The following is a 230,686-nucleotide window of genomic DNA, read 5'->3' on the forward strand; positions in this document are numbered from 1 at the left end:
CGGTGTGGTCGGCGTGGACATCGCCCTCGACGCCCTGCAAGCGGCCGCGGTCGACTCCCAACGTGACCTGTTCAACAGCGCCGGGCACATGCTGATCGTCTCCGGCAGCGGTGTACTGGCCGGTTATAGCGTCGACGCGACCAAGGTCGGCAAAAGCATCGATGCCACCCTTGGCGCAGACGGCAAGGACATCCTGCAACTGCTCAGCGGCGGCTCGCCGAAAATCCTCGAACAAGGCGATGTGATCCGTGCGGTGTACCCGGTCAGCCCGATCAGCGACTCCAAAGCCTGGGGTGTGGTGATCGACCTGCCGAAACAAGTGCTGCTGGCCGATTCGGTGAAGCTGCAAGCGGTACTCGATGACGCCCAGCAAAGCGGCACGATCAAAGCGGTGCTGGTGGCTGTCGCTGCCGGTCTGGTCGGCCTGTTGTTGATCTGGCTCACCGCCTCGGGCGTGACCCGGCCGATCAACAGCGTCGCCGAAATGCTCAAGGCGATTGCCAGCGGAGACGGTGACCTGACGCAACGCCTGCACTACAGCAAGAAAGATGAACTGGGCGAACTGGTCAGCTGGTTCAACCGTTTCCTCGACAAGCTGCAACCGACCATCGCGCAGATCAAACAAAGCATCACCGACGCCCGTGGCACCGCCGACCAGTCTTCGGAGATTGCCCGTCAGACCAGCGAAGGCATGCAGGTGCAGTTCCGCGAAATCGACCAGGTCGCCACCGCGTCCAACGAAATGAGCGCCACCGCCCACGATGTTGCCAACAGCGCATCGAACGCCGCCAATGCGGCCAAGGGTGCCGATCAATCGGCGCGCGATGGCATGTCGATCATCGAACGCAGCACCCGCGACATCAACCAACTGGCCGATGAAGTCAGCAAGGCTGTGACTGAAGTCGAAGCGCTGGCGGTCAACAGCGAGCAGATCGGCTCGGTGCTGGAAGTGATCCGCAGCATCGCCGAACAGACCAACCTGCTGGCCCTCAATGCGGCCATCGAAGCGGCCCGTGCCGGTGAGAGCGGTCGCGGTTTTGCGGTGGTCGCCGATGAAGTACGCAACCTGGCCAAACGCACCCAGGATTCGGTGGAAGAAATCCGCATCGTCATCGAGCGTATCCAGACCGGCACCCGAGGCGTGGTCGCCACCATGCATTCGAGCCAGACCCAGGCCCACAGCAACGCCGGGCAGATCCAGCAAGCGGTGCAAGCTTTGAGCAAAATCAGCGACGCAGTCACCGTGATCAGCGACATGAACCTGCAAATCGCCAGCGCCGCCGAACAGCAAAGCGCGGTGGCCGAAGAGGTCAATCGCAACGTCTCGGCGATCCGCACCGTCACCGAAACCCTGACTGGCCAGGCCACCGAATCGGCGCAGATCAGCAGCCAGCTCAACTCCCTGACCACCCACCAGATGAAATTGATGGATCAGTTCCGCGTGTAATTGGCCCACCGCAGATCCCCTGTGGGAGCGGGCTTGCTCGCGAAGGCGGTGTATCAGTCGACATCAATGTTGAATGATCAACCGCCTTCGCGAGCAAGCCCGCTCCCACAGGTTTCATCCGTGCGAACAGTGTTTTGATCTATGCTCGAGCTCTCGTTCCGGAGGGCCTTCGATGACTGGTTTACTCTCGTCCATTCAAGCCGCACTCGGCTTGCCGCACACACCGATTCCTTTTACGTCGAGCGGCGCCCTGCCCTCGGCGTTTGCCGTGACTGACCTGGCCTGCGCCAGCATCGCGGCCGCCGGTCAAACGGTCAGCGAATTACTGCAGCAGCACACCGGTCGTTTGCCCAGCCTTGAAGTCGACCGCCGCCTCGCGTCTTTCTGGTTTGCCACCTCGATTCGCCCCGTGGGCTGGAGCGTTCCGCCGCTGTGGGACCCGGTGGCCGGCGACTACGCCACCAAGGATGGCTGGATCCGTCTGCACACCAACGCGCCGCATCACCGCGCCGCCGCCGAAAGCGTGCTCGGCGCCTGTGCCGACCGTGCCGCGATGGCGAGCAAGGTCGCGCAATGGGCGAAAACCGATCTGGAACAGGCCGTGGTCGATGCCGGTGGTTGCGCCGCCGAAATGCGCAGCTGGGCACAATGGCAGGCGCATCCCCAAGGCTTGGCGGTTAACGCCGAGCCGTTGATTCAGTTCAGCGCCGACAGCGGTCAACACGCGAAACCATGGATCGGTTCTGTGGCGCAACCGCTGGCCGGAATCAAGGTGCTGGACCTCACGCGCGTGCTCGCAGGCCCTGTCGCCAGCCGTTTCCTCGCGGGTTTCGGCGCCGATGTGTTGCGCATCGACCCACCGACCTGGAACGAACCGGGCGTGGTGCCTGAAGTCACCTTGGGCAAACGCTGCGCGCGGCTGGACCTGCACAACCATGATGATCGAGCCGTGTTCGAAAGCCTGCTCAAGGACGCCGATATCATCCTCCACGGCTACCGCGCCGATGCACTGGAAAAGTTGGGTTACGGTGCCGCCGAGCGTGAAAAACTGGCACCGGGCCTGATCGATGTGTGCCTCAACGCCTATGGCTGGAGCGGCCCGTGGCAGCACCGCCGCGGCTTCGACAGCCTGGTGCAGATGAGCAGCGGAATTGCCGATGCAGGGATGCACTGGAAAAAAGCGAACAAGCCGACACCGTTACCGGTTCAGGCGCTTGATCATGCAACCGGGTATTTGATGGCGGCTACGGCGATCACGTTGTTGGGCCGTGGTGGGTCGGCGCGGTTGTCATTGGCGCGCACGGCGAAGTTGTTGATTGAAAACGGTGCCGGGACAGTTGAGGCGTTGCGGGTGGAGGATGAAAAAGATCGAGGGATGTTGATTGAGCAAACGGCTTGGGGGGCGGCGCATCGGCTTCATGTGCCGTTGAAAATCACCGGGACGCCGTTGCAGTGGGCGCTTCCGGCGGCTGAATTGGGTTCGCATCGCGCGCAGTGGTGGTGACCGTTCTGGCCCCATCGCCAGCAGGCTGGCTCCCACAGTGAATCTGTATCGTTCACAAACCTGTGGAAGCCAGCCAAACCAAATCATCAAAACCAAGACAGTTGCCCCACAGCGGATTTATGTCGATCACAAAACCTGTGGGAGCCAGCCAAACCAAATCATCAAAACCAAGACAGTTGCCCCACAGCGGATTTATGTCGATCACAAAACCTGTGGGAGCCAGCCTGCTGGCGATGAGGCCAGAACAAACAACTCAATCCATCCGGCTCAGCGATGTCCAAAGCAACTGCGCCGCATACCCTCGCCAAGGCCGCCAGGCCTCTGCCCGCTGCAACAAATCCCGAGCCGTCACCGTCCCGCCTTCCAACACCACCAGCGCATTGATCAACCCCACATCCCCACTCGGAAACGCGTCCATCTCCCGCAACTGCCGCAACGCGATGTACTGCGCCGTCCAGTCGCCAATCCCGTGCAACGCCAGCAACCGCGCCACACCGCCCTCCCGTCCCGGCTCAAACAGCAACGGATCATCCAGCAACGCCTGAGCCACGCCGGACAAGGTCCGACCGCGACTTTTCGGCATGCCCAACGTCGCCAGATCCGCCTCCGCCAACACGGCTGCGTCAGGAAACACATGCGTCAATCCCGGTATCGGCGACGGCAAGGGCTGTCCATACTGCGCCACCAGTTTCCCCGCCAATTTGATCGCCGCACCCACGGTAATCTGCTGCCCGAGTACCGCACGTACTGCCAGCTCCAATCCATCCCAGGCAGCCGGCACACGCAGACCCGGACGCTCGGCAATCAACCGTTCCATCAACGAATCAGCGACCAATTGCTGATGGATCGCCGGCAAATCCGCATCCAGATCAAACATCCGTCGCAGCCGCGCGACGATCTGCGGGACGGCCGCCGGATCAGGAAAATCCAGCGTCACTTCCAGCGCATCGCCCGCCACGGGGAGGATCGAAAACGTACCGTGAACACCGTTCAACCCGATGCTGCGCGAGTAAACGCCATCGACCACCGTTTCCATCCCGGCCACCGCCCGCGCCGACAAAAAACCCAACGTTGCCGACCAGTCATACGGCGGTTGATACGCCAGCAGCACTTTCACAACGACAGCAACCCGCTGTACAACCCGTACGCCGCCAGCCCTGCTCCGCTGATGACACAGGTAAAAATCCCTTTCTCGATATGAGTGAACAACGGCTCGCCCTGCTCATGCTTGGCCTTGGCAAACAAGATCACTCCCGGCGCATACAACAGCGCCGACAGCAGCAAATATTTCACCCCGCCCGCATACAACAGCCACACCGCGTAACCCAGTGCAATGCCGCCGATCATCAGGTCTTTGGTGCGCTCGGCCGACGCATGCTCGTAGGTTTCGCCGCGACCGCTCAACAGCACCGCGTACGCCGCCGACCACAGGTACGGCACCAGAATCATCGACGACGCGAGGTAGATCAGGCTGGTGTAAGTGCCGGCGGAAAACAGCGTGATCAGCAGAAAAATCTGGATCATCACGTTGGTCAGCCACAGCGCATTGACCGGCACATGGTTGGCGTTTTCCTTGGTCAGGAAGGCCGGCATGGTCTTGTCCTTGGCCGTGGCGAAGAGGATTTCGGCGCAGAGCAGCGCCCAGGACAACAACGCCCCTAGCAGCGAAATCGCCAGGCCAATGCTGATCAGCAGCGCGCCCCAAGGGCCGACGATATGCTCCAGCACCGCCGCCAGCGACGGGTTCTGCAGGGTGGCCAGTTCGGGCTGGCTCATGATCCCCAGGGACAATACGTTCACCAGCACCAGCAACGCCAATACGCCGATAAAACCGATGACCGTGGCCCGGCCGACGTCCGAGCGTTTCTCCGCTCTTGCCGAATACACACTGGCGCCTTCAATGCCGATGAACACGAACACGGTGACCAGCATCATGTTGCGCACCTGGTCCATCACGCCGCCGAAATTCGGGTTGCTGCGGCCCCATATGTCACGGGTGAAGATGTCAGCCTTGAAAGCTACGGCGGCGATGATGATGAACATGATCAGCGGCACGATCTTGGCCACGGTGGTCAGCTGATTGATGAACGTCGCCTCCTTGATCCCGCGCAGCACCAGAAAATGCACGGCCCACAGCAGCACCGAGGCGCAGCCGATGGCGATCGGCGTATTGCCCTGGCCAAACACCGGAAAAAAATAGCCGAGGGTGCTGAACAGCAACACGAAATAACCGACGTTGCCCAGCCAGGCACTGATCCAGTAACCCCAGGCCGAGGAAAACCCCATGTAATCGCCGAACCCGGCCTTGGCGTAGGCGTACACCCCGGAGTCCAGTTCAGGCTTGCGATTGGCCAAAGTCTGGAACACGAAGGCCAGGGTCAACATGCCTACCGCGGTGATCGCCCAACCGATCAATATCGCCCCGGCATCGGCACGCGCCGCCATGTTTTGCGGCAAGGAAAAAATCCCGCCGCCGATCATCGATCCCACCACCAGGGCGATCAGTGCACTCAGGCGAAGCTTTTGCGTCGGTTGCGACATGCGACATCCCCTTTTACTGCACTGAATAGGTGGCTAGGAGCTTGCTCCCGCTGACTGGACAGCAGTCCCTGTTTGAGCCGGTACACGCCCCAACGGGAGCCAAGTCACTCGCCCCAAATAGATGACTTTAACTAAATAGAGACAGCGTAATAACGTTTATTAATTAATGCCAACGGCCATATTTATTTATAACCTTTCACTCTATTACGACCAAAAGAAATAGCGCTTTTGTCGGACAATCCTAACAAATCAATAGGGCTCCGAAATCAGGGAGCAATACTTGCTAAAACCCAAAAACAAACTAGCGTCTAGACTTCAATGGGTACGCGTTAATTCTTCTTCCAATAGCTGAGGCCTCTGGAAAGGGCTTTTGCGGCAATAGTCTTATGCCTGCCAAAAACCTGTAAGTCTTTAATTAACAATGGAATGTGACCATGCATTGATCTAAGTCAGATGATTGAACAGCAAACGAAATTAAACTGTTTTCTCTCTTCTCCTGCACTGGAGTCATGCAATGTCTGAATCCCCCGGAAAACTGAAACTCGGTGCACTCGTCGCGCTGGTTGTCGGCTCGATGATTGGTGGCGGGATCTTCTCTTTGCCCCAGAACATGGCCGCCAGTGCCGACGTCGGTGCCGTGCTGATCGGTTGGGCCATTACCGCCGTCGGCATGCTGACCCTCGCGTTTGTCTTCCAGACCCTAGCTAACCGAAAACCTGATCTGGACGGCGGTGTCTACGCCTACGCCAAGGCCGGGTTCGGCGATTACATGGGTTTCTCGTCCGCCTGGGGTTACTGGATCAGTGCCTGGCTGGGCAACGTCGGTTACTTCGTTCTGCTGTTCAGTACCCTCGGTTATTTCTTCCCGATCTTCGGCGAAGGCAACACCGTTGCTGCAGTGATCGGTGCGTCGGTGCTGCTCTGGGGTGTGCATTTCCTCGTGCTGCGGGGGATCAAGGAAGCGGCGTTCATCAACCTGGTGACCACTGTCGCCAAGATCGTGCCGCTGCTGCTGTTTGTCCTGATCGCAATTTTCGCCTTCAAACTGGACATCTTCACCGCTGACATCTGGGGCTTGAAAAACCCGGACCTGGGCAGCGTGATGAACCAGGTGCGCAACATGATGCTGGTCACCGTCTGGGTGTTCATCGGCATCGAAGGCGCGAGCATCTTCTCGGCCCGGGCGGAAAAACGCAGCGATGTCGGTAAAGCCACCGTGATCGGCTTTATCACCGTGCTGCTGTTCCTGGTGCTGGTGAACGTGCTGTCCCTGGGCATCATGACCCAACCGGAACTGGCCAAACTGCAGAACCCGTCGATGGCCGCGGTGCTGGAACATGTCGTTGGTCCGTGGGGCGCGGCACTGATCAGCGTCGGTCTGATCATTTCCCTGCTGGGTGCGCTGCTGTCGTGGGTGCTGCTGTGTGCGGAGATCATGTTCGCGGCCGCCAAGGACCACACCATGCCGGCGTTCCTGCGCAAGGAAAACGCCAACCATGTGCCGGTCAACGCCTTGTGGCTGACCAACGCGATGGTGCAGGTGTTCCTGATCATCACCCTGTTTTCCGCCAGCACTTACCTGTCGCTGATCTACCTCGCCACCTCGATGATTCTGGTGCCGTACCTGTGGTCGGCGGCTTACGCACTGCTGCTGGCGGTGCGCGGCGAGAGCTATGAAAACGCCGCGTCCGAACGCAGCAAAGACCTGTTCATCGGCGCCGTCGCCTTGATCTACGCGATCTGGCTGATCTATGCCGGCGGCGTCAAATACCTGCTGCTCTCCGCCCTGCTCTATGCGCCTGGCGCGATCCTGTTCGCCAAGGCCAAGCTTGAAGTCAACAAACCGATTTTCACCAACGTCGAGAAGCTGATTTTCGCAGCCGTCGTCGCGGGCGCCCTGGTGGCGGCCTACGGGCTGTATGACGGCTTCCTGACCCTGTAACACCCCATTTTTTGTCATCTGGAGGATCACGGTAATGACCACGGAAAAAGTTAAGTACGGCGTCCATTCCGAAGCCGGCAAACTGCGTAAAGTCATGGTTTGCTCCCCCGGCCTGGCCCACCAGCGGCTGACCCCGAACAACTGTGACGAGCTGCTCTTCGACGATGTGCTGTGGGTGGCCCAGGCCAAGCGTGACCACTTCGACTTCGTCACCAAAATGCGTGAACGCAACATCGACGTGCTGGAAATGCATAACCTGCTGACCGACATCGTCGTCATCCCTGAAGCGCTGGACTGGATCCTGGAACGCAAGGTCACTGCCAACTCGGTCGGCCTGGGCCTGATCAACGAAGTGGGTTCGTGGCTGCGCAGCCTGGAACCGCGGCATATCGCCGAGTTCCTGATTGGCGGCGTTTCCGCTGATGATTTGCCGGACAGCTTCGGCGGCAAGACCATTCAGATGTTCCGCGATTTCCTCGGCCACTCCAGCTTCATTCTGCCGCCGCTGCCCAACACCCAGTTCACCCGCGACACCACCTGCTGGATCTACGGTGGCGTGACGCTGAACCCGATGTACTGGCCGGCGCGTCGACAGGAAACCCTGCTGGCCACCGCCATTTATAAATTCCATCCACAGTTCACCAACGCCGACTTCGAAATCTGGTACGGCGACCCCGATCAGGATCACGGCAGCGCCACCCTCGAAGGCGGCGACGTGATGCCGATCGGCAACGGTGTGGTGTTGATCGGCATGGGCGAACGCTCGTCCCGCCAGGCCATCGGCCAACTGGCGGTGAACCTGTTCAAGAACAAAGCCGTGGAGAAAGTCATTGTCGCCGGCCTGCCGAAATCCCGCGCCGCGATGCACCTGGACACGGTGTTCAGCTTCTGCGACCGCGACCTGGTGACGATCTTCCCGGAAGTGGTGAACCAGATCGTCGCCTTCACCCTGCGCCCTGACGAAAGCAAACCGGGCGGCATCGACATTCGCCGCGAAGAAACCAACTTCCTCGACACCGTGGCCAAGGCCCTCAACCTCAAAGCGTTGCGCGTGGTGGAAACCGGCGGCAACAGCTTCGCCGCCGAACGCGAGCAATGGGACGACGGCAACAACGTGGTGGCCGTGGAGCCCGGCGTAGTGATCGGTTATGACCGCAACACCTACACCAACACCCTGCTGCGCAAGGCCGGTGTAGAAGTCATCACCATCAGCGCCGGCGAACTGGGGCGCGGGCGTGGCGGCGGCCACTGCATGACCTGCCCGATCATTCGCGACCCTATCGACTATTAATTCCTGTGCCCGGCTTCGCGCTCATAAAGCGTGAAGCCGGCGGATAACCGAAACCAAAGGAGATCCAACCATGGCTTTCAACATGCGCAACCGCAGCCTGCTCTCGCTGATGCACCACACAACTCGCGAGTTGAATTATCTGCTGGACCTGTCCCGTGACCTCAAGCGCGCCAAATACACCGGCACCGAGCGTCCACACCTGCAAGGCAAGAACATCGCGCTGATCTTCGAAAAAACCTCGACCCGCACCCGTTGCGCCTTCGAAGTCGCGGCCCATGACCAGGGCGCCCACGTCACCTACATCGACCCGGTGTCGTCGCAGATCGGCCACAAGGAAAGCATGAAAGACACCGCCCGCGTGCTGGGGCGGATGTTCGACGCCATCGAGTACCGCGGCTTCGAACAGGAAATTGTCGAGGAGCTGGCCAAGTTCGCCGGTGTGCCGGTGTTCAACGGCTTGACTGCTGAATTCCACCCGACGCAAATGATTGCCGACACCCTGACCATGCGTGAGCACAGCGACAAACCGCTGCACGACATCAGCTACGCCTACCTCGGCGACGCACGCTACAACATGGGCAACTCGCTGCTGATGATCGGCGCCAAACTCGGCATGGACGTGCGCATCGCCGCACCAAAAGCCCTGTGGCCGCATCAGGATTTCATCGACCAGTGCAAGGCATTCGCTGAAGAAAGCGGCGCACGCATCACCATCACCGAAGACCCGAAAGAAGCGGTCAAGGGCGTGGACTTCATCCACACCGATATCTGGGTGTCCATGGGTGAGCCGGTGGAAGCGTGGGACGAGCGCATCGAGCAACTGCTGCCGTACCAGGTCAACGCCGCGATGATGAAGGCCTCCGGCAATCCGCGCGTGAAGTTCATGCACTGCCTGCCGGCGTTCCACAACAGCGAAACCAAGGTCGGCAAAGACATCGCCGCGCGGTATCCGCACTTGGCCAACGGTGTCGAAGTGACTGAAGAAGTCTTTGAATCGCCGGCCAACATCGCCTTCGAGCAAGCGGAAAACCGCATGCACACCATCAAGGCGATTCTGGTATCGGCGCTGGCGGATATCTAACGGCTCACGCGGCTCTCACTGACGGAACATGGTCAATGTGGGAGCTGGCCTGCCAGCGATGGCAGCGCCGCGGTGCATCTGACAGACCGCGGCGATCCCATCGCGAGCAGGCTCGTTCCCACAGGGTCAGGGTTCCATCGACAGACCGAGTTGCCCGCTTACTGCTCTTTTAGAAGGACATGCACCATGCGTATCGTCGTTGCTCTGGGCGGTAACGCCCTGCTCCGCCGGGGTGAACCCATGACCGCGGACAATCAACGCGCCAACATCCGGATCGCCACCGAACAGATCGCCAAGATTTATGCCGGCAACGAACTGGTGATCGCTCACGGCAATGGTCCGCAGGTTGGCCTGCTGTCGCTGCAAGCCGCGGCCTACACCTCCGTTTCGCCTTATCCGCTGGACGTGCTCGGTGCCGAAACCGAAGGCATGATCGGCTACATCATCGAACAGGAACTGGGCAACCTGCTGGACTTCGAAGTGCCCTTTGCGACCCTGCTCACCCAGGTCGAAGTCGATCCCAACGACCCGGCGTTCCAGGCCCCGAGCAAACCCATCGGCCCGGTCTACACCAAGGCCGAAGCAGAGAAACTCGCTGCCGAAAAAGGCTGGGCGATTGCCCCGGACGGCGATAAATACCGTCGCGTGGTGGCCAGCCCGAGACCGAAACGCATCTTCGAAATCCGCCCGATCAAGTGGTTGCTGGAAAAAGGCAGCATCGTGATCTGTGCCGGCGGTGGCGGCATCCCGACGATGTACGGTGCCCACGGCAAGCTGCAAGGCGTGGAAGCGGTAATCGACAAGGACCTGTGCTCGGCGCTGCTGGCCGAACAGCTGGAAAGCGATCTGCTGGTGATTGCCACCGACGTCAGCGCGGCGTTCATCGACTTCGGCAAACCGACCCAGAAAGCCATCGCCCAGGCCCACCCCGACGACATGGAAAAACTCGGCTTCGCCGCCGGCTCCATGGGACCAAAGGTGCAGGCAGCCTGCGAGTTCGCCCGCCATACTGGAAAAACTGCGGTGATCGGTTCACTCTCGGACATCGAAGCGATCGTCCAGGGCAAGGCCGGCACCCGTATCAGCACGGCAAAACCTGGCATTACTTATTTATAAGGAGAAACGTCAATGGCAACGTTCGAGCCCGGCCACTTGCACATCGAGCGCCACGCGCTGACCCCGGATGATGTCAACTACAACGTGCACCTCGACTATGAGGTCAGCAAGAACGACAAAGGGGATAAAGGCATCCAGTTCACCATGCACGGCAGCATGCAGGGAAAGGACATGACAGAGACCTTCTTTCTGCCCAAGGAGGAGGCTTACAACTTCGCCAACAACGTGACAAAGATCGCCGAGAAGTACGGAATTCCGAAGACACACAGCCAGATCGGCTCGGTTCACAAGCATTACGATTTAATGTTTGAAGACATCCGAAAGCAGTTGGATATGAAGTCCGGCGACCCGGTCAACCTCGAGAACTTCGAGTAACCCCAATTCCCTGGATGAACGCTGTACCTGTGGGAGCGGGCTTGCTCGCTCCCACAGGGGATCATCGTTGCTCTGAAGTCCCGCGCAGGATTTCACCATTCGCCCGCCCCAAGGCATACTTGCCACCCTCCGTATTCCAGAACCCAAAACCGCCCCATGCGTATCCACGTCAGCTTCATCGACCGCGTCGGCATTACCCAGGAAGTCCTGGCCCTGCTCGGTGGGCGCAATCTCAATCTGGATGCGGTGGAAATGGTCCCGCCCAACGTTTACATCGACGCGCCGACCCTGAGCCCTGACGTGCTCGAAGAGCTGCGCGACGCCTTGCTCAGCGTGCGTGGCGTGCAAGCGATGACGGTGGTCGACATCCTGCCCGGCCAACGTCGGCACTTGCAGCTCGATGCGCTGCTCGCCGCCATGACCGACCCGGTGCTGGCCCTCGACAGCGACGGCAAAGTGCTGCTGGCCAACCCGGCGCTGATCGCTTTGTATGGCCGTGAGCCGGCCGGCGAAAGTGTCGCCGACCTGTTTGCCGACCCGGCGCTGCTCGGCGTATTGCTCGAAAACGGCTTCCGCCTGCCACTGCGCGAAATCACCGTCAACGGTCAGACCCTGCTGCTGGACGCTACCCCGATCACCGACGCCGGCGCCCTGCTGACCCTGTATCAACCGAACCGCATCGGCGAACGTCTCTCGGCGCTGCACCACGATCACGCCGAAGGTTTTGACGCGTTGCTCGGCGAATCCCCGGCGATTCGAACCCTCAAGGCGCGCGCCCAGCGGGTGGCGGCCCTTGATGCGCCGCTACTGATCCAGGGCGAAACCGGCACCGGCAAGGAACTGGTGGCGCGGGCCTGCCATGCGATTAGCGCGCGGCACAGTTCGCCGTTCCTGGCGCTGAACTGCGCGGCATTGCCAGAGAACCTCGCCGAAAGCGAACTGTTCGGCTACGCCCCTGGTGCCTTCACCGGCGCGCAACGGGGCGGTAAACCGGGACTGATGGAACTGGCCAACCAAGGTACGGTGTTTCTGGATGAGATCGGCGAGATGTCGCCGTACTTGCAGGCGAAGTTGCTGAGGTTCCTCAACGACGGCAGCTTCCGTCGAGTCGGGGGCGATCGCGAGGTGAAGGTCAACGTACGGATCCTCAGCGCAACCCACCGCAATCTGGAAAAAATGGTCAGCGAAGGTTCGTTCCGCGAAGATTTGTTCTATCGCCTCAACGTCCTCAACGTCGAAGTCCCGCCCCTGCGCGAACGCGGTCAGGACATCCTGCTGCTGGCCCGCTATTTCATGCAGCAAGCCTGCGCGCAGATCCAGCGCCCGGTATGCCGACTGGCCCCCGGCACGTACCCGGCGTTGCTGGGTAACCGCTGGCCGGGCAACGTGCGGCAATTGCAGAACGTGATCTTCCGTGCAGCAGCGATTTGCGAAAGCAGCCTGGTCGACATCGGCGACCTCGACATCGCTGGCACATCCGTGGCGCGCCAAAGCGACAGCGAAGTCGACAGCCTTGAACAGGCGATGGAAGAGTTCGAGAAAACCCTGCTGGAAAAGCTGTACGTCAGCTACCCCTCGACCCGGCAACTGGCGAGCCGCCTGCAAACTTCCCACACCGCGATTGCCCACCGACTGCGCAAGTACGGCATACCCAATAAGCAGTGAGGCCTACTCAGTCAAAATGGATCGGCATAGCCTTCAGGACCGAGCTCAAAAACGACCTCTACCTGTACTGAAAGCGCTACAGCGGAACGATATCGCTACACTCTCCCCTGATCACCGCCGTGCAAGGCTTTGATCCACCTAGGCTTTTTTCTTCGCCTCTTGCTGTAGCGATTTCGCTACAGCCATCGATACTCCTCACTCCGCCATACAAACTAAGCTATTGATTTATAACGATAAAAAAACATTGGCCGCGAAATTGCTTAGTAACCCGCCATAAAGCAGGGCTTTTAGCCCGAGCATTCCATCGCGTCCACCAGATGAGTCTGGCCCCTTAGGAGTTTCCATGAGCGAGTTGCGTTTTACTGAAGATCACGAATGGCTGCGCACCGAAGCTGACGGCAGTGTCACTGTCGGCATCACCGCCTTCGCACAGAACGCCTTGGGCGACGTGGTTTTCGTACAACTGCCTGAGCTGCAGTCCTACGACAAAGGCGCTGAAGCCGCCACCGTGGAATCGGTAAAAGCCGCCAGCGGCGTGTACATGCCACTCGACGGTGAAGTGCTGGAAGTGAACCCGGCGCTGGACAGCAGCCCGGAACTGGTCAACGAAGATCCGCTGGGCGAAGGCTGGTTCTTCCGCTTCCAGCCAACCGACGCCTCGGCTGTCGCCAAACTGCTGGATCAGGACGCCTACGACCGTCTGATCAAAGCCAACGCCGAAGCCTGAGGAGCGCTAACATGACTCAAATCAACCTGACCACCGCCAACGAATTCATCGCCCGCCACATCGGCCCGCGCGCAGGCGACGCACAAGCCATGCTCAACAGCCTCGGTTTCGACTCCCTGGAAGCCCTGAGCGCCAGCGTCATTCCTGAGAGCATCAAAGGCACCAGCGTCCTCGGTCTCGAAGACGGCCTGAGCGAAGCCGATGCCCTGGCCTTGATCAAATCCATCGCCGGCAAAAACCAGCTGTTCAAGACCTTCATCGGCCAGGGTTACTACGGCACGCACACGCCGTCGCCGATCCTGCGCAACCTGCTGGAAAACCCGGCTTGGTACACCGCCTACACCCCATACCAGCCAGAAATTTCCCAGGGCCGTCTCGAAGCGCTGCTGAACTTCCAGACCCTGATCAGCGACCTGACCGGCCTGCCGATCGCCAACGCCTCGCTGCTGGATGAAGCCACCGCCGCCGCCGAAGCGATGACCTTCTGCAAGCGCCTGAGCAAGAACAAGGGCAGCCACGCCTTCTTCGCCTCCGTGCATTGCCACCCGCAAACCCTCGACGTGCTGCGCACCCGTGCCGAGCCTTTGGGCATCGACGTGGTGGTTGGCGACGAGCTTGAACTGACCGACGTGACGCCGTTCTTCGGCGCGCTGCTGCAATACCCGGCGAGCAACGGTGACGTGTTCGACTACCGCGAACTGACCGAACGCTTCCACGCCGCCAACGCACTGGTCGCGGTTGCCGCCGACCTGCTGGCGCTGACTGTGCTGACCCCACCGGGTGAGTTCGGCGCCGACGTGGCCATCGGCAGCGCGCAACGCTTCGGCGTGCCGCTGGGCTTCGGTGGTCCGCACGCTGCTTACTTCTCGACTAAAGATGCGTTCAAGCGCGACATGCCGGGCCGTCTGGTCGGTGTCTCCGTGGACCGTTTCGGCAAGCCGGCCCTGCGCCTGGCGATGCAGACCCGCGAGCAACACATCCGTCGCGAGAAGGCCACCAGCAACATCTGCACCGCACAAGTGCTGTTGGCCAACATCGCCAGCATGTACGCCGTCTACCACGGTCCGAAAGGACTGACCCAGATTGCCAACCGCATTCATCACCTGACCGCGATTCTGGCCAAAGGCTTGAACGCGCTGGGCTTGAAGGTTGAGCAAGAAAGCTTCTTCGACACCCTGACCCTGAACACTGGCGCCAACACCGCCAAGCTGCACGACAAGGCTCACGCCCAGCAGATCAACCTGCGCGTCGTCGATGCCGAACGTCTGGGCCTGTCCCTCGACGAAACCACCTCGCAAGCTGACGTGGAAACCCTGTGGAGCCTGCTGGCCGACGGCAAAACCCTGCCGGACTTCGCCGCCCTCGCCGCTTCGGTTCAAGCAACCATTCCAGCGGCACTGGTGCGCCAGTCGCCAATCCTCAGCCACCCGGTGTTCAACCGTTACCACTCGGAAACCGAGCTGATGCGCTACCTGCGCAAGCTCGCCGACAAGGACCTGGCGCTGGACCGCACCATGATCCCGCTGGGTTCGTGCACCATGAAACTCAACGCCGCCAGCGAAATGATCCCGGTGACCTGGGCTGAGTTCGGCGCCCTGCACCCGTTCGCGCCAGCCGAACAAAGCGCCGGTTATCAGCAACTGACCGACGAACTGGAAGCGATGCTCTGCGCCGCCACCGGTTACGACGCGATCTCGCTGCAACCGAACGCTGGATCCCAGGGTGAATACGCTGGCCTGCTGGCGATTCGCGCCTATCACCAGAGCCGTGGCGAAGACCGTCGCGACATCTGCCTGATCCCGTCGTCCGCTCACGGCACCAACCCGGCCACCGCCAACATGGCTGGCATGCGTGTAGTCGTCACGGCTTGCGATGCACGCGGTAACGTCGACATCGAAGACCTGCGCGCCAAGGCCATCGAGCACCGCGAGCATCTCGCGGCATTGATGATCACCTACCCGTCGACCCACGGCGTGTTCGAAGAAGGCATCCGCGAAATCTGCGGCATCATTCATGACCACGGCGGCCAGGTGTACATCGACGGCGCCAACATGAACGCGATGGTCGGCCTCTGCGCGCCGGGCAAGTTCGGCGGCGACGTGTCTCACCTGAACCTGCACAAAACCTTCTGCATTCCACACGGCGGTGGCGGCCCGGGCGTCGGCCCGATTGGCGTGAAATCGCACCTGACCCCGTTCCTGCCGGGCCACGCCCAGATGGAGCGCAAGGAAGGCGCGGTCTGCGCGGCACCGTTCGGCAGCGCGAGCATTCTGCCGATCACCTGGATGTACATTCGGATGATGGGCGGCGCGGGTCTCAAACGCGCTTCGCAACTGGCGATCCTCAATGCCAACTACATTTCCCGTCGTCTCGAAGAGCATTACCCAGTGCTCTACACCGGCAGCAACGGCCTGGTGGCGCACGAATGCATCCTCGATTTGCGTCCACTGAAAGACAGCAGCGGCATCAGCGTCGATGACGTCGCCAAGCGCCTGATCGACTTCGGCTTCCACGCCCCGACCATGTCGTTCCCGGTGGCCGGCACGCTGATGATCGAGCCGACCGAAAGCGAATCCAAGGAAGAACTGGACCGCTTCTGCGACGCCATGATCCGCATCCGCGAAGAAATCCGCGCGGTGGAAAACGGCACGCTGGACAAGGAAGACAACCCGCTGAAAAACGCTCCGCACACCGCGGCGGAGATTGTTGGCGAGTGGACGCATCCGTACAGCCGTGAGCAAGCGGTGTATCCGGTTGCGTCGCTGATCGAAGGCAAATACTGGCCACCGGTCGGTCGCGTCGACAACGTGTTTGGTGATCGCAACCTGGTTTGCGCTTGCCCGTCGATCGAAAGCTACGCTTAAACGGATGAGGGGCAGGTTTACCTGCCCCTTTTTCCAGAACACCACAAAACCCTGTGGGAGCTGGCCTGCCAGCGATAGCGGTGGATCAATCGCCATTTCTGTCGCCTGACACACTGCCATCGCTGGCAGGCCAGCTCCCACAGGGGAATACACCAAGCCTGATATTCCGCCAATTCCTATAACAAGAAACCGGAGAACAACTCATGTCGTTAAGCGTGTTCGACCTGTTCAAGATTGGCATCGGCCCCTCCAGCTCTCATACCGTCGGCCCGATGCGCGCAGCTGCGCGTTTCGCCGAAGGCTTGCGCCGTGAAGGGCTGCTCACCGCAACCGCCTGCGTCAAAGTCGAGCTCTACGGCTCGCTCGGCGCCACCGGCAAAGGCCACGGCAGCGACAAAGCCGTGTTGCTCGGCCTGGAAGGTGAACACCCGGACACCGTGAACACCGAAACCGTCGCCGCCCGTCTGCAAGACATCCGCGGTAATGGTCGCTTGAACCTGCTCGGCGAACACAGCATTGCGTTCAACGAGAAAGAACACCTGGCGATGATCCGCAAACCGTTGCCCTATCACCCCAACGGCATGATCTTTCGCGCATTCGACGCCGCCGGTCTGCAGATCCGCAGCCGCGAGTATTACTCGGTTGGCGGCGGTTTCGTGGTCGATGAAGACGCCGCCGGCGCCGACCGCATCGTCGAAGACGCCACACCGCTGACCTTTCCGTTCAAAAGCGCCAAGGACCTGCTCGGTCATTGCACCACGTACGGCTTGTCGATCAGCCAGGTGATGCTGACCAACGAAAGTGCCTGGCGCCCGGAAGCGGAAACCCGCACCGGTCTGCTGAACATCTGGCAAGTGATGCAGGACTGCGTTGCCGCCGGTTGCCGCAACGAAGGGATTTTGCCCGGTGGCTTGAAGGTCAAACGCCGGGCTGCTGCGCTGCATCGGCAACTGTGCAAGAACCCGGAATCGTCATTGCGCGACCCGCTGTCGGTGCTGGACTGGGTCAACCTGTACGCCCTGGCGGTCAACGAAGAAAACGCCAACGGCGGACGCGTTGTCACTGCGCCCACTAACGGTGCGGCAGGCATCGTCCCGGCGGTGCTGCATTACTACATGCGCTTTATCCCCGGTGCCAACGAAGACGGCGTCGTACGCTTTCTGCTGACCGCCGCCGCGATCGGCATTCTCTACAAGGAAAACGCCTCGATCTCCGGCGCCGAAGTCGGTTGTCAGGGTGAAGTCGGCGTGGCCTGTTCCATGGCGGCCGGAGCCTTGTGCGAAGTACTTGGCGGCACCGTGCAGCAAGTGGAAAACGCCGCCGAAATCGGCATGGAACACAACCTCGGCCTGACCTGCGACCCGATTGGCGGGCTGGTGCAAGTGCCTTGCATCGAGCGCAACGCCATGGGTTCGGTCAAGGCCATCAATGCGGTACGTATGGCCCTGCGCGGAGACGGTCAGCACTTCGTCTCCCTCGACAAGGTCATCCGCACCATGCGCCAGACCGGCGCCGACATGAAAAGCAAATACAAGGAAACCGCCCGAGGCGGTTTGGCGGTCAACATTATCGAGTGCTGACGCTCACGCGCATCCGCACACTTTTTCAGGAGCTGAATATGTCCACCGAACAATTGCTGAAAACTCCGTTGCACGCCCTGCACATCGAACTCGGCGCGCGCATGGTGCCGTTCGCCGGCTACGACATGCCGGTGCAATACCCGTTGGGCGTTATGAAGGAGCACCAGCACACCCGTGATCAGGCCGGGCTGTTCGATGTCTCGCACATGGGCCAGATCCGCCTGACCGGCGCCAATGCCGCCAAGGCCCTGGAAACCCTGGTGCCGGTGGACATCATCGACTTGCCAGTGGGCATGCAGCGTTACGCAATGTTCACCAACGAAACCGGCGGCATCCTCGATGACCTGATGGTCGCCAACCTGGGTAACGACGAACTGTTCCTGGTGGTCAACGCCGCCTGCAAGGATCAGGACCTCGCGCATCTGCGTCAGCACATCGGCGACCAGTGCACGATCGAGCCGTTATTCGAAGAACGCGCGCTGCTGGCCCTGCAAGGTCCGGCCGCGGTTACCGTACTCGCACGCTTGGCGCCTGAAGTGGCGAAGATGACCTTCATGCAGTTCACCCGCGTGAAACTGCTGGGCGTCGAATGCTTTGTCAGCCGTTCGGGCTACACCGGTGAAGACGGCTTCGAAATCTCCGTGCCAGCCGCCAACGCTGAAGCCCTGGCTCGCGCCCTGCTGGCTGAACCCGAAGTGGCAGCCATCGGCCTTGGCGCTCGCGACTCTCTGCGCCTGGAAGCCGGCCTGTGCCTCTATGGCCACGACATGAACACCGAGACCACCCCGATCGAAGCCAGCCTGTTGTGGGCCATCTCCAAGCCACGTCGCGCTGATGGCGCACGAGCTGGCGGCTTCCCTGGGGCAGAGACGGTGTTCGCTCAACAACAAGCTGGTGTCAGCCGCAAGCGTGTGGGTCTGCTGCCGCAGGAACGCACGCCGGTGCGTGAAGGCGCGGAAATCGTCAACGAAGCGGGGGACATCATCGGCGCGGTGTGCAGCGGTGGTTTCGGCCCGACTCTGGGCGGTCCTTTGGCGATGGGCTACCTCGACAGCGCTTATATCGCTATCGACACACCCGTATGGGCGATTGTTCGTGGGAAAAAGGTGCCTTTGCTTGTAAGCAAAATGCCATTTGTTCCACAACGCTACTATCGCGGCTGATTGACTGTTTCTATAAGTAACGCGGTTGCGTTAACAGTGCACTAATGTGTAACGCAACCGCCATAAAACAGTGCATGTCTTTGGTTATAAGCTTCGTTTATGAACGTTGCTTATAACGTTCGAAAACAATTGAACAGCCCGATCGAATAAGCCCGCACTAGTGGACACGCTATTGCCATCAACCTTAGCAAAACCGGGCCTCTCACAGGGCTTGTTTTTTCTCACGTAGTTGGCGTAGAGTTTGTTCACTGTGTTTGCATGGGTCGCTTGGAATCGTGACCTGGGCAGTAGCCTACAAGTTAGCTACATCCCGTTCGACGTCTTCTTACTCTCCTGCAACCAGCCCCAGTACTCTTTCATGAGAAGGAGACTGTCATTAATTTTTTGCGTCAAAGGAATAAGAAATGTCCACACGTCAGAGCGGTACCGTCAAGTGGTTTAACGACGAGAAAGGTTTTGGTTTTATCACTCCAGAAAGCGGTCCGGATCTGTTCGTGCATTTCCGCGCTATTCAGGGCAACGGCTTCAAGAGCCTGAAAGAAGGCCAGAAAGTGACTTTCGTCGCTGTGCAAGGCCAGAAAGGCATGCAAGCTGACGAAGTACAAGCAGAAGCCTAATCTTCTGTAACGAAAAAGCCCCTGATGCTGACATCAGGGGCTTTTTTGTGCGCGTAAATCCGTAAAATGGCTTCTTTTTTCCGTCCAGAGGCTGCCATGTCGAAACACCTGCTCAAACCCCAGGGCGACTTTCCCGCCGCCACCCTGGGTCGTCGCCTGGCAGCGATGTTCTATGACTTCCTGTTGTGTACCGCCCTGCTGATCGTCACCAGCGGCATCTACAAGATGATCCAGATGGCGATCATCGGTGAAGACAAGATGCGCACCCTGACCGAAGCCGGCGCGCTGGACGGTGATCCGTTGCTGTCGACGGTATTGCTGTTTGTGCTGTTTGGTTTCTTCGCCAAGTTCTGGACCTGGTCTGGTCAGACCCTGGGCATGCAGGTGTGGTCCATTCGCGTGCAGAACGCTGACGGCTCGTCCATCAGTCTGTGGCAGGCGCTGTTGCGCTTTGTGGTGTCGATCGCATCGCTGTTGTGCGTTGGCCTTGGGTTCATCTGGTCGCTGTTCGATAAACAGAAACGCAGCTGGCATGACATGTATTCCAATACCCAGCTGGTGCGCATCCCGAAGAAAACAAAGTAATCCCGGACACCGAAAATCAATGTGGGAGCGGCTTGCTCGCGAAGGGGTCGTATCGGTCAACTTTGATGTTGTCTGACACACCGCTTTCGCGAGCAAGCCCGCTCCCACAGTTTTTTACGAGTACTTAAGCGTTACCGGCCAGTTTCATCCGCGCAGCCTGGGTGAAATCGAGCATGCGCTTCAACGGTCGAATCGCCTGGGGAATCAACGCCGGATCCACAAAGATCTCGTTCGTCCCTTCCTTCAAGCACTTCAGCGTGCGCTCAAGGGTGTTCATCGCCATCCATGGGCAATGTGCGCAACTGCGGCACGCTGCGCCGTTACCGGCCGTTGGGGCTTCGATGAAGACCTTGTCCGGGCACAACTGCTGCATCTTGTAGAAGATGCCGCGATCGGTGGCCACGATCAGGGTCTTGTTCGGCAGGCTCTGCGCCGCCGCAATCAACTGACTGGTGGAACCGACGGCATCCGCCAGCTCGATCACCGAGGTCGGCGACTCCGGGTGCACCAGAATCGCGGCGTCAGGGTACAGCGCCTTCATGTCTTCGAGCTGCTTGGACTTGAACTCCTCGTGAACGATGCAGGCACCGTCCCACAGCAGCATGTCCGCGCCGGTCTGGCGCTGGATGTAGGTGCCCAGGTGTTTGTCCGGGCCCCAGATGATGGTTTCGCCGTTATCCATCAGGCTTTCGACGATTTCCAGCGCGCAGCTGGACGTCACCACCCAATCCGCCCGGGCTTTGACCGCCGCCGAGGTGTTGGCATACACCACCACCGTACGTTCCGGATGCTGATCGCAAAACGCCGAGAACTCATCCACCGGGCAACCCAGGTCCAGCGAGCAGGTCGCTTCCAGGGTCGGCATCAGAATGCGTTTTTCAGGATTGAGGATTTTGGCGGTTTCGCCCATGAACTTCACACCGGCGACCAGCACGGTCTTGGCCGGGTGGGCACTGCCGAAGCGCGCCATCTCCAGTGAGTCGGAGACGCAACCACCGGTTTCTTCGGCCAGGGCCTGAATCACCGGATCGCAATAGAAGTGAGCAACCAGCACCGCGTCCTGAGCCTTGAGCTCGGCAGCGATGGCGGCACGGTAAAAAGCTTCCTCCTCGGCGGTCAGCGGCTTGGGCTGCTTGGCGTCGAGGTGGGCTTGAACCAGAAGGCGTTCGGAAATCTGCGTCATGTTCGCAAGACCTGCAGGCGCTTTCGCGCGAAAGTCGAGTATACACCCGGCTCCGGACCCTTCAGGGTACCGCCGGGAGAGTGAGTATTCATCAGGCACGGACAGCGGTGAAGATGCGCAAGGCTACAGAATATCCGGTGGATGCAAAAGATGATTCTGACCTGCGTGATGCGGTGCTGCCTCGCGTTGAGCCGAGGTCAAATCGCGGGCAAAAAAAAATCCGGAAATCCTCACTTGCGTGGGCCTTCCAGACTTTTAAAACTGCTACAAAAATGGTGGGTCGTGTGGGATTCGAACCTACGACCAATTGGTTAAAAGCCAACTGCTCTACCAACTGAGCTAACGACCCGCTGTGTGGTGGCGCGTATAATACTGATTTTTAAGGACTATTCAACACCTAATTTGAAATAAATCAAAAATAAGGTGTTGGGTCGCTCACGCCAGCCGCTGCAAAGCCTTCTGCACGCAGTCGGCAGCTGTCGCATTTGCCGCACGCACGACCATTATCGTCCGCCTGATAGCAGGAAACGGTCAGCCCGTAATCGACCCCCAGCTTCACGCCTGCCTGGACGATCTGTGCCTTGCTGAGGTTCTGCAGTGGCGCCTGGATGCGGAAGCCATTGCCCTCTACACCGGCCTTTGTCGCCAGATTGGCCATGCGCTCGAAGGACTCGATGAACTCGGGACGGCAATCCGGGTAACCGGAGTAATCCACCGCGTTCACGCCGATGAAGATGTCGCGCGCGCCGAGCACTTCAGCCCAACCCAGCGCCAGGGACAGAAACACCGTGTTGCGCGCCGGCACGTAAGTCACCGGAATACCTTCGCCCGCTTCTTCCGGGACGTCGATGCTGGTGTCGGTCAGTGCCGAACCGCCGATACCGTTCAGGTTCAGGCCAATCACCTTGTGCTCCACCACACCCAGGTCACGGGCGACACGCTCGGCGGCGTGCAGCTCCGCGTGGGAGCGCTGACCGTAATCGAAGCTCATGGTGTAGCAGCTATAGCCATCAGCGCGGGCCATGGCCACGACCGTCGCGGAATCGAGGCCGCCGGACAGCAGGATGACCGCACGTTTTTCAGCAGTGTTCAGTTGTTCAGTCATCTCAGCGCCCCGGCTCGTCATTCCAAAGATATTTATGCAGCTGCAATTGCAGACGCACAGGCAGGTTGTCCGCCACCACCCAGTCCGCCAGGTCCCGCGCATTCAGGTCATGGTGGCTTGGCGAGAACAGTACTTCGCCTGCACGCTGGTCCAGACCGTACTGAATCAGCTTGGACACGGCCCAGTCGTAGTCTTCCCGCGAGCAGATGACAAACTTCACCTGGTCATTGGGCGTGAGCAGTTCGATGTTCTCGTAGCGGTTGCGGTGTGCTTCCTTCGAACCTGGGGTTTTCAGGTCGACGACGCGACTGACCCGGGAATCTACCGCCGAGATGTCGAGAGCACCACTGGTTTCCAGTGACACTTCGTAACCGGCGTCGCACAACTGCTTGAGCAATGGGATGGCATTCGGCTGGGCCAACGGCTCGCCGCCGGTGACACAGACGTAACGCGGGCGGAAACCGGCCACTTGCTCGAGGATGTCGTCGAGTGGGCGAATGGTGCCGCCAGTGAACGCGTAGGCGCTGTCGCAGTATTGGCAACGCAATGGACAACCGGTCAGGCGCACAAAAACAGTGGGCAGCCCGGCAGTCCGCGTTTCACCCTGCAATGAGTAGAAAACTTCGGTGATTCTCAATGTGTCTTGCATAGTCGCCACGGGCATAACAGCTAAACAGGCTGTCCGCCTCCGTCAGGCACTTCAAGGAACCCCGCCATCGCGCAGATCCCAAAAAGCGTGTTTCAAAAAAGGGGGTGAATTCTAACGAAAAAACCCGCGACAAGCGCGGGTTTCTTCAAAACGGCTCAAGCAGCCCTTACATTTTCTGCAGATCACGCTGGGCCAACTGAGCAGCGGAAGTGCCCGGATATTGCGACACGACCTGTTGCAGAATGCCTTTGACCTTGTCGGTGTGACCGAGGCGGCGTTCTACATCAGCCAGCTTGTACAGCGAATCAGGCACTTTTGGATGCTTGGGGTACAGCTGCGAAACCTTGGCAAATGCCTGACCTGCACCTTGCAGATCGCCTTTGGCCAAATTCACTTCGCCCAACCAGTATTGGGCATTGCCCGCGTACTGGCTGTTCGGGTACTTGCGCAGGAATGCCGCAAAAGCCTGACTGGCTTTGTCGAAATCCTTGGCTTTGATCAGGTCGAAGGCTGCATCGTAATACAGTTTTTCCTTCGCCGGATCAGCCGGTTCGCTACCCGCGGCGGGTGCTTGAGCGGCGGCCGCTCCTGCACCTGCGCCAGCTGCTGCACCGGGGGCATTCAAACTGCCACCGGTGGAAGAATTATCAGGAGTCGCGGCTGGTGCAACGCCGGTTCCTATGCGCCGATCAAGATCCTGATATCGCTCCAGGCTCTCTTGCTTCATGCGCGCTACATCATTTTGCAGAACTTCGATCACACCCTGTTGGCGTGAGATCTGCTCCTGCATGGATTGCAATTGGTTGAACAGCTCGCCCTGTGCCGAGACAGGGGCCGAAACCCCTCCCCCGGCATAGGCGCCGTTCGTACCGTAACCCGCAGGCGGATTACTAGTCCCGCTATTGTTATAGCCGGAGTCGTTATCGACCACAGGAACCGCAGCCCACACCGCAAGCGGTGCGAGGCTGAGGGCCAAAACAGTTACAGCACGACGGCACGTTCGCATGACGAATTACTTACGCAGTTCGACGCGACGGTTTTGAGCCCAGGACTGCTCGTCGTTGCCGGTAGCAACTGGACGCTCTTCGCCGTAGGAAACCAGTTCCAGCTGAGCTGGGGAAACACCTTGCAGTACCAGGTAGCGCTGAACGGCTTTCGCACGACGCTCGCCCAGTGCCATGTTGTACTCACGAGTACCACGTTCGTCGGTGTTGCCTTCCAGAACAACGCGAGCGCCGTTTGCTTTCAGGTCTTTGGCGTGAACGTCCAGAGCGCGCATGGCTTCTGGCTTCAGGTCCGAGCTGTCGTATTCGAAGTAGAAGGTGGTGATTGCGCGCAGAGCAGCTTCTTCGCTCAGGGAGCCATCAACGGCACCAGTGTTAGCGCCGTAACCAGCGTTTGGATCAACAGCGCCTTCACCGGCGTTGTCGCCGCCTTTGGACGAGCAACCTACAGCTACAGCCATGGCCAGAGCCAGCGCAGCAAATTTACCAAACTTCAGCATTTCCATCGTGAAACTCCTAATGAACCCCAGTGTGTTAAGTAAAACGTGTAGCGCCGCGTCAGTTCAGGTAAGGGGACCAGGAAGGTTCTCTGACTTCGCCTTGTGCGGTAGGAAGCGGGAGCCTTACGCGTCCATTAATGGACACGAGCATCAAGACTCCCCGGCCCTGCTGGCGGGTGGCGTAGATTACCATGGTGCCGTTGGGCGCAACAGTAGGCGACTCGTCCAGAGTGCTATCAGTGAGGATCTTTACACTACCGCGCTGCAAATCCTGGGCCGCCACCTTGAAATTAGTGAAGCCATCCTGGCGGTGAATCATCACCAGGGTCTTTTCATCAGCCGAAAGTTTAGGGTTCGCGTTGTAGTTACCAATAAAGGTCACACGTTCCGCACCGCCACCACCGACGCTGGTTTTGTAGATCTGTGGCTTGCCGCCACGGTCAGAGGTGAAGTAGATGGTCGAACCATCCTTACCCCAGAACGGTTCGGTGTTGATGCCGGGACCGTTGGTGACGCGAGTGATCTGACGCGAACCCAGGTTCATCACGTAGATGTCCGGGTTACCGTCTTTCGACAGTACGAATGCCAGGCGATTGCCATCCGGCGACCAGGCTGGCGCGCCATTCAGGCCTTCGAAGTTGGTGATCTGCTCACGGCGACCGGTGTCGATGTTCTGCATGAAGATACGCGGACGCTTCTGCTCGAACGAGACGTAAGCGATGCGCTTGCCATCCGGTGCGAAACGCGGCGACAGGATCGGCTCGCGCGATTGCAGCAGGGTCACGGCGCGAGCACCGTCATAATCCGAGCGTTGCAGCGTGTAGCGCGTGTTCTTCTCGGAGAAGCGTTCGGCCGTCACGTACAGCAGACGAGTCGAGAACGCACCTTTGATGCCGGTGAGCTTTTCAAACGACTGGTCGGCGATGTAGTGGGACATGTCGCGCAGTTGATCGACGCTGCCCGACACGCTGCCGGTCAGCACTTGCTGCTCGGTGGCGACGTTGAAAAGAGCGTATTGAACCTGCAGGCGACCGCCCGATGGCACGATGCTGCCAACCATAATGTACTGGGCGTTGATCGCCTTCCAGTCACGGAAAATGATTTCGCTGGCCTGGCTCGGCTGGCTGATCATGTTCTGCTTTGGAATCGGCGCGTAGTAACCCGAGTTGCGCAGGTCGTTACCGATGATCTCGGCCATGTCGTCCGGCAGCACGGTGCCGCCCTGGAAACCGAATGGCACTACGGCAATTGGAGTTGCCTGGGAGCTACCACTGCTGACCAGGATATTTTTTTCATCTGCGGTGGCCAGTCCTGCAAAGCAGAACATGACTACAAGCAGTCCTCGAAGAAGGTTTCTCACAAGGCTAGATCCTCAGGTGTGAATGTCATCTTGAATGAACGATAGGGTGCGAAATCAGCTGGCTTCAGACCCTGCATTTCGGTCAATCGACCAATATTTTTTACCGCCGCTACCGCTGAGCTGTCGAACGGTACATCACCGCTGGACTTGGCAACCGATACGCCGGAGATTGTTCCATCAGGCAGCATGTTGATCTGCAGGATCACCTTCATGCCCTTGCGGGCCGACGGTGGCTGCGCCCAACCTTCAGAAGCACGCGAGCGAATCAGATCGTCGAAGTTACCCGCGACTTCATCACCCTGCTCATCCGCCAAGGCCTGCTGACGCTCCGGCGTGTCGGAAAGCAAATCGGCCAGGGCCTGAGCCTTTTTCTCATCGACCGATTTACGCGCCGCTTCCTGCGATTTTTTCTTCGCAGCATCGGCAGCAGCTTTCTTCTTCGCGTCTTCGGCGACTTTCTTCTTCGCCTCTTCAGCTTCAGATTTCTTCTTGGCGTCTTCCGCGGCTTTCTTCTTCGCGTCTTCGACAATCTTTTTCTTGGCTTCTTCAGCGGCCGCTTTCTTGGCCTCTTCTTCAGCTGCTTTCTTGGCTTCTTCTTCAGATTTCTTCTTGGCTATATCAGCCAATTGTTTCTCTTCAGCCTTTTTGGCTTCGGCGGTCTTCTTCGCTTCATCGGCTTTCTTGGCTTCATCAGCCTTTTTTGCCTCTTCCGCTTTTTTAGTCTCGTCGGCCTTCTTGGATTCTTCGGCTTTTTGAGCCGCATCTTCCTTCTTTTGTTCCGCGGCCTTGATCGCTTCCTGTTCGATCTTTTTCTGTTCCATCTGTTCGACTTCGGTCTGACGCGCGGCAGATTTCTTCGCCTCACCCGCAATCTTCTGATTGGTCTGGGTGGTCGCCTGACTCTTCGATTTCAGCTGGTACAAGGTCGCCTGGACAATCGGCTTGGCCGGCGGCAATTCCGGTGTGAAGGCGAAACTGACGAACAGCATGCCGAACACCAGCACGTGCAAGACAATCGCCAGGACACTAGGCCAGAAGTAGCTTTCCGAGGCGGACGGCTCTCGCATTTGCTGCATCAGGGTGCCTCGGTAATCAAGCCAACATTACCGACCCCGGCTTTCTGCAACCCGCCCATGGCGCCCATTACGGAACCGTAATCGACGGTCTTGTCGCCGCGGATGAACACCTGGGTGCGCTTGCCGCCTTCAGTGCCGGCTCGGATGATCTTGGTCACCGCGTCAGTCATCTGCGGCAAGGTCATGGCCTTGTCCTGTTGCTTTTCAGTGTCGACTTCGCTGCCAAGGTTCCAGTAGTAGGTCTTGTCAGACTTGATCGAAATGGTCAGGACCTGGGTGTTGTTGTCCTGCGGCAAGGCTTCGCTGGAAACCTTGGGCAGATCAACTTTCACGCCCTGATTGAGCATCGGAGCGGTCACCATGAAGATGACCAGCAGCACCAGCATCACGTCGATGTAAGGCACCACGTTCATCTCGGCAACCGGCTTGCGCTTTTTGCGAGCTCGAGCGATTAAAGCCATTGGAAATTACCTGCTTATTCTTCGCTGGTGTGCACTTTGCGGTGCAGGATCGCCTGGAATTCATCGGCGAAGGTGTAGTAACGGCCCAGCAGGGTTTCGCCGCGAGCAGCAAAACGGTTGTAAGCGATAACGGCCGGGATGGCGGCGAACAGGCCGATCGCAGTGGCGATCAGTGCTTCGGCAATACCCGGAGCCACAGTGGCCAGGGTCGCTTGCTGGGCAGTGGCTAGGCCACGGAAGGAGTTCATGATCCCCCAGACGGTACCGAACAGACCGATGTACGGGCTGACGGAACCGACGGTGGCGAGGAACGGCAGGCTCTGCTCGAGCTTTTCTTCTTCACGGGAAATGGCGACGCGCATGGCACGGGCCACGCCTTCCATGACCGCTTCCGGATCGACGCCTGGCTGCTGACGCAGACGGGAGAATTCCTTGAAACCGGCACGGAAGATCTGCTCGACGCCCGAATCCGGATCAGGGTTGCTGCCGGCCTGACGGTAGAGTTTGGACAGGTCGATGCCAGACCAGAAGCGCTCTTCAAAGCTCTCCAGGGCACGTCGACCGGCACGCAGCAGGTTGCTGCGCTGAAAGATCATGATCCATGAGGTCACCGATGCGGCTACCAGGATCAGCATTACCAGTTGCACCACGATACTGGCATTGCTGACCAGGCTCCACATGGAGGAATGGTCGACGACGTTAGCTTCCACGCTTTATCTCCTGCTTTGAGTGTGTACCCGCGCCGCTCACGTCGGCAAAGGCCGCACGTAGAGCTTCGGGAATGGCCCGGGGTTTTAAACTTTCAGTGCGCACACAGGCCACCAGAAACTGCCCTTCGCAGAGCAGCGCATTATCCGTGGCTCGCCTGACCTGCTGCTTGAAGCGCAGGCTGACACGGTTCAATTCGATTACTTCAGCGCTTACCAGAAGCTCGTCGTCCAGTCGCGCCGGCGCGTGATAACGCGCTTCGCTGGAATGCACGACAAACAACAGGTCCTCTCCTGCCAGCTGGGACTGGGCAAAGCCCAGATCCCGGAGCCGCTCGGTGCGAGCCCGTTCCATAAACTTGAGGTAATTGACGTAATACACGATGCCGCCCGCATCGGTGTCCTCGTAATAAACGCGACAACGAAGTGCGAAAGGCTCAAGCCCGTTTTGCGCGCGCATACTCTAGTGCTTACTCCTCAGGTTGCCAATCCGGCCAGGCAACTGTTTTTCATTGATTCGCGGCTTTCTGGTGAAAGTACGGTCCTCAGACCGCACAAACTCCGAATAAATCAGCCCGCAAAGGTGATTAATCGTCTACGGCATCAAGGAACTCGTCTACCACGGGCATCTCGCCCAATCGTGACGGAATGTTTAAACCGAAGTGCAGATACGCGTGCCGGGTGACCACCCGCCCCCGCGGCGTGCGCATGATGTAGCCCTGCTGGATCAGGTACGGCTCCAGCACGTCTTCAATGGTATGGCGCTCCTCGCTGATCGCCGCCGCCAGACTGTCCACTCCGACCGGCCCACCGTCGAACTTCTCGATCATGGTCAACAGCAGGCGCCGATCCTGGTGATCGAAGCCACGTTCGTCGACATCCAGCAGGTTCAAGGCCAGGTCGGCGATCGGTTTGGTGATGTGGCCCTTGGCTCGAACTTCGGCAAAATCCCGAACCCGGCGCAGCAAGCGGTTGGCGATCCGTGGGGTGCCACGGGCACGGCGGGCGATTTCAAAGGCGCCTTCCGGGTCCAGCGGCAAGCCGAGGATGTTCGCCGAACGGCTGACAATCGTCGCCAGGTCGGCGGTGTTGTAGAACTCCAGGCGCTGCACGATGCCGAAGCGGTCGCGCAACGGATTGGTCAGCATGCCGGCACGGGTCGTCGCTCCCACCAGGGTGAACGGCGGCAGATCCAATTTGATCGAGCGCGCAGCCGGCCCTTCACCGATCATGATGTCGAGCTGGAAATCCTCCATGGCCGGGTACAGCACTTCTTCGACGATCGGCGACAGCCGATGGATTTCGTCGATGAACAGCACGTCGTGAGGCTCAAGGTTGGTCAACAGCGCCGCCAGATCACCCGGACGCTCAAGCACCGGGCCCGAGGTGCTTTTGATCGACACGCCCATTTCCTGGGCGATGATGTTGGCCAGGGTGGTTTTACCCAGACCCGGCGGGCCAAAGATCAGCGTGTGGTCCAGGGACTCGTTACGCCCGCGTGCGGCCTGGATGAACAACTCCATTTGCTCGCGAACGGTCGGCTGGCCAATGTATTCGGCCAGGCTGACAGGACGAATCGCCCGGTCCTGGACTTCTTCGCGGTCGCGAGGGCCTGGCGTGGCGGCAATCAGACGATCAGCTTCAATCACTTAGATCATTCCCTTCAGGGCACGACGAATCATGTCTTCACTGCTCAAACCTTTCTCCTTGATCGCGGAAATCGCCTTGCTGGCTTCCTGCGGCTTGTAGCCCAGGGAAATCAGCGCGCTGACCGCATCATTTTCCGCGGTAGCCACTGGAGCCGCATCGGGTCCGCCCGGCTGGTTCGGCACCAGGGCGAACATCGCCGGCACCGTTTCCCACGCTTTGAAGCGGTCCTTGAGCTCCACCAGCAAACGCTCGGCGGTCTTCTTGCCCACGCCCGGCACCTTGGTCAGCGCCGAAGTGTCCTGGGATTGCACGCAACGTACCAGCTCATCCACTTCCAGGCTCGACATCAAGGCCAAGGCCAATTTCGGCCCTACACCATTGAGACGGATCAACTCGCGAAAAAAGTCTCGCTCACGCTTGCCGAAGAAGCCATAGAGTAACTGCGCGTCTTCACGTACGACCAAATGGGTGTGCAAGGTCAGCGGTTCACCGACCGACGGCAAGCGATACAGCGTGGTCATGGGCACTTCCAGCTCATACCCCAGACCGTTTACATCCAGAATCAGGTGCGGCGGCTGTTTCTCAGCCAGTGTGCCGCGCAAGCGTCCAATCACGTTTCAGATCCTTGAGCGTTGGCCAGATCAATGACTGGCGACTGACAGAACAAGGGTTTTGCGCCGACAACACAGGCGCAAAACCCTCATTCCCTAAAAATGACTGCTGATGCTATCAGAGACGCAGGCGCCCGCCACGACTGCGTGCCGTTCCCAGGCCATGGGGCAACAGGCTGGAACGGGTATGCGCGTGACAAATGGCAATGGCCAGGGCATCCGAAGCATCGATTTGCGGCTTGCTGGTCAGTTTCAGCATGTGCATGACCATCATCTGCACCTGCTCTTTATTGGCGGCACCGGTGCCGGTCACCGCTTGCTTGACTTGGGTTGCGGTGTATTCGGCGATTTCCAGGCTCTCTTCGGCACCCGCCACAATCGCAGCGCCCCGGGCCTGACCGAGCTTGAGAGCAGAGTCGGCATTACGCGCCATAAAGACTTTTTCGATGCCCATGGTCACCGGGCCGTAGGTCTGGATGACTTCACGCACACCGCGATAGACGATTTGCAGACGCTCATGCAACTCGCCGGACCCCGTGCGAATGCAGCCCGATGCTACGTAAACGCAGCCACGCCCGGTATCACGTACCACGCCATAACCGGTGATGCGCGAACCGGGGTCGATACCAAGAATTAAAGTCATAACGCCTGCGGGTTTGGTAAGAGCACGATATTCATTACAGCGAATAACAAAAGTGGGAGCGAACTGTGGCGAGGGGATTTATCCCCGTTGGGTCGCGAAGCGGCCCTGAACCTGCGAATACGGAGATTTCAGAAAAACCGTAATCACTGGGTCTGCGACTGCTTCGCAGCCGAACGGGGATAAATCCCCTCGCCACTGCCCGTTCCCACATTGGATCTTACTCGCCCTTAACCCAGCTGTGCGGCTACCGACTCAGGAATATCCGCGTTGGAATAGACGTTTTGCACGTCATCCAGGTCTTCGAGCATGTCTATCAGCTTGAGCACCTTCTCGGCGCCTTCCAGGTCCAATTCGGCACTGGTGGTCGGCAGCATCACGATTTCCGCGTCATCGCCTTTGAAACCCGCCGCTTCCAGCGCGTTTCGCACGGAGTAGAAGCCGGCGAACGAGGTGAACACATCAATCGAGCCGTCTTCATGAGTGACCACGTCATCGGCGTCGGCTTCCATGGCCGCTTCCATCAGCGCGTCTTCATCGACACCCGGCGCGAAGGAAATCTGCCCCTTGCGCTCGAACAGATAAGCCACCGAACCGTCGGTGCCCAGGTTGCCGCCACACTTGCTGAACGCATGGCGAACCGCGGCGGCGGTGCGGTTACGGTTGTCGGTCATGCACTCGACCATCACGGCCACACCGCCCGGGCCATAACCTTCGTAGGTCAGCTCGACCATGTCGTCGGTGTCGGCAGCACCGGCACCGCGGGCGACCGCGCGATCAATGATGTCGCGGCTCATATTTGCACCAAGGGCCTTGTCCAGCGCCAGACGCAGGCGCGGGTTGGAACCTGGATCACCGCCGCCCTGACGGGCCGCAACGGTCAGCTCACGAATCCACTTGGTGAAAATCTTGCCCTTCTTGGCATCCTGACGTTCTTTGCGGTGCTTGATGTTCGCCCACTTGGAATGACCCGCCATATCTCGCTCCGAATTCTCTTTGAAACATTGCCCGCTGCGCAGATGCGCCAGCCAGCAAACAAAATCTCGACCTGTCCCTATAAAGAAAAGGCGCATCCGAAGATGCGCCCTTCAGGACAGCCTTACTCAGCTTTTGGCGTTTCGCGCAGACGAATGTGCAGTTCGCGCAATGCCTTGGCATCTACCACACCCGGTGCCTGAGTCATGACGTCAGCCGCGCTCTGGGTTTTCGGGAAGGCAATCACTTCACGGATCGACTGGGCGCCGGTCATCAGCATAACCAGACGGTCCAGACCGAAGGCCAGGCCACCGTGCGGCGGCGCGCCGTATTTCAGGGCGTCGAGCAGGAAGCCGAATTTCTCTTCCTGTTCCGCTTCGTTGATACCCAGCAGACGGAACACCGACTGCTGCATTTCCTTGCGGTGGATACGGATCGAACCGCCACCCAGCTCGGTGCCGTTCAAAACCATGTCGTAGGCACGGGACAAAGCGGTCGCCGGGCTGGCTTCCAGTTCTTCCGGGGTGCACTTTGGTGCGGTGAACGGGTGATGCAAGGCGCTGAAGCTGCCGTCGTCGTTCTCTTCGAACATCGGGAAGTCGACAACCCACATTGGCGCCCACTTGCAGGTCAGCAGGTCCAGGTCGTTACCGACCTTGATCCGCAGCGCGCCCAGGGCTTCGCTGACGATCTTGGCTTTGTCGGCACCGAAGAACACGATGTCGCCGTCAACCGCGCCAACGCGATCGAGGATCACGTTGAGGTTGGCCTCAGGGATGTTCTTGACGATTGGCGACTGCAGGCCTTCCACGCCCTTCGCGCGCTCGTTGACCTTGATGTACGCCAGGCCCTTGGCACCGTAGATGCCGACGAACTTGGTGTAGTCGTCGATCTGCTTGCGCGGCATGCTCGCAGCGCCAGGTACACGCAAGGCGGCAACACGGCATTTCGGATCGTTGGCAGGACCGCTGAAGACCTTGAAGTCGACTTCTTTGAGCTGGTCGGCTACGTCCACCAGTTCCAGCGGGTTACGCAGGTCAGGCTTGTCGGAACCGTAACGACGCATGGCTTCTTCGAAGGTCATGTGCGGGAATTCGCCGAATTCCAGGTCCAGCACTTCCTTGAACAGGTTGCGGATCATGCCTTCGGTGAGGCCCATGATGTCTTTTTCATCGAGGAAGCTGGTTTCGATGTCGATCTGGGTGAATTCTGGTTGACGGTCGGCACGCAGGTCCTCGTCGCGGAAGCACTTGGCGATCTGGTAGTAACGGTCGAAGCCGGCCACCATCAGCAATTGCTTGAACAACTGCGGCGATTGCGGCAAGGCAAAGAACGAACCGGCGTGAGTACGGCTCGGCACCAGGTAGTCACGTGCGCCTTCCGGAGTAGCACGGGTCAGGATCGGCGTCTCGACGTCGAGGAAGCCGTTCTCGTCCAGGTAGCGGCGGATGCTGGTGGTCATGCGCGAACGCAGACGCAGCTTCTCGGCCATTTCCGGGCGGCGCAGATCAAGGAAGCGATAACGCAGGCGGGTTTCTTCACCGACGTCGGAGTACTCGTTCAGCGGGAACGGCGGGGTTTCCGACTCGTTCAGCACTTCAAGCTCGTAGCCCAGCACTTCGATCATGCCCGACGCCATGTTGGCGTTGGTGGCACCAGCCGGACGCAGGCGAACCTTGCCGGTGATCTTCACGACATACTCGCTGCGCACGCGATCGGCGGCGGCGAAGCTCTCGGCGCGGTCCGGGTCGAACACCACCTGGGCCAGACCGTCACGATCACGGATATCGAGGAAAATCACCCCACCGTGGTCACGGCGACGGTGAACCCATCCGCAAAGGGTAATTTCCTGGCCTTCCAGGGCTTCGTTCAGTTGGCCGCAATAATGGCTGCGCATCATGGTAGTGGTTTCACTTCTCGTAATCGAAATTCGGTTGGAGCCCCTGCAGATGTTGCTAGGGCTCGCGCGTGTCGTTCAACTCAGGTTCCAGACCTTAGTCAGCTTTGTCGCCGCCGGCCAGATTCTTCTTGGAACCGGTCTTGAAATCGGTTTCGTACCAGCCGGTGCCGCTCAGGCGGAAGCCCGGCATGGACAGCATCTTTTTAAGCTCTGGCGCCTGGCAGGCAGGGCAGTCGACCAGCGGTGCTGCGCTGATCTTTTGAATGGCTTCCAACTGATGACCACAGGAAGCACATTGATAGTCGTACATCGGCATGGGGGTTGTCTCGGCGATCAGATTGCTACCGCATACGCTGGGTTTTGCGGCAAAGAGCGGGATTATATCCATTAAATGCGGCCTGTGCAGCCGTAAGACTGCACGGGCCGACACTCTGCCCGATCCACCGCTGTGGCTAAGGCATTGCGACACAGCCTCCTTCTTTCAAGCTATGCACGACGCAGACAACCCGCACCAGCCCGGTAAAGTTCTTGACCCCGCCATGACGCAAGTGCACTTCGCGGTCCACATGGGACAGCAGCGCACTGACCGTACAACAATTGACCTTGGCCATATCGCCCAGAATATCCCAGTACACCTGCTCAAGACGCAAGCAGGTGGCGAAGCCGTTCAACCTCACCGACCGGGACAGGGGCCGGGCCAGCCCCATATCAAATTCGCTGACAAACGGATCGATCTTTATATCCTTGACCGGACCGACCCTCCCCTCGCTTCGCCTGTCTCCATAATCCATATCGTTGACACTCCTTTGTCATCCTTGCCTTCTGTAAGAGCACTCTCGTGGCCTTATAAAAGCGCAGGCGCAAAGGTATATCCAGATGACTTTATGACCATCGACGTAGGATAAGCCAACAGCTGTAGGGCGATCATGGACAGCGTCCTAGGCCGGCCATATTCCTACGCAACCAGACGAATTTTAACGAGAGCAAAAGCGATTTTAAGAAGGCAAAGACCGCGAACAACGCCCGACGGGCATCATTCGCGTATTGACGATATTACTGATCCAGCAGAGAACGCAGCATCCACGCAGTTTTTTCGTGGACTTGCATGCGCTGGGTCAGCAGGTCAGCCGTTGGTTCGTCGCTGACTTTTTCCAGCAGTGGAAAGATCCCGCGCGCCGTACGGGTGACCGCTTCCTGGCCATCGACAAGCTGCTTGATCATGTCTTCGGCGCTCGGCACGCCGGCTTCTTCCTTAATAGAAGACAGCCGCGCATAAATCGAATAGGCGCCTGGCGCAGGAAATCCGAGGGCGCGAATGCGCTCGGCAATCGAATCGACGGCCAGGGCCAACTCGTTGTATTGCTCCTCGAACATCAGGTGCAGGGTCCGAAACATGGGGCCGGTGACATTCCAATGGAAGTTATGGGTTTTCAAATACAGCACATAAGTGTCCGACAGCAGACGCGAAAGCCCGTCAACGATGGACTTGCGGTCCTCTTCACTGATACCGATATCGATTGCCATGTTTATCCCCTAAAGGTGATGAGTTCATCCAACACGTGCAGGACCACTCTAGCAAGCCTGCCACCCCCGCGCAGCCCGGGATTGCACAATACCCTGCGACAAATCACCCCTCGGAGCACCGCTGGACTGCCTGATTTGAGTAGCTGCAGGCTTTGCTGTTAAATAGACAGCGTGTCGCGACCGCCTATTTTCCGGGGGCTGCGCATAGGCTGATATCGGGTACGTGCCCAACGCCTCTTATTGTTCTGAAGCGAACCGTGCTCCATCAGCTCTTCCTTGTGATCCGTCTTAACGTGAGTTAATCAAAATGTTGAAAATCGTCCACCTGCTAATGGGCGCAGCAGCTTTGCTGTTGTCCTTCATCCCTAGCCTGCGATCCGAAGCACTACCTTACCTGCAACAACCCGATTCGCTGTACCTGGCCTTTTTCGGCCTGCTCAACCTCACCCTTGCTCCCGTTATCCCTTACTGGAACAAAGGCCCGCGTCACCAACTGCAAAACCTGGTCAGCGCCCTGCTGGTCCTGGCCGTCGTCCTGCAAACCCTGACGTTGCTCGCGCCGATGCCTGTCATCGCCGGTCAACCTGCCGTCCTGTTCAGCCTGGTGGCTGCGCTGATCGCCGTTCTCCTGCACCTGGCTATCAGCTTCTACAAATCTTCACCGGCCGCCGCCTCGCCAAGCTATGACATGAGCAACCGCGATACCGGCACCGTCAAGTGGTTCAACACCTCCAAAGGCTTCGGCTTTATTTCCCGTGATTCCGGCGATGATATTTTCGTGCATTTCCGGGCCATTCGTGGCGAAGGTCACCGTGTTCTGGTCGAAGGCCAGCGCGTGGAGTTCTCCGTCATGAATCGTGACAAAGGGCTGCAAGCCGAAGACGTGATTGCCGCCCTGCCGCGTCGCTGATTCAAGGCTGAAAAAAAACCGCGAACAGCCTGGCTGTTCGCGGTTTTTTATTGCCTGCGGTTTCAATAATGCGGCGGCGGCGCTTCTTCTTCGAAGGTTTCGAACTGCCCGGCCATTTCTTCCTGGCGCTTGAGCAAGGCGGCCATCTGCAATTGCAGGCGCTCAACGGCGCGCTGCTGCGTCGCCAGCACATCGCTCAATGACTGGATGGTGTCATCCTGAAAGGCCAGCTGGCTCTCCAGATCAGTAACGCGATCTTCCAGGCTCATGATTCAACCCTCCAGAAACGTGAAGTCTTCGGTTAACAGCAGACGCAGACGCTCGCGAACTGCCGCGATCTGCGCTGCGCTGTACGGCACGGCCGGATGTTTGCCCCAGACCGGGGCTGGCCAGGCGGCGTCCTCACGCTTGCGCACAATCACATGCATGTGCAACTGACTGACAACATTACCCAGCGCCGCGACATTCAACTTGTCGGCGTCGAACGAATCCTTGAGCAGTTCCGCCAGCGTGGTTGCTTCCTGCCAGAGCTGCTGTTGATCTGCGACACTCAACTGAAATATCTCACTGATATCTTCACGGCGTGGCACCAGGATGAACCAGGGGTAGTTCGAATCATTGGATAACAGCAACCGGCAAAGCGGGAAATCGCCAATCGGTAGCGTGTCTTGTTGAAGTCGTGAATCTAAAGCGAACACCGCGCGCACTCCCGCATTCATCATTTTTCAGCTTAGCGCGCCTCCCAAGCGGCAGCGAACCAAGCGACAGGACGGCAGCATACCTGTGAACGCCACTGGCTTCACGCCGCACGAACGCCCCGATATGGGCCTTTTTTGCTCACCACGCACCATTACAGAACCGAAGATCACACCGAAAACGCCGAAATGACTGATAACCAATGAATAGTTCCAGATGAGTCCGTTACCGCACTGTGTGATTTCAGCACAGCGATTAAGATTTTTTGCACCAAAACCGCACAGTGCGTCTACGCTGAGTTCGTCAGCATCCGCCAAGTACTCACTGGAGGGGTGAACCGGTAACATTTTTTGTTGTCACGCCGCCCACCGTCGGGTGACAACACCATGCAACGCACGACGTCAAGCGCACAAAAAACGCGCTTGAAGCCCCCGGTTTTATGAGGTTTTTACAGCGACAGGCAGGCTTTCAGAAAAAAACAGCTGCACAATTGCAGTTTGTGCACGCTTGTTGCATTCACACCCACATCGCCTTGGAAGCCTCCGCTGGAAGTGGAAGCCTCAAGGCAAATAAAAACAGCGGCAGGGTTGCCCGATGGAGATTCAAACGTTTCACCAGGGACTCTTTTTACCGACGTACACGCCTTGGAAAACAACATTAAAGTTGCCAGTCCTATTGCGTCGAGGCTCTAAATTTGCGACATCTACCCAGCTGTTTGCGACAGGGTCGTAAAGAAGCTGCAAGGTTAGATACGCAAGTATCGCCAACATGATCGGCGTGATATAAGTTTGCGCCGACACAATAAAGAAAGAGCCGCCCAGATAAAAAAACAGGTGGGACGGCAGTACTCTTCTAAAACCAAAGGAGCAAATCACGATGCGCGTGATGAAGTGGAGCATGATCGCACTGGCTGTTTCGGCTAGTATCTCGCAGTTCGCTATGGCGTCTTCTCAAGAGGAATCCAAGGGCTTTTTTGAAGATCAGAGTCTGAATGTTCATAGCCGTATGCTGTACATGAACCGTGATTTCAAAAACAACCCTAGCACTTCGCAAAGTTATCGCGAAGAGACTGGCCTCGGCATACGTACCACGTACGAGTCGGGCTTCACTCAGGGCACCGTAGGCTTCGGTGTGGATGCCTTGGTCAACAGCATGGTCAAACTGGACAGTGGTCGTGGCCGCACCGGTAATGGCATGTTCGGTCGTGATAGCGAAGGCCGCCCGGAAGACACCCAATCCAAGGCTGGCGGTGCAGTTAAATTCCGTCTGTCCGACACGGTCCTGAAATATGGTAACCAATACGTTGCCAGCCCAGTTTTCTCCACAGACGACAGCCGTCTGCTGCCAGAAGTTGCTACCGGCACCATCATCACCAGTAAAGAAATCAAAGGGCTGGAGCTGACCGCAGGTCGTTTCAGCGCCCTGAGTTCGCAGACTGGCATGGGCCGTGACAGCATCAACGGACCGCACAACCCAGGCCTGACCAGTGCCAACATTGCCGGTGCGACCTACCAGTTCACCGACAATTTTGTAGCCGGCGTAGCTGCTTCCGATGTAGATGACTACTTCAAGAAGCAATACATCAACGCCAACTACACCCTGCCGATCAACGAAGATCAGTCCATGAACTTCGACTTCAACGGCTATCGCTCCAAGAGCCAGGGTCAAGAGCTGAGCGGTGATGTTGACAACCGCATCTGGTCCCTCTCCGCTGCCTATAGCATCGGCGCCCACAAGTTCACCGTGGCGCACCAACGTTCCACTGGTGATACCGGCTACGTTTATGGCGTTGACGGCGGCGGTACCATCTTCCTCGCCAACTCCATCCAGTACTCTGACTTTAACGGTCAAGACGAGCGTTCGTGGCAGGCTCGCTACGACCTGAACATGAAAACCTATGGCGTTCCTGGCCTGAGCTTCATGACTCGTTACGTCCGGGGTGACAACATCACCACTGGCGCCGAAGAAGGTAAAGAACACGAGTTCGACTTCGAAACCAAGTACGTTATGCAAAGCGGTCCAGCCAAAGACCTGTCTTTCCGCGTACGTAGCGCGATCTACCGTACAAACTCTTCTTACAACGCCATCAACGGCAACGACAACAACGACTTCCGCTTCATCGTCGAATACCCACTGAGCATCTTGTAATTTCTCAGCGGTAGTTCGATAGCCTCAAATCTGCAATAAAAAACCGCTCACCTGATCAGGTGGGCGGTTTTTTTATGCCTGCCCGGTTTTCAATTCGTAAGCAGGCTAATAACGTCCACATGAATAACAGTAGGCAGCTAACATTCCTCAAGAGGCAGCCGAAAAAAGCCCAGGCATCTATCGATGCCTGGGCTTGTGCGTTTAACTTGACCGAACAGCCAAGTAAAAAACGTTGTTACTGCACTGCCGCTTCCTGAACAACACGAATAACCCGCTGTGGAAACGGAATATCGATACCGGCCGTTTTCAAACGATCCCGGGACTGTTCGTTAAACATGAACATCACATCCCAGTAATCCGCCGTCTTCACCCAAACACGCAGCGAAACAGTGATCGAACTGTCACCCAGCGTAGAAATGACGGCCTGCGGAGCCGGCTCAGTCAGAATACGTTCATCCTTGGCCAGATCCAGTAACACTTCACGGGCCTTCTGCAGGTCCGCTTCGTAATCAACGCCCACATCGAACACTACTTTGCGGGTCGGCTGACGGTTAGTGTTGGTGATGATGCCGTTCGACAGGTTGCCGTTAGGGACGATGATGGTTTTGTTATCGCCGGTACGCAGTACGGTGTGGAAGATCTGGATGCTGTCGACCGTACCGGCAACGCCTTGGGCTTCGATCCAGTCACCGATGCGAAACGGACGGAACAACAGAATCAGCACGCCGCCCGCGAAGTTAGCCAGACTGCCCTGCAAGGCCAGACCGATGGCCAGACCCGCCGCACCGATGGCCGCCACGAACGAAGTGGTTTCCACGCCGATCATCGAAGCTACGCTGACTACCAGCAAAACCTTAAGAATAATGTTCGCCAGACTGCTGATGAACCCTTGCAGCGCGAGGTCGGCATTACGCAACGCCAGCAGACCACCGAGCTTTTGCGCCACTTTGCTGATCAACCACCAGCCGACGGCCAGCGTTATGACCGCCAGCAACACACGGCTGCCGTACTCCATGATCATCGGGATCCAGGCTTGGGAGGCCTTGACCAGGTTGTCCACTTCGGTATTCAAATCCATCTACTTTCTCCTGATTCCCGGCCATCCGGCACGCGAAAAATAAGCGGCAGAAAAGCCCCGCCGGGGTTAAGCACAATCCAGTGTGGGAGCGGCGGTGCGGCGATCCGACTTGCTCGCGAAAGCGGTGTGTCATTCAACAGTGATGTCGACTGATACGCCCTCTTCGCGAGCAAGCCCGCTCCCACAGGTTCCCGCATCAGTCGCGGAAGTTGTTGAACTGCAGCGGCATGTCGAAAGTCTTGGCGCGCAGGGCCGCGATGGCTTCCTGCAAATCATCACGTTTCTTGCCGGTGATGCGCACTTGCTCGCCCTGAATGGCAGCCTGGACCTTGAGCTTGGCGTCCTTGACGTGAGCGACGATTTTCTTCGCCAGCTCTTTGTCGATGCCTTCCTTGAGGACGGCTTCCTGTTTCATCAGCTTGCCCGACGCGTAGGCATCCTTGACTTCAAGGCACTGCACGTCGATCTTGCGCTTGACCAGGGCCAGCTTGAGGATCTCGATCATCGCTTCGAGCTGGAAGTCAGCTTCGGCGGTCAAGTTGACGGTCAGGTCCTTTTCCTTGAATTCAAAGGTGCCCTTGCCTTTCAGGTCATAACGGCGATCGAGTTCCTTGACGGCGTTCTCGACCGCGTTGGTGACTTCGTGTTTGTCCAGTTCGGATACCACGTCGAACGACGGCATGTAATCTCTCCAATAAAAGGCGCGCTCAATAGCGATGGCGCGCGCTTGGCTTGCGGTTAAAATCGGGCTCATTATAACGGGTCTTTTCCAACCGATACTGCGAGCCTCCACATGCCTGCGCCAATCCGAGTAAAAAGCTGATGTCCACCACCTGGCATGTATTGGGCGCCGGCAGCCTCGGTACGTTATGGGCTACCCGTCTGGCGCGGGCCGGGGTGCCGGTCCGGTTGATCCTGCGCGATGAGCAACGCTTGCAGGCGTATCAGGCGGCCGGCGGGTTGACGCTGGTGGAGCACGGTGAGGCCAAGACTTACGAAATACCGGGAGAGACACCGGACAGCCTCGAGCCAATCAACCGTCTGCTGGTGGCCTGCAAAGCCTACGATGCCGAAAAGGCCGTCGCACAACTGGCATCGCGCCTGACGCCTGATGCCGAGCTGATCCTGTTGCAGAACGGCCTCGGCAGTCAGGACGCCGTCGCCGCCCAGGTTCCGCAGGCCCGTTGCGTATACGCCTCGAGCACCGAAGGCGCGTTTCGCGATGGCGACTGGCGCGTAGTGTTCGCCGGTCACGGCTACACCTGGCTGGGAGATGCCGGTCATCCAGTCGCGCCGATCTGGCTGGATGACCTGACGGCTGCCGGCATTCCTCACGAGTGGAGCACCGACATCCTGACCCGGCTGTGGCGCAAACTGGCGCTCAACTGTGCGATCAATCCACTGACGGTGCTGCACGATTGCCGCAACGGCGGCTTGCAGGAACACCGTTGCGAAGTCGCCACCCTCTGTGGCGAACTGACCGACTTGCTGGAACGCTGCGGTCAGCCGGCAGCGGCCCAAGACCTGCAACAGGAAGTCGAACGGGTGATCCATGCCACGGCGGCCAACTACTCGTCGATGCACCAGGACGTCGCGAGCCAGCGCCGGACCGAAATCAGCTACCTGCTGGGCTATGTCTGCAAAGTGGCCTCGCGACACCAACTGAACCTGCCCCACCTCAATCAATTACAGCAGCGACTGATTACCCATCTTCAAAGCCTTGGATTGCCCAGCGACTGAGCACCGGCTACGCTGGCCACTTGTTCCTTTTCAGCGATGAACCTGATGCCATTGCGCCAGCGTCTCGAAAACCTCCCGGTCGGCCAGAAACTGCTGGCCGCCCTGCTCGTGCTGTTGATCACCATCCTGCTGGTCGCCAACCTGACCTTTATCAGCGCCGCGTATTACATCTCCCAGGAAAGCATGGCGCCCCAGGCCTTGCAGACCATCGGCCGACTGGTGTCCAACCCGAGCCTGGTGGCCGACGCCTTGAAGTCACCGCAAAGCGCCGAACGCCTGCTCAACGAACTCAACAGTTATTCACCGCTGCGGGCGGCGGCCTTGTATGACGGCAAGGGTGAGCGACTGGCGCAGTTGCAGCATGGCGACAAGTTGCACCTGCCGGAACGTTATCGGCACATTGAATCCTGGCAGGCCACCGAGTTTCGCAGCAATCAAGTGATCACCCTGCCCCGCCCCGGCACCGCGCCGGGCCATCTGTTGCTGGTGGCCAGCAGCGAGTTGCCGATGGCGTTCTACACCGGGACCCTGACCGCCAGCCTGGGCATTCTGATCTTCAGTGTGCTGTTGTGGCTGGTGATCGCCCGGCAGATCAAACGCCTGATTACCCGGCCGATCCATCAGCTCGAAGAACTGTCCCGGCAAGTGACCCGCGAAGAGAACTACGCCCTGCGCGCCTCCCGTGGCAACCACGACGAAATCGGCAGCCTCGCCGAGGCCTTCAACACCATGCTCTCGCGGATCGAAGCCCGGGAGCAGCAGCTCAAGCGTGCCCGGGATGACTCACAGGCGGCTTACGATCAGGCGCAGGGCCTGGCCGAAGAAACCCGCCACACCAATCGCAAACTGGAACTCGAAGTCCAGGTGCGCAGCAAGATCGAGAAGAAGCTCACCGGTTTCCAGAACTACCTCAACAGCATCATCGACTCCATGCCGTCGGCCCTGATTGCCCTCGACGAGCAGCTCTATGTGACCCAGTGGAATCAGGAGGCCAGCGCCCTGTCCGGCACCCGTCTGGACGAAGCCTTGAACCAGCCGATCTTCCTCGCCTTCGAACCCTTGAAGCCATTTCTGCCGCAGCTCAAGCAAACCGTCGAGCAGCACACCGTGGCGAAGATCGAGCGCGTGACCTGGTTCAAAGACGATGAACCCAAGCACTACGCCCTGACCTTCTACCCGCTAATGGGCGGGGCCGGGCGCGGTGTGGTGATCCGGATCGACGACATCACCCAGCGTCTGTCTCTGGAAGAGATGATGGTGCAGTCAGAAAAAATGCTCTCGGTCGGTGGCCTCGCCGCCGGTATGGCCCACGAGATCAACAACCCACTGGGCGCGATCCTGCACAACGTGCAGAACATTCGGCGACGCCTGTCGCCTGACTTGCCGAAGAACCTCGAACAGGCCGAGCTAGCCGGTATTTCCCTGGACACGGTCAACAAATACCTGCAATTGCGCGAAGTCCCGCAGTTGCTCGATGGCATTCAACAGGCCGGCGCCCGGGCAGCGAAGATCGTCACGCACATGCTCAGCTTCAGCCGGCGCAGCACCCGGCAAATGGCCCCGTGCGACCTGCCGGCGCTGATCGATCAAGCAGTGGAAATTGCCGGTAATGACTTCGACCTGGCCATCGGTTTCGACTTCAAGGGCCAGGCGATCATCCGTCAGTTCGACCCGGCGCTGGGCCCTGTGCCCGGCACGGCCAACGAACTGGAGCAAGTGCTGCTCAACCTGTTGAAAAACGCCGCCCAGGCGATTCACCAACGTGAAGACGACAGCGAACCTGGACGGATCATTCTGCGCACCCGGCTGAATCCGCCGTGGGCCGAAATCCAGGTCGAGGACAACGGCATCGGCATGAGCGAGAACGTGCGCAAACGCACCTTCGAACCCTTCTTCACTACCAAGGAAATCGGTCAGGGCACCGGTCTTGGCTTGTCGGTTTCTTATTTCATCATCACCAATAACCACAAGGGTCAGATGGAAGTGCAATCCACACCCGGCCAAGGCACCTGCTTTACCTTGCGTCTGCCACTGGCGGGCAGCCCCGTCATCTCCCAAGAACTCAATCAGCTATCGAGGTAACCCATGGGCTTTCGCTTGTCGAAGATCTACACCCGCACCGGCGACAAAGGCGAAACCGGACTCGGCGATGGCCGCCGCGTGCCCAAAGACCACCCGCGGATCGAGGCCATTGGCGAAGTCGATACGCTGAACAGCCAGGTAGGCGTGCTGTTGGCCGGGCTGGCGGCAGAAAGTGCGGCGTATCCGGGTTTGAACGAGGTGATTGAGGTTTTGGCGCCTTGCCAGCATCGGTTGTTCGACCTGGGTGGCGAGTTGGCGATGCCGGTGTATCAGGCGCTGAATGCAGCGGAAATCGAACGGCTGGAAGCGGCGATCGATCTGTGGAATGAGGAGTTGGGGCCGCTGGAGAATTTCATTCTGCCGGGGGGTTCAGCGCTAATTGCCCAGGCCCATGTGTGCAGAAGCCTGGCGCGTAGCGCGGAGCGACGGTGCCAGCAGTTGAATGGGATTGAACCGTTGGCCGGCGTTGGCTTGGCGTATATCAATCGGTTGTCGGATGTGTTGTTTGTGGTGGCGAGGGTGATTGCCAAGCGCCAGGGGGTTGCCGAGATTTTATGGCAGGCAGCCGCTAAACCTCAGGAATAATCGGCGCCTCTCTGGCTGTCTTCGCGAGCAAGCCCGCTCCCACATTTGATCTCATTCCATCTGGAAGAACTCGGTCAACTGTGGGAGCGGGCTTGCCCGCGAAGAGGCCGGCAGCATCACTGAAAATTCAAGCCTCTGGCCAGAACGCCCGAATCCCCGCCACACCTTGAGCTCCAACGTCCCAAGCCTTTTGCTGCTCTGCCGGGCCTACGCCACCGAGCAAAAACACTGGCTTGCTGAAACCTTCGATCAACGCCGTAGCCTGCTCCCAACCCAGCGGCAGCGCATCCGGGTGAGTCTGGGTCTTTTGCACCGGCGACAAGGTCACGAAATCCACCCCCATCTGTTCAGCCAGCGCCAGCTCTTCAGCATTGTGACAAGACGCCGCCAGCCAGCGCGACGCCGGTAGCGGTCGACCCGCTGCCGCGTATTTGCGCAATTGCGCGGCCGTGATGTGCCAGCCGGCGGACGGGAAGTCGCCAAGCCACTCGAACGGGCCCTTGATCATCAATTGCGCCTTGCCGGCACACAGCCCCGCCGCATCCACCGCCAGATCGCGGTACTTCGGATCGTAGCCGTTGGGCGCGCGCAGCTGGATCAACTTGATACCGCCAGCAATGGCTTTCTGGATACCGCGCAGCAAGGCCGGGGTTTCCAGGTCTTCAGGCGTTATCAAATACTGCGCAGGCAAACGTGCAGCCGCAACGATCGGCTGGTTGGCCGCCGGGAACTCGTAGTTCAGCAGATCACGCTGAGCCACCCATTCCAAAGGCTGGTCTTCGGCGCCGTGGGGTTCGCCGGTAAAGTCCGAGACTTCCCAAACGTCCAGCAACACCTGTTTGTCCGGGTAATCGTGGCGGACTTTGATCAACGGTCGCGCGGCGCTCACCACAATGCCCAATTCCTCCTGGAGCTCGCGAGCCAGAGCGGTTTCGACGGATTCGTCATCCTCGACCTTGCCGCCTGGGAATTCCCACAAACCGCCCTGATGTTGAGTGTCGGCACGGCGTGCGATAAGGATCTTGCCGCTGCTGTCACGGATAACGGCGGCGGCTACGTGTACTCGTTTCACTGCCCAATCTCCTCCAGGCCTGCCTTCTGCCAGGCCTTGAACGACGGCCAGTGGTAGACGGTTTCAACATAGGCTTCGTCCGCTGCCGGCAACTTCACCTGATACGTGCGCAAGCGCACGGCAATCGGTGCGAAGAAGGCATCGGCGAGGGTCGCGCCGCCAAACAGGAACGGACCGGTTTCAGTGGCGGCCGCACGGCATTCAGCCCACAACGCCAGCATGCGTTCGATATCCGCCTGCACCTCTGGAGGTGTCGGCGACAGTGGTGCATCGCGGCTCAGGTCGAACGGCATATTCCCGCGCATGGCAAAAAACCCGGCGTGCATCTGCGCGCAGGCCGAACGTGCCTGGGCACGGGCGGCGGGGTCTTTGGGCCAGAGACCGGCGTCGGGAAATTGCTCGGCCAGGTATTCGGCAATCGCCAAAGAGTCGGCGATGGTGCCGTGTTCGGTTTTCAGCAACGGGACTTTGCCGGTCGGCGAGTGCTTGAGCAGCCGTTCGCGGGTGTCCGGTTGATTCAGCTTGATCAGTTCTTCGGTGTACGGGGCGCCGGTGAGCTCAAGAGCCAGGGCGCCGCGCAGGGACCAGGAGGAAAGCAGTTTGTCGCCGATGATCAGGTGGAGGCTCATGTTCGGGACCTTTTGATGAGGGAAGCGGGCCAGTCTTGTGGTGACTGACAGTCCGTCATCGCGGGCAAGCCCGCTCCCACAGGGTTAGCGCAGGTCATGTGGGAGCGGGCTTGCCCGCGATGCGGGCGACTCGGTCTTATGTGCGGTATTCGGCGTTGATCTTCACGTATTCGTGGGACAGGTCGGTGGTCCAGATGGTTTCGCTGCAATCGCCGCGGCCCAATTCGATACGGATGGTGATCTCTTCCTGCTGCATCACCGCTGCGCCCTGGGCTTCGGTGTAGGTCGCGGCGCGGGCGCCACGGCTGGCGATGCAGACTTCGCCGAGAAACACATCGATCTTGCTCACGTCCAGGTTTGGCACGCCAGCACGGCCGACGGCAGCGAGGATGCGGCCCCAGTTCGGGTCGGACGCAAACAGTGCGGTCTTGATCAGCGGCGAGTGCGCCACGGTGTAACCGACGTCCAGGCATTCCTGATGATTGCCGCCGCCGTTGACTTCGACGGTGACGAACTTGGTCGCACCTTCGCCGTCACGCACGATGGCCTGGGCCACGTCCATGCAGACTTCGAACACAGCCTGTTTCAGCTTGGCGAACAATTCGCCGCTCGCTTCGGTGATTTCCGGCAGCGCAGCCTGACCGGTGGCGATCAGCATGCAGCAGTCGTTGGTCGACGTATCGCCGTCGATGGTGATGCGGTTGAACGACTTGTTCGCACCGTCCAGCAGCAGGTTTTGCAGCACGTCGCGGGCGACTTTGGCGTCGGTGGCGATGTAGCCGAGCATGGTCGCCATGTTCGGACGGATCATGCCCGCACCTTTGCTGATGCCGGTGACGGTGATGGTCACGCCGTCATGCTGGAACTGGCGGCTGGCACCTTTTGGCAAGGTGTCGGTGGTCATGATGCCGGTGGCGGCCGCTTCCCAGTTGTTCACCGACAGATCATCAAGGGCAGCCTGTAAAGCACCTTCGATTTTCTCGACCGGCAGCGGCTCGCCGATCACACCGGTGGAATACGGCAGCACCAGGCTGGCGTCGACGCCGGTCAGTTCAGCCAGTTTGGCGCAGGTGCGCTCGGCAGCGGCCAGGCCAGGTGCGCCGGTGCCGGCGTTGGCATTGCCGGTGTTGGTCAGCAGGTAACGCACCGGGCCTTGCACGCGTTGCTTGGCCAGAATCACAGGTGCTGCGCAAAACGCGTTCAGGGTGAACACGCCCGCGACCGTGGAGCCTTCGGCGCAGCGCATGACCACGACATCCTTGCGCCCCGGGCGCTTGATGCCGGCCGAGGCAATACCGAGTTCAAAACCGGCAACCGGGTGCAACGTTGGCAAAGGACCAAGACCAACAGCCATGAATGCGCTCCTTAATAAATGATGTCAGCACCGCTTTCAGGAAGAACGGTGGTGTAAATGGCAAAACGCCGCGACGGCTGATGCCGGTCGCGGCGCGGGTATTTCAGCGATTGAAACGGGGTTTACTGGATCTGCCCGTGGCAATGCTTGAATTTCTTGCCCGAACCGCAGTAGCACAGTTCGTTACGGCCCAGCTTCTGTTCGTTGCGTACCGGTGCGGTGGCGAGAGCTACATCGACCTCTTCACCGAGCAGTTCCGGTTGCTCAAGACCTGGCGCCTCGTCGTGCTGGAACTGCATGCGCGCGGCCAGTGCCTCGGCTTCCTGACGCAGGCGTTGCTCTTCTTCGATCGGATCTTCGCGGCGAACCTGAACGTGCGACAGCACACGGATCGAGTCGCGCTTGATCGAATCCAGCAGCTCGGAGAACAGCGTGAACGACTCGCGCTTGTACTCTTGCTTCGGGTTCTTCTGCGCATAACCACGCAAGTGGATGCCGTGACGCAGGTGATCCATGGTCGACAGGTGATCTTTCCACAGGTCGTCCAGAACACGCAGAACGATTTGCTTCTCGAAGGTGCGCAGCGCATCGGCGCCGGCCTGGTCTTCTTTCTCGTTGTAGGCAGCGATGAGCTCCTGCATCAGCTTCTCGCGCAGGGTTTCTTCGTACAGGTGATCGTCTTCGTCGAGCCATTTCTGGATCGGCAACGCCACACCGAAGTCGCTCTGCAACGCCGCTTCCAGACCGGCCACGTCCCACTGCTCAGGCAGCGATTGCGGTGGAATGTGCGCACTGATGGTCGCGTTGAGCACGTCCTGACGGAAGTCGGCGATGGTTTCACCGATATTGTCGGCGGCCAGCAACGTGTTACGCATGTGATAGATCACTTTACGCTGTTCGTTGTTGACGTCGTCGAACTCGAGCAGTTGCTTGCGAATGTCGAAGTTGCGGCCTTCAACCTTGCGCTGGGCCTTCTCGATGGCGTTGGTCACCATACGGTGCTCGATCGCTTCACCGGACTGCATGCCCAGGGCCTTCATGAAGTTCTTGACCCGGTCAGAGGCGAAGATGCGCATCAGGCTGTCTTCCAGCGACAGGTAGAAACGGCTGGAACCGGCGTCACCCTGACGACCGGCACGACCACGCAGTTGGTTGTCGATACGGCGCGATTCGTGACGCTCGGAAGCGATCACCTGCAAGCCGCCCGACTCCAGCACTTGCTGGTGACGTTTCTGCCAGTCGGCCTTGATCTGGGCAATCTGCTCAGGGGTCGGGTTTTCCAGGGTCGCGACCTCCACTTCCCAGTTGCCGCCCAACAGAATGTCGGTACCGCGACCGGCCATGTTGGTGGCGATGGTCAGCGCACCCGGACGACCGGCCTGGGCAATGATCTCGGCTTCTTTTTCGTGGAACTTGGCGTTCAGGACCTTGTGTTCGATGCCTTCCTTCTGCAGCAGCGCAGACATGTGCTCGGACGTTTCGATGGTTGCAGTACCCACCAGCACCGGACGGCCCAGGGTCATGCATTCCTTGATGTCATTGATGATCGCCGCATATTTCTCTTCGGCGGTCAGGAACACCAGGTCGTTGTAGTCTTTACGCGCCAACGGCTTGTTCGGCGGGATCACCATCACCGACAGACCGTAGATCTGGTGGAATTCGAACGCTTCGGTGTCCGCGGTGCCGGTCATGCCGGACAGCTTGTTGTACAGACGGAAGTAGTTCTGGAACGTGGTCGAGGCCAAGGTCTGGCTTTCGGCCTGGATGTTCAGGTTTTCCTTGGCTTCGATGGCCTGGTGCAGGCCTTCGGACAGGCGACGACCCGGCATGGTACGACCGGTGTGTTCGTCGACCAGGACGACCTGGCCATCCTGCACGATGTATTCGATGTTGCGATTGAACAGTTTGTGAGCGCGCAGACCGGCATAAACGTGGGTCAGCAGGCCCAGGTTGTGCGCCGAATACAGGCTCTCGCCTTCAGCCAGCAGGCCAACGCGGGTGAGCATGTCTTCGATGAACTGGTGACCGGCTTCGTTGAGTTCGACCTGACGGGTCTTCTCGTCAACGGTGTAATGGCCAGCCTTGGTGACTTCGCCTTCCACTTCTTCGACGTGCAATTCCAGCTGCGGGATCAGTTTGTTGATCTCGATGTACAGCTTGGAGCTGTCCTCGGCCTGACCGGAAATGATCAGCGGGGTACGGGCTTCGTCGATGAGGATGGAGTCGACTTCGTCGATCACGGCAAAATTGAGTTCGCGCTGGAATTTTTCTTCCATGCTGAACGCCATGTTGTCGCGCAGGTAGTCGAAACCGAATTCGTTGTTGGTGCCGTAGGTAATGTCGGCAGCGTAAGCCAGACGTTTCTCTTCCGGCGGCTGGAACGGCGTGACAACACCGACCGACATGCCGAGGAATTCGTAGAGCGGACGCATCCAGTTGGCGTCACGACGGGCCAGGTAGTCGTTCACCGTTACAACGTGCACGCCCTTGCCGGACAGCGCGTTGAGGTAAACGCCCAGTGTTGCCACCAGGGTCTTGCCTTCACCGGTACGCATTTCCGCGATCTGGCCTTCATGCAAGGTCATGCCGCCGATCAGCTGGACATCGAAGTGACGCATACCCATGACGCGCTTGCCGGCTTCGCGGGCGACCGCAAAGGCTTCGGGCAGCAGCTTGTCGAGGGTTTCCCCTTTGGCGATGCGGGCCTTGAACTCGTCTGTCTTGGCACGCAATTGATCGTCCGAAAGGGCCACCATTTGCTCTTCGAAGGCATTGACGAGTTGCACCGTCTTGAGCATGCGTTTGACTTCACGCTCGTTCTTGCTTCCAAAAAGTTTCTTTAACAAAGGCGCAAACATATCGGCAGGATCTTCCACACTAAAGGGATGGAGGGCGGCCCCGTGAGTCGCCCGTGCAGCCCTCATGGCCGCATGCGAACGAGCATTCTACCCGGAAACGATGGTGAGGAAAGTGGCGTTGTTCCACGATGCATGCACTGCGCTATAACGGGGCTCACTTAAAATAAGGGCTTTTTACTGAACTTCAAGCCATTCGCGGCAGAAGTTACTTGTTGATTTAATGGGTAAAGCGCTCGCAAAGCAATGGGTCGGGTGCCGGTGGTGCTTTCTGCTACCATGGCGGCTCTGTTACTTCAGGTGTCTGATCATGGCATTTCGCCCTCTCACGGCCAGAGCACCCGCCGTTCTGCTTCGCGAAGCCAAACCGCTGAAAGCCATTTTTGGCCATGCTCAACGCCTGGGTCATTTACAACGCCTGCTGGAAAGCCAGTTACAGCCTGCCGCGCGCGAGCATTGCCATGTGGCCTCGTGGCGCGAAGGCAGTTTATTGCTGATCGTCACCGACGGTCATTGGGCCACCCGCCTGCGTTATCAGCAAAAGCGTCTGCAACGCCAGTTACAGATGTTCGACGAATTCGCCAGCCTGACGCGGATTCTGTTCAAAGTGCAGCCGCCTACTGTTCAGCAAGGGGCAGCGGGCCATACCATCAGTTTGTCGACGGATGCCGGCGCGACCATTCAGGCCACGGCCGATGGCATCAGCGATCCGAATCTGCGAGCAGCGCTGGAGCGGCTTGCGGCGCACGCCAAACCCAAGGAATGACAAAAAACCTGTGGGAGCGGGCTTGCTCGCGAAAGCGGTGTGTCAGTCACAGTTGATGTCGACTGAAACACCGCCTTCGCGAGCAAGCCCGCTCCCACATTTGGACCGTGCCCGCTGACTATCGGCGTTTGCTGCCGCCGAGCAGCGAGCCCATCAGGCCGCGTACCAGCTGTCGGCCCAGTTGATTGGCCGCCTGGCGCATCGCCGATTTCAGCGCCTGCCCCGCCGCTGTACCGAGGAATTCCCCGGCCTTGTCGGTAAAGCTTGGCTCTTCGGCGGCCGGTTTACCCGGAACGGCGTCGGGCTCCGGCGCCAACCCTTTGCGCCCCATCAATATTTCATACGCCGATTCCCGATCAACCGGCTTGTCATACCGTCCCTTGAACGGCGACCCGGCGATCAGCATCGTGCGTTCGGTTTCGGTCAGCGGCCCGATCCGCGATTGCGGCGGGGCGACCAATACGCGCTGGACCATCTCCGGCGTGCCTTTGTCCTGCAAAGTGCCGACCAGCGCCTCGCCGATCCCCAGCTCGGTCAGCACCGACAAGGCATCAAACGCCGGGTTCGGCCGGAAACCCTCTGCCACCGCACGCAAGGATTTCTGTTCCTTGGCGGTGAAGGCGCGCAAACCATGCTGGATGCGCAGGCCCAACTGAGCCAGTACATCGTCTGGCAAGTCGCCCGGTGATTGCGTGACGAAATACACGCCCACGCCTTTGGAACGAATCAGCCGCACCACCTGCTCCAGGCGATCCTGCAACGCCTTGGGCGTGTCGGCGAACAACAAATGCGCTTCGTCGAAAAACAGCGCCAGCAGCGGTTTGTCCGAATCGCCCCGCTCCGGCAGTTGCTCGAACAACTCGGCCAGCAACCACAGCAGGAACGTCGCATACACCTTCGGCGCTTCGTGGACCAGACGACTGGCGTCCAGCAAGTGGATGCGCCCACGGCCATCGGCCGTCGGTTGCAGAATGTCTTCGAGTTGCAGCGCCGGTTCGCCGAACAACGCCTCGGCGCCTTGTTGTTCCAAAGTCGCCAGACGCCGCAACAGCGCCTGACTGGAACCGGTGGTCATCAGCGCCGCGTCGTCCCCCAGCAATTCGGGGTTGTCGCGCAGGTGATTGAGCAGCGCCTTCAAATCCTTGAGGTCCAGCAACAACAGCCCTTCGCGGTCCGCCACCTTGAATGCGGCATACAGCGCCGACTGCTGACTGTCGGTCAGCTCCAGCAGGCTGCCGATCAGCAGCGGCCCCATTTCGCTCAAGGTGGTGCGCAACGGATGACCGGACTGACCGTGAATGTCCCACAGGGTGACCGGATAGGCCGCCGGTTTGTGGTTCAGCCACGGCATCCCGGCAATCCGCTCGGCGATTTTGCCTTGCGGGTTGCCGGCGGCACCCAGGCCACACAGGTCACCCTTTATGTCTGCGGCGAACACCGCGACGCCAGCATCGCTGAAGGCTTCGGCCAGACGCTGCAACGTGACGGTTTTACCGGTCCCGGTAGCGCCCGCCACCAGACCGTGACGGTTCGCCAGGCGCATGGCCTGAGAGATTGGCTGGCCGGTCAGGTCGGCGCCGATAACGAGTTGCAATGAGTCAGGCATTTTGTCACCCATGGTTAATCTTTGATCCTGCACGGCCGATACAAATAGTTGTGAGACCAATCCGAAAATAGCGTCGGTAATTCCCTAAGGAGAGGATGGAAATATCAGCTTTTTTTCAACATTGCCCATTTAGCGTGCCTTTATAAAAGCACGCTCAGGACATTAAGACCTTAGCGGAACCCCAAGCCATGAACAAAAACCTGCGCTTCAGCCATAAAATTTTGCTTGCCGCCGCCCTCATCGTCATTGCCGCCTTCGCCTCGTTCACACTGTACAACGACTATCTGCAGCGCAACGCCATTCGCGAAGACCTGGACAATTACCTTAATGAGATGGGAGACGTCACCGCCAGCAACATCCAGACCTGGCTGGCCGGTCGTATCCTGCTGATCGATAACCTCGCTCAAAACATCGCGGTCAATCCTGAACAGGCCAACGTCGCCAGCCTGCTTGAGCAGAAAGCCCTGACGTCGACCTTCATGGCGTCCTACCTGGGCGATGCCACCGGCAGCTTCACGATTCGCCCAGACGCGAAAATGCCTGCCGGCTTCGACCCACGGGTACGCCCTTGGTACAAAGGCGCCGAAAGCAGCAGCACGGCAACCCTGACCGAACCTTACATCGATGCGGCCACTGGCCAGACCATCATCTCCATCGCCACCGCCTCGAAAAAGGCCGGGCAAAGCGTGGGCGTGGTGGGCGGCGACTTGAGCCTGCAAACCCTGATCGATACCCTCAGCGCACGTGACTTTGACGGCATGGGCTATGCCTTCCTGGTCAGCGCCGACGGCAAGATCCTGGTGCACCCGGACAAAGCCCTGGTGATGAAGTCCCTGAGCGAGGCGTACCCGAAAAACACCCCGCGCATCAGCAGCGACTTCACTGAAGTGGAGGTCGACGGCAAGACCCGCATCGTCACGTTCACGCCGATCAAAGGCCTGCCATCGGTCAACTGGTACATCGGCCTGTCGGTCGATAAAGACAAAGCCTTCTCGATGCTCAGTGAATTCCGCGCTTCGGCGGTCGTTGCGACCATCATTGCCGTAGCGATCATCATCGCGTTGCTGGGCATGCTGATCCGCATCCTGATCCGGCCGCTGCACGTCATGACCCGCGCCATGGAAGACATCGCCGACGGCGAAGGCGACCTGACCAAACGCCTGACCATCGTCAACAACGATGAATTCGGCGTTCTCGGCACCGCGTTCAACCGTTTTGTGGAACGCATTCACGGTTCGATCCGTGAAGTGTCCTCGGCCACCGGCCAGGTCAACGAAGTGGCCCTGCGTGTGGTCGCCGCGTCGAACTCGTCGATGTTCAACTCCGACCAGCAAGCCTCGCGCACCAGCAGCGTGGCCGCGGCGATCAACCAGCTCGGCGCAGCCGCTCAGGAAATCGCCCGCAACGCCGCCCAGGCGTCCAGTCAGGCCAGCGATGCCCGCAGCCTGGCCGAAGATGGACAACAAGTGGTGGATCGCAGCATCAAAGCGATGAATCAGCTGTCGAGCATGCTCAGCGCTTCGAGTACCAACATCGAATCGCTGAACAGCAAAACCGTGAACATCGGGCAGATTCTCGAAGTGATCACCAGCATCTCCCAGCAAACCAACCTGCTGGCGCTCAACGCGGCCATTGAAGCAGCGCGCGCCGGTGAAGCCGGACGTGGTTTTGCCGTGGTGGCAGACGAGGTGCGCAACCTGGCGCACCGCACGCAAGAATCGGCGCAGCAGGTACAGACCATGATCGAGGAGCTGCAAGTCGGCGCCCGCGAATCCGTCAGCACCATGAGCGACAGCCAGCGCCACAGCCAGGACAGCGTGGAAATCGCCAACCTGGCAGGCGAGCGCCTGAACAGTGTGACGTTGCGCATCGGTGAGATTGACGGAATGAACCAGTCGGTGGCGACGGCGACCGAGGAACAGACGGCGGTGGTGGAGTCGATCAACGTCGACATTACCGAGATCAATACGCTGAACCAGGAAGGTGTGGAGAACTTGCAGTCGACGTTGCGGGCGTGTTCTGACCTGGAGCAGCAGGCGGCGCGTCTTACGCAGTTGGTGGGCAGTTTCCGTATTTAGTGTCTGATAGGGCCCAATCGCTAGCAGGCTAGCTCCCACAGGTTTCGCACTGAACCTGTGGGAGCTAGCCTGCTAGCGATGGCGGTCTGAAATACACCGCAAAAACCTCGCTGGATCCCCCCGCCACAAAACCCTAACCGAACATCTATCCTTCATAAAGGTCAACCAAGGGAGAACAACGGACCGGAGGGATGCTCATTGTGCATATCGCGGACATAACCATGTTCTACGCCCCTGCCAGCGGAGGCGTGCGCACGTATCTGGATGCCAAGCACCGTCGCCTGGGTATCAAGCCAGGCATTCGCCACAGTTTGCTGATTCCGGGGGCACACCTGAGTGAACGGGATGGCGTCTACACCGTTCCGGCCCCGGCCCTGCCTTTCGGCAAGGGTTATCGTTTCCCCCTCCGTCTCGCGCCATGGCGAAATGTCCTGCAGGATTTGCAGCCCGACCTGATCGAAGTCGGCGACCCCTACCTCACCGCCTGGGCGGCTCTGGATGCGCGGCGGCAACTGGATGTGCCGGTGATCGGGTTTTATCACTCCGACTTGCCGCTGCTGGTCAGCAATCGAATGGGCAATTGGGTAACCCCGAATGTCGAAGCCTACGTCAGAAAGCTGTATGGCAACTTCGACCGGGTCTTGGCGCCGAGCCAGGTCATGGCCGACAAGTTGATCGGGCTCGGGGTGAGGAATGTGTTCGTGCAGCCATTGGGCGTGGACCTGCAAACATTCAATCCCGAAGCAAGGGACAGCGGCTTGCGGGCCGAATTGGGCATCGATGAAAACACCCATCTGCTGATCTTCGCCGGCCGGGGTTCCAAGGAAAAGAACCTGCCGGTCCTGCTCAATTGCATGAAACGTCTCGGGCCTCGTTATCACTTGCTATTAGTCGGCTCGTCGATGCCCGCTGTGGTGCCGGACAATGTCACCGTCGTCGACGAGTTCTGCCCGGCCGCACAAGTCGCGCGGTTAATGGCCAGTGCGGACGCGTTGCTGCATGCCGGCGATCAGGAAACCTTCGGCCTGGTGATCCTCGAAGCCATGGCCAGTGGCATTCCAGTCGTGGCGGTGGCCGCCGGGGCCTTTCAGGAAATCGTGACCGATCAATGCGGCCTGCTCTGTGCGCCGAACAATCCCCTGGCGATGGCCAACGCGGTGCGCGAGCTGTTCAGTCAGGGTAGCGCTGCTTTGGGCAGACAAGCGCGCAGTCATGTTGAACAGCATTACGCCTGGGATACCGTGGTCAACAGCCTGTTGGGGCACTATCACGCCGTGCTCGGCAGCCAATGGCCGCTGACCGCCAATGGTTGAGTCCATGAACGCCCCCAGCCTGATACTCGTACTGCATGACGTTGCGCCGCAAACCTGGGCCGATTACCAGCCTTTTGTCGAAGCCGTCGATGCCTTGGGCGAGGTGCCGATGACCTGGCTGGTGGTGCCGAATTTCCACAAGCACAATGAACTGGACGAGCATCCGGGATTCAGACGCTTGCTCACCAGCCGCGTCGCCCGAGGTGACGAACTGGCGTTGCACGGCTACTTTCATTGCGATGAAGCCCCTCCTCCCAGCAACCCCAGAGACTGGTTCATGCGCCGGATCTATACCCATGAAGGCGAGTTTTACAGCTTGTCGCAAGCCGCCGCCCTTGCCCGCCTGCGTGCGGGAATCGAAGTGTTCCATCGCTATCACTGGCCGCTGGAAGGCTTCGTCGCCCCGGCGTGGTTAATGAGCGAAGGCACTTGTCAGGCGTTACGCCAGTTACCGCTGAGCTACACCAGCGATTCACAGCATCTCTATCGGCTGCCGGATTTCATGGCCATCGATGCGCCGGGGCTGGTCTGGAGTGCGCGCAGTGCCTGGCGTCGGGGCTTGTCGAAACTCGTCAGTGATCAGCGTGAACAGCGTTGGCAGCAAGCCCCAGTGATTCGACTTGGCCTGCACCCGGTGGACATGCGCCATGGATTTTCGCGCAATTACTGGCTGCAAACCCTCAAGCGTTTGCTCGATGAAGGGCGGGTGCCAATGACCAAGACACGGTGGCTCTCGCTGCACAGTGACCGCCTCGGTCGCGCCGCATGAGCCGGGGCATTCTGCTGTTTATCGCCCTGCTCGCCGCGGTGCTGATTCCGTTGTTGCTGGGCGGCAACGAGACATGGTCGCGGCTGCAAAATTTCCCATTGAATGAATTGCTGATCATGTTCGGCATGATCTTGCTGTGCTGGGTGGTGAACACCCTGCGCTTACGCCTGTTGCTGGGTGATCAATGCGACAAGGTGGGTCGGGTCAGAAGCCTGGGCGTGGTGATGGCCGCCGAGTTCGCCTACTGCGCCACACCCGGCGGCAGTGGCGGGCCGTTGACCATCATGGCGCTGCTGGCGCGTAACGGTGTGCGTCCGGCGCGGGGCAGCGCGGTGTTCGCCATGGACCAGCTCAGCGACCTGCTGTTTTTTCTCTGCGCGTTGAGCGGGATTCTGATTTACGCGCTGTTCCAGCACCTCAGCGAACGCCTGGAATGGCTGCTGATCGTCAGCGCCGTCTCGATGTTTGGCGGGCTGCTCAGCTGCGTGGTGGTGGCGCGTTACCATCGAGTGCTGATTCGCTTGAGCGGGAGATTGCTCGTTCGTCTCAATGTCAAAGGCACCACGCGCCTGCGCTGGGCGCGCAAGCTCCTGCACTTCCTGGCGGCGTTCACCGACACGCTGAAGTTGCCGATTCTGACGTTGATCAAAGTGTTTGCCCTGACCTGCGTGCATTGGCTCCTGCGGTATAGCGTGCTGTACCTGGCGCTGCGTGGACTCGGAGCGGATTTACAGTGGGCCTGGTGTTTCCTGATCCAGATGCTGTCACTGAGTGCCGGCCAGTTCAGCCTGTTACCGGGCGGTGCCGGCGCGGCAGAGTTGACGTCGGCGGCGCTGCTGGCGCCCATGGTAGGGAAATCCACCGCAGCGGCGGCGATTCTGATCTGGCGGGCGGTGACGTATTACTTCTATCTGGTGGTGGGCGGTCCGGTGTTTTTGCTGATGCTGGGGCGGCCGCTGCTCAAGAAACTGATGAAGCTCAAGCAGGCTTAGGCGTGTCTTCGGGCTCTTGCTGCAACTGTTCCCACAACTCGGCAGCGCCGGGAAACTCCGTGCCGTCTTCGGCGCTCATGTCATCCGGGTCATATCGACTCAAGCAGCCCTCGCCCAACGTGGCGGGGGCCTTGGAGGTGGCTTTGTCCAGTGGATCGGCCATGGTCATGTCCTCACTGCAGAAACGGCGAAGGGCCTGAGGCGATTGAACGCCCAGGCCCTTCGAATTTCAACCGTGTTGTGCGGCTATCAGAACACCACGGTTTTGTTGCCGTGCACCAGCACCCGATCTTCCAGGTGATAACGCAGACCGCGGGCCAGCACCATCTTCTCGACGTCACGGCCGAAACGCACCATGTCTTCGATGCTGTCACTGTGACTGACGCGCACAACGTCTTGCTCGATGATCGGACCGGCGTCCAGCTCTTCGGTCACGTAGTGGCAAGTCGCGCCGATCAACTTCACGCCTCGCATGGAGGCCTGGTGATACGGTTTGGCTCCGACGAACGACGGCAGGAAGCTGTGGTGAATATTGATGACCTGGTGCGCATATTCACTGCACAACGCGGGCGGCAGGATTTGCATGTAACGGGCAAGTACCACCACTTCGGCATCGTGCTGTTTGACCAGACGCGAGACTTCGGCGAAGGCCGGCTCTTTATCCTGTGGATTGACCGGTACGTGGTAGTAAGGAATGCCGTGCCACTCGACCATGCTGCGCAAGTCGTCGTGGTTGGAAATCACGCAAGAGATTTCGCAGTCCAGTTCGTCACTGTGCCAACGGTGCAGCAAGTCGGCCAGGCAGTGAGATTCACGGCTGGCCATCAACACAACGCGCTTTTTCTGCGCGGTGTCGGTAATGCGCCAGTTCATCGAGAACTCTTCGGCAATCGGTGCAAACGCTTCGCGAAAGGCTTCGATACCGAAAGGCAGCGAATCGGCACGAATTTCGTGACGCATGAAGAACCAGCCACTCTGATTATCCGAGTGATGGCTCGCTTCAGTGATCCAGCCGTTATGTGACGCCAGAAAGTTACTGACTTTAGCAACGATGCCGACGCGGTCCGGGCAAGCAATCACCAGCCGAAAAGTGCGCATGAGGGGGAAACTCCAGAACTTCGCAAAGGCCGCCATTCTAGCGATTGCGCAGCAAAACTGCAGTATTGATGACGCACTGATCTGCACGCAGGCCAGTGGGGCGCTTGCGACAGCACCTCAACGCCCGCGCGATGGTGCTCTTGTACTCAATCTTCAAGCGTTCATTTGTGAATATCTGTGATGACTGCATCACACTTTTAACTCTGCGTTCAATTTGTGCCCTATTCATCGCAACTAATTTAAATAAAACACCGGTTAAATGTTTACTTGATGAAACACCCTGACTATTATTGCGGCACTGTCACCCTGCCATCCAGCGCCCAACATAAGGTAGTCCTCATGTCCTTGATCAACGAATATCGCGCCACCGAAGAAGCTATCAAAGAGCTGCAAGCCCGTTTGAAGAACCTGTCCCAAGACGACAAACTGCAAACCGAGCTGGAATTCGAAGGCAAACTGCGCACCCTGATGGGCGAATACTCCAAGTCCCTGCGTGACATCATCGCGTTGCTGGATCCAGAGTCCAAGACCAAAGCACCACGCGGCGGCGCAGTAAAAACTACTGGCACCAAGCGTGCTCGCAAAGTTAAACAATACAAAAACCCGCACAACGGCGAAGTCATCGAAACCAAAGGTGGCAACCACAAGACTCTGAAAGAGTGGAAAGCCAAGTGGGGCGGTGACGTGGTTGAAGGCTGGGCTACCCTGCTGGGCTAAGCCCTAGAGGTTGTCAAAGAATTATCCGCGACAAAAAATAACGCCAGCTGATGCTGGCGTTTTTTTATGCCCGAAATACAGTCCGGGTATTTTTCGTTTTCAAAGACTCAAACGTTTGCGTAATCCTTGGACATAATTCTGCCATTCATTCAGCACCTCTCGCTGAAACGATGTAGCTGTAACGTTCAATTGGGCTGCGGCTTCTACAAAACTTTCAAGCGTATTGGGCGCCCCCCACTCCGGGGTCGACAAACGTTGCTGACAAAATATTCTCCAGCGCTCTTGCTCCTCGAAATTCAACGTATCGGGGAAGTTGCGCGCTCGATAACGAAACAATAATTCAGGTAAACGTTCGTCATCGAAAGGCCATTGCTGTTGTGATAATTGGGCAGGGTCGGCGGCCCTGACTTGCTCACATAGCCGACGATCCCGATCACCGATAAAACCATCGTATAACTGTTGTTCGGGATCCTGGCTCGGAGTGAAATCTTCGCCGGCATAAATTGCTAACACTTTATCCCGCCAAACTTGTTGTGCGTCACTTAGCCGCAGTACGCGATCCTGATAAAGCGCCATGTCCAGCCCCAGACGTTGCTGATCGTCAGGGCGAAGTACCGACAGCGGCGCCACCACCGGGCACTTGTTGATATGAATGAGTTTAAGCGGCACCGGTAATTCGCCGTCGGCCAGGTCATCGCGGCGGGTGTACAGCCGCTGACGCAAGGTCTCCGCATCCAGATCAAGCAACCCCTGGGGATCCAGGTGCAGGTCACAGACAATCAACGCGTTCTTGTTACGCGGATGCCAGGCCAGTGGCAGCACGACCCCCACATAACTGCGAGCCGCCGAGAAACGCCCGGACACATGCACCATTGGCTGCAACAGCCGAATCTGATCCATCACCTTCTGTTTACTGCGCAACTGAAACAGCCAGTCATACAACTTCGGCTGCTTCTCACGAATAAGACGTGCAAGGGCGATGGTGGCGCGAACGTCCGACAGCGCCTCGTGGGCATTGCCGTGGTCAATGCCATTGGCGGCGGTCAGCCGTTCGAGCTTGAGCGTCACCCGCCCTTCATCATCGGTTGGCCAGGCGAGGCCATCGGGACGCAAGGCATAGGCGGCACGCACCACATCAATCAGGTCCCAGCGGCTGTTGCCACCCTGCCACTCGCGGGCATACGGGTCGAAGAAGTTTCGGTACAGGCTGTAACGGGTCATCTCGTCATCGAAGCGCAGCGTGTTGTAACCCGCTCCGCAGGTGCCCGGCGCCGCCAGTTGAGTGTGCACCCGGGTCATGAAGTCGGCTTCGCTCAAACCGTGTTCGGCCAGTTGGCCCGGCGTAATGCCCGTGATCGCGCAGGCGGCCGGATGCGGCAGGATGTCGTCGCTGGGCTGGCAAAACAGGTTGACCGGCTCGTCTATTTCATTGAGATCGAAGTCGGTGCGAATCCCCGCTACTTGCAGCGGGCGGTCGCATCGGGGATTGATGCCAGTGGTTTCGTAGTCGTACCAGAAGATCGAGGTCACGGGCTGTTCCTGAACTGAAGATCGGCAAAGTCTAGGCGTTCACATCCCGCCCCGGCCAGTAACTTGTCATTCAATCACTTCTGGTTTCGCAACGTGCACTACATAGTTATGTAGTTTTCCCCCGAGAGGCTGCTAGCATCGGACGGACATCGAATCCCGAACAGGCCACATCAAGGTTGCCCATGCTCGAGACCACAGCACTGCCAAGGAAAGCGACGCTGTCCCCGCCACTGGACACGCGGTATCAAGTCGAAACGCCCGAAGGCATCGACTTGCCACTGCGCCCGGCCGGGTTGATGGTTCGTGCGCTGGCCTTTTCCATCGACCTTGGGTTGCGCGGGCTGATACTCGGCGTGCTGTTTATCGTGTTGGCGTTTCTCGGAAAACTCGGCGCAGGGCTGGGCTCGATCCTGCTGTTCGGGGTGAGCTGGTGGTACATGGTGCTGTTCGAGGTGCTCAATCAGGGCCGTTCGCCGGGCAAACAATGGATGGGATTGCGCGTCGTGCACGACGATGGCACGCCGATCGGCTGGTCCGCCTCGCTGTTGCGCAACCTGTTGCGATTCGTCGACCTGTTGCCGTTTGGCTACTTCCTCGGGGCCATCAGTTGCCTGCAACACCCCTCCTTCAAACGCCTCGGCGACCTGGCCGCCGGCACGCTGGTGATCTACCGCGAACAACCGTTGACCCGACCGCAACTGCCCGACGTCCCGCCTCGGCGACCCGCCTTTGCCCTGACGCTGAGCGAGCAACGCGCCATCCTCGGGTTTGCCGAACGCCAAGGCGAACTGTCCGAAGCGCGAACCCATGAACTAGGGTCCATTCTTGCCCAACCGTTGCAGGTTCCCGCGCCACGCGCCGTGGCGGAACTCAACGGCATCGCCCGTGGCTTGTTGGGGCCAGCATGAAGCAAAGCCTTTTCGAAAATCGCCACAAGGCCGAATGGGAACAGTTTTCCCTGATGCTCGAACAACTGGAGCGAGGCAAGCACACCTCCCGGATCGCCAGTTTCCCGAAAGACTATCGGCGGCTCTGCCAACAACTGGCACTGGCGCAGGAACGCGGCTACAGCAGTTTCCTGATCGACTTTTTGCAGCAGCAAGCATTGCGCGGGCATCAACAGCTTTACCGGCATCGCAGTCGACTGGGCGCCAATATACTGAGTTTCATCCTTGCCGGATTTCCGCGGCTGGTGCGCGAACAATGGCGCTTCGTGCTCGCTGCCGGCCTGATGTTTTTTGGCAGCCTGATCGGCTTCGCCCTGCTGGTATATCTGTTCCCGGACCTGGTCTACAACCTGATTCCGGCCGAGCAAGTCAATGAAATGCAGAGCATGTACGACCCGGTCGCCGGTCACTTGGGGCGCTCGGCGGAACGCGCCGCCAGTGAAGACTGGGTGATGTTCGGTTACTACATCATGCACAACATCGGCATCGCCTTTCAGACCTTCGCCAGCGGTTTGCTGTTTGGTGTGGGCAGCGCGTTTTTCCTGTTGTTCAACGGTTTGATGATCGGTGCGGTAGCCGGGCACCTGACGCACATCGGTTTCGGCCAAACCTTCTGGTCGTTCGTGATCGGCCACGGTGCGTTTGAACTGAGCGCCATTGCCCTGGCCGGTGCCGCCGGCCTGCAACTGGGTTGGGCGTTGATCGCCCCGGGACGCCTGCCTCGCGCCGAAGCGTTGCGACTGGCGGCACGCAAAAGCGTGTTACTGATCTGCGGCGTCATGCTGTTTCTGCTGATTGCCGCATTTATCGAAGCCTACTGGTCGTCGATGACCGCGCCGACGCCCATGACCAAATATCTGGTCGGCGCGGCGCTGTGGCTGTTGGTGGCAACTTACCTGCTGTTTGCCGGACGAACCCGCCATGCGCCTGAGTGACGCCACGGTGGTGATTCGCCCGCGCACCTCCTGGGAAGCCATGGACCTGGGCGTGCTGCTGAGCCAGCGCCATCGACGATTGCTGATGACCAGTTGGGCCATCATCACCTTGCCGGTCTTCGCCCTGCTCACCTTGTTTCTGTGGGATTCCCCCTCCCTCGCCGTGTTCATCTTCTGGTGGCTGAAGCCGGCGTTCGAGCGGCTGCCCTTGTACATTCTGTCCAAAGCCATGTTCGGTGAAACGCCCACCTTGAAACAGGCGCTGCGCGAATGGCCGCGCCTGCTCAAGCCGCAATTGCTGGCCAGCCTGACCTGGCGACGCCTGAGCCTGAGCCGCAGTTTCCTGATGCCAGTGGTGCAACTCGAAGGCCTGGCGGGGGACGAACGACAGCAGCGCTTGCGGGTGCTGCTACAGCGCAATGCCGGCGCCGCGCAGTGGTTGACGATCATTGGCGTGCATCTGGAGAGTGCGCTGTGGATCGGTCTGATGGTGCTGTTCTATATGTTCCTGCCGCAGCAGGTTGAACTCGACTGGGACTGGCAGACCTTGATCGCCGTGGCCACCCAGGACTGGCGCTGGCTGGAACACCTGACCAATGTCTTTTATGTGCTGGTGCTGATTGTCTGGGAACCGGTCTACGTGGCCTGCGGCTTCAGCCTTTATCTGAATCGGCGCACGGTGCTGGAAGCCTGGGACATCGAACTGGTGTTCCGCCGATTGCGCCAACGCCTCAACACCACGGCGGTCACGCTGTTGCTGGCGGCGATATTGCTGATGCCGACCACGCAAAACGTCTGGGCAGATGAGCCGGTCATTACTCCGGACAGCCCACGCCTGCTGGACCAACCGCTGACCAGCCAGGCCTCCAGGGACAGCATCAAAACAATCCTCGATCACCCCCCGTTCAAGAACAAGGAAACGGTGACCCGCTATCGATTTGGCGAAGACAAACCCGACACCAAAACCCCGGACGACGGGAAAACACCTGAATGGCTGAAGGCGTTGGCCGGTCTGCTCGACAGCCAGCGTTTCGGCTTCCTCGCCAGCTTGATCGAGGTGCTGCTGTGGGTTGCCGTGATGAGCGCCGTCGGCGTGCTGATCTGGCGTTACCGCGATTGGTTGCAAGCGTTCGTCAGCCGTCGCCCGGCATTAAACCGAAGAGCCGCGCGTCCGTTACCGCAGCAAGCGTTCGGTCTGGACCTGAGCCGTGAAACCCTGCCCGCGGACATTGCCGCCAGCGCCGAAAGCCTTTGGCAAACCAACCCGCGCGCCGCCCTCGGGTTGCTCTATCGCGCATTACTCAGCCACTTGCTGCACGACCACCACATGGCGCTCAAACCCGCCGACACTGAAGGCGAGGTGCTGCAACGCGTCGAGCAACTGCACCAACCGGCCTTGCTCGCCTTCAGCAAAACCCTGACCGGGCACTGGCAGAACATGGCCTACGGGCATCGCCTGCCACCTGCGCATTTGCAACAGGAACTCTGTGACGGCTGGCGAACATTGTTCGGCCCGGGAGCCGCCCGTTGAGCCGGCGCTTGTGGCTTTCGGTCGGCGTGTTCATCGCTGTGCTGGTGGGCGCGCTGAGTGTTTATCTGTACCTGAAGGCCACGCCTTATCAAGTTGAAATCGATCACGGACCGTCGCCCGAAGCCCAGGCCAATCCTTATCTGGCCGCCGAGCGCTTCCTGCGAAAACAGGGCCTGACCGTCGGCCATGCCAACAGCCTCGACGTGCTGCCTACTCTCGACCCGCATCAGCACAGCCTGTTGTTGCTCGGCGATCGCTACAACATGACGCCGCGTCAGATTGATCAAGTGATGAACTGGACACGGGCCGGCGGACACCTGCTGTTTGTCGCCCAGTCGCTGTGGGATGAAAAGACCGGTCAGAGTAATGACCTGCTGCTCGATCGCGTGCAGCTGCACCAGTCGCTGAGCAAAGACCTCAAGGAACCACCGCCGGACATCCTCGACGATCCATTCCCCAAATTGACCAAGTTGTACCTGGAGGACGAGAACGCGCCGGCCTACGCCAGTTTCGATACCGCGTTCCATCTCGAAGACCCGAAAAACCTCGCGCAAGCCTGGGCCAACAGCGGCAAGGCCACGCACATGATGCAGCTGAACCACGGGCTCGGCTCGATCATTGTGGTCACCGACGCCGACCTGTGGAAAACCCCGGCCATCGGCCAATATGACAACGCCTGGCTGCTCTGGTACCTGACCGCCGACACAAGCGTGACGTTGCTGTTCAACACCGATCACGACAGTCTGCTGACCTTGCTGCTGCGCAACTTCCCTCAGGCGTTGGTCGCTCTCATCGCCCTGATCGGTCTTGCGCTTTGGCATGTCGGAGTGCGCCATGGTCCGCTGCTGGAACCGGCGTCGAAAGGTCGCCGGCAACTTCAGGAACACCTGCGCGCCAGCGCCGATTTCATGCTCCGCCGCAGCGGTCAGCACACCCTGTTGCAAGCTTTGCAGCAAGACATTCTGCGCCGTGTTCGCCACCGTCATCCCGGTTTTGAACAACTCGGCGTCGCCGAACAATGGCTGGTGCTCGCACGCCTGACCGGCCAACCCACACGCGCCATCAGCCAGGCCATGAGCCCGCGACCGAAGCAGCGGCTGTCCAGCGCTGAATTCAGCCGTCAGGTCGCCCACCTGCAAACCTTGAGGAACACGCTATGAGTCAACAGATCGAGCCTGGCAGCGCGACCCACGCCGCCCAGCAACGCCAGCGCGCCAGTCAGTTGGCCCAGGCCGTGCGCAATGAGTTGCAGAAAGCCGTTATCGGCCAGAACAGCGTGATTGATGACGTCCTCACCGCGCTGATCGCCGGCGGTCATGTGCTGCTCGAAGGCGTGCCGGGGTTGGGCAAGACGTTGCTGGTGCGCGCCCTCGCCCGTTGCTTCGGCGGCGAGTTCGCGCGCATCCAGTTCACCCCGGACCTGATGCCCAGCGATGTCACCGGGCACGCGGTCTACGACCTGAACACCGAGCAGTTCAAACTGCGCAAAGGGCCGCTGTTCACCAACCTGCTGCTGGCCGATGAAATCAACCGCGCCCCGGCGAAAACCCAGGCCGCATTGCTCGAAGCCATGCAGGAACGCCAGGTCACCCTCGAAGGCCGCGCCCTGCCCATCGTGCAACCGTTCATGGTGCTCGCCACGCAAAACCCGATCGAACAAGAAGGCACGTACCCACTGCCCGAAGCCGAACTCGACCGCTTCATGCTCAAGGTGCGCATGGATTACCCCGACGCCGAGCAAGAGCTGAACATGGTCCGCCAGGTCAGCCGCTCGACCCGCGCCGACATGCTCGACGTGCAACCGCTGCGCACCGTGTTGCAAGCCAAGGATGTGCTGGCCTTGCAGCGCATTGCCAGCGATCTGCCGCTGGACGATCAGGTCCTCGATTACGCCGTGCGTCTGGCCCGCACCACCCGAACCTGGCCGGGCTTGACCCTCGGTGCCGGGCCACGGGCATCCATCGCCCTGGTGCGTTGCGCCCGGGCCCGTGCGCTGCTGCGCGGTGGCGACTTCGTGATTCCCGATGACATCAAAGGCTGCGCCCTCGCGGTGCTGCGCCATCGGGTGCGGATTGCCCCGGAGCTGGACATCGAAGGGCTGGATGTTGATCAGGTGCTCAAGCAACTGCTCGATCAAGTGCCGGCGCCACGACTGTGAAAACGGTCATGCGGACACCCCCTGTGGCGAGGGAGCTTGCTCCCGTTCGGCTGCGCAGCAGTCGTAAACCAGAAGGACACGTTTTCTCTGACACTCTGCGCTGGATGGTTTTGGGGCTGCTTCGCAACCCAGCGGGAGCAAGCTCCCTCGCCACAAAAGGCGTACACCCATGAAACCGTCGCGCCTGCTGCTGATCTGGCTCGCAGTGTTGCTCGCCATAGGCATCGTACTGGGCACCTTGCGGGCTTTGGAGTTCGACGTCCCCTCCACCCTGTTCTCGATCAACTGGGGATTGCTCCTGGCGCTGCTGGCCCTAGCCGTTCTCGACGCCGTTCGCCTCAAGCGCTTGCCGTCACCGCGCTTGCAGCGACAAATGCCGGGCAGCCTCGCACTGGGTCGATGGAGCGAAGTGCGCCTGGAAGTCGAGCATGACTTTGCTCACTCACTGAACATTCAGATTTTCGACCATGTCCCCGACGGCCTGAGCTTCGAACACCTTCCCCTGTCGGCCGAATTGCAACCCGGTCAACAGAGCCAGATCGGCTACCGCCTGCGCCCTCTCAAGCGCGGCCACTTCACCTTCGAACATTGCGAAATCAACCTGCCGAGTCCAATGGCCCTGTGGTCCGACAAACGCCTGCTCAACGTCATCGACAGCACCCGCGTCTACCCCGACTTCGCCCGCCTCTACGGCGGCGAACTGCTGGCGGTGGACAACTGGCTCAGCCAGCTCGGCGTGCGCCAACGACAACGTCGCGGCCTGGGACTGGAATTCCATCAGCTACGCGAATTCCGTGAAGGCGACAGCCTGCGCCAGATCGACTGGAAAGCCACCGCCCGTCAACGCACGCCCATTGCCCGCGAATACCAGGACGAGCGCGACCAACAGATCATCTTCATGCTCGATTGCGGCCGCCGCATGCGCAGCCAGGACGGCGAACTCGCCCATTTCGATCACGCGCTCAATGCCTGCCTGTTGCTCAGCTACATCGCCTTGCGCCAGGGCGATGCGGTGGGCCTGAGTACCTTCGCCTGCGACCGACCGCACTACCTTGCCCCGGTCAAAGGCACCGGTCAGCTCAACGTATTGCTCAACACTGTCTACGATCTCGACAGCACACAACGCCCCGCTGACTATCAGGCTGCCGCCACGCAACTACTGGCCCGACAAAAACGCCGGGCGCTGGTGGTGCTGGTGACCAACTTGCGGGATGAAGACGATGAAGAATTGCTGACTGCGGTCAAACGCTTGAGCAAGCTGCATAGGGTGCTGGTGGCGAGTTTGCGTGAAGACTTGCTCGACAATCTACGGCACGCCCCGGTGCAGACCTTGCCAGAGGCGCTGACTTACTGTGGGACGGTGGATTACTTGAATGACCGGGCGCAGCTCCATGAGCGGTTGAAGGCTCATGGAGTGTTGGTGGTGGATGCTCGGCCCCAAGAGCTGGGGGCCGAGTTGGTGACGCGGTATTTGGGGTGGAAGAAGGCGGGAGACTTCTAACCCTCAAATCAGTCAAGCGCCCGCTTCAGCCAGGGACTTGCTCCTCCGTGGCGTTTTCGAGATTACTGTCAGGCGACGTCGATCCCAATGACATCGGATGGATCAGCGATTGCTTGAGCAAACGGGAGGCCGCCAGCTGGAATCCGAAAGCACCTCCGGAGGTGCCACGGCACTCCCAAGTCAAACCGGCTGGGGTTAATTTTCGTGAATCACCCAAGGGAGGCACCACCGTTAATCCCAGTTCACCGACCAAAGAGTAGCTTTTCAATCCAAGGCAGAAGTCACGGTCGATTAAAGGGCTATCCGGATTGACCGATAACTTAAGGGTGAAGGGCTGCCCGACTCGAGGAAACAGGGCATCTTTGCCCCACTCTCGTCGCTCACCGTCCTCCAGTTCAATGTACGCATCGCCCCAGACACCTGCGGCAAGCACCTCGAAACGGAAGGTATGGGAGGGAGCCGCTTCGCCCTTGTTTTCGATGTCCAGGATGGCGGTCACCGCAACCGGCCCAGGCTGTTTGGCGGTATAGAAAAAGCCCGCCTTGCCATGGCTGTCGGTCACCACCCGCGTGGGCGTTTCCCCAGTTTCAAAGATCACGGTTATATCGGACGCAGTCAGTCGAGGGTCGGACGAGCCAGCCAGGAAAACGACAAGTTCCAGCCAGATGCTTTGGCCTACCTCCAGGTCACTACTTACCTCGCGCCCCTCAATCACCATACCGCTGTGTGTCGAATCCCTATCGTCCAGCATGATTAATCCCTCTTGGACCAGCATTTGTTAACGGCGGCTGATGTATCAAATGCTGCGGACTGCAGCGGCCAGCACCGTGATGCGAAACGTGTGAGTTTTATCGCCATCGTATGGGCTTGGCACCGTAGCAGTCACCACTGCATCGCCCGGTTCTGTGGCTGTGAAGGCAAAGCGCGGTCGCGTCCGTTCGCACCACCTCTTGAGTGTCTCCAAGCTCAAAGCTTACGGCGAGACTTTGCACGGCCAGTTTGGTGTGGAAGGACTTGACCTGAAGCTCCAACAAGACGGTTTGGCCCACTTCCGGATCGAAACTGGCCTCACGTATTTCTTCAATATTGACTCGGTTATCCCCCAGTGACAGAAGCATCTGAGGATAAGTGAACCGTACCTGAGGGAAATCCAGTGAGAGACCCGATTGTCCAGGCATGGTGCTGAGTATGGCATTCAGCATCCACTCTAGGCCCCCTGAACCCAGCTCCTTCTCTTCCCCTTCCGGAGGGTCCAACGTCAAATCCAGCGCATTGCCTGACGGATCATTCCATTTCGCGGCGACCAAAAGACTAGTCAACGGGCTGCGAGTCTTTGGAACAAACTTTAACCGGTGAAAAGCACCCAGGCAGGGATAGAACGTGCTCCTAGGGTCCAACGTGTGCCCGTCAAAGGAAAGTGCTCCCTCCCCCTCGAGCGTCGGTGAAAGCAGCAGCCCCGGCAATACATAATCGGGGAGCTGGTCATGACGCACGTGCAACTGAAAACGCGCGCTGATCGCGGAGGTTGAATGAACGCGCCAGACCAGCCCGGCACCGGTTAATACTCGCGGATCTGCCATCGGAGGGACGACACAAAAGTCGAGATCCTCCTCCTCTTCGCTAACCAGATCCAGGGAGATTTCCTCATCCACCAGCGTCTCGCCAATCGGCATAATCCGCAGCTCTACCGGGCCTGCACCGCGAATACAGACAAGTCCGGTTTGTCCGGAAGGCCTGCCATTCAAGGTCACAGTGGCCAATGCGTTCCAGGGTTCTTCACCCAACACTATGCCCGTGAAGCGATGACCGATATTCTTGCTGTCGTAATGGCTAACCGCTTTAGTGTTGACCTCGAAAGGGCCTTCCATGCCAGGACTAAACGAGTATTCACACCACCCCCCCAACCCAGTGAGCAATGTCTCTTTTTTCCTGTCATACAACCAATCGACATCAATGTCCGCCACACCACCCACACCTGGAACCGTCGACATGATCTGAATGGCCAACTCAGTGGCTGGGCCGTCCACCACAGGGAATCTCGAAGACTCCCTCGTATCCCCAACGGCCAGTTTGTTATGCGCCAGTTTCAGCGTCTGGAAAGGGGACGCCTCCAACAGTTTTGAACAACTGACGCGGAACCTGAATTCGCTGTCTCGCACGTTTCCACACGACATGTCCCACTTGCGACCCGGCCCTTCGATCCTGTTCCAGGTATCGAGCCTGGGGTTGAACTCCATACCCAGCTCTTCAGGTGAGCCCCCAAACCATTGCAACATCAGCTCGGCACCGACGAACGCGTGACCACCCGGGAAAGCCAGCGTCACCGCATGAGTGTCACCACGGCAGGGATAGGCGTCTTGGTCTCCCCAAATAAAAGGAGTCAGTGAATCAAGTGCAAACGTTGCGTCGAGCCACGGATCTTTCTGCAAGGCTACAAACAAGAATTCATACGTGGCAGCTTCCTTGTGATAATGGCTATCAACGTGAGCAACGATTTTAATGTCTCCCGCTGTGTCCGGTGTGAAGAGGTAAGTGGCTTCACCATTTTCATCCGAAAAATCCTTTTGCAACTCGGTATCGCCTTCGGGTGAGTACAGGACCCAGGTAACCTCACGATTGGCCATGGCTCTTCGTGTGTAGTGGGACTCCACCCGCACGCGCAGCTCCACACTTTGCATGAGGTCGATCACCGGGTAGTAAGCGGCCTCCTGCAATGGGACGACATCAAGCCGGAAATGCCCCGAGACTGCGGTCAGCGGGTAAGTCTCGGCGGTGTATTGGCTCCTCACTGACAGTTCGTGTGTGAACACTGCATCTTCATCAACCCCCACACTGCTGATTCGCCATGGGTAGTCAATGAGCTGCTCATCCCCCCAGGATGGCTGAGCCGTAACAATGCCCTTCGGATCTATATCGTCACTCTCGACCCTCAACGAAACGGCTGTTTTACGCCAGACACTGTTGACCGCCCGTTGCAAGGTGACTTTATGGGCGTTGTCACCTTGCGCGCCCAGGCACAAGTGCAGCTTTTCATCGGGACGCAACACGATGCCATCGATGGTCATGCTCAGCAGATCCAACTCCTCCAGCAACAACTCCACGCGCACAAAAGCAACCCGCAGTCCGCCCGGCTTTCCCACCTCTTCATTTTCCGGAGTGATGAATTTGAACGTGACGGTTTTTTCCCCGTGCTCCAGCGTGATCGGCTCCTCGAACGCTCGGAATTCCGGGTCTTCCAGTGGCTCGTCGGGATCGAGCTGCTGGCCTGTTTCGACCTTGAGCGAAGGTAAAAGTGGATATTCGACCGTCCCACCGAGGCCGGGAGTAATCTCTACTTTACATTGCGCCCTATCAATCGCCTCGTAGAGGAAGAACAACTTATAGTCGGCCCGTCCAGGCGTCGGGCGCGGCAATCGGGCCAGCGTAATCGTTTGGCTGGCAGTACCTTCATTGACGGCGGACAAAAATCCGATCGTCTGCCCCTGCCACCGTCCTGTCTGTCGAGTGACCTTCCGGCTGTCACTAATGGTCCAGCCTTCCAGGCTGGTGGTGAAACTGCCATTGACGACAAAGTTATGATTAGCCTGAACGTTCTCTTTGTTCATGGCTGAACCTTCCTTGCACGTGCTGCGTTGCCGGCCAATACACTCGTGTCGGGGGGAGGTTTAAGCGTGTCTTCAACACGTCCGGCGAATTCCTCCCCACCATCCCTGGCTTGATACGTCAACGTCAGAAGGACGTCCGTCAGGGATTTCAGAATATTTTGCTGCGCAGTTTCCGTAGCCCGGGGGAACATCAAGCGATATTTTGCATGAGCGCCAGTCCCTTCAAAAGACTCGTAGCGGTCATCATCGACGTTGTCGACAGCACCGTTGTCAACCAGTCCATCGGACAGGGCTATTTGCTGATAAGGGCGCACGTTCTGTATTAACGAACCTCCCTCCGGAGCGGAGGACCCGCCCTGCAGAAATTCAACGGCTGCAATATCAGGCTCAAGAATCGTCGCACTACTGATCTGCACCAGAACGGCACAAATATTCTGATACGGCCCCAACAGACCAGGAAAAGTCAAAGACAAGCGCTTGACCTGGCGGCAGTAGTGACCTGGGTAATCCCGATTGAAGAGTTTTTCGTTGAGGTCGAATTCCAGCTTTCCATCTTCAATGAAAGTCTTCCAATGGTCGTCCTTCACCAGGTTTTTAAGTGAAATCGTCTTGACCAACTGCAACCTGCGCTCGTCGCGCTTGATACGGGCGGTCGCCATCTTCAGCAGATCCAGCTTCAACGAGAAGCCGGCGGTGAACCCATGACGGGAATCCTCCCAGACAGCGGGACGGATAAAACGACTTTTGTAATCGCCCATTTCATACTGCCAACAGGTTTCAGCCGTCAGGCACAAGCCCGCTGCCACATCGTAAAGCTGATAGATCAATGTCTTGATTTGCCCAACAACCCAGTTGCACAATTCCGGGCCGGTACTGCGATTTTTGTAAAACTCGTACACCTCTCTGGCCTGGGCATTGGCCATTTGGATCTGTTGCATACTGGCACGGGCGGCGTTGATCGCATGTTCCTGGGCAGCCAGTTGCTCGCGCACCACATTCACCTCACGCGTCGACTGATCGAGTGTAAACGCCCACTCCTGATGCCTGCGCAACTGTTGCACATTGATGTTGAGCTGATCGGCCTCGAACCTCAGGGCGTCCGCGGCTATCTGAATGACATCACCCACCGCCTGCGGGATAGCGCCATAACGCCCGCCACCAACGGCCGCCCCACCGATATTGGGGAGAGTGTCCAGCGACCCACCCAATGCCAGAAACGCGCCCGCGGTGGCGGCGAGAATGGCAGCCGTCTGGTTTTTTTCCTGAACGGTGCGCTCAGCGTCCCAAACTCCAGCGGTCACCAGGTCTTGATAATGCTGCACCCGTGCATCGAGCATGCTCTTGCTTTGCCTCAACGACGCCGCCAGTGCTTCGTGTTGAGCAATTGTCGCCTCATGTATCGCCTTGGTATATTCAGCAAGCTCGATCACATGACCTTGCCCCAACTCTTCCAGCTGCCCCTGATCGCGCTTTTCCAACCAGGACCGGAGCTGTTCCTCTTGCTGTATCAGGAACTCGACGCACTGCAACGCAAGGTTGTAAACGGTTTGCCATTTATACGGCACCACCTGTACCTGCCCACCCGGACTGCGCGCTACGCCGGAGTTTGCATTGGCTTGTGCCAGCATCAGATCCTTCGGATCCATGGGCAGACTGAAAAGCCTGATGTTCAGAGGTTGGCCATCAATCGATTTATTGGTACGCAGGTTGGTCAACCGTGACTTGAGCAAGGCCCACAACGCTTTGGGCCTTGGGTTGATACCGGAACGGAACACGTCCTCCGCTCCCAGCAAGTCGAAACGCGGTGTCCTTTTCATCCCGGTGGGCACCTGGGCAAGGCTGACCTTGAAGTTTGCTTCAAAAGCCTTGAGCGGATCACGCTCGCGAATTTTTGCCATCAACTCCTCTAGCGTCTTGGGCACCCAGGTACTGGCGGTTCGAGCATCCGGCTCCGTGCCCATCATCGCTGATGCCCTGCTGTAATTCAGTTTCGCGGCCACCATGCTGTCATAGTCCAGCTGCCGAAACAGACGGTCGCCCCAGGCTATCAGGTTGTCCACGTAACGCAGGAAGATGGCCATTCTGAAGTGAATGGGCGCGGTGTAACCGATCGCATCGGGGTCAGTCGAGTAGTTCTCATACGCGGGGTCGATGTCATTATGAAGGGGGCGGCAACGCCAGTATGCGGGTGCCGGAAATGGTGGCCCCATCTCGCGTGCCAACGGGTTGAAGATGTATTCGAACCATTTTTGCGCTTCACGGTGACGCCCCTCCGCCATCAGGCGTGAGCCCACCAGATCAGGCAGGTGGAAAAACAGCTCCCAGAAATATCGCCCGTTACACCCGTCGAACGGACCATTTTTCTCGAGTGTCCCGCCTGGCCCGACAGGTTCCTCGATATGCTGGGTCGGCAAGGCCAGCAACGCATCAACCGAAATGGCTGCGCAACTGATCAGTACCGCAGCGAATTGGGTGTTCAACCGTACAAATTTGAGCGTCTGGTTCGGGTTGTTGAAAATCAGGAATTGCGCGCCCTTGAGGTTGCTTTTGTCGATGGAAGGCGTCATGTACAAATGAGGGCTTTCGTTCAGGGACACCTCGAATTTATTGCGTCCAAACCCTGTTGATGTGTTGTCCGCACCGAATGTAAATACAATAGCGCTGTCGATGGGGAAACTTTTGCTATCGAACGATGCAGCCTGCCGGGTATAGGTCAGCCATGACGTTGCGAATGTGCCGTTCAGTGAGCCCTTCGAAGTCCAGTCTACCGGGTCGGTTTCATCTCGAGCCGGCAATTTGAGCGAGAAGTTGACGGAGGCATACTGGATTCGTGGCACTACCTGATTCTGCTCATTGTGTACCGCATCCCCCAGGCCGTTAACCGACAAACCGGCGCCCGCCCGAATTTCGTCATGAGTTTTCCCGAGCAGATAGCTTAACGATGCGTGGGACAGCATGACGACAGCAGTGGCCACCCAGATCCCGTCAGACGTTTCCTCGAAGTGTTCCGATTCAAATCGATGGATCGTTACCTTGCCCACCCCATCAACGCGCTGTAGTTCATAATCCTGCACCGGCTCTTCCTGCGCGGTGAGCGTGATTTTGAGCCTCCTTTCGCCGGCCTCGACCATGCTGATATCAAAGGAGTTAGTGCCTGCCTGCGCCTTCCAGCTGATAAACAAACGCTCCAGAACACGGCCGGTTTCCGCCACGGCATCGCAGCGCCCTCGTACTCGGAGCACCTCATAGTGATTATTGTCCGGGCCGATTTCGCGGGTGTGGATGACGTCCAGCGCTAAGTGTGGGGTGAGTGAACCCGCTGTCTCCGGGCTGATTTCAATGGTGACTTTCGAGTAATCTTGAGGCACCACCTTTTGCTGCAGGCTATGCGGGTTCCGGAAACGCGCAAACGTCACTCCCAGCAATGTCGCGGTCGCAGTGTCTTCATTAACTTTTTGAAACAAGGCATCGCGAATCTCATGAATCTCTATTTCTTGATACGAAGGTGTTGTGTCGATGGCCTGACGGTTGGTGTAGCAGACCGCCAACCGATCATCGCGCGGGTCACCGTCGCCAAGCGAAACCACCGTCAACCGGCCATTGGAAACATCGTACTCACAGTCGCGCTGATGCAGTGAAACAGGGGCTGACCACCGGCCGTTCAGCGAACAGAAGGAAGCTTTGAGCGCTAGCCTCCAGGGGCTCTGCACAACGCCGTTTGAATCGACTTCCCGCTCACGCCATTCACACCAGACGATTGTGAGGCGCCCGCCCCAATAAACAGCGCGGATATCGATCACCTTGTCGATGATGGCCAAATCGATCTTTTGCCATTCGCCCCAGGCGACGGGATTGATCCTTTCGCTGTTGTTGTCCAGTTCAACCTTCACCGTGCGCCAGTAGTAAACGTCCGGCGATGCCCACTTATCAGTCCCGATCAGACAGTAAACCGCGTCCCGTGGATCGGCGCCGTTGATGTAGCCGCTGATCACGTCAAGATCAAAAATGCCCTGGAGGGCCTGGACATACTCCATCAAACCTTCCTGCACCGAGTCGGTGGTCAGGCGCATTTGCTGCAGGCGGCTTTCCAGCGTCCGGAACAGCTCGGTTTTATTCAGGCGAAGTGAAGGCTCAATGTAATTGGCCGCCATGTCTTGAAGGATGACATTCGCGGACCACGTGCTGTAGTGACTGAGTATCTGGTACCAGTACTCGAGGTCTTCTTCTTCAAAATAGGCTTCTTCATAGCCCGGCTCCATGCCGCTGTAGACCGACTGGATATGTTGCTGCAGACAGCGCACGTTTGTGGAAAGCCAGGTCGCCTGCAATTCAGGACTGTCCTGGGTATCCATCATCAAGTACTCCCACAGTTCATCAAGGGTGTACACCGTGATTGGGCCGTTCCAGAGTTTCTGCCCCAAATACGCCTCTACCATCGCCGTGGTGTAACGTTGCGTCAGATCATTGATTTGCGGATTTTCCATGGCTGTTCTTCCTGTTGCTGCGTGATAACCCAACCTGCCAACACACTGTGCGGGCAGGTGACGACCAGACAATCAATCCGTCATGACGACGGTGGCCGTCGAGTGGGAAGGCGCTTGAGCAACTCGCCCTTGAACACCAGCGCCTGATTCAACTGATCGCAGACCAGGCTCAATTCGAACAGCCCGTTTCTGATGTCACCGGTAGACAACTTCAAGATGTAAGGCTGGCCATCTACGAAGGTGAAGCGCGTGGCGAGAGGAGGGTCGAATTCCATCCCCAGCGCCTTGGTGGTATAGACAGAACTCCAGCCCACCGCGGCCTTGCTGCCCATCAATCCGGTTTCGCGGGGCGTTATTTCGAGCTGGTAGCTGCTATTTCTGAGCAAGGTGAGCTTATCTTTGGCGGGGTCAAACGTTGTTCGATTGCCTTCGGATACCAACTCAATTATCCAGCCGATGGCCGGAATGGCCTTCACTGTGAAGTCCTGAAACTGAACCGGATGGAGTTCGAGCCGAGCGGTGACCTTGAACTCACCAGCGACCTCTGCCTTGATCGGGAACACCGACCGACCTTGCGCATCCGTTACAATGGTTACGATTTGAGGTGCAGAGCCTTCCGTTGGCGGGGCGCATTCCCACGTGACCGGATAATTGGGTATCGGCGGCGCCACATCGGCAGGCGTTGTCCTCACATCCACCCAGCACAAGGTCGGCTTCGGGTCGCGAACAATCGAATACTTGACGTCAGCCGAATAGTTCTGGAGAACGACATCGCTCGCCAGCCGCACCACCTGCTCAACAACAGGGTTGTCGCCTAGCTGCGCGTAGATCGTCAGATTGCCGATTGACGAAGGGGGTACAGCAAAGATGGAAAACCCGTATTGATCACTTTGCTGTTCGGTTTCCGTTGAATCACGATTCGTCCACCATTTCACGATCTCACCTTCGACAGCTTCGCCATCAAGTCCGACCACCTTGCAACGCATTTGCAGTTCGTGATCGACCAAGGCCACCGTGATGACCTCAGGCTTATCGAGAATTCGCGGCTTGTTGGCAAATCTGATTTTGCCGTTGAAGTTGATACTGGCGTCACTCTCCACATCGACAACCGCAATTTCGGCTTCGCCCGGGCTCAGGCTGGATATCTGCACGCGGGTTTCGCCGTTTGCGTCCGTAGACGTTTGGGTTGGCCGGAACTCCCCATAGGTCGTGGACCAGTCAACCTCTCGGTGCATTCCCTTGTTTCCATAACGATCCGCCAGAACAGCCGACAGCTCCCAAACCGACAAGCGACCCGCCAGCAGCTCGTGGTCAGGCAGTGGCGACACCAGCTCCGATGAGAAAAACAGGGTCGCTTCATCACAGTCAATCCGCACCGAGGGGGCGTAAATCGGCTCGTGCAGTGGCAGATGGAATGAAACATGAGCAGTACCGACCGTCCTCCCCGCCTGCAATAACGCCCAGGTCCGCCCCTGATTATCGGTGGTGGTTTGAGGTGTGAGCATGGCCCCCAGGTCTGTCTTCCAGTAAACAACGATCCCCTTGAGTGGTTTACCGTAAAAGTCCTGAAGCTTGAGTTCGAACTCCGCGACTTCCTGTGACACGTTCGCGATCAATTTCGGGTTGTCAACCACACAACGGGTGGTGATGCTCTGACCCACTTCAGCCGAATCTGGCGGGGTGGTCAGGGTGGTGAATCGGGCCAGGCTTTCCAGAGCGTTTTGTGCGGCGCCGGCAAAGACCTGTTCCTGATCCAAAGGGGCCAGCGTGCCCAAACCAAACGCGGCAGTAGCGTCCATCCCCTTCCTGGCAAGTTCCAGGGTTCGGCTCAACAAATCAAGGTGCGCCAGTGTGTGCAAAATCGGCCAGCCAGGACGGTCACTGTCCTCGGCCCCCTGGCTGACGTGTTCGGCGCAGGTCAGGACATGCTTGATCCCGCAGCCAAAAAAAGCGGCCAGCTTGCTGGCAGCGGCATCACGAATCAGCTGCAACGCGTCGGGACTCAAGTCGCGGGGCAACAGGTTGACCTGATGCAAGTAGTCGAGCATTTTTTCTTCGGGTTGCCGGGCCTGGGTAATCATTCGACGGTAAAACGCCAGGTAGTACACCGACTGGATCGAAATCTCGTAGGGGCTCTCGAGACTGAACCATTGATACTGTTCGTCCGTCAGGAGTGTCTGCAGCATTTGCGGCGTCAAGCCCAGCTTGTCGGCAATCCGCCCGCGCCGCTCCAGCTCTGCCAGCATGTTCAAGAACTCGTCAGGTTCATTGCGCTCCTGCCGTGCCAGCGACGGATGATCGGGTGACAACGGCATGGCCTTGACCAGGAAGTCATATGGATGCCCCTGAGCCCAGGACAGCACCTGCGCCGTCAGCAATGAATCCAGCTTCAGGTAAACCGAAAGGCCTTCCACCACCACCACTCGCTGTTCGTCCCGGCATCGAAGTACGATCGCGCTGATGATGTTCTGCAGGCGCTCGCGCTCAGCAACACCCGCATTCGGCCCAAGGACCTCGCCCACGACTTTCTTGATTTCTTCACGGGCATACTCCAGATACTGCGCTTCGGTCTGATCATGACGCCCGATCACCAACCCGTGGTGGTCCACCAGTGGTTTCAAGTGCTCCAGCCACTCGATGAGATCCTGGCTACTGTCACGTAGCGGTGCGCCTTCCTCGAGCAGTGTGGCTTGCAGTACCAGCACCGGCAGGACCTGGCTGCGCAATTTGCGCAAAAACTGCTCCTGTGCCTCGGACCAAACGGTTGGAACATAGACCGGCTTCACATGTTCCACTAACCACAGGACCGATAAGTCGTATTCTTGCGACCAGGCCGCACACGTCATCAACGCATGTATTGCACTCAAGGCATCCGCGCCATCACCCGCCCCCTGACTGGACACCGCAGGCTCTCCAGCCAATTGCGCCACCAGGCCTTCACCATTGCTCAGTGTCTGGAGCAGCGCCGTCGCTTCGATGGCTGTCAGCTTGAACAACCGTGCCAGCCAGACCAACCGCCAGAAACTGGAAAAAATCGCCAGGCTACGTTTCAAATGGGTCTTGAGGCCAAAGGCCCTGGCGATCACTGTCGCCAGGAAGCGGTAGGTCTCGAAGTTGATCTCCAGGGCGCCGCAAATCTGATGAACCGTCTTTTCGTCGGCACTGGTCTGCGGAACAATCGCAAACTCGACGTTATCGATGAGCAGCGGATCCTCATACATGTCGTTCCAGTTGTAGACGCGGTCGAAGTGCGACAGTTGGCCGTCTCGACCGTATACCGACAGTACGTTGAGGAGCGCAGCGAACTGTTCGGCCTGGCAGCCATGCGTGCGGTTCAACATCTTGAATAGCCCGAGACAGCGCAGGGTATTGGTCCTGATCCACAGTGAGCCCTCCCCGGTGCCACGGAATTCGGCCTCTGTCGCGGCCTCAATCAATTCGTCGACCTCATCGCTTTTCAATTGCAGCACGCGGTCCAGACGACACTTGCGGTTGATGCGATCAAAGCGAGCTTCCAGCAACGGGAATGAGTCCTCCCCCACATGGTGCAATTGGATCTGGTTTGCCACGCCGCTTCTGATCAACTCGATAGCCGGCCCCTCCCCACCATGGATATACCGGGCACCTGACAAGGCGCCTGTCACAGGAACATCCGGGGTAGCCATGACTGGCGCGTTGGCAGAGAGTTTGGGGGTAAAGGCACCAAGCGCCAGTAATGATTCCACCCCGCGTTGGTCAAGGCGTGTGACATGAGCGAAGATCCAGAGCATCCGCAGACTGGCAAACCCCGGCACCAATGTGCCGAAATTGTATCGATAAAAGTCGGCGGCGGATTTTTTAGGATCCGGATCAACCAACCGGGTCAGCGGATCTACCCTGCGCAGTCCCTCTTTGGCCTGCTCGGCCGTCAACGGGAAGTAGGGCGACTCCAGGAGCAGCGACAATAGAAGCGGCCCGAGACCGATGCTCAATTGCAAGGCAACGTTAGCGCAATCCCCCACGGCGCCCGGATTCTTGAAATAAGGGAAACTCGGGTCCACATGGCGAATCACATCCCCCAATGACCCATCCTCCAGGACGGTTTGGACGACATGGCAGATACTTTCCCAATCATGGTCGTAGGGCAGACTATTTTGATACCGGACGGTGCGAAGGTAGGCCTTTACATCCGTGATATTCGGTCTGGTCTTGATCTGAGCTTCGAGCACCTTGTTAACAATCGCCAGCCTGGACTGCTGCTGGCTGACCGCCTCGTTGTCGATCAGCAGTTTGCGCACATCCGGGCGACGCACCTCCAACGGTATTGCGTCTTTGCCTTGCGGCACGATCTTGTCGCGCACCCACTCCGCCAGGTGCACCATATAAGCAGTGGTTGAGGCGCGGTTGTCGATACCGTCCGCCGGGGCGCTGCCGTCAGTATTCGGATTAAACAATTTCAGATACGTGGGCAACGGCACTTTTTCATCGTCTGACGATGGAGCCGCACGCAAACTCTGCTCGCGATAGACCCTGGCCATGTATGACGCCAACGCCCTGCCACGTGCCAGCAAGGATTTGGCTTGTACCGGACTCAAGCCCAGCGCCTGCAATTCATCAGGCCGCAATTTGATCAATTCAAACACGCTGGGATGTTGCTTGATGTGCTCATTCAAACGAGTGAACGCGCCAATACCTTGCTCGCCCAGCACAGTCTTGACCAACTGATGAATCGGGGGATTGTCGGATGCAGTCATTGCGCTATTTCCTTGTCAGGCAAAACGAATGCTGAACCCGCTCAGCGAGTTTGCCTTGGTGATCGTCATCCTGATTTAGCGCTGAGGGCGCGAGAAGATCTACTGTCATATCTGACAGGTATCTTGTCCGCCTGTCGGAATAAAAACGTTTGAACGCGCAGAATGGGCAAAAAAATGGCCCTCACAGGAGGGCCAGGTTTAATACGCCATCGCCTTAGCCGGCATTGATCACCTTCAAAACGAGAGGCGCCATCCACCGGGCTCGCATCTGATTATTTATGCCTTCCCCAGTAAGCGAAATTTCCTTCAAAGGGAGCCCTTGGAGCACAATCAGCCACCTCCCTTGCGCATCGGCAACGCTGTTGCCATATTCGACGACGGGGTTTCCCGACTCAACCAGCCTCACCGTCGTGCCTGGGAGTGCCGTGCCTTTTACTACCCCATCAGGTGATATATGCGCGTACTGATCCGGACTTCCGAAGACGGGTAGGTCGAGTTTCTCGGCGACGGTGAAAGACACCCTGGAACTGGCCGAGCGTTGACCGTCCCTGAACTGCTCAACCACGATCTCGTGACCTCCCACCCCCATTACCACTTCGCTGCGAACCCGCCATTTGTTACGTGCATCCACTATTGTTTTGGCGAGGACGTCCGGCTTGTTATATATACGTACTACTACTTCTGCCCCAACCACGCCGGTACCGGAAAACTCTGGCAGCTGTTCTTGGGTCTTCAATGGATCATTTTGCGGCGCCTCGATGATCGGAGCCGCAAAGCCGGCGGAAACCTGTATCACATTGAACTTACGGTCGGGCACTAACCATTTGGATGTCGCACCGTCGCGGGTTTGATGCACCGAACACTCGTAGTCATCCCCTACCGGCAATTCGATCTGCGACCGTACCGCCCATGCGCCATAGCGATCGACCCGTGCCCTAGCCACTACAACGTTACCGTTACCCTTTTTGAAAATGTGCACTTCAGAGCCCCGCACACCTGTCCCTTCGAACATCGGGCATTGCCCGGCCTTCTGCCCGATGAGCGGGAAAGTCACTGTCGGCGCTTCAAAGTTGGCGGGCATTCGCTCCACCATAAAGCGCCCGCTTTCAACCCACTCGGAATCAATACCGTCCAGGGTTTGACGAATGACCACCCACACGGCGCCTTCGAGAAGATCCTTGTTTCCCCAGACGGACCATCGTCCATTCTCATCAGCCACCGTTGGTTCGGCGAGCAGGGTGTCGGCGTTAAACCATAAGGCCACGGTGATGGTCGCGCCGGGCTCTGCCAATCCACTGTACAGCGGCCTGACTCCGGTCCAGTCGCCTGGCTGAGGCTCGACGATTTTCGGAGCGGGTGTCAGCTTGGTGAACTGGATAGTGTCTGTATAGGCGGAATCCAGGCCCGCACCAGCTCGTGCCATAACCGCAACACGCAGGTCAGTGGCTATGGTCTGCTCGATAGTGGCCGACCAGGTTTTATCAGCCAGTACTGGCGTGCTACCCAAGATGTCCTCAGGGTCGCGGCTTGCGATAACTATTTCATCACCCACGTGACCGAACCCGGACATAGTTAGCCGCTTGCCTACCTTTTCGGCCGGTAACGGCGTATCGATCTTTGGCACTGCGGGCACTACGGTAATGGTATGTTCGGACTTGAGACTGAGGGTGCCCTTATAGCGAATAGCAACTTCCAGATTATTCTGGCCCGCGTGCAGCGTGACTGTGCGCTTCCAGGTGTTGTCCCTTTCCACCACAATGTCTTTAATAAACGGCTGGGATTGCCCCTCTAAATACAACTCGACGGTGGATCTATACAGCGCTTTTCCAGAAAACTGCGACATACGCTCCGTTTTCCCGTTGCGAACGGGAATGAGGATGGTAGGTGATTGCAGAACAACGTCCAACGTCACCGTGTCGGTCGGATCGGATTTGTTACTGCTGCCTTGACTTTCCAGCTGAACGGCATAAATAGCTAACTCCCCCAAGAGAAGTTCTTCCAACTCCACAGACCATGTACCGTCAGGGCCCACTGGCCCGCTCCCCAACGTTCGGTGACCGATTGCCGCATGAATAACCACCCAGCAGTCTTTATAACCTAGGCCTGTAAGGGTTGGAACGGGATCTAACTTGTCGCCGTCGGACGCACTGATCTTCGGCTTCGGAGCTCGTACTGTAAACGTTCTAGTGAGCGGCTGGGATATCTGCCCTCCAAAGGCCGCTGTTACTGTCATAGTGTGAGTGGCCGGGGGCAGCTCTACTTTAGCGGGCAAATCGAAAATGCCTGTTTCACCAGCGGTAACCGTGAAGGGCTCTTGCCCTGGAATGGAAAAAGTGATTACGGACCCTTGGTAGGCGCTACCGGTCAGTTGCGGAGTCTGCCCGACGATAGCACCTGACCTGGGCTCTCCCAGGTTCGGAATCGGTGAGAGCACAACTACCGGCGGGATGGCAACGGCTTCGGAAAATTGAGAGTTTACCCATTGCCGGGCGGTGAGGTCGGGATAGGTACCGGGGCTCAGCGGTACACGCTCCGTCCAGCCACGTGAAGGAAGCACGTTGGCTTTCACTATCACGTCCGCTGGCTCAACTCCCTTGCCCTTGAAAATGTTCACCTGGACTACGGCATTGCCCCACTGATGACCTGATCCCGAAAAGGTTACATTCAGGTCGTTGACAGTGGGATTCGCGACGATCGGTTCGGGAGTGGGGACAGTGACGTCGACAAAAGGGGTCCAACCGTTGCTGTAAATAAGCCCGCTTCCTCCATCAGAGACGCTTTGTCTACAGGAGAATGCGTATTTGTTTGGGACCAAAGTGGCCGGGATTGCAATCCTCCACTGACCAGCATCGACCGGTGTAGTAAGGTAGTTCCAGTCGATGTTGTAGAGAGTAATGTGAACTTGAACGCCGGTGCCTCTATACCCGGTACCGAACAGCTCTATACGATCATCAACCGGCTCGAATCGGAGGGTGGGGCTCGGCGGCCGAACATGATAGACACGCGATGCCGTCCGTTCGGATATCGCCGGACCGTAGAGCTGTGCTGTTGTAAGAACATGGCGACCAGGAGCCAAGAATACATCCGCAGACCATCTGCCATCTACAACCCACCCGCTGCCGATCCTCTCCTCCGATACATTGGGGAATACAAATACGGCATGTCCAGTAATACCTGTATGCCCCGTCCCCGTGATGCGCGGATTCATTTCTACTTCTGAAGGGCCATCGAAAGCAGGTGGAGCCAGTAGAAATGGTACCACCCGCGTCCAGACATCTTCGCCTGACCGAGTGTGCCGAACCATAAGAGTTTGCAAACCGCCATAAGGATAGTGACGCTTGGCATCAACCGTTATCGGTCCCCAATTGCCGTCGTTTCTTACATCGGCTTGTCCCAAATTAACGGTACGATTATGATTCCAGACTTGAATTTGTTCACCGGTCGCCCCCCTTCCTTTCAATTGGATCGAACTACTGAGCGGCATTACAGCGCCCGGAGCGGGGGAATCAACAGTAGGCGCTTTGAGGCAGTTTATTTTTTTCAAGGGGGAATAAACAACGGGAGAATAAGCAACCCGCTGTTCGATATTAACTTCATGCTTCCCCCAAAGTACATCATCGCGCAGTTTGAGTGAGAATCTATTATTCTCTCCGACTGTTTTCATTTCACTCATTTCTGAGCCAGAACCTGATCGCACAACCTTCACCTGACTTCCAGCACCAGCAGTGCCTGTAACTAAATCAATAACTACTTGCTCATCAGCTCCATCAATAACGGATGGCTGTTTTACATTGATATGTTTGTATCCTGTTTTGGACCAGTGGCCTTTGTAACTCCACTGCGTTTGATAGTAACCTGGCCCCTCCGGAAGGTTTGGAACATCAAGAGTATTCCATTCCACACCTTTATACCATTGCCCAACAACCACATCCCGGACCACAACACCAGACACATATTTAATCCAGACTTGATGCGAACCATCGCTTTGCGGAACGTTAAACACAATACGTGAAGTCGTTGCACTATCTTCCGTATATTCATCACGTTGGACCTGCAACTTATCCACATCCAAATTTACTGTTCCGCCCTCATCAGAAAGTTTGCTAACGGCATTGGATTGAAGCGGTTCTTCATCGTTACCATTAATCAATGAATTAACAGATATATCCTTTTCGTCTGACATCATCCCGCTCCTCTGCCCAGACTGTTGAAATACCCCAAGGCTTCCTTTTTACGTCGCGTACTGGGATGCTGCCTACCTGTAAAATCTGACAGTTCCGACAAACGGCACAGCCACGCATTTACACATTCACGGTGATTTTCAAAGGCTTGGGCAAGTGACTACAGCGCCTTGCGCAACGGACTACACATCCGCCAGAATCCGCCGGCTTGTGCGCCTTGGCCTTGCCCCGTAACTTGATCCGTGTCGCTGCCAATCAGCGATCGGGTTTAGTCGCCCGGCGGTTCGATACATGTGTATAAGCGTCATCCAGTCGGGTATTCCCTATCCCCGCACTTGATGGTGGCTGTTCGCAGGGCGCCCTCGGGCGCGCCGGAATTCGTATCTCCGCCGGTCGACTAACCTGCTTACAGCCGCCACCCCCCTCGTTTAGTCGCGAGATGGTGGCAGCCCTATAACGGAGATCGATCATGTTCAAACCAACACCCAATCCACCCCCCGAAACCGACCCGGTTTCCCCCTACGCCAGCCTCGACTCAAGAAAGCTCCACGCCGCCGCCGACAAGGCGCTCGACCATTACCTCAAACCCGACGTCGAATCCCTTCGCTCTTCCCAGGACCGCGCCATGAAAATGTTCGCCGTTGCCCCAGACGCCAATCCCGAAGCCTTGACCATCGAGACCTACGAAACGTTTTCGACGGTCAGCATTCTGCTGCTCGACCTGGCAGAAAGCCTGGAGGACAAGCCGCGGCATCTGGCGATGGCGATTTACCGGATGAGTGAGCTGGGGTTGATGCTGGTGGAGCGGTCGCTGGATAACGAGCAGGCGATTAAAACAACGTAGGGTTTAGCCTTTTATTTGTTGCTGTCTATGCTGACGCCATCGCGGGCAAGCCCGCTCCCACAGGGTTATTCGGTGAACACAAAACCTGCGTTCAACTCGAAACTTGTGGGAGCGGGCTTGCCCGCGATGGCGTCAGTAGGTGCGCCGCAGATTTCAGGCCGAAGCCGGCAACGGCTGAAAACTGAAATACTGCGTCAACGCCTCCATCAGTTGCCCATACTCCGGCGGTGCCCGTTGCAGGCTGAACCCGGCGTCGTAATGGTGGGGTGTTTCATCTTCATGGCACCACAGGCAACACGCCGTCAGGTCAATGACCTGCTGGCAGCCGTCGCTGGTGGGGATTTTCAATCGCAGGTCAAAGTCGACGCCCACCATCATGGGCAATTGGCTGATGAGCATCAGCCCGTCAGTGGACACATTGCCCAGAAAGCCGATGGGTTTGTCGGTGACACTGTTGAACACTTTCAGGAAATACGGCAGTTGATGCCGCTCGATCCGGCGGTCGGTAAACATGCGCAGTTGGCCCAGCAAGGCCCTTAAGCAGGGCCGCACTAATGCTTCGGAACGTGCCGGCTTCTTTATAAACCTGGGCGCGCTCTCCCCGATCCCGGTGCGTCAGTCCCTACATCGCTGACGCATACTCCTGCCGATCACAGGTATGACCTCGGTCTGGAGGCGAGGCTCTAAAACCGATCTCTTGGACTATAGCTCACCACCGCCGGGCGGCCAGCCTTTGCATGATAGCGGCTATCAGAACCGTGTCGGGCGCACGGCCGCCGCGCTGCGCGTCGGGTAATGGCCCAGGCTCTGCAAGGTTTCCAGGCGGGCGCGGGCGCGGTAGGCGTATTCGCTTTGCGGGTACGACGCCATGATGAATTGATACGTTTGGGCCGCATCGATGAACAGCTTCTGCCGTTCCAGGCACTGGCCGCGCATCATCGACACTTCCGGCCACACATAAGGCCGCGCACGACTGGAGCGTTCGACTTTCGACAGTTCGAGCATGACTTGCTCGCAATTGCCGCGATCGTAAGCGCTGTAGGCGTTATTCAAATGATGGTTCATCGACCAACGGGCGCAGCCCGTCACACTGAGGGCAAGCACGGCAATGAGCGCGAATCGCATGGGGGTTCTCCTGTCTTGAGCTCTGTATCGACCCGCTTCGCAAAATCTTCAGGAATGTTCGTTTAAAGAAACAAACGAATAAGTAGTGCACATGAACAATGACTACAACCGGAGACCATAGTAGCCTCACTCAGCGCTTGAACTCAGGAGTCTATGCATGTCCGTCCGTCGCACCAAAATCGTCGCTACCCTTGGCCCGGCCAGTAACTCGCCGGAAGTTCTCGAACAGCTGATTCTGGCTGGCCTGGACGTCGCCCGCCTGAACTTCTCCCACGGCACCCCCGACGAGCACAAGGCTCGCGCGAAGCTGGTGCGTGACCTCGCTGCCAAGCACGGCCGCTTCGTCGCCCTGCTGGGTGACCTGCAAGGCCCGAAAATCCGTATCGCCAAATTCGCCAACAAGAAGATCGAGCTGAAGATCGGTGATCAATTCACCTTCTCCACCAGCCATCCGTTGACCGAAGGCAATCAGCAAGTGGTCGGCATCGACTACCCGGACCTGGTCAAGGATTGCGGCGTGGGCGACGAGCTGCTGCTCGACGACGGCCGTGTGGTGATGCGCGTTGATACCGCCAATGCCACCGAGCTCAATTGCACCGTGCTGATCGGCGGCCCGCTGTCCGACCATAAAGGCATCAACCGTCGCGGCGGTGGCCTGACCGCTCCGGCTCTGACCGAGAAAGACAAGGCCGACATCAAGCTCGCTGCCGAGATGGAAGTCGACTACCTCGCCGTGTCCTTCCCGCGTGACGCCGCCGACATGGAATACGCCCGTCAACTGCGCGACGAGGCCGGCGGTACTGCCTGGCTGGTGGCGAAGATCGAACGTGCCGAAGCGGTGGCCGACGACGACACTCTCGATGCGCTGATCAAAGCCTCCGACGCTGTGATGGTGGCTCGTGGTGACCTCGGTGTGGAAATCGGCGACGCCGAGCTGGTGGGCATCCAGAAGAAAATCATTCTGCACGCACGCCGCCACAACAAGGCTGTGATCGTGGCGACCCAGATGATGGAGTCGATGATCCAGAACCCGATGCCGACCCGCGCCGAAGTGTCCGACGTGGCTAACGCCGTGCTCGACTACACCGACGCCGTAATGCTGTCGGCGGAAAGTGCTGCGGGCCTGTATCCACTGGAAGCCGTGCAGGCGATGGCGCGCATCTGCGTCGGCGCTGAAAAGCACCCGACCAGCAAGACCTCCAGTCACCGCATCGGCAAGGTCTTCGAAAGCTGCGACCAGTCCATTGCCCTGGCGGCCATGTACACCGCCAACCACTTTCCGGGCGTGAAAGCGATCATCGCTCTGACCGAAAGTGGCTACACGCCGTTGATCATGTCGCGCATCCGATCTTCGGTGCCGATCTACGCGTTTTCCCCGCACCGCGAAACCCAGGCCCGCGCAGCCATGTTCCGTGGCGTCTACACCGTACCGTTCGACCCGGCATCGCTGCCGCCTGAGCAAGTCAGCCAGGCTGCGATCGACGAGTTGTTGAAACGCGGTGTTGTGGAGAAAGGCGACTGGGTCATCCTGACCAAGGGCGATAGCTACCACACCATCGGCGGCACCAACGGGATGAAAATCCTGCACGTTGGCGACCCGATGGTCTGAGTGACCGGTTGCTGAAAAACAAAAAGCCCTGCCATGTGAATGGCAGGGCTTTTTGGTTTTTGATCCTTGAAGTGTGTGGTCTGGGCTGACGCCTTCGCGGGCAAGCCCGCTCCCACAGTGATGGGTGGTGATCACAAAACAGGAGTACGACACAAATCCTGTGGGAGCGGGCTTGCCCGCGAAGGCGTCAGCCCAGTCACCTCACTTCAATGCCGGCTGATAAAGGCTGACAACGCCGCCAACGCCTCCGGTGAACGCAACCGCTGAGTGAACAACGCGCCCTCCTCTTCGATCACTTTGCGCAATTGTTCCCGGTCCGGCGCTTTCATCAATTGCTTGCTGATGCGCACCGCTTCCGGCGGCAACGATTCGAAGCGCAACGCCATCTCCCGCGCCTTGGCCAACGCCGCGTCGCCACTGCCCAACGCTTCGGTCGCAATGCCCCAGGCGGCAGCCTGTTCTCCGCTGAAGCTCTCGCCGAGTAGCAACAGCTCCGCCGCTTTGGCATGCCCGAGCAATCGCGGCAGGATCAGGCTGGAACCAAACTCAGGACACAACCCGAGATTCACGAATGGCATCCGCAAACGCGCATCCCGACTGACATACACCAGATCGCAATGCAGCAACATCGTCGTGCCGATCCCCACCGCCGCGCCCGCCACAGCAGCGATCACCGGTTTGCGGCATTCCAGCAAGTTGAGCATGAAGTGGAACACCGGGCTGTCGAGGTTGCCCGGCGGTTGCTGGATGAAGTCGGCGATGTCGTTGCCGGCGGTGAAGCACTCGGCGCTGCCGGTGATCAGCACGGCGTTGATTTCAGGGTCGGTGTCGGCCTGTTTCAGCGCCTCGGCCAAGCGGCTGTACATGGCGCGGGTCAGGGCGTTTTTCTTCTCGGGGCGATTCAGGCGCAGGGTCAGCAAACCGCGTTCGCGTTCAACTTCAATGGCATTGGGCATGGCGAGTCTCGCGTCGTTAAACGATCAGCGCTCAACCACGGGGAACAAAGACATCCGCCAGCAGTTGGTTGCGCGGCAATCCGGCCAGGTACAAGCGCCGGGCAAAGGCGTCGACACTGTCTGGGGCTCCGCAGACTAAGGCCAGGGTTTGTCGGGAAACAAGCCGCAGTTGCGCCAACGCCTGCGGCAACTCGGCCGGGGTCCAGAATTCGACGCTGAGGTTTTCACGCACATCGCACATGGCTTGCAGGGGTTTGGCCAAGTAGTGCTCGCTGGCATCATGGGCGAGGTGAATGACGCGGATGGCGCCTTGATGATCTTGACGCAACGCTTCGCGCAGTACACCGAACAACGGCCCCAACCCCGTGCCGGCAGCCATCAGCCACAGCGGCCGGGTGTTCCAGTCCGGGTCGTATTGCAACGCCCCGCCGCGCAGTTCGCCGAGGCGAATCGGGTCGCCGATTTTCAGCTGACGGGCCGCGTCGCTGAATTCTCCCGGCTGGCGGCAATCGAGGTGGAATTCCAGAAAGCGGTCTTCTTCCGGCAGGCTGGCCAAAGAGTAAGGCCGTGCCACGTTGCCGGCCCACAACACCAGATGCTGCCCGGCGCTGTAACGCAACGGCCGCTCGGTGGTCAGGCGCAGACGCAACACGCTGGCGCTCAACCAATCGACCGCAGCGACTTGCGCGGGGCGGCCGTCGACTTGCGGGTCGAAGGTATGCACTTGCAGGTCTTCGATGATTTGACATTGGCAGGCCAGTCGCCAACCTTGTTGACGCTGATCAGCGCTCAAGGCATCGGGGCGGTTGTCGCCGGGCAATCCTTGGACGCATTGCACCAGGCAGGCATGGCAACTGCCGGCGCGGCAACTGTAGGGCACGGCCACGCCATTTTGATTCAGGGCGTCGAGCAGATTGCTGCCCGGCGCCACCGACCAGTGACGCTCGCCGACACGCAATTCAGGCATCGACATTCTCCCACGCCGCCGCGCAGCGATTGCGGCCGTCACGCTTGGCGCGGTACAGCGCCTGATCGGCCCGCTGCAAGGCGTCGTCGAGATCGTCGCCCAGCTCCAGCAAGGTCATGCCGGCGGATAAACTGAGGTGGGCGACGTTGAGGCCGATCAGTTCGACATCGGTGAAGGCAATGCGCAGCCGCTCACAACAAGAGGTCAGTCGTTCGGCGTTGCAGTCGGGCAACAGCAGCACGAATTCTTCGCCGCCATAACGGGCCAGCACATCGCCCTCGCGCAGGCAGGCGGTGGCCACGCCGGCAAAGGCTTGCAGCACCTGATCGCCCGCAGCGTGGCCGTGAACGTCGTTGATGCGCTTGAAATGGTCGAGGTCGATCAGCGCGAGGCCATGCACCACGCCCGCCTCCATCGCGTTCAGCTCGCGGGAGGCCAGGCGCAGGAAATGCCGGCGGTTGAACAGCCCGGTGAGTTCGTCGGTGGCGACCAGGTCTTCGAGCTGGCGCATCATCCCGCGCAGGGTGTCCTGATGCGCCTGCAAGGCAAACCGGCGTTGACGCATGCGCTGGCGCGAGGCCTGGACATAACGGGCGTAGAGCTCCAGCCAGATCAGCACGATGAACAGCACACAGACTTGCAACGCGGCCAACGCCGGGTCGTTCAACTCGAAGTGGTAACCCTCCCACAGCGTGATCGCGCTGAAACTGAAAAACACCAGCAGCGCACAGCGCACAAACGCACGACGGGAAAGGTGGAACAGCCCGAACAACATGATCAACAGGTAGAACACCAGGAACGCGCCGCGTGCCTCATCCAGATTGGCGATCAGCCATGTCTGCCAACCCAGGCCCATCAACACTTGCGCCTCGGTCAGGCTCGGGTCGGAAAACCGCAGGTTGCAGCCGCTGTAAAACACCGCGAACAACGCCCCCTGAGTGATCACCACCAGCGCACTGCCGATGGCCATGCTGGTCAGGGGTTCGTCGTAATGCCCGGTGAAAAATGCCAGCCACAGCAAGACCAGAGCCAGGGCGTACGTGCCGGCTGCGAGGGCAAAGCGTTTGAGCAAAAGCCGTTGGATGGCGTTATGGGTCAATCGTTGACTCACCGTGCGAAAGGAGGCTGATCGAGTGTCCTACTCTACAGACCGAATGCCACTTTAGTGGGGTGTCTGCTAAATGACCATTCAAATTTCGGGGCAGAAAACTGGCGTCAAAAGCATGTCCGGTTTTTACCTGGATCCTGGTCCTTGCCACGGTCCTTGTAGCAGCTGGCGAAGCCTGCGTTCGGCTGCGTAGCAGTCGTGAAACCTGTGTTTATGGTCTGTCTGATACACCGAGGTGACCGATTTCACGACGGCTTCGCCGCCGAACGCAGGCTTCGCCAGCTGCTACAGGGATCGCGGCGTTATAAGACCAACGATTGACTGTCGGCGGGTGTGCCCGCCATCGAGGCGCGGTATACTGCCGCGCCTTTTTAGCGTCGCGCCAGCAGCCCCGGCGTGCCTTGAAAGGTGCTTGCAACCGACCGATGCACCCCAGCTGCAAGCACCTTATTGAATGTTCCCGTCTTTTAGAGGAGCGCGACTCATGACCGTGATCAAGCAAGACGACCTGATTCAGAGCGTTGCCGACGCCCTGCAGTTCATTTCCTATTACCACCCCGTTGACTTCATCCAGGCGATGCACGAGGCCTACCTGCGCGAAGAATCGCCGGCAGCTCGCGACTCGATGGCGCAAATCCTGATCAACTCGCGGATGTGTGCCACCGGCCACCGCCCGATCTGCCAGGACACCGGCATCGTTACCGTCTTCGTTCGCGTGGGCATGGACGTACGTTGGGATGGCGCCACCATGGGCCTGGACGACATGATCAACGAAGGCGTGCGCCGGGCTTACAACCTGCCGGAAAACGTCCTGCGTGCCTCGATCCTCGCCGACCCGGCGGGCGCTCGTAAAAACACCAAGGACAACACCCCGGCCGTTATCCACTACTCCATCGTTCCGGGTAACACCGTGGAAGTGGACGTGGCAGCCAAGGGCGGCGGTTCCGAGAACAAGTCGAAAATGGCCATGCTCAACCCGTCCGACTCGATCGTCGACTGGGTGTTGAAGACCGTTCCGGAAATGGGCGCCGGCTGGTGCCCACCGGGCATGCTCGGCATCGGCATCGGCGGCACCGCCGAGAAAGCCGCCGTCATGGCCAAGGAAGTGTTGATGGAATCCATCGACATCCACGAGCTGAAAAAGCGCGGCCCGTCCAACCGTATCGAAGAAATGCGCCTGGAGCTGTTCGAGAAGGTCAACCAACTGGGCATCGGCGCCCAGGGCCTGGGTGGCCTGACCACCGTACTCGATGTGAAGATCATGGATTACCCGACCCACGCCGCTTCGTTGCCGGTGTGCATGATCCCGAACTGCGCCGCCACCCGTCACGCGCACTTCGTGCTCGACGGTTCCGGCCCGGCATCCTTGGAAGCGCCACCGCTGGACGCCTACCCGGAAATCGTCTGGGAAGCCGGCCCGTCGGCTCGTCGCGTCAACCTCGACACGCTGACCCCGGAAGACGTGCAGAGCTGGAAGCCGGGCGAAACCGTCCTGCTCAACGGCAAGATGCTCACCGGTCGCGACGCCGCGCACAAGCGCATGGTCGAGATGCTGAACAAGGGTGAAACCCTGCCGGTAGACCTCAAAGGTCGCTTCATCTACTACGTCGGCCCGGTTGATCCGGTGCGCGAAGAAGTGGTTGGCCCTGCCGGTCCGACCACCGCGACGCGGATGGACAAGTTCACCCGTCAGATCCTCGAGCAAACTGGCCTGCTGGGCATGATCGGCAAATCCGAGCGCGGCCCGACCGCAATCGAAGCGATCAAGGACCATAAGGCCGTTTACCTAATGGCAGTGGGCGGCGCGGCTTATCTGGTGGCGCAAGCGATCAAGAAATCCCGCGTGGTGGCGTTCGCCGAACTGGGGATGGAAGCGATCTACGAGTTCGACGTGAAAGACATGCCTGTGACGGTTGCAGTGGACAGCAAGGGCGAGTCGGTTCACATCACCGGTCCTGCGATCTGGCAGCAAAAGATCAGTGAGAGCCTGGCGGTTGAAGTGCAGTAAGCGCATCAGCTTGTCTAGTCCTGAAATAGGTTTACACCTATTTCACCCTAACGCCCGATGCACCGCATCGGGCGTTTTGTATTTTAAGGACAGGTGCGGGCGCTCTTGGTTGTAGATCAAGATCGCCTCCCGCACCATCTGCTCCGCTTGCGCCAAGTCTGTCGGTCGATGGAGCAAGAGTTCTGTTTTCAAGATGCCGTTGACCCGCTCTGCCATGGCGTTTTGGTAGCAGTCGTAGCCATCGGTCATCGAGCACGTGATGCCATGCCTGGCATGGAGCTTTTGATACAACGCTGAGCAGTACTGCACCCCTCGATCCGAGTGATGAACCAGTTTCTGGCGGGTTCGACGCGTCTTCAACGCCATGCGCAAGGCTTGAGCCACCGAGTCGGCATGCAGGCTACCGTGCACGTGGTAACCGACAATTTTTCTCGAGAACGCATCCGTGACCAGGCTCAGGTAGACCGGATCATCACGCTTGGTGGAGAGATAAGTGATATCGGCTACCCAGACCTGTTCCGGGCCGGTAGCGACGACTTGCTGCGGGCCTGGCTTTAGTAAATTGGGATGGCAGTGAAAGTGATGATGGCTGTCAGTCGTCTTGTGATAAGCCCGTTTTCTACGAACCAACTGGCGGTGCTCTCTTAGAACCTCAAACAAGCGATCCCGGCCTACATGTAGCTCCTGTTTCTCGCGCTCCGCGTGCATCAATGAGTGCAGTTTGCGGGCGCCAATGCAGGGCTGGCGCACCCGGATTGATTGCACAAACGTGATGAGTTTCTGATCTTGCTCGACTCGAGCCCGACAAACGCGATCTCGCTTGTAATAGGCTTGGCGACTGATCCCCATAAACTGGCAAGCCCTGCTGACACTCAGGGTTTGGGTTTGCGCAACGACTTGCCGGGCCGCTTTTTTACGACAGATACGCCGTAGTCGTTCTTCAGAACATCAACCACGTCTTCGAAGAATTTGGCTTTCTGATTTGCCAGGGCCAACTGTTCCTCAAGCTCTTTGATTCTCTGCTCGGGAGTCGGTGGCAAAGTTGGCTCGTCCATCGGTCGAGTCCTCTGGGAGCGAATGGATGCGCCTTGGCTCCAATCCTGTCGACCATGTTTACGTAACCAGACCAACACCGTCGACCGACCCTGAATCCCATAACGCCGTTGAGCTTCTTTATAACTCAACTCGCCTTTTTCGACCTGATCGACAACCGACAATTTAAAAGTCAGCGTGTAATCTCGCTGACTGCGTTTTGGACCCGTATCCATTGCACCTTCCTGATAAGAAGTCAGAAGGTGTAAACCTTATTCAGGACGAGACAGCTGACACAAAAAGGCCGGGCGTCTCAATGACGACCCGGCCTTTTTTTGCGCGTGAATATTACCAATGGCATTAAAAGCATTTCGCTTAAATACATTTGATCTAAAAAATTCTTCCGACCTGTCAGATCTGACAGGTTACGCACGCCGCCCATCTTGTTAGCGTCTGACCCATCCAGCGACACCGTTTGCCGCGGGCGAGCACCAGGCCAAAAACAGGATCAGCCCCATGGAAGACAAAGCGTCCCTGAGTATCACTGAACCCTCCATCACAAAGAGCGCATCGATCGCCACCATTGGCAAAAGCTGGGGCAAGGTGGGCCCGACGGGAGCGGCTTCATTTGCTTTGCCTCTGCCTTCTTCGTCCGGTCGCGGCTTTGATCCTCAACTCACACTGAGCTACAGCAGCCAGTCGGGTAACGGACCGTTTGGCATCGGTTGGAATTTGAACCTCAGCGCCATTACCCGCCAGACCGATAAAGGCGTGCCGCGCTATACCGATGATGACGTGTACCTCAGCCACACGGGCGAGGAACTGATGGCCGAGCGCGACATCGACGGCAAGATCAAATCCAGAGACGAGGCCAAGTACCGAGAGTTGCCCATCGGTCTGCACAAGGTTGTGCGGTACGTTCCTCGAGTAGAAATGACATTGGACCTGATCGAGTGGTGGCGCTCCGCCACTAACCCCGAAGGCTTCTGGCTGGTGCACAGGGCCGATGGCAGCCTGCATCTCTTCGGCAAGGTCGAGACCGCGCGCAAGGCTGACCCGCTCAATTCGAGCCGTATCGTTGCCTGGCTGTTGCAAGAGAGCATCAACGCTCGCGGCGAGCACATCTGCTACGAGTACAAACAAGAGAATCCGACCGAGACTCCTGACCCGCATGACTACCGGGCCCAGCAGTATTTGCACCGTGTGCTCTATGGCAACTTCGCGGCGTACGAACACTTGTACGGCTGGGGTACGCCGCAAACGCTGACGCCTTCATGGCACTTCCACCTGGTATTCGATTACGGCGAACGCACACTGGATCGCAATGAAAAACCGGTGTATGACGGCCCGACGCTCAAGCCGTGGCTGGTCCGTAACGACCCCTTTTAGACCTACGGCCAAGGCTTCGAAGTAGGCACTCGGCGCCTCTGCCAGCAAGTGCTGATGTTCCACAGTTTTGCGGAACTGGGCGACACACCTGTGCTGGTCCGCCGCCTGCTGCTGGAGTACTCGGGCAGCACCGAATCCTGGGCCTACAGTCAAATCGCAGCGGCGAATTACCAGGCGTATGACGCCAGCGACGCCGTGGAGAATATGCCCCCGGTGGAGTTCGAATATTCGACTATCGAACTCAATACACAGTCGAAACCGTTCTTCCCGTTCGACACCATGCCGGGCATCGAAGACGGGCAGTTCTACCAATGCGTCGACCTGTTCGGCGAGGGCCTGCCGGGTTTCCTGTGCCGCTACGACCAGTGCTGGTACTACCGGGAGCCGTTGCGTGACCGGGACGGCGGTGATCAGATCACCTATGGCCCGTGGACAGCGCTCGATAAAATCCCGATAGCCGACCGCAACAAGCAAGCGCATCAGGCCTTGATGGACCTGACCGGCGACGGTCGCCTGGACTGGATCATTGCTCAACCCGGCCTGTGCGGTTTTCATACGCTGAACCCGGATCATAGCTGGTCAGGATTTGTTCCGTTCAGTGCGTTTCCGGTGGAGTTTTTCAACGTCCTTTCCCAGTTGGGCGACTTGACGGGCAATGGCCTCAGCTCCCTGGCACTGATCGGCCCCCACTCCGTGCGCCTGTACGCCAACCAGCGTGCGGGCTTTGCCAAGGGTGAAAACGTCCCTCATGAGCCGGCGGATGACCCTCTGCCATTGATCAGCAACTCACTCAGCGAACTGGTGTTCCTGGGCAACCTTCATGGCAGCGACACGCTGGGGTTGTGCCGCATTCGCCACGACGAAATCAAATGCTGGCCAAACCTGGGTCATGGGAAATTTGGTAAAGGTTTTGTCATCGGTGGCCCGACCTTCAAGTACGCGACTTTCGACGCGGCACGGGTGCGCATCGCCGACTTGAACGGCTCGGGCGCCCCGGCGCTTATCTATCTGAACTCGGATGACTTCCATATTCACCTCAATCAGGGCGGCAACCGGTTTGCGAAAGATCCGATTATTGTCCCCTGGCCCGAGGGCGTGCGTTACGACAACCTGTGCCAAGTCACCTTCGCAGACCTGCAAGGGCTCGGCTGCGCCAGCCTGATCCTGACCGTCACGCATATGAAACCGCAGCACTGGCGCTACGACTTTGTCAGCGCCAAGCCGTACTTGATGATTGCCAGCGATAACAACATGGGGTGCAACACGAAGGTGGTGTATCGCAGCTCCGCGCAGGAATGGCTGGATGAAAAACAGCGGATTCTCAAGCTCAAGCGACGCCCTGTTTCCAACCTGCCTTTCGCTTTGCAGGTCGTCAGCCAACAATCCCAGCTCGACGAAATCACCGGCAATTGCCTGAATCAGTTTTTCAGTTATTTCGAGGCCTGGTACGACAGCCAGGACCGGGAGTTCCGCGGATTCGGCCGGCTGCACCAGACCGACAGCGAAACCGCCTCGGATGAAGACGAAAGTTTCACCGCACCGGCCTTGGTGTGCACCTGGTTTCACACCGGCAGGCAAATCGACATGCCTCGCGACGGCTACTTCGACCGTGATGACAAGGCACACCGGCTGGGTGACACGCAGTTTTGTCGATTCCACCCGAGCGACGAATGCGAGGAGCTTATCAAGCCGGCCGATGAGGCTACTGAGCACGCCATTGCCCGTGCGCTCGCGGGCAATGTGCTGAGAATTGAAACGTATGCGGCGGGTGACCCATCCTCTGCACTTCCCTTCCTTTCAGAACAGTCCCGCTACATCGTTCGTGAAGTGCGTGAGCGTGGCGAACACTATCCCGACGCGGTGTTAATGGTGTCGTTGCTGGAAGCCATCACGTGCAACTACGAGCGCTACATCGACGACCCGCTGTGCCGCCATGTCATCAACTTGAATCGGGACGAGTTCGGGCAGACGACTCACAGCATTACAGTCAGTTATGCCCGGCGCCTGACTGAGACTGACAAATCACCGTTTATTGATCCCGATGAAGATAAATGGTGGATTGACGCCCATGATCCGGCTCAGCAGTTCTACTACTTGAACGAAACCCGCTACGAATTTATTCACCTGATCGCTCTGCAAGGCTGGCGGCTCGGCCTGCCCTATCGGCAACGCGGCAATGCTCTTGTTTTGCCCAAGAAGACGGTCGCCAGTGGTCTTGATCCCCATACAATTTCTTATGAACAGTTTCTCGACCTGTTCAAATCAACCGAATGGGCGGCTGTGCGGGAACTCACTTCGCAATCGGTGCAACGCTATCTCAAAACGGACGACCGCACAGTGTTGCCGGACGGCACTGCCGATTTCGAAGCGTTGGCCGCTGCGCTGGAAATTGCTCAGTTGAACAAGGAGGCGCTGGAGGTCTACGGCAACGTAACGCCTCCAATCGATATCCGGGCAGAACTGGAGAAGATTGGGTACCTGTGCATGAAGCTGTTTCTGGGCACGGACAAAGCGGCCGACGAAGAAGAGGACAAGCAGCGGAATCTGTGGTCCGCGCTCTACAACTTTGCCGAGTATGCGGGCCTCGAGCGCTTCTACAAGGTCATTAAATACAACGAAACCCGGAGCCATGGTGTAACCGAAGCAACCTACGACAATTACTGTCTCGCCACCCTCAGCGTCAAGCAACCCGATGGTTGCATCACTCGCGTCGAGTCCGACTACCACTCCCTGCAAACCCTGCGCATTACCGATGCCAACGAGAACATTGAAGAGGCCCTTAACGGAGCGTCAGGTCCGCACACCGTCACTTGTCACGGAACAGAAAACGGTGTTCCCGCGGGCTTCCTGCCCATCGACAAATATAACCGTCCTGAAGATGCCAGACCCGCCACGGCGATCAAATTCCCCAAGGAAGCACTGCAAGACGCGGCCAGCACCTTTCGCAAGGAACTGTTCAGCTGGATGGGCCTGGTCTCCGACTCCGTGTGGCTGAGTGACTGGATCGCACAAGGTTACGTGTTGCCTAGCCGGCACATACGCGCCAGTGCGCGCCGGAATCTGGCCCGGCTCAAGTCCCGGACGCAGGCAGAGCAAGCCTTGTGGGATCTGCTAGCCAGTGTGCAGCGCACTCCGGTGCACAGCGTTGTCCTTAGCGCTGATCATTACTACTACGACGTAGACGAACTACACCAGATCCACATCATTCAGACGTTCTTCAATGGCTTCGGTCGCCCCTTGCAAACCCAGCAATTGGTCGATCCTGGCGATGCCTATGTCGTGGAAAACGGCAAACGGGTGATCGAAGGCGGCAAGCCAAAGGTTGCGCACGCCGAGCAGCGCTGGCGCATCAGCGAACGCGTGGAATACAACAACAAAGGATTACCGGTACGAACCTATCGCCCCTATTTCGCCAACGCTTACGGCTACATCAATGACGATTGCTTCAAGGAGTTCGGCCATCACGATAAAAGTTTCTACGATGTGCTTGGGCGCCTTAACAAGGTCATCAACGCCAAAGGGTATATTGCGCTGGAGAAAATCCATCCCTGGTTCACAACCAAGCTGGATTTCAATGACACCCTCGTCGCGTCGGACACGAACGGACTCACGACGGAGAAGCAATGATGAGTACTGTCGACTGGAATACCCCGTCGGTGACATCTCATGATGCGCGGGGGCTGCCAGTGCGCCAGATTGCCTACTTGCCTACTTGCGCACTGCGGCAGGCGGTACCTTGGAGCCCCTCATTACCCGGCTACGCCATGACGTTATCGGGCGGCCGGTGGAACAACGGGACCCGCGACTGGCCGATGCCCTCAAGCCCAACCTGGCCACGGTTTACGGCCTGACCGGACAATCGGTCAAGGTCGACAGCGTCGATGCCGGTGTGCGGACAATCCTGACGGGGCCGGCCGGTGAAGTCCGCCAACACTGGGATGGACGCGGCAGCCATTGGCGCACCACTTACGACAACCAGTTGCGCGTGCTCACGCTTGAAGAGAACGATCAACCGGACGTCAAGACCTTTACCTACGCCACGGCGCTGGCTGATCCCGCCCTCAACTTGCGTAGCCAATTGATCAAGCAAGTCGACCCCTCAGGCGAATTCGAGATCAAGAGTTTCAGCCTGCACGGCCAACCGCTGCGCGACACTCGAACAATCACCGAGACCGGCACCTTCACCAGCAGCCGAACCTACGGCCCGAGCGGCGCGGTACTGACCCAAACCGACGCCGGCGAGCATCAGCAACGAATGCGCTACGACATTGCCGGGCAGCTGCAACAGGTTCACCTGCAACTCGATCCCACGGCGCAATGGCAGCCGGTTCTTGAAGACGCCCGCTACAACGCCGCCGGCCAGATCATCGAACAGCTTGCGAGCAACAAAGTGCTCAGCACCTGGATTTACGACGATGCTGATGGTCGCCTTACTGCCCTGGTTGCCGGGCCACCCGGGCAAGTCCCGCTCCAGCACTTTGAGTATCGATACGATCGGGTCGGTAACGTGTTGCGCATCGACGATCTCACGTTTAAACCGGTGTTCTTCAAAAACCAGCTCATTGATGGCCACCGCGAGTTCACCTACAGCTCGCAGTACCAACTGACCAGCGCCACCGGTCATGATGCCGCCCCGAGCTCCGACTTGCCTGGTCGCCCCTTGCCGAGCGACCCGAAAAACCACCTCAATTACAAACAGATTTACGCCTATAACGATGGCGGCAACCTGATCAAAGTGGTCCATGAGCGCGCGGTGGGTGGCTACACCCAACAGATGTGCATTGACCCGAACAGTAACCGTGGTGTGCGCTGGAAAGAAGGTGATCCTACCCCTGATTTCGACACCTTGTTCGACCCTCACGGCAATCTCCTGGCCTCGCTCCCGGGAAGGTCCCTGCATTGGAACAGCTATGATCGTCTGGCATCCGCGACGCTGGTTGAACGCGACAACGATCCCAACGACGAAGAAGTCTTTCGCTACAGCCAGGGCGAACGGATTCTCAAGCGTCATGAATGGCAAGCCTCGACCCTCACTCATTTTCATCAAGCGATCTACTTGCCGGGCCTGGAAATCCGCACCCGGGACAACGGCGAAGCGTTGCACGTCATCACCTTGCCAGGCGGTCGGGGCAGCGTGCGTTGTCTGCATTGGGTCAGCAAAAAACCCGACGGCATCGATCAGGATCAACTGCGCTACAGCCTCGACGATCACTTGGGCTCCAGTGTCATGGAGCTTGATCAAAACGCTCGGGTAGTCAGTCACGAAGGCTATTACCCGTTTGGCGGCACGGCCTGGCTGATAGCAAGTTCTGCGCTGGAGGTCTGCTGTAAAACGATCCGCTATTCGGGCAAGGAAATGGATGAGTGCGGACTTTATTACTATGGCGCCCGCTATTACGCGCCGTGGTTGTGGCGTTGGGTAAGTGCGGATCCGGCGGGGGCTGTGGATGGGTTGAATCTATATGCGTTTTGTGGGGAATAACCCGCTGCGGTATTTGGACGGCAACGGTGAGGCGAAAGCAGAACACGTCATCCACAACTACTCAAGATTCATTTCGGTCCTGGAAGGCCATGCCGATCAAACAGTGGGGCAAATCGACAACATCATTGATCAATGGAACATGGAAGCGCTGTTGTTGAACCTGACGGGTGAATCAATCAAAGCGGCTATCGGTTATGCCGGCGGGTCCTTGGCAAGTAGTAATGAAAAACTGCAGAGACTATTGCCTCTACGCACTGTTCAAGGCTTCGACCTTAAAGAAGGCGTACCTTATTCCCAAGGCCTTACCTTAGGTAACTTTGGAGGTGAATTGGCAGGCCGTACCAGCCCCTCTGTTGTTCCAGCCGCACCACTGATCGGCCCTCTAATTCCGCAGACATCAACCATGTCCATCAAGGCGATTGACCGTGGACTGGGTCTCGCCACCAACGACGACCCGATTGACTGGCTCGGAACCGGAATCAACATTTTCTTCAACAACGTGGTGGGGTCAGTGGTTCCTGGGGTAAGTGCCATGTTGGCAATGGGATCAAGGGTTCAGGAAGCCGAGGACATCAACAACGGGCTGGATCCGGTCAAGATCAAAAAAACCCAGGACATGCTGGATAAGTGGGAATCAGTCGAAAACGAACGGTTTACCCAGGCCTTGGCAGCCTTCCAGTCACTAGGCGTTGACGAACTCAACCCGCAGGACATACTTCCCAATATTAACGCCATGACACCTAAACACATGCTTGAACCGATTCAACTAAGCGCATTGACGAGACAGCATGAAAGGACGCAAGACTTGATCCGTCGAAGCAAAATCGGCATGGAGCAGTACAAGGCGCAGAGCACGACAGATAACCAATTCTTGAGGAGGCAGGCACACACTGCCAAACGTCACCATGCACAAGCCTGAGAGTCGAGGACTGTCGAAACGTCTGCCGACTCATGCTCGATAAGTCCAGGCTTGTGCATGACTTCAAAGTCACACCAAGCGGGATCAAGCAAGTCAGAACCTGGCCACAAGAGCCTTCAGTACCTTGTCGAAAAAAAGCCGCCTGACGGTCTGCGCCTCGACGCACCCTGAATAATCGGGGTGACGCCATGTTATGGTGCGCGCCCCTATGACTGATTTTTTCAGACACCATGCATGCTCGTCCGCGCACGTTACGCCTGACGCTGTACACCTTGCTGATCGTCGCCGGAGCTGTACTGGCCGCCGGTTTTGCCCTGCGTCACACCGAACGCCAGGCACTGGTGGAAGACGCCGCCCGCGCCAACCAGCAATTGGCCTTGTACGCCAATTCGCTGCACACCCTGATCGATCGCTACCGCGCCCTGCCCGCCGTGTTGGCGCTGGACCCGGAGCTGCGTGGCGCGCTGAACGGTGAAGTGAGTCCCGAACAGCAGCTTGCGCTGAACCGCAAACTGGAAAAAATCAACGGCGCCGCGCAGTCCTCGACCCTGGAACTGCTCGACCGCACCGGCCTCGCCGTGGCCGCCAGCAATTGGCGTTTGCCCAGCAGTTATGTCGGCCACAACTATGGTTTTCGCCCCTACTTCAGCCAGACCCGCACCCAGGGCACCGGCCGTTTTTACGCAGTGGGGGTGACCAGCGGCATTCCGGGATATTTCCTCTCCAGCGCGGTGACCAGCGACAGCGGCGAGTTTCTCGGCGCCATGGTGGTGAAACTCGAGTTCCCGGAACTGGAGCGCGAATGGCGTCAGGGCAGCGACACGCTGCTGGTCAGCGATGCGCGCGGGATTATCTTTATCGCCAACCAGCCGGGCTGGCGCTATCGCTTGTTGAAACCGTTGAACGACAGCGATCACGCCGAGCTCAAGGTCACCCGTCAATACGACAAACAACCGCTGACACCGCTGGACTATCAATCGCTGCAGCGCTTTGACGACAACAGCGATCTGGCGCGGGTCGTCGGTCCTGACGGCACGGCGAACTATCTGTGGGAATCCCTGCCGCTGAGCACGGAAGGCTGGACCTTGCACCTGCTGCGCCGCCCGCAAGTCGCCTTCGAAGACAGCCGCAACGCCGCGCTCGCCGCTGCCGGGTTGTGGCTGGCGCTGGTGTTTCTGCTGCTGTTCCTCAATCAGCGCTGGCGCCTGGCGAAGATGCGCCAGCGCAGCCGTGAAGAACTCGAACAATTGGTGGAGGAACGCACCCGCGACCTGCGCACCGCTCAGGACGGTCTGGTGCAGTCGGCCAAACTCGCGGCCCTCGGGCAGATGTCGGCCGCCCTCGCCCATGAAATCAATCAACCGCTGACCGCTCAGCGCATGCAGCTTGCGACTCTGAGGCTGCTGCTCGATCACGGCCGGGTCGATGACGCTTACAAGGCGCTGAAACCGGTGGACGACATGCTCACGCGCATGGCCGCCCTCACCGGCCACCTGAAAACCTTCGCCCGTAAAAGCCCCAGCGGTTTGCGCGAACGCCTGGATCTGGCGGCCGTGGTCGACCAGTCGCTGCAGTTGCTCGACGCCCGTTTGCGTGACGAGCAGGTCAGCACCGTGTTGCACCTGACGCGTCCGGCGTGGGTGCGTGGCGATGCGATTCGCCTGGAACAGGTGCTGATCAATCTGCTGCGCAATGCCTTGGACGCGATGCAGGACAAACCCTGCAAACGCCTGGAAATCCGCCTCGAAGCCGACGAACAACTCTGGCGCCTGACCGTCACCGACAACGGTGGCGGCATCGCCGAAGAACATCTGCCGAATGTGTTTGACCCGTTCTTCACCACCAAACCGGTGGGTGATGGTTTGGGGCTTGGCTTGGCGGTATCGTTTGCCATCGTTCACGAATCGGGCGGACGCCTGAGTGCCGACAATCACGCCAACGGCGCCGTGTTCACCTTGACTTTACCCATCGACCAGGAGGCCCACGGCCCATGCTGAACTCAGTGATGGTGGTCGACGACGAAAGCAGCATTCGCAGCGCCGTTGAACAATGGCTGAGCCTGTCGGGTTTCGAGGTGCAGCTGTTCAGCCGCGCCGATGAGTGCCTGGCGCAGTTGCCCAGTCATTTCCCCGGCGTGATCCTGAGCGACGTGCGCATGCCCGGCATGACCGGGCTGGAGTTGCTGGCTGAGATTCAGCGCCGCGATGCCGACTTGCCGGTGATTCTGCTGACCGGCCACGGCGATGTGCCGATGGCAGTCGAAGCGATGCGCGACGGCGCCTATGACTTCCTGGAAAAACCCTTCAGCCCGGAAACGCTGATGAGCAGTTTGCGCCGCGCCTTGGACAAGCGCCGGCTGGTGCTGGAAAACCGCGCACTGCATGAGCTGGCCGATAACCGCGCCAAACTCGACGCGACACTGTTGGGCGTTTCTCGTGGTTTGCAGATCTTGCGCCGACAGGTGCTGGATCTGGCGGCGTTGCCGGTCAATGTGCTGATCCGGGGTGAAACCGGCAGCGGCAAAGAGCTGGTCGCTCGCTGCCTGCACGACTTCGGGCCACGCGCGGACAAGCCGTTTGTGGCGTTGAATTGCGCGGCTATTCCCGAGCAGTTGTTCGAAGCTGAATTGTTCGGACATGAGAGCGGCGCGTTCACCGGGGCTTCGGGCAAACGTATCGGCAAACTCGAATACGCCGATGGCGGCACGCTGTTCCTCGATGAAATCGAAAGCATGCCGCTGGCCCAGCAAGTGAAATTGCTGCGGGTCTTGCAGGAGCAGAAGCTTGAGCGGTTGGGGTCGAATCAGAGCATTCGCGTGGATTTGCGGATCATCGCCGCGACCAAACCGGATCTGCTGGATGAAGCGCGGGCGGGGCGTTTTCGCGAGGATTTGGCCTATCGGTTGAACGTCGCTGAATTGCGCCTGCCGCCGTTGCGCGAACGGCGTGAAGACATTCCGTTGTTGTTCGAGTCGTTCGCGCAAAATGCCGCTGAGCGCCTGGGGCGGACTTTTCCACCGTTGAGCGGCCCGCAGTTGAGCCATCTGCTGAACCACGACTGGCCGGGCAATGTGCGTGAATTGGCGAACGTTGCCGAACGGCAGGTGCTGGGGCTGGGCGAGCCGACACCTGCGGGCATCGATCCCGGGCAGTCGCTGGCGGCGCAGGCGGAAGCGTTCGAAGCGCATTGCCTGCGAGCGGCGTTGACCCGGCATAAAGGCGATGTGAAAGCGGTGCTGGAAGAGCTGCAACTGCCGCGCCGGACCTTCAATGAAAAGCTGCAGCGGCATGGGCTGACGCGGGAGATGTTCCTGCAGGACAGCTGATTTTTGCAGTGCTTCTTCTGGCCTCATCGCGAGCAGGCTCACTCCCACATTTGAACGGTGTACACCAGTCCCCTGTGGGAGCGAGCCTGCTCGCGATGAGGCATTCACGGACAACACATCTCACAACCAGTAAGCAATTTTCCGCTCAAACCCAATCCAGCATGAGCGGATTTCCGCTCACACAATCCCCGCAACCCCTCTAAACCAGCCCTCCTTGATATGGCACACCTCCTGCTATAGCCCCAGCAGGCTGCGTTTCAACGCGCTCCACAAAAACAATTAAACGAAGGATCCTTCAATGGATAACTCCAACGCCCTGCCCCTTGGGTCGGCTGCCGTGCCCGCCAAAGAAAGAACCACCGCCAGTCGCATCAAGTCGATCTTCAGCGGCTCTGTCGGCAACATGGTCGAGTGGTACGACTGGTACGTCTACGCTGCCTTCTCCCTGTATTTCGCCAAGGCCTTTTTCCCCAAAGGCGACACCACCGCCCAACTGCTGAACACTGCCGCGATCTTCGCCGTGGGCTTCCTGATGCGCCCGATCGGTGGCTGGCTGATGGGCCTGTACGCCGACAAGGCCGGTCGCAAGAAAGCACTGATGGCTTCGGTGTATCTGATGTGTTTCGGCTCGCTGCTGATCGCACTGAGCCCGGGCTATGAAACCATCGGCATCGGCGCACCGATCCTGCTGATTTTCGCCCGCCTGCTGCAAGGCCTGTCGGTCGGTGGCGAGTACGGCACCTCGGCAACTTACCTCAGCGAAATGGCGACCAAGGACCGTCGCGGCTTCTACTCCAGCTTCCAGTACGTGACCCTGATCTCCGGCCAGCTCATCGCTTTGGCAGTGCTGATCGTGCTGCAACAGACCCTGACCACTGAAGAGCTGTACGCCTGGGGCTGGCGCATCCCGTTCGCCATCGGTGCGCTGTGTGCCGTGGTCGCGCTCTACCTGCGTCGTGGCATGGAAGAAACCGAGTCGTTCACCAAGAAAGAGAAAGCCAAGGAAAGCGCGATGCGCACCTTGATGCGCCATCCCAAGGAACTGATGACCGTGGTCGGCCTGACCATGGGCGGCACCCTGGCGTTCTACACCTACACCACCTACATGCAGAAATACCTGGTGAACACCGTCGGCATGAGCATCTCCGACTCCACCACCATTTCCGCCGCCACGCTGTTCCTGTTCATGTGCCTGCAACCGATCATCGGCGGGCTGTCGGATAAAGTCGGTCGTCGTCCGATCCTGATTGCCTTCGGTGTGCTCGGGACGCTGTTCACCGTGCCGATCCTGACCACCCTGCACACCATTCAATCCTGGTGGGGCGCGTTCTTCCTGATCATGGCAGCGCTGATCATCGTCAGCGGCTACACCTCGATCAACGCCGTGGTGAAAGCCGAACTGTTCCCGACCGAGATTCGTGCTCTGGGCGTCGGCCTGCCGTACGCACTGACCGTGTCGATCTTCGGCGGCACCGCTGAATACATCGCGCTGTGGTTCAAGAGCATCGGCATGGAAACCGGTTACTACTGGTACGTGACCGCGTGTATTGCCGTGTCGTTGCTGGTGTACATCACAATGAAAGACACCCGCAAGCATTCGCGGATCGAGACGGACTGATTCGGCTCGCGCAATAAAACAGGGGCAGACCTTCACGGGTCTGCCCCTTTTCTTTTGAATAGACGCAAAACCTGTGGGAGCGAGCCTGCTCGCGATAGCGGTGTATCAGCAACAAATTGGCTGACTGACACACCGCTATCGCGAGCAGACTCGCTCCCACATTTGAATCTCATCGCTGGAAATTATCCGTTCGTCCTTGCACCATGACTGCCTCCCGATCCTCCCGGAATATATGCCATGCCCGACGACATCCACTTCTACGAACCCGCCAACGGCCACGGTTTGCCGCATGACCCGTTCAACGCCATCGTCGGCCCCCGCCCCATCGGCTGGATTTCCTCCCAGGACGCCAACGGCCGCTTGAACCTGGCGCCTTACAGCTTCTTCAACGCCTTCAACTACATTCCGCCGATCATTGGTTTTTCCAGCGTCGGGCGCAAAGACAGTCTGAACAACATCGAGCAGACCGGCGAATTCGCCTGGAACCTGGCCACGCGTCCGCTGGCCGAGCAGATGAACCAGAGTTGCGCGATGGTCCCGCCCGAGGTCAATGAGTTCGAGCTGTCAGGCCTGACGCCGGCGGCTTCGAAAATCATTCAGGTGCCGCGCGTCGCCGAAAGCCCGGTGTCGTTCGAGTGCAAGGTCACGCAGATCATTCAGTTGCAGCGGGCGGACGGGAACGTGGTGCCAAGCTGGCTGATTCTGGGCGAAGTGGTCGCCGTGCATATCGCCAAGTGGCTGTTGAAGGATGGGGTGTACGACACCGCCGCGGCAGAACCGATTCTGCGCGGCGGCGGGCCAGCGGATTACTTTCAGCTGGGGCCTGAGGCATTGTTCAAGATGTTCCGCCCGGGGGCGGTCAAGTAATTACCAGACGAGTTCGGCGTCGTCGCTGACATTCTTGAGGCTGGTCAACTTCAGCGCAGCGGCTTCATCGGCGTCGTGGGCGGTCTTGAAGACCTGATCGTCGAGAATCTTGTGAAAACGCGGTGCACCTGAGCCACCCAGTGCTTTAACAGCGATTGCGGCGTGATAACCGCCTTCGGCCGGCACTACGGCGGATACGGCTTCGAAGGTTTCAAAGGCTTTACGTGCCATGTCGCGGATCCTGGCTGATTGAGAATGGAGCCATTAAACCCTCAACCCGCCATTTTGTGTACCCACGACCGGGACTGGCCCCGCGCCTGGTCGGCCGACACGTCTTTGAAAGTATGAAAATCCAGGCTGTTGACCATCAACTCCTGCACCAGCTCGGCGAAAATCTCCATCGCCGGGGTGCTGAAGTAGGCGGTCATCGCTTGCTGGTGCGTCCAGAAACCGGACACCAGCCACAACTCCGGATCGCATTGCGAATGCTGCAGGGAAAAACTCAGGCAACCCGGTGCACTGCGGGACGGCTCGATCAAGGCGCTCAGGCGCGCACCGAGTTCCGCCGAACGCCCGGCGCGGGCACGGACAAAAGCCATATGACTGACGGGGATCTGCGTAGACATGTTCAACCCTCCCAGGTACTCGAGTGGCAGCCGTGGGACGGGCTGCGACAGGATCAAAGGTTAAGCGCGCCGGTGGAAGCGCGGTTAGTCGATTCCTGCCGGCTTGTTGCACAATCCTGCGCGGCGTTTCGATAAACCTGTAACAACCTGTAAATACGTTCATCTCAATGAAACGCGGCTTTCAAGCAAGTTTTCCTTGGGTTCGCTTGTCATAGAAGCGCCGTTAATTTACCCCGTGCAGAATCAGGCAAGCTTGCGGCAGGATGTGTCTACCGCATCGTCTTGCACAAACTTAAGCTCGCCCCATTACCAACGCCCCACCGAGGATGCCTTGCATGTCGTCGCTCGATCACTTTCAAGCCCCGCTGGATGCCGACATGGAGAAACAGCGCGCGGAACTGGCCGCTATCATCCGTCGCAACACGATGGAAGATGGCACTTATGCCACTGCCGTCGGTTCGCTGTTCATGTCCAAACACAGCAAGTCTCATGACTTTGCCCCGGTGCTGGCCCAACCGGCGCTGTGCATCATGGCGCAGGGCCGTAAAGAGGTCAGGCTGGCCGACGAATACTTCAATTACGATCCGCTGAATTACCTGGTGGTGTCGGTCTCGATGCCCTTGAGCGGACGCGTGGTGAATGTCACGTCTGAAGAACCGATTCTCGCGGTGCGACTGGACATTGATCCAGCAGAAATCACTGCACTGATTGCCGACGCCGGCCCTCTCGGCGTCCCCACACGTCCAACCGGGCGCGGCTTGTATGTCGAACGGATCGATACGGCGATGCTCGACGCCGTGCTGCGTCTGGCGCGCCTGCTCGATGCGCCGAAAGACATCGCCATGCTCGCACCGCTGATTCGTCGGGAGATTCTTTATCGGTTGCTGCGCAGCCAGCAGGGGCATCGGCTGTATGAAATCGCCATCGCCAATAGCCAGAGCCACCGCATCAGCCAGGCGATCAAATGGCTCAACGGCAATTATGAGCAACCGCTGCGCATCGATGATCTGGCGAAGGAGGTGAACCTGAGCGTGTCGACGTTGCATCACCGGTTCAAGGCGATGACGGCGATGAGTCCGTTGCAGTATCAGAAACAGCTGCGCTTGCAGGAAGCGCGGCGGTTGATGCTGGCCGAAGGGTTGGAGGCATCGGCGGCGGGGTATCGGGTGGGGTATGAAAGTCCTTCGCAGTTCAGCCGGGAATATAGCCGGTTGTTCGGGGCGCCGCCGTTAAGGGATTTGGCGCGGTTGCGGTTGAGCGTCTGATTCAGCCTTGAGGGTGTAACTGATGGCCTCATCGCTGGCAGGCCAGCTCCCACAGGGATTGTGAGTGCTCACACAATCAAGTGAACACCGATGTAACCTGTGGGAGCTGGCCTGCCAGCGATGGGGCCAGTAAGGCCGACATCAAATCTGGATCAGGCGCCGAGTACGCGGCAAGCCTCGGCCGGCAATGTCACCGACACCGGGTTGCCAATGCTCAACCCAAACCCCTGACACGGCGTACTCAACGCCGTAAATGAAACCCCGGAACACTCCACCGTCGTTTCAATCGTCGCGCCGATATCGCGCACAAACGTCACTGTGCCGAGCAACCGGTTCCCCGCCGTCGCTTGCGGATGCGACAGTTGCAGGTCCTCTGGGCGAATCAGCATCTTCACCTTCTCACCGACCACAATGCTTCTGCAGATCGGCACTTCCAGCGCATCGCCACCGGGCAGTCCCACCTTGCCGTTGCCCAGCGCCGTGGCCGGGAAGATGTTGCCCGAGCCGATAAAGTCCGCGACAAATTCATTGGCCGGGTGCCGATAAATCTCAATCGGCGTGCCCACTTGCTGCACCCGATGCTCACCCAGCACCACCACGATATCGGCCATGGTCATCGCCTCACGCTGATCGTGGGTCACCATGATCGTGGTGATGTTCAGGCGCTGTTGCAGCTGACGGATTTCCACCTGCATCGACTCACGCAGCTTGGCATCGAGCGCCGACAGCGGTTCATCCAGCAAGAGGATTTTCGGGTGGTTGGCAATCGCCCGGGCAATCGCCACGCGCTGGCGTTGACCGCCAGACAGCTTCGCCACCGGGCGATCAATCATCTCGCTCAGTTGAATCAGCTCCAGCAACTCCACCACCCGCGCCTGCTGGTCAGCCTTGCTGACCCCGCGCAGTTTCAGCGGATAAGCGATGTTCTCCCCCACCGTCATGTGCGGAAACAGCGCCAGCGACTGGAACACCATGCCGAAATTGCGCTGATGCGCCGGGGTGTGGCCGATGTCTTCACCGTCCAGGCGAATCTCGCCGCCGCTGAGAGTTTCGAGCCCGGCGATCATCCGCAGCAAGGTGGTTTTACCGCAGCCCGACGGGCCGAGGAAACACACCAGTTTGCCTTCCGGCAAATGCAGGTTTACATCCTTTACCGCGCAGGCCGAGCCGTAATGTTTCTCGACGTTTTCCAGAATCAGACCAGTCATGTTGCACCTCAAGAATCAGAACGAAACGCCACCTTCACCAACCAGCTTCTCCAGCGCCCAGATCAGGACGAAGTCGATCAGCACGATCAGCACGGCAAACGAAAATACGGTGGGGTCGAGCGAAGACACAGTGCGGCTGTACATCCAGATCGGCACGGTCATCACGTCGATGGTGTAGAGAAAATAGGTCACGGTGAATTCGTTGAACGAGACGATGAACGCCAGCAGCATGCCCGCCAGAATCCCCGACTTCATCAACGGCACCACCACATCGATGATCGCCCTCAGCGGTGAAGCGCCGAGCATTTGCGCGGCTTCTTCGACTTCGCTGCCGATGGAGAGCATCGCCGCGGTGCAGTTTTTCACCACGAACGGCAGCGCCAGGATCACGTGGGCAATCACCAGGCGCGAGGTGGTCATCTGGAACGGCAGGCTGTCGAACACCAGCAGCAACGCCAGGCCCAACACCACCATCGGAAACACCAGCGGCAGCGACATCAGTTGCAGCGCCACGGCCTTGCCACGGAATTCACAACGGGTCAGCGCGTAAGCTGCCGGCACCGCCACAATGGTGGCGAAGATCATGGTCAGGCACGCCACCATCAGGCTGGTGGTCATGGCTTTGCCCAGGCTCAGCACATCGCTGGAATCCGGCGATACGAAGGTGTGCCAGGCGGCTTTGTACCATTGCAGGCTGTAGCTGCTCGGCGGGAAGTCGAGGTTCGACGCACCGCTGAACGACATGACGATCATGGTCAGGATCGGCAACACCGCCAGCAGCAGGATGAAGCCCGAGAGGATGCCGGCGAACTTGCCGGTCTCGCCGGGCAGCAGGCCATAACGCTTTTTGGTCAATGTGCTCATTGGGAAGCCTCCAGCATGCGCCGACGACGGCCAGTGATGAATTCGGACAAGGTCATAATCGCGAGCGTGGTGACGATCAGCACCACACCGGCAGCGGACGCGGCGGGCCAGTTCATCAGCGGGGCGATCTGGTCATGCACCATCACCGCCAGCATCGGCACGCGGCGGCCACCGAGCAGCAACGGCACCACGAAGCTGCTGGCGTTGTAGGCGAACACCAACGTCGCGCCGGTAATGATCCCCGGCATGCTCATCGGCAACACCACTTGGCGGAACACCTGGAAGCGACTCGCACCGAGGGTGGCGGCGGCTTCTTCGTAAGTCCGCGCGACGCCGCGCATGGCGCTGGCAATCGGCAGCACGGCCAGCGGGAACGCGGTTTGCACCAGGCCCATCAACACGCCGTTCTGGTTGTACAGCAGCATGATCGGGCGCTTGATCAGGCCCAGGCCCATCAGTGCCTGATTGAGCATCCCGCCCGGGCCGAGAATCACCAGCCAGCCGTAGCTTTGCAGCAGCAGGTTGACCAGCAACGGCAGCAGCACCGCCGCGAGGAAGATCCGTCGCACGAACGGCGAGGTCAGCCGCGACATGGTGTAGGCCACCGGGATCGCCAACACCACCGCGATCACCGCGCTGATCAGCGCCAGGCGCAAGGTCAGCAACAAGGATTTGAGGTAATAGGGTTCGAGCAATTGGGCGTAACTGGCCAGGCTGAACCCGGTCCACTCCGCGCCCTTGGTGCCCACGCTCATGCGCAGAACCAGGAGGCTGGCGGCAATCAATACGCCCAGAAACAGCATCGACGGCGAGAGGAAAAACCACGCACGCGTCGTCGGCGAAACACCCCGGTTGGCGCGCACGGGAGCGGCGGCGACCGGATGAGTCAGAGGTTGGTGTTCCATAGCAAGGGTCTCGTCAATGGAAAGCAGCTGGCAAACACAAGTCTTGAAATCACCGCGAACCCTGTGGGAGCGGGCTTTTGTGGCGAGGGGGCTTGCCCCCGTTCGGCTGCGAAGCAGTCGTAAACCATCTCGCGCGGTGCACCTGATGCACCGCGATGACAGGATTCAGGGCCGCTTCGCGTCCCAACGGGGGCAAGCCCCCTCGCCACAAAAGCTCGCTCCCACAGGGATTTGCAGTGTTCTAAAGAGGTGTGTTCGCCACTCGATCAGGAAGAAAAGATTTCCGTGTAGCGACGAATCCATTGGTCATGCACGGAGGCCAGGAAGGCGTTGTCGTGCATGATCGCTTTCTCGGCAATCTGCTCCGGCGTGAGGATGTACGGGCTCTTGCGCGCTTCGGCGGAGATGATCGCCTTGGAATTGACCGGGCCGTTGTAGATGTCTTCGGCCATCTTGCCCTGCACCAGCGGGTCCAGAGAGTGGTTGATGAAGGCGTAGACCAGATCGGTATCGCCGGGACGATTCTTCGGCATCACCGAGAGCATCAGGTCGGTGTAGAAACCTTCCTTCATGCCGAACGTGGCGCCCAGGCCATAGGCCGGATCGCGGATCTGTTTCGGGAAGAAGGCCGGTGCGTACAGGCCGCCCATGTCCAGGGAGCCGGTGCGGAACAGCTCGGCGATCTGGTTCGGGTTTTCGCCCAGGGTCACCACACGATCTTTCAGCTCGGCGAGTTTCTTGAAGCCCGGCTCGATGTTGTGCTCGTCACCACCGGCCAGTTTGGCGGCAATGATGATCAGGTCCATCGCTTCGGTCCAGTTCGGCGGCGGCAGGAAGATGTTCGGCGACAGCTCGGCGTCCCACAGGGCGGCGTAACTGTCCGGGGCTTCCTTGATGGTGCGGGTGCTGTAGACGAGGCTGTTGCACCACAGCAGGTAACCGATGCCGTGACCATTGGCGCCGGTGCGGTATTTCTCCGGCACGTCGACCAGGTTGGGGATGCGGTTGAGGTCGGGTTTTTCCAGCAGATTGGCCGCGGCCAGGCCTTCGGCGCCGACGCCGGCCAGGGTGATGATGTCGTACTGCGGACGATCACCGGCTGCCTTGAGTTTGGCGACCATTTCCGAAGTACTGCCGGTGCGGTCAGCGATGACCTTGCAACCGTATTTGTCTTCGAAGGTGGCTGCGATGTTGCGCAGTGCCGCGAGGCCGGTGTCATCGGACCAGGTCAGCAGGCGCAGGGTCTTGCCCTGGAACCGCGTGTCGCTGGCATTGGCCTTGACGAAGGGCAAGCTCATGGCCGCCGCTGCCACCGAGGCCACGCCCACGGTTTTGATGAATTGACGTCTGTTCAGATCATGCTCGCCCATTACGGACTCCCTTTGTTTTTGTAGGTATAAGGCAGGTCGAAACTGTTGCATCCGCGCGGTTGGATCAGCGTTATCCCTCGTATTTTCGGGGGTTTGGCTGAACCAGAGAGTTCATCCTGAGGTCGTGCAAAACACCTGACTATCGATAAAAACTCATCGAAGCCATGACACCAGCGCATGCCTCGATACGAGGCATGCACTCACCTTTTTCGTGCCGTCAGACGGCGCGAATCACGTGTTTGATTTCCTGGAAAGCCTGCATGCCCCACGGCCCCAATTCGCGGCCGATGCTGCTCTGTTTGTAGCCACCCCAGGCGGTCTGCGGGAAGATCACTTGCGGCGCGTTGATCCACACCAGCCCCGCCTGCAAGGCGTTGGCGACCCGATCCGCCGCTTCGGTGTCGCGGGTGACGACGCTGGCCACCAGACCGAACTGGCTGTCGTTGGCCAGGGCAATCGCCTCGGCCTCGGAGGCAAAACTGCGCACGCAGATCACCGGCCCGAAAATCTCTTCACACCACAACGCACTGTCGAGGGGCACTTCAGTGAAAATCGTCGGCTGCAAAAAATAGCCGCGGGACAGGTCTGCCGGGCGATTGCCACCGCAAACCAGCTTGGCGCCAGCGCTCAAACCACGATCGATGTGGCCCAGCACTCGCTGGTATTGCGCCTGATTGACCAGCGCGCCCATTTCCACGTTCGAGTCGAACGGGTCGGCGACGCGAATGGCTTCGGCGCGGGCCTTCAATCGGATGAGGAATTCATCTGCCAGTTCATCAGCGACCAGCACGCGGCTGGTGGCGGAGCACATCTGCCCGGCGTTGAAAAAGCCGCCGCCACAGGCCACTTCCACCGCCAGTTCGATGTCAGCATCGGCGAGCACTAGCAGCGAGGATTTGCCGCCCAGTTCCAGGCTCACGCCTTTCACGGTTTCCGCCGCACGTTGCATCACCTGGACGCCGACCGCGTTGCTGCCGGTGAAGGAGATCTTGGCGATACGCGGATCGGCCGACAGCGGCGCACCAACGGCCAGACCGGTGCCACAGACCAGGTTGAATACACCAGCGGGCAAGCCGGCTTCAGCGATGATCGCGGCCAGTTCCAGCTCCGACAGCGGCGTGACTTCGGACGGTTTGAGCACCACGCAGCAGCCGGCGGCCAGCGCCGGAGCAAGTTTCCAGGCGGTGGTGACCATCGGGAAATTCCACGGCACGATCAGGCCCACCACGCCGCACGGCTCACGGCGCACACGAGCACTGAAGTCGTCGGTGGGCAGCTCGACATTGCTGTCTTGCTGGGCATCGAGGCGTTCGGCCAGACCGGCGTAATACTCGAACGTGGCGATCACGTCATCGACGTCGATGGCGGCTTCGAACAGCGGTTTGCCGTTGTTGCTCGACTGCAACTTCATCAAGTGGTCACGCCCGGCCTGAACACCTGCGGCGATTCTGCGCAGGATTGCGCCGCGCTCAGTGCCGGTGGTTTTCGACCATTCGCCGAACGCCTGGGTGGCGGCAGTGACGGCTTGATCGACGGCTTTTTCATCGCCGCCATTCACGGTGGTCAACAAGGCTTCGGTGGCCGGGTTGATCACGCGCAAATGTTCGTTGCCAGCCGACCATTGGCCGTTGATGTAGAGACCGTCCAGCGCCGTTGGGAAAGTCATGCGGAAGCTCATTTCGACACCGCCTTCATCCACGAAGTCTGATCGATTTCAATCAGGGTCGGGCCCTGGCGGTCGGCGGCAGTACGCAGAGCGCTGCGCAGCTGCTCGACACCGTTCACCGCTTCGGCCGCACAGCCCAGCGCCTTGGCCACACCGATGAAGTCCGGGGTGTAGATGTCCACGCCGACCGGTTCGATGGCGCGGTTGACCATGTATTTCTTGATCTCTTCGTAGCCCTGGTTATTCCACAGCAGGACGATCACCGGGGTGCGCGCTTCAACGGCGCTGGCCAGTTCCGGCAAGGTGAATTGCAGGCCGCCGTCACCGATCAGGCACACCACCGGAGGACGCGCGCCGTGTTCAACGCTGCCACCGAGCCAGGCGCCGATTGCCGCCGGCAAGGCGTAACCAAGGGTGCCGTAACCGGTGGACGAGTTGAACCAGCGACGCGGGCGTTCCGGGTTGAAGGTCAGGTTGCCGGTGTACACCGGTTGGGTCGAGTCGCCGACGAACACCGCGTCCGGCAGTTCATGCAAAACGGTTTCGAGGAAGCGGGTCTGGGCCAGGGTCGGGGCGTCCCAAGTGGCGGCGAGGTCTTCGCGCAAACGCGCGGCACGGACCTGGCCCCAATCGTTGCGGCGCTCGGCCAGCGAGTGTTTGGACAGTTCACTGAGCAAGGCTTGCGCGGCGTTGCGCGAGTCAGCCACCAGGGCGACTTTCGGCGGATAATTGCGCACGGTCTGGTCGGGATCGATATCGATGCGCAGCAGCACGCCAGGAATCTCGAAACCGCCGGCAAACGTGACGTCGTAATCGGTCTCGGCCAGTTCGGTACCGATGGCCAGCACCACGTCGGCCTCGGCCACCAAGGCGCGGGTCGCAACCAGGCTTTGGGTCGAACCGATCAACAACGGGTGATTGGATTGGAGCATGCCTTTGGCATTGATGGTCAGGGCCACTGGCGCGTCGAGCAGTTCGGCCAACTCGGTCAACTCGGTGGCCGCATCGATGGCACCGCCACCGGCAAGAATCAGTGGACGCTTGGCGCCGGCCAGCAGCGCGGTCATGCGGCTGATCGCACTCGGAGAAGCGCCGGCGCGGTCGATGTTCACTGGCAGACTGGCGAGCAGGTCATTGGCCTCTTCGACCAGCACGTCCAGTGGAATTTCGATATGCACAGGACGTGGACGGCCAGCCTGGAACAGTGCAAATGCACGGGCCAGCACGCCCGGCAATTCCGCTGCCGACATCAGGGTGTGGGAGAACGCCGCCACGCCGCCGACCAGCGCACTCTGGTTTGGCAGCTCGTGGAGCTTGCCACGACCGCCGCCCAACTGGCTGCGCGATTGCACGCTGGAGATCACCAGCATCGGGATCGAGTCGGCATACGCCTGGCCCATCGCGGTGGTGATGTTGGTCATGCCAGGGCCGGTGATGATGAAGCACACACCCGGTTTGCCGCTGGTGCGCGCATAACCGTCGGCCATGAAGCCGGCGCCCTGTTCGTGACGCGGCGTGACGTGGTTGATGCTCGAACGGGCCAGCCCGCGATACAGCTCCACGGTGTGCACCCCGGGAATGCCGAACACCTGCTCGACCCCGTAATCTTCGAGTAACTTGACCAATACTTCGCCGCACGTCGCCATGTCTTTGCCCTTTTTGTTCGTTTGAGACACCGGGCCTGCGCAGTGTTTATGATGCGTGGGCAGGTCCAGGGATGGCCTCATTGGAACGGGCGACACGTAGCCGCAACAATGGATAAAAAATCATACTAGCCATGTCCTCACGTCATACCTTGGATCCCAATGAAACGATTGCCTCCCCTGCCGGCGCTGCACACTTTTCTGATCACCGCGCAGTGCTGCAACTTCACCCGGGCCGCCGAACAGCTGTACATCACCCAAGGCGCGGTGAGTCGGCAGATCGCCGGGCTGGAAGAACATCTGGGTTATGAACTGTTTATCCGTCAGGCCCGCGGCCTCGACTTGACCGCCGAAGGACGGGAGTGGCTGCCACGGGTGCAGCAGATTTTCGGCTTGATCGACGAGGCGGTCGAGCAGATCGGCGAGAAGCGCGAAACCCTGCAACTCAAGGCCCCGACCTGCGTGATGCGCTGGCTTTTGCCGCGCCTGGTGCAGTGGCAAAGGGAGCGCCCGGACGTGCCGGTGGAATTGACCACCACGGTGAAACACGGCGTGGATTTTCATCGTGAGCAGTTCGACGCGGCGGTGATTTATGGCGTACCGCCGGAGACGTCACTGGAGTCCCATCGGCTGTTCGATGAGCAACTGACGCCGGTCTGCTCCCGGCCGTATCTCGAAGGACCGGTGCCGTTGCAGGCGCCAGAGGATCTGGAACAGCACATGCTGTTGCACCCGACCCGCGATGAGCGCGACTGGAAAGCCTGGCTGGCCAGCGCGGAGATTCGCTTGAGCAATGTCAGTAAGGGCCAGCACTTCGAAACCCTGGACCTGGCGATGTCGATGGCGTCCCAGGGGACCGGTGTGGCGATTGGGGATTGGTCGTTGATTGGCGATGACCTGAGCGCCGGGCGGCTGGTGATGCCGTTTGAACTGAAGGTGAAGACCGGGTTGGCGTATTACCTGGTGTTCCCGGAAAAACCCGGGCCTTCGCCAAAGTTGCGCGAATTGATGCGGTGGTTGGTGGAGCAGGCTCAATCGCGGTGAAAGTGGTGTGTCCTTTAGATCCACCCCTCACCCTGACCATCTCCCCAGAGGGGCGAGGGGACTGACCGGGTTGTCTGGTCGAAATTTTGCGACCTGAGATATCGAGTCGAACTCAAGTTTTGAACAGCCCCGGATCTGCCCCCTTTCCCCTCTCCCCTCTGGGGAGAGGGCTGAGGTGGTTTTCAGCTTAATACCCGACAGTGAACCGCTGCCGCGAATGCTTCGGCGCTTCGACTTCATCAATCAGCGCAATCGCATAATCAGCAAAGGTGATCCAACTGCGCCCTGCACTGCTCACCAGCAAATCATCCTTGCCCAGCCGAAACGCACCCGTGCGCTCACCTTCGACGAACTCCGCCGACGGTGACAGGAACGTCCAGTCCAGATCCTGTTCCTGGCGCAGGTTCCCAAGGAACTCAGCCCCGGCGCTCGCCTCAGCCTTGTACGCCTCAGGGAAGCCCTCGCTGTCGATGACGCGCGTGCCATCCGGCAGCAACAACGAACCCGCACCTCCTACCACCAGCAGGCGTTTCACCCCGGCCTTTTTCACCGGCCCGACCACGGCGCTGGCCGGCAGGGTCGCGAAGTGCGCCGCACTGATCACCACGTCATGGCCTTCGACGGCGGCGTGCAACGCTTCGGCATCCAGGGCATCGACGTTTCTGGTGACCACCCCGGCACGCGGGCCGATCTTTGAAGTGTCCCGAGCAATGGCGGTGACGCTGTGACCACGACGCAGGGCTTCTTCCAGCAATTGGCTGCCGGCACGGCCGGTAGCACCGATGATTGCGATTTTGCTCATGACATTCTCCAGTTGGCTTGGGTATATCTAACGTTTGCAGCGAGTGCGATCACGCAATCCTGTGGCGAGGGAGCTTGCTCCCGTTCGGCTGCGCAGCAGTCGTAAGCCTGAGAATGCTCTGTGGCTGACACACTGCAGGGGAGCGCTTCGCACTCCAGCGGTAGCAAGCTCCCTCGCCACAAAGGCTCCCTCAGTCGTTAAATCCGGTTACCACTTCATCTCGCCTTTGGCGACTTTCGCGCTCAGCTCCAGCGAGCTTTCTTCGCCCAGTGTCGGGAAGCGTTTTTTCATCGCGCCGATCAGCGCGGTGGAATCCTTGGCCTTGGCGGTTTCTTCATCGAAGGCCTTGATGTAATCGGCGGTGAACTGCACAGCAGCCAACGAACGGGCGCTCTCACCCAGGTAATGCCCCGGCACGATGGTTTTCGGTTTCAGCGTTTCGATGGCATGCAGCGTAGCCAACCAATCGGCATGGGATTGCGCGGTTTGTGTATCAGCCATCCACACATGAATGTTTTCGGCGACGACCACGCCACCGACCACGGCCTTGATCGACGGGATCCACACAAAGGTGCGATCCGGCTGCTTGCCGTCCAGGCCCACCACCTGCAACTTCTGCCCCTCAAGCATCAGGCTGTCGCCCTTGAGTACACTGGGCACGATGGTTTTGGCCGGCACGTCGGCGCCCATTTTCGGGCCCCAGAACGCCAGTTTGCCGTCGACGGTGTGCTTGATGTGATCCACGGTGGGCTGCGAGGCCAGCACCTTGGCGTTTGGGAATGCCGCGGTCAGGGTGTCGAGGCCGAAGTAGTAATCAGGGTCGCCATGGCTGATGTAGATAGTGGTCAGTTGCTTGCCGCTGGCGCGGATCTTCTCGACCACCTGTTCGGCCTGGGATTTGCCGAATTGCGCGTCCACCAGAATCGCTTCTTTCTCGCCGCTGACCAGGACCGAGGTCACCGGGAAGATCGCCTTGTCGCCCGGGTTGTACACGTCCAGGGTCAGGGTCGATGCCGCCGCGGCGTGGGCCGCGAAGCCGAGGGTGGCGGTGGCCAGCAAAATGCGCTTGAGAGAGGTGAAGCCGATCATCTGTTGCTCCGTAATCCAAATGCCGTGTCTGGCGATGGGGACAGAGCTTAGTTGCCTGACTCAGTACAAAAAATGCGATGCTTGAACATAGTTTGTTTCTGAAAGCGGGCAAATCATGGATCGTCTACAAGCAATGCGGGTGTTTGTGTCAGTGGTCGACCTCGGCAGCCAGTCGGCCGCCGCCGATCATCTGGACCTGTCACGGCCGGTGGTTTCGCGTTATCTGGCGGAGCTGGAAGACTGGGTCGGCGCACGCCTGATGCACCGCACCACGCGAAAACTGAGCCTGACCGCCGCTGGCAGTGAAATCCTGCCCCGTTGTCGGCAGATGCTCGACCTGTCCACCGACATGCAAGCCGCCGTCAGCGAGCCGGACGAGGCGCCACGCGGCCTGCTGCGCATCAGCGTCAGCACCTCGTTCGGCCAGGCGCAACTGGCGGATGCCATGGCCGCGTACGTCAAACGCTATCCTGGCGTGAGCATCGACATGCAGATGCTCGACCGCACGGTGAACCTGGTGGATGAACGCATCGACCTGGCGATCCGCACCAGCAACGACCTGGACCCAAACCTGATCGCCCGGCGACTGACGGTCTGCCGCTCGGTGATCTGCGCCTCCCCGGCTTACCTGAGCGAACACCCGACACCGCAACGCGTCGAGGACTTGAGTCAGCACAACTGCCTGACTCACTCCTATTTCGGCAAAAGCCTGTGGCATTTCGAGGAGGACGGCGAACCGGTGTCGGTGCCGGTGCAGGGCAACATCAGCGCCAACGAAGCCAGCACGCTGCTGCGCGCCACCCTCGCCGGGGCGGGTGTGGCGATGCTGCCCAGTTATCAGGCGGGCGTGCATCTCCACAGTGGCGAGCTAGTTCGCCTGCTGCCCCACGCCGAACCACGACAGATGAGCGTTTACGCGGTGTATGCCTCACGCAAACACATGCCAGCGGCGCTGCGCAGCATGCTGGATTTTCTGGTGCTCAGATTCCCTGAAGAACCGTCATGGGATATCGGCCTGTAACCCGATCAAACTGTGGGAGCGAGCCTGCTCGCGATAGCGGTGGGTCATTCAACAATGATGGCGACTGATCCACCGCTATCGCGAGCAGGCTCGCTCCCACAGGGGGCATCAGTGTTCTGAATACCGGGGTAGATGCAAAAACACCATCACTGGCATCTCACCCGCGCTGACCTATGCTGAAAGTAATACCGAAGGGTATTAGTTCAGAGGTCAACGCCATGAACACCAAAACAAGAAGATACCTCGCCATTTTCATCACCTGCGCGGCGACGCTGGCGCTGTATGGCACCGCCGCCTGGCGTGTCGAGCAGTTGCGGCAACTGCCCCGCGATTACGCGAGTTGTAACTTCGAGCGCTGCATTCCCCACAACGCGACCCTCAACGCCCTTCGGTAACGAAGGCGATCAGGCCTCGTTGTCCTGATCGGCCTTCAAGCGGTCGCGAAAAGCCTTGGGCGAGATCCCCACTCGACGCCGGAACAGGCGTGTGAAGTTGGTCGGATCGGAAAACCCCAACACGTCAGACATTTCGTAAATGGTCATGCTGGTGTAGGTCAGCAAGCGCTTGGCCTCCAGCAACTGACGTTCGTGCATGATCTGCAACGCCGGTTGCCCCGCCAGCTCACGGCAGGTGCCGTTGAGGTGCGACACGGAAATCCCCAGTCGATGCGCCAAGTCCTCGACCTTGACGTGCTGGCGGTAAGTCTCTTCCACCAACTGGATAAAACCGTTGAGGTATTCCCGGGCCCGTTGCGGACGCTGGCTGGCGGCACGACGCGTAATCACCTGACGACTCACCCACACCATGATCACGCTGACCAGCGAATGCATGAGCATCTCGCGCGCAGGCTGATGGCCGGTATATTCGTCTTGCAGCGCCGAAAACAGGCTGTTGAGGTACTCGCTTTCCTTGCCCGCCGGGTAACTTTCGGCCTGGGCCAACGCGTTCACCGAGTTGCCCAGCTGCGCCTGAAGATGGGCAACCAGCGGCGCGGCGAGGGTCACGACGAACCCTTCGACGTCCTCGGAAAACCGGTAGCCGTGCACCGATAACGGCGGCAGGATCAGGATGGCCGGTTCTGTCAGTTGCGTGTGTTTGCCTTCGATTTCAAGCTCTGCCTGACCTTTGAATACGAAGAGCAACTGGCACAAATCGGCGTGACGGTGGGGTTTGATTTCCCATTGGTGTTCGCGGCTGCGTTTGGAAATGGTTTCACAGTGCAGCAAGTCGGGGGTCGGCCAGTCCAGGCTTTCACCGTAGAGCTTGAACACTGGAATCGAAGGCAGGTCAGGCTTGTTCATCACTTCAATCCAGGCCTCAAAGGGTTACGGGCGATAATCGCACCGATTGGCAGAATGTACAGGTATCGGCTCAGTTTTCACCTTCAATTGACAGACCCGCAAGGGAAAAATGCAAGCACTCGATCCATAAAAATCATTCACCGGCCTTGGTCGCGTGAAGCTTGCGAGTCATAAGAACAATGAAAATACTGAAAACCCAAATAGCCATCATTGGCGCCGGCCCCTCCGGTTTGCTGCTCGGCCAGTTGCTGCATAATGCCGGAATCGACACCTTGATCCTCGAACGCCAGACCCCGGACTATGTGCTCGGCCGAATCCGCGCCGGTGTCCTCGAACAAGGCATGGTAGAGCTGTTGCGACAGGCCGGGGTGGGTCATCGCATGGACACCGAAGGGCTGGTCCATGGCGGCTTCGAACTGGCCCTCGACGGACGTCGGGTACACATCGATCTGCACGCCCTGACCGGTGGCAAAACCGTGATGATCTATGGCCAGACCGAGGTCACCCGGGACCTGATGGCCGCTCGTCGGGAGGCAGGCGCGCAGACGATTTACCAGGCCGACAACGTCGTACCCCACGGGATGAAAACCGCAGAACCGTTCGTGACGTTTGAGAAGAATGGCGAGACGTATCGCCTCGACTGCGACTACATCGCCGGGTGCGACGGTTTCCATGGCGTGGCGCGACAATCGATTCCTTCCGAGTGCGTGAAGGTTTTCGAGCGGGTCTATCCGTTTGGCTGGCTGGGGATTCTCGCCGATACGCCGCCGGTCCACGAGGAGTTGGTCTACGCCCGCCACGAGCGCGGTTTTGCCCTGTGCAGCATGCGCTCGGCGACCCGCACGCGTTATTACCTGCAGGTGCCGGCGGACGAAAAGGTCGAAGACTGGCCGGATCAGCGCTTCTGGGATGAGCTCAAATCGCGCCTGCCTTCTGCGTTGGCCGACTCCCTGGTGACCGGGCCGTCCATCGAAAAGAGCATCGCGCCGCTGCGCAGTTTTGTGGTCGAGCCGATGCAGTACGGGCGGATGTTCCTGGTCGGCGACGCCGCGCACATCGTCCCGCCCACCGGCGCCAAAGGCCTGAACCTGGCGGCCAGCGACGTCAGCACCTTGTTCACCATTTTGCAGAAGGTTTACAGCGAAGGGCGTGTGGACTTGCTGGAAAAATACTCTGAAATTTGCCTGCGCCGGGTCTGGAAAGCCGAACGGTTTTCCTGGTGGATGACCTCGATGCTGCACCGCTTCGACGATCACGACGCCTTCAGCCAGCGCATCAGCGAGTCGGAACTGGACTATTTCGTCGACTCCGAGGCCGGTCGAAAAACCATTGCAGAAAATTACGTCGGGCTTCCTTATGAGGCTATCGAATAGCCTGCTACCGACTTACACTGGCGAGCATCCCCGCTCGCCTCGTCTCGTGCGGGTCAATCACTGCCCGCAGGTTTCCACCCGTGACCAATCTCAGCCAGCCTGAAACGCCCAAACCGGCCATTCGCAGCGTGTTGATCGCCCTGATGCTGGCGATCTTTCTTGGCGCGCTGGACCAGACCATCGTCGCCGTTTCAATGCCGGCCATCTCCGCGCAATTCAAGGACGTCAGCCTGCTGGCCTGGGTGATATCCGGCTACATGGTAGCGATGACTGTAGCGGTGCCGATCTACGGCAAACTCGGCGATCTGTACGGCCGACGCAAGTTGATGCTGTTTGGCATGGGGCTGTTCACCCTCGCCTCGTTGTTCTGCGGCATGGCCCAGAGCATGGAGCAACTGGTGCTGGCGCGGATCATCCAGGGCATCGGCGCGGGCGGGATGATTTCGGTCAGCCAGGCGATCATCGGCGACATCGTCCCGCCCCGGGAACGTGGTCGTTATCAGGGATATTTCAGCAGCATGTACGCGGTGGCCAGTGTCGCCGGCCCGGTGCTCGGCGGCTACATGACCGAATACCTGTCATGGCGCTGGGTGTTTCTGATCAACCTGCCGCTGGGCCTGGGTGCCTGGCTGGTGGCCAATCGCACGCTGGTGGGTTTGCCGGTGCCACAACGCCAACCGATCATCGATTACCTCGGCACGCTGCTGCTGATCATCGGTTTGACCGCTTTGCTGCTGGGCATCACTGAAGTCGGTCAGGGTCATTCGTGGCGCAGCGCCGAAGTGCTGGGCCTGCTCGGGTGTGCGGTGCTGGTGCTGGCGCTGTTCGTCTGGCATGAGCGCCGGGCGCGGGAGCCGTTGCTGCCGATGCACCTGTTTGCCAACCGCAACGCGATCCTGTGCTGGTGCACGATTTTCTTCACCAGTTTCCAGGCCATCTCGCTGATTGTGTTGATGCCGCTGCGCTTCCAGAGCGTCACCGGCGCCGGGGCCGACAGCGCCGCACTGCACTTGTTGCCGCTGGCCATGGGCTTGCCGATCGGGGCTTATTTCGCCGGGCGCCGCACGTCGGTGACCGGGCGCTACAAACCGATGATCCTGACGGGTGCGGTGCTGATGCCGATCTCGATTCTCGGCATGGCGTTAAGTCCGCCCCAGGCCTTCTTGTTCAGCAGTCTGTTTATGTTGCTCAGCGGAATCGCCAGTGGCATGCAATTTCCGACGTCCCTGGTCGGCACGCAGAATTCGGTGGAACAACGGGATATCGGCGTCGCCACCAGCACCACCAACCTGTTCCGCTCGCTGGGTGGCGCGGTCGGTGTGGCGCTGATGTCGGCGTTGCTGCTGGCGTTGTTGCAGGATTCGAGCTTCGTCCACTTGGCTGGCTCGTCCGTGATTGCAGAGGGCCGGTCGGGGAATGTATTGCTGGATGGCTTGAACGCTGCGCCGGGGGAGGCGCAGAACGCCCTGCGCGCTGAGTTGCTGCTGACCTTTCGGCATTTGCTGATGGTCAGTGCGGCGGTGTCGTTGCTGGGGTTGGCGGCGGCGGTTGCGATGCCGAACAGGGTGTTGCGGGGGCGAGAAGATAAGGTTCGGTAGATAGACCGAGTTGCCCGCCATCGCGAGCAGGCTCGCTCCCACAATGGATCTTTGTCGTCCACAAATGCTGTGAACACTGGAGATCTACTGTGGGAGCGAGCCTGCTCGCGATGGCGTCCTCACAGACACCAAAGAATCAAGGGCTGTAGTAACCCACCGCCACCAGAAAATGCCCGACCTTTTTCAAGTAGGCATGCTTGTCCTCAACCTTTCCGGTCACCGGATTTTTCCAGCGGTATTCGTATTCGCCGTAATCCTGTTTGGCAATCAACGCCAGGATTGGCTCGCCCACCGGTTTGCCTTCCGGGTCCTTGATCTTGCCGAAGTCGGTGTTGATCAGCCGCAAGTTGGTGCCGTGGGCCACGTAGCGCTGGGTGTCCAGATCTACGACGAATACGTACAGGTCATCCTGCAAGTAACCGCCCTTGAGGGAATTGATCGCGGTCAGCGTGCCCTTTTCGTCCTTGGTCAGGTCGGTCGCCGCTTTGTTCAGCAAGGCCATTGCCTGCTCCGCCGATGCCCGTGGCAAGTAGTAACCCACGGCCAGAATCCGCTGGCCAACGCGCTGATAGAACACATGCTTGCGCTCGACCTTGCCGTCGGACCAGTTCTGCCAGCGGTATTCGGCCTGCTGGATGCCATTGCCCTCCGGCACTTTCAAGGCGTCCTTGAAGGCTTTCTGCAAATCCGGCCCCAGGGTTTCAGACACATCACGCCCGATCAACGCCGAAGACGGCCCGCCGCTGGCGAGCATCACGCCTTTGGTATCGACCACGAAGACGTAACGATCCTTGTCAACAAACTCGCCCTGACGGCTGAACGCCGCGAAGGCCTTGTCGCCGTTGTCGTGGTAGTAAGCCAGGGCTTTTTCCAGCAAGGCTTTGGCGGCCTGGCTGTCGTCCTTTTCCGCCGTTGCAGCCTGAACCTGCCCCACGCAAAGCAACAGCATCCCGCCCAGCACGGCCAACTTGTGCAGAACCCCCATAGCGCATCCCCTCGTTCTTGTCGGTGTTTCAAGAGCGTAGACGGCAATGGGATATGTACGAATATTCAGGAAAGCGCAGGCCATTGTGGCAATTGGGTTTATGTGGCGAGGGAGCTTGCTCCCGCTGGGGCGCGAAGCGCCCCCCAAAACCATTCGCCGCAGTTACTCAGTTAGATCGGCAGTGCCTCGTTGACGACTGCTTCGCAGCCGAGCGGGAGCAAGCTCCCTCGCCACAGGTATGCAGCCAACCGGGCTATTGCGCCCGGGCGCGCAGTTGTTGCTGCAGATTCTGGATCTGCGCCTGAAGGGTGTTGATGTTGCGGGTGGTCTGGCCGCGGAAGGCGTCGAACTCGGCGGTATTGGTGACGCCTTGCGCAGCTGCCGGGCGGTTGTCCTGCTGGCTTTTGAGCACGATCATGTCTTGCTCCAGACGCTCGATGGCGGCGCTCGGGTTGCCTTGTTTCTTCAGCGCGACGATGTCGGCGCCGAGGCTTTTGAGCTGGGCGTCGAATTTGCTGGTGTCTTCCGGGGCATTTTTCAGCGCGGTCAACTCGGTGCTCAAGGCTTTGACCTGCGCCTGCAACTGCGTGCTGGCGGTCTGGTGTTCAGTGTTCTGGGCGGTCACTTGCGCCAGGCGTTTATCCAGATCGGAGGTTTGCGCGGTCATTTGGGCCAGACGCTTGTCCAGATCGCTGGTCTGGCCGACAACGCCTTGCTGCTGTTTGCTTTGATCCTGCAGCTGGTTTTCCAGCTGCTTGATCTGCAGCTTCAGCGCTTCGCTGTCGCTGGTGACGTTGGTCTGGCTAGCGACCACCTTGCCGGAAATGTCCTGCAAGCGCCCCGCCGCGTCCTCACTGATACGCGCGAAACTTTCCTGGGTCGCCACCAGCTGCTGCTCCATCAGCGAAATCTGCTGAAAGCTCCACCAGGCAAGGCCGGCGAACGCAAAGAACAAAGCGCCGACCAAGGCCCACAGAGGCCCGGTGCTGGCGCTTTTGACCTTGACCACCGGCGCCGTCCGCGAATGCACGGAGGTGCGAGTCGTGGCCGGATAATCATCGTCATCGGGGACGTCTGCGCGCAGGCTCGGTAAATCGAAGTCGTCGTTGGCATCGTTACGCATGGACATTGAGTCAACCTTTGTGGAACGCGGTGATGGCTTTATGCGGCGAGTATAAACCCCACTGCCGCACCGATTGACCCTCAACGCCAAACTCGGTTCAGTGCTGGCAGGTTTGTCACCGCAAAGTCAGCGGATGTCCTGAGCCTTCCACCAGCCGCAGAATTCATCAAGGGCTGTCCAGAGACTGACTTTCGGATCGTAATCCAGATAATGCCGGGCGCGGCTGATGTCCAGGGTGAAATTTTTGTTCATCACCTGCATGCCCAGTCGCGACAGCGTCGGCTCGGGACGCCCCGGCCACACTTTGCACACCCCTTCGTTGAGCGCGGCAACGCTGTAGGCCAGACCGTAGGAACGGTAGCGCGTCACTTGTGGGACTTCCATCTTGCGCATCACGTAATTGACCACATCCCACAACGGCACCGGCGTGCCGTTACTGATGTTGTAGGCCTTGCCCAAGGCCGAGCCACTGGCCAGCAAACTGCTCAGCAACGCTTCATTGAGGTTCTGCACGCTGGTGAAATCGACTTTGTTCAGGCCGTTGCCAATGATCGACAGGCGGCCCTTGCGCTGCATGTTCAGCAGACGCGGGAAGATGCTCATGTCACCGGCCCCGGTCACGAAACGCGGGCGCAGGGCCAGGGTTTCGAGGCCGAATTCCTGTGCACCGAAGACCTTTTGCTCGGCGAGGAACTTGGTGGCGGCGTAAGGATGCTTGAAACGTTTCGGCACCTGCTCTTCGGTCAGCCCCAGATGATCCCGGCCATCGAAGTAGATCGACGGTGACGACAAATGCACCAGGCGCCGGACGCGCTGCTTCAGGCAGGCCTCGACCACGTTTTCGGTGACCTGCACGTTGCCTTGATGAAAGTCCTGATAACGCCCCCACAAACCGACCGCACCGGCGCAATGCACCACCGCTTCGACATCGGAACACAGCTCGCGCGCCAGCTCCGGGTCGCTCAAGTCGCCCGGGATAAACTCGGCGCCACGGCGCACCAGGTGTTCGACGCTTTCGGCCCGGCGACCATTGACCCGCACGTCCAGGCCCTGCTCCAAGGCAAAACGCGCGAAGCGTCCGCCAATGAAGCCGCTTGCGCCGGTGACCAGAATTTTCATGTAGAGCTCCGATGTCTTTCGTTTTGCGTAATGCGTGAGTCTTGACGCTGCCCGTCAGTCCAACGGCACCAGCCATTGCTTCGACGAACGCACCAATTGATCAGTCAGCAACCCCAGCAGCTGACCGCCATTGCGCCAATGATGCCAGTACAGCGGCACATCGATGGGCTTATCTGGCAAAAGCTCCTGCAATACACCGCGCTCCAGTTGCTCGCGCACCTGCAACTCAGGCACCAGTCCCCAGCCAAGTCCGGCCTCGGTCAGGCGAATGAAGCCTTCAGACGATGGGCATAAATGGTGTTCAAAACCGCCATCGACACCAAGGGACGCGAGGTAGCGATGCTGTAGGAAATCGTCCGGGCCGAAGACCAGCGCCGGAGTTTTCGCCAGCAGGTCAGCACGCACCCCTTCAGGAAAATGCCGCGCGATGAACGCCGGACTGGCCAACGCTCGATAGCGCATGGCGCCCAACAACACGCTGCGCGCACCCGCCACCGGACGCTCGCTGGCGCAAATGCACGCAGCCACTTCGCCAGCGCGCATGCGTTTGAGGCCCACCGTCTGGTCTTCGACGACCAGATCCAGCAGCAGGTGTTGCTCGGCGCAGAAATCACTGACGGCTGCGGCCCACCAGGTGGCAAGGCTGTCGGCGTTGAGGGCGATACGCAGGCGTTCCGGCAGACCTTCTTCGTCCAGCGCCGGGACCAGCGTCTGAAGATCCCGCTCAAGTAAACGCACTTGCTGGACATGGTTGAGCAGCCGCCGACCAATCTCGGTAGGCGCCGGCGGCGTGACCCGCACCAACACTGGCTGGCCGACCCGAGCCTCCAGCAGCTTGATCCGCTGGGAAATCGCCGATTGCGACAAGCCCAGCACCTGTGCGGCGCGTTCAAACCCGGCCTGCTCGACCACCGCGGCCAGTGCAGAAAGCAGTTTATAGTCGAACATCAGTTTTCCTAATGAGCGATCAGCATGATTGGTTTTTCTTATACCGCGCCGCGTCGGAGAATGGCCAGCAAGAACTCTTGAACAAGGAACACCAACATGGCTGGCGAAACTTCACTGGCAACGCTTCTTCGCAGCATGAGCCCGCAGCTCAACGACGGCGAATACGTGTTCTGCACCCTGCGCGACGGTAAGTTGCCCGCCGGCCTTGAGATCGTCGGCAGCTTTCGCGAGCAGGAAGGTCTGACCGTGATTCTGGAACGTTCCCACGCGGAACAGGCCGGTTTCACCTTCGACTATGTCGCGGCCTGGATCACCTTGAACGTGCACTCGGCCCTTGAAGCCGTCGGCCTGACCGCCGCGTTCGCCACGGCATTGGGCCAGGCCGGCATCAGCTGCAACGTGATCGCTGGTTACTACCACGACCATTTATTCGTCGGTCAGGCCGATGCCCAGCGCGCCCTTCAAGTGCTGCGGGACCTGGCGGCCAACGCGGAGTAAAACCTTATGTGGCAAAGTTATGTGAACGGCCTGTTGGTGGCCGCCGGGCTGATCATGGCGATCGGCACGCAAAATGCGTTTGTGCTGGCGCAAAGCCTTCGGCGCGAACATCACCTGCCGGTGGCGGCGCTGTGCGTGACCTGCGATGCCCTATTAGTCGCCGCCGGCGTCTTCGGCCTGGCGACGGTGCTGGCGCAAAACCCGACCCTGTTGGCGGTCGCCCGCTGGGGTGGCGCGGTATTTCTGATTTGGTATGGCAGTCAGGCGCTACGTCGGGCGTGTTCGAAACAAAGCCTGCAACAGGGTGAAAACCAGACGGTGCGCTCGTTGCGCGCGGTGATGCTCAGCGCCTTGGCCGTGACCCTGCTCAACCCGCACGTTTACCTGGATACGGTGTTGTTGATCGGCTCACTCGGAGCCCAACAAACCGAGCCCGGCGCGTATGTGGTGGGCGCCGCGAGCGCGTCGTTGTTGTGGTTTTTCACCCTGGCACTCGGTGCCGCATGGTTGGCGCCGTGGCTGGCACGGCCGAGCACCTGGCGGATTCTCGATCTGCTGGTGGCGGTGATGATGTTTGCCGTGGCGTTTCAATTAATCGTCGCACCCTGATTATTCCAAAAGGCTCTGGAACCTCTATTCCACACAGTTGTTGCGTGGTTATGCCGCACCCCCGGTGCTATGATCCGATCCGATGCGCCGCAAAGAGTACAAACTCCCCGGCGCTTGTCTGGCCGCCCGTGATCGGCCTTGCGCTCACCGCAACTGACCTGATTAGGAGAATCATCATGGCTTTCGAATTGCCGCCGCTGCCCTACGCACACGATGCCCTGCAGCCGCACATTTCCAAGGAAACCCTGGAATACCACCACGACAAGCACCACAACACCTACGTCGTGAACCTGAACAACCTGGTGCCAGGCACCGAGTTCGAAGGCAAGACCCTGGAAGAAATCGTCAAGTCTTCCTCGGGTGGCATTTTCAACAACGCCGCTCAGGTCTGGAACCACACTTTCTACTGGAACTGCCTGGCGCCAAACGCCGGCGGTCAACCAACCGGCGCGCTGGCTGAAGCCATCAACGCTTCCTTCGGTTCGTTCGACAAGTTCAAAGAAGAATTCAGCAAAACCTCCATCGGCACCTTCGGTTCCGGTTGGGGCTGGCTGGTGAAAAAGGCTGACGGTTCCCTGGCCCTGGCCAGCACCATCGGCGCCGGCAACCCGCTGACCAGCGGCGACACCCCGCTGCTGACCTGCGACGTCTGGGAACACGCTTACTACATCGACTACCGCAACGTTCGTCCGAAATACGTCGAAGCGTTCTGGAACCTGGTCAACTGGAAATTCGTGGCTGAGCAATTTGAAGGCAAAACCTTCAAGGCTTAAGCTCGATGCCAGACAGAAAACCCGGCTATATGCCGGGTTTTTTATGGCCTGGAGAAATCAGGCTGCTTGCGGATCGACGTTATCCAAGGCTCGGTTCACGGCGAGCTCGGCCAGCATGATGATCTGCTGGATTGCCATCACGGTGTTGCGCTGCGGACCGATCAGGTTCGCGGCGAAATCACTGGCCATGACACTCGCCGAGGCCAGGGACTCGCAGGCTTGGGCCAGGAGACTTTCGGTGTCCATGTTGGGGGCGATCATGAACATCGTGCTGGGGCGACGGGGTTTTTCGAGATATGGGGCTGGCGGGTCGAGGTAGTAATCGAGGGCGCGTTTTATGGCTTCGTGGTCTTTGAGGAGGGTTTCGGCTTCAGTAGTTTCGGCGGCGGGTGCGATGTTGACGGGTGGGTCGGGGATCAATTTGTCCATTGAATTTCTCCAGCGTTGGAGCCTCCACTTGCCGCTTCTCACACGGCAAAGAGGTGGCAGCTATGTGCGAGGTGAGAAGACCGGTTATGGACACCCGGCCGGACCGAAGTCCGCCCGCACACAGCCGCCATAACGCAAATACTGGCAGCGAGTAAGCTGGCGGCGATTATGCGTGTACAGACACTGGATGACCATAAGTTGCCGGGCTCTCACACCCGGTCGCTGAGTTTTTCAGCGACAGCCAGAGGTTAGAGGCAGTGCTTCCTACCCGGCAACCTGAAAAATGCGTGGGAAATCGCTGTGTTTCTTACACATCTTTCAACACACAAAATGGAACGCGGAGCGTCCCGGGCGGCATTCCCACGCGGAGCATGGGAACAATCAATCGGGGGCAGGAGAAAGAGATTGGTCGGCTGTCAGGCCGCCATCGCTGGCAGGCCAGCTCCCACAGGGTTTGGTGTACATCTGCAAGAAATTGGTCGGCTGTCAGGCCGCCATCGCTGGCAAGCCAGCTCCCACAGGGTTTGGTGTACATCGGCTAGAGACTGGTCGGCTGTCAGGCCGCCATCGCTGGCAAGCCAGCTCCCACAGGGTTTGGTGTACATCGGCTAGAGACTGGTCGGCTGTCAGGCCGCCATCGCTGGCAAGCCAGCTCCCACAGGAATCGGCGTGTACCGCTCGCTTCTCACCACTCATTAGGCCGAGCGTTAGCTCGCCTGCTTTTGATCTTGATCTGCCCGCCCCTTTCGGGAGGCTGAGTGGAGGTGTTCATCCGGGGAGTGGCGCGCAGCGCCGTTCGACGCAGTCGAACACGCTGCATGTAGGTCGTCGCGAAGCAGACCGGAGGGCAGTGTCCCCGGATGGATACCGGAGCGAAGGTACGCCGAGCCCAGGCGAGGGGCCGGACGCTTGGGGCGAGCCTTTTTGGGTACTTTTTTGGCGTTTGAAAAAAGTGCCTCGCCGTAAGGGCGAAACCGCCAGCCGCCGTTACCGCAGGAATAGATATGTACACCAGCAAGAGACTGGTCGGCTATCAGGCCGCCATCGCGAGCAGGCTCACTCCCACAGTTGAAATGCGTACACCAGCAGAAACCAGGCCAATCTCCGACAATGAAACCAGCATTCGGCCCCTTGCCCCCACGCCACAGCAGGCTAACATCAACAAATGGAAAAATAGTCCCAATCCCCCTCAAGTTGAAGGACCCAACTACCGACACAGTACAAATAGGGCAAATACTCAAAACAACAGCATTTCGGCCAAGCTGCTGGCAAAAAACCCTGAGGTTGATTGTCCCTTTGACTGCCATCACGGGATTGCCAATACTCATGGCAACTTGATGCTACCCGCACGGAACAAGGAATAACCCTTTGAAGCTGGAACTCAAGAACAGCTTGTCGGTGAAGTTGCTCCGGGTCGTGCTCCTGTCGGCATTGATCGTCGGCGTAGTCTTGAGCTGCGCGCAGATCGTCTTCGATGCCTATAAAACACGCCAGGCCGTGGCCAATGATGCCGAGCGCATCCTCGACATGTTCCGCGACCCTTCGACCCAGGCCGTCTACAGCCTGGACCGGGAAATGGGCATGCAGGTGATTGAAGGCCTGTTTCAGGACGACGCCGTGCGCCAGGCCTCCATCGGCCATCCCAACGAAGCCATGCTCGCGCAGAAATCCCGTGAGTTGCAGCATTCAAACAGCCGCTGGCTGACCGACCTCATTCTTGGCAAGGAACGCACCTTCACCACCCAACTGGTCGGTCGCGGTCCCTACAGCGAATATTACGGCGACCTCAGCATCACCCTCGACACCGCCACCTACGGGCAAGGCTTCATCGTCAGTTCGGTGATCATCTTCATTTCCGGCGTGTTGCGCGCCCTGGCCATGGGCCTGGTGCTTTACTTGGTCTACCACTGGCTGCTGACCAAACCGCTGTCGCGCATCATCGAACACCTGACCGAAATCAATCCGGACCGCCCCAGCGAACACAAGATTCCGCTGCTCAAGGGCCACGAAAAGAACGAACTGGGGATCTGGATCAACACCGCCAACCAGTTGCTCGAATCCATCGAGCGCAACACCCACCTGCGCCACGAAGCGGAAAACAGCCTGCTGCGCATGGCCCAGTACGACTTCCTCACCGGCCTGCCGAACCGCCAGCAATTGCAGCAACAACTGGACAAGATCCTGGTCGACGCTGGCAAATTGCAACGTCGGGTTGCGGTGCTGGTGGTGGGCCTGGACGACTTCAAAGGCATCAACGAACAGTTCAGCTATCAGACCGGCGACCAATTGCTGCTGGCCCTCGCCGATCGTCTGCGTGCTCACAGTGGTCGCCTTGGCGCCCTCGCCCGTCTGGGTGGCGATCAGTTCGCCCTGGTCCAGGCCGACATCGAACAACCTTACGAAGCCGCCGAACTGGCGCAAAGCATCCTTGATGACCTGGAAGCGGCGTTTGCCCTCGATCATCAGGAAATCCGCCTGCGCGCGACCATCGGCATCACCCTGTTTCCCGAGGACGGCGACAGCACCGAGAAACTGCTGCAAAAAGCCGAACAGACCATGACGCTGGCAAAAACCCGCTCGCGCAACCGCTATCAGTTCTACATCGCCAGCGTCGACACCGAGATGCGCCGCCGCCGGGAACTGGAAAAAGACCTGCGCGACGCCCTTCGGCGGGATCAGTTCTACCTCGTCTACCAACCGCAGATCAGCTACCGCGATCACCGGGTTGTGGGTGTCGAGGCATTGATTCGCTGGCAGCATCCCGAACACGGCCTGGTGCCGCCCGACCTGTTCATCCCGCTGGCCGAGCAGAACGGCACCATCATTGCCATCGGCGAATGGGTGCTGGATCAGGCCTGCAAACAACTGCGCGAATGGCACGACCAGGGTTTCATCGACCTGCGCATGGCGGTGAACCTGTCCACGGTGCAACTGCACCACGCCGAGCTGCCGCGGGTGGTCAACAACCTGCTGCAGATGTACCGCCTGCCGCCGCGCAGCCTGGAGCTGGAAGTCACCGAAACCGGCCTGATGGAAGACATCAGCACCGCCGCCCAGCATCTGTTGAGCCTGCGCCGCTCCGGCGCACTGATTGCGATCGACGATTTCGGCACCGGCTATTCGTCCTTGAGCTACCTGAAAAGCCTGCCGCTGGACAAGATCAAGATCGACAAGAGCTTCGTGCAGGACCTGCTCGATGACGACGACGATGCCACCATCGTTCGGGCAATCATCCAGCTGGGCAAGAGCCTGGGCATGCAGGTGATTGCCGAAGGCGTGGAAACCGCCGAGCAAGAGGCCTACATCATCTCCGAAGGCTGCCACGAAGGTCAGGGCTACCACTACAGCAAACCGTTGCCGGCACGGGAATTGGGCGCTTACCTGAAACAGGCGCAGCGCAGCAACGCAGCGATCCTCTGATCAACGCCCCCTTTGTAGCCGCTGGCGCCTGTGGCGAGGGAGCTTGCTCCCGCTCGGCTGCGCAGCAGTCGCAATGCGCCTTTAGCATTTCTTCAGCCAGAACCTGCCTACAGTTTTTGGGGCGACTTCGCCGCCCAGCGGGAGCAAGCTCCCTCGCCACAAGGTCGCGCCCGCCAGCCATCGCGCGAATAAGAAATATTTCCAGCCACAACCCTTTACAGATAATGCGAAAGATTTGCATTATGTCGCAGTTTTGCGCGCTTGCTGCGCCATACCACCCCTCTCGAAGCAGGATGTTCGCCATGATTCGTATGCCTCTGGCTACCGCCAGTCTGTTGGCCATCGCTATTTCCCTCGCCGGTTGTGGCGAAGGCAAAGACAACGCTGCAGCTCCAGCGCCTACACCGGCCGCCAGCACGACCGCGCCGGCGCCAGCCACCGCCCCTGCCGCTACCAGCAAAGTCGACGAAGCCGCCGCCAAAGCCGTTGTCGCGCATTACGCTGACATCGTCTACGCCGTTTACAGCGATGCCGAATCCACCGCGAAGACCCTGCAAACCGCCGTTGACGCTTTCCTCGCCAAGCCGAACGCCGACACCCTGAAAGCCGCCAAGGCTGCCTGGGTTGCTGCCCGCGTTCCTTACTTGCAGAGCGAAGTGTTCCGTTTCGGCAACACCATCATCGACGACTGGGAAGGTCAGGTGAACGCCTGGCCACTGGACGAAGGCCTGATCGACTACGTCGACAAATCCTACGAACACGCACTGGGTAACCCGGGCGCCACGGCCAACATCATCGCCAACACCCAGGTTCAGGTCGGCGAAGACAAGATCGACGTCAAAGACATCACCCCGGAAAAACTCGCCAGCCTGAACGAGCTGGGCGGTTCCGAAGCCAACGTCGCCACCGGCTACCACGCCATCGAATTCCTGCTCTGGGGCCAGGACCTGAACGGCACCGGCCCTGGCGCCGGCAACCGTCCAGCCTCCGACTACCTGGAAGGCAAAGGCGCCACTGGCGGTCACAACGATCGTCGTCGCGCTTACCTGAAGTCCGTGACCCAGCTGCTGGTCAGCGACCTGGAAGAAATGGTCGGTAACTGGAAGCCGAACGTGGCCGACAACTACCGCGCCACCCTGGAAGCCGAACCGGTTGATTCCGGCCTGCGCAAAATGCTGTTCGGCATGGGCAGCCTGTCCCTGGGCGAACTGGCGGGCGAGCGCATGAAGGTTTCCCTGGAAGCCAACTCCCCTGAAGACGAACACGATTGCTTCAGCGACAACACCCACAACTCGCAGTTCTACGATGCCAAGGGTGTGCGCAACGTCTACCTAGGCGAATACACCCGCGTCGACGGCACCAAAATGACCGGCGCCAGCCTGTCGTCCCTGGTGGCCAAAGCCGACCCGGCTGCCGACACCGCGGTGAAAGCCGACCTGGCCGCAACCGAAGCCAAAATGCAGGTCATCGTCGATCACGCCAACAAGGGTGAGCATTACGACCAGCTGATCGCCGCCGGCAACACCGCTGGCAACCAGATCGTTCGCGACGCGATCGCCGCCCTGGTCAAGCAGACCGGCTCGATCGAAGCCGCCGCTGGCAAACTGGGCATCACCGACCTGAACCCGGACAACGCTGATCACGAGTTCTGATCAACGCTGGCTGAATAAAAAGGCGACCTTCGGGTCGCCTTTTTCATGCCTGCCTAAACACAATCCCCTGTGGGAGCGAGCCTGCTCGCGATGAGGCAGTGTCAGTCAACATAGATGCTGAATGTAAGACCGTCATCGCGAGCAGGCTCGCTCCCACAGGGGGAATGCGGTTTTCCAGCCAAACCCTGCCCCACATCAACCAAACGATAATTCCTCTTATTCAATCTCCCTTGCCCTGTTAGACTTTGCGCCCTTGTTTTGCTCGTCATGCAGGATGTCTGATGCCCTCGCTGCTTCTTCGCTTGTCCGCACTGTTTCTGGCCCTGGGCCTGAGTGCCTGCGATGACGCCCCGCGTTTTACCAAGGCCGAACCCGGTGAAGCCCGGTCCGGTGGCGCAGCGACCGTGCGCAAGACCGATCAGAACGCTTTCTCCCTGCCCTCCGCGAACCTGCCGCCATCACGGCGCGTGGATTTCAGCGTCGGCAACAGTTTCTTTCGCAACCCTTGGGTGATCGCTCCCTCGACCACCACCGCCCGGGACGGACTCGGTCCGCTGTTCAATACCAACGCCTGTCAGGGCTGCCACATCAAGGACGGTCGCGGTCATCCGCCGACGCCTGATGCGGCGAACGCGGTATCGATGCTGGTGCGCCTGTCGATCCCGGACGCGCCGGCGTATGCCAAAGTCATCGAGCAGCTCGGCGTGGTCCCGGAGCCGGTCTACGGCGGCCAGTTCCAGGACATGGCCGTGCCCGGCGTCACCCCGGAAGGCAAAGTGCGCGTCGATTACACCCCCGTTGCGGTCCGCTTCAAGGACGGCACCGAGATCGAGTTGCGCAAACCCAGCCTGAACATCACCCAGTTGGGTTACGGCCCGATGCACCCCGACACCCGATTCTCGGCCCGCGTTGCCCCGCCGATGATTGGCTTGGGCTTGCTCGAAGCCATCCCCGACGAGGCGATCCTCGCCAACGCCGAGGCGCAGGCCAAGGACAAAAACGGCATCGCCGGACGCCCGAACCGGGTCTGGGACGACGTGCAGCAGAAGACCGCTCTTGGCCGGTTCGGCTGGAAAGCCGGGCAACCGAACCTCAATCAGCAGAACGTCCACGCGTTTTCCGGCGACATGGGCCTGACCACCACTCTGCGCCCCTTCGACGACTGCACCGATGCGCAAACCGTCTGCAAACAGGCACCCAATGGCAACGGCCCGAATGGCGAGCCGGAAGTCAGCGATAACATTCTGCGCCTGGTGCTGTTCTACAGCCGCAACCTCGCTGTGCCGGCGCGTCGCGACGTTAACGCGCCCGAAGTGCTGGCCGGCAAGAACCTGTTTTTCCAGGCCGGATGCCAGTCCTGTCACACACCGAAATACACCACCGCCGCCAACGCCGCCGAACCTGAACTGGCCAATCAAGTGATTCGCCCTTACAGCGATCTGCTGCTGCACGACATGGGCGACGGTCTGGCCGACAACCGTAGCGAATTCCAGGCCAGCGGCCGCGACTGGCGCACCCCGCCGTTGTGGGGCATCGGCCTGACGCAGGCGGTCAGTGGCCACACCCAGTTCCTGCATGACGGCCGCGCCCGCAATCTGCTTGAAGCCGTGCTCTGGCATGGCGGCGAAGCGAAAGCAGCCCAGCAACAGGTTTTGTCTTTCAATGCCGAGCAGCGCGCTGCGTTGCTGGCGTTCTTGAATTCCCTTTAAACCGTATTCCATAACGGGAGCCCGACATGTTCCGTCCCAAATTGTTGTTCACCAGCCTTGCAGCACTCGCCCTCGGCGCTTGCTCGCCACAGGACCCGCAAGCCGTCACCTCGGCCGCCATCGCCAAATCGGTGATCCTGCCGACGTACACCCGCTGGGTTGAAGCCGATCGCCAATTGGCCGTCAGCGCCCTCGCCTATTGCGAAGGCAAAGAAAACCTCGACACCGCCCGCGCCGACTTCCTGCACGCGCAGAAAGCCTGGGCCCAGCTGCAACCGCTGCTGATCGGACCGCTGGCCGAAGGCAATCGCGCCTGGCAGGTGCAATTCTGGCCGGACAAGAAAAACCTGGTCGGCCGTCAGGTCGAGCAACTGGTCACCGCGCAGCCGCAGATCGATGCCGCTGCATTGGCCAAGTCCAGCGTCGTGGTGCAGGGCCTCTCGGCCTACGAATACATTCTGTTCGACAGCAAGCCGGACGTGGCCAACGACACTCAGAAAGCCAAGTACTGCCCACTGCTGAAAGCGATTGGCGAGCGTCAGAAACAGCTGGCCGAAGAGATTCTGCAAAGCTGGAACAACACCGACGGCATGCTCGCGCAGATGAGCAAATTCCCGAACCAGCGCTACGCCGATTCCCACGAAGCCATCGCCGATCTGCTGCGTGTCCAAGTCACCGCCCTCGACACCCTGAAGAAAAAACTCGGCACGCCGATGGGCCGCCAGAGCAAAGGCGTGCCGCAACCGTTCCAGGCGGATGCATGGCGCAGCCAGTCGTCCCTGACCGGCCTTGAAGCCAGTCTCGCCGCCGCCAAAACCGTGTGGGAAGGCGTCGACAACAAAGGCCTGCGCGGCCTGTTGCCGAGCGAGCAGAAACCGTTGGCCGACAAGATCGATGCCGCTTACGCCGCGTCCCTGAAACTGTTCGCCAGCACTCAGCGTCCGTTGGCCGACATGCTCAACGACGATGCCGGCCGCCAGCAACTCAACGATATCTACGACAGCCTCAACGTTGTCCATCGCCTGCACGAAGGCGAACTGGCCAAGGCGCTGGGCATCCAACTGGGCTTCAACGCCAACGACGGTGACTGATGAGGGCGAGTGCCATGCTGCGACGTCAGGCTCTGACTTTAGGTAGTTTGCTGCTGGGAGCAGTGACACTGGGCGGCTGGACGCTGTTCAAGCAAAAGGACAAGAGCCCGCTGCTGCTCTCGGCGCGGGACGATGGCGACGGCAAGCATTACGCCGTCGGTTATCGGCTGGACGGCACCCGGGTGTTCGCCACCCAGGTCGGCCAGCGTTGCCACGACATCATTAACCACCCGACGCTACCGATCGCGCTGTTCGTCGCCCGGCGTCCGGGCACCGAGAGTTATCTGATCGACCTGCGTGACGGCACGCTGCTGCAAACCGTGGCCTCGCTGCCGCACCGGCATTTCTACGGTCACGCGGTGATTCACAAGAGTGGCGACTGGCTGTACGCCACCGAGAACGACACCTCCGATCCGGGTCGCGGCTTGTTGGGGGTGTATAAGTTCGAAGGTGAGCGGCTGGTGCACAGCGGCGAGATTTCCACCCATGGCATCGGCCCGCATCAGGTGTCGTGGATGCCGGATGGCGAGACCCTGGTGGTGGCCAACGGCGGCATTCGCACGGAGGCTGAAAGCCGGGTCGAGATGAACCTCAACGCCATGGAGCCGAGCCTGGTATTGATGCAACGCGACGGCACCCTGCTGAGCAAGGAAACCCTCGCCCAGCCGATGAACAGCGTGCGTCATCTGGGGATCGCCAGCGACGGCACCATCGTCGCCGGCCAGCAGTTCATGGGGCCGTCTCACGAGTCTTCAGAGTTGCTGGCGATCAAGCGTCCCGGCCAACCGTTCGTGGCGTTCCCGGTGCCTGAGCATCAGCTGCAGGCGATGGGGCATTACACCGCCAGCGTGGCGGTCCATAGCGACTTGCGGCTGATCGCGTTGACGGCGCCACGGGGCAACCGATTTTTTATCTGGGACATGGACAGCGGTGAAGTGCGCCTGGATGCGCCGCTTCCCGATTGCGCCGGGGTCGGTGCCGTGGCTGACGGGTTTGTCGTCACTTCGGGTCAGGGACGCTGCCGGTACTACGATTGCCGCCAGACAGATCTGGTTGCAAAACCGCTGGAGCTGCCGGCAGGGCTCTGGGACAACCACCTGCACCTCATCTGACCGCTTTCCCTGTGGCGAGGGGGCTTGCCCCCGTTCGGCTGCGAAGCAGTCGTAAACCGGATGACGCGGTCTGGTTGACGGACCGCGGTGCCTGGTTTTGGGGCCGCTTCGCGACCCAACGGGGGCAAGCCCCCTCGCCACAGGGTTTGTGTTCCATCCCGTCCGTGTAGACATGCAACTCGCCTGTAATTTCTACCAGTTGGAATCACCCTGCGACTCAGAGTAATGTGCCCCACTGTCTCACCTGATTTTCTCCAAGGAAGTGGAAATATGCTGCGTCGCCGCATGCTGATCATGTTGGGTATCGTTCTGCTGATCGTGCTGGTCCTGGCCGGTTACAAAGCCTTCTCCATCTACACGATGATCCAAGGCTTCTCCGCGCCGAAACCGCCGATCAGTGTCGCCGCGACCACTGCCACCGAACGCCCGTGGCAAGCACGCCTGCCAAGTGTCGGCACCCTCAAGGCGCTGCAAGGCGTGGACCTGAGCCTGGAGACCGACGGCACCGTCATCGATTTGCAGTTCGAATCTGGCCAGAAGGTCAAGGCCGGCCAACCACTCCTGCGACTCGACAGCGCCGTGGAAAGTGCCTTGCTGGAAACGGCTCAGGCCGACCTCGGGCTGGCCCAACTCGATTACGGTCGCGGTAGCCAACTGGTCGGCAGCCAGGCCATTTCCAAAGGCGAATTCGACCGATTGTCGGCGGTGCAGAAAAAGAGCAAGGCCACGGTCAATCAACTCAAGGCTGCGCTCGGCAAAAAAAGCATCGTCGCGCCCTTCAGCGGAACGATCGGCATTCGTCAGGTGGACATTGGTGACTATGTCGCCACCGGCACCATGATCGCCACCCTGCAAGATCTCAGCAGCCTGTATGTCGACTTCTTCGTGCCCGAACAGTCGATACCGAAGATCGGCATCGGCCAGTCGGTGCAAATCATTGTCTCGGCCTACCCGACAGAGACCTTCCCCGGCACCATCAGCGCAATCAACCCGAAAGTCGAAAACAGCACCCGCAACGTGCAGGTCCGCGCGACCCTGGCCAACCCCGACGGCAAACTGCTGCCGGGCATGTTCGCCAGCCTGCAGGTGATGCTGCCCGACCCGCAACCGCGCATCGTCGTGCCGGAAAGCGCGATCACGTACACGCTGTACGGCAACTCGCTCTACGTCGTCGCGCAGAAAAAAGCCGAAGACGGCAGCGTCGAAAAAGACGACAAGGGCCAGCCGATCCTGATCGCTGAACGGCGTTTCATCGAAACCGGCGAGCGCCGCGACGGGTTGGTGATGATTACCAAAGGCGTGCAGAACGGCGAAAAAGTGGTCACGGCCGGTCAGATCAAACTGGACAACGGCGCACACATTGCCATCAGCGACGACAAGACCCTGACCGATAAGAACAGTCAGCCACGTACTGACTGATCAAGGAATCCTCATGGCTTTTACTGACCCGTTCATCCGCCGCCCGGTGCTCGCCACCGTGGTCAGCCTGTTGATTGTGCTGCTGGGCTTCCAGGCCTGGAGCAAGCTGCCGCTGCGCCAATACCCGCAAATGGAAAACGCCCTGATCACGGTGACCACGGCCTACCCCGGGGCCAACGCCGAAACCATCCAGGGCTACATCACCCAACCGATGCAGCAAAGCCTGGCCAGCGCCGAGGGCATCGACTACATGACCTCGGTCAGTCGCCAGAACTTCTCGGTGATCTCGATCTACGCGCGCATCGGCTCCAACAGCGACCGCTTGTTCACCGAGCTGCTGGCCAAGGCCAACGAGGTGAAAAACCAGCTGCCGCAGGACGCCGAAGACCCGGTTCTGAGCAAGGAAGCCGCCGACGCCTCGGCACTCATGTACATCAGTTTCTTCAGCAAGGAACTGAGCAACCCGCAAATCACCGACTACCTGTCGCGGGTCATCCAGCCAAAACTGGCGACCCTGCCGGGCATGGCCGAAGCCGAGATTCTCGGCAACCAGGTGTTCGCCATGCGCCTGTGGCTGGACCCGGTGAAGCTGGCCGGTTTCGGCCTGAGCGCCAGCGACGTGACCAACGCGGTGCGCCAGTACAACTTCCTCTCCGCCGCCGGTGAAGTGAAAGGCGAGTACGTCGTCACCAGCATCAACGCCAACACCGAGCTCAAATCCGCTGAAGCATTCGCCGCGATTCCGCTCAAGGTCGAAGGTGACAGTCGCGTGTTGCTCAGCGATGTGGCGCGGGTCGAGATGGGTGCGGAAAACTACGACTCGATCAGTTCGTTCGGTGGCACTCCTTCGGTGTACATCGGCATCAAGGCCACGCCGGGCGCCAACCCGCTGGACGTGATCAAGGAAGTGCGCAAGATCATGCCGGAGCTGGAAGCCCAGCTGCCACCGAATCTCAAGGGTGAAATCGCCTACGACGCCACGCTGTTCATCCAGGCCTCGATCGATGAAGTGGTGAAAACCCTCTTCGAAGCGGTGCTGATCGTGATCGTGGTGGTGTTCCTGTTTCTCGGGGCCCTGCGTTCAGTGGTGATCCCGGTGGTGACCATTCCGCTGTCGATGATCGGCGTGATGTTCTTCATGCAGATGATGGGCTACTCGATCAACCTGTTGACCTTGCTGGCGATGGTGCTGGCGATCGGTCTGGTGGTGGACGATGCCATTGTGGTGGTGGAGAACATTCACCGGCACATCGAGGAAGGCAAGACGCCGCTGGACGCAGCCATCGAGGGCGCCCGGGAGATCGCGATGCCGGTGGTCTCGATGACCATCACCCTGGCAGCGGTCTATGCGCCGATCGGTTTCCTGACCGGGCTCACGGGAGCGCTGTTCAAGGAGTTCGCCCTGACGCTGGCCGGGGCGGTGGTGATCTCTGGCGTGGTCGCGCTGACCCTGTCGCCGATGATGTGCGCCCTGCTCCTGCGCCACGATGAAAACCCCAGCGGCCTGGCCCATCGCCTCGACTTGATTTTCGAAGGCCTCAAGCGCCGATACCAAAGCATGCTCCACGGCACCCTGAACACACGGCCGGTGGTGCTGGTGTTCGCGGTCATCGTGCTGTGCCTGATTCCGGTGCTGCTCAAGTTCACCAAGTCGGAACTGGCCCCCGACGAGGATCAGGGCATCATTTTCATGCTGGCCAACGCCCCGCAACCGGCCAACCTCGATTACCTGAACACTTACACCGACGAATTCATCACCATCTTCAAGGAGTTTCCCGAGTACTACTCTTCGTTCCAGATCAATGGATTCAACGGCGTGCAGTCGGGGATTGGTGGTTTCCTGCTCAAACCGTGGAACGAACGCGATCGTACGCAAATGGCAATCCTGCCCGAGGTCCAGCGCAAACTGGAGAGCATTTCCGGGCTACAGATTTTCGGTTTCAACCTGCCCTCCCTGCCCGGTACGGGCGAAGGGCTGCCGTTTCAGTTCGTCATCAACACGGCCAACGATTACGAAGCGCTGCTGCAAGTGATGGACCGGGTGAAAAAACGCGCAATGGAGTCCGGCAAGTTCGCCTTCGTGGACGTAGACCTGGCCTTCGACAAGCCCGAAGTCGTCGTGGATATCGATCGCGCCAAGGCTGCGCAGATGGGCGTGTCCATGCAGGACCTCGGCGGAACTCTGGCCACGTTGCTGGGGCAAGCGGAGATCAACCGTTTCACCATTGAAGGTCGCAGCTACAAAGTCATCGCTCAGGTCGAACGACCTTTCCGGGACAACCCGGACTGGTTGAACAACTACTACGTGAAGAACACCCAAGGCGAACTGCTGGCCCTGTCGACCCTGATCACCGTCACCGACCGCGCCCGTCCACGGCAGTTGAACCAGTTCCAGCAACTCAACTCGGCGATCCTGTCGGGGGTGCCGCTGGTGAGCATGGGTGAAGCCATCGACACCGTGCGCCAGATCACGCAGGAAGAGGCGCCGGCCGGATTTGCCATGGATTACGCCGGCGCATCGCGCCAATACGTGCAGGAAGGCAGCGCGCTGTGGGTGACCTTCGCCCTGGCGCTGGCGATCATCTTCCTGGTGCTGGCGGCCCAGTTCGAAAGCTTCCGCGATCCGTTGGTGATCCTGGTGACCGTGCCGCTATCGATCTGCGGCGCCTTGATTCCGCTGTTCCTGGGCTGGTCGAGCATGAACATTTATACCCAGGTGGGCCTGGTGACCTTGATCGGGCTGATCAGCAAGCACGGCATTCTGATCGTCGAGTTTGCCAACCAACTGCGCAAGGAGAAAGGCCTGACACCTCGTGAGGCTGTGGAGGAAGCGGCGGCTATTCGATTGCGCCCGGTGTTGATGACCACGGCGGCGATGGTATTCGGCATGGTGCCGTTGATCATCGCCACAGGCGCGGGCGCGGTCAGCCGGTTCGATATCGGCATGGTGATCGCAACGGGGATGTCGATCGGCACGTTGTTCACGCTGTTCGTGTTGCCATGCATCTACACCCTGCTGGCCAAACCCGACGCCAAAGAACACCCATAAACCCTGTGGGAGCCAGCCTGCTGGCTCCCACACTGGTCTGGTGCAAGGCTTTAAGTTCGGGCACAAAAAAAGGCCTCGCATTTGGCGAGGCCTTTTATTTTGGCTTCAATCTGTTCAACTCTGCGGCCTCATTCCTTGAGAAAGTCCGAACATGAACAGCAATAAATCATGATCGGGTCGGGATGCCTCGGATGCCTTCGCTACCCGAGGCAACGGACAGTGAGCATCAGCACTCACTGAACTGAGGACTTGCGTGCGGGGCTGCTCCCACGCCGCCACCGCCAATGAAGCAACTGCCAAGGCTCCTATCAGAAACACACCTCGTGCAATTTCTAGTTTCATTGCTATAAACCTTTGATAGCGCTGCCAAACGCCGTCTCATAAAAATAGACGAGTTTGCGCCAGTCTGCCGTGCTGAACGACGAGTGGCGGCGCAGCTGCTTCATGTCATGAGCAGCCGCGCGATAGGCAGTCAAACGCTGTCGGCATTTCTCCAGATCGATCAAGGCAATCTCGACCTTGGCCGAGTCATCTTCACCCGTGACCCGCACAAAAACGTGCTTGATGTAGATGCAGCTGTGCTGCCATCGACCCTTGTGCATGCGGGCCAGATTGTCGGCCAGATCCTTCAGGACGCGATCATGAACCACTTCGCCGTGGCGCTCGCGACCACCGCCGGCGTACCAGTGTTCGATTTCCTCGAAGCCATCCAGCGCCTTGGTCACCAGCAAGGCGCGCCATTTGTGCACAGGGTCGCGCTGTGCGCCGCAGAAAACGATTTCCGGAACGCGCACGTCGAGCGCGCGAAGGCCAATGAGCGCATCGCGCTCGCGCAACACGGTCGGGCGACCGAACGGGTGCAGCCAGCTGCGATAGATATGCCCGGTCTGCCGCTTGGCGTAGAGCAGCTGTCCATCACTGCCCATGACACGCTGCACGCCACTTTCTCCGCCGCGACGGACGTTGGGTTCTTCTACCCACTCACCGCGCTGATTCCAGAAATAGTCGAAGCGGTCCTGAGAAGCGACGTCCGTTTCTGCTGCACATTGCACTGCCATCCTGTTACCTCTTGCGTAATACGTAAACTCGCCACATGGCATAGAGCGGTAAAAAGTCCAGTTGTTCCTGAATACGGAACCCTGCCTGTTCGAACTCCTTTTCTACCGTGGCCGCCGGTAACACAAATCGGTTTTGGTAACCTTCCTGCCCACGCCGTTTCTCTGAGCGCTTGCGTTTCCAGGCCTTGAAATTGCCGTCCACCCACAACGAAAGGATCACGCTGTCACGCGTGACTCGTTCAAATTCGCGCAGGATGGCCAGTCGATGCTCGGATTCACCGATGTGATGGAGCAAACGCATGCAGAAAATGCTGTCGACGGCATTGTCAGGCAAGGCAATGTCGAACGCGGAAGTGTGCAAGGGTTGTACCCGTTTCACCACGTCGGCCGGTTGCGCCTGGGTGGCAATCTTCAACATCGACTCGGAGTTGTCGGCCCCGATGATCGCGCGATTGGCTTTTTCCGCCAGCAAGGGCCAGAAACGCCCCGCCCCACAGGGTAAATCGAGGACCAGCCCGGGCTCGCCGACCAGCGCCAGCGCCTTTCGCGCCAACTGCTCGTCACGCCAGTGGGATAGCTTACGACCGAGGCCATCCTGGTGCTTCTGCAAATACCTTTGAGCGTGTTGATCGTCGTACTTTTCGGAAAAATCGAGTTTGATCGGGCCGTCCATCATTAAGGTCTCCTGAACTTCTGATGACACCTACCATAGGTAGCGTAGTGTCAGTGTCAGGTCATGCCTTTGTGAAAAAATTGTTATGTAAACGCGCAATCATTTCAAGGTTTTTCAGGATGCTCGGAGCCGCGATTCTTGAGCGTCGCTATTGGTGGCCCAACTCCACCTGAAAACGACAGCCATTAGGTTCCATATTGGTCAGGCTGACGTTCCAGCCCTGGTTCTCGCAGATCCGCTGTACCAGCGACAGGCCAAGCCCCAGGCCCTCGCCGCGCTTTTCGCTGCCACGCACAAAAGGCTCGAACATGGCCTCGCGTTTTTCCTCGGGAATACCTACGCCACTGTCCTCGACCATGAACCCCGTGGCCGTGAGGGTCAGGCGAATGAATCCCTGTTCGGTGTAATGCAGTGCGTTACGCAACAGGTTGCCCATGACGGCGTGCAAGAGGGTGGCGTTGTAGCAGGTGGCGAGCGGATTGCCCGGTTCGAAGATCAGCGTCAGCCCCTTGGCTTCAATCGGTTCGCGCCATTGGTTGAGCAGGCCGTCGGCAACCTGCCCCAGCGTCTGCTGCGGCGCCATGCTGGCGTCTTCGCGCTGGGCCCGGGCCAGCATCAGGAACGTTTGCACCAACTCACGCATCTCTGCGCAGGCGCGGGCAATCCGCTCGACCTGGGCACGGCCACGCTGGTCGATACCGGGGTTTTCCAACAGCAGCTCACAGGAACTGGCCAACACCATCAACGGCGTGCGCAGTTCGTGGCTGACGTCGCTGGTAAACAATCGCTCGCGGGTCAGCGCCTGGCGCAAACGCCCAAGGGTGGCGTCGAAAGCAACAGCCAGCTCGCCCACTTCGTCGGCGGCATAATCCGGCGCCAAGGGAGGGGCCAGCCCCAGCAGTTGATCGCGGTGACGCACCTGGCGGGCAAGGCGCACCACCGGCGCCATCACTTTTCGCGCCAACACCCAGCCGAGAAAGACCGCCAGCGCCAGGCTCAGCACGAAGCCCACCAGCACCACGGCAAACAGCACCCGCTCACGCTCTTCGAAATCGCTCTGGTCCTGAAGCAAGACGTAACGCCGGCCATCGACGATTTCGACCATCGCGTGATACGACAGCTGTTCGCGAAAGACCTCGTGGAAACCGGAATCCAGATGCCGCAAATCCTTGGGCAGCTCGAAGTCCCCCGGTCCACCGCTGAAATAGAACAGCTGGTCCGGCTCGGGACGATGGCTCCAGTCCGAGACGCTGTCCATCAGCAGCAGCCGTTGCAAATCGCCGCCCAGCCCGGCCGAAATCAGCTTTTCTTCCACCAGGTGCACGGTCGCCACAATGCCCATGGCGAAGGCGCCCGCCACCAGCGCACTCATCAACGCAAAGGCAATGATGATCCGTTGAGCAAGGCTCTGCTTAAACTCCATCACGGCCCTCGGCCAAGCGATAACCCACACCGTGCACGGTTTGCAGCAACGGCTTGGCGAACGGCTTGTCGATCACTTGGCGCAGTTGATGGACGTGGCTGCGCAGGCTGTCGCTGTCTGGGCAGTCATCGCCCCACAGGGCTTCTTCGAGAATTTCGCGGCGCAGTACATGCGGGCTTTTCTGCATCAGCACAGCCAGCAACTTCAGGCCGACCGGGTTGAGCTTCAGCAGGCGACCTTCGCGGGTCACCTCCAGGGTGTCGAGGTCGTAGCTCAGATCGCCGACCTGCAAGGCTCGTCGACCGCCACCCTGGGCACGCCGCATGACCGCTTCGATACGCGCCGCCAGTTCAGACAGGGCGAACGGTTTGATCAGGTAGTCATCGGCACCGGATTTGAAGCCTTGCAACCGGTCGTCAAGCTGATCGCGCGCGGTGAGCATGATCACCGGCGTGTCGCGACGGGCGTCTTCGCGCAGGCGTTTGCACAAGGTATAGCCGTCGATGCCGGGCAACATGATGTCGAGCACGATCAAGTCATAGTGCTCGGTGGCCGCCAAGTGCAGGCCCGACAAACCGTCCTGCGCGCAATCCACGGTGTAGCCTTTGAGCCCCAGGTAATCGGCCAGATTGGCCAGGATATCGCGGTTGTCTTCAACCAATAGAATTCGCATGGGCACCTCCTCCGTACACAGTAACGGCCGTCATGGCCCGCGCAGCTTAAGGCCAAGTGTGGCTCAGGGCTAGGATTGCGTGCAGTTGCCAATCCAATAGAAATGCAGAGAACCGCTTAACAAGTTTTTCACTATCGATTCACACACCGACGACAGTGCGGGGCTCAGACTCCGCGCGGATGCGCTTTTCAGAACCCTTCACCAACCAAGGAAATGCCATGGCTTCGACCGCTGCCCGCCCCGCTTCCAGGCCCCTCAACTTTTGGGTATGCCTGGGGGTGCCCGCTATCACGGCGATCATTTTGGTGCTGCTTGAACTGACGTCCCTGGACATGGACCTGGCCAAACTGTTCTACGACCCGGTTGCCGGGGAGTTCATCGGGCGCCACAGTTACTTCCTTGAGAACATTCTGCATGACCGCGCCAAGCAGGTGGTCATCGCGTTTTCGGTGTTTGCGATTGTCGGCTTTATTGGCTCGTTTTTTATCGCCAGGCTCAAGCCGTTCAAACGCGAACTGGGCTGCCTGGTGTTGTCGCTGGCGCTGGCGACCTCATTCGTGACGCCGGTCAAAGCGGTGACGGCTGTGCAGTGCCCTTGGAGCCTGGAGCAATTCGGCGGCCATGAAACCTACAGCGAACTGCTCAGCCCGCGTCCGCAAACCGACAAGCCTGGACGTTGCTGGCCCGGAGGCCATGCGGCGACCGGGTTTACGTTGTTTGCGCTGTTTTTTGTCCTGCGTGACCGTCGTCCGCGGCTGGCGCGCCAGGCGTTTGTGTTTGCGTTTGCACTGGGGGCGGTGTTTTCGGTGAGCCGGATGATGCAGGGGGCGCACTTCTTTTCGCATAACGTGTGGACGGCGGTTTTTTGCTGGCTGATTTGTTTGGGGTCTTACTACTACATCCTGTATCGACCGGCGGGCAAGGCTGAGCGAGTGGCCAAAGCACAACAAGCTACAGCCTGAAACACAGATCCAAATGTGGGAGCGGGCTTGCTCGCGAAGGCGATGTGTCAGACAACATTGATGTCGACTGACACTCCCTCTTCGCGAGCAAGCCCGCTCCCACATTTGATCGCGGTGAACCTGCGAGCAATAAAAAACCCCGCCGGCTCATCGCCGGCGGGGTTTTTATGTACGGGGTAAGGCTGGCTTACATCATGCCGCCCATGCCGCCCATACCGCCCATGTCTGGCATGCCGCCGCCAGCTGGGCCGTCTTCCTTGATCTCGGCGATCATGGCTTCGGTGGTGATCATCAGGCTGGCAATCGACGACGCCGCTTGCAGAGCCGAACGGGTCACTTTAGCCGGGTCCAGGATGCCCATTTCGATCATGTCGCCGTATTCACCGGTGGCAGCGTTGTAACCGTAGTTACCCGAACCCTGCTTGACCTTGTCGACAACTACGCTTGGCTCGTCACCGGAGTTGGCAACGATCTGGCGCAGTGGCGCTTCAACAGCGCGACGCAGCAACTGGATGCCAACGTTCTGGTCATCGTTGTCGCCTTTCAGCTCGGAGATAGCCTGCAGAGCGCGAACCAGTGCCACGCCGCCGCCAGGTACCACGCCTTCTTCAACGGCTGCACGGGTAGCGTGCAGGGCGTCTTCAACGCGGGCTTTCTTCTCTTTCATTTCAACTTCGGAACCGGCGCCAACCTTGATCACTGCAACGCCGCCGGACAGCTTGGCCAGACGCTCTTGCAGTTTTTCACGGTCGTAGTCGGACGAAGTGTCAGCCACTTGCTGACGGATTTGCAGAACGCGAGCCTGGATATCAGCTTCAACGCCGGCGCCGTCGATCACGGTGGTGTTTTCTTTGGACAGGATCACGCGCTTGGCATTACCCAGGTGTTCCAGGGTAGTGCTTTCCAGGCTCAGACCGATCTCTTCGGAGATAACGGTACCGCCAGTCAGGACAGCGATGTCCTGCAGCATGGCCTTGCGACGGTCGCCGAAGCCTGGAGCCTTGACGGCTGCGACTTTAACGATGCCACGCATGTTGTTCACAACCAGAGTCGCCAGGGCTTCGCCTTCAACGTCTTCGGCCACGATCAGCAGTGGACGGCCGGCTTTGGCAACGGCTTCCAGTACTGGCAGCATTTCGCGGATGTTCGAGATCTTTTTGTCGACCAGCAGGATCAGCGGACCGTCGAGCTCGGCAGTCATGGTCTCTGGCTTGTTGACGAAGTACGGGGACAGGTAGCCACGGTCGAACTGCATGCCTTCAACAACCGACAGTTCGTTTTCCAGGCCCGAGCCTTCTTCAACGGTGATCACGCCTTCTTTACCGACTTTTTCCATGGCTTCGGCAATGATGTCGCCGATGGAGCTGTCGGAGTTGGCCGAGATAGTGCCGACCTGAGCGATGGCCTTGGTGTCAGCGCAAGGCTTGGACAGGGCTTTCAGCTCTTTGACGATAGCGATGGTCGCTTTGTCGATGCCGCGCTTCAGGTCCATCGGGTTCATGCCGGCAGCGACGGCTTTCAGGCCTTCGTTGACGATCGATTGAGCCAGAACGGTAGCGGTGGTGGTGCCGTCGCCTGCGTCATCGTTGGCACGGGAGGCAACGTCTTTGACCAGCTGCGCGCCCATGTTTTCGAAACGATCTTTCAGCTCGATTTCTTTGGCAACGGACACGCCGTCCTTGGTGATGGTCGGAGCGCCGAAGCTCTTCTCGATGATCACGTTACGGCCTTTAGGGCCCAGGGTCGCTTTTACTGCGTCAGCCAGGACGTTGACACCGGCGAGCATTTTCTTGCGGGCGGAATCGCCGAATTTAACTTCTTTAGCAGCCATGATCGATATTCCTTAAATACTTTGTAGTAGCGGGAAAATGAGCGGGGAATCAGCCTTCGACAACAGCGAGGATTTCGCTCTCGCCGATGACCAGCAGGTCTTCGCCGTCAACTTTCACAGTGTTGCTGCCGGAGTAAGGGCCGAACACAACCTTGTCACCCACTTTCACGGACAGCGCACGCACTTCACCGTTTTCCAGGACTTTGCCCGGGCCTACAGCGAGGACTTCGCCCTGGTTTGGCTTTTCAGCAGCCGAACCTGGCAGGACGATACCGCCAGCGGTTTTCTTTTCTTCTTCGCTGCGACGGACGACGACGCGGTCATGCAGAGGACGAAGCTTCATTGTCGATCTCTCCTAATTGTGGTTTTCATCGGCCGGTGTATTCCCGGCGGGTTTAACAAATCCGGCGGTGCCGGGTGCGGTTCGTCAAGCGAACCGCGGAAGTCTGTCTGGCGTGATCGCCAGAAACCTTGCGGTGACCGTTACATAAGGGCGCATAAGCTTATTACAAGGGCGGGGATCGAAATTTTTTGCATCAATGCCCCGAAAACGAACACGGCACCCGAAGGTGCCGTGCAGCTGAAACGCTTTACTTGGAATCGCGGTGTTCGAACTCGCCTTCGATCACGTTGGGCTCGCGACCCAGCGGCTGCTGGGGAGCAGGACCGCCACGTGGTTGAAGATCGTCGGCGAACGCACGCTGACGGATCGCGGCCTCTTCGGCGCGCTGGCGCATTTTATTGGCCAGCAGTCGACGGGAGATCGGCAGCAGCATGATCAGACCCAACACGTCCGTGACGAAGCCGGGCAGGATCAACAGACCGCCCGCCAGGGCCAGCATCAAGCCTTCGAGCATGGTCTGGGCTGGCAACTCGCCGCGGTTCAGGCTTTCACGAGCACGCAACGCGGTGGCCAGACCGGCGATACGCAGCACGAACACGCCGAGCATCGAGCCGAGAATGATCAGCAGCAAGGCCGGGAAAAACCCGATAGCCCCGCTGACCTTGACGAATACGAACAGCTCCAACACCGGAAACAGTACAAAGAGCAATAAAAAAGGGCGCATCAAATGGTTCCTCAACGCAAGAATGCCTTGCCAGTCTTCCCTAGATGACGTCGCCGTTTCGTGAATTCAAGCGTCGGCCACTTCATTTTTCGGCCAATGCTCGGCGTGAGCCAGGAAAACCAAGGCTTCGCGCACTTGTGTCGGCGTATTACAAGTTGCCTGGAACGGCAGCCAGTACAGGGCCTGACCAATTCGCAGGTGCATACCTTCGCTGTCGATGCCGGCCAGTTGCGCCGGTTCCGTTTTCGGCAGCCCCGCCAAATCGACGTAATGGGCGATGGCTTTGGCGTGATCGGCATTCATGTGCTCGACCATGCTCAGTTCGGCTTTGCCGGCGAACGGGTTGGCCAAGGTCAGATGATCAACCCAGTGAATCGCGCCGAAACCGCCGATGTAACGGTGACGCACAGGCTTGAGCACCCAGAAATCGAAATCGTGGGCCTTGTGGTAGCTCTGTGAATCCGGGAAATAGCGGTAGTAACGCTCGGCCGCCGCTTCGATCGCGACCTCGTCTTCGAGTTTTTCTGCTTCAGCCAGGTAAGTCAGGCGACCAACGGCTTGCACGTCGTCAGCCTCACGCTCGCCCACAAACAGCGAGCATTTCGGATCTTTCTGTAGGTTATGAGTGTGCTGGGCGATGCGACTGATAAGGATCAGTGGCCGTCCTTGCTCGTCCAGGCAGTAAGGAACGACGGAGCCAAACGGGAAGCCGGGCATCGACTTGGAGTGCGTCGACAGCACTCCGCGGTATTCCTTGAGAAGCAATTCTCGGGCATTCTTGGCCGCTTCAACGCTCAATTTATGACTCCTTATATAGAATCCGTCGAAAAAACGGACAGGCGCCTGGGGATAAGTTCCAGTACGTCATCGGGGCAGTTCTCATGTGCAACCAGGCCACATCAGGTGCAGATCGAGAGGCCCTCTAGGAAGGAAAACCACTCTGAACCTGCTATTGGGGCATGCGAATGCAACTCACTGACAAAGTAATCATTATCACTGGCGGTTGCCAGGGTTTAGGCCGTTCCATGGCCGAGTATTTCGCGGGCAAAGGCGCAAAGCTGGCGCTAGTGGATTTGAACCAGGAAAAGCTCGACGACACCGTCGCGGCGTGCAAAGCCAAGGGCGTAGAAGCCCGTGCTTACCTGTGCAACGTTGCCAATGAAGAGCAAGTGACGCATATGGTTGCCCAGGTGGCCGAAGATTTCGGCGCGATTCATGGCCTGATCAACAACGCCGGCATCCTGCGCGACGGCTTGCTGCTGAAGGTCAAGGATGGCGAAATGACCAAGATGAGCCTGGCCCAATGGCAGGCGGTCATCGACGTCAACCTTACCGGCGTGTTCCTGTGCACCCGTGAAGTCGCGGCAAAAATGGTCGAGCTGAACAACAGCGGCGCGATCATCAATATCTCCTCGATCTCCCGCGCCGGCAACGTCGGCCAGACCAACTACTCCGCCGCCAAGGCTGGCGTGGCCGCGGCGACCGTGACCTGGGCCAAGGAACTGGCGCGCTATGGCATTCGCGTGGCGGGCATTGCCCCGGGCTTTATCGAAACCGAGATGACCTTGGGCATGAAGCCTGAAGCCCTGGAGAAGATGACAGCGGGGATCCCGCTCAAGCGCATGGGCAAACCAGAAGAGATCGCGCATTCGGCGGCGTACATCTTCGAGAACGACTACTACACCGGCCGGATTCTGGAAATGGATGGCGGGTTGCGGATCTAAGGCCCCATAGATCAATGTGGGAGCTAGCCTGCTAGCGATTGCGGTGGTTCAGCCAACATATTTGTTGAATGTGAATCCGCTATCGCTAGCAGGCTAGCTCCCACAGTTGATTGAGTTTCAGGCCATCAGTCGTCGCTGATGGTGATGTTCGGCATGGCAGGCGATGCCGCTTCCTGCAACACAATCCGCGCGCCGACGTGGCGGGCGAGTTCCTGGTACACCAGCGCAATCGGGCTGTCCGGCTCGGCGATCACCGTTGGCTTGCCGCCATCGGCCTGTTCGCGGATAGCCATTGCCAGCGGCAACGACGCCAGCAGTTCGACGCCATATTGATTGGCCAGCTTCACCCCGCCACCTTCACCGAACAGATGCTCGGCATGCCCGCAGTTTGAGCAGATGTGCACGGCCATGTTTTCCACCACGCCCAGTACCGGAATGTTGACCTTGCGGAACATCTCCACGCCTTTGCGCGCGTCCAGCAGCGCCAGGTCTTGCGGGGTGGTGACGATGACGGCACCGGCGACCGGGACTTTCTGCGCCAGGGTCAGCTGGATGTCACCGGTGCCTGGCGGCATGTCGATGACCAGGTAATCCAGATCGCCCCAGGCGGTTTGCGTGACCAGTTGCAGCAGCGCGCCGGAGACCATCGGCCCGCGCCAGACCATCGGGGTGTTGTCGTCGGTCAGGAAGGCCATGGACATCACTTCCACGCCATGGGATTCGATCGGCACGAACCATTTCTGATCCTTGACCTTCGGTCGGGTGCCTTCCGGGATGCCGAACATGATGCCCTGGCTCGGACCGTAGATGTCCGCGTCGAGAATCCCGACCTTGGCGCCTTCACGGGCCAGTGCCAGTGCGAGGTTGGCGGCGGTGGTGGATTTGCCCACGCCGCCCTTGCCGGACGCCACGGCCACCACGTTCTTGACGTTGGCCAGGCCCGGAATCTGCGCCTGGGCCTTGTGTGCGGCGATCACGCTGGTGATGTCAACGCGAGCGTTCGTCACGCCGTCGAGACCTTCGATCGCCATTTGCAGCATCTGCGACCAGCCACTTTTGAACAGGCCGGCGGCGTAACCCAGCTCCAGCTGAACGCTGACGCGATCGCCCTGGATGTCGACGCCGCGCACGCACCCGGCGCTGACAGGATCCTGGTTCAGGTAAGGGTCGGTGTATTGGCGAAGGACGGCTTCCACCGCTGCGCGATTGACGACGCTCATGGGCAACTCCGATAGCAAGACTGGAAAATCAGGCGGGTATCCTAACCGTTCTAGATCATGGACGGCATGCCCGCTGATGATTTGTGGCAAACACAATCCTGTGGCGAGGGAGCTTGCCTGTGGCGAGGGGATTTATCCCCGTTCGGCTGCGCAGCAGTCGTAAATCCATAGCACTCGGTATACCGGATGTTCCGTGATGGCAAATTTAAGGGGCGGCTTCGCCACCCAACGGGGATAAATCCCCTCGCCACAGATAAATCTCCTTTCCACAACACTGTTGTGCGAACAAGCCCTCGGGCCCCTCGGGGGTGAAAAATATGCGCCGGCGCTTTATAGTGGCCGACCTCCGTTTCATCAAGTAGCCGAGCCCCATGTCCGAGCCACGCAAGATCCTCGTCACCAGCGCCCTGCCCTATGCCAATGGTTCGATCCATCTTGGCCACATGTTGGAATACATCCAGACCGATATGTGGGTGCGCTTCCAGAAGCACCGCGGCAACCAATGCATTTATGTCTGCGCCGACGACGCTCACGGTTCGGCCATCATGCTGCGCGCGGAAAAGGAAGGCATCACCCCGGAACAACTGATCGCCAACGTCCAGGCTGAACACAGCGCCGACTTTGCCGAGTTCCTGGTGGACTTCGACAACTTTCACTCCACTCACGCCGAAGAAAACCGTGAGCTGTCGAGCCAGATCTACCTGAAGTTGCGCGACGCCGGGCACATCGCCCAGCGCTCGATCACCCAGTATTTCGACCCGGAAAAGAAAATGTTCCTGGCCGACCGCTTCATCAAGGGCACCTGCCCGAAGTGCGGCACTGAAGACCAGTACGGCGACAACTGCGAAAAATGCGGTGCGACCTACGCACCGACCGACCTGAAGGATCCGAAGTCGGCAATCTCTGGCGCCACCCCGGTGCTCAAGGATTCCCAGCACTTCTTCTTCAAACTGCCGGACTTCCAGGAAATGCTGCAGGCCTGGACCCGCAGCGGCACCCTGCAAGAAGCAGTCGCCAACAAGATCGCCGAATGGCTGGATGCCGGCCTGCAACAGTGGGACATCTCCCGCGATGCGCCGTACTTCGGTTTCGAAATCCCTGACGAGCCAGGCAAGTACTTCTACGTCTGGCTGGACGCGCCGATCGGCTACATGGCCAGCTTCAAGAACCTCTGCGATCGCCGTCCGGAACTGGATTTCGACGCGTTCTGGGGCAAGGACTCCACCGCCGAGCTGTACCATTTCATCGGCAAGGACATCGTCAACTTCCACGCCCTGTTCTGGCCAGCGATGCTCGAAGGCGCCGGTTTCCGCAAGCCGACCGGCATCAACGTGCACGGTTACCTGACCGTCAACGGTCAGAAAATGTCCAAATCCCGCGGCACCTTCATCAAGGCCCGGACCTATCTCGACCACCTGTCGCCGGAATACCTGCGCTACTACTACGCGGCCAAGCTGAGCCGTGGCGTCGATGACCTGGACCTGAACCTTGAAGACTTCGTGCAGAAGGTCAACTCCGACCTGGTCGGCAAAGTCGTCAACATCGCCAGCCGTTGCGCCGGTTTCATCCACAAAGGCAACGCCGGTGTGCTGGTGGCCGGCAACGCCGCGCCGGAACTGACCGAAGCGTTCCTGGCCGCAGCCCCGAGTATCGCCGAAGCCTACGAGGCACGCGACTTCGCCCGTGCCATGCGCGAGATCATGGGCCTGGCCGACCGCGCCAACGCCTGGATCGCCGACAAGGCGCCGTGGTCGCTGAACAAACAGGAAGGCAAGCAGGATGAAGTCCAGGCCATCTGCGCCCTGGGCGTCAACCTGTTCCGCCAGTTGGTGATTTTCCTCAAACCGGTACTGCCGTTGCTGGCCGCCGATGCCGAGGCATTCCTCAACGTCGCGCCGCTGACCTGGAACGACCACGCGACCTTGCTCAGCAATCATCAGCTGAACGAGTTCAAGCCGTTGATGACCCGTATCGACCCGGTAAAAGTGCAAGCCATGAGCGACGCCTCGAAAGAAGACCTGACCGCCAGCGCAACCGACACCGGTGATGCTGCGCCGGCCGGTAACGGTGAACTGGCCAAGGATCCGCTGTCGCCGGAAATCGACTTCGACGCCTTCGCCGCTATCGACCTGCGCGTGGCCCTGATCCTCAAGGCCGAACACGTAGAAGGTGCCGACAAACTGCTGCGCCTGACCCTCGACATCGGTGACGAGCAACGCAACGTGTTCTCCGGGATCAAAAGCGCTTATCCGGATCCGTCCAAGCTCAATGGTCGTCTGACCATGATGATCGCCAACCTCAAACCACGGAAAATGAAGTTCGGCATCTCCGAAGGCATGGTGATGGCGGCCGGCCCTGGCGGTGAAGAAATCTACCTGCTCAGCCCCGACAGCGGCGCCAAGCCGGGTCAGCGCATCAAGTAAGGTTCTGCGGTAAATCGATCCCACAGTCGTGCCTGTCGCGACTGTGGGATTTTCATATCTGGCCCCACCCTCCGTCCTTGCCGGATAATGCCTAAGCTTTTTAGACCGCTCTGTTAAAAAGCCCTATTTCAACCGGCACGATCATGACCGAGATTCTGCTTACGCTTATCAGCACTGCCCTGATCAACAACCTCGTGTTGCACTGGCCGCTGGGCGTCGATCCGCTGATCGGCAGCGAGCGCGATCAGGTTCATGCGCTGGGCATTGCGACGACATGCCTGATGCTGGTTGTCGGCCTATTGAGCTACTCGGCCTATCACTGGCTGCTGGTGCCGCTGGAACTGACGTCGCTGCGCCTTTTCGTGTTCATGCCGTTGAGCGTTTTGCTGATCGGCCCACTGTTGAAGCTGCTTTCCCGTTTACTGCCCAGGCTTGCGTTCGATGGCCTCTGGCCGTTGCTGCTGGGCAACGCGGGTGTGCTGGGGCTGACCTTGCTCAACGCCCAGAACGACAAAGGATTCTTGCACGCCACTGCCCTGTGCCTCGGTGCCGGGCTGGGGTTCTGGCTGGTGCTGAGCCTGTTCAGCGACTTGCGCCAGCGCACAATCGATAATGATATTCCCCTGCCCTTTCGTGGCCTGCCGATCGAGTTGATCGGCGCCGGACTGATCGCAGTGGCTTTTCTCGGATTCAGCGGACTGATCAAAACATGAGTCTGATTCAACGCATCGACGCCCTCTTGCCGCAGACCCAATGCGGCAAGTGCGGCCACCCCGGATGCAAGCCGTACGCCGAAGGCATTGCCAGCGGCGAGCCGATCAACAAGTGCCCGCCGGGCGGCAGCGAAACCATCGCGGCGCTGGCTGACTTGCTGAAAGTGCCGGTGCTGGAACTGGACGTCAGTCGCGGTCCGGCCCCGGCGCAGATCGCCTACATTCGTGAAGCGGAGTGTATTGGCTGCACCAAGTGCATTCAGGCTTGCCCGGTGGATGCAATCGTCGGCGCGGCAAAATTGATGCACACGGTGATCGTCGACGAATGCACCGGTTGCGACCTGTGTGTCGCGCCCTGCCCGGTGGACTGCATCGAGATGCGACCACTGCCCTTGGCCACGGTGCTGCCGATTGTCGGTGGCCTCGCGTTCAGCCTCGAGGAACAACAGGCGCGCACCGCCAAACGCAATCATGCGCGGCGTCGCTTTGAACAGCGCAACGCCCGCTTGTGTCGTGAAGAAGAACAGAAACTCGCCGAACGTCAGGCCCGTGCCCAACGCACCGTGCCGCACAACGAAGTGATGACACTCGACCCGGTTCAGGCTGCGCTTGAGCGGGTGCGTGCGCAGAAAGCGGCCAACGCCGATGCGGCGCTGAAAAAAGCCAAGATCGATGTGGCGATGAGTCGTGCGCAACTGAACAAGTCGCTCAAGGCCTTCGGGCATCCGCCGACCTTCGAGCAGCAGTCGCAGCTGATCGTGCTGCAACAGCAATTCGAAGCGGCGGAGCAAGCCTTGGCGAAGCTGGAAAGCAGCGCGCCGCCCACCCCGGCGCAGGCCGCGCCAGCGAAGGATGCCGAACTGAAACGGGCGAAGATCCAGCTGGCCATGCGTCGCGCCGAACTTAACAAAGCGCGAACCAACGAAGCAGCGGCTGAACAGATCGCAGCGCTGGAACTCGCGGTGAAGGACGCCGAGCACCAGGTGGATACCCATGCCGCCCCTTGAACCGGTGGACGAACGCCTTCAGCAGGCCATGAAACTGGTATTGCTGGCCACTGTGCCGGGGATGCTGGTGTTTTTCTGGTTGTATGGCTGGGGCGTTTTGATCAACCTGATTCTGACGGCCGTTACCGCATTGGCCGTTGAGGCAGCGGTGTTGCAACTGCGCAGGCAACTCATCAAACCAACCCTGAGCGATGGCAGCGCCCTGGTCAGCGCAACGTTGCTGGCACTGGCCTTGCCGCCTTATTGCCCATGGTGGTTGACGGTCAGTGCGGCGGCGCTCGCGCTGCTCGGCAAACACCTCTACGGCGGAGTCGGCAAGAATCCGTTCAATCCGGCAATGCTCGGTTTTGCCTTCGTGCTGGTGGCCTTTCCCCAACAGATGACCCTCTGGCCGTCATCCCACGGCATGAATTTGCTCGAAGGTTTGCAGCAGGTCTTCGGCTTCGGACAGGCACCAGATGCCTGGGTGCAGGCCACGGCGCTGGACAGCCTGCGAATCAACAAAAGCCTGACCATGGATGAACTCTTCGCGGGCAACCTTGCGTTCGGCCATTTCGGTGGACGCGGCGTGGAATGGGTCAACCTGGCTTTTCTCGCTGGTGGCGCATTCCTGCTACAACGGCGGGTGTTCACTTGGCACGCCCCGGTCGGCATGCTCGCCAGCCTGTTCGTTATCAGCCTGCTGTGCTGGAACGGCTCGGGCTCCGACTCCCATGGCTCGCCACTGTTTCATCTGCTCACCGGCGCGACCATGCTGGGTGCATTCTTTATTGCCACCGAACCGGTGTCCGGCGCGAAAAGTCCCGGTGCCCGACTGCTGTTCGGTGCTGGCGTGGGATTACTCACCTACCTGATTCGAACCTGGGGGGGTTATCCGGACGGCGTGGCGTTCGCCGTGCTGCTGATGAACCTGTGCGTCCCTGCGCTGGAGCGGTTTGTCGCGGCCAGGCATGAGCAGGTGGCCCCATGAACCGAGCGACGAGCGTTGGGATTCTGGTGCTGCTGAGCGGACTGGGGATTGGCGCGACGTACTTCGTGCAACACGCCAGCGAACCGCGCATCAGTGCGCAACAACGCTTGATCGACAGCCGCAACCTGCTGGACTTGCTACCGTTGGGCAGCTACGACAATCAACCGCTGGAGCAGCCGCTCGCCCTCAAAAACATCCCGCTGCCCAATAGCACGCTGCTGGGTGGTTATCTGGCGACCCAGGCCGGCCAATCTCGCGCGGTGTTGCTGCGCAGTCAGTCCCTGGGTTACGAGGGCTCCATCGAACTGCTGATTGCCATCGGCGCAAACGGAAAGTTGTTGGGGGTCAAAACCCTCAAGCAATCGGAAACCCCTGCGCTGGGTGGCAAGATCGCTGACTGGCCCAATGCCTGGCTTCAGGTGTTTACCGGCAAGTCTCGCACTGAGCCCGGCGATATGGGCTGGGCCTTGAAAAAAGATCAGGGCCAATTCGATCAGATAGCGGGCGCGACCATCACTTCAAGAGCGGTGATCAGCGCTGTCCATGACGCGTTGCGCTACTTTGATGAACACCCGCAACAGTTGATCGGGAGCGAGGTTCATGAATAAGTCATCGACGCTGCGTAACTCACTGATGCTTGCGCCGCTGATCGGCGCTACGGACGCTTGGCAGACGGCGTTGGGCCTCTGGCTGATGTTCTTCGTGGTGATCAATGCGTATGGCGCCAGCATGGTCGCCTTGCGATCACGGCTGATCCCGTCCACCCGATTGCTTGCCAGCCTCCTGCTGGCGGCCGCGTTGACCAGTTGCGCGGAACTTGCCGCACAGGTCTTGTCACTTCAATGGCATCAGCACGTGGGGATCTATGCAGGATTGATCGCCGTGCAATGCCTGGTGCTGGAACACAATGGTTTTTTCCAGGAATCCTGGCTCGATCGCCTGCGCTTGTGTGGCCTGTTTGGCGCGTTGATGGTGGGCCTTGGCTTGCTGCGCGAGCTCATCGGCAACGGCGGCCTGCACCTGGCCACGCTGGTTCCCGGCGGATTTATTCTCTTGGGACTGCTGATCGCCGCCTGGCAGGCCTGGCACCGGCCGGCTCCCTCACACTGACCGAATTCGAGGAAACGCACTGTCCATGAATGCCGCAAAACGCCTGGAAATTTTCCGCAGGTTTCACGAAGACAACCCGGAACCGAAGACCGAACTGGCCTATTCCTCGCCGTTCGAATTGCTGATTGCCGTCATTCTTTCCGCCCAGTCGACGGATGTCGGCGTGAATAAGGCTACCGCCAAACTCTACCCGGTGGCCAATACGCCGGCGGCGATTTATGCCTTGGGCGTTGAAGGGCTGTCGGAATACATCAAGACCATCGGCCTGTTCAACAGCAAAGCGAAAAACGTGATCGAAACCTGTCGTTTGCTCGTGGAGCGCCATGGCGGCGAGGTTCCGCAAACCCGAGAGGAACTGGAAGCGCTGCCCGGCGTCGGCCGCAAGACCGCCAACGTGGTGCTCAACACCGCTTTTCGGCAACTGACCATGGCGGTGGATACCCACATTTTTCGGGTCAGCAACCGCACGGGCATCGCTCCGGGCAAGAACGTGGTCGAGGTGGAGATGAAGCTGATGAAGTTTGTCCCCAAGCAATACCTGCTCGATTCCCACCATTGGCTGATCTTGCATGGGCGCTACGTTTGCCTGGCCCGCAAGCCCCGTTGCGGCAGCTGCCGGATCGAAGACCTGTGCGAATACAAGCTGAAGACCTCGGACGATTGAGGCGCTATTAGATTTATTGATCCATCGATTGAAAAAATCTTTTTTACCCGCCGGGAGTTTGTCGATATAAGGAGCGCCAAAGGCAGTCTTAGCCTGGAGTTAACCTTATGAGCACTGGCAAAGAGCAATTGGACGTAGAAGACGACTTCACACCCGTTGAGGCCGATGACGCTGAACCGGTGGTTGAAGTGGCGAAGACCAACCTGAGCAAACGCCGCACCATCGACAATCTGCTGGAGGAGCGCCGACTGCAAAAGCAATTGGCCGATTACGATTTTGACCTGTGACACCTAAAAGCCTCCCGAAACGGAGGCTTTTTACTAAGTGCCAATCCCTCAGTCGCCAGTGCACTCATACCAGCCCATTGCGTTGAGCCAGTTCAATCAGGTCGACCAAGGACCGAGCATTGAGCTTCAACAACAGGCGAGTCTTGTAGGTGCTGACGGTTTTATTGCTGAGGAACATGCCATCGGCAATCTCCTTGTTTGTCTTTCCTCTAGCCAACTGTTGCAGCACCATCATTTCGCGCCCGGACAAACGATCCACCATATCGGCTTCACTGGCATTCCCGAGACTGGAGCGAACGGTATGCAGCGCTTGATTCGGAAAGTAGCTGTAGCCAGAGAGTACGGCTTTTATCGCACTGAGCAATTCAGTGAGGTCCTGTTGTTTGCAGACATATCCGGCGGCACCCGATTGCATGCAACGCATGGAAAAATGTCCGGGTGCCTGAGAGGTCAATATCAACACTTTAAGAGGCATTGCCGTAGAGGTCAGACGCGCGATGACTTCCAACCCGTCCAGCTTCGGTATTCCAATATCCAGAATGACAATATCCGGCATAAGTTCGCGGGCAAGTTGTAACGCATCCACGCCGTTATCTGTTTCTGCAATGACTTCGTAGCCATGACGCTCCATCAGCATACGTACCGCAAGACGAATGACGGGGTGATCATCCACGATCAGCACTTTATTCATGGGCAAGTCCAATTTCGCTGTTCGAATTTTTAGAGCCCGCACAATAGCCTAGTCGTTTCATCCGTGGCACGCCGCCCCCCTCGCCCACCCGCAGCGAGAGACATTCCCTACAAACAAGCAGGATATGTCTTACAAAAATCAGACAAATACTGTGTGTCTTAAATTTTATCGCCCAGCCAGCGCTGTGCTTTCAAAACTGTTTTTGTATCGATTTACATCAAGAAATCAAAGAAACCAGAAGCTGATAGAGAGATCCGGCAAGCGCTGACGATTGAGCTACGCTTAAAAAGTAACCGATATTGTCAAACCGACACTCATACCGGACAGTTAAACCCTGAATAGACCCATTACAAAAAGCCTTACATCAGGCAACACTTGAGAAACAGCAACACCATAGACTTACAAAAACAAAAATACCCGACTCACAAACAATACAGCTACTATGACCCCTACTAACAAATCAACTAAGAGGACACCACCAAAACAGTAGACAGCTTTCTCCGCCACACCTTTAACTTACCAGCACTCTTAACTTCCACGAACCCATCGAGAAAAGACAATCTTTCATGAGCAAAAAACATGAACAAATTAAAAACAAGAATCTCCAACCCCATGACAATCATCGCGATATTTGCAACCCTGTCTGAAACATCGGCCGCTATTTCTCTTCCCTTTCTCGGCGATGAGGAGAGAGAGATCTATATCTGGTTCCTTATCAGCTTCCCTTTTTATTTGCTCTTCCTGTTCTTCGCCACACTAAACTTCAACTATAGATCGCTTTACGCGCCCTCTGATTTTGAAAAAGGAAAGCATTTCATAAAGGCCATGAGCGATGCCGATCAACCACAAGGAGGCACACCTGAGCCGTTGATTGAGCATCACGTACGCTCAACGGTGCTGTTAAAGGATCTGCACATCGTCGACGCACGATGGATGAGCAGCAAAATGGATTTCAACACCTTGATGGAAAAGGTCCAGCAACCACAGGAAAACCCTGCGCGCGTTATCGTGTTTCTCACGTGTACTGATTCAGAGGCATTGCTGAAGGAAGGCGCACACAAGCATGCGAAACAAACAAAGAAGCGCAACAGCACTGCGTTCTGGGTTGCCTACAATTTGAGCTCGCATGGCATGACGATGATGGCTTGAATACCGGTAGCAGAAGACAGCGCTCGAAGGGCAATCGGAGCGCAAAAGCAGACGAAAGCGTATTTGTAACAACAATAAGAAAGTTGAAACATGATGCACGGCAGGAAACATCCCTCTTTCAGAAATGTGGCCTTGTCACCGACAAGGCCACATTTCCATTACCGTCGTTGCAGCTTCAAAGGTCTCAGAAAAGCTTCCGGCCTTTGTTTGCAGCAATGCGCATGCGCAAGGCGTTGAGCTTGATAAAGCCCGCCGCGTCGGCCTGGTTGTAAGCACCACCGTCTTCTTCGAAGGTCGCGATGTTGGCATCGAACAACGATTCGTCGGACTTGCGACCAGTGACGATCACGTTGCCCTTGTACAGCTTCAGGCGCACAACGCCGTTCACGTGTGCCTGGGACGCATCGATCATCTGTTGCAGCATCAGACGCTCAGGGCTCCACCAGTAACCGGTGTAGATCAGGCTGGCGTATTTAGGCATCAACTCGTCTTTGAGATGAGCCACTTCGCGGTCCAGGGTGATCGATTCGATCGCACGGTGAGCGCGCAGCATGATAGTGCCGCCTGGGGTTTCATAGCAGCCACGGGACTTCATGCCCACGTAACGGTTCTCGACGATGTCGAGACGGCCGATGCCGTGTTCGCCACCGATACGGTTCAGGGTCGCCAGCACGGTGGCTGGGGTCATTTCGACGCCGTCCAGTGCCACGATGTCGCCGTTGCGGTAGGTCAGCTCCAGGTATTGCGCCTTGTCTGGAGCCTTCTCCGGGGAGACGGTCCATTTCCACATGTCTTCTTCGTGCTCGGTCCAGGTGTCTTCCAGCACGCCGCCTTCATAGGAAATGTGCAGCAGGTTGGCATCCATCGAGTACGGGGATTTTTTCTTGCCGTGGCGCTCGATCGGGATGTTGTGCTTTTCAGCATAATCCATCAGCTTTTCACGGGAGAGCAGGTCCCACTCGCGCCAAGGGGCGATCACTTTCACGCCTGGCTTGAGTGCGTAGGCGCCCAGTTCGAAACGAACCTGGTCGTTGCCCTTGCCGGTGGCGCCGTGGGAAATGGCGTCAGCGCCGGTTTCGTTGGCGATTTCGATCAGGCGTTTGGCGATCAACGGACGAGCGATGGAAGTACCCAGCAGGTACTCGCCTTCGTAAACGGTGTTGGCGCGGAACATCGGGAAAACGAAATCACGCACGAACTCTTCGCGCAGATCGTCGATATAGATCTCTTTCACGCCCATGGCCTGAGCCTTGGCGCGTGCAGGTTCGACCTCTTCGCCCTGACCCAGGTCAGCGGTGAAGGTCACGACTTCACAGTTATAAGTATCCTGCAGCCACTTGAGGATCACCGAAGTGTCCAGGCCGCCGGAATACGCCAGAACGACCTTGTTTACGTCCGCCATGCCATCACTCCACGGGGTTCTACGGAAAGCCGTGAAGTCTACCGGTCATACGGAATAATTTACAGAGGCGCGACAGCTTATGACGACGAAGCGACAGATTCTGTCGAGCGAGCGACGAATTCAGCTGGATCAGGAGGTCGCCGAGGAGCTTCCCGGCGTGGTGGTTTGAGGCGCGACTTTCTCGGTCGGTGCCACCCGTTCCAGGCGCACGGCTACCCGGCGATTCTTCGCGCGGTTGGTGGCATTGGTGTTTGGCACCACAGGATAGCGTTCACCGTGGAAACGCATGGTGATCTGCGATTCCTGGATGCCATTGGCCTTGAAATACTCCATTACCGCCAGCGCCCGGCGGCGTGACAGCTCGCGGTTGGTCAGGCGATTGCCGCTGTTGTCGGAGTGCCCATCGAGTTCGATGTGATTGACCGTCGGATCCGCCTTCATGAACTCCAGCATCACCTGCAACTGCGCCTTGGCTTGCGGATTGAGATCGACGCCTTCACCCGGGAAGCCGATCTCGGACTGTTTGACCTGCTCGAAATTCTTCGGCAGCAGCTTCGCGACGCAACCCTGATAGTCGTTGAAAGCCTTGCTGAACTTGACCGGCAACAGGCGTACCTCAGACACGCGACCATCGCCAGAGGAATGGCGGATGACCGGGCTGCGGCCGTCCATCAACCCGCTGATCAGGCGCCCGGCCTGAACTTGCGAACTGTTGAACAACACATTGCCGCTGCCGATTCTCACCGAGCCCAGGTTGATGTCGCCACGTCCCGGTTGCCACGGTGCAGCGGCCGCCAGCAGCGTCGCGGAACCGCCGCCGATCATCGCGTTGTAGGCTTTGAGACGAAACGTCGCCTGCTCACCGGCACGGCGCACGAATTCACCCGAACCGAAATCGGTGATCGGTTGAGTCAGGCGGCATTCGAACTTGTCACCTTCGACCGTCCACTCGATGCTCTCCAGACGCGTCTGGAAAGTGAGCGCCATCGCAGGGAGGCTGGCAAACACACTGAGCAAGGCTAAATAACGCTGGCGCACGGGAGGCTCCACTGGCTTCTACAACAAAAAGACCGATACACATATTTACGGCATACCTGTTGGATATCGGAAGCTTCCTGCAAAACTTGATAGCGAGTGCCTGAGAGAGTCTTTTCCGGTAGCATTCCCCAGAGTTTGACCCGCCTGGAATCCCCTCATGTCCGACCGCCTGACCCTGCTGCGTCCCGACGACTGGCATATTCATCTTCGCGATGGTGCTGTGTTGACCAATACCGTTGCGGATGTCGCGCGCACCTTTGGTCGCGCAATCATCATGCCCAACCTGGTACCTCCGGTGCGTAACGCCGCTGAAGCCGACGGCTATCGCCAGCGGATTCTCGCTGCACGCCCGGCCGGCAGTCGTTTCGAACCGTTGATGGTGCTGTACCTGACCGACCGCACCCAGCCCGACGAAATTCGCGAGGCCAAGGCCAGCGGCTTCGTCTACGCCGCCAAGCTGTACCCGGCCGGCGCGACCACCAACTCGGATTCTGGTGTCACCAGTATCGACAAGATCTTCCCTGCACTTGAGGCCATGGCCGACGTCGGGATGCCCTTGCTGATTCACGGTGAAGTCACCCGTGGCGATGTCGATGTGTTCGACCGCGAAAAACTCTTCATCGATGAGCACATGCGTCGTGTGGTCGAGCGTTTCCCGACGCTCAAAGTGGTGTTCGAACACATCACCACCGCAGACGCCGTGCAGTTCGTCAACGAGGCTTCGGCCAACGTTGGCGCGACCATCACCGCGCATCACCTGCTGTACAACCGCAACCACATGCTGGTGGGCGGGATTCGGCCGCACTTCTATTGCCTGCCGATCCTCAAGCGCAATACCCATCAGGAAGCCTTGCTCGACGCCGCTACCAGCGGCAGTGACAAGTTCTTCCTCGGCACCGATTCGGCGCCGCACGCCCAGCACGCCAAGGAAGCCGCTTGCGGCTGTGCCGGTTGCTATACCGCTTATGCAGCGATCGAGATGTATGCCGAAGCCTTCGAACAGCGCAACGCGCTGGACAAGCTCGAAGCCTTCGCCAGCCTCAACGGCCCGCGCTTCTATGGCCTGCCGGCGAACACCGATCGCATCACCCTGGTCCGCGATGAGTGGACCGCCCCGACCAGCCTGCCATTTGGCGAGCTGACCGTAATCCCGCTGCGCGCCGGTGAAAAACTGCGCTGGCGCCTGCTGGAGGAACACGCGTGAGTGAAGACCATTTCGACGACGAACAGGACGGTCAAGGCGGCGGAGGTGGTTCACGCCACCCGATGGCTGAACGCTTCCGTGGATACCTGCCCGTTGTTGTCGACGTTGAAACCGGTGGTTTCAACTCTGCCACTGACGCCTTGCTGGAAATCGCCGCGACCACGATCGCCATGGATGAAAAAGGGTTTGTGTACCCCGATCACACCTATTTCTTCCGTGTCGAGCCTTTTGAAGGCGCGAATATTGAAGCAGCCGCACTGGAATTCACCGGAATCAAGCTCGATCACCCGCTGCGTATGGCGGTAAGCGAAGAAGCAGCCCTGACCGATATTTTCCGCGGCATCCGCAAGGCCCTGAAAGCCAACGGTTGCAAACGGGCGATTCTGGTCGGGCACAACAGCAGCTTCGACCTGGGCTTCCTCAACGCCGCTGTCGCGCGTCTGGACATGAAACGTAACCCGTTTCATCCGTTCTCCAGTTTCGATACCGCGACCCTCGCCGGTCTGGCTTACGGTCAAACCGTACTGGCCAAGGCTTGCCAGGCGGCGGACATCGACTTTGACGGTCGCGAGGCTCACTCGGCGCGCTACGACACCGAGAAGACGGCCGAGCTGTTCTGCGGCATCGTCAATCGCTGGAAACAAATGGGCGGCTGGGAAGACTTCAACGACTGATCCCGGTCGCTGGATTTCTCCCGCCCATAAAAAAACCGGCCTCAGCGGCCGGTTTTTTTGTGCCTCGAACGTGCCTTACAGCGCAGCAGCGTTCTCGGTCAGGTAAGCCGCGACGCCTTCGGTCGAAGCGGTCATGCCTTTGTCGCCTTTTTTCCAGTTGGCAGGGCAGACTTCGCCGTGCTCTTCGTGGAATTGCAGGGCGTCGACCAGACGGATCAGCTCTTCCATGTTACGGCCCAGCGGCAGGTCGTTGATGATCTGCGAACGGACAATGCCTTTGTCGTCGATCAGGAACGCGCCACGGAAAGCCACGCCGCCTTCGGACTCAACGTCGTAGGCCTTGGCGATTTCGTGTTTCATGTCGGCAGCCATGGTGTAGCGAACCTGGCCGATACCGCCATTGTTCACCGGGGTGTTGCGCCATGCGTTGTGGGTGAAGTGCGAATCGATCGACACCGCGACCACTTCAACATTACGCGCCTTGAAGTCAGCCATGCGGTTGTCCAGAGCGATCAGCTCGGATGGGCAAACGAAGGTGAAGTCCAGTGGGTAGAAGAACACCAGGCCGTATTTGCCTTTGATGGCCGAGGACAGGGTGTAGCTATCCACGATTTCGCCATTGCCGAGGACGGCAGGTACGGTGAAGTCCGGGGCTTGTTTGCCTACGAGTACGCTCATTGAATATCTCCTGGTCTATTAACGTGAAGAACTGGGTTCGCGCCAGCCTGCCACCCTCAGGCGACAGCCCTGTGACACGACCCCCTTCGCAAGGACCGACCATCATACACGGCGTTTTTGAGCTGTCCTCAACGGTTTTTCACCGACGCACCAAATAGGCTGTCTCGGCAGGTAATGGCAGATCGCTAGATGAAAACCGTTCGTCAGTCATACGCGCTTATAACGCGAAGCTTTCAGAAAGCACTTTGACAATCATTCTCGTTAACATTAAGATCCATCGCAACTGAGTCACCACCAGCGACGGTTCTTAGCTTATGTATGTCTGCCTCTGCACTGGCGTCACCGACGGTCAAATCCGCGATGCAATCTACGAAGGTTGCTGCAGCTACAAAGAAGTCCGTCAGGCGACTGGCGTAGCCAGCCAATGCGGCAAATGCGCCTGCCTTGCCAAGGAAGTGGTCCGCGAAACCCTGACCAAATTGCAATCGGCCCAGGCCGCGATTCCTTTCCCTGTAGAATTTACTGCAGCGTAAATACCGTATTCCAAAGAACCGGACTTGAAGTCCGGTTTTTTTATGTCTGAAAATCAATTGCTTACGGGCTAGACGCGGAACACAAACATTCTTATTCCGATTAATTTTCATTTAAGTTTCAATAACTTAGGTTTGACACTCTTAGTTGCGCGGCTCAAACTCTGCCTTATAGACAGCTAATACAGGGCAGGACCCCATCATGAAAGGCGACATTACAGTCATCCAGCATCTCAACAAGATCCTTGCCAATGAACTGGTCGCGATCAATCAGTATTTTCTGCATGCGCGCATGTACGAAGATTGGGGTCTGAACAAGCTTGGCAAGCACGAATACCACGAATCCATCGACGAGATGAAACACGCGGACAAGCTGATCAAGCGCATCCTGTTCCTCGAAGGCCTGCCGAACGTTCAGGACCTGGGCAAGCTGCAGATCGGCGAGCACACCCAGGAAATGCTTGAGTGTGACCTGCGTATCGAAAAAACCGGTCATGCCGACCTCAAGGTCGCCATCGCACATTGCGAAACCGTTGGCGATTTCGGTAGCCGTGAATTGCTCGAAGACATTCTTGAGTCCGAAGAAGAACATATCGACTGGCTGGAAACCCAACTGGGCCTGATCGATAAAATCGGTCTTGAGAACTATCTGCAATCGCAGATGGGCGAAGAGTAAGTTAGCGCCCGCTAAACTCGAGACATTAAAAAGCCCCGCGCTCTTTTGAAGAGGCGGGGCTTTTTCATGACCGGCTTCAGGTTCACCCTGAAACAAATGTGGGAGCGGGCTTGCTCGCGAAGGCGGTAGGTCAGTCAACTAATCTGTTGAATGTTGTACCGCTTTCGCGAGCAAGCCCGCTCCCACATTGAGAGGATCAGGCTTCGGTCTTGCCAGCAGCAGCCGCTTCAACAGCAGCCTTGATCGTGGCCTGCAGCGAACCATCAGCCGACATTTCAGTCATGATGTCGCTACCGCCGACCAGCTCACCACCGACCCACAGTTGCGGGAAGGTTGGCCAGTTGGCGTATTTTGGCAGGTTGGCGCGGATTTCCGGGTTCTGCAGGATGTCCACGTACGCAAACTTTTCACCACATGCCATCACGGCCTGCGCGGCTTTCGCGGAGAAGCCACACTGCGGGGCATTCGGCGAACCTTTCATGTAAAGCAGAATGGTGTTGTTAGCAATCTGCTCTTTAATCGTTTCGATGATATCCATGGAGCACCTCGGCTGAACTTTCCGACTCAAGGGTCGGCACGGTGGCGCATTGTAACGGAAACCCGAGCGCCATGCTCGGTCTCCCCGACAGACACAATCAAGCTGCCGCCACAGTCACCGGAACACCGTTCAACGCCGCATTCCCCGACAACTCATCGAGCTGGCATTCATCGGTCAGGTCATTGGCGCTGGAGCCTGGTTGACCACTGGCGATCGTCATCTGCACGCCGGGCCGCGCATGGCCCCAACCGTGAGGCAGGCTGACCACGCCTTTCATCATATCCAGGCTGGCGACCACTTCCACTTCGATCATGCCGACCCGCGAACTGACCCGCACGCGCTGCCCATCGCTGAGCCCACGGCTGGCCAGGTCATCCGGGTGCATCAACAATTGATGGCGCGGCTTGCCCTTCACCAGACGGTGGTAGTTGTGCATCCACGAGTTGTTGCTGCGCACATGGCGACGACCAATCATCAGCAATTCATCGGCGGCCGGTGCCTGCAGCGCGGCGAAGCGCGCCAGGTCGGCGAGAATCGCGGCAGGCGCAGCCTGGACTCGCTGGTTAGCGGTTTTCAGGCGCGGCGCGAGGTTGGATTTGAGCGCGCCCAGATCGACACCGTGCGGATGATCGAACAGCGTTGCGAGCGAAAGCTTGTGTTCAGAGGCATCACCATAAAGCCCCATTCGAAGTCCGCGATCGATCATCTGTGCGGGAGGAATGGTCGGCTTCAGGTCCTTGCCGGTCTTCGCCGCAAAGGCCTGGGCCAGGCCGACAAAGATCTCCCAGTCATGCAATGCCCCTTCGGGCTTGCCCAGAATCGCTCGGTTGAAACGGGTGACGTTGCGCACCGCGAACATGTTGAACGTGGTGTCGTAGTGATCGTTTTCCAGTGCCGAGGTCGACGGCAGGATCAGGTCGGCATAGCGCGTGGTTTCATTGATGTACAGGTCGATGCTGACCATGAACTCCAACCCGTCCAGTGCCTGTTCCAGTTGCCGGCCATTGGGTGTGGACAGCACCGGATTGCCGGCCACGGTGATCAGCGCACGGACCTGCCCTTCCCCGCCGGTCAGCATCTCTTCCGCCAGGGCCGACACCGGCAGCTCGCCGCCGTACTCGGGACGCCCGGATACCCGGCTCTGCCACAGATTGAAATGGCCGCCCGAAGTGGACGCCACCAGATCCACCGCAGGTTCTGTGCACAACGCCCCGCCGACGCGGTCGAGGTTGCCGGTGACCAGGTTGATCAGTTGCACCAGCCAATGGCACAAAGTGCCGAAGGCCTGGGTGGAAACGCCCATCCGGCCATAACAGACCGCAGTCGGCGCTGCTGCAAAATCACGGGCCAGTTGGCGAATCTGCTCTGCCGGCACCGCGCACAAAGGGCTCATGGTGTCGGCGGTGAATGTGGCGATGGCCTGACGGACTTCATCCAGACCGTCCACCGGTAAATGACTGTCGCGGGTCAGGCCTTCGGCGAACAAGGTATTGAGCAGCCCGAACAACAGCGCCGCATCACCACCGGGGCGCACGAACAGATGTTGATCGGCAATCGCAGCCGTTTCACTGCGACGCGGATCGACCACCACCACTTTGCCGCCCCGGGCCTGAATCGCCTTCAGGCGTTTTTCCACATCCGGCACGGTCATGATGCTGCCGTTGGAGGCCAGTGGATTGCCCCCGAGGATCAACATGAAGTCGGTGTGATCGATGTCCGGGATCGGCAACAGCAAGCCGTGGCCGTACATCAAATGGCTGGTCAGGTGATGAGGCAACTGGTCGACCGAGGTCGCGGAAAACCGGTTGCGTGTTTTCAGCAGGCCCAGGAAGTAATTGCTGTGGGTCATCAACCCATAGTTGTGCACGCTGGGATTGCCTTGATAAACCGCCACCGCGTTCTGCCCGTGACGCTCCTGAATCGCCGCCAGGCGTTCGGCGACAAGGCTGAAGGCGTCTTCCCACTCGACAGGCTGCCATTCGCTGCCCACTCGCAGCATCGGCTGACGCAGGCGATCCGGATCGTTCTGGATGTCTTGCAGGGCAACCGCCTTGGGGCAGATGTGCCCACGGCTGAACGTATCCAGTGGGTCGCCTTTTATTGAGGTGATCTGTACGCCGCTGCCTTCGACCTCGGAGGTCTCGATAGTCAGGCCGCAAATGGCTTCACACAGGTGGCAGGCACGGTGATGGAGAGTCTTGGTCATGGCCAGTCTCTGTTTTGTTCTGGGCGGGCAATATCGGCCGCGGGAACAAAACTATGGCGCGTGACCCGCCACTGCGCCAGCGACGTTCGTCTTGTGAATCGGCGACCATCAGGCCAGCCGATGACCGCGCTCGATCAGTTTGGCGGCAACCCGGGTGGCGGCGTCTGCAACTGGATCTCCTGAATGGTTTCGATCTGCTCCTGGGCGACATGTACGCCGGTGAGCTCGCCGATCAGTCGCCAGTGCTCATCGAGCCCGGTGCTGATGGTTGCCATGCGGTCGATCATGCGTCGACCGGCCGCCTTGGTCACTTCGTCTTCACTGCGCATCAATTCAAAGGACATCGACGTCATGGAAGCGGTGAGGTGGGTCAGAGAACGGGCCGTGAGGCCAAGTAAATCCATTAACAGCTGTTCTTTCGATTCCATTCCGAAGGCTCCCTGCATCATTCGTGAGCTAGTTATAACCCAGCACTTTGCATTAGCAAATGTTTCATCCCGGCACATCGCCAGCCACCGTCGCGAATATCAGGTCAGAAACCGACCCGTGGCCATGCGATCCCCGCCCGGTTTGATTGCCAACCCCAAGGAGCCCAGTGTACAAATGACAGGCTGCTGTCAGTAAACCGGCTTCAAAAGCGCTACTGCGGACACCCCGTAGCCCCTCTGAAATCCCCAAACACCGTAGCCCATTGGAAAAACGCGACATTTAATGTCAATATCGCGCCTCCCCCTATTTCGTCGCCCCGTGCGGCTTACGCCGCAGGTCTCGCCCGTTTTTCAGTTAAACAAGGCTTTGAGTATCTGCGGTCTGTTGCAAAAAGGTAGTCAATGATGAGCGCAAGGCACTTTCTCTCCCTGATGGATTGCACGCCCGAAGAGCTGGTCAGCGTGATCCGTCGAGGCGTTGAGCTCAAGGACCTGCGTAACCGCGGCGTACTGTTCGAGCCTCTGAAAAACCGCGTGCTCGGGATGATTTTCGAGAAGTCCTCGACCCGCACCCGAATTTCGTTCGAAGCCGGCATGATCCAGCTCGGCGGCCAGGCCATTTTCCTGTCACCGCGCGACACGCAGCTGGGCCGTGGCGAACCAATTGGAGACGCCGCCATTGTCATGTCGAGCATGCTCGATGCGGTGATGATCCGCACGTATTCCCACAGCACCCTGACCGAATTCGCCGCCAATTCGCGCGTCCCGCTGATCAACGGCCTGTCCGATGACCTGCACCCGTGCCAGTTGCTGGCGGACATGCAAACCTTCCTCGAACATCGCGGCTCGATCCAGGGCAAGACCGTGGCCTGGATCGGCGACGGCAACAACATGTGCAACAGCTATATAGAAGCGGCAATCCAGTTCGACTTCCAGTTGCGTATCGCCTGCCCTGAAGGTTTTGAACCCAACCCGCAATTCGTGGCCAAGGCCGGTGATCGCGTGACCATCGTCCGCGATCCAAAGGAAGCCGTGCGCGGCGCCCACCTGGTGAGCACCGATGTCTGGACCTCCATGGGCCAGGAAGAAGAAACCGCCAAGCGCCTGAAGCTGTTCGCGCCGTTCCAGGTGACTCGCGCCCTGCTCGACCTCGCGGCTGAGGATGTGCTGTTCATGCACTGCCTGCCGGCCCACCGTGGCGAGGAAATCAGCCTCGACGTGCTCGATGACAAGCGCTCCGTCGCCTGGGATCAAGCGGAAAACCGCCTTCACGCACAAAAGGCCCTGCTCGAGTTTCTCGTCCCGCCTTCGTACCATCACGCATGAGCCATCCATTACTGCTTAACCTGCGCAACCTCGCCTGTGGCTATCAAGACCAGCGCGTGGTGCAGAACCTCAACCTGCACTTGAATGTCGGCGACATCGGTTGCCTGCTGGGCTCTTCAGGCTGCGGCAAGACCACAACGCTACGGGCGATTGCCGGTTTCGAACCGGTGCACGAAGGTGAAATCACGCTGGCGGGCGAGACCATTTCCCGCGCCGGTTTCACCCTCGCCCCGGAGAAACGCCGAATCGGCATGGTGTTCCAGGACTACGCGCTGTTTCCGCATTTGAGCGTGGCCGAGAACATCGCTTTCGGGATCCGCAAGCATCCGCAAAAGGATCGCGTCACCGAAGAACTGCTGGAACTGGTCAACCTGAAAAACCTTGGCAAGCGCTTCCCGCATGAGTTGTCCGGTGGTCAGCAACAACGTGTCGCACTGGCCCGCGCTCTGGCACCGGAACCGCAACTGCTGTTGCTCGACGAACCGTTCTCCAACCTCGATGGCGAACTGCGGCGCAAGCTCAGCCATGAGGTGCGCGACATTCTCAAGGCCCGTGGCACCAGCGCGATTCTGGTAACCCACGACCAGGAAGAAGCCTTCGCGGTGAGCGATCACGTTGGAGTGTTCAAGGAAGGCCGGCTGGAACAGTGGGACACGCCCTACAACCTGTATCACGAACCGCTGACGCCTTATGTGGCCAGCTTCATTGGCCAGGGTTATTTCATCCGCGGCCAATTGAGCAGCCCGGAGTCGGTGCAGACAGAATTGGGTGAGTTACGCGGCAATCGTGCCTACACCTGGCCAGTGGGCGGTGCGGTGGACGTGTTGCTGCGCCCGGACGATATCGTTTATGCACCCGACAGCGGTTTGAAGGCACGGATTGTCGGGAAGTCCTTCCAGGGTGCGTCGACGCTGTATCGTTTGCAGCTGCCGACCGGTGCACAGCTGGAATCGATCTTTCCCAGCCATGCTGATCATCACGTCGGTGCCGAGGTGGGTATTCGAGTCGCGGCTGAACACCTGGTGCTGTTCCAGGCGTCCGGTAGCACGGCAGCGCAGATTCTGGCGGTCGAGTCCGGTGTTCGCCGCTACAGCACCGCCAGCTGACATACACGAATAAACTGTGGGAGCGTGCTTGCTCGCGAAAGCGCCGGACCAGTCAACATCTTCGTTGAATGTAATATCGCTTTCGCGAGCAAGCCCGCTCCCACATAAGATTTGTGTCAACCGAGAATAAGTGTTCCGCTCGCAACCAGCGTCGCATTCCCGCCAATCTTCACCCGATCCCCTTCCAGCCGGCAGAACAACTCTCCGCCTCGATTCGAGCACTGATACGCCGTGAGGCTCGACTTGCCCAACCGCTTCGACCAATACGGAATCAAGCTGCAATGGGTCGAACCGGTCACCGGATCTTCATTGATGCCGATCGCCGGGGCAAAGTAACGCGACACAAAATCATGCTTGCCGCCCTTGGCGGTGACGATCGCGCCCGGCCACGGCAGTTTGGCCAGGGCGACCATGTCTGGCTGACAATCGAGCACCGCCTGCTCCGATTCCAGCACCACGAACAATTCATTTGAACCCAACACGTCGACCACTTCGACACCCAAGGCGCGTTCGACATCCAGCGTCACGCCCACTTCAGACGGCACGATGGCCGGAAAATCCAGCCACAAGCGTCCGTCCTCACGACTCACACTCAACGGGCCGGACTTGCAGATGAAGTCCAGGCGTTCGACCGGTTCCTTATAGATTTCAAACAAAACATGCGCACTGGCGAGGGTCGCATGGCCGCACAACGGCACCTCAGTGGTCGGGGTAAACCAGCGAATGTGCCAGCCCTGCCCCTCGCGCACCACGAAGGCGGTTTCAGCGAGGTTGTGCTCGGCAGCGATCTTCTGCATCAACTCATCGGCGAGCCAGGCCTCAAGCCGGTACACCATCGCCGGATTCCCACTGAACGGGCGATCGCTGAACGCGTCGACCTGATGAAACTCAAGCTGCATAACCTTCTCCCTGATTTAGGCGCGACCGATATCGGCAAACTTGGCCTGAGTGTGTTCGGCCAGCACGGTCGGCGCCAATTCCACTTCCAGACCACGCCGACCGGCACTGACGAAAATAGTCGCAAAGGGCTGAGCAGAGTTATCGATAAACGTACGCAAACGCTTCTTCTGCCCCAGCGGGCTGATCCCACCCAACAGATAACCCGTCGTGCGTTGCGCGGCGGCAGGGTCGGCCATTTCGACTTTTTTCACCCCCGCCGCGTGCGCCAGATGCTTCAAGTCCAGACTTCCGACGACCGGCACCACCGCCACCAGCAATTCACCTTTCTCACTGGCCGCCAGCAAGGTCTTGAACACCTGCGCCGGGTTCAGTCCCAGCTTCTCCGCGGCCTCCAGCCCATAAGACGCTGCCTTCGGATCATGTTCATAACTGTGCACGCGATGTTCGGCTCGAACTTTTTTCAACAAATCCAATGCGGGGGTCATGGCAGCTCCAGACTGGGCGGCAGTAGAAAAATCCTGCGCTGGATTCTAGGACATTGAACGGCAAAAGGCTCTATTGCGCCACTGTTTCAAAGGCTTGGCAGCGCCACGTGCCACTCGTCCGCGCTCGGCCCGCGGCGTGAACGATACGATCATTCACGTGACTAATAGTTGAATTGTGACTGACGGTTCACTTTCGACCTTTGACAGCAGCGTTTCTTGTCTATATTTTTTCGAATCTGAATACTGTACGAATGTGTCATCGCAGCACCCCAGTAGCAGGCCGAGAACAGGATGGGGATTCTGCCTCGGTGGAAAACGCGCTTTGGCCATGACGAATGAAGCGCCAGACAACAACAAAAACGAGGTTTCCAATGACAACTGCTTTACAACAACCGTCGCTCTCAAGCCAATGCATGGCCGAGTTTCTGGGCACTGCACTGCTTATCTTTTTCGGCACCGGTTGCGTTGCTGCGCTCAAGGTCGCAGGTGCCAGCTTTGGCCTGTGGGAAATCAGCATCATCTGGGGCGTCGGCGTGAGCATGGCGATCTACTTGACCGCCGGGGTTTCCGGGGCTCACCTCAATCCTGCCGTCAGCATCGCCCTGAGCATTTTCGCTGACTTCGAAAAGCGCAAACTGCCGTTCTATATCCTCTCTCAAATTGCTGGCGCATTCTGCGGCGCATTTTTGGTGTACACGCTGTACAGCAATCTATTCTTCGATTTCGAACAAACTCACCATATGGTTCGTGGCACCCAGGCCAGCCTCGAATTGGCGTCGGTGTTCTCCACCTTCCCCAACCCGTCCCTGTCCACCGCCCAGGCGTTCCTGGTTGAGGTGATCATCACCGCCATCCTGATGGGCGTGATCATGTCCCTGACCGACGACAACAATGGTTTGCCAAAAGGCCCCATGGCACCGTTGCTGATTGGCTTGCTGATTGCGGTGATTGGCAGCTCCATGGGCCCGCTCACCGGTTTTGCGATGAACCCGGCGCGAGATTTCGGTCCCAAGCTGATGACTTTCTTTACAGGCTGGGGTGAAATTTCCCTCACCGGCGGCCGCGATATCCCATATTTCCTGATTCCGATTTTTGCACCGATTGTCGGTGCCTGCCTCGGTGCTGCCGCGTATCGCGGGCTGATTGCCCGTCATCTGCCCAGCGCCCTACCTGCTACAAAGGACGCAACACCGGCCATTGACGGCAAACCAAGAACTTCTTGATACCGTAGGCGCGTGATCCTGCCCATTTGATCTCGCGCCGGACCTTTCTCCCTTTTTTCGTCCAAGGCAATCGACATGACCGACATTCAGAATAAGAACTACATCATTGCCCTCGATCAGGGTACGACCAGCTCCCGCGCGATCATTTTCGATCGTGACGCGAACGTGGTCTGCACCGCCCAGCGCGAATTCGTCCAGCATTACCCGCAAGCCGGTTGGGTCGAACACGACCCGATGGAAATCTTCGCCACCCAAAGCGCCGTGATGGTCGAGGCCCTGGCGCAAGCCGGCCTGCATCACGACCAGGTCGCGGCCATCGGCATCACCAACCAGCGCGAAACCACCGTGGTCTGGGACAAGACCACCGGCCGCCCGATCTACAACGCGATTGTCTGGCAGTGCCGCCGCAGCACCGAGATCTGCCAGCAGCTCAAGCGCGATGGCCACGAGCAATACATCAGCGAAACCACCGGCCTGGTCACTGACCCGTACTTCTCCGGCACCAAACTCAAGTGGATCCTCGACAACGTCGAAGGCAGCCGCGAACGTGCGCGCAAAGGCGAACTGCTGTTCGGCACCGTCGACAGCTGGCTGATCTGGAAATTTACCGGCGGCAAGGTGCACGTCACCGACTACACCAACGCCTCGCGCACCATGCTCTTCAACATCCACACACTTGAGTGGGACGCGAAGATGCTGGAGGTGCTGGATATCCCGCGCGAGATGCTGCCGGAAGTGAAGTCCTCGTCGGAAATCTACGGGCACACCAAAAGCGGCATCGCCATCGGCGGTATCGCCGGCGATCAGCAAGCAGCCCTTTTCGGCCAGATGTGCGTGGAGCCAGGCCAGGCAAAAAACACCTACGGCACCGGTTGCTTCCTGCTGATGAACACCGGCGACAAAGCTGTGAAGTCCAAGCACGGCATGCTCACCACCATCGCTTGCGGCCCGCGCGGCGAAGTGGCTTACGCGCTGGAAGGCGCAGTGTTCAATGGTGGTTCGACCGTTCAGTGGCTGCGTGACGAACTGAAGATCATCAACGACGCCCACGACACCGAATACTTTGCCAACAAGGTCAAGGACAGCAACGGCGTGTACCTGGTACCGGCCTTTACCGGCCTCGGCGCGCCGTACTGGGACCCGTATGCCCGTGGCGCCCTGTTCGGCCTGACCCGCGGCGTGCGCGTGGATCACATCATTCGTGCCGCACTGGAGTCGATTGCCTACCAGACCCGCGACGTGCTCGACGCCATGCAACAGGATTCCGGCGAACGCCTGAAATCCCTGCGTGTGGACGGTGGCGCGGTCGCCAACAACTTCCTGATGCAGTTCCAGGCCGACATCCTCGGCACTCAGGTCGAGCGTCCGCAAATGCGTGAAACCACCGCACTGGGCGCCGCTTACCTGGCTGGTCTGGCGTGCGGCTTCTGGGGCAGCCTGGATGAATTGCGCGGCAAGGCGGTAATCGAGCGCGAGTTCGAACCGACCCTGGACGAAACCGCCAAGGAAAAACTCTACGCCGGCTGGAAAAAAGCCGTCAGCCGCACCCGCGACTGGGAACCGCATGAAGGCGCTGAATAAGCCAACAGCAGGGTTGTAACTGGTCGGGAGCAGATTCCTGCGGCATCATGGGCAAATTTTTGCACGGCAGCCAAAGGAAGCCCCATGAATCTGCCTCCCCGTCAGCAGCAAATCCTCGAACTGGTCCGCGAACGCGGCTATGTCAGCATCGAGGAAATGGCCACGCTGTTCGTCGTTACACCGCAGACCATCCGCCGCGATATCAATCAGCTCGCGGAAGCCAATTTGTTGCGTCGCTACCACGGCGGCGCAGCCTACGATTCCAGTGTCGAAAACACCGCCTACGCCATGCGCGCCGACCAGATGCGCGATGAAAAGCAGCGTATCGGCGAAGCCATTGCGGCGCAGATCCCGGATCACGCCTCGCTGTTTATCAATATCGGCACCACCACCGAATCGATTGCCCGGGCGCTGCTCAATCACAATCACCTGAAGATCATCACCAACAACCTGCACGTGGCCTCAATGCTCAGCGCCAAGGACGACTTCGACGTTCTGCTGACCGGTGGCAATGTGCGGCGCGACGGTGGCGTGGTCGGTCAGGCGAGTGTCGACTTCATCAACCAGTTCAAGGTCGACTTTGCCTTGGTTGGTATCAGCGGTATCGATGAAGACGGCAGCCTGCTCGATTTCGATTACCAGGAAGTGCGGGTGTCGCAGGCGATCATCGCCAATGCCCGGAAGGTGATCCTGGCGGCTGACTCCAGCAAATTCGGGCGCAACGCCATGATTCGCCTGGGGCCGATCAGTTTGATTGATTGCCTGGTGACCGATCAGCAGCCTGTGCCGGCGTTGGCGCAGTTGTTGAGTCAGCACAAGATTCGGCTGGAAGTGGTTTAACCCTTTCCAAACAGCGCGCTCCCTTGTGGCGAGGGAGCTTGCTCCCGCTGGGCTGCGAAGCAGCCCTAAAACCGGTAATCGTTGTATTTCAGGAAGAGCGTGTCGTCTGATTTGCGTCTGCTGCGCAGCCGATCGGGAGCAAGCTCCCTCGCCACAAAAGCCTCCATCCCGCTCATTTAATGTTCGTAAATTTTCCTTTCTCGGCCCTTCGATCAGTATTTTCAATCGAAGTTAACTGGCTGTGGGCGGTTTAATGGGCTACTATTTTCGCAAATGAACATTAATGTTCGTATTCCAATACAGAAAATCAAAAGAGCCCGAGGCCAGCCGATGCCCACTTCTACCTTGCCTACGCCCCCTCTCGCTGAGGTCTACGACATCGCCGTCATCGGTGGTGGGATCAATGGCGTCGGGATCGCAGCGGATGCCGCCGGTCGCGGTCTCTCGGTGTTCCTTTGCGAAAAGGATGACCTGGCCAGCCACACGTCATCGGCCAGCAGCAAGCTGATCCACGGTGGCCTGCGCTACCTCGAACATTACGAATTCCGCCTGGTGCGCGAAGCCCTTGCCGAACGCGAAGTGCTGTTGGCCAAGGCGCCGCACATCGTCAAACAAATGCGCTTCGTGCTGCCGCACCGTCCTCACCTGCGTCCGGCCTGGATGATCCGCGCCGGCCTGTTCCTGTATGACCACCTCGGCAAGCGGGAAAAACTCGAAGGCTCGAAAAGCCTGAAGTTCGGTCCGGACAGCCCGCTGAAAAGCGAAATCACCAAAGGCTTCGAATACTCCGATTGCTGGGTCGACGATGCCCGTTTGGTGGTGCTGAACGCCATGGCCGCCCGCGAGAAAGGCGCCCACGTTCACACCCAGACCCGTTGCGTCAGCGCTCGCCGCACCAAGGGTTTGTGGCATCTGCACCTGGAACGCGCCGATGGCAGCCTGTTTTCGATCCGCGCCAAAGCGCTGGTTAACGCCGCCGGCCCATGGGTCGCCAAGTTCATTCGTGACGACCTGAAGATGGAATCGCCGTATGGCATCCGCCTGATCCAGGGCAGCCACCTGATCGTGCCGAAACTGTATGAAGGCGAACACGCGCACATTCTGCAAAACGAAGATCAGCGCATCGTGTTCACCATTCCGTACCTGAACCACTTCACCCTGATCGGCACCACCGACCGCGAGTACACCGGCGATCCGGCAAAAGTGGCGATCACCGAAGGCGAAACCGATTACCTGTTGAAAGTGGTCAACGCGCACTTCAAGAAGCGGATCAGCCGCGACGACATCCTGCACAGCTATTCCGGCGTTCGTCCGCTGTGCAACGACGAATCCGATAACCCGTCGGCCGTCACCCGCGATTACACCCTGGCACTGTCGGGCACAGGTGAAGAAGCGCCATTGCTGTCGGTGTTCGGCGGCAAGCTGACCACCTACCGCAAACTGGCCGAGTCGGCGCTGGCACAACTGGCACCGTACTTCACGCACATCAAGCCCACCTGGACCGTCAGCGCCACTCTGCCAGGCGGCGAAGACATGACCACCCCGCAGGCGTTGAGCTCGCTGATTCGCGACAAGTTCGACTGGGTCCCGACCGAAATTTCGCGCCGCTGGGCCACCACCTACGGCAGCCGTACCTGGCGCATGCTGGAAGGCGTGCAGAACCTCAGCGACTTGGGCGATCACATCGGCGGCGGTCTCTACACCCGGGAAGTCGATTACCTGTGCAGCGAAGAATGGGCGACCACCGCCCATGACATCCTGTGGCGCCGCAGCAAGCTGGGCCTGTTCACCACCCCGGCGGAACAGCAGAAACTGGCGGATTACCTGAGCAAGGTCGAGCAGAACCGCAGCAAGATCGAAGCGGCCTGATAGCAAAACCCGCTTGAACGAAAGCCCCTGAATCTCACGATTCAGGGGCTTTTTTGCAGGGGCTCATTGCGCCAGATGCAGCAGCAGGAAATCAATGAACGCCCTCGATTTGTGGGGCAGATGCGGGCTGTTGGGGAACACCACGCTGACGGACTGCAAGGGCAGCGAATAGTCGGGCAACAGACGGATCAGCCGCTCGCTGGCGATGTCATCCTTGACCACCCACGCGGGCAGCACCGAAACACCCAGCGACGACAACGTCATGGAGCGGATGGCCGTGGATGAGTTGGATTCATACTGATTGATCCCGTTGATCTCGACAGTCCCCAATTGTGGATGGCGCAACGTCCACTGGGTCGGTGCCTGCAAGTTGCTGTTGGCAATCCACGGCAGCGAATTCAGGTCCTGAGGATTTTGCACCGGGTGACGCGCAAGAAACGCCTCGGTAGCCACCAGGACAATTTCATAATCCGCCAGTTTACGGCTCTTGAATGCCGAGTCCGCCAAGTTGCCCAAACGGATAACCAGGTCTAACTTCTCCGCCACCAGGTCATTGAGTGACGAGTTAAAGTTATAACAGAGTTTTATCTCCGGGTAGCGCTCTATGAATTGCGGAATCAACGGCAGAATATACGCCTCACCGTACTCACTGGTGGAACTGAAGCGCAACTTCCCGGAAACTCGGTTATGCCCTTTTAATACATTATCAAAGGCGTTATCGATGTCCGCGACAATACCTTTGAACTCTTCATAAAAGTCCTGACCGATTTCGGTGAGGGATATATTTCGGGTATTTCTAATCAACAGCGTCGCTGACAGTACGTCCTCCAGCGCCTTGACATGCAGGCTGGCCATGGCTTTGCTGATGCTCAGGTAATTGGCCGCCTTGGTGTAAGAACCAAAATCGACCACCGCCAGAAAAGTCTGGACCCGATTAAGATGGGTGTGCATAGCAATATGGCTCACTGTTAAATCCTGTCAAACATTGTTTCAAGGATAGTCGTATCGACAGCTCAAGTCCACCGCCCCTATGCTTTGCGGCAAAGGGGAAACACCATGACCTATCGCTACAAAGTTGCACTGATATTTCTCATCGGCTTTTTTATAGACTGCATTAACATCTTTATGTCAGCGGTCGCATTACCGAGTATATCGGCGGCGCTGCACGTTAGTACTTCAGACGTTGCCTGGGTGGCCAATGCTTATATTCTGGGACTGACGCTGATCATTCCGGTCAGCACCTGGTTGGCCGGTCGTTTTGGCAGCCGGGAAATCCTCACCGCCTCGATGCTCGTGTTCACAGGTTCCGTGTGGATGTGCGGGCTGGCCAACAGTTTCAACGAGCTGGTGATCTGGCGCTTCGTCCAGGGGATTGGCGGTGGCCTGTTGATTCCAGTCGGCCAGGCGCTGACGTTCAACCTGTTCAAGGGTGAGCAGCGGGCGAAAATATCCACCTTGGTCATGGCCGTTGCCCTGATAGCGCCCGCCATTTCACCAACCATCGGCGGAGTCATCGTCGACAGCAGCTCCTGGCGCTGGGTGTTCTACAGCAACATCCCGTTCTCGCTGATCGCGGCAGTGCTGTCCTGGTTCTGGATTAACGAAGCGCGGCCGACGAGTTTGCCCCGACCCGACATCAAGGGCTTGCTGCTGGTCAGCGCAGCACTCGGCAGCCTGCTGATGGGCATGTCGTTGTACGGCGGCGATGCTCCGGCATGGGTGGCCGCCCTCTTCGTCATGGCCGGCGTTGCTTTCGTGGTGCTGTACGGGCTGCATTACCGCACCTGCAAAAACCCGATCATTGAACTGAGCCTGCTCAAAAGCAAAAAACTCAGCACCTCCATCTTTATCTATTACGCGATTCCCGGTGTGTTCACGGGGGTCAACTTGATGAGCATCTTCTTCCTGCAAAACACCCTGCACTTCAGCGCCCGCCTGACAGGGATGTTCATGATCCTCTACGCCATCGGCGCGTTCATCGCGATGCTGATCTGTGGCCGGGTCTACAACCGGATGGGCGCAAAGCGCCTGTTTGCCCTCGGCATGCTGTTGCACAGCGCCGGCATTGCCACCCTGCTACTGGTGAACAATCCCTCAGACCTTCTGGTGATTGTCATCGCCTACAGCTTGATGGGGATCGGCGGCGGCATCGGAGCCAACACAGCACAAACCACGTCGTTGATGGATTTCGAGGGCAGTGACACGCACAAGGCCAGTGTCATCTGGAACATCAACCGACAGATGTCATTCAGCATCGGCGCCGCCCTCTTCCTGATGGTTTTCAACCTGCTCCTGAAGCATTTCGATACCACCCAGGCCTACCACGTGACGTTCGCCATTGCCGCGCTGGTGGGCCTGTTCCCACTCTTTCAACTGAGTCAGTTGAACACTCAAAAGGACTGTCATGCACAACAAAATAGTTGAACAGGCGCACCACAGCATTCATCACGTGCACGAGTTGATCCACACCCTGTTCACCGACGCCAACGGTAAGGGGCAGGCCGCGCTCGAGCCGCTGATGTCGGCATTCGTCGAGCACTTCACCATGGTCACCACCTCGGCCGCCATCGTCAGCCGGGCGACGGTCGAACAGATGTTCAAGGGTGCAATCGGCGCCAAACCGGGCCTGGAAATCGTCATCAGCGACCTGCAGACGGTGTGGCAAGAAGGCGCCAGCGTGGCGATCCGCTACAAGGAAACCCATCGCCTGGACCAGCGCGAAAGCTCACGGATTTCGGTGGCGATCATTGGCCTGCATCACCACAACGCCCAATGGATCTACCTGCATGAAACGCCGCTAAGCCAGGAAAGCTGATTTTCGTATGAACTACACAATCACTGATTGCCGAATGCTCTCGGCCTCTATCAAAGAAATCACCGTCAGCCCGCAAACACCAGGGCATGCCGCGCTGGATGCGGGCGCGCATTTCAAATGGTTCATCCCCGAACTGAATGAATGGCGGCACTACTCGGCGGTACAACTGGCGGACCGCATGACGGCGCAAGGCAGCGTCGTCTTTGCCATCCGGCTCACGGCCGACTCGGCCAGCAGTCGCTACATTCGTTCGCTGGCAATCAACGACACGGTGCAGCTCGATGGCCCGTTCAATACGTTCACCTACCCGCTCACTGAAGGCGTCGGCAGGGACATTGCGATTGCCGGCGGCATCGGCATTACGCCGCTGACCGGGATCCTTCATCACCTGACGTCATTGAATCGAAGCGCACACCTGCACTACTTCGCCAGGAACGACGACGACGCGGCCTATGCCTTGCCCCTGCAGGCACTGTTGCAGGAACGCCTGCACTTGCACTTCTCCAATAAACCCGATGGCCGCCCCGCTGTCAGTCAGGTGCTCGCAGATCTGGCACCACACGACCGGCTCTACGTCTGCGGTCCGCAGGCGATGCTCAACGACGTGTTTTGCCATGCCGAGGACAGTGGCCTGGCGCGCGAGCGCATCCATTTTGAAATCTTCAACGTGGTTCGGGAAGACGATGCGTCGGCCTTTGTGATTGACGCCGTCGAGTCGGGTATCAGCGTCAACGTCAATCAAGACCAAACCTTGCTGGAGGCGCTGGAGGCGGCCGGCCTGGATCCGCTCTACGACTGCCGACGCGGTGAGTGCGGTGTCTGCGCGCTGGAGGTCCTTGAGGGTGAAGTCGACCATCGCGACTTCATCATGAGCGAAAAAGAAGCTGCCTGCAGCGCAAGGATTTATCCCTGCGTCTCCCGGGCCAAAAGCCAACGCCTGAAGCTGGCGATCTAACGAGGAACACCGTTTGGACAATTACTTCAACGGCAGAGAAGTGCATAAATCGCTCTACCTTGATCAACAGCTCTTCGACCAGGAACAACACAGCGTCTTCGCCGCCAGCTGGTGTTACGTGGGGCACGACAGTCTGATCCCGCAGCCCGGCGACTTTTTCACCACCGACATTGCACAGCAACCCTTGGCAATGGTCCGGCAAAAAAATGGCGACATCGTTGTCCTGCACAACCGCTGCCCGCACAAAGGCGTGAAAGTGCTGGCCGAGCCTCGCGGCAATGTCGGTCGGTTTATCCGCTGCCCTTACCATGCGTGGACCTTCAAGACCGATGGCGAACTGCTGAGTATTCCGGTGAAAAAGGAATACGACGATTGCGACCTCAGCGCGTGCTCCGCCCACAAAGGCATGCAAGCCGTCGCGGCGGTGGAGAACTATCGCGGTTTTGTATTTGTCCGCCTCCAGGCAGAAGGCATCGACTTCAACACCTTTTTTGGCGAGTCGTTATCGACGCTGGACAACATGGTGCTGCGCTCGCCCCTGGGCCAGTTGCGCGTCGTTGGCCAGCCGCTCCTGCACCGCCATCGCTGCAACTGGAAAATGGTGGTCGATAACCAGACCGACACCTGTCACCCGATGATTGCCCATGAGTCCTCGGCGGGCGAAGCGATTCGCTTGTGGAAGGAAACCAGCGACCAGAGCAGCCCTTCGCCCATGGCGGTCGAGCTATTTTCACCGTTCATGGCGTCCTACGAGTTCTTCGCCAACATGGGTATTCGCATCTGGCCCAACGGCCACGGGCATACCGGCGTCAGCAACTCAATCCATAAAGCCTATGCCGATATTCCGGGTTATTGGGACTTGATGGTCCAGAGCTATGGCGAACGCCAGGCCACCGAGATTCTCGAAGACACCCGACACAACACCGTCTATTTCCCGAACCTGATGGTCAAGGGCCCGATCCAGACGTTGCGGGTGATCAAGCCGATCAGCGCTCAGGAGACGGTGGTCGAGTCGTGGATCTTTGAATTGGTGGGCGCCCCCATCCAGTTGCTGGAACGAACCGTCCAGTACAACAACCTGATCAATTCCCCTTGCTCGATGGTCGCCCACGACGATGTGGAAATGTACGAGCGGGCAACGGAGGGATTGCGCAGTGATTCCAACGAGTGGGTCAACGTGGCGCGACTCTTTGAATCGACCGAATCCTATGAGCGGACCCAGGTGGTTTCGGGCACCAGCGAAATGGCGATGCGCAATTTTTACAACAGCTGGCAGCACTTGATGCGGGATAACCATGCAACTCGATCAGAACAATAAACACGCCATCGAACAGTTGATCGCCAGCGAAATCCAGCTACTGGACCAACAAGACTTCAGTGCCTGGCAACAACTGCTGACCCCCGACTACACCTACTGGATTCCGTTGCGACGAGAACAGACCAGCCCTCTTCATGAGTCCTCGCTGCTGTATGAAGACCGGTTTCTGACCACGCTGCGCATCAACCGATTGGCCAACGCGCGCAACTACTCGCAACAGCCCAAGAGTCGCAGTTTGCATATTGCCCAGTGTTCGTTGATCCGTCTGGAAGACGACGAACTGGGCGCATCGAGTAGCACCAACATGCTCTATTGCGAAGCCCGAGGGGACAGCGAATGGCATTACCCGGTCACCGTCGAGCATCAACTGATTAACGTCGAAGGCAACTGGAAAATCCAAGGCAAAAAAGTACTTCTGCTCAATCCCTCCCGAGCGATTGAAAGCCTGCAGTTAATCATCTGATTTATCGAGAATCACACGTGAACGTTATGACTGCCGGCTTCGACGAAGCCACATTTCCCGGTTCTTTTCCGTATGTCGACCTGTTGTACGACTACGGCCAGTTTTTGCGCAATGCCAGTGATGCGATCGGTTACTTGCCACCCGAAGCGGCCAATAAACACATCGGCATTGTCGGCGCCGGGCTGACCGGGCTGGTCGCCGCCTACGAACTGCTCCGTGCCGGTGCCCAGCGAGTCACGCTGTTCGAGGCCGCCGAAGAACACTTGGGCGGGCGCTTGCTGACCCAGCGCTTTGACGATGACCACCCGCAATTCATCGCCGAAATGGGCGCGATGCGCTTTCCTCCCAGCGAGGTCGGGTTGTTTCACTACCTGAACCGGTTTGGCATCGAAACCACTGAAGCGTTTCCCGACCCCGGTGTCGTGGACACCGAAATCCACTACCGCGGTGAGACTCATCACTGGGCGGCCATGCAGCCTCCACCTGCGATTTTCAGCACGGTCCATCGGGGCTGGAGTGCGTTTTTGAAAGAGGGCGTGACCTTCGATGACGGCACCTGCCTGGCGCCACCGTTGTTACTGACCGAGTTACTCAAGCAACACAACTACGCGGAAGTGCAGCCGGAATGGCAACGCTATCTGGATTACTTCGGCGACAGCTCGTTCTATTCGGCCATGGTGCAGATTTTCACCGGCAGCAACCCGCCCGGCGGACAACCGTGGCGCAAACCCGAAGACTTTCATCTATTCGGTTCACTGGGGATCGGCTCGGGCGGTTTCCAATCGGTATACCGCGCCTCCTTTACCGAGATTCTGCGGCTCGTGGTCAATGGCCTCGAAGTCAATCAACGGCTGGTGCCGATGGGCATCTCATCGCTGTCGGAGTTGATTGCCGATACGTCATTCCATGGCATGCCCCTGCGCGACCGAATCTGCCGCACCCGCATCGAGTCCATCAACAAGGGCAATAACGGTGAAATCCTGCTGGCCGGCAGCAATGGTGAAACCTATGCCTGCGACCGGGTGATCACCACGACGACCACCCGGGCGCTGCAAGTGAACATGAAGCTCACACAGAACCAGGCCTTCGTGAATCGTGACGTGGCCCGGGCGATCAACGAAACCCACATGGTCGGTTCGTCCAAGCTGTTCATCCTGACCAAAGACAAGTTCTGGTTGAAACACGGGCTGCCACAGAACATCCAGACAGACACCTTGGTGAAGGGCGTGTATTGCCTCGATTACGCACCGCAGGACCCTGAGTCCTGGGGCGTGGTATTGATCAGTTACACCTGGGAAGACGACTCCCACAAGATGGTTTCTATGACCGACAAAGTTCAACGCTGCTTGCGCCTTGTCGATGAACTGGCCATGAGCGCACCTGAGTTTGCCAGCCACCTTCTACCGCTCAATGGCAACTACCAGCGCTATGTCCTGGAGTATGACTGGCTGACCGACAAGCATTCGCTGGGCGCCTTCAAACTCAACTTTCCGGGTGACGATATCTACTCGGAACGCTTGTTCTATCAATTCAAAACGGCCCTCGATCCACAGCAGGACACGGGGTTGTACCTCGCCGGGTGCGGCTGCTCTTTCACCGGTGGCTGGGCGGAAGGCGCCATTCAAACAGCACTCAACGGTGCCTGTGCGGTGATCAGCAGTCTGGGTGGCGACTTGATTGCCGACAATCCGCTGGACGGACTGCACGCTCAATACCGCTATTGCTGATGCCTTCATCGCAAGCCTCCTCTCTATCGCCGAGACCGTTTTATGTACAGCCAGCTTTCAATTGAAGAACTCGTCAGCGGATTTCGCAGTGGTCGCCATTGCCTGGATGCCTGGCACCAATCCCTGCGCGATAAACAGTTTGATCATCAACACCTGAACAGCTTCATCACGTTCGACCCGACGGCGTTCGAGGTTGCCCTCGGGGCCGACCGGGAGGCGAGCCTGTATGGCATTCCCGTTTCCTTCAAGGACAACATCAATGTCAGCGGCATGCCGACCACCGCAGGAACGCCGGGGCTCGCTGCTTACTACCCGTTGTCCGATGCCGGGATTGTCGAGCGTTTCAAGACGCTGGGCGCGAGGGTCGTTGGCAAGAACAACATGCATGAACTGTCGTTCGGGGTGACGTCGGCCAACCAAACTTACGGCGCCGTGGTCAACCCGGCTGACGAACGCTACAGCGCGGGCGGCAGCAGCGGTGGTTGTGCGGCAGCCGTCGCAGCCGGTCTTGTGCCCTGCGCCGTGGGTACCGACACCGGCGGGTCAGTGCGCATACCCGCGGCGTTCTGCGGGATCGTCGGGTTTCGCCCCACCACGGGGTGTTACCCGGTGGACGGCATCGTGCCCGTTTCCCAGACCAAGGACACGCCAGGGCTACTGACCCGCACACTGCAAGACTGTCAGTACATCCACCGTCACCTGACCGGGAACCACCCAGCGCCCCCGGACGACAACAGACCCCTACGGGTGGGCATACCGGAAAAATTCTTCTGGGCCGACCTCGACGAAAAAGTCCGACGCGACTGCTTCGCGGCTATCGAGGTGTTGGCAGATCGGGGCGTGGAGCTGGTTCCGGTCGATGACCTGTTGATCGGGGAAATCAATGAGAGCATTCAATTCCCATTACCTATTTACGAGTTCTTTATCGACTTCCCGCGCTTCTTGATGAAAGAAGGCTGGGGCGACCAATTTTTGAGCATCCTGGCGCAGATCCGGGACCCGGGCATCAAGAAAATACTGACGGCGCAACTTGAGAGCCCGGCGATTTCCTACACCGACTATGTACAGGCATTGATGAGCAAACTGCAGCTGAGTCGTGAATACAGCCGTCTGTTCAACGCCCATCAACTGGATGTGATTGCCTACCCCACCGTCAGCTGTACGGCACCGTTGCTCACGGAGTGCGAGGCAGAAAGCAACTTCGAGACCTTCGTGCGCAACACCGACCCGGCGAGCAACCTGGCGGCGCCCAGTGTCACCGTGCCGGTAGCGGAAAAACACTCGCTGCCGGTGGGGCTCTCGTTCGACGCGTTGCCCGGGCAGGACAGCTTGCTGCTGGAGAGATCCCGCCAATTATCCCGTTTGCTGGCCATGCGTTAACGCGCTGTCGGCGCCATTCACTGAATGGCGCTGATCCTTTCTGACGCGCGCCTGCAACCTGGCCCGCCGAAAGAACAGCCCTCTAATAACTCAAATGCAGGCCTTGCCATGCGCAGCACTTCTACGTCCACTTCCGCTCCCTCCGTCGCACTCGAACGGTCGCCCTCGGTGCTCGGCGGCGCCATGATGATCGGTGGCACCATCGTCGGTGCCGGCATGTTTTCGCTGCCGGTCGTCATGTCCGGCCTGTGGTTTTACGGCTCCGTCGCGGTCCTGTTGTTTGCCTGGTTCTGCACCTTGCATTCCGGCCTGATGATTCTTGAGGCCAACCTTAACTATCGTTCCGGTGCCAGTTTTTCAACGATCACCAAAGACCTGTTGGGTCGTCGCTGGAATGTGTTGAACGGCTTGAGCATCGTCTTTGTCCTGTACACGCTGACCTACGCCTACATCTCGGCCAGCGGTTCGGTGATTCATCACAGCGCCCAATCATTGGGAGTGAATCTGTCGGCACGCGCCGGGGGCTTGTATTTCACCCTGACGGTCGCGCTCATCGTGTGGCTGAGCACGGCAGCGGTGAGCCGGGTGACCACAGTGATCTTCGGTGCAAAGATCATCGCGTTCTTCCTGACCTTCGGCGGGCTGCTCGATCACGTGCAACCGGCGACACTGCTCAATCGAAACGCCACGGATAGCCACTACCTTCCTTACCTGCTGATGACCCTGCCCTTCTGCCTGACCTCCTTCGGTTTTCACGGCAACGTTCCCAGCCTGATGAAACACTTCGGCAAAGACCCGCAGCGTATCCGTGCCTGCCTGGTCAGCGGCACCCTCATCGCGCTTGGGCTGTACGTTGTCTGGATGGTTTGCAGCATGGGCAACATTCCCCGGGACGGGTTCAAGGACATCGCTCAGCGTGGCGGCAATATCGACGTGCTGATCAGCGCGCTGGGGGCGATGCTCAACAGTGCGAAAATCGATGTATTCCTCAGCCTTTTTTCCAACTTCGCCGTCGCCTGCTCCTTTCTCGGCGTGTCCTTGGGGCTCTTCGATTATCTGGCCGATGTGCTGGGGTTTGACGACAGCCCGCGAGGTCGCCTGAAAACCGCAGCCACCACCTTCCTACCACCTATGCTCTGCGGGCTGTTGTGGCCAGAAGGGTTTATCCATGCCATCGGTTTCGCCGGTCTGGCGGCGACCCTCTGGGCCGTCATTACCCCGGCATTGCTGGCCAGCGCATCACGCAAGCGCTTTGGCAGCCCGCGGTATCGCGTCTGGGGAGGCCAGCCCATGATTGCCCTGATATTGTTTTTCGGCGTGATCAGCGCGATTTCACATGTGCTGTTTTCATTGGATTTGTTGCCGGTGTGGCGCTAGCGGTCTCAAACGCCATTCGGTTTTCCGAACGCGACCTGTCGGTCGATTCGGTTTACCGGATTATCCTTCGCCAAAATCAGCGCCATAAATATTTAATACCCTTATAAATCAATAACTTGATCTATCTCGCCTGGCCTGGCACGAGTCATGCTCTACACTCTTGGACGAATGCCTGTTGCACCTCACTTCAGGAGCCGTCAGGCATTCGAAGCACAAAAGGGCCATGAACTGGCTCCATAAAAAAAACAATGTCGAGGAAAATTTGATGCGCATCGTTCCCCATATCCTGGGCGCAGCCATTGCTGCCGCTCTGATTAGCACTCCAGTTTTCGCTGCCGAACTCACCGGCACACTGAAGAAGATCAAAGAGTCCGGTGTGATCACCCTCGGGCATCGTGACGCTTCCATCCCGTTTTCCTATATCGCGGACGCTTCCGGCAAACCGGTCGGCTACTCCCACGATATCCAGCTGAAAATCGTCGAAGCCATCAAGAAAGACCTGGACATGCCGAACCTCCAGGTCAAATACAACCTCGTAACCTCGCAAACCCGTATCCCGCTGGTGCAGAACGGCACCGTGGACGTCGAATGCGGCTCCACCACCAACAACGTAGAACGTCAGCAGCAAGTGGCCTTCTCCGTCGGCATCTTCGAAATCGGTACGCGTCTTCTCTCCAAGAAAGACTCCGCGTACAAGGACTTCGACAACCTCAAAGGCAAGAACGTCGTGACCACCGCGGGCACCACGTCCGAGCGCATCCTCAAGTCGATGAACGCCGACAAGCAGATGGGCATGAACGTCATCTCCGCCAAAGACCACGGCGAGTCCTTCCAGATGCTGGAAACCGGCCGCGCAGTGGCTTTCATGATGGACGACGCGTTGCTGGCGGGTGAAGCGGCCAAGGCCAAGAATGCGAAGGACTGGGAAGTGACCGGTACTCCTCAATCCTACGAAATCTACGGCTGCATGGTTCGCAAGGGCGACGAGCCGTTCAAGAAGGCTGTCGACGACGCGATCGTGGCGACCTACAAGTCGGGCGAGATCAACAAGATCTACGACAAATGGTTCATGTCGCCAATCCCGCCAAAGGGCTTGAACCTGAACTTCCCGATGAGCGACGAGCTCAAGACCCTGATCGCCAATCCGACCGATAAAGCGGCTGACGACAAGAAGTCCTGATTTCTGACTAATCTTATCTCCTGAGAGGGCCTCTGCCCTTTCAGGAGATAGTCACTCCCTGCTGGCATTTTTGGAAACACTCGAACCGGTGGCTGTCGAGCCGCTCGTGTGTGCCTGATCGTCAAGGTCGGGCGGGAACGGAGCTTCCCCAGGCGGGCATTTGTACATCGAACGATCTGAGGGGAGACCCTAATGAATTACAACTGGGACTGGAGCGTATTCTTCAAGTCCACCGGCGTGGGCAGCGAAATTTATTTCGACTGGTACCTATCCGGTTTGGGCTGGACCATCGCCATCGCCGTCGCCGCCTGGATCATCGCGCTGCTGCTGGGCTCGGTTCTGGGCGTCATGCGCACCGTGCCGAATCGCATCGTATCGGGCATCGCGACCTGCTACGTCGAACTCTTCCGTAATGTGCCGTTGCTGGTTCAGCTGTTCATCTGGTACTTCCTGGTACCCGATCTGCTGCCGCAAAACCTGCAGGACTGGTACAAGCAGGACCTGAACCCGACCACCTCGGCTTTCCTCAGCGTCGTCGTCTGCCTGGGCCTGTTTACCGCCGCTCGAGTGTGCGAACAAGTGCGTACCGGCATCCAGGCGCTACCTCGCGGCCAGGAAGCTGCCGCTCGCGCCATGGGCTTCAAGCTGCCGCAGATCTACTGGAACGTGCTGCTGCCCCAGGCGTACCGGATCATCATTCCGCCGCTTACCTCGGAATTCCTGAACGTGTTCAAGAACTCCTCCGTGGCGTCGCTGATCGGCCTGATGGAGCTGCTCGCGCAGACCAAACAGACCGCCGAGTTCTCCGCCAACCTGTTCGAAGCGTTCACCCTGGCCACCCTGATCTACTTCACCCTGAACATGAGCCTGATGCTGCTGATGCGTGGGGTCGAGAAGAAAGTGGCCGTACCGGGCCTGATCTCCGTAGGGGGTAAATGATGGAATTCGACTTCTCGGGCATCGTCCCGTCCCTGCCGGGCCTGTGGAACGGCATGGTCATGACCCTGCAACTGATGGCGTTGGGCGTCGTCGGCGGGATCATCCTCGGCACGATCCTGGCCCTGATGCGCCTGTCCCACAGCAAGCTGCTGTCGAACATCGCGGGCGCCTACGTCAACTACTTCCGTTCGATCCCACTGCTGCTGGTCATCACCTGGTTCTACCTGGCGGTGCCGTTCGTACTGCGCTGGATCACCGGCGAAGACACCCCGATCGGCGCGTTCGCCTCCTGCATCGTGGCCTTCATGATGTTCGAAGCGGCGTACTTCTGCGAAATCGTCCGGGCCGGCGTTCAGTCGATTCCCAAGGGCCAGATGGGTGCTGCCCAGGCCCTGGGCATGACGTATGGCCAGATGATGCGCTTGATCATCCTGCCGCAAGCGTTCCGCAAGATGACCCCCCTGCTACTGCAACAGAGCATTATCCTGTTCCAGGACACCTCGCTGGTCTATGCGGTCGGCCTGGTGGACTTCCTGAATGCTTCGCGTGCCAGTGGCGACATCATCGGTCGCTCCAATGAGTTCCTGATCTTTGCAGGTCTCACGTACTTCACAATCAGCTTTGCCGCCTCGCTGCTGGTCAAGCGTCTGCAAAAAAGGTTTGCCGTATGATCTCTATCAAGAATGTCAACAAGTGGTATGGCGACTTCCAGGTACTGACTGACTGCAGCACCGAGGTCAAAAAAGGCGAAGTGATCGTGGTGTGCGGGCCGTCCGGCTCCGGCAAATCCACCCTGATCAAATGCGTCAACGCCCTGGAACCGTTCCAGAAAGGCGATGTGGTGGTTGATGGCACGTCCATCGCCGACCCGAAGACCAACCTGCCGAAACTGCGTTCGCGCGTGGGCATGGTGTTCCAGCATTTCGAACTGTTCCCGCACCTGACCATCACCGAGAACCTGACCATCGCGCAGATCAAGGTGTTGGGCCGCAGCAAGGAAGAAGCCACCAAGAAAGGCCTGCAACTGCTTGAGCGCGTTGGCCTCTCGGCTCACGCCCACAAGCACCCGGGCCAGCTCTCCGGTGGTCAGCAACAGCGTGTGGCGATTGCCCGTGCGCTGGCGATGGACCCGATCGTCATGCTGTTTGACGAACCGACCTCGGCGCTCGACCCGGAAATGGTCAACGAAGTGCTGGACGTGATGGTGCAACTGGCCCACGAAGGCATGACCATGATGTGCGTAACCCACGAAATGGGCTTCGCCCGCAAAGTGGCGGACCGCGTGATCTTCATGGACCAGGGCAAGATCATCGAAGACTGCAAGAAAGAAGACTTCTTCGGCGACATCACCCATCGTGCCGAGCGTACACAGCACTTCCTTAACAAGATTCTGCAGCACTAAGAAAGACACCGCTCCCCAACTGTGGGAGCGGGCTTTTGTGCTGAGGGATTTGGGATAGTGGGTTTTGTGGCGAGGGGATTTATCCCCGTTGGGCTGCGAAGCGGCCCCAGCACTTCAAATTCGAACCGAATTTGATGGGTTGACGACTGCTGCGCAGCCGAACGGGGATAAATCCCCTCGCCACAGAAATCCCCCACCACAAAGGCTCGCTCCTACAAGGGGTCGGTGGTGGTCTGGAGATTTGTGTTGTGGTTGACCCAAGGCATCTGTGATGAAATGCGACCCCACTCTCTATCGCGCCGCGCCGCCATCACTCGCCGTGAAACCCCGTCTGATTCGCCATCTGTTCCTGCCGCCGCTGGTCATCGCCCTGATGATCGGATTGGGTTTCCTCGGCTTCTGGATCAGTGAACACTACGGGATACGCAGCCTCAGCGAGAACGGTCAGCGTCAGCTCGAACTGCACGCCCGCGCCGTCGAGAGCGAGATCAGCAAGTACACCTACCTCCCCAGCCTGCTGGAACTGGAATCCAGTGTTTCAAAACTGCTGGCCGCCCCGTCACCGGAACACCGGCAGACCGTCAACGATTACCTCGAAGGCCTGAACCGGCGCAGCCGCAGTCGGGCCATCTACGTGATGGACACCACCGGCCGCGTCATGGCCACCAGCAACTGGCGCGATGTCGACAGTTACCTGGGTGAAGACCTGTCCTTTCGCGCCTATTTCCAGAACGCGGTGCGCGGTCAGCCGGGACGCTTCTACGGCATCGGCAGCACCAGCGGCGAACCCGGTTATTACCTGGCCCACGGCCTGGAAGAACACGGCAAGATCATCGGCGTCGCCGTGGTCAAAGTCCGCCTCGAAGCCATGGAAGAACGCTGGCAGCGCGCACGCCTCGAAGCCTTCGTCAGCGACGAGAACGGCATCATCATTCTGTCCAGCGATCCGGCACGACGGCTGAAATCGGTTGTGCCGTTGAGCGACGAAACCAAGGAAAAACTGGCCCGCAGCCTGCAGTACTACTGGTTCCCGCTGAACGAACTGCAACCGCTGGCCCGGGAACAACTGGCCGAAGGCGAGGAAAAACTGACCTTCCCCGCCAACAGTGAAGTGGAGTCCGACGAAGAGGACATCAGTTACCTCTCGCAGACCCGCCCCCTGAGCGACACCCCGTGGAATTTCACCCTGCTCACGCCGCTACAGGATTTGCGCCGCGAAGCGATCAACCAGGGGATTCTGGTAGCCGTGGCATTTGCCCTCGTGGCGTTCCTGCTGATTGCCTGGAACGAGCGACGCAAGGTGATCTCCACCCGCCTCGCCGCCCGTGAAGCCCTGCAGGAAGCCAACAATCAACTGGAGCGTCGGATTACCGAACGCACCACCGACCTGCGCGCCAGCAACGAGCGGCTCAAGGGTCAGATCCGCGAACGGCGTCAGGCTGAAGAGACCTTGCGCCGCGCTCAGGATGAACTGGTGCAGGCCGGCAAACTCGCGGCCATCGGCCAAATGTCGACCAGCATCGCCCACGAACTGAACCAGCCGCTGGCGGCGCTACGCACCCTGTCTGGCAATACCGTGCGCTTTCTGGAGCGCGGTCAACTGGACGTGGCCAGCACCAACCTCAAGACCATCAATGAATTGATCGACCGCATGGGCCGGATCACCGCCAGCCTGCGCTCCTTCGCCCGCCGCGGTGACGACAAGGGCCAGGCCTGCCTCGGCAAAGCCGTGGACGCCGCGATGCAACTGCTGGGTGGGCGAGTCGAAAGTGTCCATCTGACAGTGCACCGCGAATTCGACGACAGGCAAGTGCAGATCGACCAGACCCGCCTTGAGCAGATTCTGGTCAACCTGATCGGCAACGCCCTCGACGCCATGCAGGCACAACCATTGCCCGAACTGTGGCTGGAAGGCGAGGAGTTCGACGGTAAATATCGCCTGCGCGTACGCGACAACGGCCACGGTATCGATGCCGAAGCGCGCAAGCATCTGTTCGAACCGTTTTTCACCACTAAACCCGGCGAACAAGGCCTGGGCCTCGGCCTGACCCTGTCCGCCAGCCTGGCCGCCGCCACCGGCGGGCATCTGGGTGTCGAACACCCGGCCAGCGGTGGCACCACCTTCGTCCTCAGTTTACCGTTGGTAAGCCCCCTTCACGCCGAGCCAATATGAACAACGACCTTAGTGTGCTGATCGTCGAAGACGACCCCCATGTGCTGCTCGGCTGCCAACAGGCGCTGACCCTGGAAGACATTCCCTGCGTGGGCGTGGGCAGCGCCGAAGAAGCGCTGGAGCGGGTTGGCGACAACTTTGCCGGCATCGTCATCAGCGATATCCGCCTGCCGGGCATCGATGGCCTGGAATTGCTGACCCGGCTCAAGGCCCGGGATCGCAGCCTGCCGGTGGTGCTGATCACCGGCCACGGCGACATCTCCATGGCCGTCGGCGCGATGCAGAAAGGCGCCTATGACTTCATGGAGAAACCCTTCTCCCCGGAACGCCTCGTCGATGTCGCCCGCCGAGCGCTGGAGCAACGCAGCCTGGCCCGGGAAGTGTCTTCGTTGCGCCGGCAACTGGCGGAGCGTGATTCCCTGGAAGGCCGGATCATCGGTCGCTCGCCGGCCATGCAGAACCTGCGCGAACTGATCGCCAACGTCGCCGATACGTCGGCCAACGTGCTGATCGAAGGTGAAACCGGCACTGGTAAGGAACTGGTCGCGCGTTGCCTGCACGACTTCAGTCGCCGCCACACCAAACAGTTTGTCGCGCTGAACTGCGGTGGCCTGCCGGAGAACCTGTTCGAAAGCGAGATCTTCGGCCATGAAGCCAACGCCTTCACTGGCGCCGGCAAACGACGGATCGGCAAGATCGAACACGCCGATGGCGGCACGCTGTTCCTCGACGAAGTGGAAAGCATGCCCCTGCCCTTGCAGATCAAACTGCTGCGGGTGTTGCAAGAACGCACCCTGGAACGCCTGGGTTCGAACCAGAGCGTGGCCGTGGATTGCCGGGTGATTGCGGCGACCAAATCCGACCTCGACGAGTCGAGCAAAGCCGGCGAGTTTCGCAGCGACCTGTATTACCGCCTGAACGTGGTGACCCTGGAATTGCCGCCCCTGCGCGAACGTCGCGAAGACATCCTGCAATTGTTCGAACACTTCCTGCAGCAGTCGTCCTTGCGCTTCGACCGCGCCGTGCCGGAGTTGGACAACCAGACCTTGTCGAACCTGATGAGCCACGACTGGCCCGGCAACGTGCGCGAACTGCGCAATGTCGCCGAGCGGTATGCCCTCGGCCTGCCGGCCTTCAAGAAGCCCGGCGCCAGCGGTAGCAATCAGGGTTTGGCCTTCGCTGAAGCGGTGGAAGCCTTCGAACGTAACTTGCTCAACGATGCTTTGCAGCGCAGCGGCGGCAACCTGACCCAGGCCAGCCTGGAACTGGGAATGGCCAAGACCACGCTGTTCGACAAAGTCAAAAAGTACGGGCTGAGCCACTGATGGACCTGTTATTGAAAGCGGCGCTCGGTGCGACAGTGGTCGTCATCCTTGCCGCGCTGGCCAAGACCAAAAACTATTACATCGCAGGGTTAGTGCCGCTGTTTCCGACCTTTGCGCTGATTGCGCATTACATTGTCGGCAAGGGGCGTTCGCTGGAGGATTTGAAGACCACCATTGTGTTCGGGATGTGGTCGATTATTCCGTACTTCGTTTACCTGGCGACGTTGTATGTGATGGTGGACCGGATGCGGCTGGAAGCCTCGCTCGCCGTCGCGGCAGTGGCGTGGTTGATGGCGGCTACCGTGCTCGTCACCGTCTGGGTCCGCCTCCACGCCTGACCCCCCCCAATTCCTGTGGCGAGGGAGCTTGCCCCCGTTGGGTGGCGAAGCCGCCCTAAAAACTCAGCCATTGCAGTGATTCCAGCAGACCGCGTTTACAGGGTTTACGACTGCTGCGCAGCCGAACGGGGGCAAGCCCCCTCGCCACAGGGACCCCAGCGTTCTCAGGTCTGGCCCGCCCCTTGCATTTACCCCCAAAAGCCCTCTCGGCCGGCCTTCATGATGGATGAAGCCGGTGTCTGGGAGGGTCTGCCAAGGGTGAATTGCGACCTTGAACATTTTAGATCTCGACCACAGCCTGACAGCCCAGGCGCCCATCTCGCGGCTGCTGGACAGCGGCCGTGCCAAACGCCTCGACCTGCTCGACCTCGGCCCGAAATTGCGCCTGTGGTCCAGCGAACGGACCTTTCGCCGCTTTGCCGAACGCTTGCAGCAACGGCCCCGGCACAGCGGCCCGCAACCAGAAATTTTCTTCGTCGGCTCCGGTGATTACCACCATCTGACCCCGGCCTTCCTGAGCGATTTGCCGGAGCCAGTGAGCCTGATCCACTTCGACAACCACCCCGACTGGGTCCGCTTCGCCCCGCGCCGGCATTGCGGTTCGTGGGTCAATCAGGCGCTGAAGCTGCCGAACATCCAGCGCATCGTCACCCTCGGCCCGTGCAGCGATGACCTGCAAAATCCGCAGCTCAAGGGCGGCAATGTGCGGGCGCTGAAACGCGGCGTGTTGCAGCTGTTTCCGTGGCAGCGTCCGCCCTCGAAAGTGTGGGGCCGGGTGGGTGACGGCGCGGGCCATCAACAGCAGGAAAACCTGCTGCACTGGCGCAATCTGGCGGAGCTCGACTGGCCGGTGTTTCTCGACCAGATGATCTCCAGCCTGCCCACCCACGCGGTGTGGATCACCGTCGACAAGGACGTGCTGGCCAGCGAAGACGCGGCGACCAATTGGGACCAGGGCGGCATGCGCCTCAGCCATTTACTGCAAGCCATCAGAGCCCTGGCGGCCAGCAAGCGAATCATCGGCATCGACATCTGCGGCGAGTACGCTCGCCCGGCCTTCAGCAACGCCCTCAAACGCTGGGAAGCCAAGTCCGACCAGCCCCCGGCCGAACGCTGGAGCGAAGCGGATCTACTGCGCAACTCGACGACCAACCAGGCGTTGATCGACCTGTTCGAGGAGCTGTTCCCATGACCTTCACCGTGATTGTGCTGGTGGCGTTTTCCATCGTGCTGGACGTCATCGGCCAGCTCTGTTTCAAGCTCGGCCTGGACCGATTGCCGGAACTCGAAGGCGGCTTTCGCCTGAATGCGTTCTGGGGCCAGGTGTTCAACGCACCGCTGTTGTGGTGCGGCATCGGCGCCTACGTGATCGAGTTTTTCGTCTGGCTCGAAGCCCTGTCCCGGGCGCCGCTGAGCCTGTTGTTTCCGGCGGCGGCGCTGGCGTACTGCGGCGTGGTGCTGGCTGGCAAACTGATCCTCGGCGAGACCGTCAGCCGGCGGCGTTGGCTCGGCACCCTGGTGATTACGGCGGGCGTGATGCTCGTGTGTGTCACCCATGCATGAGGTTCAATCGATGATCAGAGGCAAGACCGACTGGCTGCAAGAGCGCCTCGGCACGGTGGTGCTGTGGGCGTTGTTGATCGGCTTTGAAAGCGCCGGCCAGATCGCTACCAAGATTGGCGGAGATCAACTGGGGCAGATGGATTTCAACCTGCAATGGTTGCTGGCCGTGGCGGTGAATCCGGGGGTTTGGTTCGCGATTGCCTGCTACATCGGCGCGTTTTTCGTGTGGATGCTGATCTTGCGGCGCAGCAGTTTGTCCCTCGCGTTTCCGTTGAGTTCGCTGGTGTTTGTGGGGGTGTTGCTCGGGTCATGGCTGGGGTTGGGCGAGCAGATCAGCGTGCTGCACTGGGTCGGGGTGGTGGTGATTATGGGCGGGATTGCGTTGCTGGCAGAGGGTGAAAAAACCTGAAATCACCGCAATTTCTGTGGCGAGGGAGCTTGCTCCCGTTCGGCTGCGCAGCAGTCGTAAATTCAGGCAACTCGGTGGACTTGAAGGATTGCAGGGGGCCGCTTCGCAGCCCAGCGGGAGCAAGCTCCCTCGCCACAAGTGCTTAGTTGAATTTGTAGGCCAGTGCAGCCTGCACTTCCCCTTGGTTGGTATCCCCGACCTCTTTGACAATGCTGCTATCCGCCGCCGAACCCGTCAGGTGAACCCAGCTCGCGCTGGTCAACAACGACCACTGCGGCGCCAGCGGAAACTCGAAACTCTGGGTCAACGCCACATTCTGCAAACCACCGCCCGCGTTGTAAGGCCTGATCCCCGAGGCTTGTGACTCATTGGCACTGACGCCGAAGAACGTCTGACTCTGCCGCGCATCAGCGAAATGCGCAGTCAGGTTGGAGCTGCCAATTACCCCGCCACCCAGTGGATAACCCACCTCCCCGCCAACGCGCCCCAACACCCCGCCCTGGCCGCCGCGCCCTCCAATCGCTTGCCCGACCGAGGCAAACACCCGCCAGAAATCAGCCGGCGCGTACTGCACAAATCCGCCCACCTCGCCCATGTCCGGCACGTCGCGCAACCCCTGCAGCTCGCCGTTGGAGGTGCGCCCCGGCAGGTAATTCACGAACGGTCCGGCGCTGAAACCCTTGGTGTTCAACGCGTCCCAGGTCAACCCGTCGTCCGTGCCGAGGCTGACATCGCCCCAGTCGAGATCGACGTACGGCACCGGCCGGGTTTCGTAGCGGCTGCCGGTCGGATCGTGTGGCTGATAGCTGAGGCCAGCCCCCGCTTCACCGGTGATGCCGTCTGCTAAAACGCTGCCCGAAAGGCACGTCAGCGCGGCGAAGAGAGCAATCGTAATCCTCGACATGAGGCCATTCCTTGATCTGGATGTGCGCGCATCAATCCCCGAATCGCATCTCCCGCGCAAGCACTCATGTTGTTTGTAGCGACCTACAAAAATTGTAGCTTCGCCGACACAAACCCTCGCCAGAACCCCAGCCCCGTTGGGCCAGACCCGGTTGGCACAGTCCCTGCTCTACCCCCTTGGCAAGCGCAAACAGCGCCTCCTGCCAAGATAGGTACAACAGATGATTGACTGGCATATCGTGTGTGATTTCGACGGGACCATCACCCGCACCGACGTGATCGACAGCATCCTCCAACGGTTCGCCGACCCAAGCTGGGAAGCGATCGAAAACGAGTGGCTGGCGGGTGACATTGGTTCCCGTGAATGCCTCAGCCGCCAGCTCGCGCTGGTCAAGGCGACGTCCACCGAACTGCTCGGGTTCTTCGACACCATCGAAATCGACCCGGACTTCCCCGACTTCGTCGACCACGTGATCGGCCTCGGCGCGACCCTCGAAGTGGTTAGCGACGGCATCGAGCAAGGCATCGCACGGATCCTGGCGCGCCACTACGTCAGCCTCTTGCCGATCCTCGCCAACCGCTTGCGGCAACTCGACCACCAGAGCTGGCGCATCGACTTCCCGCATGCCAGCGACGCCTGCCGCGCCGCCTCCGGCAACTGCAAATGCAAATCCACCCCCAGCACCAAACGCGTGCTGGTGATCGGCGACGGCCAGTCCGACATGTGCGTGGCCGCCACCGCCGATTTCGTGTTCGCCAAGGATCGCCTGGCCGAGCACTGCGAGCGTAACGGCATCGCCTATGCGCGCTTCGACAGCTTCGCCGAACTGCCCGAGTTACTCGCCCTGCTGCCAAGCGCCAACGCCGCCAACGCCACCTCTTTCAACCTAGAAACACAGGAACGCTTCCACCATGTCTGATATTCGAATCGCTACGCCTGAAGACCAGGTCCTTCTGGATAAAGAAGCCAAATACTGCTCCTACGGCGACACCGTTCACTACATCGACCCGCCGCGCATCTTCAGCCGCTGCGAAGGCTCCTACGTCTGGGACACCGAAGACCAGGCCTACCTCGACCTGCAAATGTGGTACTCGGCGGTCAACTTCGGTTACGCCAACCCGCGCCTGAACAACGCGCTGAAACAGCAGATCGACACCCTGCCGCAGATCGCCAGCCAGTACCTGCACAAAGGCAAGATCGAGCTCTCGGAAATGATCGCGGTGGACGCGAAGAACAAGTTCGGCCTCGACGGTCGCGTGCACTTCAACGTCGGCGGTTCGCAGTCCATCGAGGACTCGCTGAAGGTGGTGCGTAACGCCACCAACGGCAAAAGCCTGATGTTCGCCTTCGAGGGCGGTTACCACGGTCGCACCCTCGGCGCGTCGTCGATCACCTCCAGCTACCGCTATCGCCGCCGCTACGGCCACTTCGGCGAACGCGCCAATTTCATCCCGTTCCCGTACCACTTCCGCGGCCCCAAAGGCATGACCAAGGAAGAATACGGCAGCCATTGCGTGCAGCAATTCGCCCGGTTGTTCGAGACCGAATACAACGGCGTCTGGGACCCGAAAGTCGGCCAGAGCGAATACGCCGCCTTCTACGTCGAGCCGATCCAGGGCACCGGCGGCTACGTGATTCCGCCGATGAACTTCTACAGCGAACTCAAGCATGTGCTGGACCAGCACGGCATCTTGATGGTGGTCGACGAAATCCAGATGGGCTTCTACCGCACCGGCAAGCTGTGGTCGATCGAGCACTTCGACGTCAAACCGGACGTCATCGTCTTCGGTAAAGCCTTGACCAACGGCCTCAATCCGCTGGGCGGGATCTGGGCCAAGGAAGAGCTGATCAACCCGAAAATCTTCCCGCCAGGCTCCACCCACTCGACCTTCGCCTCCAACCCGTTGGGCACGGCGGTGGGCCTGGAGATGTTCAAGATGACCAGCGAAGTCGACTACGGTGCGATGGTCATGAACAAGGGTAAATACTTCCTCGAAGGCCTGAAAGACTTGCAGAAACGCTACCCGATCATCGGCGATGTCGACGGTCTGGGCCTGGCCCTGCGTTGTGAAATCTGCGGTCCGGACGGCTTCACGCCGGACAAGGCAACCCTCGATTTCATGGTCGAAGAAGGCATGAAAGGCGACATCGAAATCGACGGCAAACGCCTCGGCTTGATCCTCGATGTGGGCGGTTACTACAAGAACGTGATCACCCTCGCGCCGTCGCTGGAAATCAGCTATCCGGAAATCGACCTCGGCATCGCGTTGCTCGACCGTCTGCTGCACCGGGCGATGACAAGATGAGCCAGCCTGAGATCGACATGGGCGAAGGCAGCGCCGGTTTCGTTCTCGGCAACGGCGAGGTCGCGGTGTTGTTGATCCACGGCCTCACCGGCACGCCGACCGAGTTGCGCCGGGTCGCGATGGGCCTGGCCAAGGCCGGTTGCACGGTGTACGTGCCGACCCTGGCCGGCCACTGCGGGGACAACGCTGACCTGCAAGCCACCGGTTGGCGCGACTGGTACGAGAGCGCGCGCAACACCTTCATCGGTGTGCGGCGCAAACACCAGCACGTGTTCGTCGGCGGCTTGTCGATGGGTGCGGTGCTGGCGATGTACCTGGCCGCCGAGCATCCGGGGCAGATCGAGGGCTTGCTGCTGTATTCGACCACCCTGCGCTACGACGGCTGGAACATGCCCAAAGTCGCGGTGCTCACGCCGTTGTTGATGGCAATTCCGTATGGCGTGCACCTGTGCCGCTTCAACGAAAAGTCGCCATTCGGCATCAAGGACGAACGCTTGCGCGCCATCGTCGAGCGGCAGATGAAGGCCGGTGAAAGCAGCAACGCCGGGCTGCTGACCATGTCCGGGGTGAGTGTCCGGGAACTGCATCGATTGGTGGCTGCGGTGAAAAAGCGCATGCCACAGATCACCACCCAGGCGCTGGTGTTGCACTCACGGGAAGACGACATCACCAGCCGCTGGAACGCCGACTATGTGGAACGCAAACTCGGCGGCCCGGTGGTGAAAATTCTCCTCGACGACTGCTACCACATGATCACCGTCGACCTGCAATACCGTCGCGTGGTGGAGCTGAGCGCAGACTTCATCCAGCACCGGTTCATGCAACAAGTCACCGCCCCGCAACCCATCCGCCAGGACTACCGGCAACTGGCCTGACCCAAGGAAACGATGTGATCACTGCCCTTGCCTTTTCAACCATCGAAGCCATCGACCGCAGTGCCTGGAATGACTGTTTCCCCGGTGAACTGGAGGACTGGGATTATTACCGGGCCGTTGAACAGGCGGGCATTGCGGATTTCCAGTGGCGTTATCTGGCGCTGTACGAAGACGAGGTGTTGGTCGCAGCGGCGGTGGCGTTCACCACCGCGTATTCGCTGGACACCACGGTTCAAGGTTCGGGCAAACGCGTCACCGAACAGTTGCGCCGCTGGTGGCCGGGGCTGTTGGACGTGCACCTGTACGCCGTCGGTTCGCCGGTGGCCGAGCAATGCCATGTCGGGACCACACGCCAGATCGACCCCGCCCGGCGTCCGGCCTTGCTTGAGCAATTGTTAATCCTGGCGCGCAACGACGCCGATCAAGCCGGCATCGGTCTGCTGGCGGTCAAGGACGCGTCCCACCGGGATCCGCAGTGGTTGCAGGTGTGCCAGGCAGCCGGTCTGCAAAGCATGCCAGGCCTGCCCAGCGCCGAACTGCCGATCCGTTTTGGCTCGGTGGACGCGTACCTCGGCACGCTCGGCAAATCCACTCGCAAAGACCTGCGCCGCACGTTGCGCGGGCATGGTCCGCGCATCGAATGGCGGCGCTCAGTCGAAGACCTGCTCCCGCGAATGATGGCGCTGTACGAAGCCACCCTTTCACGCAGCGACCTGACCTTCGAACGCCTGCCGCCGGCCTACTTCCGCCAGGTCCTCGAACACCTCGATGAGCGCGCCGCGTGCGTGCTCTATTGGGTCGGCGAAGAGCTGGTAGCGTTCAACCTGGTGTTGCTCGACGAGCAACGCCTGGTCGATAAATTCTTCGCCCACGACCTGGCGAAAACCCGCGATCACAACCTGTACGTGCGCAGCTGGCTGGCCAATGTCGACTACTGTATTGAACACGGCATCCCGATCTACGCGTGCGGTCAGGCCGGCTATGCCAGTAAGCTGCGCCTGGGTTGCTCGTTTAGCGGCAACACCGTGTTTTTCCGCCACCGCAACCGAGTGCTCGACGGTTTGTTGCGACTGGTGAAAATGTTCATTCGACCGGACCGTTCCGATTCCGCCATGGCTGCTGCGATAAGCGAAGCACAATGATCAAAGACCCACGCGCCACCGCCCGACCTTTCGCCCTCTCCGGCTGGAGCCTGCAGCGCAAACTGGTGCTGGCGTTCTGGCTGGTCAGCGTGATCCCGACCATGATCGCCGCGGAACTGGCGGCCACCACCCTGTCGCAGATTTTCGACAGCAACGTGCGGATCTGGCTGCAGGAATCGACCCAGATTGTCGAGGACGAGATCAGCGAAATCCTGCGGGATAACGCCCGAGCCGCGCAGTTGTTCCTGCGTTATACGCGCCCGCCCACGGATCGGTTGTCGAGCAAACACGACAAATTGACCACCGACATCGCCGACTCCATGGGCATCGACGTCGTGGCACTGGTGCGCGACAGCGATCACAAAGTGGTGTTCAGCACCGCCGCCGATGACATCGTCCGGCAGATCAGCACCGAGCCCAAAGCGGTGTTGCAAACGCTGCACGTCGGCGGTGTCCCTACCGGCACCGTTGTGTCGACCTTTGAGACCGATCAGGACGGCGTCGATTACAAACTGGTCATCGCCACCTACCTGGACAGCAGTTTCCTCACCAGCGTCGCCGACGTGCACTCCCTCGATCTGCGGCTGTACCTGGCCAAGGCCGATGACTTCTCGGAGATCTTCTCCACCCAGCGCTTCGAAGATCACCCGGCCGCCGTACCGGAGAAAATCGAGCAGATTCTGCGCAACACCAAACAGCCGATCGAACAATTCACCAATCGCTACAGCGGCATTTACCGGCCGATCCTCAACGAAAGCGGCGAGCTGCAAGGCGTGATTTTCAGCGGACTGCTGCGCCACACCAGCCTGGTCGGGCTGGTGAACCAGAGCAACCTGTTCATCCTGATTTTCCTGCTCAGCTCGGCAGCGTCCCTGGCGGTCGGCTGGATTGTCTCGCAACGCCTGACCAAGCCCTTGCGCGGCTTGTCCAAAGGCGTGCAAGCGGTGATTGCCGGAGATTATCGCCAGCGCCTGGCGGTCACGGGCGGCGATGAACTGGCGGAACTGAGCAGCACGTTCAACCACATGAGCGAACGCCTTGCCGAGTTGCAGCACCTGGAATCGCAGCTGCGTCGCCGCGACCGTTTGCATGCGTTGGGCGAAGTCGCCATGGGCCTGGCCCATGAAATCCGCAACCCGCTGGGCATCATCAAGACTGCCACACAACTGCTGCATCGGCGCGCCGATTTGCCCGAGACCGACAAGCGTCATCTGGAATACGTGGTCAGTGAAGTCAGCCGCATCAACGACCTGATCACCGATTTCCTCGACTTCGCCAAGCCCAGCGCACCGATGCGTTCGACCCAGGCAGCGCGGCCGTTGGTGGATGAATTGATCGGCTTCTGCGCCCCGGAACTGGCCAGCCACAACATCGATGTACGGATCGACGATCAGGCCCCCGGCGCGACCCTTCACGCTGATGCGCGGCAACTCAAGCAGGCCGGCCTGAACCTGATCGTCAACGCCATCGACGCCATGCCCGACGGCGGGCGGCTCACGGTCGGCATCAGCAGCGACGAGCACTACACCGTGATCAGCGTCTGCGACACCGGCCAAGGCATCGAACCGGACATGCTCGAACGGATCTTCACGCCGTTCGTCACCACCAAAGCTTCAGGCACCGGGCTGGGTCTGGCCAAGGTCTTCTCGATCATGGAAAGTCATGACGGGCGCATCGAATGCGTCAGTGAAAAAGATGCCGGGACCACCTTCACGCTGTACATTCCGGCCAACGGTGAAGACTTCGAAGAGGGCAGCGATGACACATAACGTACTGGTGGTCGACGACGAGCCCAAACTCTGCGATTTGCTGGCATCGGCCCTGGGTCAGAACGGCATTCAGGTGTTCACCGCCGGCAATGGCCTGCACGCGCTCAAGGTGCTGGAGTGCGAGGACATCGACCTGGTGATCAGCGACTGGCGCATGCCCGGCATGGACGGCCCGCAACTGCTGGCGGAAATCAAAACGCGCTTTCCGCAGCTACCCGTCATCGTGATGACCGCCTACAGCACCGTGAAAAACGCCGTGCAGTCGATGCGCAACGGCGCCTTCGACTACATCGCCAAGCCGTTCGACATCGACGAACTGGACATCACCGTCAGCAAGGCCCTGCAATTTCGCGACATCCTCAAAGACAACCAGCGCATGCGCGCCGAGCTTGATGAGCACCAGCAGATCGACAGCCTGATCGGCGACAGCCCGAGCTTCCGTCGGGTGCTGCACGCGATCGATTCCGTGCGCGAAAGCAACGCGACGATTCTGCTGACCGGCGAAAGCGGCACCGGCAAGGAAATGGTCGCTCGGGCGATCCACAAACACGGCAACCGCGCGGACAAACCGTTTGTGGCGGTGAACTGTGCGGCGATCCCGGAAGGCCTGCTGGAAAGCGAAATGTTTGGTCACCGCAAAGGCGCGTTTACCGGCGCCGTGGCGGATCGCGTCGGGCGCTTCATGCAGGCCGACAAGGGCACGCTGTTCCTCGATGAAATCGGTGAAATGCCGCTGGCCCTGCAGGCGAAAATCCTCCGGGCCTTGCAGGAACGGGTGATCGAGCCGGTGGGCGATCCACGCGAGCGCAAGGTCGATGTGCGGGTGATTGCCGCGACCAACAAGAACCTGCTGGACGCGGTGGCCAACAAAGAATTTCGCGAGGACCTTTACTACCGCCTCAACGTGTTCCCGATTCCGCTGCCGGCCCTGCGCGAACGGGGGGAAGACATCGCGCCGCTGGCCCGGCACTTCGCACACACCCTCGGCGCCACAGCGGGCAAGCGCTTTACCGGATTCAGCCCGGAAGCCTTGCAGGCGATGGCCAATTATTCGTGGCCGGGGAATATTCGCGAGCTGCAGAACTGCGTGGAGCGCGCGACGATTGTGGCGTCGGGGGCGGTGATTGAAGAGGAAGATTTGCCGGCGTATTTGTTTGCTTCAAGTTCCGGTAGCAGTGGCGCCGTGATCACTGAAGGCAGCGTGCCGGCGGATCTGGAAGCGGCGTTGGCCGAGGTCGAGAAGGCTTACATTCTGGCCGCCCTGGCGCAGAGCAATGGCGTGCAGGCTGCGGCGGCGCAATTGATCGGAATCTCCGAACGCAGCTTCTGGTATCGACTGAAGAAACTGGGCATCCACGTCGACAAAATCGTCAGGTAACCGCCCCCCCCCTGTGGCGAGGGAGCTTGCTCCCGCTCGGCTGCGCAGCAGTCGTAAATCCAGCGAATGCAGTCTGCCTGGCTACAACGGTGCTGACATTGGGGCCGCTTCGCAGCCCAGCGGGAGCAAGCTCCCTCGCCACAGAAGCATTCCCGGCAATTAGCTAACAGTCCCGCCTTTTGATTCGCTCATGATCTGCCGAATCGCCCCGACAAAGGTCTCGACCGGCTGCCCGCCACTCACCGCATACTGCCCGTTAAACACCACCGTCGGCACCGAACTCACTCCGCGCGACAGCCACAACTGCTCTTCTTCGAGCACCTCTTTGGCAAACTCATCGGACGCCAGAATCGCCTCGGCCCGCTGTCGATTCAGCCCCACGCTTTCTGTAATCTGCGCCAACTGACCGTGATCAGATGGATTGCCGCCATCGGTGAAATACGCCTTGAACAGCGCCTCTTTCAGATTGAACTGCAACCCTTCCAGGCCCGCCCAAAACAGCAACCGATGCGCATCAAAGGTGTTGTAGATGCGGCTGTTGCCATCGGTGCGAAACGCAAACCCGACCTCGGCGCCACGGGCGCGGATCATCTCGCGGTTCTTCTGCGATTGCTCTGGGGTCGAGCCGTACTTTTCGGTGATGTGTTCGGTGATGTTCTGCCCTTCCGGCCCCATCTTCGGGTTCAGTTCGAACGGCTGGAAACGGATCTCGGCCTGGACCTCATCACGCAGCACCTCCAGCGCCCGGGTCAGGCCATACAGGCCGACCACGCACCACGGACAGGACACATCGCTGACGAAATCGATTTTCAAAGGGGTACTCATCATTCACCTCGCAGGCTTGGGTCGCGCCGGAAAGTTTGAACGATACACCTGACAGGGCCGAGGTGGCAGCCATTCCCCTGATCCCTGTGGAACAGAGTTAGCAGCCATTCCACTATCCCTGTGGGAGCGGGCTTGCCCGCGATAGCGGTGTATCAGAAAAGTAGATAGCGACTGATACGCCACCATCGCGGGCAAGCCCGCTCCCACAGGGTTTTGGGGTGTTTTGGGGAGTGTGTTTAGTTCTGTTTAAGGTTACTTCCTGAAAGCTACAGCGCCTTGCGCCGTCGCCTACAACAACGTCAGAATCCGCTGGCTTGTGCGCTTTGGAGGCCATCGGTAACTTGATTCGCATCACTGATTCCCAGTGATCGGGTTTAGTAGCCCGGGCAGGTTCTAACGGCTGCACAAGTGTCATTCAGTCAGGTTTGTGCCTGCATTCGATGGCGGCTGTGCGCTTGGCGCCCTCGGGCGCGCCGGTTTTGAATCCTCCCGGTCTACTAACTTGCGCACAGCTGCCTCCCTCTTCGTTTAGTAGCGAGATGAATGCGGCTCAACCTGAGGATTTACTTATGTTCAAACTTACTCCGAACCCACCAGAAACCGACGACGTCTCCCCCTACGAAACCCCAGACTCCAAAAAACTCAACGAAGCCGCCGACCGCGCCCTCGATTTCTACCTCAAACCGGTCATCCCCAAAGACACCCCGCGCCGCCCCAGCACCATTTACACCATCGCCCCCGACATCGATCACGAAACCCTGCTGGCCAACGCCTGCGAATCCCTGGCCTCGGCGAGTGTGATGCTGAGTGATTTCGCCGGGTTGCTGGAAGGCCCGCAGCGCAACACCGTGCTGGGCATTCAGCAGTCCGTCATGCTGGGTGAACTGGCGGTGAACCGGATGCTGGATAACCTCGTTCCATCGACATAACCAACTGAGGCAAGGGAGCCTTTGTGGTGAGGGGATTTATCCCCGTTGGGTGGCGAAGCCGCCCCCGCGTCCGTTCAGACAGACCGAGTTGTCTGGATTTACGACTGCTTCGCAGCCGAACGGGGATAAATCCCCTCGCCACAGGTTCCTGCTCGACTGGAGATTGTCTTAAGTGAACAGCATTGCCTCACCACAGGATTTTGTTTCACAGGTTGGATTTGGGGATTACAGGAGATTCGGGGTTGGCACCGGATCAATCTGCGCCCAATGCGATCTGTCTTCACGGTGAGCCTGCAAATACGGCAACACCGCCGCCAGCAACGGCGCCTTGAACGCTTCCTGGAACCGATGCGCCAGTCCCGGAATCAGCTTCAACTGACTGCCACGGATATGCGCCGCCAGGTGCACGCCATGCATCACCGGCAACAACGGATCGGCCGTGCCGTGGACCACCAGCGTCGGTACGCGCAGTTGATTAAGCAGTGCCACGCGGCTGCGCTCGGCGAGGATCGCCATGATCTGGCGCTTCACACCTTCCGGGTTGAACGCCCGGTCATAAGACAGCGCCGCCTGATGCAGCAACGCCTGCCGATCATCACTGACAGTCGGGCTGCCCAACGCCGCCAGTAAATCCGCCTGTTGCTCCAGCGCCACTTCGCGATTTGGCGCGCTCCGCCGCGACAACAACTGCACCAACGCCGCACTCGGCGCCGGCAAGCCTTCGGCCCCGGAACTGGTCATGATCAGGGTCAGGCTCTCGACCCGCTGCGGCGCCATCGCCGCCATGTGCTGGGCAATCATCCCGCCCATGCTCGCGCCCAACACGTGAAATTGCTCGACCTTCAGCGCATCCATCAGGCCAAAGGCATCGTCCGCCATGTCGGTCAGGGTGTACGGCGCCGCCACCGGCAAACCGAGTTTGTAGCGCAGCACTTCGAACGTCAGGTTGGCGTCGGCAGGCGCTTGGCGCCACTTGGAGAGGCCGACATCGCGATTGTCATAACGGATCACCCTGAAGCCCTGCTGACACAACGCGACCACCACCTCGTCCGGCCAGTGAATCAACTGCCCGCCCAGGCCCATCACCAGCAGCAACGCCGGGTCGGACGCACGGCCGATGCTCTGGTACGCCAGGCTCACCTGCGCCAGATCGGCCTGTTCAGTTGGAACGTTGACATCGCAACGAGACGCCGCCAAAGACGGCAGGCCAAACACCAGCAAGGCCAGAAAAATGAATGCACGCATGAAAAACACCGAAACGCAGAACCCCAGTAGAGCGCGAGTCTGATGAAGTTTGATCAAGCGCGCTGCCACAGTTACGTGACAGTTTGATGAAGATTGCCGAGCGGTCATATCGAAGACCGAGTCGCCTGCTTCGCGAGCAAGCCCGCTCCCACAGGATTGATGCCGTACACAATGTCTGTGATCGACATAAATCCACTGTGGGAGCGGGCTTGCTCGCGAAGGCGCCAGTGCAGGCGTCGCAGGACTTTAGGCCAACTGACTCCGCAACTGCCTTGCCGCCGCCACCATGTTCACCAGCGCCGCCTCAGTCTCCGGCCACGCCCGGGTCTTCAGCCCGCAATCCGGGTTCACCCACAACCGCTCCGCCGGAATGCGCTTCACCGCTTTGCTCATCAACTTGACCATCTCCGCCGTGTCCGGCACCCGTGGCGAGTGGATGTCATAAACCCCTGGCCCGATGTCGTTCGGGTAGTCGAACGCTTCAAAAGCTTCCAGCAATTCCATGTCCGAACGCGAGGTTTCTATGGTGATCACGTCGGCGTCCATCGCCGCGATGGACTCGATCACGTCGTTGAATTCGCTGTAGCACATGTGGGTATGGATCTGGGTTTCATCCCGCACGCCGGAGGCGCTCAAGCGGAAGGCTTCCACCGCCCAGTCCAGATATTCCTGCCATTGTGCCCGGCGCAGCGGCAAGCCTTCGCGGAATGCGGCTTCGTCGATCTGCACGATCTTGATGCCGGCGGCTTCCAGGTCGACCACTTCGTCACGCAGGGCCAACGCCAGCTGCTGCGCCTGGATTTTGCGCGAGACGTCTTCGCGCGGGAACGACCACATCAGCATGGTCACGGGACCGGTGAGCATGCCTTTCATGACCTTGTCGGTCAGGCTTTGCGCGTAGGTGATCCAGTCGACCGTCATGGCGTTCGGACGGCTGAGATCGCCATAGATGATCGCCGGTTTGACGCAGCGCGAACCGTAGCTCTGCACCCAGCCGAAACGGGTGAACAAGTAGCCGTCCAGTTGCTCGGCGAAGTATTCGACCATGTCGTTGCGTTCGGCTTCACCGTGCACCAGCACGTCCAGGCCCAGGCGTTCCTGGACTTGCACGGCATGGCGGATTTCGCTGTGCATGGCGTCGGTGTAATCGTTGGCCGACAGCTTGCCTTGCTTGAACGCCTGGCGCGCCAGACGAATCGACCCGGTCTGCGGGAACGAGCCGATGGTGGTGGTCGGGAATGGCGGCAGTTTCAAGCGCGCCTGTTGCTGCGCGATGCGTTTGGCAAATGGCGAGTGGCGTTGGCTGTCTTTGTCACTGATAGCGTTTATCCGTGCCTGCACTTCGGCTTTGTGGATACGCGGAGACTCGGCACGGCTGACCTGAATCGCACGACTTTCGGCGAGGACAGCCTGCACCTTGGACGATTGCGGATCGTTGAGGGCATCGCGCAGCACGGCGATTTCACCGCACTTCTGCACGGCAAACGCCAGCCAGCTTTTTAGCTCCGGGTCGAGTTTGTCTTCACGCTCCAGGTCCACCGGGCTGTGCAGCAGCGAGCAGGAACTGCTGACCCACAGGTTGTCACCAAAGCGCTCTTGCGCCGGTTGCAGTTGCGCGAGGACTTGCTCCAGTTCGCAGCGCCAGACGTTGCGACCGTTGACCAGGCCTACCGAGAGAATCTTGTAGGTCGGCAGGCGATCCAACACCTGGCCGAGTTGATCCGGCGCGCGCACCGCGTCGATGTGCAGGCCTTGCACCGGCAGGCCGACCGCCAGGCCGAGGTTGTCTTCCAGACCGCTGAAGTAGGTCGCCACGAGTTTTTTCAGCGGCGAATATTGAAGGATGTGATAAGCGCGTTCGAAGGCGTTTTTCCAGGCTTGCGGCAGGTCGAGGGTCAGGATCGGTTCGTCGATCTGCACCCATTCCACGCCTTGAGCGGCGAGGCGGCCGAGGATTTCGCCGTAGATCGGCAGCAGGCGTTCGAGCAGGTCGAGCTTGTCGAAGTCGTTGCCTTTGGCTTTGCCCAGCCACAGGTAAGTCAGCGGGCCGATGATCACCGGTTTGACGTTGTGGCCCAAGGCCTTGGCTTCGTCGACTTCGTCGAACAGCTGTTCCCAGCTCAGTTTGAATTGTTGGTCAGCGCTGAATTCCGGGACCAGGTAGTGGTAGTTGGTGTCGAACCACTTGGTCAGCTCCTGGGCGTATTGCGCTTTGCTGTGTTCACCGCCGCAGCAGGCAGTCGTGGCGCCACGGGCCATGGCGAACAGGGTGTCGAGGGTCGGCAGGCCGCGTGCATCCTTGGCGCTGTCGAAACGCTCAGGGATCACACCGAAGGTCAGGGAATGGGTCAGCACCTGGTCGTACCAGGCGAAGTCACCGACGGGCAGCAGGTCGATGCCGGCGTCTTTCTGCAACTGCCAGTGGGTGGCGCGCAACTGGCGGCCGACGCTTTTCAGCGCGTCCTGATCGAGGTCACCCTTCCAGTAGGATTCGAGGGCTTTTTTCAGTTCGCGGTCTGCGCCGATGCGTGGGAAACCAAGTGTGTGTGCCAGAGCCATGGTGAGTTTCTTCCTGTAAAAGAGGCTGTAAAACATGGCGCTATTGTCGACAGCCAACCCAACATGAGACAAACTCAACCTTTTCGTGTTGATCACAAGTTTTCCTCATGGAGCCCCCGGTGCTTGAAATCCGTCACCTGAAGACCCTGCACGCCTTGCGCGAAGCCGACAGCCTGGTCGATGCCGCCGACCGCCTGCACCTGACCCAGTCGGCCCTGTCCCACCAGTTCAAGGAACTGGAGGAGCGCATGGGCATGCCGCTGTTCGTGCGCAAGACCAAACCGGTGCGTTTCACCAGCGCCGGTCTGCGCCTGCTGCAACTGGCTGACGCGACCCTGCCGCTGCTGCGCGGTGCCGAGCGTGATATCGCGCGCTTGGCCGGCGGCACGGCGGGCCGTTTGCACATGGCGATCGAGTGCCACAGCTGCTTCCAGTGGCTGATGCCCACCATCGATCAGTTCCGTGACGCCTGGCCGGAAGTCGAGCTGGACCTGGCCTCGGGCTTCTCCTTCGCCCCGCTGCCGGCCCTGGCCCGTGGCGATCTGGACTTGGTGGTGACCTCGGATCCGCTGGAACTGGCGGGGATCACTTACGTGCCGTTGTTCACCTATGAAGCGATGCTCGCGGTGGCCAATCAGCACCGTCTGGCGAACAAGGCCTACATCGTTCCGGAAGATTTGCTCACGGAAACGCTGATCACCTACCCGGTTGAACGCGATCGGCTGGACATTTTCACCCGCTTCCTCGAACCGGCCGACATCGAACCGGCCCAGGTCCGCACCTCAGAGTTGACCGTGATGATGATGCAACTGGTGGCCAGCGGACGCGGCGTGTGCGGCATGCCCCATTGGGCGCTGCATGAATACAGCTCACGGGGTTACGTGAAGGCCAAGCGGCTCGGCGAGAAAGGACTGTTTGCGACGCTGTATGCGGGGATCCGCGCGGACATGCTGGATGCGCCGTACATGCGCGATTTCTTGCTGACGGCCAAGGACACATCGTTCTCGACACTGGACGGGGTCAGCGCCGTCCGCTAGCCGACACGGTCCCTGTGGCGAGGGGACTTGTCCCCGTTGGGCTGCGAAGCGGCCCTAAAACCTGCGAACAAGGTTTGCCTGAAAGAATGCCGGGGAGCGCTTCGCACTCCAACGGGGACAAGTCCCCTCGCCACAGAAGCCGTTACTCCTCAGAGTCCGAGGAGAGTTCGCGCCACATGTGGATTTTGTCGAAGTAGTCTTCGCCGACGCGTACTGCCATGGGTTCGAGGCCGTACTGTACAAAGCCGCAGCGCTTGTACAGGTTGAACGCGGCCTCGTTGCCAGCGGTGACGGTCAGCTGGATCAATCGCAGGCCCTTATGGTTCTGCGCTTCGGCCAGCGCGGCCTGCACCAGTTGCTGACCCAACCCGCGCTGCCGGACCTTGCCGGACACGTACATGCCAAACAGCGTTGCCTTGTGTCGGGCCTTTTCCCGGGGTTCGAAGGCCAGGCCGACGATGCCCGCCAACTTGCCCTCCTCGAACGCCCCGAACAGCACATCCAGTTTGCTGGTCAGGCGCGATTCCCACCAACTCAACGGCATCGCCGCGCGCTCGCGCACACTTGAGGTGAAGGCCTGCGGATGCAGGTCGTAGGCTTCGAGCATCAGCGCCCGATAGTCCAGGGCATGGCTGGCATCCAGTCGTTCAATCCACATGGTCAAGCCGTCCGACGTTGCTCAAGCATCAGCCGCACCGCCAGCGCTGACAGAACAAAGCCCATGAAATAGCGCTGCACCGACAACCAGGTCGGGTTGTTGACGAACCACGACGCGATGCCGGCTGCGAATATCGCGATCAGCAGATTGACGCAGAAGCTGACGCTGATCTGGGTCAGGCCGAGCACGATGCTTTGGGTGAACACCGAGCCATGCTCAGGGGTGATGAATTGCGGAAACACCGACAGGTAAAACACCGCAATCTTCGGGTTCAGGGCACTGGTCAAAAAACCCATGGTGATCAGTTTGCGCGACGAATCCGGCGGCAACTGCTGCGCTTCAAACGGTGAACGCGCGCCGGGTTTGACCGCTTGCCAGGCCAGCCACAGCAAGTACAGCGCGCCGGCCCATTTCAGCACTTCGTAGGCTAACGGCACGGCCAGGAACACCGCAGTCAAACCGGCCGCGGCGGCGAACAGGTGCACGAAAAACCCCGCGACCACGCCGAGCAACGACGTCACGCCGGCCTTGCGCCCCTGGCAGATCGAGCGGGAGATCAGGTAGATCATGTTCGGCCCCGGCGTCAGCACCATCAGCAACGCGGCAGCGGCGAAAATCAGCAAGTCTTGAAGCGGGATCATGGGGGCAATCCTGGTCCGTGGATGATCAGACGGTGGCAGTCAGCGAAGCTCGATAAAACGGCAGGATCAGGTCCCGTGTCAATGGCGCCAGCGTGAGATGGCCGTCGGTGGCCGGGTCGATCCAGCGCACCTCTTCGATCTCCGCCGCAGGCGATACGTCTGAATCAATTGTCAGCAGAAAGAGTTCAGCCTGTACGACAAAACCCGGCTCATTGGCGGCCGGTGCCGAAAAAGGCCCCAAGTAGGTGGCGTGCGCAGGGTCGATGACCAGCCCGAGCTCTTCTTCCAGTTCACGGGCCAGGGCGTGAACCGGTTGCTCGTGGGCCTCGATCTTGCCGCCGGGCTGCATGAAGGCTTCGGTGCCGCGCTTGCGGACCAGCAGCGTGCGACCGTCGGGGCCGATCAGCAGGGCGGCGGCGATGTGGATGATGCGGGGGGACGTGGCGGTGGAAAGGGTCATGGATCTGAAGAGGCCTTGGGTGAAAGGCGCAAAGGATCACATGGGTGCGGGCTCTGCGTCACCCCGAAAAATCCCGACCGGACGCTGAGCCCTTGTGGGAGCGAGCCTGCTCGCGATAGCGATCTTTCAGTCGACATCAATGGTGAAGTCAGTCCGTCATCGCGAGCAGGCTCGCTCCCACAGGGTTCAGGGCTGAGCCTGAACCACCAGTGGCGCTTCGAGAATTGCGGCTTCCACTTCCTCCGGCACTTTCACAAAAACACTGTATTTCGCCCCTTCCATCGCCTCGAACGCGATCAGCTTCTCCACCAGCGGCCCGCTCAGTACCTTGCCCGCATTGAGCAGCAGCATGCCGTTATCGGCATTGAGGTTGCGCGCCAGAATCATCCCGGCCGCCAGGTCACGGGTGCTCATTACCTTGACCGTCGGATCGGCCAGCGACACATCGCTCAAGTACGCAGCGCAAACCTTGATGAAGTCCTCGACCAGATCAGGATCGTATAGACGACCGGCATACTGGCGGATATAGACCAAGGCTTCATCGCTGTTCATCTGCCGTTCAAGGATCAGCCCGCGTTGCAACTCGATGAAATCCACCGCCAGTTTCAGCCACCGCGACCCGAGCGGAATCGCCTCGCCCTTGAGCCGGTCGGGGAAACCGGTGCCATCCCAGCGTTCCTGATGGTGAAGAATCAGGCGCGCGGCGTCTTTCATCGGATCGAGGGTCATCAGCAGCGATTCGCTCTGCTTCGGATAACCGCGATAGCGTTCCCGATCGCTGTGGTGCAGCAGATCCGCAGGCGCGGTCATCATGCTGTCGGTCCAGCTCAGCTTGCCGATGTTGTAGAGCGCCGCGGCCATGGTCAGGTCGCGGGCGCTGCCCTCGTCCAGGCCATGGCGTTTGCAGTACACCCGCACCAGTTCGATGATTTGCCGGTTCGTCTGCTTGGCCGGCGGCAAACGCAGGTTGGCCAACAGCGAAAACACCTCGGTGCCGGTGACATAGCTGTGTTTGAGCTCTTCGTAGGCCAGGTCGAGCATGTCGGCGGTCTGCTGCAGCTCCGCAGTGCGGGAAGCGACGTGTTTTTCCAGGGTCGCGTTGAGCAGCTTCAATTCTTCGTTGCGGTCCCACGTCTCCTGCACCAGGCGTAAGCGCTCGCGCTCGGAATGCTGGTAGGCGAGGGATTGGCGCAAGGTCAGCAGCAATTCCTCATCGTGCCAGGGTTTGCTGATGTAACGATCTATCTGCCCCTCGTTGATCGCTTTGACGATCATCGTCAGGTCGGCATAACCGGTCAGCAGAATACGCAGCGTGTGGGGATGGCGCTGGTGAATGTGCGCCAGCAGCGTGGCGCCGTCCATATTGGGCATGCGCGCATCGCTCATCACCAGTTCGACGGGCTGTTTCGCCATGATGTCCAGGGCCTGAGCCCCGCTGGTGGCCAGCAGTACTTCGTAGGGCTGGCCGCGCAAGAGCCGGCGCAGACTATTGAGAATCGACTCCTCATCGTCGACCAGCAGAATCGTGGGTTTCCAGGTGACAGTCGTGGGGAGTTGCTCTTCCATGGCATTACCTCAAGCGAAACGGGCGTTGTTGCGTCAGTCATCAGCCAGAACATTCCGTTTCTGGCCTTGCCTGAGCTACAGGCTAGATGATTTCCAGCCAGGCCCCTGGAAATGATTCGTTTCAGTCGACGGGCGAAGTACCGCACGGGCGACTATGCTCTGTTCACTCGGATCCATTAAAGATGCTTCGCCACGTGATCAGGGAAAGGATGCCCCTATGAGCACACCGCTCCACACTGCCATCGCTCCCGGCGTATGCCTATGAATACGCTGCTCGCGCGCACCAACCGTCGGATTCTTATCGTCGACGACACCGCTTCCATTCATGCGGATTTCATCAAGATCCTCAGCCCGCCATCGAGCGAAGACGACGAGCTGATCAGCGCCGAAAAAGCCCTGTTCGGGATGCAAGCGACGGCCACACTGCAAAGTTTCATGCTCGATTCGGCCTTTCAGGGCCTTGAAGCACTGAACAAGGTCGAGCGAGCGTTGGCCAACGACCTGCCCTACGCGATGGCCTTTATCGACATGCGCATGCCGCCGGGCTGGGACGGTCTGGAAACCATCGAACGGCTGTGGCAGGTCGATCCCAAGCTGCAAGTGGCGTTGTGCACCGCCTATTCCGACTATTCCTGGGAAGACATCGATGAACGCCTCGAACTGGGCGATCGCCTGCTGATCCTGAAAAAACCCTTCGATGCCATTGAAATCCGCCAGCTGGCCAGCGCATTGACCGCCAAATGGCAGATGACCGAAGACGCCGAGCTGAAGATGTCATTGCTGGAACAGGCCGTCGAAGAGCGCACCCGGGAGCTCTCTGACGCCAACATCATCGTGCAGAACAGCCCGACCATTCTCTATCGCCTGCGGGGCGAACCGTCATTCCCGCTGATGTACATCTCCCACAACATCACCAAGTACGGTCACGTTGCGGCGAATCTGGTCGCCTCGGCCAACTGGGCCCGGGAGTTGATTCATCCCGACGACCAATCGAAAGTCGACACGGCCATGGCCCGGGTGCTGGATCGCCACGCTTTAGGCGCTTCCATCGAGTTCCGGATGCGCACCGGCGACGGTGACTGGCGCTGGGTCGAAAACCGCTATATCCCGGTGCGTGACGACGAAGGACGTCTGCTGGAAGTCGAAGGGATCATTATCGACGTCACGGAACGCAAGGTCGCCGAGGAGAAAATCGCCCTGCTGGCCCGCACCGACGGGCTGACGGGGCTGGCCAACCGTGCCACCTTGATCGAGCGCCTGCATCAGGCGTTCGCCGCCGCGCGTCGGGGTGCGACACCGTTCGCGATGTTCTATCTGGACCTCGATCACTTCAAACGGATCAACGATACCCTCGGCCACCCGGTGGGCGACCTGTTGCTGCAGGAAGTGGCCCGGCGCATCAAAGCCTGTGTGCGCGAAAACGACGTGGTCGCCCGCCTCGGCGGCGACGAGTTCGCCATTTTGCAACTGGACGTCAGCGACCCGACCCAGTCTGCGTCATTGGCCGGCAAGGTCCGCGATGCGCTGGTGCTCCCCTACTCCCTGGCCGGCAATGACGTGCGCGTCTCGGTCAGCATCGGCATCAGCAGCTATTCGCCGCTCATCACCAGCGCCGACGGCCTGCTGAACCAGGCCGACATGGCGCTCTATCGCTCCAAGGAAAAGGGCCGCAACCAGTATCACTTCCACTCCGAGGAGATCAATCAGGAGGTGGTCGAGCGCATGACCATCGCCAACGATCTGAAAACCGCCATTGAACACGGAGAACTCGAACTCAATTACTGGCCGGAAGTTGACCTGAGCAGCGGCAAGATCCTCGGCATGGAAGCCCAGGTCAGCTGGAACCACCCCGAGCGCGGTTTGCTGGAAGCGCCGGCGTTCCTGCCGGCTGCGGAAAAAACCGGCGCCATCATCGCCCTCGGTCACTGGGTGCTGGATCGCGCCTGCCAGCAAATGCGCCAGTGGCGCGACGACGGCATGGCGCCGCCGGTGATTGCCATCAAGCTGTCCCTGGCCCAGCTCAAAAGCGGGCCCGAGCTGATCTATGACGTGCTGCGCACCACCGCGCGCTGGGAACTGTGTGCCTGGGACCTGCGCTTCGATGTCACCGAAGCGACCCTGGCCCAGACCAAATGGACCCACAACGACGTGCTGCCGCGCCTGCGGGAGCTGGGAGTAAAGATCGCCATCGACGACTTCGGCACTGAATACTCCTCGTTCGATTACCTCAAGACGTACCAGGTCAATCACCTGAAACTCGCCCAGGCCTTCATCGATACCGCGGCCCGCGACCCGGAGAGCGCCAACACCTTGCGCGCAATCATCAACTTCGCTCGCGAGGTAGGGATCGGAATCATCGCCGAAGGTGTCGAAACCCAGGAACAGCGCAGTTCGCTGATGGCCACAGGCTCGCCAATGAACGCACAGGGTTACTTTTTCAGTAAGGCGGTCAGCAGCCAACAAGCCGCCCAGTTGCTCAAAGCCGGCAGCATCGTGCCCGCAAGTGACGAACACGGACCGATCCTGGACAACCCGCACGCCACGGAGGACCAGGAATGAAAACTCCGTTCGTCCAGACCAACCGGCGCATCCTGATCATCGACGACACGCCCTCGATCCATCGGGACTTTCGAAAGATCCTCGGCCCCGACACCGAGGACGAGCAGACCCTCGCCGGTACAGAAGAGGCACTGTTCGGCGTGCAACAACAGGCTCGGCTCACCTTTGAACTCGATTCCGCCTATCAGGGCCAGGAAGCCCTCGAACTGGTCATGCGCGCCCTGGCGGAAGGACGCCCCTACGCCATGGCGTTCACCGACATGCGCATGCCGCCGGGTTGGGACGGGCTGGAAACCATCGAACGACTCTGGAAGGTCGACCCACACCTGCAAATCGCCTTGTGCACCGCCTATTCGGATTACAGCTGGGAAGACATGGCTGAACGGCTGGAGTTTGGCGACCAGTTGCTGGTGTTGAAAAAACCCTTCGACAGTCTGGAAATCCGCCAGATGGCCAGCGCCCTGACCTGGAAATGGCAGATGACGCAGGACGCGGCGACGAAAGTGCAAAGCCTGGAGCAGACCATCGAGGCGCGGGTCCACGAACTGCTCAAGGTGTCTCACCTGCTGCAATACGACGTCTTGACCGAGTTGCCCAACAGCACGTTGCTCGGTGATCGGCTGAACCAGTCCCTGGCGTTGTCCCGCCGCCATGACAAGCAACTGGCGGTGATGTTTCTGGGCCTTGATCGCTTCAAGCGCATCAACAATGCGCTGGGCCATCCGGCCGGTGACGAGATGCTCAAACGGGTCGGGCATAACCTGGTGTCGACGGTGCGCGAATCCGACTCGGTGTTTCGCTACGGCTCTGATGAGTTCGTGGTGATCCTCGCTGATATCCGCCATCCTCAGCAGACCAAAGGCATCGCCGAAAAACTCTTGAACGCCATCGGCACAACCCAGCACATCGCCGGCCATGACCTGAGCGTGACCGCCAGCCTGGGCATCAGCATCTACCCCGATGACGGCTTCGATGCGATCGCATTGATCAAGAAAGCCGAGACCGCGATGCGCAATGTCAAGGAAAGCGGCCCCAACGACTTCCGCTTTTTCATTGAAGAAATGAACCAGCGCGCCCGGGACCAGCAGACCATCGAGTCGGGTATTCGCCTGGCCCTGGAGCGCGACGAATTTGTCCTGCATTACCAGCCCAAGCTCGACCTGGGCACCGGTGAGGTGGTGGGTGCAGAAGCCTTGATTCGCTGGCTGAAACCGGGGCATGGCTGGGTTTACCCGTCGGACTTCATTGGTGTGGCCGAAGACAGTGGCCTGATCGTACCGTTGAGCAAATGGGTGCTGGCCCAAGCCTGTCGGCAAGCCTGCGCCTGGCAGGCGGCGGGGCTGCCGAGGCTGTGTATGTCGGTGAATGTGTCGGCCATCGATTTTCGCCAGCGCAGTTTTGTAGAGGGCATTGAACAGGTCCTCGCACAAACCGGTCTGGATCCGTCATTGCTGGAACTGGAAATCACCGAAGGCGTGCTGATGCAGAACGTCGATGCCACCGTCACCGCCCTGAACCGAATCAAGGCAATGGGCGTGCGGCTGGCCATCGATGACTTTGGCACCGGGTATTCCAGCCTGAGTTACCTGCGACGTTTTCCCATCGATGTGCTGAAAATCGATCAGTCGTTCATTCGCGGCCTGAGCTGTGACATCAACGACGCGGCCCTGGTCAGCGCCATCATCAGCCTGGGCAAGAGCCTCAAGCTGACCATCATCGCCGAAGGGGTGGAGACCCTCGAACAGTTGAATTTCCTCAAGGCCCATCAGTGCGAAGAAGGCCAGGGTTACTACTTCAGCAAAGCCGTGGCGCCGGATGACTTCGTACAGTATCTGACGTCGGTGAAACCCCCTCCCCCTGCAGCCACATGATCGATATGCAGCGACACACGGGCTATCAGCCAAGGAATTACAAGATGTCGCCATTTATCTACCGCTTGCTCTTGATGCCTCTGCTCGGGCTGTGCCTGACAGCCAGCGGCGCGCCACTGGACGAACCGTTAAAGCCGCTGCCGGCCGTGCCAAAGCAGGACCCTCTGCGGGTTGAACTCGGGCGCCGGTTGTTCAATGAGCCACGTTTGTCGGTCAACGGCAGCCTGTCCTGTGCCAGTTGCCATCGCCTGGAAAGCGGTGGCGCCGATAACAAGGCGTTTTCCATCGGTTTCAACGGCCAGCCCGTGGTGGTCAACACCCCGAGCGTGTTCAACGCCAGCCTGAACTTCCGGCAATTCTGGAACGGCCGCGCGAACACGCTGGAAACCCAGATTCACGCCGTGGTGCAAAGCCCCAGTGAAATGGGCAGCAACTGGGAACACGTGGTGCAAACGCTGTCCGCCGACGCGACTTATCAAACCGCGTTCGGCGATGCCTACCCGGATGGTGTGACCATGATCAATGTGCAAAACGCCCTGGCCACCTATGAGCGAACGTTGATCAGCTCCAACTCGCGTTTTGACCAATACCTGCTGGGCGACACCGACATCCTCACCCGCGAGGAGAAGTACGGTTACCAACGTTTCAAGGAATACGGCTGCATCACCTGCCATCAGGGGATCAACATCGGCGGCAACATGTTCCAGAAGTTCGGGGTGATGGGCGATTACTTCGAAACTCGAGGCAACCGTACCGAAACCGACCTGGGCCGGTACCTGGTGACCAAGGACGAAGAGGACCGCAACGTGTTCAAGGTCCCGAGCCTGCGTAACGTCGCCGTGACTGCGCCGTACTTTCACGACGGTTCGGCGAAAACCCTCGAAGAGGCAGTCGACGTGATGTTCAAGTTCCAGCTGGGGCGCATCCCCTCCCCTGAAGACAGGGTGCTGATCATCAAATTCCTCAAGACCCTGACCGGTGAATGGGAGGGCAAGCCGTTATGAAAATGTCCCGCCGCCGCAGCCTGACACTCCTTGGTATCGTCGCCCTGATGCTGGCCTCGATACTGTTGTTTCTGTACCTCAAATCCAGCTCGGACCAGACGTCGACCTACACCGAATCCCGGGATCTGATTTCCCGGATGAAACAGCTGAACGCTCAATGGGAGACGGAAATCCTCAAGGCAAGGATTGCCATCAACCACAATTACGATCCGCTGGTCACGCCACTGACCCAAATGACGCTGCTGTGGGAACGGTTCGACACGATGGAGTCGAATCACGGCCGCAACGCCTCGCCTGTCTGGCTTGCCAGCCATGATGCGTACCTGAGCGCCTTCGAGGAAAAGATCCGGTTGGTGGAGCAGTTCAAATCCCACAATGCCGTGCTGCGCAACTCACTGGCGTTTCTGCCAACCGCCGAAGACGACATCCAGGAACCCCTCGCCCAGTTGCAGGACGGCGACAAACTGCAACTGCAAAACATCGCCAACGACACCTATGACCTGGTCCTCAGCACCATGGAGTTCGCCATGGTCACCTCTGACAACAAGGCTGCCGAAATCCTGGTGGGGTTGAGCAAACTGAAAGTGAACAAACTGCGTCTGCCGGAGGAATTCCACAGTCCGCTGGAGGTTCTCAACAATCACATCGAACTGATTCTGCGTGAACAGCCGGTGGTCAACCGCTTGCTGGAAAACATCGAGGCCATCCCCGTGGCCGAACGACTGGACGGCATCACCGACCTGCTGAACAACGATCAGCAGCGTACCGACGCGGTCAACCAGCGTTATCACTTCTACATGCTGGTGTTTTCGGTGCTGTTGGTGTTGTTGCTGGTGTACCTGGCGATTCACCTGATGCGCAGTTTCACGGTGATCAATCGCGTCAACAAAGCCCTGAAATCCGCCAATGACGACCTCGAAAAACGGGTCGAAGAGCGCACCCGCGAACTCAAGGATACCCAGAGCGAACTGCTGGACACCGCGCGCCAGGCCGGCATGGCGGAAATCGCCACCAATGTGCTGCACAACGTCGGCAACGTGCTCAACAGTGTGAACATCTCTGCCGACCTGGTCAGCCGCAAACTGCGTAGCAGCAAGGCTCAGGGGCTGGGCAAGGCGATGCAGTTGATCAACGAACACCAAGGCAACCTGGGCGCCTTCCTCACCCAGGACGAGAAAGGCCAGTTGCTGCCCGGCTACCTCAATCAACTGGTCGACGCCATTGCGATTGAACAACAGAGCATGTCCGAGGAACTGGCCCAACTGACCAAAAGTGTCGACCACATCAAGGACATTGTCGCCACCCAGCAGTCCTACGCCGGCGCCAACAGCCTGATGGAACCGCTGCACATCAGCGAACTGCTGGAGGACGCCTTGCGGATGAACTCCGGCGCCCTGACCCGGCATCACGTCACGGTGGTCAAGGAGTACAACGAGGTTCCGCAGGTCATGGGCGACAAGCACCGGTTGCTGTTGATCCTGATCAACCTCATCAGTAATGCCAAATACGCCATGTCCGACCTCAGCAATCGGCCACGACAAATGACCCTGGGGGTGAAAATCGTCGAAGACTCCACCCTGCAAATCAGCGTCAAGGATGATGGTGAGGGCATTGCGCCGGAGAACATGACGCGCATCTTTGCCCACGGTTTTACCACCCGCAAGGAAGGTCACGGCTTTGGTCTGCACAGCTGCGCACTGGCGGCGATCGAGATGAACGGCCATCTCAGCGCCCACAGCGACGGACCTGGCAAGGGCGCACAATTCACCCTGCAGATCCCGTTGAATACCGTTCAGGAGGAAGCATGAGTGAGCTTTCGAACCGGCGCATTCTGCTGATCGACGACACGCCGTCCATTCACGATGACTTTCGCAAGATCCTCACCCCGGTTTCGGTGCAGCACGTCGAACTGGACGAAATGGAAGCCACGCTTTTTGGCAGTGAAGTCAAAGCCACCACTGCCCTGTTCGAACTGGATTCGGCGTATGGCGGCCAGGAAGGCCTGGGCAAACTGACTCTGGCCTTGCAGGAAAACCGCCCCTACGCCCTCGCGTTCGTCGACATGCGCATGCCTGAAGGCTGGGATGGCGCGCAGACGATCGAGCATCTGTGGCAGGAAGACCCGCGCCTGCAAGTGGTGGTGTGTACCGCGTATTCCGACTATTCCTGGGACGAACTGCTGGACCGTCTCCACGCCCACGATCGCTTGCTGATCCTGAAAAAACCGTTCGACAACATCGAAGTCCAGCAGATGGCCAGCACTCTTCTGACCAAATGGGAAATGACCGAACGCGCGTTTGTGCAGATGAGCCACCTGGAGCATCTGGTGGACCAGCGCACCACCGAATT

Annotated in this window: 193 protein-coding genes, 1 tRNA gene and 5 pseudogenes (2 of these 199 running past the window's edge); 111 read left to right on the plus strand and 88 right to left on the minus strand. The window is 59.2% G+C overall.

What is annotated here, in order from left to right:
* The 3 genes and pseudogenes from DJ564_RS32955 to DJ564_RS25405 form a co-directional block, all read left to right on the plus strand.
* Positions 1-541: pseudogene (locus DJ564_RS32955) on the plus strand (chemotaxis protein); its annotated part reaches 428 nt to the left of the window's first position; the annotation flags it as partial.
* Between the two features lie 378 nt (positions 542-919).
* Positions 920-1,447, plus strand: a pseudogene (locus tag DJ564_RS32960) (methyl-accepting chemotaxis protein); the annotation flags it as partial.
* Between the two features lie 172 nt (positions 1,448-1,619).
* Positions 1,620-2,951 (plus strand): CoA transferase, encoded by a 1,332-nt coding sequence (locus tag DJ564_RS25405; protein ID WP_109634265.1) that lies wholly within the window; start codon positions 1,620-1,622, stop codon positions 2,949-2,951.
* 253 nt (positions 2,952-3,204) lie between these two features.
* On the opposite strand, the gene DJ564_RS25410 is transcribed toward DJ564_RS25405, so the two are convergent.
* Together DJ564_RS25410 and arcD (DJ564_RS25415) are read right to left on the minus strand one after the other, a co-directional pair.
* Positions 3,205-4,068, minus strand: coding sequence for a DNA-3-methyladenine glycosylase (locus DJ564_RS25410; protein ID WP_109634267.1), 864 nt, complete (start codon positions 4,066-4,068; stop codon positions 3,205-3,207).
* Positions 4,065-5,492 carry an arginine-ornithine antiporter gene (arcD, locus tag DJ564_RS25415; protein ID WP_109634269.1) on the minus strand — a complete coding sequence of 476 codons (1,428 nt, stop codon included), beginning with the start codon at positions 5,490-5,492 and terminating at the stop codon, positions 4,065-4,067. The genes DJ564_RS25410 and arcD (DJ564_RS25415) overlap by 4 nt, the downstream gene beginning before the upstream one ends.
* A gap of 514 nt (positions 5,493-6,006) precedes the next feature.
* On the opposite strand from arcD (DJ564_RS25415), the gene arcD (DJ564_RS25420) reads away from it, so the two are divergent.
* From arcD (DJ564_RS25420) to DJ564_RS25475, 12 genes are all read left to right on the plus strand, one after another.
* Entirely contained in the window at positions 6,007-7,434 is a 1,428-nt protein-coding gene (gene arcD / locus DJ564_RS25420) for an arginine-ornithine antiporter (protein WP_109634270.1), read from the plus strand.
* A 34-nt stretch (positions 7,435-7,468) separates the two neighbouring features.
* Positions 7,469-8,725, plus strand: a complete 1,257-nt coding sequence (gene arcA / locus DJ564_RS25425) for an arginine deiminase (protein WP_109634272.1) — start codon at positions 7,469-7,471, stop codon at positions 8,723-8,725.
* A gap of 70 nt (positions 8,726-8,795) precedes the next feature.
* A complete protein-coding gene (locus DJ564_RS25430) occupies positions 8,796-9,806 on the plus strand; it encodes an ornithine carbamoyltransferase (RefSeq protein WP_109634273.1) in 1,011 nt (336 codons plus the stop codon).
* A 186-nt stretch (positions 9,807-9,992) separates the two neighbouring features.
* On the plus strand, positions 9,993-10,922 hold the full coding sequence (gene arcC / locus DJ564_RS25435) for a carbamate kinase (protein ID WP_109634275.1): 930 nt from the start codon (positions 9,993-9,995) through the stop codon (positions 10,920-10,922).
* Positions 10,923-10,934: 12 nt separating this feature from the next.
* Positions 10,935-11,297 (plus strand): DUF5064 family protein, encoded by a 363-nt coding sequence (locus tag DJ564_RS25440; RefSeq protein ID WP_109634276.1) that lies wholly within the window; start codon positions 10,935-10,937, stop codon positions 11,295-11,297.
* 156 nt (positions 11,298-11,453) lie between these two features.
* Entirely contained in the window at positions 11,454-12,962 is a 1,509-nt protein-coding gene (locus DJ564_RS25445; protein ID WP_109634278.1) for a sigma-54-dependent transcriptional regulator, read from the plus strand.
* A 343-nt stretch (positions 12,963-13,305) separates the two neighbouring features.
* Complete coding sequence (gene gcvH / locus DJ564_RS25450; protein WP_008027813.1) at positions 13,306-13,689, plus strand: glycine cleavage system protein GcvH; 384 nt, start codon at positions 13,306-13,308, stop codon at positions 13,687-13,689.
* Positions 13,690-13,700: 11 nt separating this feature from the next.
* The gene (gene gcvP, locus DJ564_RS25455; RefSeq protein WP_109634280.1) at positions 13,701-16,553 is read left to right on the plus strand and encodes an aminomethyl-transferring glycine dehydrogenase; all 2,853 of its coding nucleotides are present in this window, start codon (positions 13,701-13,703) and stop codon (positions 16,551-16,553) included.
* Positions 16,554-16,756: 203 nt separating this feature from the next.
* Positions 16,757-18,133, plus strand: a complete 1,377-nt coding sequence (locus tag DJ564_RS25460; protein WP_109634281.1) for an L-serine ammonia-lyase — start codon at positions 16,757-16,759, stop codon at positions 18,131-18,133.
* Between the two features lie 38 nt (positions 18,134-18,171).
* Positions 18,172-19,296, plus strand: a complete 1,125-nt coding sequence (gene gcvT, locus DJ564_RS25465; RefSeq protein ID WP_109634283.1) for a glycine cleavage system aminomethyltransferase GcvT — start codon at positions 18,172-18,174, stop codon at positions 19,294-19,296.
* Between the two features lie 404 nt (positions 19,297-19,700).
* Complete coding sequence (locus tag DJ564_RS25470; protein ID WP_003227496.1) at positions 19,701-19,913, plus strand: cold-shock protein; 213 nt, start codon at positions 19,701-19,703, stop codon at positions 19,911-19,913.
* Positions 19,914-20,009: 96 nt separating this feature from the next.
* Complete coding sequence (locus DJ564_RS25475; RefSeq protein WP_109634285.1) at positions 20,010-20,498, plus strand: RDD family protein; 489 nt, start codon at positions 20,010-20,012, stop codon at positions 20,496-20,498.
* A 124-nt stretch (positions 20,499-20,622) separates the two neighbouring features.
* Here DJ564_RS25475 and nadA read toward each other — a convergent pair whose 3' ends face one another.
* The 19 genes from nadA to DJ564_RS25570 all read right to left on the minus strand — a co-directional run bounded on the left by nadA (position 20,623) and on the right by DJ564_RS25570 (position 35,843).
* Positions 20,623-21,681, minus strand: a complete 1,059-nt coding sequence (gene nadA, locus DJ564_RS25480; protein WP_109634286.1) for a quinolinate synthase NadA — start codon at positions 21,679-21,681, stop codon at positions 20,623-20,625.
* Between the two features lie 273 nt (positions 21,682-21,954).
* Positions 21,955-22,030: transfer RNA gene (locus DJ564_RS25485), tRNA-Lys, on the minus strand.
* 63 nt (positions 22,031-22,093) lie between these two features.
* Positions 22,094-22,786: a 7-cyano-7-deazaguanine synthase QueC gene (gene queC, locus DJ564_RS25490; RefSeq protein WP_109634288.1), complete on the minus strand. Its 693-nt coding sequence runs from the start codon at positions 22,784-22,786 to the stop codon at positions 22,094-22,096.
* Between the two features lies 1 nt (position 22,787).
* On the minus strand, positions 22,788-23,435 hold the full coding sequence (gene queE / locus DJ564_RS25495; protein WP_109636184.1) for a 7-carboxy-7-deazaguanine synthase QueE: 648 nt from the start codon (positions 23,433-23,435) through the stop codon (positions 22,788-22,790).
* Between the two features lie 166 nt (positions 23,436-23,601).
* Positions 23,602-24,441: a tol-pal system protein YbgF gene (gene ybgF / locus DJ564_RS25500; RefSeq protein WP_109634290.1), complete on the minus strand. Its 840-nt coding sequence runs from the start codon at positions 24,439-24,441 to the stop codon at positions 23,602-23,604.
* Positions 24,442-24,447: 6 nt separating this feature from the next.
* Complete coding sequence (pal, locus tag DJ564_RS25505) at positions 24,448-24,945, minus strand: peptidoglycan-associated lipoprotein Pal (protein WP_003178634.1); 498 nt, start codon at positions 24,943-24,945, stop codon at positions 24,448-24,450.
* Positions 24,946-24,997: 52 nt separating this feature from the next.
* Positions 24,998-26,266: a Tol-Pal system beta propeller repeat protein TolB gene (gene tolB / locus DJ564_RS25510; RefSeq protein WP_218277770.1), complete on the minus strand. Its 1,269-nt coding sequence runs from the start codon at positions 26,264-26,266 to the stop codon at positions 24,998-25,000.
* Between the two features lie 29 nt (positions 26,267-26,295).
* Positions 26,296-27,375 carry a cell envelope integrity protein TolA gene (tolA, locus tag DJ564_RS25515; RefSeq protein ID WP_109634293.1) on the minus strand — a complete coding sequence of 360 codons (1,080 nt, stop codon included), beginning with the start codon at positions 27,373-27,375 and terminating at the stop codon, positions 26,296-26,298.
* On the minus strand, positions 27,375-27,827 hold the full coding sequence (gene tolR, locus DJ564_RS25520) for a protein TolR (protein ID WP_162556275.1): 453 nt from the start codon (positions 27,825-27,827) through the stop codon (positions 27,375-27,377). The genes tolA and tolR overlap by 1 nt, the downstream gene beginning before the upstream one ends.
* 23 nt (positions 27,828-27,850) lie before the next feature.
* Entirely contained in the window at positions 27,851-28,546 is a 696-nt protein-coding gene (tolQ, locus tag DJ564_RS25525) for a protein TolQ (RefSeq protein WP_109634294.1), read from the minus strand.
* Positions 28,536-29,003 carry a tol-pal system-associated acyl-CoA thioesterase gene (ybgC, locus tag DJ564_RS25530; RefSeq protein WP_010457477.1) on the minus strand — a complete coding sequence of 156 codons (468 nt, stop codon included), beginning with the start codon at positions 29,001-29,003 and terminating at the stop codon, positions 28,536-28,538. The genes tolQ and ybgC overlap by 11 nt, the downstream gene beginning before the upstream one ends.
* A gap of 127 nt (positions 29,004-29,130) precedes the next feature.
* Positions 29,131-30,192, minus strand: a complete 1,062-nt coding sequence (ruvB, locus tag DJ564_RS25535; RefSeq protein ID WP_008147374.1) for a Holliday junction branch migration DNA helicase RuvB — start codon at positions 30,190-30,192, stop codon at positions 29,131-29,133.
* Complete coding sequence (ruvA, locus tag DJ564_RS25540) at positions 30,193-30,807, minus strand: Holliday junction branch migration protein RuvA (protein WP_064679388.1); 615 nt, start codon at positions 30,805-30,807, stop codon at positions 30,193-30,195. It abuts the gene before it with no gap.
* Positions 30,808-30,922: 115 nt separating this feature from the next.
* A complete protein-coding gene (gene ruvC, locus DJ564_RS25545) occupies positions 30,923-31,447 on the minus strand; it encodes a crossover junction endodeoxyribonuclease RuvC (protein WP_008147379.1) in 525 nt (174 codons plus the stop codon).
* A gap of 227 nt (positions 31,448-31,674) precedes the next feature.
* A complete protein-coding gene (locus DJ564_RS25550) occupies positions 31,675-32,421 on the minus strand; it encodes a YebC/PmpR family DNA-binding transcriptional regulator (protein ID WP_008072427.1) in 747 nt (248 codons plus the stop codon).
* Positions 32,422-32,543: 122 nt separating this feature from the next.
* Positions 32,544-34,319: an aspartate--tRNA ligase gene (gene aspS / locus DJ564_RS25555; protein WP_109634296.1), complete on the minus strand. Its 1,776-nt coding sequence runs from the start codon at positions 34,317-34,319 to the stop codon at positions 32,544-32,546.
* Positions 34,320-34,413: 94 nt separating this feature from the next.
* Positions 34,414-34,635 (minus strand): FmdB family zinc ribbon protein, encoded by a 222-nt coding sequence (locus tag DJ564_RS25560; RefSeq protein WP_010457489.1) that lies wholly within the window; start codon positions 34,633-34,635, stop codon positions 34,414-34,416.
* Between the two features lie 136 nt (positions 34,636-34,771).
* Positions 34,772-35,110, minus strand: a complete 339-nt coding sequence (locus DJ564_RS25565; protein WP_109634298.1) for a ribbon-helix-helix domain-containing protein — start codon at positions 35,108-35,110, stop codon at positions 34,772-34,774.
* A 262-nt stretch (positions 35,111-35,372) separates the two neighbouring features.
* Complete coding sequence (locus DJ564_RS25570) at positions 35,373-35,843, minus strand: Dps family protein (protein ID WP_094470990.1); 471 nt, start codon at positions 35,841-35,843, stop codon at positions 35,373-35,375.
* A 307-nt stretch (positions 35,844-36,150) separates the two neighbouring features.
* Here DJ564_RS25570 and DJ564_RS32670 point away from each other — a divergent pair, with 307 nt between their 5' ends.
* On the plus strand, positions 36,151-36,753 hold the full coding sequence (locus DJ564_RS32670; protein ID WP_109634299.1) for a cold-shock protein: 603 nt from the start codon (positions 36,151-36,153) through the stop codon (positions 36,751-36,753).
* A 62-nt stretch (positions 36,754-36,815) separates the two neighbouring features.
* On the opposite strand, the gene DJ564_RS25580 is transcribed toward DJ564_RS32670, so the two are convergent.
* Both DJ564_RS25580 and DJ564_RS25585 read right to left on the minus strand, forming a co-directional pair.
* The gene (locus tag DJ564_RS25580) at positions 36,816-37,022 is read right to left on the minus strand and encodes a SlyX family protein (RefSeq protein ID WP_010457497.1); all 207 of its coding nucleotides are present in this window, start codon (positions 37,020-37,022) and stop codon (positions 36,816-36,818) included.
* A 3-nt stretch (positions 37,023-37,025) separates the two neighbouring features.
* Entirely contained in the window at positions 37,026-37,451 is a 426-nt protein-coding gene (locus tag DJ564_RS25585; protein ID WP_109636186.1) for an HIT domain-containing protein, read from the minus strand.
* Between the two features lie 874 nt (positions 37,452-38,325).
* On the opposite strand from DJ564_RS25585, the gene DJ564_RS25590 reads away from it, so the two are divergent.
* Positions 38,326-39,597: an OprD family porin gene (locus DJ564_RS25590; RefSeq protein ID WP_109634301.1), complete on the plus strand. Its 1,272-nt coding sequence runs from the start codon at positions 38,326-38,328 to the stop codon at positions 39,595-39,597.
* A gap of 235 nt (positions 39,598-39,832) precedes the next feature.
* Here the strand turns inward: DJ564_RS25590 and DJ564_RS25595 are convergent, their stop codons facing one another.
* Both DJ564_RS25595 and DJ564_RS25605 read right to left on the minus strand, forming a co-directional pair.
* Positions 39,833-40,675: a mechanosensitive ion channel family protein gene (locus tag DJ564_RS25595; RefSeq protein ID WP_109634302.1), complete on the minus strand. Its 843-nt coding sequence runs from the start codon at positions 40,673-40,675 to the stop codon at positions 39,833-39,835.
* A gap of 196 nt (positions 40,676-40,871) precedes the next feature.
* Positions 40,872-41,357, minus strand: coding sequence for a YajQ family cyclic di-GMP-binding protein (locus tag DJ564_RS25605; RefSeq protein WP_007906601.1), 486 nt, complete (start codon positions 41,355-41,357; stop codon positions 40,872-40,874).
* A gap of 140 nt (positions 41,358-41,497) precedes the next feature.
* Here DJ564_RS25605 and DJ564_RS25610 point away from each other — a divergent pair, with 140 nt between their 5' ends.
* The 3 genes from DJ564_RS25610 to DJ564_RS25620 are packed head-to-tail and all read left to right on the plus strand — an operon-like array spanning position 41,498 to position 45,082.
* Complete coding sequence (locus DJ564_RS25610) at positions 41,498-42,415, plus strand: putative 2-dehydropantoate 2-reductase (protein ID WP_109634304.1); 918 nt, start codon at positions 41,498-41,500, stop codon at positions 42,413-42,415.
* A 45-nt stretch (positions 42,416-42,460) separates the two neighbouring features.
* Positions 42,461-44,497, plus strand: a complete 2,037-nt coding sequence (locus DJ564_RS25615) for a PAS domain-containing sensor histidine kinase (RefSeq protein ID WP_109636187.1) — start codon at positions 42,461-42,463, stop codon at positions 44,495-44,497.
* Between the two features lie 3 nt (positions 44,498-44,500).
* On the plus strand, positions 44,501-45,082 hold the full coding sequence (locus DJ564_RS25620; protein WP_109634306.1) for a cob(I)yrinic acid a,c-diamide adenosyltransferase: 582 nt from the start codon (positions 44,501-44,503) through the stop codon (positions 45,080-45,082).
* A 127-nt stretch (positions 45,083-45,209) separates the two neighbouring features.
* Here the strand turns inward: DJ564_RS25620 and DJ564_RS25625 are convergent, their stop codons facing one another.
* From DJ564_RS25625 to secA, 4 genes are all read right to left on the minus strand, one after another.
* Positions 45,210-46,154, minus strand: coding sequence for a Nudix family hydrolase (locus DJ564_RS25625; RefSeq protein WP_109634307.1), 945 nt, complete (start codon positions 46,152-46,154; stop codon positions 45,210-45,212).
* Positions 46,151-46,783 carry a glutathione S-transferase family protein gene (locus tag DJ564_RS25630; protein WP_109634309.1) on the minus strand — a complete coding sequence of 211 codons (633 nt, stop codon included), beginning with the start codon at positions 46,781-46,783 and terminating at the stop codon, positions 46,151-46,153. The genes DJ564_RS25625 and DJ564_RS25630 overlap by 4 nt, the downstream gene beginning before the upstream one ends.
* Positions 46,784-46,919: 136 nt before the next feature.
* Positions 46,920-48,137 (minus strand): bifunctional glutamate N-acetyltransferase/amino-acid acetyltransferase ArgJ, encoded by a 1,218-nt coding sequence (gene argJ, locus DJ564_RS25635; RefSeq protein ID WP_109634311.1) that lies wholly within the window; start codon positions 48,135-48,137, stop codon positions 46,920-46,922.
* A gap of 122 nt (positions 48,138-48,259) precedes the next feature.
* Positions 48,260-50,995, minus strand: coding sequence for a preprotein translocase subunit SecA (secA, locus tag DJ564_RS25640; protein WP_109634312.1), 2,736 nt, complete (start codon positions 50,993-50,995; stop codon positions 48,260-48,262).
* A 307-nt stretch (positions 50,996-51,302) separates the two neighbouring features.
* On the opposite strand from secA, the gene DJ564_RS25645 reads away from it, so the two are divergent.
* Complete coding sequence (locus tag DJ564_RS25645; protein ID WP_109634314.1) at positions 51,303-51,758, plus strand: DUF721 domain-containing protein; 456 nt, start codon at positions 51,303-51,305, stop codon at positions 51,756-51,758.
* A 118-nt stretch (positions 51,759-51,876) separates the two neighbouring features.
* Here DJ564_RS25645 and DJ564_RS25655 read toward each other — a convergent pair whose 3' ends face one another.
* Positions 51,877-53,364, minus strand: a complete 1,488-nt coding sequence (locus DJ564_RS25655; protein WP_109636189.1) for a helicase HerA-like domain-containing protein — start codon at positions 53,362-53,364, stop codon at positions 51,877-51,879.
* 188 nt (positions 53,365-53,552) lie between these two features.
* On the opposite strand from DJ564_RS25655, the gene DJ564_RS25660 reads away from it, so the two are divergent.
* The 4 genes from DJ564_RS25660 (at position 53,553) to DJ564_RS25675 (ending at position 58,516) form a co-directional block, all read left to right on the plus strand.
* Positions 53,553-55,442 carry a methyl-accepting chemotaxis protein gene (locus DJ564_RS25660; protein ID WP_109634316.1) on the plus strand — a complete coding sequence of 630 codons (1,890 nt, stop codon included), beginning with the start codon at positions 53,553-53,555 and terminating at the stop codon, positions 55,440-55,442.
* A gap of 191 nt (positions 55,443-55,633) precedes the next feature.
* Complete coding sequence (locus DJ564_RS25665; protein WP_178082321.1) at positions 55,634-56,755, plus strand: glycosyltransferase family 1 protein; 1,122 nt, start codon at positions 55,634-55,636, stop codon at positions 56,753-56,755.
* Positions 56,748-57,524 carry a DUF2334 domain-containing protein gene (locus DJ564_RS25670; RefSeq protein WP_109634318.1) on the plus strand — a complete coding sequence of 259 codons (777 nt, stop codon included), beginning with the start codon at positions 56,748-56,750 and terminating at the stop codon, positions 57,522-57,524. The genes DJ564_RS25665 and DJ564_RS25670 overlap by 8 nt, the downstream gene beginning before the upstream one ends.
* Positions 57,521-58,516 carry a lysylphosphatidylglycerol synthase transmembrane domain-containing protein gene (locus tag DJ564_RS25675; RefSeq protein ID WP_109634319.1) on the plus strand — a complete coding sequence of 332 codons (996 nt, stop codon included), beginning with the start codon at positions 57,521-57,523 and terminating at the stop codon, positions 58,514-58,516. Before DJ564_RS25670 ends, DJ564_RS25675 begins: the two co-directional genes overlap by 4 nt.
* Here the strand turns inward: DJ564_RS25675 and DJ564_RS32215 are convergent.
* Both DJ564_RS32215 and purU read right to left on the minus strand, forming a co-directional pair.
* On the minus strand, positions 58,503-58,679 hold the full coding sequence (locus tag DJ564_RS32215; RefSeq protein ID WP_178082322.1) for a hypothetical protein: 177 nt from the start codon (positions 58,677-58,679) through the stop codon (positions 58,503-58,505). The two genes, DJ564_RS25675 and DJ564_RS32215, sit on opposite strands and share 14 nt — an antisense overlap.
* Positions 58,680-58,765: 86 nt before the next feature.
* Positions 58,766-59,614, minus strand: a complete 849-nt coding sequence (gene purU, locus DJ564_RS25680) for a formyltetrahydrofolate deformylase (RefSeq protein WP_109634321.1) — start codon at positions 59,612-59,614, stop codon at positions 58,766-58,768.
* A 339-nt stretch (positions 59,615-59,953) separates the two neighbouring features.
* On the opposite strand from purU, the gene mvaT reads away from it, so the two are divergent.
* A complete protein-coding gene (mvaT, locus tag DJ564_RS25690; protein ID WP_007933316.1) occupies positions 59,954-60,331 on the plus strand; it encodes a histone-like nucleoid-structuring protein MvaT in 378 nt (125 codons plus the stop codon).
* 99 nt (positions 60,332-60,430) lie between these two features.
* Here mvaT and sbcB read toward each other — a convergent pair whose 3' ends face one another.
* Positions 60,431-61,861: an exodeoxyribonuclease I gene (gene sbcB / locus DJ564_RS25695; RefSeq protein WP_109634325.1), complete on the minus strand. Its 1,431-nt coding sequence runs from the start codon at positions 61,859-61,861 to the stop codon at positions 60,431-60,433.
* Positions 61,862-62,043: 182 nt separating this feature from the next.
* Here sbcB and DJ564_RS25700 point away from each other — a divergent pair, with 182 nt between their 5' ends.
* The 6 genes from DJ564_RS25700 (at position 62,044) to DJ564_RS25730 (ending at position 68,933) form a co-directional block, all read left to right on the plus strand.
* Positions 62,044-62,769 (plus strand): RDD family protein, encoded by a 726-nt coding sequence (locus tag DJ564_RS25700; protein WP_109634327.1) that lies wholly within the window; start codon positions 62,044-62,046, stop codon positions 62,767-62,769.
* Complete coding sequence (locus DJ564_RS25705) at positions 62,766-63,743, plus strand: stage II sporulation protein M (RefSeq protein WP_109636192.1); 978 nt, start codon at positions 62,766-62,768, stop codon at positions 63,741-63,743. The genes DJ564_RS25700 and DJ564_RS25705 overlap by 4 nt, the downstream gene beginning before the upstream one ends.
* Positions 63,730-65,274: a DUF4129 domain-containing protein gene (locus DJ564_RS25710; protein WP_109634328.1), complete on the plus strand. Its 1,545-nt coding sequence runs from the start codon at positions 63,730-63,732 to the stop codon at positions 65,272-65,274. The genes DJ564_RS25705 and DJ564_RS25710 overlap by 14 nt, the downstream gene beginning before the upstream one ends.
* Positions 65,271-66,434 (plus strand): DUF4350 domain-containing protein, encoded by a 1,164-nt coding sequence (locus tag DJ564_RS25715; RefSeq protein ID WP_109634330.1) that lies wholly within the window; start codon positions 65,271-65,273, stop codon positions 66,432-66,434. Before DJ564_RS25710 ends, DJ564_RS25715 begins: the two co-directional genes overlap by 4 nt.
* Positions 66,431-67,432, plus strand: coding sequence for a MoxR family ATPase (locus DJ564_RS25720; protein ID WP_109634332.1), 1,002 nt, complete (start codon positions 66,431-66,433; stop codon positions 67,430-67,432). Before DJ564_RS25715 ends, DJ564_RS25720 begins: the two co-directional genes overlap by 4 nt.
* A gap of 169 nt (positions 67,433-67,601) precedes the next feature.
* A complete protein-coding gene (locus DJ564_RS25730) occupies positions 67,602-68,933 on the plus strand; it encodes a DUF58 domain-containing protein (protein WP_109634333.1) in 1,332 nt (443 codons plus the stop codon).
* A gap of 25 nt (positions 68,934-68,958) precedes the next feature.
* Here DJ564_RS25730 and DJ564_RS25735 read toward each other — a convergent pair whose 3' ends face one another.
* From DJ564_RS25735 to DJ564_RS25755, 5 genes are all read right to left on the minus strand, one after another.
* Complete coding sequence (locus DJ564_RS25735) at positions 68,959-69,684, minus strand: hypothetical protein (RefSeq protein ID WP_178082323.1); 726 nt, start codon at positions 69,682-69,684, stop codon at positions 68,959-68,961.
* Positions 69,685-69,781: 97 nt separating this feature from the next.
* On the minus strand, positions 69,782-72,538 hold the full coding sequence (locus tag DJ564_RS25740; RefSeq protein WP_109634335.1) for a hypothetical protein: 2,757 nt from the start codon (positions 72,536-72,538) through the stop codon (positions 69,782-69,784).
* A complete protein-coding gene (locus DJ564_RS25745) occupies positions 72,535-77,022 on the minus strand; it encodes a neuraminidase-like domain-containing protein (RefSeq protein WP_109634336.1) in 4,488 nt (1,495 codons plus the stop codon). The genes DJ564_RS25740 and DJ564_RS25745 overlap by 4 nt, the downstream gene beginning before the upstream one ends.
* Before the next feature lie 80 nt (positions 77,023-77,102).
* Positions 77,103-81,755, minus strand: a complete 4,653-nt coding sequence (locus DJ564_RS25750) for a Tc toxin subunit A (protein WP_109634338.1) — start codon at positions 81,753-81,755, stop codon at positions 77,103-77,105.
* Positions 81,756-81,969: 214 nt separating this feature from the next.
* Positions 81,970-85,938, minus strand: a complete 3,969-nt coding sequence (locus DJ564_RS25755; RefSeq protein ID WP_162556241.1) for a hypothetical protein — start codon at positions 85,936-85,938, stop codon at positions 81,970-81,972.
* Between the two features lie 467 nt (positions 85,939-86,405).
* Here DJ564_RS25755 and DJ564_RS25765 point away from each other — a divergent pair, with 467 nt between their 5' ends.
* Entirely contained in the window at positions 86,406-86,780 is a 375-nt protein-coding gene (locus DJ564_RS25765; protein ID WP_109634343.1) for a DUF6124 family protein, read from the plus strand.
* Positions 86,781-86,933: 153 nt separating this feature from the next.
* Here the strand turns inward: DJ564_RS25765 and DJ564_RS25770 are convergent, their stop codons facing one another.
* Positions 86,934-87,293 (minus strand): PilZ domain-containing protein, encoded by a 360-nt coding sequence (locus tag DJ564_RS25770; RefSeq protein WP_109636196.1) that lies wholly within the window; start codon positions 87,291-87,293, stop codon positions 86,934-86,936.
* A 237-nt stretch (positions 87,294-87,530) separates the two neighbouring features.
* Positions 87,531-87,905, minus strand: coding sequence for a tol-pal system YbgF family protein (locus DJ564_RS25775; protein ID WP_109634345.1), 375 nt, complete (start codon positions 87,903-87,905; stop codon positions 87,531-87,533).
* 157 nt (positions 87,906-88,062) lie between these two features.
* Between DJ564_RS25775 and pyk the strand changes: the two genes are divergently transcribed.
* Positions 88,063-89,514, plus strand: coding sequence for a pyruvate kinase (pyk, locus tag DJ564_RS25780; protein ID WP_109634346.1), 1,452 nt, complete (start codon positions 88,063-88,065; stop codon positions 89,512-89,514).
* A 206-nt stretch (positions 89,515-89,720) separates the two neighbouring features.
* Here the strand turns inward: pyk and DJ564_RS25785 are convergent, their stop codons facing one another.
* From DJ564_RS25785 to DJ564_RS25795, 3 genes are read right to left on the minus strand one after another with little or no spacing between them, the layout of a single operon-like run.
* Positions 89,721-90,470, minus strand: a complete 750-nt coding sequence (locus tag DJ564_RS25785) for an enoyl-CoA hydratase-related protein (protein WP_109634348.1) — start codon at positions 90,468-90,470, stop codon at positions 89,721-89,723.
* A 31-nt stretch (positions 90,471-90,501) separates the two neighbouring features.
* The gene (locus DJ564_RS25790) at positions 90,502-91,437 is read right to left on the minus strand and encodes an iron-sulfur-binding ferredoxin reductase (protein ID WP_109634349.1); all 936 of its coding nucleotides are present in this window, start codon (positions 91,435-91,437) and stop codon (positions 90,502-90,504) included.
* On the minus strand, positions 91,430-92,536 hold the full coding sequence (locus tag DJ564_RS25795) for a GGDEF domain-containing protein (RefSeq protein ID WP_109634351.1): 1,107 nt from the start codon (positions 92,534-92,536) through the stop codon (positions 91,430-91,432). The genes DJ564_RS25790 and DJ564_RS25795 overlap by 8 nt, the downstream gene beginning before the upstream one ends.
* 493 nt (positions 92,537-93,029) lie before the next feature.
* Here DJ564_RS25795 and DJ564_RS25800 point away from each other — a divergent pair, with 493 nt between their 5' ends.
* A complete protein-coding gene (locus DJ564_RS25800; RefSeq protein WP_109634353.1) occupies positions 93,030-94,553 on the plus strand; it encodes a fumarate hydratase in 1,524 nt (507 codons plus the stop codon).
* Positions 94,554-94,595: 42 nt separating this feature from the next.
* Here DJ564_RS25800 and DJ564_RS25805 read toward each other — a convergent pair.
* A protein-coding gene (locus DJ564_RS25805) for an IS3 family transposase (protein WP_371921989.1) occupies positions 94,596-95,821 on the minus strand; the annotation gives its coding sequence in 2 pieces (ribosomal slippage) (positions 94,596-95,470 and positions 95,470-95,821; 1,227 coding nt in all).
* Positions 95,822-96,101: 280 nt separating this feature from the next.
* Between DJ564_RS25805 and DJ564_RS25810 the strand changes: the two are divergent.
* The 7 genes and pseudogenes from DJ564_RS25810 to DJ564_RS25835 all read left to right on the plus strand — a co-directional run bounded on the left by DJ564_RS25810 (position 96,102) and on the right by DJ564_RS25835 (position 109,185).
* Positions 96,102-100,601 (plus strand): annotated as a pseudogene (locus DJ564_RS25810) (SpvB/TcaC N-terminal domain-containing protein).
* Positions 100,602-100,710: 109 nt separating this feature from the next.
* On the plus strand, positions 100,711-102,456 hold the full coding sequence (locus DJ564_RS32610) for an RHS repeat domain-containing protein (protein WP_256597456.1): 1,746 nt from the start codon (positions 100,711-100,713) through the stop codon (positions 102,454-102,456).
* The gene (locus DJ564_RS32615) at positions 102,437-103,375 is read left to right on the plus strand and encodes a hypothetical protein (protein ID WP_256597457.1); all 939 of its coding nucleotides are present in this window, start codon (positions 102,437-102,439) and stop codon (positions 103,373-103,375) included. Before DJ564_RS32610 ends, DJ564_RS32615 begins: the two co-directional genes overlap by 20 nt.
* 230 nt (positions 103,376-103,605) lie before the next feature.
* Positions 103,606-105,372, plus strand: coding sequence for an ATP-binding protein (locus DJ564_RS25820; RefSeq protein ID WP_109634355.1), 1,767 nt, complete (start codon positions 103,606-103,608; stop codon positions 105,370-105,372).
* The gene (locus DJ564_RS25825; protein WP_109634356.1) at positions 105,366-106,700 is read left to right on the plus strand and encodes a sigma-54 dependent transcriptional regulator; all 1,335 of its coding nucleotides are present in this window, start codon (positions 105,366-105,368) and stop codon (positions 106,698-106,700) included. Before DJ564_RS25820 ends, DJ564_RS25825 begins: the two co-directional genes overlap by 7 nt.
* Positions 106,701-106,998: 298 nt before the next feature.
* The gene (locus DJ564_RS25830) at positions 106,999-108,318 is read left to right on the plus strand and encodes an MFS transporter (protein WP_109634358.1); all 1,320 of its coding nucleotides are present in this window, start codon (positions 106,999-107,001) and stop codon (positions 108,316-108,318) included.
* Positions 108,319-108,555: 237 nt separating this feature from the next.
* The gene (locus DJ564_RS25835) at positions 108,556-109,185 is read left to right on the plus strand and encodes a flavin reductase family protein (RefSeq protein ID WP_109634360.1); all 630 of its coding nucleotides are present in this window, start codon (positions 108,556-108,558) and stop codon (positions 109,183-109,185) included.
* Here the strand turns inward: DJ564_RS25835 and DJ564_RS25840 are convergent, their stop codons facing one another.
* Both DJ564_RS25840 and DJ564_RS25845 read right to left on the minus strand, forming a co-directional pair.
* Positions 109,186-109,416, minus strand: coding sequence for a hypothetical protein (locus tag DJ564_RS25840; RefSeq protein WP_109634362.1), 231 nt, complete (start codon positions 109,414-109,416; stop codon positions 109,186-109,188). It abuts the gene before it with no gap.
* A gap of 41 nt (positions 109,417-109,457) precedes the next feature.
* Entirely contained in the window at positions 109,458-109,811 is a 354-nt protein-coding gene (locus DJ564_RS25845) for a putative quinol monooxygenase (protein ID WP_109634364.1), read from the minus strand.
* Positions 109,812-110,146: 335 nt separating this feature from the next.
* Between DJ564_RS25845 and DJ564_RS25850 the strand changes: the two genes are divergently transcribed.
* The gene (locus DJ564_RS25850) at positions 110,147-111,076 is read left to right on the plus strand and encodes an AraC family transcriptional regulator (protein WP_109634366.1); all 930 of its coding nucleotides are present in this window, start codon (positions 110,147-110,149) and stop codon (positions 111,074-111,076) included.
* Between the two features lie 152 nt (positions 111,077-111,228).
* On the opposite strand, the gene DJ564_RS25855 is transcribed toward DJ564_RS25850, so the two are convergent.
* The 6 genes from DJ564_RS25855 to DJ564_RS25880 form a co-directional block, all read right to left on the minus strand.
* Complete coding sequence (locus DJ564_RS25855; RefSeq protein ID WP_109634368.1) at positions 111,229-112,284, minus strand: ABC transporter ATP-binding protein; 1,056 nt, start codon at positions 112,282-112,284, stop codon at positions 111,229-111,231.
* A 15-nt stretch (positions 112,285-112,299) separates the two neighbouring features.
* Positions 112,300-113,148, minus strand: coding sequence for an ABC transporter permease (locus DJ564_RS25860; protein ID WP_109634370.1), 849 nt, complete (start codon positions 113,146-113,148; stop codon positions 112,300-112,302).
* Entirely contained in the window at positions 113,145-114,053 is a 909-nt protein-coding gene (locus DJ564_RS25865) for an ABC transporter permease (RefSeq protein WP_109634371.1), read from the minus strand. Before DJ564_RS25865 ends, DJ564_RS25860 begins: the two co-directional genes overlap by 4 nt.
* A 266-nt stretch (positions 114,054-114,319) precedes the next feature.
* Positions 114,320-115,423, minus strand: a complete 1,104-nt coding sequence (locus DJ564_RS25870) for an extracellular solute-binding protein (protein WP_109634373.1) — start codon at positions 115,421-115,423, stop codon at positions 114,320-114,322.
* 217 nt (positions 115,424-115,640) lie between these two features.
* Positions 115,641-117,089 carry an aldehyde dehydrogenase family protein gene (locus DJ564_RS25875; protein ID WP_109636198.1) on the minus strand — a complete coding sequence of 483 codons (1,449 nt, stop codon included), beginning with the start codon at positions 117,087-117,089 and terminating at the stop codon, positions 115,641-115,643.
* 8 nt (positions 117,090-117,097) lie between these two features.
* Complete coding sequence (locus tag DJ564_RS25880; RefSeq protein ID WP_109634374.1) at positions 117,098-118,735, minus strand: 5-guanidino-2-oxopentanoate decarboxylase; 1,638 nt, start codon at positions 118,733-118,735, stop codon at positions 117,098-117,100.
* A gap of 159 nt (positions 118,736-118,894) precedes the next feature.
* Here DJ564_RS25880 and DJ564_RS25885 point away from each other — a divergent pair, with 159 nt between their 5' ends.
* On the plus strand, positions 118,895-119,776 hold the full coding sequence (locus DJ564_RS25885) for a LysR substrate-binding domain-containing protein (protein WP_109634376.1): 882 nt from the start codon (positions 118,895-118,897) through the stop codon (positions 119,774-119,776).
* Positions 119,777-119,963: 187 nt separating this feature from the next.
* On the opposite strand, the gene DJ564_RS25890 is transcribed toward DJ564_RS25885, so the two are convergent.
* Positions 119,964-120,578 (minus strand): NAD(P)-dependent oxidoreductase, encoded by a 615-nt coding sequence (locus DJ564_RS25890; protein ID WP_109634377.1) that lies wholly within the window; start codon positions 120,576-120,578, stop codon positions 119,964-119,966.
* A 207-nt stretch (positions 120,579-120,785) separates the two neighbouring features.
* Positions 120,786-121,667 carry an MBL fold metallo-hydrolase gene (locus tag DJ564_RS25895; protein WP_109634379.1) on the minus strand — a complete coding sequence of 294 codons (882 nt, stop codon included), beginning with the start codon at positions 121,665-121,667 and terminating at the stop codon, positions 120,786-120,788.
* A 115-nt stretch (positions 121,668-121,782) separates the two neighbouring features.
* Here DJ564_RS25895 and DJ564_RS25900 point away from each other — a divergent pair, with 115 nt between their 5' ends.
* Positions 121,783-122,688 (plus strand): LysR family transcriptional regulator, encoded by a 906-nt coding sequence (locus tag DJ564_RS25900; RefSeq protein WP_218277771.1) that lies wholly within the window; start codon positions 121,783-121,785, stop codon positions 122,686-122,688.
* A gap of 218 nt (positions 122,689-122,906) precedes the next feature.
* A complete protein-coding gene (locus DJ564_RS32220; protein ID WP_176457761.1) occupies positions 122,907-123,083 on the plus strand; it encodes a hypothetical protein in 177 nt (58 codons plus the stop codon).
* A gap of 9 nt (positions 123,084-123,092) precedes the next feature.
* Here DJ564_RS32220 and DJ564_RS25910 read toward each other — a convergent pair whose 3' ends face one another.
* The gene (locus DJ564_RS25910; protein ID WP_109634384.1) at positions 123,093-123,989 is read right to left on the minus strand and encodes a helix-turn-helix domain-containing protein; all 897 of its coding nucleotides are present in this window, start codon (positions 123,987-123,989) and stop codon (positions 123,093-123,095) included.
* 188 nt (positions 123,990-124,177) lie between these two features.
* Here DJ564_RS25910 and pobA point away from each other — a divergent pair, with 188 nt between their 5' ends.
* Together pobA and DJ564_RS25920 are read left to right on the plus strand one after the other, a co-directional pair.
* The gene (gene pobA, locus DJ564_RS25915; protein WP_178082357.1) at positions 124,178-125,362 is read left to right on the plus strand and encodes a 4-hydroxybenzoate 3-monooxygenase; all 1,185 of its coding nucleotides are present in this window, start codon (positions 124,178-124,180) and stop codon (positions 125,360-125,362) included.
* An 80-nt stretch (positions 125,363-125,442) separates the two neighbouring features.
* A complete protein-coding gene (locus tag DJ564_RS25920; protein ID WP_109634387.1) occupies positions 125,443-126,960 on the plus strand; it encodes an MDR family MFS transporter in 1,518 nt (505 codons plus the stop codon).
* Between the two features lie 136 nt (positions 126,961-127,096).
* On the opposite strand, the gene DJ564_RS25925 is transcribed toward DJ564_RS25920, so the two are convergent.
* The 4 genes from DJ564_RS25925 to DJ564_RS25940 all read right to left on the minus strand — a co-directional run bounded on the left by DJ564_RS25925 (position 127,097) and on the right by DJ564_RS25940 (position 131,135).
* Entirely contained in the window at positions 127,097-127,945 is an 849-nt protein-coding gene (locus DJ564_RS25925; RefSeq protein ID WP_109634389.1) for a cache domain-containing protein, read from the minus strand.
* A 253-nt stretch (positions 127,946-128,198) separates the two neighbouring features.
* Entirely contained in the window at positions 128,199-129,074 is an 876-nt protein-coding gene (locus DJ564_RS25930) for an ATPase (protein WP_109634391.1), read from the minus strand.
* Between the two features lie 120 nt (positions 129,075-129,194).
* Positions 129,195-130,187, minus strand: a complete 993-nt coding sequence (locus tag DJ564_RS25935; protein ID WP_109634393.1) for an NAD(P)-dependent oxidoreductase — start codon at positions 130,185-130,187, stop codon at positions 129,195-129,197.
* Between the two features lie 54 nt (positions 130,188-130,241).
* Entirely contained in the window at positions 130,242-131,135 is an 894-nt protein-coding gene (locus tag DJ564_RS25940) for a LysR family transcriptional regulator ArgP (protein WP_109634394.1), read from the minus strand.
* A 96-nt stretch (positions 131,136-131,231) separates the two neighbouring features.
* Here DJ564_RS25940 and DJ564_RS25945 point away from each other — a divergent pair, with 96 nt between their 5' ends.
* The 3 genes from DJ564_RS25945 (at position 131,232) to DJ564_RS25955 (ending at position 133,015) form a co-directional block, all read left to right on the plus strand.
* On the plus strand, positions 131,232-131,633 hold the full coding sequence (locus tag DJ564_RS25945) for an ACT domain-containing protein (protein ID WP_109634396.1): 402 nt from the start codon (positions 131,232-131,234) through the stop codon (positions 131,631-131,633).
* A 6-nt stretch (positions 131,634-131,639) separates the two neighbouring features.
* Positions 131,640-132,242, plus strand: coding sequence for a LysE/ArgO family amino acid transporter (locus tag DJ564_RS25950; protein WP_109634398.1), 603 nt, complete (start codon positions 131,640-131,642; stop codon positions 132,240-132,242).
* A gap of 176 nt (positions 132,243-132,418) precedes the next feature.
* Positions 132,419-133,015, plus strand: coding sequence for a superoxide dismutase (locus tag DJ564_RS25955; RefSeq protein ID WP_010457614.1), 597 nt, complete (start codon positions 132,419-132,421; stop codon positions 133,013-133,015).
* A gap of 57 nt (positions 133,016-133,072) precedes the next feature.
* On the opposite strand, the gene DJ564_RS25960 is transcribed toward DJ564_RS25955, so the two are convergent.
* A complete protein-coding gene (locus DJ564_RS25960) occupies positions 133,073-133,444 on the minus strand; it encodes a DUF6124 family protein (protein WP_109634399.1) in 372 nt (123 codons plus the stop codon).
* 1,004 nt (positions 133,445-134,448) lie between these two features.
* Between DJ564_RS25960 and DJ564_RS32100 the strand changes: the two genes are divergently transcribed.
* The 8 genes and pseudogenes from DJ564_RS32100 (at position 134,449) to DJ564_RS26000 (ending at position 146,896) form a co-directional block, all read left to right on the plus strand.
* Positions 134,449-134,808, plus strand: coding sequence for a hypothetical protein (locus DJ564_RS32100; RefSeq protein ID WP_162556242.1), 360 nt, complete (start codon positions 134,449-134,451; stop codon positions 134,806-134,808).
* 4 nt (positions 134,809-134,812) lie between these two features.
* Positions 134,813-136,874 (plus strand): annotated as a pseudogene (locus DJ564_RS25970) (putative bifunctional diguanylate cyclase/phosphodiesterase); the annotation flags it as partial.
* Between the two features lie 292 nt (positions 136,875-137,166).
* A complete protein-coding gene (locus DJ564_RS25975) occupies positions 137,167-138,516 on the plus strand; it encodes an imelysin family protein (RefSeq protein ID WP_109634402.1) in 1,350 nt (449 codons plus the stop codon).
* A gap of 281 nt (positions 138,517-138,797) precedes the next feature.
* Positions 138,798-140,225 carry a di-heme oxidoredictase family protein gene (locus DJ564_RS25980; protein ID WP_109634404.1) on the plus strand — a complete coding sequence of 476 codons (1,428 nt, stop codon included), beginning with the start codon at positions 138,798-138,800 and terminating at the stop codon, positions 140,223-140,225.
* 26 nt (positions 140,226-140,251) lie between these two features.
* The gene (locus DJ564_RS25985; protein WP_109634406.1) at positions 140,252-141,316 is read left to right on the plus strand and encodes an imelysin family protein; all 1,065 of its coding nucleotides are present in this window, start codon (positions 140,252-140,254) and stop codon (positions 141,314-141,316) included.
* A gap of 14 nt (positions 141,317-141,330) precedes the next feature.
* The gene (locus DJ564_RS25990; RefSeq protein WP_109634407.1) at positions 141,331-142,428 is read left to right on the plus strand and encodes a DUF1513 domain-containing protein; all 1,098 of its coding nucleotides are present in this window, start codon (positions 141,331-141,333) and stop codon (positions 142,426-142,428) included.
* Between the two features lie 270 nt (positions 142,429-142,698).
* On the plus strand, positions 142,699-143,847 hold the full coding sequence (locus DJ564_RS25995; protein WP_109634409.1) for an efflux RND transporter periplasmic adaptor subunit: 1,149 nt from the start codon (positions 142,699-142,701) through the stop codon (positions 143,845-143,847).
* Between the two features lie 13 nt (positions 143,848-143,860).
* A complete protein-coding gene (locus DJ564_RS26000; protein ID WP_109634411.1) occupies positions 143,861-146,896 on the plus strand; it encodes a multidrug efflux RND transporter permease subunit in 3,036 nt (1,011 codons plus the stop codon).
* A gap of 114 nt (positions 146,897-147,010) precedes the next feature.
* On the opposite strand, the gene DJ564_RS26005 is transcribed toward DJ564_RS26000, so the two are convergent.
* From DJ564_RS26005 to colR, 5 genes are all read right to left on the minus strand, one after another.
* Positions 147,011-147,238, minus strand: a complete 228-nt coding sequence (locus tag DJ564_RS26005; RefSeq protein WP_109634413.1) for a hypothetical protein — start codon at positions 147,236-147,238, stop codon at positions 147,011-147,013.
* Between the two features lie 2 nt (positions 147,239-147,240).
* On the minus strand, positions 147,241-147,954 hold the full coding sequence (locus tag DJ564_RS26010; protein ID WP_109634415.1) for a lipopolysaccharide kinase InaA family protein: 714 nt from the start codon (positions 147,952-147,954) through the stop codon (positions 147,241-147,243).
* Between the two features lie 4 nt (positions 147,955-147,958).
* Positions 147,959-148,627: a class I SAM-dependent methyltransferase gene (locus DJ564_RS26015; RefSeq protein ID WP_109636200.1), complete on the minus strand. Its 669-nt coding sequence runs from the start codon at positions 148,625-148,627 to the stop codon at positions 147,959-147,961.
* Between the two features lie 148 nt (positions 148,628-148,775).
* Positions 148,776-150,050 (minus strand): HAMP domain-containing sensor histidine kinase, encoded by a 1,275-nt coding sequence (locus tag DJ564_RS26020; protein ID WP_109634416.1) that lies wholly within the window; start codon positions 150,048-150,050, stop codon positions 148,776-148,778.
* Positions 150,040-150,723: a two-component system response regulator ColR gene (gene colR / locus DJ564_RS26025; RefSeq protein WP_054045155.1), complete on the minus strand. Its 684-nt coding sequence runs from the start codon at positions 150,721-150,723 to the stop codon at positions 150,040-150,042. The genes DJ564_RS26020 and colR overlap by 11 nt, the downstream gene beginning before the upstream one ends.
* A 218-nt stretch (positions 150,724-150,941) precedes the next feature.
* Between colR and DJ564_RS26030 the strand changes: the two genes are divergently transcribed.
* Positions 150,942-151,685: a phosphatase PAP2 family protein gene (locus tag DJ564_RS26030; protein ID WP_109634418.1), complete on the plus strand. Its 744-nt coding sequence runs from the start codon at positions 150,942-150,944 to the stop codon at positions 151,683-151,685.
* 187 nt (positions 151,686-151,872) lie between these two features.
* On the opposite strand, the gene groL is transcribed toward DJ564_RS26030, so the two are convergent.
* From groL to DJ564_RS26050, 4 genes are all read right to left on the minus strand, one after another.
* Positions 151,873-153,516, minus strand: coding sequence for a chaperonin GroEL (gene groL, locus DJ564_RS26035; protein ID WP_008155543.1), 1,644 nt, complete (start codon positions 153,514-153,516; stop codon positions 151,873-151,875).
* Positions 153,517-153,565: 49 nt separating this feature from the next.
* Complete coding sequence (locus DJ564_RS26040; protein ID WP_017340553.1) at positions 153,566-153,859, minus strand: co-chaperone GroES; 294 nt, start codon at positions 153,857-153,859, stop codon at positions 153,566-153,568.
* A gap of 247 nt (positions 153,860-154,106) precedes the next feature.
* On the minus strand, positions 154,107-154,583 hold the full coding sequence (locus DJ564_RS26045; RefSeq protein WP_010457646.1) for an FxsA family protein: 477 nt from the start codon (positions 154,581-154,583) through the stop codon (positions 154,107-154,109).
* Positions 154,584-154,649: 66 nt separating this feature from the next.
* Positions 154,650-155,381 (minus strand): HugZ family protein, encoded by a 732-nt coding sequence (locus DJ564_RS26050; protein WP_109634420.1) that lies wholly within the window; start codon positions 155,379-155,381, stop codon positions 154,650-154,652.
* A gap of 167 nt (positions 155,382-155,548) precedes the next feature.
* Here DJ564_RS26050 and DJ564_RS26055 point away from each other — a divergent pair, with 167 nt between their 5' ends.
* Positions 155,549-156,307 (plus strand): SDR family oxidoreductase, encoded by a 759-nt coding sequence (locus DJ564_RS26055; RefSeq protein WP_077749886.1) that lies wholly within the window; start codon positions 155,549-155,551, stop codon positions 156,305-156,307.
* Positions 156,308-156,432: 125 nt separating this feature from the next.
* On the opposite strand, the gene apbC is transcribed toward DJ564_RS26055, so the two are convergent.
* On the minus strand, positions 156,433-157,527 hold the full coding sequence (gene apbC / locus DJ564_RS26060) for an iron-sulfur cluster carrier protein ApbC (RefSeq protein ID WP_109634421.1): 1,095 nt from the start codon (positions 157,525-157,527) through the stop codon (positions 156,433-156,435).
* A gap of 371 nt (positions 157,528-157,898) precedes the next feature.
* Between apbC and metG the strand changes: the two genes are divergently transcribed.
* From metG to DJ564_RS26100, 8 genes and pseudogenes are all read left to right on the plus strand, one after another.
* A complete protein-coding gene (gene metG, locus DJ564_RS26065; protein ID WP_109634423.1) occupies positions 157,899-159,950 on the plus strand; it encodes a methionine--tRNA ligase in 2,052 nt (683 codons plus the stop codon).
* Between the two features lie 143 nt (positions 159,951-160,093).
* A complete protein-coding gene (locus DJ564_RS26070; RefSeq protein ID WP_109634424.1) occupies positions 160,094-160,663 on the plus strand; it encodes an Rnf-Nqr domain containing protein in 570 nt (189 codons plus the stop codon).
* 17 nt (positions 160,664-160,680) lie between these two features.
* A pseudogene (rsxB, locus tag DJ564_RS32965) lies at positions 160,681-161,055 on the plus strand (electron transport complex subunit RsxB); the annotation flags it as partial.
* A gap of 601 nt (positions 161,056-161,656) precedes the next feature.
* Complete coding sequence (locus DJ564_RS26080) at positions 161,657-162,640, plus strand: RnfABCDGE type electron transport complex subunit D (RefSeq protein WP_109634427.1); 984 nt, start codon at positions 161,657-161,659, stop codon at positions 162,638-162,640.
* Positions 162,637-163,248: an RnfABCDGE type electron transport complex subunit G gene (locus DJ564_RS26085; RefSeq protein WP_109634429.1), complete on the plus strand. Its 612-nt coding sequence runs from the start codon at positions 162,637-162,639 to the stop codon at positions 163,246-163,248. The genes DJ564_RS26080 and DJ564_RS26085 overlap by 4 nt, the downstream gene beginning before the upstream one ends.
* The gene (locus tag DJ564_RS26090) at positions 163,241-163,750 is read left to right on the plus strand and encodes an Rnf-Nqr domain containing protein (protein WP_109634431.1); all 510 of its coding nucleotides are present in this window, start codon (positions 163,241-163,243) and stop codon (positions 163,748-163,750) included. The genes DJ564_RS26085 and DJ564_RS26090 overlap by 8 nt, the downstream gene beginning before the upstream one ends.
* Before the next feature lie 25 nt (positions 163,751-163,775).
* Positions 163,776-164,414 carry an endonuclease III gene (nth, locus tag DJ564_RS26095; protein ID WP_109634432.1) on the plus strand — a complete coding sequence of 213 codons (639 nt, stop codon included), beginning with the start codon at positions 163,776-163,778 and terminating at the stop codon, positions 164,412-164,414.
* Positions 164,415-164,521: 107 nt separating this feature from the next.
* The gene (locus DJ564_RS26100; RefSeq protein WP_007898493.1) at positions 164,522-164,701 is read left to right on the plus strand and encodes a PA3496 family putative envelope integrity protein; all 180 of its coding nucleotides are present in this window, start codon (positions 164,522-164,524) and stop codon (positions 164,699-164,701) included.
* 64 nt (positions 164,702-164,765) lie between these two features.
* Here DJ564_RS26100 and DJ564_RS26105 read toward each other — a convergent pair whose 3' ends face one another.
* Positions 164,766-165,392, minus strand: a complete 627-nt coding sequence (locus DJ564_RS26105) for a response regulator transcription factor (RefSeq protein WP_007943575.1) — start codon at positions 165,390-165,392, stop codon at positions 164,766-164,768.
* A 579-nt stretch (positions 165,393-165,971) separates the two neighbouring features.
* Here DJ564_RS26105 and DJ564_RS26110 point away from each other — a divergent pair.
* Positions 165,972-166,541, plus strand: a complete 570-nt coding sequence (locus DJ564_RS26110) for a hypothetical protein (protein ID WP_109634434.1) — start codon at positions 165,972-165,974, stop codon at positions 166,539-166,541.
* Positions 166,542-166,725: 184 nt separating this feature from the next.
* Here DJ564_RS26110 and DJ564_RS26115 read toward each other — a convergent pair whose 3' ends face one another.
* The gene (locus DJ564_RS26115) at positions 166,726-167,943 is read right to left on the minus strand and encodes an argininosuccinate synthase (protein WP_007898502.1); all 1,218 of its coding nucleotides are present in this window, start codon (positions 167,941-167,943) and stop codon (positions 166,726-166,728) included.
* 129 nt (positions 167,944-168,072) lie between these two features.
* Positions 168,073-168,981, minus strand: a complete 909-nt coding sequence (locus tag DJ564_RS26120; protein WP_109634436.1) for an OmpA family protein — start codon at positions 168,979-168,981, stop codon at positions 168,073-168,075.
* Positions 168,982-169,138: 157 nt separating this feature from the next.
* Here DJ564_RS26120 and pyrC point away from each other — a divergent pair, with 157 nt between their 5' ends.
* Both pyrC and rnt read left to right on the plus strand, forming a co-directional pair.
* Entirely contained in the window at positions 169,139-170,185 is a 1,047-nt protein-coding gene (gene pyrC / locus DJ564_RS26125; RefSeq protein WP_109634437.1) for a dihydroorotase, read from the plus strand.
* A complete protein-coding gene (gene rnt / locus DJ564_RS26130; RefSeq protein ID WP_064679478.1) occupies positions 170,182-170,859 on the plus strand; it encodes a ribonuclease T in 678 nt (225 codons plus the stop codon). Before pyrC ends, rnt begins: the two co-directional genes overlap by 4 nt.
* 75 nt (positions 170,860-170,934) lie before the next feature.
* Here rnt and DJ564_RS26135 read toward each other — a convergent pair whose 3' ends face one another.
* On the minus strand, positions 170,935-171,537 hold the full coding sequence (locus DJ564_RS26135) for a peroxiredoxin (RefSeq protein ID WP_109634439.1): 603 nt from the start codon (positions 171,535-171,537) through the stop codon (positions 170,935-170,937).
* 314 nt (positions 171,538-171,851) lie between these two features.
* Here DJ564_RS26135 and DJ564_RS26140 point away from each other — a divergent pair, with 314 nt between their 5' ends.
* Together DJ564_RS26140 and bfr are read left to right on the plus strand one after the other, a co-directional pair.
* A complete protein-coding gene (locus tag DJ564_RS26140; protein WP_007943567.1) occupies positions 171,852-172,070 on the plus strand; it encodes a bacterioferritin-associated ferredoxin in 219 nt (72 codons plus the stop codon).
* A 199-nt stretch (positions 172,071-172,269) separates the two neighbouring features.
* On the plus strand, positions 172,270-172,743 hold the full coding sequence (gene bfr, locus DJ564_RS26145; protein WP_010457685.1) for a bacterioferritin: 474 nt from the start codon (positions 172,270-172,272) through the stop codon (positions 172,741-172,743).
* 196 nt (positions 172,744-172,939) lie between these two features.
* Here the strand turns inward: bfr and grxD are convergent, their stop codons facing one another.
* The 3 genes from grxD to DJ564_RS26160 all read right to left on the minus strand — a co-directional run bounded on the left by grxD (position 172,940) and on the right by DJ564_RS26160 (position 175,915).
* Complete coding sequence (gene grxD / locus DJ564_RS26150; RefSeq protein ID WP_109634441.1) at positions 172,940-173,281, minus strand: Grx4 family monothiol glutaredoxin; 342 nt, start codon at positions 173,279-173,281, stop codon at positions 172,940-172,942.
* A gap of 97 nt (positions 173,282-173,378) precedes the next feature.
* On the minus strand, positions 173,379-175,487 hold the full coding sequence (locus DJ564_RS26155; protein ID WP_109634443.1) for a molybdopterin oxidoreductase family protein: 2,109 nt from the start codon (positions 175,485-175,487) through the stop codon (positions 173,379-173,381).
* Positions 175,488-175,621: 134 nt separating this feature from the next.
* Positions 175,622-175,915: a hypothetical protein gene (locus DJ564_RS26160; protein ID WP_109634445.1), complete on the minus strand. Its 294-nt coding sequence runs from the start codon at positions 175,913-175,915 to the stop codon at positions 175,622-175,624.
* Positions 175,916-176,320: 405 nt separating this feature from the next.
* On the opposite strand from DJ564_RS26160, the gene argF reads away from it, so the two are divergent.
* Both argF and DJ564_RS26170 read left to right on the plus strand, forming a co-directional pair.
* On the plus strand, positions 176,321-177,241 hold the full coding sequence (argF, locus tag DJ564_RS26165; protein ID WP_109634446.1) for an ornithine carbamoyltransferase: 921 nt from the start codon (positions 176,321-176,323) through the stop codon (positions 177,239-177,241).
* The gene (locus DJ564_RS26170; RefSeq protein ID WP_109634448.1) at positions 177,238-178,347 is read left to right on the plus strand and encodes an ABC transporter ATP-binding protein; all 1,110 of its coding nucleotides are present in this window, start codon (positions 177,238-177,240) and stop codon (positions 178,345-178,347) included. The genes argF and DJ564_RS26170 overlap by 4 nt, the downstream gene beginning before the upstream one ends.
* A gap of 116 nt (positions 178,348-178,463) precedes the next feature.
* On the opposite strand, the gene DJ564_RS26175 is transcribed toward DJ564_RS26170, so the two are convergent.
* Together DJ564_RS26175 and ybaK are read right to left on the minus strand one after the other, a co-directional pair.
* A complete protein-coding gene (locus tag DJ564_RS26175) occupies positions 178,464-179,246 on the minus strand; it encodes a PhzF family phenazine biosynthesis protein (protein ID WP_109634450.1) in 783 nt (260 codons plus the stop codon).
* Positions 179,247-179,261: 15 nt separating this feature from the next.
* Positions 179,262-179,732: a Cys-tRNA(Pro) deacylase gene (gene ybaK, locus DJ564_RS26180; protein WP_109634451.1), complete on the minus strand. Its 471-nt coding sequence runs from the start codon at positions 179,730-179,732 to the stop codon at positions 179,262-179,264.
* A 371-nt stretch (positions 179,733-180,103) separates the two neighbouring features.
* Here ybaK and DJ564_RS26185 point away from each other — a divergent pair, with 371 nt between their 5' ends.
* The 4 genes from DJ564_RS26185 to glpD all read left to right on the plus strand — a co-directional run bounded on the left by DJ564_RS26185 (position 180,104) and on the right by glpD (position 185,245).
* Positions 180,104-180,955 carry an MIP/aquaporin family protein gene (locus tag DJ564_RS26185; protein WP_109634453.1) on the plus strand — a complete coding sequence of 284 codons (852 nt, stop codon included), beginning with the start codon at positions 180,104-180,106 and terminating at the stop codon, positions 180,953-180,955.
* A gap of 75 nt (positions 180,956-181,030) precedes the next feature.
* A complete protein-coding gene (gene glpK / locus DJ564_RS26190; RefSeq protein WP_109634455.1) occupies positions 181,031-182,536 on the plus strand; it encodes a glycerol kinase GlpK in 1,506 nt (501 codons plus the stop codon).
* Positions 182,537-182,620: 84 nt separating this feature from the next.
* Positions 182,621-183,376: a DeoR/GlpR family transcriptional regulator gene (locus DJ564_RS26195; RefSeq protein ID WP_027922833.1), complete on the plus strand. Its 756-nt coding sequence runs from the start codon at positions 182,621-182,623 to the stop codon at positions 183,374-183,376.
* 330 nt (positions 183,377-183,706) lie between these two features.
* Positions 183,707-185,245: a glycerol-3-phosphate dehydrogenase gene (glpD, locus tag DJ564_RS26200; protein WP_109634456.1), complete on the plus strand. Its 1,539-nt coding sequence runs from the start codon at positions 183,707-183,709 to the stop codon at positions 185,243-185,245.
* 63 nt (positions 185,246-185,308) lie between these two features.
* On the opposite strand, the gene DJ564_RS26205 is transcribed toward glpD, so the two are convergent.
* Complete coding sequence (locus DJ564_RS26205; RefSeq protein ID WP_109634458.1) at positions 185,309-186,196, minus strand: LysR family transcriptional regulator; 888 nt, start codon at positions 186,194-186,196, stop codon at positions 185,309-185,311.
* Positions 186,197-186,301: 105 nt separating this feature from the next.
* Here DJ564_RS26205 and DJ564_RS26210 point away from each other — a divergent pair, with 105 nt between their 5' ends.
* The 18 genes from DJ564_RS26210 (at position 186,302) to DJ564_RS26300 (ending at position 204,609) form a co-directional block, all read left to right on the plus strand.
* On the plus strand, positions 186,302-187,669 hold the full coding sequence (locus DJ564_RS26210) for an MFS transporter (RefSeq protein ID WP_109634460.1): 1,368 nt from the start codon (positions 186,302-186,304) through the stop codon (positions 187,667-187,669).
* Positions 187,650-188,060, plus strand: a complete 411-nt coding sequence (locus tag DJ564_RS26215; RefSeq protein ID WP_109634461.1) for a DUF4440 domain-containing protein — start codon at positions 187,650-187,652, stop codon at positions 188,058-188,060. The genes DJ564_RS26210 and DJ564_RS26215 overlap by 20 nt, the downstream gene beginning before the upstream one ends.
* Positions 188,061-188,067: 7 nt before the next feature.
* On the plus strand, positions 188,068-189,015 hold the full coding sequence (locus tag DJ564_RS26220) for a flavin reductase family protein (protein ID WP_109634463.1): 948 nt from the start codon (positions 188,068-188,070) through the stop codon (positions 189,013-189,015).
* A 13-nt stretch (positions 189,016-189,028) separates the two neighbouring features.
* Positions 189,029-190,333: a Rieske 2Fe-2S domain-containing protein gene (locus DJ564_RS26225; protein WP_109634464.1), complete on the plus strand. Its 1,305-nt coding sequence runs from the start codon at positions 189,029-189,031 to the stop codon at positions 190,331-190,333.
* Positions 190,311-190,796 (plus strand): aromatic-ring-hydroxylating dioxygenase subunit beta, encoded by a 486-nt coding sequence (locus DJ564_RS26230; RefSeq protein WP_109634466.1) that lies wholly within the window; start codon positions 190,311-190,313, stop codon positions 190,794-190,796. The genes DJ564_RS26225 and DJ564_RS26230 overlap by 23 nt, the downstream gene beginning before the upstream one ends.
* 26 nt (positions 190,797-190,822) lie before the next feature.
* Positions 190,823-192,523 carry an NAD(P)/FAD-dependent oxidoreductase gene (locus DJ564_RS26235; protein ID WP_109634468.1) on the plus strand — a complete coding sequence of 567 codons (1,701 nt, stop codon included), beginning with the start codon at positions 190,823-190,825 and terminating at the stop codon, positions 192,521-192,523.
* A 42-nt stretch (positions 192,524-192,565) separates the two neighbouring features.
* Positions 192,566-193,903, plus strand: coding sequence for an amidase family protein (locus DJ564_RS26240; RefSeq protein ID WP_109634469.1), 1,338 nt, complete (start codon positions 192,566-192,568; stop codon positions 193,901-193,903).
* A gap of 108 nt (positions 193,904-194,011) precedes the next feature.
* Positions 194,012-195,280, plus strand: coding sequence for a tryptophan permease (gene mtr / locus DJ564_RS26245; RefSeq protein WP_109634471.1), 1,269 nt, complete (start codon positions 194,012-194,014; stop codon positions 195,278-195,280).
* A gap of 265 nt (positions 195,281-195,545) precedes the next feature.
* A complete protein-coding gene (locus DJ564_RS26250) occupies positions 195,546-196,460 on the plus strand; it encodes a glutamate/aspartate ABC transporter substrate-binding protein (RefSeq protein ID WP_109636201.1) in 915 nt (304 codons plus the stop codon).
* Positions 196,461-196,652: 192 nt separating this feature from the next.
* On the plus strand, positions 196,653-197,399 hold the full coding sequence (locus DJ564_RS26255) for an amino acid ABC transporter permease (protein ID WP_109634473.1): 747 nt from the start codon (positions 196,653-196,655) through the stop codon (positions 197,397-197,399).
* Positions 197,399-198,070 (plus strand): amino acid ABC transporter permease, encoded by a 672-nt coding sequence (locus DJ564_RS26260; protein ID WP_109634474.1) that lies wholly within the window; start codon positions 197,399-197,401, stop codon positions 198,068-198,070. The genes DJ564_RS26255 and DJ564_RS26260 overlap by 1 nt, the downstream gene beginning before the upstream one ends.
* Positions 198,067-198,801 (plus strand): amino acid ABC transporter ATP-binding protein, encoded by a 735-nt coding sequence (locus DJ564_RS26265; protein WP_109634476.1) that lies wholly within the window; start codon positions 198,067-198,069, stop codon positions 198,799-198,801. Before DJ564_RS26260 ends, DJ564_RS26265 begins: the two co-directional genes overlap by 4 nt.
* 271 nt (positions 198,802-199,072) lie before the next feature.
* A complete protein-coding gene (locus DJ564_RS26275; RefSeq protein ID WP_109634479.1) occupies positions 199,073-200,974 on the plus strand; it encodes a sensor histidine kinase in 1,902 nt (633 codons plus the stop codon).
* Positions 200,971-202,299, plus strand: coding sequence for a sigma-54 dependent transcriptional regulator (locus DJ564_RS26280; RefSeq protein WP_109634481.1), 1,329 nt, complete (start codon positions 200,971-200,973; stop codon positions 202,297-202,299). The genes DJ564_RS26275 and DJ564_RS26280 overlap by 4 nt, the downstream gene beginning before the upstream one ends.
* A complete protein-coding gene (locus DJ564_RS26285; RefSeq protein WP_109634483.1) occupies positions 202,299-202,637 on the plus strand; it encodes a GlpM family protein in 339 nt (112 codons plus the stop codon). Before DJ564_RS26280 ends, DJ564_RS26285 begins: the two co-directional genes overlap by 1 nt.
* 271 nt (positions 202,638-202,908) lie before the next feature.
* Positions 202,909-203,829 (plus strand): arginase, encoded by a 921-nt coding sequence (locus DJ564_RS26290; protein ID WP_109634484.1) that lies wholly within the window; start codon positions 202,909-202,911, stop codon positions 203,827-203,829.
* The gene (locus DJ564_RS26295) at positions 203,826-204,200 is read left to right on the plus strand and encodes an EamA family transporter (RefSeq protein WP_010457711.1); all 375 of its coding nucleotides are present in this window, start codon (positions 203,826-203,828) and stop codon (positions 204,198-204,200) included. Before DJ564_RS26290 ends, DJ564_RS26295 begins: the two co-directional genes overlap by 4 nt.
* Before the next feature lie 10 nt (positions 204,201-204,210).
* Positions 204,211-204,609 carry a transporter gene (locus DJ564_RS26300; RefSeq protein ID WP_109634486.1) on the plus strand — a complete coding sequence of 133 codons (399 nt, stop codon included), beginning with the start codon at positions 204,211-204,213 and terminating at the stop codon, positions 204,607-204,609.
* A gap of 142 nt (positions 204,610-204,751) precedes the next feature.
* Here DJ564_RS26300 and DJ564_RS26310 read toward each other — a convergent pair whose 3' ends face one another.
* The gene (locus DJ564_RS26310; protein ID WP_109634488.1) at positions 204,752-205,513 is read right to left on the minus strand and encodes a MipA/OmpV family protein; all 762 of its coding nucleotides are present in this window, start codon (positions 205,511-205,513) and stop codon (positions 204,752-204,754) included.
* 220 nt (positions 205,514-205,733) lie between these two features.
* On the opposite strand from DJ564_RS26310, the gene DJ564_RS26315 reads away from it, so the two are divergent.
* The 6 genes from DJ564_RS26315 to DJ564_RS26340 are packed head-to-tail and all read left to right on the plus strand — an operon-like array spanning position 205,734 to position 212,983.
* On the plus strand, positions 205,734-206,432 hold the full coding sequence (locus DJ564_RS26315) for an MtnX-like HAD-IB family phosphatase (RefSeq protein WP_109634489.1): 699 nt from the start codon (positions 205,734-205,736) through the stop codon (positions 206,430-206,432).
* Positions 206,425-207,819, plus strand: a complete 1,395-nt coding sequence (locus DJ564_RS26320; RefSeq protein WP_109634491.1) for an aspartate aminotransferase family protein — start codon at positions 206,425-206,427, stop codon at positions 207,817-207,819. Before DJ564_RS26315 ends, DJ564_RS26320 begins: the two co-directional genes overlap by 8 nt.
* Entirely contained in the window at positions 207,816-208,694 is an 879-nt protein-coding gene (locus tag DJ564_RS26325; RefSeq protein WP_109634493.1) for a carboxylesterase, read from the plus strand. The genes DJ564_RS26320 and DJ564_RS26325 overlap by 4 nt, the downstream gene beginning before the upstream one ends.
* A 14-nt stretch (positions 208,695-208,708) precedes the next feature.
* Positions 208,709-209,836, plus strand: a complete 1,128-nt coding sequence (locus tag DJ564_RS26330) for a GNAT family N-acetyltransferase (protein ID WP_109634495.1) — start codon at positions 208,709-208,711, stop codon at positions 209,834-209,836.
* The gene (locus tag DJ564_RS26335; RefSeq protein ID WP_109634496.1) at positions 209,833-211,605 is read left to right on the plus strand and encodes an ATP-binding protein; all 1,773 of its coding nucleotides are present in this window, start codon (positions 209,833-209,835) and stop codon (positions 211,603-211,605) included. Before DJ564_RS26330 ends, DJ564_RS26335 begins: the two co-directional genes overlap by 4 nt.
* Positions 211,595-212,983 carry a sigma-54 dependent transcriptional regulator gene (locus DJ564_RS26340; protein ID WP_109634498.1) on the plus strand — a complete coding sequence of 463 codons (1,389 nt, stop codon included), beginning with the start codon at positions 211,595-211,597 and terminating at the stop codon, positions 212,981-212,983. Before DJ564_RS26335 ends, DJ564_RS26340 begins: the two co-directional genes overlap by 11 nt.
* A gap of 159 nt (positions 212,984-213,142) precedes the next feature.
* On the opposite strand, the gene DJ564_RS26345 is transcribed toward DJ564_RS26340, so the two are convergent.
* Positions 213,143-213,808 (minus strand): DsbA family oxidoreductase, encoded by a 666-nt coding sequence (locus DJ564_RS26345; protein WP_109634499.1) that lies wholly within the window; start codon positions 213,806-213,808, stop codon positions 213,143-213,145.
* Positions 213,809-214,377: 569 nt separating this feature from the next.
* Between DJ564_RS26345 and DJ564_RS26350 the strand changes: the two genes are divergently transcribed.
* Positions 214,378-214,737 (plus strand): DUF6124 family protein, encoded by a 360-nt coding sequence (locus tag DJ564_RS26350; RefSeq protein WP_109634501.1) that lies wholly within the window; start codon positions 214,378-214,380, stop codon positions 214,735-214,737.
* 225 nt (positions 214,738-214,962) lie between these two features.
* On the opposite strand, the gene DJ564_RS26355 is transcribed toward DJ564_RS26350, so the two are convergent.
* Both DJ564_RS26355 and metE read right to left on the minus strand, forming a co-directional pair.
* Positions 214,963-215,982: an alpha/beta fold hydrolase gene (locus DJ564_RS26355; protein WP_109634502.1), complete on the minus strand. Its 1,020-nt coding sequence runs from the start codon at positions 215,980-215,982 to the stop codon at positions 214,963-214,965.
* Between the two features lie 246 nt (positions 215,983-216,228).
* Entirely contained in the window at positions 216,229-218,541 is a 2,313-nt protein-coding gene (metE, locus tag DJ564_RS26360) for a 5-methyltetrahydropteroyltriglutamate--homocysteine S-methyltransferase (RefSeq protein ID WP_109634504.1), read from the minus strand.
* Positions 218,542-218,660: 119 nt separating this feature from the next.
* Between metE and metR the strand changes: the two genes are divergently transcribed.
* The gene (metR, locus tag DJ564_RS26365; protein ID WP_010457725.1) at positions 218,661-219,578 is read left to right on the plus strand and encodes a transcriptional regulator MetR; all 918 of its coding nucleotides are present in this window, start codon (positions 218,661-218,663) and stop codon (positions 219,576-219,578) included.
* A 142-nt stretch (positions 219,579-219,720) separates the two neighbouring features.
* Here metR and DJ564_RS26370 read toward each other — a convergent pair whose 3' ends face one another.
* The 4 genes from DJ564_RS26370 to DJ564_RS26385 form a co-directional block, all read right to left on the minus strand.
* Entirely contained in the window at positions 219,721-220,236 is a 516-nt protein-coding gene (locus DJ564_RS26370; protein ID WP_109634506.1) for a GNAT family N-acetyltransferase, read from the minus strand.
* A gap of 2 nt (positions 220,237-220,238) precedes the next feature.
* Entirely contained in the window at positions 220,239-220,877 is a 639-nt protein-coding gene (locus DJ564_RS26375; protein ID WP_109634507.1) for a LysE family translocator, read from the minus strand.
* A gap of 25 nt (positions 220,878-220,902) precedes the next feature.
* Positions 220,903-221,337 (minus strand): NUDIX domain-containing protein, encoded by a 435-nt coding sequence (locus tag DJ564_RS26380; RefSeq protein WP_109634509.1) that lies wholly within the window; start codon positions 221,335-221,337, stop codon positions 220,903-220,905.
* 186 nt (positions 221,338-221,523) lie between these two features.
* A complete protein-coding gene (locus DJ564_RS26385; RefSeq protein ID WP_109634510.1) occupies positions 221,524-222,903 on the minus strand; it encodes an HD domain-containing phosphohydrolase in 1,380 nt (459 codons plus the stop codon).
* 255 nt (positions 222,904-223,158) lie between these two features.
* Between DJ564_RS26385 and DJ564_RS26390 the strand changes: the two genes are divergently transcribed.
* The 5 genes in view from DJ564_RS26390 to DJ564_RS26410 are tightly spaced (at most 44 nt apart) and all read left to right on the plus strand, a layout consistent with a single transcriptional unit that may run on beyond the window.
* Positions 223,159-225,462 (plus strand): EAL domain-containing protein, encoded by a 2,304-nt coding sequence (locus DJ564_RS26390; RefSeq protein WP_109634511.1) that lies wholly within the window; start codon positions 223,159-223,161, stop codon positions 225,460-225,462.
* Positions 225,459-227,333, plus strand: coding sequence for a bifunctional diguanylate cyclase/phosphodiesterase (locus DJ564_RS26395; protein ID WP_109634513.1), 1,875 nt, complete (start codon positions 225,459-225,461; stop codon positions 227,331-227,333). Before DJ564_RS26390 ends, DJ564_RS26395 begins: the two co-directional genes overlap by 4 nt.
* Before the next feature lie 44 nt (positions 227,334-227,377).
* Complete coding sequence (locus DJ564_RS26400) at positions 227,378-228,337, plus strand: cytochrome-c peroxidase (RefSeq protein ID WP_109634515.1); 960 nt, start codon at positions 227,378-227,380, stop codon at positions 228,335-228,337.
* Positions 228,334-230,145: a DAHL domain-containing protein gene (locus DJ564_RS26405; protein WP_109634516.1), complete on the plus strand. Its 1,812-nt coding sequence runs from the start codon at positions 228,334-228,336 to the stop codon at positions 230,143-230,145. The genes DJ564_RS26400 and DJ564_RS26405 overlap by 4 nt, the downstream gene beginning before the upstream one ends.
* Positions 230,142-230,686 carry the 5' end (the start) of an ATP-binding protein gene (locus tag DJ564_RS26410; RefSeq protein ID WP_109634518.1) on the plus strand. Its footprint extends 862 nt past the window's final position, so only the first 545 of its 1,407 coding nucleotides appear in the window; the start codon lies at positions 230,142-230,144; the stop codon falls past the right edge of the window. The genes DJ564_RS26405 and DJ564_RS26410 overlap by 4 nt, the downstream gene beginning before the upstream one ends.

The sequence above is a fragment of the Pseudomonas sp. 31-12 genome, from assembly GCF_003151075.1.
Taxonomy (GTDB): Bacteria; Pseudomonadota; Gammaproteobacteria; order Pseudomonadales; family Pseudomonadaceae; genus Aquipseudomonas.

Excerpts from the sequence above, each read along its gene's own strand:
- DJ564_RS25405 (WP_109634265.1), top strand. The coding sequence starts at position 1,620 with ATGACTGGTTTACTCTCGTCCATTCAAGCCGCACTCGGCTTGCCGCAC.
- arcD (WP_109634269.1), bottom strand. The coding sequence starts at position 5,492 with ATGTCGCAACCGACGCAAAAGCTTCGCCTGAGTGCACTGATCGCCCTG.
- arcD (WP_109634270.1), top strand. The coding sequence starts at position 6,007 with ATGTCTGAATCCCCCGGAAAACTGAAACTCGGTGCACTCGTCGCGCTG.
- arcA (WP_109634272.1), top strand. The coding sequence starts at position 7,469 with ATGACCACGGAAAAAGTTAAGTACGGCGTCCATTCCGAAGCCGGCAAA.
- DJ564_RS25430 (WP_109634273.1), top strand. The coding sequence starts at position 8,796 with ATGGCTTTCAACATGCGCAACCGCAGCCTGCTCTCGCTGATGCACCAC.
- arcC (WP_109634275.1), top strand. The coding sequence starts at position 9,993 with ATGCGTATCGTCGTTGCTCTGGGCGGTAACGCCCTGCTCCGCCGGGGT.
- DJ564_RS25440 (WP_109634276.1), top strand. The coding sequence starts at position 10,935 with ATGGCAACGTTCGAGCCCGGCCACTTGCACATCGAGCGCCACGCGCTG.
- DJ564_RS25445 (WP_109634278.1), top strand. The coding sequence starts at position 11,454 with ATGCGTATCCACGTCAGCTTCATCGACCGCGTCGGCATTACCCAGGAA.
- gcvH (WP_008027813.1), top strand. The coding sequence starts at position 13,306 with ATGAGCGAGTTGCGTTTTACTGAAGATCACGAATGGCTGCGCACCGAA.
- gcvP (WP_109634280.1), top strand. The coding sequence starts at position 13,701 with ATGACTCAAATCAACCTGACCACCGCCAACGAATTCATCGCCCGCCAC.
- DJ564_RS25460 (WP_109634281.1), top strand. The coding sequence starts at position 16,757 with ATGTCGTTAAGCGTGTTCGACCTGTTCAAGATTGGCATCGGCCCCTCC.
- gcvT (WP_109634283.1), top strand. The coding sequence starts at position 18,172 with ATGTCCACCGAACAATTGCTGAAAACTCCGTTGCACGCCCTGCACATC.
- DJ564_RS25470 (WP_003227496.1), top strand. The coding sequence starts at position 19,701 with ATGTCCACACGTCAGAGCGGTACCGTCAAGTGGTTTAACGACGAGAAA.
- DJ564_RS25475 (WP_109634285.1), top strand. The coding sequence starts at position 20,010 with ATGTCGAAACACCTGCTCAAACCCCAGGGCGACTTTCCCGCCGCCACC.
- nadA (WP_109634286.1), bottom strand. The coding sequence starts at position 21,681 with ATGACGCAGATTTCCGAACGCCTTCTGGTTCAAGCCCACCTCGACGCC.
- queC (WP_109634288.1), bottom strand. The coding sequence starts at position 22,786 with ATGACTGAACAACTGAACACTGCTGAAAAACGTGCGGTCATCCTGCTG.
- queE (WP_109636184.1), bottom strand. The coding sequence starts at position 23,435 with ATGCAAGACACATTGAGAATCACCGAAGTTTTCTACTCATTGCAGGGT.
- ybgF (WP_109634290.1), bottom strand. The coding sequence starts at position 24,441 with ATGCGAACGTGCCGTCGTGCTGTAACTGTTTTGGCCCTCAGCCTCGCA.
- pal (WP_003178634.1), bottom strand. The coding sequence starts at position 24,945 with ATGGAAATGCTGAAGTTTGGTAAATTTGCTGCGCTGGCTCTGGCCATG.
- tolB (WP_218277770.1), bottom strand. The coding sequence starts at position 26,266 with ATGTTCTGCTTTGCAGGACTGGCCACCGCAGATGAAAAAAATATCCTG.
- tolA (WP_109634293.1), bottom strand. The coding sequence starts at position 27,375 with ATGCAGCAAATGCGAGAGCCGTCCGCCTCGGAAAGCTACTTCTGGCCT.
- ybgC (WP_010457477.1), bottom strand. The coding sequence starts at position 29,003 with ATGCGCGCGCAAAACGGGCTTGAGCCTTTCGCACTTCGTTGTCGCGTT.
- ruvC (WP_008147379.1), bottom strand. The coding sequence starts at position 31,447 with ATGACTTTAATTCTTGGTATCGACCCCGGTTCGCGCATCACCGGTTAT.
- DJ564_RS25550 (WP_008072427.1), bottom strand. The coding sequence starts at position 32,421 with ATGGCGGGTCATTCCAAGTGGGCGAACATCAAGCACCGCAAAGAACGT.
- aspS (WP_109634296.1), bottom strand. The coding sequence starts at position 34,319 with ATGATGCGCAGCCATTATTGCGGCCAACTGAACGAAGCCCTGGAAGGC.
- DJ564_RS25560 (WP_010457489.1), bottom strand. The coding sequence starts at position 34,635 with ATGCCGATGTACGACTATCAATGTGCTTCCTGTGGTCATCAGTTGGAA.
- DJ564_RS25565 (WP_109634298.1), bottom strand. The coding sequence starts at position 35,110 with ATGGATTATGGAGACAGGCGAAGCGAGGGGAGGGTCGGTCCGGTCAAG.
- DJ564_RS25570 (WP_094470990.1), bottom strand. The coding sequence starts at position 35,843 with ATGGCAATCGATATCGGTATCAGTGAAGAGGACCGCAAGTCCATCGTT.
- DJ564_RS32670 (WP_109634299.1), top strand. The coding sequence starts at position 36,151 with ATGTTGAAAATCGTCCACCTGCTAATGGGCGCAGCAGCTTTGCTGTTG.
- DJ564_RS25580 (WP_010457497.1), bottom strand. The coding sequence starts at position 37,022 with ATGAGCCTGGAAGATCGCGTTACTGATCTGGAGAGCCAGCTGGCCTTT.
- DJ564_RS25590 (WP_109634301.1), top strand. The coding sequence starts at position 38,326 with ATGCGCGTGATGAAGTGGAGCATGATCGCACTGGCTGTTTCGGCTAGT.
- DJ564_RS25595 (WP_109634302.1), bottom strand. The coding sequence starts at position 40,675 with ATGGATTTGAATACCGAAGTGGACAACCTGGTCAAGGCCTCCCAAGCC.
- DJ564_RS25605 (WP_007906601.1), bottom strand. The coding sequence starts at position 41,357 with ATGCCGTCGTTCGACGTGGTATCCGAACTGGACAAACACGAAGTCACC.
- DJ564_RS25610 (WP_109634304.1), top strand. The coding sequence starts at position 41,498 with ATGTCCACCACCTGGCATGTATTGGGCGCCGGCAGCCTCGGTACGTTA.
- DJ564_RS25615 (WP_109636187.1), top strand. The coding sequence starts at position 42,461 with ATGCCATTGCGCCAGCGTCTCGAAAACCTCCCGGTCGGCCAGAAACTG.
- DJ564_RS25620 (WP_109634306.1), top strand. The coding sequence starts at position 44,501 with ATGGGCTTTCGCTTGTCGAAGATCTACACCCGCACCGGCGACAAAGGC.
- DJ564_RS25630 (WP_109634309.1), bottom strand. The coding sequence starts at position 46,783 with ATGAGCCTCCACCTGATCATCGGCGACAAACTGCTTTCCTCCTGGTCC.
- argJ (WP_109634311.1), bottom strand. The coding sequence starts at position 48,137 with ATGGCTGTTGGTCTTGGTCCTTTGCCAACGTTGCACCCGGTTGCCGGT.
- secA (WP_109634312.1), bottom strand. The coding sequence starts at position 50,995 with ATGTTTGCGCCTTTGTTAAAGAAACTTTTTGGAAGCAAGAACGAGCGT.
- DJ564_RS25645 (WP_109634314.1), top strand. The coding sequence starts at position 51,303 with ATGGCATTTCGCCCTCTCACGGCCAGAGCACCCGCCGTTCTGCTTCGC.
- DJ564_RS25655 (WP_109636189.1), bottom strand. The coding sequence starts at position 53,364 with ATGCCTGACTCATTGCAACTCGTTATCGGCGCCGACCTGACCGGCCAG.
- DJ564_RS25660 (WP_109634316.1), top strand. The coding sequence starts at position 53,553 with ATGAACAAAAACCTGCGCTTCAGCCATAAAATTTTGCTTGCCGCCGCC.
- DJ564_RS25665 (WP_178082321.1), top strand. The coding sequence starts at position 55,634 with ATGCTCATTGTGCATATCGCGGACATAACCATGTTCTACGCCCCTGCC.
- DJ564_RS25670 (WP_109634318.1), top strand. The coding sequence starts at position 56,748 with ATGGTTGAGTCCATGAACGCCCCCAGCCTGATACTCGTACTGCATGAC.
- DJ564_RS25675 (WP_109634319.1), top strand. The coding sequence starts at position 57,521 with ATGAGCCGGGGCATTCTGCTGTTTATCGCCCTGCTCGCCGCGGTGCTG.
- DJ564_RS32215 (WP_178082322.1), bottom strand. The coding sequence starts at position 58,679 with ATGGCCGATCCACTGGACAAAGCCACCTCCAAGGCCCCCGCCACGTTG.
- purU (WP_109634321.1), bottom strand. The coding sequence starts at position 59,614 with ATGCGCACTTTTCGGCTGGTGATTGCTTGCCCGGACCGCGTCGGCATC.
- mvaT (WP_007933316.1), top strand. The coding sequence starts at position 59,954 with ATGTCCTTGATCAACGAATATCGCGCCACCGAAGAAGCTATCAAAGAG.
- DJ564_RS25700 (WP_109634327.1), top strand. The coding sequence starts at position 62,044 with ATGCTCGAGACCACAGCACTGCCAAGGAAAGCGACGCTGTCCCCGCCA.
- DJ564_RS25705 (WP_109636192.1), top strand. The coding sequence starts at position 62,766 with ATGAAGCAAAGCCTTTTCGAAAATCGCCACAAGGCCGAATGGGAACAG.
- DJ564_RS25710 (WP_109634328.1), top strand. The coding sequence starts at position 63,730 with ATGCGCCTGAGTGACGCCACGGTGGTGATTCGCCCGCGCACCTCCTGG.
- DJ564_RS25720 (WP_109634332.1), top strand. The coding sequence starts at position 66,431 with ATGAGTCAACAGATCGAGCCTGGCAGCGCGACCCACGCCGCCCAGCAA.
- DJ564_RS25730 (WP_109634333.1), top strand. The coding sequence starts at position 67,602 with ATGAAACCGTCGCGCCTGCTGCTGATCTGGCTCGCAGTGTTGCTCGCC.
- DJ564_RS25735 (WP_178082323.1), bottom strand. The coding sequence starts at position 69,684 with ATGCTGGACGATAGGGATTCGACACACAGCGGTATGGTGATTGAGGGG.
- DJ564_RS25740 (WP_109634335.1), bottom strand. The coding sequence starts at position 72,538 with ATGAACAAAGAGAACGTTCAGGCTAATCATAACTTTGTCGTCAATGGC.
- DJ564_RS25745 (WP_109634336.1), bottom strand. The coding sequence starts at position 77,022 with ATGGAAAATCCGCAAATCAATGATCTGACGCAACGTTACACCACGGCG.
- DJ564_RS25750 (WP_109634338.1), bottom strand. The coding sequence starts at position 81,755 with ATGACTGCATCCGACAATCCCCCGATTCATCAGTTGGTCAAGACTGTG.
- DJ564_RS25755 (WP_162556241.1), bottom strand. The coding sequence starts at position 85,938 with ATGTCAGACGAAAAGGATATATCTGTTAATTCATTGATTAATGGTAAC.
- DJ564_RS25765 (WP_109634343.1), top strand. The coding sequence starts at position 86,406 with ATGTTCAAACCAACACCCAATCCACCCCCCGAAACCGACCCGGTTTCC.
- DJ564_RS25770 (WP_109636196.1), bottom strand. The coding sequence starts at position 87,293 with ATGTTTACCGACCGCCGGATCGAGCGGCATCAACTGCCGTATTTCCTG.
- DJ564_RS25775 (WP_109634345.1), bottom strand. The coding sequence starts at position 87,905 with ATGCGATTCGCGCTCATTGCCGTGCTTGCCCTCAGTGTGACGGGCTGC.
- pyk (WP_109634346.1), top strand. The coding sequence starts at position 88,063 with ATGTCCGTCCGTCGCACCAAAATCGTCGCTACCCTTGGCCCGGCCAGT.
- DJ564_RS25785 (WP_109634348.1), bottom strand. The coding sequence starts at position 90,470 with ATGCCCAATGCCATTGAAGTTGAACGCGAACGCGGTTTGCTGACCCTG.
- DJ564_RS25790 (WP_109634349.1), bottom strand. The coding sequence starts at position 91,437 with ATGCCTGAATTGCGTGTCGGCGAGCGTCACTGGTCGGTGGCGCCGGGC.
- DJ564_RS25800 (WP_109634353.1), top strand. The coding sequence starts at position 93,030 with ATGACCGTGATCAAGCAAGACGACCTGATTCAGAGCGTTGCCGACGCC.
- DJ564_RS32615 (WP_256597457.1), top strand. The coding sequence starts at position 102,437 with ATGCGTTTTGTGGGGAATAACCCGCTGCGGTATTTGGACGGCAACGGT.
- DJ564_RS25820 (WP_109634355.1), top strand. The coding sequence starts at position 103,606 with ATGCATGCTCGTCCGCGCACGTTACGCCTGACGCTGTACACCTTGCTG.
- DJ564_RS25825 (WP_109634356.1), top strand. The coding sequence starts at position 105,366 with ATGCTGAACTCAGTGATGGTGGTCGACGACGAAAGCAGCATTCGCAGC.
- DJ564_RS25830 (WP_109634358.1), top strand. The coding sequence starts at position 106,999 with ATGGATAACTCCAACGCCCTGCCCCTTGGGTCGGCTGCCGTGCCCGCC.
- DJ564_RS25835 (WP_109634360.1), top strand. The coding sequence starts at position 108,556 with ATGCCCGACGACATCCACTTCTACGAACCCGCCAACGGCCACGGTTTG.
- DJ564_RS25840 (WP_109634362.1), bottom strand. The coding sequence starts at position 109,416 with ATGGCACGTAAAGCCTTTGAAACCTTCGAAGCCGTATCCGCCGTAGTG.
- DJ564_RS25845 (WP_109634364.1), bottom strand. The coding sequence starts at position 109,811 with ATGTCTACGCAGATCCCCGTCAGTCATATGGCTTTTGTCCGTGCCCGC.
- DJ564_RS25850 (WP_109634366.1), top strand. The coding sequence starts at position 110,147 with ATGTCGTCGCTCGATCACTTTCAAGCCCCGCTGGATGCCGACATGGAG.
- DJ564_RS25855 (WP_109634368.1), bottom strand. The coding sequence starts at position 112,284 with ATGACTGGTCTGATTCTGGAAAACGTCGAGAAACATTACGGCTCGGCC.
- DJ564_RS25860 (WP_109634370.1), bottom strand. The coding sequence starts at position 113,148 with ATGAGCACATTGACCAAAAAGCGTTATGGCCTGCTGCCCGGCGAGACC.
- DJ564_RS25865 (WP_109634371.1), bottom strand. The coding sequence starts at position 114,053 with ATGGAACACCAACCTCTGACTCATCCGGTCGCCGCCGCTCCCGTGCGC.
- DJ564_RS25870 (WP_109634373.1), bottom strand. The coding sequence starts at position 115,423 with ATGGGCGAGCATGATCTGAACAGACGTCAATTCATCAAAACCGTGGGC.
- DJ564_RS25875 (WP_109636198.1), bottom strand. The coding sequence starts at position 117,089 with ATGACTTTCCCAACGGCGCTGGACGGTCTCTACATCAACGGCCAATGG.
- DJ564_RS25880 (WP_109634374.1), bottom strand. The coding sequence starts at position 118,735 with ATGGCGACGTGCGGCGAAGTATTGGTCAAGTTACTCGAAGATTACGGG.
- DJ564_RS25885 (WP_109634376.1), top strand. The coding sequence starts at position 118,895 with ATGAAACGATTGCCTCCCCTGCCGGCGCTGCACACTTTTCTGATCACC.
- DJ564_RS25890 (WP_109634377.1), bottom strand. The coding sequence starts at position 120,578 with ATGAGCAAAATCGCAATCATCGGTGCTACCGGCCGTGCCGGCAGCCAA.
- DJ564_RS25895 (WP_109634379.1), bottom strand. The coding sequence starts at position 121,667 with ATGATCGGCTTCACCTCTCTCAAGCGCATTTTGCTGGCCACCGCCACC.
- DJ564_RS25900 (WP_218277771.1), top strand. The coding sequence starts at position 121,783 with ATGGATCGTCTACAAGCAATGCGGGTGTTTGTGTCAGTGGTCGACCTC.
- DJ564_RS32220 (WP_176457761.1), top strand. The coding sequence starts at position 122,907 with ATGAACACCAAAACAAGAAGATACCTCGCCATTTTCATCACCTGCGCG.
- DJ564_RS25910 (WP_109634384.1), bottom strand. The coding sequence starts at position 123,989 with ATGAACAAGCCTGACCTGCCTTCGATTCCAGTGTTCAAGCTCTACGGT.
- DJ564_RS25925 (WP_109634389.1), bottom strand. The coding sequence starts at position 127,945 with ATGGGGGTTCTGCACAAGTTGGCCGTGCTGGGCGGGATGCTGTTGCTT.
- DJ564_RS25930 (WP_109634391.1), bottom strand. The coding sequence starts at position 129,074 with ATGTCCATGCGTAACGATGCCAACGACGACTTCGATTTACCGAGCCTG.
- DJ564_RS25935 (WP_109634393.1), bottom strand. The coding sequence starts at position 130,187 with ATGAAAATTCTGGTCACCGGCGCAAGCGGCTTCATTGGCGGACGCTTC.
- DJ564_RS25940 (WP_109634394.1), bottom strand. The coding sequence starts at position 131,135 with ATGTTCGACTATAAACTGCTTTCTGCACTGGCCGCGGTGGTCGAGCAG.
- DJ564_RS25945 (WP_109634396.1), top strand. The coding sequence starts at position 131,232 with ATGGCTGGCGAAACTTCACTGGCAACGCTTCTTCGCAGCATGAGCCCG.
- DJ564_RS25950 (WP_109634398.1), top strand. The coding sequence starts at position 131,640 with ATGTGGCAAAGTTATGTGAACGGCCTGTTGGTGGCCGCCGGGCTGATC.
- DJ564_RS25955 (WP_010457614.1), top strand. The coding sequence starts at position 132,419 with ATGGCTTTCGAATTGCCGCCGCTGCCCTACGCACACGATGCCCTGCAG.
- DJ564_RS25960 (WP_109634399.1), bottom strand. The coding sequence starts at position 133,444 with ATGGACAAATTGATCCCCGACCCACCCGTCAACATCGCACCCGCCGCC.
- DJ564_RS32100 (WP_162556242.1), top strand. The coding sequence starts at position 134,449 with ATGTACACCAGCAAGAGACTGGTCGGCTATCAGGCCGCCATCGCGAGC.
- DJ564_RS25975 (WP_109634402.1), top strand. The coding sequence starts at position 137,167 with ATGATTCGTATGCCTCTGGCTACCGCCAGTCTGTTGGCCATCGCTATT.
- DJ564_RS25980 (WP_109634404.1), top strand. The coding sequence starts at position 138,798 with ATGCCCTCGCTGCTTCTTCGCTTGTCCGCACTGTTTCTGGCCCTGGGC.
- DJ564_RS25985 (WP_109634406.1), top strand. The coding sequence starts at position 140,252 with ATGTTCCGTCCCAAATTGTTGTTCACCAGCCTTGCAGCACTCGCCCTC.
- DJ564_RS25990 (WP_109634407.1), top strand. The coding sequence starts at position 141,331 with ATGCTGCGACGTCAGGCTCTGACTTTAGGTAGTTTGCTGCTGGGAGCA.
- DJ564_RS25995 (WP_109634409.1), top strand. The coding sequence starts at position 142,699 with ATGCTGCGTCGCCGCATGCTGATCATGTTGGGTATCGTTCTGCTGATC.
- DJ564_RS26000 (WP_109634411.1), top strand. The coding sequence starts at position 143,861 with ATGGCTTTTACTGACCCGTTCATCCGCCGCCCGGTGCTCGCCACCGTG.
- DJ564_RS26005 (WP_109634413.1), bottom strand. The coding sequence starts at position 147,238 with ATGAAACTAGAAATTGCACGAGGTGTGTTTCTGATAGGAGCCTTGGCA.
- DJ564_RS26010 (WP_109634415.1), bottom strand. The coding sequence starts at position 147,954 with ATGGCAGTGCAATGTGCAGCAGAAACGGACGTCGCTTCTCAGGACCGC.
- DJ564_RS26015 (WP_109636200.1), bottom strand. The coding sequence starts at position 148,627 with ATGGACGGCCCGATCAAACTCGATTTTTCCGAAAAGTACGACGATCAA.
- DJ564_RS26020 (WP_109634416.1), bottom strand. The coding sequence starts at position 150,050 with ATGGAGTTTAAGCAGAGCCTTGCTCAACGGATCATCATTGCCTTTGCG.
- colR (WP_054045155.1), bottom strand. The coding sequence starts at position 150,723 with ATGCGAATTCTATTGGTTGAAGACAACCGCGATATCCTGGCCAATCTG.
- DJ564_RS26030 (WP_109634418.1), top strand. The coding sequence starts at position 150,942 with ATGGCTTCGACCGCTGCCCGCCCCGCTTCCAGGCCCCTCAACTTTTGG.
- groL (WP_008155543.1), bottom strand. The coding sequence starts at position 153,516 with ATGGCTGCTAAAGAAGTTAAATTCGGCGATTCCGCCCGCAAGAAAATG.
- DJ564_RS26040 (WP_017340553.1), bottom strand. The coding sequence starts at position 153,859 with ATGAAGCTTCGTCCTCTGCATGACCGCGTCGTCGTCCGTCGCAGCGAA.
- DJ564_RS26045 (WP_010457646.1), bottom strand. The coding sequence starts at position 154,583 with ATGCGCCCTTTTTTATTGCTCTTTGTACTGTTTCCGGTGTTGGAGCTG.
- DJ564_RS26055 (WP_077749886.1), top strand. The coding sequence starts at position 155,549 with ATGCAACTCACTGACAAAGTAATCATTATCACTGGCGGTTGCCAGGGT.
- apbC (WP_109634421.1), bottom strand. The coding sequence starts at position 157,527 with ATGAGCGTCGTCAATCGCGCAGCGGTGGAAGCCGTCCTTCGCCAATAC.
- metG (WP_109634423.1), top strand. The coding sequence starts at position 157,899 with ATGTCCGAGCCACGCAAGATCCTCGTCACCAGCGCCCTGCCCTATGCC.
- DJ564_RS26070 (WP_109634424.1), top strand. The coding sequence starts at position 160,094 with ATGACCGAGATTCTGCTTACGCTTATCAGCACTGCCCTGATCAACAAC.
- DJ564_RS26080 (WP_109634427.1), top strand. The coding sequence starts at position 161,657 with ATGCCGCCCCTTGAACCGGTGGACGAACGCCTTCAGCAGGCCATGAAA.
- DJ564_RS26085 (WP_109634429.1), top strand. The coding sequence starts at position 162,637 with ATGAACCGAGCGACGAGCGTTGGGATTCTGGTGCTGCTGAGCGGACTG.
- DJ564_RS26090 (WP_109634431.1), top strand. The coding sequence starts at position 163,241 with ATGAATAAGTCATCGACGCTGCGTAACTCACTGATGCTTGCGCCGCTG.
- nth (WP_109634432.1), top strand. The coding sequence starts at position 163,776 with ATGAATGCCGCAAAACGCCTGGAAATTTTCCGCAGGTTTCACGAAGAC.
- DJ564_RS26100 (WP_007898493.1), top strand. The coding sequence starts at position 164,522 with ATGAGCACTGGCAAAGAGCAATTGGACGTAGAAGACGACTTCACACCC.
- DJ564_RS26105 (WP_007943575.1), bottom strand. The coding sequence starts at position 165,392 with ATGAATAAAGTGCTGATCGTGGATGATCACCCCGTCATTCGTCTTGCG.
- DJ564_RS26110 (WP_109634434.1), top strand. The coding sequence starts at position 165,972 with ATGAACAAATTAAAAACAAGAATCTCCAACCCCATGACAATCATCGCG.
- DJ564_RS26115 (WP_007898502.1), bottom strand. The coding sequence starts at position 167,943 with ATGGCGGACGTAAACAAGGTCGTTCTGGCGTATTCCGGCGGCCTGGAC.
- pyrC (WP_109634437.1), top strand. The coding sequence starts at position 169,139 with ATGTCCGACCGCCTGACCCTGCTGCGTCCCGACGACTGGCATATTCAT.
- DJ564_RS26135 (WP_109634439.1), bottom strand. The coding sequence starts at position 171,537 with ATGAGCGTACTCGTAGGCAAACAAGCCCCGGACTTCACCGTACCTGCC.
- DJ564_RS26140 (WP_007943567.1), top strand. The coding sequence starts at position 171,852 with ATGTATGTCTGCCTCTGCACTGGCGTCACCGACGGTCAAATCCGCGAT.
- bfr (WP_010457685.1), top strand. The coding sequence starts at position 172,270 with ATGAAAGGCGACATTACAGTCATCCAGCATCTCAACAAGATCCTTGCC.
- grxD (WP_109634441.1), bottom strand. The coding sequence starts at position 173,281 with ATGGATATCATCGAAACGATTAAAGAGCAGATTGCTAACAACACCATT.
- DJ564_RS26155 (WP_109634443.1), bottom strand. The coding sequence starts at position 175,487 with ATGACCAAGACTCTCCATCACCGTGCCTGCCACCTGTGTGAAGCCATT.
- DJ564_RS26160 (WP_109634445.1), bottom strand. The coding sequence starts at position 175,915 with ATGGAATCGAAAGAACAGCTGTTAATGGATTTACTTGGCCTCACGGCC.
- argF (WP_109634446.1), top strand. The coding sequence starts at position 176,321 with ATGAGCGCAAGGCACTTTCTCTCCCTGATGGATTGCACGCCCGAAGAG.
- DJ564_RS26170 (WP_109634448.1), top strand. The coding sequence starts at position 177,238 with ATGAGCCATCCATTACTGCTTAACCTGCGCAACCTCGCCTGTGGCTAT.
- DJ564_RS26175 (WP_109634450.1), bottom strand. The coding sequence starts at position 179,246 with ATGCAGCTTGAGTTTCATCAGGTCGACGCGTTCAGCGATCGCCCGTTC.
- ybaK (WP_109634451.1), bottom strand. The coding sequence starts at position 179,732 with ATGACCCCCGCATTGGATTTGTTGAAAAAAGTTCGAGCCGAACATCGC.
- DJ564_RS26185 (WP_109634453.1), top strand. The coding sequence starts at position 180,104 with ATGACAACTGCTTTACAACAACCGTCGCTCTCAAGCCAATGCATGGCC.
- glpK (WP_109634455.1), top strand. The coding sequence starts at position 181,031 with ATGACCGACATTCAGAATAAGAACTACATCATTGCCCTCGATCAGGGT.
- DJ564_RS26195 (WP_027922833.1), top strand. The coding sequence starts at position 182,621 with ATGAATCTGCCTCCCCGTCAGCAGCAAATCCTCGAACTGGTCCGCGAA.
- glpD (WP_109634456.1), top strand. The coding sequence starts at position 183,707 with ATGCCCACTTCTACCTTGCCTACGCCCCCTCTCGCTGAGGTCTACGAC.
- DJ564_RS26205 (WP_109634458.1), bottom strand. The coding sequence starts at position 186,196 with ATGCACACCCATCTTAATCGGGTCCAGACTTTTCTGGCGGTGGTCGAT.
- DJ564_RS26210 (WP_109634460.1), top strand. The coding sequence starts at position 186,302 with ATGACCTATCGCTACAAAGTTGCACTGATATTTCTCATCGGCTTTTTT.
- DJ564_RS26215 (WP_109634461.1), top strand. The coding sequence starts at position 187,650 with ATGCACAACAAAATAGTTGAACAGGCGCACCACAGCATTCATCACGTG.
- DJ564_RS26220 (WP_109634463.1), top strand. The coding sequence starts at position 188,068 with ATGAACTACACAATCACTGATTGCCGAATGCTCTCGGCCTCTATCAAA.
- DJ564_RS26230 (WP_109634466.1), top strand. The coding sequence starts at position 190,311 with ATGCAACTCGATCAGAACAATAAACACGCCATCGAACAGTTGATCGCC.
- DJ564_RS26235 (WP_109634468.1), top strand. The coding sequence starts at position 190,823 with ATGACTGCCGGCTTCGACGAAGCCACATTTCCCGGTTCTTTTCCGTAT.
- DJ564_RS26240 (WP_109634469.1), top strand. The coding sequence starts at position 192,566 with ATGTACAGCCAGCTTTCAATTGAAGAACTCGTCAGCGGATTTCGCAGT.
- mtr (WP_109634471.1), top strand. The coding sequence starts at position 194,012 with ATGCGCAGCACTTCTACGTCCACTTCCGCTCCCTCCGTCGCACTCGAA.
- DJ564_RS26250 (WP_109636201.1), top strand. The coding sequence starts at position 195,546 with ATGCGCATCGTTCCCCATATCCTGGGCGCAGCCATTGCTGCCGCTCTG.
- DJ564_RS26255 (WP_109634473.1), top strand. The coding sequence starts at position 196,653 with ATGAATTACAACTGGGACTGGAGCGTATTCTTCAAGTCCACCGGCGTG.
- DJ564_RS26260 (WP_109634474.1), top strand. The coding sequence starts at position 197,399 with ATGGAATTCGACTTCTCGGGCATCGTCCCGTCCCTGCCGGGCCTGTGG.
- DJ564_RS26265 (WP_109634476.1), top strand. The coding sequence starts at position 198,067 with ATGATCTCTATCAAGAATGTCAACAAGTGGTATGGCGACTTCCAGGTA.
- DJ564_RS26275 (WP_109634479.1), top strand. The coding sequence starts at position 199,073 with ATGAAATGCGACCCCACTCTCTATCGCGCCGCGCCGCCATCACTCGCC.
- DJ564_RS26280 (WP_109634481.1), top strand. The coding sequence starts at position 200,971 with ATGAACAACGACCTTAGTGTGCTGATCGTCGAAGACGACCCCCATGTG.
- DJ564_RS26285 (WP_109634483.1), top strand. The coding sequence starts at position 202,299 with ATGGACCTGTTATTGAAAGCGGCGCTCGGTGCGACAGTGGTCGTCATC.
- DJ564_RS26295 (WP_010457711.1), top strand. The coding sequence starts at position 203,826 with ATGACCTTCACCGTGATTGTGCTGGTGGCGTTTTCCATCGTGCTGGAC.
- DJ564_RS26300 (WP_109634486.1), top strand. The coding sequence starts at position 204,211 with ATGATCAGAGGCAAGACCGACTGGCTGCAAGAGCGCCTCGGCACGGTG.
- DJ564_RS26310 (WP_109634488.1), bottom strand. The coding sequence starts at position 205,513 with ATGTCGAGGATTACGATTGCTCTCTTCGCCGCGCTGACGTGCCTTTCG.
- DJ564_RS26315 (WP_109634489.1), top strand. The coding sequence starts at position 205,734 with ATGATTGACTGGCATATCGTGTGTGATTTCGACGGGACCATCACCCGC.
- DJ564_RS26320 (WP_109634491.1), top strand. The coding sequence starts at position 206,425 with ATGTCTGATATTCGAATCGCTACGCCTGAAGACCAGGTCCTTCTGGAT.
- DJ564_RS26325 (WP_109634493.1), top strand. The coding sequence starts at position 207,816 with ATGAGCCAGCCTGAGATCGACATGGGCGAAGGCAGCGCCGGTTTCGTT.
- DJ564_RS26335 (WP_109634496.1), top strand. The coding sequence starts at position 209,833 with ATGATCAAAGACCCACGCGCCACCGCCCGACCTTTCGCCCTCTCCGGC.
- DJ564_RS26340 (WP_109634498.1), top strand. The coding sequence starts at position 211,595 with ATGACACATAACGTACTGGTGGTCGACGACGAGCCCAAACTCTGCGAT.
- DJ564_RS26345 (WP_109634499.1), bottom strand. The coding sequence starts at position 213,808 with ATGAGTACCCCTTTGAAAATCGATTTCGTCAGCGATGTGTCCTGTCCG.
- DJ564_RS26350 (WP_109634501.1), top strand. The coding sequence starts at position 214,378 with ATGTTCAAACTTACTCCGAACCCACCAGAAACCGACGACGTCTCCCCC.
- DJ564_RS26355 (WP_109634502.1), bottom strand. The coding sequence starts at position 215,982 with ATGCGTGCATTCATTTTTCTGGCCTTGCTGGTGTTTGGCCTGCCGTCT.
- metE (WP_109634504.1), bottom strand. The coding sequence starts at position 218,541 with ATGGCTCTGGCACACACACTTGGTTTCCCACGCATCGGCGCAGACCGC.
- DJ564_RS26370 (WP_109634506.1), bottom strand. The coding sequence starts at position 220,236 with ATGTGGATTGAACGACTGGATGCCAGCCATGCCCTGGACTATCGGGCG.
- DJ564_RS26375 (WP_109634507.1), bottom strand. The coding sequence starts at position 220,877 with ATGATCCCGCTTCAAGACTTGCTGATTTTCGCCGCTGCCGCGTTGCTG.
- DJ564_RS26380 (WP_109634509.1), bottom strand. The coding sequence starts at position 221,337 with ATGACCCTTTCCACCGCCACGTCCCCCCGCATCATCCACATCGCCGCC.
- DJ564_RS26385 (WP_109634510.1), bottom strand. The coding sequence starts at position 222,903 with ATGGAAGAGCAACTCCCCACGACTGTCACCTGGAAACCCACGATTCTG.
- DJ564_RS26390 (WP_109634511.1), top strand. The coding sequence starts at position 223,159 with ATGCCTATGAATACGCTGCTCGCGCGCACCAACCGTCGGATTCTTATC.
- DJ564_RS26395 (WP_109634513.1), top strand. The coding sequence starts at position 225,459 with ATGAAAACTCCGTTCGTCCAGACCAACCGGCGCATCCTGATCATCGAC.
- DJ564_RS26400 (WP_109634515.1), top strand. The coding sequence starts at position 227,378 with ATGTCGCCATTTATCTACCGCTTGCTCTTGATGCCTCTGCTCGGGCTG.
- DJ564_RS26405 (WP_109634516.1), top strand. The coding sequence starts at position 228,334 with ATGAAAATGTCCCGCCGCCGCAGCCTGACACTCCTTGGTATCGTCGCC.